At 42.6% G+C, this 230,686-nt stretch carries 204 protein-coding genes and 1 tRNA gene (1 of these 205 running past the window's edge); 76 read left to right on the top strand and 129 right to left on the bottom strand.

Annotation, left to right across the window (positions count from 1 at the left end; translation table 11 throughout):
* Positions 1-348 precede the first annotated feature (348 nt).
* A complete protein-coding gene (locus AK823_RS09775; RefSeq protein ID WP_068328668.1) occupies positions 349-2,547 on the bottom strand; it encodes a malate synthase G in 2,199 nt (732 codons plus the stop codon).
* A 690-nt stretch (positions 2,548-3,237) separates the two neighbouring features.
* On the opposite strand from AK823_RS09775, the gene AK823_RS09780 reads away from it, so the two are divergent.
* Positions 3,238-3,972: a tRNA-(ms[2]io[6]A)-hydroxylase gene (locus AK823_RS09780; protein ID WP_203226556.1), complete on the top strand. Its 735-nt coding sequence runs from the start codon at positions 3,238-3,240 to the stop codon at positions 3,970-3,972.
* A gap of 115 nt (positions 3,973-4,087) precedes the next feature.
* Here AK823_RS09780 and AK823_RS09785 read toward each other — a convergent pair whose 3' ends face one another.
* From AK823_RS09785 to AK823_RS14155, 4 genes are all read right to left on the bottom strand, one after another.
* Positions 4,088-4,324 (bottom strand): hypothetical protein, encoded by a 237-nt coding sequence (locus AK823_RS09785; protein ID WP_068328671.1) that lies wholly within the window; start codon positions 4,322-4,324, stop codon positions 4,088-4,090.
* Positions 4,325-4,428: 104 nt separating this feature from the next.
* Positions 4,429-4,827 carry a hypothetical protein gene (locus AK823_RS09790; RefSeq protein ID WP_068328675.1) on the bottom strand — a complete coding sequence of 133 codons (399 nt, stop codon included), beginning with the start codon at positions 4,825-4,827 and terminating at the stop codon, positions 4,429-4,431.
* Between the two features lie 82 nt (positions 4,828-4,909).
* Positions 4,910-5,200: a hypothetical protein gene (locus AK823_RS09795; protein WP_068036880.1), complete on the bottom strand. Its 291-nt coding sequence runs from the start codon at positions 5,198-5,200 to the stop codon at positions 4,910-4,912.
* Positions 5,201-5,240: 40 nt separating this feature from the next.
* Positions 5,241-5,411, bottom strand: coding sequence for a hypothetical protein (locus AK823_RS14155; RefSeq protein WP_203226557.1), 171 nt, complete (start codon positions 5,409-5,411; stop codon positions 5,241-5,243).
* Between the two features lie 319 nt (positions 5,412-5,730).
* Between AK823_RS14155 and AK823_RS09800 the strand changes: the two genes are divergently transcribed.
* On the top strand, positions 5,731-6,264 hold the full coding sequence (locus AK823_RS09800) for a DUF2058 domain-containing protein (protein WP_068328679.1): 534 nt from the start codon (positions 5,731-5,733) through the stop codon (positions 6,262-6,264).
* 183 nt (positions 6,265-6,447) lie between these two features.
* Here AK823_RS09800 and ppk1 read toward each other — a convergent pair whose 3' ends face one another.
* Both ppk1 and mtgA read right to left on the bottom strand, forming a co-directional pair.
* Positions 6,448-8,754, bottom strand: coding sequence for a polyphosphate kinase 1 (gene ppk1, locus AK823_RS09805; RefSeq protein WP_228138842.1), 2,307 nt, complete (start codon positions 8,752-8,754; stop codon positions 6,448-6,450).
* A gap of 210 nt (positions 8,755-8,964) precedes the next feature.
* Positions 8,965-9,651 (bottom strand): monofunctional biosynthetic peptidoglycan transglycosylase, encoded by a 687-nt coding sequence (gene mtgA / locus AK823_RS09810; RefSeq protein ID WP_068036887.1) that lies wholly within the window; start codon positions 9,649-9,651, stop codon positions 8,965-8,967.
* 199 nt (positions 9,652-9,850) lie between these two features.
* Here mtgA and AK823_RS09815 point away from each other — a divergent pair, with 199 nt between their 5' ends.
* The 7 genes from AK823_RS09815 to AK823_RS09845 all read left to right on the top strand — a co-directional run bounded on the left by AK823_RS09815 (position 9,851) and on the right by AK823_RS09845 (position 17,081).
* The gene (locus AK823_RS09815) at positions 9,851-10,159 is read left to right on the top strand and encodes a glutaredoxin family protein (protein WP_068328682.1); all 309 of its coding nucleotides are present in this window, start codon (positions 9,851-9,853) and stop codon (positions 10,157-10,159) included.
* A 245-nt stretch (positions 10,160-10,404) separates the two neighbouring features.
* Positions 10,405-12,165 carry an L-lactate permease gene (locus AK823_RS09820; protein ID WP_068328684.1) on the top strand — a complete coding sequence of 587 codons (1,761 nt, stop codon included), beginning with the start codon at positions 10,405-10,407 and terminating at the stop codon, positions 12,163-12,165.
* Between the two features lie 192 nt (positions 12,166-12,357).
* Complete coding sequence (locus AK823_RS09825) at positions 12,358-13,566, top strand: alpha-hydroxy acid oxidase (protein ID WP_068328687.1); 1,209 nt, start codon at positions 12,358-12,360, stop codon at positions 13,564-13,566.
* Between the two features lie 100 nt (positions 13,567-13,666).
* Positions 13,667-14,668 (top strand): rhomboid family intramembrane serine protease, encoded by a 1,002-nt coding sequence (locus tag AK823_RS09830; RefSeq protein WP_068328691.1) that lies wholly within the window; start codon positions 13,667-13,669, stop codon positions 14,666-14,668.
* A gap of 114 nt (positions 14,669-14,782) precedes the next feature.
* Positions 14,783-15,592 carry a MipA/OmpV family protein gene (locus AK823_RS09835; RefSeq protein ID WP_068328694.1) on the top strand — a complete coding sequence of 270 codons (810 nt, stop codon included), beginning with the start codon at positions 14,783-14,785 and terminating at the stop codon, positions 15,590-15,592.
* 130 nt (positions 15,593-15,722) lie between these two features.
* On the top strand, positions 15,723-16,580 hold the full coding sequence (locus AK823_RS09840) for a DMT family transporter (protein ID WP_203226558.1): 858 nt from the start codon (positions 15,723-15,725) through the stop codon (positions 16,578-16,580).
* Positions 16,581-16,652: 72 nt separating this feature from the next.
* Positions 16,653-17,081, top strand: a complete 429-nt coding sequence (locus AK823_RS09845; RefSeq protein WP_068036903.1) for an Hsp20/alpha crystallin family protein — start codon at positions 16,653-16,655, stop codon at positions 17,079-17,081.
* Positions 17,082-17,408: 327 nt separating this feature from the next.
* Here AK823_RS09845 and AK823_RS09850 read toward each other — a convergent pair whose 3' ends face one another.
* On the bottom strand, positions 17,409-17,846 hold the full coding sequence (locus AK823_RS09850) for a hypothetical protein (RefSeq protein ID WP_068328703.1): 438 nt from the start codon (positions 17,844-17,846) through the stop codon (positions 17,409-17,411).
* Between the two features lie 355 nt (positions 17,847-18,201).
* Positions 18,202-19,605 carry a class II fumarate hydratase gene (gene fumC / locus AK823_RS09855; RefSeq protein WP_068328706.1) on the bottom strand — a complete coding sequence of 468 codons (1,404 nt, stop codon included), beginning with the start codon at positions 19,603-19,605 and terminating at the stop codon, positions 18,202-18,204.
* Positions 19,606-19,800: 195 nt separating this feature from the next.
* Between fumC and AK823_RS09860 the strand changes: the two genes are divergently transcribed.
* Positions 19,801-20,718, top strand: a complete 918-nt coding sequence (locus AK823_RS09860; protein ID WP_228138843.1) for a 5-formyltetrahydrofolate cyclo-ligase — start codon at positions 19,801-19,803, stop codon at positions 20,716-20,718.
* Positions 20,699-21,154, top strand: coding sequence for a hypothetical protein (locus tag AK823_RS09865; protein ID WP_068328709.1), 456 nt, complete (start codon positions 20,699-20,701; stop codon positions 21,152-21,154). Before AK823_RS09860 ends, AK823_RS09865 begins: the two co-directional genes overlap by 20 nt.
* A gap of 10 nt (positions 21,155-21,164) precedes the next feature.
* Here the strand turns inward: AK823_RS09865 and AK823_RS09870 are convergent, their stop codons facing one another.
* Entirely contained in the window at positions 21,165-22,526 is a 1,362-nt protein-coding gene (locus AK823_RS09870) for a Na+/H+ antiporter family protein (RefSeq protein ID WP_068328712.1), read from the bottom strand.
* A gap of 304 nt (positions 22,527-22,830) precedes the next feature.
* On the opposite strand from AK823_RS09870, the gene lon reads away from it, so the two are divergent.
* Together lon and AK823_RS09880 are read left to right on the top strand one after the other, a co-directional pair.
* Positions 22,831-25,383: an endopeptidase La gene (gene lon, locus AK823_RS09875; protein WP_228138844.1), complete on the top strand. Its 2,553-nt coding sequence runs from the start codon at positions 22,831-22,833 to the stop codon at positions 25,381-25,383.
* A 354-nt stretch (positions 25,384-25,737) separates the two neighbouring features.
* Positions 25,738-26,295 carry a superoxide dismutase family protein gene (locus tag AK823_RS09880; RefSeq protein WP_068036923.1) on the top strand — a complete coding sequence of 186 codons (558 nt, stop codon included), beginning with the start codon at positions 25,738-25,740 and terminating at the stop codon, positions 26,293-26,295.
* A gap of 102 nt (positions 26,296-26,397) precedes the next feature.
* Here the strand turns inward: AK823_RS09880 and topA are convergent, their stop codons facing one another.
* The gene (gene topA, locus AK823_RS09885; protein ID WP_068328715.1) at positions 26,398-29,052 is read right to left on the bottom strand and encodes a type I DNA topoisomerase; all 2,655 of its coding nucleotides are present in this window, start codon (positions 29,050-29,052) and stop codon (positions 26,398-26,400) included.
* 271 nt (positions 29,053-29,323) lie between these two features.
* On the bottom strand, positions 29,324-29,926 hold the full coding sequence (locus AK823_RS09890; protein WP_068036929.1) for a hypothetical protein: 603 nt from the start codon (positions 29,924-29,926) through the stop codon (positions 29,324-29,326).
* A gap of 357 nt (positions 29,927-30,283) precedes the next feature.
* Here AK823_RS09890 and AK823_RS09895 point away from each other — a divergent pair, with 357 nt between their 5' ends.
* Positions 30,284-30,823, top strand: a complete 540-nt coding sequence (locus tag AK823_RS09895) for a DUF2799 domain-containing protein (RefSeq protein WP_068328718.1) — start codon at positions 30,284-30,286, stop codon at positions 30,821-30,823.
* Between the two features lie 354 nt (positions 30,824-31,177).
* On the opposite strand, the gene AK823_RS09900 is transcribed toward AK823_RS09895, so the two are convergent.
* From AK823_RS09900 to AK823_RS09910, 3 genes are all read right to left on the bottom strand, one after another.
* Positions 31,178-31,579, bottom strand: a complete 402-nt coding sequence (locus AK823_RS09900; RefSeq protein ID WP_068036934.1) for a biopolymer transporter ExbD — start codon at positions 31,577-31,579, stop codon at positions 31,178-31,180.
* Between the two features lie 103 nt (positions 31,580-31,682).
* Positions 31,683-32,369: a MotA/TolQ/ExbB proton channel family protein gene (locus AK823_RS09905; RefSeq protein WP_068328721.1), complete on the bottom strand. Its 687-nt coding sequence runs from the start codon at positions 32,367-32,369 to the stop codon at positions 31,683-31,685.
* 119 nt (positions 32,370-32,488) lie between these two features.
* A complete protein-coding gene (locus AK823_RS09910) occupies positions 32,489-33,436 on the bottom strand; it encodes a TonB family protein (RefSeq protein WP_228138845.1) in 948 nt (315 codons plus the stop codon).
* Positions 33,437-34,041: 605 nt separating this feature from the next.
* Here AK823_RS09910 and AK823_RS09915 point away from each other — a divergent pair.
* The 4 genes from AK823_RS09915 (at position 34,042) to AK823_RS09930 (ending at position 38,411) form a co-directional block, all read left to right on the top strand.
* Complete coding sequence (locus AK823_RS09915; RefSeq protein ID WP_068328726.1) at positions 34,042-35,097, top strand: siderophore ABC transporter substrate-binding protein; 1,056 nt, start codon at positions 34,042-34,044, stop codon at positions 35,095-35,097.
* Positions 35,098-35,155: 58 nt separating this feature from the next.
* On the top strand, positions 35,156-36,256 hold the full coding sequence (locus tag AK823_RS09920; RefSeq protein ID WP_149031858.1) for an iron chelate uptake ABC transporter family permease subunit: 1,101 nt from the start codon (positions 35,156-35,158) through the stop codon (positions 36,254-36,256).
* Between the two features lie 121 nt (positions 36,257-36,377).
* Positions 36,378-37,472 (top strand): iron chelate uptake ABC transporter family permease subunit, encoded by a 1,095-nt coding sequence (locus AK823_RS09925; RefSeq protein WP_082785696.1) that lies wholly within the window; start codon positions 36,378-36,380, stop codon positions 37,470-37,472.
* Between the two features lie 165 nt (positions 37,473-37,637).
* The gene (locus AK823_RS09930) at positions 37,638-38,411 is read left to right on the top strand and encodes an ATP-binding cassette domain-containing protein (protein ID WP_068328729.1); all 774 of its coding nucleotides are present in this window, start codon (positions 37,638-37,640) and stop codon (positions 38,409-38,411) included.
* Positions 38,412-38,538: 127 nt separating this feature from the next.
* On the opposite strand, the gene AK823_RS09935 is transcribed toward AK823_RS09930, so the two are convergent.
* The 3 genes from AK823_RS09935 to AK823_RS09945 form a co-directional block, all read right to left on the bottom strand.
* Positions 38,539-39,294, bottom strand: coding sequence for a siderophore-interacting protein (locus AK823_RS09935; protein WP_068328732.1), 756 nt, complete (start codon positions 39,292-39,294; stop codon positions 38,539-38,541).
* Positions 39,295-39,417: 123 nt separating this feature from the next.
* Complete coding sequence (locus AK823_RS09940; RefSeq protein WP_068328735.1) at positions 39,418-40,767, bottom strand: PepSY-associated TM helix domain-containing protein; 1,350 nt, start codon at positions 40,765-40,767, stop codon at positions 39,418-39,420.
* Between the two features lie 153 nt (positions 40,768-40,920).
* Positions 40,921-43,065: a TonB-dependent receptor gene (locus tag AK823_RS09945; RefSeq protein ID WP_068328738.1), complete on the bottom strand. Its 2,145-nt coding sequence runs from the start codon at positions 43,063-43,065 to the stop codon at positions 40,921-40,923.
* Between the two features lie 683 nt (positions 43,066-43,748).
* Here AK823_RS09945 and AK823_RS09950 point away from each other — a divergent pair.
* Positions 43,749-45,188, top strand: a complete 1,440-nt coding sequence (locus tag AK823_RS09950; RefSeq protein ID WP_068328742.1) for a nucleobase:cation symporter-2 family protein — start codon at positions 43,749-43,751, stop codon at positions 45,186-45,188.
* A gap of 146 nt (positions 45,189-45,334) precedes the next feature.
* Here AK823_RS09950 and AK823_RS09955 read toward each other — a convergent pair whose 3' ends face one another.
* Entirely contained in the window at positions 45,335-46,021 is a 687-nt protein-coding gene (locus AK823_RS09955) for a TetR/AcrR family transcriptional regulator (protein WP_228138846.1), read from the bottom strand.
* 338 nt (positions 46,022-46,359) lie between these two features.
* On the opposite strand from AK823_RS09955, the gene uraD reads away from it, so the two are divergent.
* The 8 genes from uraD (at position 46,360) to AK823_RS09995 (ending at position 54,237) form a co-directional block, all read left to right on the top strand.
* The gene (gene uraD / locus AK823_RS09960; RefSeq protein ID WP_068328745.1) at positions 46,360-46,881 is read left to right on the top strand and encodes a 2-oxo-4-hydroxy-4-carboxy-5-ureidoimidazoline decarboxylase; all 522 of its coding nucleotides are present in this window, start codon (positions 46,360-46,362) and stop codon (positions 46,879-46,881) included.
* 43 nt (positions 46,882-46,924) lie between these two features.
* The gene (gene uraH, locus AK823_RS09965) at positions 46,925-47,293 is read left to right on the top strand and encodes a hydroxyisourate hydrolase (RefSeq protein WP_068328748.1); all 369 of its coding nucleotides are present in this window, start codon (positions 46,925-46,927) and stop codon (positions 47,291-47,293) included.
* Positions 47,294-47,359: 66 nt separating this feature from the next.
* On the top strand, positions 47,360-48,754 hold the full coding sequence (locus tag AK823_RS09970; protein ID WP_068328751.1) for a urate hydroxylase PuuD: 1,395 nt from the start codon (positions 47,360-47,362) through the stop codon (positions 48,752-48,754).
* A gap of 146 nt (positions 48,755-48,900) precedes the next feature.
* Positions 48,901-50,406, top strand: a complete 1,506-nt coding sequence (locus AK823_RS09975; RefSeq protein ID WP_068036973.1) for an NCS1 family nucleobase:cation symporter-1 — start codon at positions 48,901-48,903, stop codon at positions 50,404-50,406.
* A gap of 48 nt (positions 50,407-50,454) precedes the next feature.
* The gene (puuE, locus tag AK823_RS09980; RefSeq protein ID WP_068328754.1) at positions 50,455-51,435 is read left to right on the top strand and encodes an allantoinase PuuE; all 981 of its coding nucleotides are present in this window, start codon (positions 50,455-50,457) and stop codon (positions 51,433-51,435) included.
* Between the two features lie 55 nt (positions 51,436-51,490).
* Entirely contained in the window at positions 51,491-52,327 is an 837-nt protein-coding gene (locus AK823_RS09985; protein WP_068328757.1) for a bifunctional allantoicase/(S)-ureidoglycine aminohydrolase, read from the top strand.
* A 170-nt stretch (positions 52,328-52,497) separates the two neighbouring features.
* A complete protein-coding gene (locus tag AK823_RS09990) occupies positions 52,498-53,076 on the top strand; it encodes an ureidoglycolate lyase (protein ID WP_082785697.1) in 579 nt (192 codons plus the stop codon).
* A gap of 213 nt (positions 53,077-53,289) precedes the next feature.
* Positions 53,290-54,237: an EamA family transporter gene (locus tag AK823_RS09995; protein ID WP_068328760.1), complete on the top strand. Its 948-nt coding sequence runs from the start codon at positions 53,290-53,292 to the stop codon at positions 54,235-54,237.
* A 351-nt stretch (positions 54,238-54,588) separates the two neighbouring features.
* On the opposite strand, the gene AK823_RS10000 is transcribed toward AK823_RS09995, so the two are convergent.
* The 4 genes from AK823_RS10000 to AK823_RS10015 all read right to left on the bottom strand — a co-directional run bounded on the left by AK823_RS10000 (position 54,589) and on the right by AK823_RS10015 (position 58,050).
* The gene (locus AK823_RS10000; protein WP_068328763.1) at positions 54,589-55,332 is read right to left on the bottom strand and encodes an amino acid ABC transporter ATP-binding protein; all 744 of its coding nucleotides are present in this window, start codon (positions 55,330-55,332) and stop codon (positions 54,589-54,591) included.
* A 54-nt stretch (positions 55,333-55,386) separates the two neighbouring features.
* The gene (locus AK823_RS10005; protein ID WP_068036991.1) at positions 55,387-56,124 is read right to left on the bottom strand and encodes an amino acid ABC transporter permease; all 738 of its coding nucleotides are present in this window, start codon (positions 56,122-56,124) and stop codon (positions 55,387-55,389) included.
* Entirely contained in the window at positions 56,124-56,960 is an 837-nt protein-coding gene (locus tag AK823_RS10010; RefSeq protein WP_068036993.1) for an amino acid ABC transporter substrate-binding protein, read from the bottom strand. The genes AK823_RS10005 and AK823_RS10010 overlap by 1 nt, the downstream gene beginning before the upstream one ends.
* A gap of 310 nt (positions 56,961-57,270) precedes the next feature.
* Positions 57,271-58,050 carry a UTRA domain-containing protein gene (locus AK823_RS10015; protein ID WP_227514056.1) on the bottom strand — a complete coding sequence of 260 codons (780 nt, stop codon included), beginning with the start codon at positions 58,048-58,050 and terminating at the stop codon, positions 57,271-57,273.
* Positions 58,051-58,338: 288 nt separating this feature from the next.
* On the opposite strand from AK823_RS10015, the gene hutU reads away from it, so the two are divergent.
* The 5 genes from hutU to hutI all read left to right on the top strand — a co-directional run bounded on the left by hutU (position 58,339) and on the right by hutI (position 66,042).
* Positions 58,339-60,054 (top strand): urocanate hydratase, encoded by a 1,716-nt coding sequence (gene hutU, locus AK823_RS10020; RefSeq protein WP_203226612.1) that lies wholly within the window; start codon positions 58,339-58,341, stop codon positions 60,052-60,054.
* 67 nt (positions 60,055-60,121) lie between these two features.
* A complete protein-coding gene (locus tag AK823_RS10025) occupies positions 60,122-61,513 on the top strand; it encodes a YjiH family protein (protein ID WP_068328768.1) in 1,392 nt (463 codons plus the stop codon).
* Positions 61,514-61,653: 140 nt separating this feature from the next.
* On the top strand, positions 61,654-63,216 hold the full coding sequence (gene hutH, locus AK823_RS10030) for a histidine ammonia-lyase (RefSeq protein WP_068328771.1): 1,563 nt from the start codon (positions 61,654-61,656) through the stop codon (positions 63,214-63,216).
* Positions 63,217-63,352: 136 nt separating this feature from the next.
* Entirely contained in the window at positions 63,353-64,435 is a 1,083-nt protein-coding gene (locus AK823_RS10035; RefSeq protein ID WP_068330285.1) for a formimidoylglutamase, read from the top strand.
* Positions 64,436-64,725: 290 nt separating this feature from the next.
* Entirely contained in the window at positions 64,726-66,042 is a 1,317-nt protein-coding gene (hutI, locus tag AK823_RS10040; RefSeq protein WP_068328774.1) for an imidazolonepropionase, read from the top strand.
* A 137-nt stretch (positions 66,043-66,179) separates the two neighbouring features.
* Here the strand turns inward: hutI and AK823_RS10045 are convergent, their stop codons facing one another.
* Complete coding sequence (locus tag AK823_RS10045; protein WP_068328777.1) at positions 66,180-66,797, bottom strand: PepSY domain-containing protein; 618 nt, start codon at positions 66,795-66,797, stop codon at positions 66,180-66,182.
* Positions 66,798-67,034: 237 nt separating this feature from the next.
* On the opposite strand from AK823_RS10045, the gene AK823_RS10050 reads away from it, so the two are divergent.
* Positions 67,035-67,883, top strand: coding sequence for a hypothetical protein (locus tag AK823_RS10050; protein ID WP_068328780.1), 849 nt, complete (start codon positions 67,035-67,037; stop codon positions 67,881-67,883).
* Between the two features lie 66 nt (positions 67,884-67,949).
* On the opposite strand, the gene AK823_RS10055 is transcribed toward AK823_RS10050, so the two are convergent.
* The 5 genes from AK823_RS10055 to gdhA all read right to left on the bottom strand — a co-directional run bounded on the left by AK823_RS10055 (position 67,950) and on the right by gdhA (position 75,704).
* Entirely contained in the window at positions 67,950-68,927 is a 978-nt protein-coding gene (locus AK823_RS10055) for a glycosyltransferase family 2 protein (protein ID WP_068328783.1), read from the bottom strand.
* A gap of 17 nt (positions 68,928-68,944) precedes the next feature.
* Positions 68,945-70,213 (bottom strand): hypothetical protein, encoded by a 1,269-nt coding sequence (locus AK823_RS10060; protein ID WP_068328785.1) that lies wholly within the window; start codon positions 70,211-70,213, stop codon positions 68,945-68,947.
* Between the two features lie 178 nt (positions 70,214-70,391).
* Positions 70,392-71,609, bottom strand: coding sequence for a glycosyltransferase (locus AK823_RS10065; protein WP_068328788.1), 1,218 nt, complete (start codon positions 71,607-71,609; stop codon positions 70,392-70,394).
* Between the two features lie 102 nt (positions 71,610-71,711).
* Positions 71,712-73,613, bottom strand: coding sequence for a glycosyltransferase family 2 protein (locus tag AK823_RS10070; RefSeq protein ID WP_068328790.1), 1,902 nt, complete (start codon positions 73,611-73,613; stop codon positions 71,712-71,714).
* Positions 73,614-74,357: 744 nt separating this feature from the next.
* Positions 74,358-75,704, bottom strand: a complete 1,347-nt coding sequence (gene gdhA, locus AK823_RS10075; RefSeq protein WP_068037026.1) for an NADP-specific glutamate dehydrogenase — start codon at positions 75,702-75,704, stop codon at positions 74,358-74,360.
* A 659-nt stretch (positions 75,705-76,363) separates the two neighbouring features.
* Here gdhA and AK823_RS10080 point away from each other — a divergent pair.
* The 7 genes from AK823_RS10080 to AK823_RS10105 all read left to right on the top strand — a co-directional run bounded on the left by AK823_RS10080 (position 76,364) and on the right by AK823_RS10105 (position 80,789).
* Positions 76,364-76,726: a roadblock/LC7 domain-containing protein gene (locus AK823_RS10080; RefSeq protein ID WP_068037029.1), complete on the top strand. Its 363-nt coding sequence runs from the start codon at positions 76,364-76,366 to the stop codon at positions 76,724-76,726.
* Between the two features lie 189 nt (positions 76,727-76,915).
* Positions 76,916-77,410 (top strand): PAS domain-containing protein, encoded by a 495-nt coding sequence (locus AK823_RS10085; RefSeq protein ID WP_068328793.1) that lies wholly within the window; start codon positions 76,916-76,918, stop codon positions 77,408-77,410.
* Between the two features lie 3 nt (positions 77,411-77,413).
* On the top strand, positions 77,414-78,169 hold the full coding sequence (locus AK823_RS10090) for a phosphate/phosphite/phosphonate ABC transporter substrate-binding protein (protein WP_228138847.1): 756 nt from the start codon (positions 77,414-77,416) through the stop codon (positions 78,167-78,169).
* An 84-nt stretch (positions 78,170-78,253) separates the two neighbouring features.
* Positions 78,254-78,958 (top strand): hypothetical protein, encoded by a 705-nt coding sequence (locus tag AK823_RS10095; RefSeq protein ID WP_068328795.1) that lies wholly within the window; start codon positions 78,254-78,256, stop codon positions 78,956-78,958.
* A 69-nt stretch (positions 78,959-79,027) separates the two neighbouring features.
* A complete protein-coding gene (locus tag AK823_RS10100) occupies positions 79,028-79,642 on the top strand; it encodes a hypothetical protein (RefSeq protein ID WP_068328798.1) in 615 nt (204 codons plus the stop codon).
* 96 nt (positions 79,643-79,738) lie between these two features.
* Positions 79,739-79,888 carry a hypothetical protein gene (locus AK823_RS14130; RefSeq protein WP_158510475.1) on the top strand — a complete coding sequence of 50 codons (150 nt, stop codon included), beginning with the start codon at positions 79,739-79,741 and terminating at the stop codon, positions 79,886-79,888.
* A gap of 235 nt (positions 79,889-80,123) precedes the next feature.
* Complete coding sequence (locus AK823_RS10105; protein WP_068328801.1) at positions 80,124-80,789, top strand: histidine kinase; 666 nt, start codon at positions 80,124-80,126, stop codon at positions 80,787-80,789.
* Between the two features lie 140 nt (positions 80,790-80,929).
* Here AK823_RS10105 and AK823_RS10110 read toward each other — a convergent pair whose 3' ends face one another.
* Positions 80,930-81,508, bottom strand: a complete 579-nt coding sequence (locus AK823_RS10110; RefSeq protein ID WP_068328804.1) for a GNAT family N-acetyltransferase — start codon at positions 81,506-81,508, stop codon at positions 80,930-80,932.
* A gap of 76 nt (positions 81,509-81,584) precedes the next feature.
* Positions 81,585-81,887, bottom strand: a complete 303-nt coding sequence (locus AK823_RS10115) for a tautomerase family protein (protein ID WP_228138848.1) — start codon at positions 81,885-81,887, stop codon at positions 81,585-81,587.
* An 849-nt stretch (positions 81,888-82,736) separates the two neighbouring features.
* Between AK823_RS10115 and AK823_RS10120 the strand changes: the two genes are divergently transcribed.
* Positions 82,737-91,295, top strand: coding sequence for a YadA-like family protein (locus AK823_RS10120; protein WP_068328807.1), 8,559 nt, complete (start codon positions 82,737-82,739; stop codon positions 91,293-91,295).
* Positions 91,296-91,397: 102 nt separating this feature from the next.
* Complete coding sequence (locus AK823_RS10125; RefSeq protein WP_068328810.1) at positions 91,398-91,853, top strand: outer membrane protein assembly factor BamE; 456 nt, start codon at positions 91,398-91,400, stop codon at positions 91,851-91,853.
* A 141-nt stretch (positions 91,854-91,994) separates the two neighbouring features.
* On the opposite strand, the gene AK823_RS10130 is transcribed toward AK823_RS10125, so the two are convergent.
* Positions 91,995-92,378, bottom strand: a complete 384-nt coding sequence (locus AK823_RS10130) for a rhodanese-like domain-containing protein (RefSeq protein ID WP_068328818.1) — start codon at positions 92,376-92,378, stop codon at positions 91,995-91,997.
* 222 nt (positions 92,379-92,600) lie between these two features.
* Positions 92,601-93,215 (bottom strand): YceI family protein, encoded by a 615-nt coding sequence (locus AK823_RS10135; protein WP_082785700.1) that lies wholly within the window; start codon positions 93,213-93,215, stop codon positions 92,601-92,603.
* A gap of 372 nt (positions 93,216-93,587) precedes the next feature.
* On the opposite strand from AK823_RS10135, the gene AK823_RS10140 reads away from it, so the two are divergent.
* Positions 93,588-93,827, top strand: a complete 240-nt coding sequence (locus tag AK823_RS10140; protein WP_068037056.1) for a hypothetical protein — start codon at positions 93,588-93,590, stop codon at positions 93,825-93,827.
* A 19-nt stretch (positions 93,828-93,846) separates the two neighbouring features.
* Here the strand turns inward: AK823_RS10140 and AK823_RS10145 are convergent, their stop codons facing one another.
* From AK823_RS10145 to AK823_RS10165, 5 genes are all read right to left on the bottom strand, one after another.
* Entirely contained in the window at positions 93,847-94,182 is a 336-nt protein-coding gene (locus AK823_RS10145; protein WP_068328832.1) for a GlpM family protein, read from the bottom strand.
* Positions 94,183-94,600: 418 nt separating this feature from the next.
* Entirely contained in the window at positions 94,601-95,257 is a 657-nt protein-coding gene (gene nfsB, locus AK823_RS10150) for an oxygen-insensitive NAD(P)H nitroreductase (RefSeq protein WP_068328834.1), read from the bottom strand.
* Positions 95,258-95,353: 96 nt separating this feature from the next.
* Positions 95,354-95,659, bottom strand: coding sequence for a putative quinol monooxygenase (locus tag AK823_RS10155; protein WP_068328838.1), 306 nt, complete (start codon positions 95,657-95,659; stop codon positions 95,354-95,356).
* A 117-nt stretch (positions 95,660-95,776) separates the two neighbouring features.
* The gene (locus AK823_RS10160) at positions 95,777-96,826 is read right to left on the bottom strand and encodes a zinc-binding alcohol dehydrogenase family protein (protein WP_068330289.1); all 1,050 of its coding nucleotides are present in this window, start codon (positions 96,824-96,826) and stop codon (positions 95,777-95,779) included.
* Positions 96,827-96,928: 102 nt separating this feature from the next.
* Positions 96,929-97,780: an SDR family NAD(P)-dependent oxidoreductase gene (locus AK823_RS10165; RefSeq protein WP_068328840.1), complete on the bottom strand. Its 852-nt coding sequence runs from the start codon at positions 97,778-97,780 to the stop codon at positions 96,929-96,931.
* A 511-nt stretch (positions 97,781-98,291) separates the two neighbouring features.
* Here AK823_RS10165 and AK823_RS10170 point away from each other — a divergent pair.
* A complete protein-coding gene (locus AK823_RS10170; protein WP_068328842.1) occupies positions 98,292-98,846 on the top strand; it encodes a carboxymuconolactone decarboxylase family protein in 555 nt (184 codons plus the stop codon).
* 240 nt (positions 98,847-99,086) lie between these two features.
* Positions 99,087-99,755 (top strand): DsbA family oxidoreductase, encoded by a 669-nt coding sequence (locus AK823_RS10175; protein ID WP_068328843.1) that lies wholly within the window; start codon positions 99,087-99,089, stop codon positions 99,753-99,755.
* A 199-nt stretch (positions 99,756-99,954) separates the two neighbouring features.
* Here AK823_RS10175 and AK823_RS10180 read toward each other — a convergent pair whose 3' ends face one another.
* Positions 99,955-100,563: a TetR/AcrR family transcriptional regulator gene (locus AK823_RS10180; protein WP_068328846.1), complete on the bottom strand. Its 609-nt coding sequence runs from the start codon at positions 100,561-100,563 to the stop codon at positions 99,955-99,957.
* 657 nt (positions 100,564-101,220) lie between these two features.
* On the opposite strand from AK823_RS10180, the gene AK823_RS10185 reads away from it, so the two are divergent.
* The 5 genes from AK823_RS10185 to AK823_RS10205 all read left to right on the top strand — a co-directional run bounded on the left by AK823_RS10185 (position 101,221) and on the right by AK823_RS10205 (position 105,659).
* Positions 101,221-102,423, top strand: a complete 1,203-nt coding sequence (locus AK823_RS10185) for a patatin-like phospholipase family protein (RefSeq protein WP_068328849.1) — start codon at positions 101,221-101,223, stop codon at positions 102,421-102,423.
* Positions 102,424-102,790: 367 nt separating this feature from the next.
* On the top strand, positions 102,791-103,486 hold the full coding sequence (locus AK823_RS10190) for a haloacid dehalogenase type II (RefSeq protein ID WP_068328852.1): 696 nt from the start codon (positions 102,791-102,793) through the stop codon (positions 103,484-103,486).
* 44 nt (positions 103,487-103,530) lie between these two features.
* Entirely contained in the window at positions 103,531-103,962 is a 432-nt protein-coding gene (locus AK823_RS10195) for a DUF6789 family protein (protein ID WP_149031859.1), read from the top strand.
* A gap of 113 nt (positions 103,963-104,075) precedes the next feature.
* Positions 104,076-104,612, top strand: coding sequence for a peroxiredoxin-like family protein (locus tag AK823_RS10200; protein WP_068328854.1), 537 nt, complete (start codon positions 104,076-104,078; stop codon positions 104,610-104,612).
* 141 nt (positions 104,613-104,753) lie between these two features.
* Positions 104,754-105,659 (top strand): haloalkane dehalogenase, encoded by a 906-nt coding sequence (locus tag AK823_RS10205; protein ID WP_068328857.1) that lies wholly within the window; start codon positions 104,754-104,756, stop codon positions 105,657-105,659.
* A 226-nt stretch (positions 105,660-105,885) separates the two neighbouring features.
* Here the strand turns inward: AK823_RS10205 and AK823_RS10210 are convergent, their stop codons facing one another.
* Complete coding sequence (locus tag AK823_RS10210) at positions 105,886-107,010, bottom strand: S-(hydroxymethyl)glutathione dehydrogenase/class III alcohol dehydrogenase (RefSeq protein WP_068328860.1); 1,125 nt, start codon at positions 107,008-107,010, stop codon at positions 105,886-105,888.
* A 195-nt stretch (positions 107,011-107,205) separates the two neighbouring features.
* Between AK823_RS10210 and AK823_RS10215 the strand changes: the two genes are divergently transcribed.
* Positions 107,206-108,117, top strand: a complete 912-nt coding sequence (locus AK823_RS10215) for a LysR family transcriptional regulator (protein ID WP_068328863.1) — start codon at positions 107,206-107,208, stop codon at positions 108,115-108,117.
* Between the two features lie 153 nt (positions 108,118-108,270).
* A complete protein-coding gene (locus tag AK823_RS10220; RefSeq protein WP_068328866.1) occupies positions 108,271-108,789 on the top strand; it encodes a DUF302 domain-containing protein in 519 nt (172 codons plus the stop codon).
* Between the two features lie 83 nt (positions 108,790-108,872).
* Here the strand turns inward: AK823_RS10220 and AK823_RS10225 are convergent, their stop codons facing one another.
* The 17 genes from AK823_RS10225 to AK823_RS10305 all read right to left on the bottom strand — a co-directional run bounded on the left by AK823_RS10225 (position 108,873) and on the right by AK823_RS10305 (position 125,442).
* On the bottom strand, positions 108,873-109,160 hold the full coding sequence (locus tag AK823_RS10225; RefSeq protein WP_068328869.1) for a DUF4031 domain-containing protein: 288 nt from the start codon (positions 109,158-109,160) through the stop codon (positions 108,873-108,875).
* 77 nt (positions 109,161-109,237) lie between these two features.
* A complete protein-coding gene (locus AK823_RS10230; protein ID WP_068328872.1) occupies positions 109,238-110,326 on the bottom strand; it encodes an NAD(P)-dependent alcohol dehydrogenase in 1,089 nt (362 codons plus the stop codon).
* A 467-nt stretch (positions 110,327-110,793) separates the two neighbouring features.
* Positions 110,794-111,657, bottom strand: a complete 864-nt coding sequence (locus AK823_RS10235) for a universal stress protein (RefSeq protein WP_068328875.1) — start codon at positions 111,655-111,657, stop codon at positions 110,794-110,796.
* A gap of 293 nt (positions 111,658-111,950) precedes the next feature.
* Positions 111,951-112,649 carry a molybdate ABC transporter permease subunit gene (gene modB / locus AK823_RS10240; protein WP_068328878.1) on the bottom strand — a complete coding sequence of 233 codons (699 nt, stop codon included), beginning with the start codon at positions 112,647-112,649 and terminating at the stop codon, positions 111,951-111,953.
* A 49-nt stretch (positions 112,650-112,698) separates the two neighbouring features.
* Positions 112,699-113,523 (bottom strand): molybdate ABC transporter substrate-binding protein, encoded by an 825-nt coding sequence (gene modA / locus AK823_RS10245; protein ID WP_068328883.1) that lies wholly within the window; start codon positions 113,521-113,523, stop codon positions 112,699-112,701.
* The gene (locus tag AK823_RS10250) at positions 113,516-114,007 is read right to left on the bottom strand and encodes a molybdenum cofactor biosynthesis protein MoaE (RefSeq protein ID WP_068328885.1); all 492 of its coding nucleotides are present in this window, start codon (positions 114,005-114,007) and stop codon (positions 113,516-113,518) included. The genes modA and AK823_RS10250 overlap by 8 nt, the downstream gene beginning before the upstream one ends.
* 35 nt (positions 114,008-114,042) lie before the next feature.
* Entirely contained in the window at positions 114,043-114,324 is a 282-nt protein-coding gene (locus AK823_RS10255; protein WP_068328887.1) for a MoaD/ThiS family protein, read from the bottom strand.
* 92 nt (positions 114,325-114,416) lie between these two features.
* On the bottom strand, positions 114,417-114,938 hold the full coding sequence (gene moaC, locus AK823_RS10260) for a cyclic pyranopterin monophosphate synthase MoaC (protein WP_068328890.1): 522 nt from the start codon (positions 114,936-114,938) through the stop codon (positions 114,417-114,419).
* Positions 114,939-114,958: 20 nt separating this feature from the next.
* The gene (locus tag AK823_RS10265; RefSeq protein ID WP_068328893.1) at positions 114,959-115,738 is read right to left on the bottom strand and encodes an NTP transferase domain-containing protein; all 780 of its coding nucleotides are present in this window, start codon (positions 115,736-115,738) and stop codon (positions 114,959-114,961) included.
* The gene (gene moaB, locus AK823_RS10270; protein WP_068328896.1) at positions 115,731-116,261 is read right to left on the bottom strand and encodes a molybdenum cofactor biosynthesis protein B; all 531 of its coding nucleotides are present in this window, start codon (positions 116,259-116,261) and stop codon (positions 115,731-115,733) included. Before moaB (AK823_RS10270) ends, AK823_RS10265 begins: the two co-directional genes overlap by 8 nt.
* Before the next feature lie 109 nt (positions 116,262-116,370).
* A complete protein-coding gene (gene moaA, locus AK823_RS10275; RefSeq protein ID WP_068328899.1) occupies positions 116,371-117,474 on the bottom strand; it encodes a GTP 3',8-cyclase MoaA in 1,104 nt (367 codons plus the stop codon).
* Positions 117,475-117,605: 131 nt separating this feature from the next.
* Complete coding sequence (glp, locus tag AK823_RS10280) at positions 117,606-118,901, bottom strand: gephyrin-like molybdotransferase Glp (protein WP_068328902.1); 1,296 nt, start codon at positions 118,899-118,901, stop codon at positions 117,606-117,608.
* Between the two features lie 244 nt (positions 118,902-119,145).
* The gene (locus AK823_RS10285; RefSeq protein ID WP_068328904.1) at positions 119,146-119,847 is read right to left on the bottom strand and encodes a nucleotidyltransferase family protein; all 702 of its coding nucleotides are present in this window, start codon (positions 119,845-119,847) and stop codon (positions 119,146-119,148) included.
* Positions 119,844-121,172, bottom strand: coding sequence for an XdhC/CoxI family protein (locus AK823_RS10290; RefSeq protein ID WP_068328907.1), 1,329 nt, complete (start codon positions 121,170-121,172; stop codon positions 119,844-119,846). The genes AK823_RS10285 and AK823_RS10290 overlap by 4 nt, the downstream gene beginning before the upstream one ends.
* A 126-nt stretch (positions 121,173-121,298) precedes the next feature.
* A complete protein-coding gene (locus AK823_RS10295) occupies positions 121,299-123,794 on the bottom strand; it encodes a xanthine dehydrogenase family protein molybdopterin-binding subunit (protein ID WP_068328911.1) in 2,496 nt (831 codons plus the stop codon).
* Positions 123,795-123,796: 2 nt separating this feature from the next.
* Entirely contained in the window at positions 123,797-124,789 is a 993-nt protein-coding gene (locus AK823_RS10300; RefSeq protein WP_068328914.1) for a xanthine dehydrogenase family protein subunit M, read from the bottom strand.
* Positions 124,786-125,442 carry a 2Fe-2S iron-sulfur cluster-binding protein gene (locus AK823_RS10305; protein ID WP_068328917.1) on the bottom strand — a complete coding sequence of 219 codons (657 nt, stop codon included), beginning with the start codon at positions 125,440-125,442 and terminating at the stop codon, positions 124,786-124,788. Before AK823_RS10305 ends, AK823_RS10300 begins: the two co-directional genes overlap by 4 nt.
* A gap of 662 nt (positions 125,443-126,104) precedes the next feature.
* Between AK823_RS10305 and pstS the strand changes: the two genes are divergently transcribed.
* The 6 genes from pstS (at position 126,105) to AK823_RS10335 (ending at position 131,894) form a co-directional block, all read left to right on the top strand.
* The gene (gene pstS, locus AK823_RS10310) at positions 126,105-127,268 is read left to right on the top strand and encodes a phosphate ABC transporter substrate-binding protein PstS (protein ID WP_068037152.1); all 1,164 of its coding nucleotides are present in this window, start codon (positions 126,105-126,107) and stop codon (positions 127,266-127,268) included.
* A 209-nt stretch (positions 127,269-127,477) separates the two neighbouring features.
* On the top strand, positions 127,478-128,431 hold the full coding sequence (gene pstC / locus AK823_RS10315) for a phosphate ABC transporter permease subunit PstC (protein ID WP_068328928.1): 954 nt from the start codon (positions 127,478-127,480) through the stop codon (positions 128,429-128,431).
* Between the two features lie 66 nt (positions 128,432-128,497).
* Complete coding sequence (gene pstA, locus AK823_RS10320; protein WP_343286412.1) at positions 128,498-129,400, top strand: phosphate ABC transporter permease PstA; 903 nt, start codon at positions 128,498-128,500, stop codon at positions 129,398-129,400.
* A gap of 251 nt (positions 129,401-129,651) precedes the next feature.
* The gene (pstB, locus tag AK823_RS10325; RefSeq protein ID WP_228138946.1) at positions 129,652-130,410 is read left to right on the top strand and encodes a phosphate ABC transporter ATP-binding protein PstB; all 759 of its coding nucleotides are present in this window, start codon (positions 129,652-129,654) and stop codon (positions 130,408-130,410) included.
* Between the two features lie 243 nt (positions 130,411-130,653).
* Positions 130,654-131,448 (top strand): phosphate signaling complex protein PhoU, encoded by a 795-nt coding sequence (gene phoU / locus AK823_RS10330; protein ID WP_068328941.1) that lies wholly within the window; start codon positions 130,654-130,656, stop codon positions 131,446-131,448.
* Between the two features lie 77 nt (positions 131,449-131,525).
* Positions 131,526-131,894, top strand: coding sequence for an MliC family protein (locus AK823_RS10335; RefSeq protein ID WP_068328944.1), 369 nt, complete (start codon positions 131,526-131,528; stop codon positions 131,892-131,894).
* Positions 131,895-132,052: 158 nt separating this feature from the next.
* Here the strand turns inward: AK823_RS10335 and AK823_RS10340 are convergent, their stop codons facing one another.
* The 16 genes from AK823_RS10340 to AK823_RS10415 form a co-directional block, all read right to left on the bottom strand.
* On the bottom strand, positions 132,053-133,342 hold the full coding sequence (locus AK823_RS10340) for a RidA family protein (protein WP_228138849.1): 1,290 nt from the start codon (positions 133,340-133,342) through the stop codon (positions 132,053-132,055).
* Positions 133,343-133,548: 206 nt separating this feature from the next.
* Positions 133,549-134,148 (bottom strand): HupE/UreJ family protein, encoded by a 600-nt coding sequence (locus AK823_RS10345; RefSeq protein ID WP_068328947.1) that lies wholly within the window; start codon positions 134,146-134,148, stop codon positions 133,549-133,551.
* A gap of 123 nt (positions 134,149-134,271) precedes the next feature.
* Positions 134,272-134,910 (bottom strand): urease accessory protein UreG, encoded by a 639-nt coding sequence (gene ureG / locus AK823_RS10350; protein WP_068328950.1) that lies wholly within the window; start codon positions 134,908-134,910, stop codon positions 134,272-134,274.
* 83 nt (positions 134,911-134,993) lie between these two features.
* The gene (locus tag AK823_RS10355) at positions 134,994-135,716 is read right to left on the bottom strand and encodes an urease accessory UreF family protein (RefSeq protein WP_228138850.1); all 723 of its coding nucleotides are present in this window, start codon (positions 135,714-135,716) and stop codon (positions 134,994-134,996) included.
* Complete coding sequence (gene ureE / locus AK823_RS10360) at positions 135,691-136,251, bottom strand: urease accessory protein UreE (protein WP_068328954.1); 561 nt, start codon at positions 136,249-136,251, stop codon at positions 135,691-135,693. Before ureE ends, AK823_RS10355 begins: the two co-directional genes overlap by 26 nt.
* A gap of 21 nt (positions 136,252-136,272) precedes the next feature.
* On the bottom strand, positions 136,273-137,976 hold the full coding sequence (gene ureC / locus AK823_RS10365) for an urease subunit alpha (RefSeq protein ID WP_068328956.1): 1,704 nt from the start codon (positions 137,974-137,976) through the stop codon (positions 136,273-136,275).
* Complete coding sequence (locus AK823_RS10370; RefSeq protein ID WP_068328958.1) at positions 137,973-138,332, bottom strand: urease subunit beta; 360 nt, start codon at positions 138,330-138,332, stop codon at positions 137,973-137,975. The genes ureC and AK823_RS10370 overlap by 4 nt, the downstream gene beginning before the upstream one ends.
* A gap of 11 nt (positions 138,333-138,343) precedes the next feature.
* Positions 138,344-138,646 carry an urease subunit gamma gene (ureA, locus tag AK823_RS10375; protein ID WP_068328960.1) on the bottom strand — a complete coding sequence of 101 codons (303 nt, stop codon included), beginning with the start codon at positions 138,644-138,646 and terminating at the stop codon, positions 138,344-138,346.
* Between the two features lie 176 nt (positions 138,647-138,822).
* Positions 138,823-139,731, bottom strand: a complete 909-nt coding sequence (locus AK823_RS10380) for an urease accessory protein UreD (protein WP_068328962.1) — start codon at positions 139,729-139,731, stop codon at positions 138,823-138,825.
* A gap of 547 nt (positions 139,732-140,278) precedes the next feature.
* A complete protein-coding gene (locus AK823_RS10385; protein WP_068328964.1) occupies positions 140,279-140,767 on the bottom strand; it encodes a M48 family metallopeptidase in 489 nt (162 codons plus the stop codon).
* Between the two features lie 345 nt (positions 140,768-141,112).
* Positions 141,113-143,158 (bottom strand): choline BCCT transporter BetT, encoded by a 2,046-nt coding sequence (betT, locus tag AK823_RS10390; RefSeq protein ID WP_068328966.1) that lies wholly within the window; start codon positions 143,156-143,158, stop codon positions 141,113-141,115.
* A 295-nt stretch (positions 143,159-143,453) separates the two neighbouring features.
* On the bottom strand, positions 143,454-145,154 hold the full coding sequence (gene betA, locus AK823_RS10395) for a choline dehydrogenase (RefSeq protein ID WP_068328968.1): 1,701 nt from the start codon (positions 145,152-145,154) through the stop codon (positions 143,454-143,456).
* Between the two features lie 116 nt (positions 145,155-145,270).
* Entirely contained in the window at positions 145,271-146,785 is a 1,515-nt protein-coding gene (gene betB / locus AK823_RS10400; RefSeq protein WP_068328970.1) for a betaine-aldehyde dehydrogenase, read from the bottom strand.
* A 106-nt stretch (positions 146,786-146,891) separates the two neighbouring features.
* Positions 146,892-147,542: an IS1595 family transposase gene (locus AK823_RS10405; protein ID WP_068325289.1), complete on the bottom strand. Its 651-nt coding sequence runs from the start codon at positions 147,540-147,542 to the stop codon at positions 146,892-146,894.
* Positions 147,543-147,642: 100 nt separating this feature from the next.
* Entirely contained in the window at positions 147,643-148,215 is a 573-nt protein-coding gene (locus AK823_RS10410; RefSeq protein WP_068328972.1) for a TetR/AcrR family transcriptional regulator, read from the bottom strand.
* A gap of 1 nt (position 148,216) precedes the next feature.
* The gene (locus tag AK823_RS10415; protein ID WP_068328974.1) at positions 148,217-148,561 is read right to left on the bottom strand and encodes a multidrug efflux SMR transporter; all 345 of its coding nucleotides are present in this window, start codon (positions 148,559-148,561) and stop codon (positions 148,217-148,219) included.
* Between the two features lie 349 nt (positions 148,562-148,910).
* On the opposite strand from AK823_RS10415, the gene AK823_RS10420 reads away from it, so the two are divergent.
* Positions 148,911-149,390 (top strand): hemerythrin domain-containing protein, encoded by a 480-nt coding sequence (locus AK823_RS10420; RefSeq protein ID WP_068328977.1) that lies wholly within the window; start codon positions 148,911-148,913, stop codon positions 149,388-149,390.
* A 56-nt stretch (positions 149,391-149,446) separates the two neighbouring features.
* Here AK823_RS10420 and modB (AK823_RS10425) read toward each other — a convergent pair whose 3' ends face one another.
* The 14 genes from modB (AK823_RS10425) to AK823_RS10490 form a co-directional block, all read right to left on the bottom strand.
* Positions 149,447-150,145 carry a molybdate ABC transporter permease subunit gene (gene modB, locus AK823_RS10425; protein WP_068328978.1) on the bottom strand — a complete coding sequence of 233 codons (699 nt, stop codon included), beginning with the start codon at positions 150,143-150,145 and terminating at the stop codon, positions 149,447-149,449.
* Between the two features lie 73 nt (positions 150,146-150,218).
* Positions 150,219-150,710, bottom strand: a complete 492-nt coding sequence (locus AK823_RS10430) for a molybdenum cofactor biosynthesis protein MoaE (RefSeq protein ID WP_068037210.1) — start codon at positions 150,708-150,710, stop codon at positions 150,219-150,221.
* 179 nt (positions 150,711-150,889) lie between these two features.
* Entirely contained in the window at positions 150,890-151,189 is a 300-nt protein-coding gene (locus AK823_RS10435; RefSeq protein ID WP_068328983.1) for a MoaD/ThiS family protein, read from the bottom strand.
* 151 nt (positions 151,190-151,340) lie between these two features.
* Positions 151,341-151,862 carry a cyclic pyranopterin monophosphate synthase MoaC gene (gene moaC, locus AK823_RS10440; RefSeq protein ID WP_068328985.1) on the bottom strand — a complete coding sequence of 174 codons (522 nt, stop codon included), beginning with the start codon at positions 151,860-151,862 and terminating at the stop codon, positions 151,341-151,343.
* Positions 151,863-152,013: 151 nt separating this feature from the next.
* The gene (gene moaB, locus AK823_RS10445; protein ID WP_068328896.1) at positions 152,014-152,544 is read right to left on the bottom strand and encodes a molybdenum cofactor biosynthesis protein B; all 531 of its coding nucleotides are present in this window, start codon (positions 152,542-152,544) and stop codon (positions 152,014-152,016) included.
* Between the two features lie 109 nt (positions 152,545-152,653).
* Positions 152,654-153,751, bottom strand: coding sequence for a GTP 3',8-cyclase MoaA (moaA, locus tag AK823_RS10450; protein ID WP_068328989.1), 1,098 nt, complete (start codon positions 153,749-153,751; stop codon positions 152,654-152,656).
* Between the two features lie 224 nt (positions 153,752-153,975).
* Positions 153,976-155,271 carry a gephyrin-like molybdotransferase Glp gene (gene glp / locus AK823_RS10455; protein WP_068328992.1) on the bottom strand — a complete coding sequence of 432 codons (1,296 nt, stop codon included), beginning with the start codon at positions 155,269-155,271 and terminating at the stop codon, positions 153,976-153,978.
* 66 nt (positions 155,272-155,337) lie between these two features.
* Positions 155,338-156,402, bottom strand: coding sequence for a peptidylprolyl isomerase (locus AK823_RS10460; RefSeq protein WP_082785702.1), 1,065 nt, complete (start codon positions 156,400-156,402; stop codon positions 155,338-155,340).
* 321 nt (positions 156,403-156,723) lie between these two features.
* Complete coding sequence (locus tag AK823_RS10465) at positions 156,724-157,923, bottom strand: globin domain-containing protein (protein WP_068328994.1); 1,200 nt, start codon at positions 157,921-157,923, stop codon at positions 156,724-156,726.
* Between the two features lie 165 nt (positions 157,924-158,088).
* The gene (narI, locus tag AK823_RS10470) at positions 158,089-158,814 is read right to left on the bottom strand and encodes a respiratory nitrate reductase subunit gamma (protein WP_068328997.1); all 726 of its coding nucleotides are present in this window, start codon (positions 158,812-158,814) and stop codon (positions 158,089-158,091) included.
* Positions 158,815-158,831: 17 nt separating this feature from the next.
* Positions 158,832-159,695, bottom strand: a complete 864-nt coding sequence (gene narJ / locus AK823_RS10475; RefSeq protein ID WP_082785703.1) for a nitrate reductase molybdenum cofactor assembly chaperone — start codon at positions 159,693-159,695, stop codon at positions 158,832-158,834.
* Position 159,696: 1 nt separating this feature from the next.
* Positions 159,697-161,235 carry a nitrate reductase subunit beta gene (narH, locus tag AK823_RS10480; protein WP_068037235.1) on the bottom strand — a complete coding sequence of 513 codons (1,539 nt, stop codon included), beginning with the start codon at positions 161,233-161,235 and terminating at the stop codon, positions 159,697-159,699.
* Between the two features lie 66 nt (positions 161,236-161,301).
* Positions 161,302-165,060, bottom strand: a complete 3,759-nt coding sequence (locus AK823_RS10485) for a nitrate reductase subunit alpha (RefSeq protein WP_068329000.1) — start codon at positions 165,058-165,060, stop codon at positions 161,302-161,304.
* Between the two features lie 549 nt (positions 165,061-165,609).
* Entirely contained in the window at positions 165,610-166,989 is a 1,380-nt protein-coding gene (locus tag AK823_RS10490) for a NarK family nitrate/nitrite MFS transporter (protein WP_068329003.1), read from the bottom strand.
* A gap of 420 nt (positions 166,990-167,409) precedes the next feature.
* Between AK823_RS10490 and AK823_RS10495 the strand changes: the two genes are divergently transcribed.
* Positions 167,410-169,332 (top strand): histidine kinase, encoded by a 1,923-nt coding sequence (locus AK823_RS10495; RefSeq protein ID WP_228138851.1) that lies wholly within the window; start codon positions 167,410-167,412, stop codon positions 169,330-169,332.
* 124 nt (positions 169,333-169,456) lie between these two features.
* Positions 169,457-170,116, top strand: coding sequence for a two-component system response regulator NarL (gene narL / locus AK823_RS10500; protein WP_068329008.1), 660 nt, complete (start codon positions 169,457-169,459; stop codon positions 170,114-170,116).
* 68 nt (positions 170,117-170,184) lie between these two features.
* On the opposite strand, the gene AK823_RS10505 is transcribed toward narL, so the two are convergent.
* Positions 170,185-171,666 carry an MFS transporter gene (locus AK823_RS10505; RefSeq protein WP_068329013.1) on the bottom strand — a complete coding sequence of 494 codons (1,482 nt, stop codon included), beginning with the start codon at positions 171,664-171,666 and terminating at the stop codon, positions 170,185-170,187.
* A gap of 439 nt (positions 171,667-172,105) precedes the next feature.
* Between AK823_RS10505 and AK823_RS10510 the strand changes: the two genes are divergently transcribed.
* Complete coding sequence (locus AK823_RS10510) at positions 172,106-172,492, top strand: DUF1971 domain-containing protein (RefSeq protein WP_068037256.1); 387 nt, start codon at positions 172,106-172,108, stop codon at positions 172,490-172,492.
* Between the two features lie 267 nt (positions 172,493-172,759).
* Here AK823_RS10510 and AK823_RS10515 read toward each other — a convergent pair whose 3' ends face one another.
* The gene (locus AK823_RS10515) at positions 172,760-173,410 is read right to left on the bottom strand and encodes an IS1595 family transposase (protein WP_068325289.1); all 651 of its coding nucleotides are present in this window, start codon (positions 173,408-173,410) and stop codon (positions 172,760-172,762) included.
* Between the two features lie 93 nt (positions 173,411-173,503).
* Between AK823_RS10515 and AK823_RS10520 the strand changes: the two genes are divergently transcribed.
* Positions 173,504-173,845, top strand: a complete 342-nt coding sequence (locus AK823_RS10520) for a DUF3817 domain-containing protein (protein ID WP_265732905.1) — start codon at positions 173,504-173,506, stop codon at positions 173,843-173,845.
* A 75-nt stretch (positions 173,846-173,920) separates the two neighbouring features.
* On the opposite strand, the gene AK823_RS10525 is transcribed toward AK823_RS10520, so the two are convergent.
* The 7 genes from AK823_RS10525 to AK823_RS10555 all read right to left on the bottom strand — a co-directional run bounded on the left by AK823_RS10525 (position 173,921) and on the right by AK823_RS10555 (position 181,520).
* The gene (locus AK823_RS10525) at positions 173,921-174,595 is read right to left on the bottom strand and encodes a glycosyltransferase (RefSeq protein WP_068329019.1); all 675 of its coding nucleotides are present in this window, start codon (positions 174,593-174,595) and stop codon (positions 173,921-173,923) included.
* 78 nt (positions 174,596-174,673) lie between these two features.
* On the bottom strand, positions 174,674-175,528 hold the full coding sequence (locus AK823_RS10530; protein ID WP_068329020.1) for a class I SAM-dependent methyltransferase: 855 nt from the start codon (positions 175,526-175,528) through the stop codon (positions 174,674-174,676).
* On the bottom strand, positions 175,512-176,348 hold the full coding sequence (locus AK823_RS10535) for a PIG-L deacetylase family protein (RefSeq protein ID WP_068329024.1): 837 nt from the start codon (positions 176,346-176,348) through the stop codon (positions 175,512-175,514). The genes AK823_RS10530 and AK823_RS10535 overlap by 17 nt, the downstream gene beginning before the upstream one ends.
* On the bottom strand, positions 176,336-177,454 hold the full coding sequence (locus tag AK823_RS10540; RefSeq protein ID WP_068329034.1) for an acyl-CoA dehydrogenase: 1,119 nt from the start codon (positions 177,452-177,454) through the stop codon (positions 176,336-176,338). Before AK823_RS10540 ends, AK823_RS10535 begins: the two co-directional genes overlap by 13 nt.
* Positions 177,455-177,467: 13 nt before the next feature.
* Positions 177,468-179,201, bottom strand: a complete 1,734-nt coding sequence (locus AK823_RS10545; protein ID WP_068329039.1) for a trehalose-6-phosphate synthase — start codon at positions 179,199-179,201, stop codon at positions 177,468-177,470.
* Positions 179,176-180,219: a trehalose-phosphatase gene (gene otsB / locus AK823_RS10550; protein WP_082785704.1), complete on the bottom strand. Its 1,044-nt coding sequence runs from the start codon at positions 180,217-180,219 to the stop codon at positions 179,176-179,178. The genes AK823_RS10545 and otsB overlap by 26 nt, the downstream gene beginning before the upstream one ends.
* A gap of 392 nt (positions 180,220-180,611) precedes the next feature.
* Positions 180,612-181,520 carry a LysR family transcriptional regulator gene (locus AK823_RS10555; RefSeq protein ID WP_068329042.1) on the bottom strand — a complete coding sequence of 303 codons (909 nt, stop codon included), beginning with the start codon at positions 181,518-181,520 and terminating at the stop codon, positions 180,612-180,614.
* 205 nt (positions 181,521-181,725) lie between these two features.
* On the opposite strand from AK823_RS10555, the gene AK823_RS10560 reads away from it, so the two are divergent.
* Both AK823_RS10560 and AK823_RS10565 read left to right on the top strand, forming a co-directional pair.
* Entirely contained in the window at positions 181,726-182,430 is a 705-nt protein-coding gene (locus AK823_RS10560) for a glutathione S-transferase family protein (RefSeq protein ID WP_068329045.1), read from the top strand.
* A gap of 113 nt (positions 182,431-182,543) precedes the next feature.
* A complete protein-coding gene (locus AK823_RS10565; RefSeq protein WP_068329048.1) occupies positions 182,544-183,671 on the top strand; it encodes a zinc-binding dehydrogenase in 1,128 nt (375 codons plus the stop codon).
* 186 nt (positions 183,672-183,857) lie between these two features.
* On the opposite strand, the gene AK823_RS10570 is transcribed toward AK823_RS10565, so the two are convergent.
* Together AK823_RS10570 and AK823_RS10575 are read right to left on the bottom strand one after the other, a co-directional pair.
* On the bottom strand, positions 183,858-184,106 hold the full coding sequence (locus tag AK823_RS10570; protein ID WP_068329051.1) for a hypothetical protein: 249 nt from the start codon (positions 184,104-184,106) through the stop codon (positions 183,858-183,860).
* 479 nt (positions 184,107-184,585) lie between these two features.
* A complete protein-coding gene (locus AK823_RS10575; protein ID WP_068037292.1) occupies positions 184,586-185,017 on the bottom strand; it encodes an Lrp/AsnC family transcriptional regulator in 432 nt (143 codons plus the stop codon).
* Positions 185,018-185,185: 168 nt separating this feature from the next.
* Here AK823_RS10575 and AK823_RS10580 point away from each other — a divergent pair, with 168 nt between their 5' ends.
* The 4 genes from AK823_RS10580 (at position 185,186) to AK823_RS10595 (ending at position 190,786) form a co-directional block, all read left to right on the top strand.
* Positions 185,186-186,268 (top strand): ornithine cyclodeaminase, encoded by a 1,083-nt coding sequence (locus AK823_RS10580; protein WP_068329054.1) that lies wholly within the window; start codon positions 185,186-185,188, stop codon positions 186,266-186,268.
* Positions 186,269-186,636: 368 nt separating this feature from the next.
* Complete coding sequence (locus tag AK823_RS10585) at positions 186,637-187,596, top strand: arginase (protein ID WP_068329057.1); 960 nt, start codon at positions 186,637-186,639, stop codon at positions 187,594-187,596.
* 100 nt (positions 187,597-187,696) lie between these two features.
* Complete coding sequence (locus AK823_RS10590) at positions 187,697-189,100, top strand: YjiH family protein (RefSeq protein WP_068329060.1); 1,404 nt, start codon at positions 187,697-187,699, stop codon at positions 189,098-189,100.
* A 564-nt stretch (positions 189,101-189,664) separates the two neighbouring features.
* Complete coding sequence (locus AK823_RS10595; RefSeq protein ID WP_068329063.1) at positions 189,665-190,786, top strand: Fic family protein; 1,122 nt, start codon at positions 189,665-189,667, stop codon at positions 190,784-190,786.
* A gap of 111 nt (positions 190,787-190,897) precedes the next feature.
* Here AK823_RS10595 and AK823_RS10600 read toward each other — a convergent pair whose 3' ends face one another.
* From AK823_RS10600 to madL, 10 genes are all read right to left on the bottom strand, one after another.
* Complete coding sequence (locus AK823_RS10600; RefSeq protein WP_068329066.1) at positions 190,898-191,701, bottom strand: sulfite exporter TauE/SafE family protein; 804 nt, start codon at positions 191,699-191,701, stop codon at positions 190,898-190,900.
* A 98-nt stretch (positions 191,702-191,799) separates the two neighbouring features.
* Positions 191,800-192,708, bottom strand: a complete 909-nt coding sequence (gene mdcH, locus AK823_RS10605; RefSeq protein ID WP_068329069.1) for a malonate decarboxylase subunit epsilon — start codon at positions 192,706-192,708, stop codon at positions 191,800-191,802.
* Positions 192,686-193,573, bottom strand: coding sequence for a triphosphoribosyl-dephospho-CoA synthase MdcB (mdcB, locus tag AK823_RS10610; RefSeq protein ID WP_068329072.1), 888 nt, complete (start codon positions 193,571-193,573; stop codon positions 192,686-192,688). The genes mdcH and mdcB overlap by 23 nt, the downstream gene beginning before the upstream one ends.
* A complete protein-coding gene (gene mdcG, locus AK823_RS10615) occupies positions 193,500-194,225 on the bottom strand; it encodes a malonate decarboxylase holo-[acyl-carrier-protein] synthase (RefSeq protein ID WP_068329075.1) in 726 nt (241 codons plus the stop codon). Before mdcG ends, mdcB begins: the two co-directional genes overlap by 74 nt.
* Before the next feature lie 31 nt (positions 194,226-194,256).
* Positions 194,257-194,973: a biotin-independent malonate decarboxylase subunit gamma gene (mdcE, locus tag AK823_RS10620; RefSeq protein ID WP_068329077.1), complete on the bottom strand. Its 717-nt coding sequence runs from the start codon at positions 194,971-194,973 to the stop codon at positions 194,257-194,259.
* Positions 194,974-194,977: 4 nt separating this feature from the next.
* Positions 194,978-195,865, bottom strand: a complete 888-nt coding sequence (locus tag AK823_RS10625) for a biotin-independent malonate decarboxylase subunit beta (RefSeq protein ID WP_068329080.1) — start codon at positions 195,863-195,865, stop codon at positions 194,978-194,980.
* Positions 195,858-196,175, bottom strand: a complete 318-nt coding sequence (gene mdcC, locus AK823_RS10630) for a malonate decarboxylase acyl carrier protein (RefSeq protein WP_068329083.1) — start codon at positions 196,173-196,175, stop codon at positions 195,858-195,860. The genes AK823_RS10625 and mdcC overlap by 8 nt, the downstream gene beginning before the upstream one ends.
* Before the next feature lie 22 nt (positions 196,176-196,197).
* Positions 196,198-197,853 carry a malonate decarboxylase subunit alpha gene (mdcA, locus tag AK823_RS10635; RefSeq protein ID WP_068329086.1) on the bottom strand — a complete coding sequence of 552 codons (1,656 nt, stop codon included), beginning with the start codon at positions 197,851-197,853 and terminating at the stop codon, positions 196,198-196,200.
* A 21-nt stretch (positions 197,854-197,874) separates the two neighbouring features.
* Positions 197,875-198,633: a malonate transporter subunit MadM gene (madM, locus tag AK823_RS10640; RefSeq protein WP_068329089.1), complete on the bottom strand. Its 759-nt coding sequence runs from the start codon at positions 198,631-198,633 to the stop codon at positions 197,875-197,877.
* 72 nt (positions 198,634-198,705) lie between these two features.
* Positions 198,706-199,110, bottom strand: coding sequence for a malonate transporter subunit MadL (gene madL, locus AK823_RS10645; protein WP_068329092.1), 405 nt, complete (start codon positions 199,108-199,110; stop codon positions 198,706-198,708).
* A gap of 324 nt (positions 199,111-199,434) precedes the next feature.
* Here madL and AK823_RS10650 point away from each other — a divergent pair, with 324 nt between their 5' ends.
* Complete coding sequence (locus AK823_RS10650; protein ID WP_068329095.1) at positions 199,435-200,112, top strand: GntR family transcriptional regulator; 678 nt, start codon at positions 199,435-199,437, stop codon at positions 200,110-200,112.
* An 801-nt stretch (positions 200,113-200,913) separates the two neighbouring features.
* Here AK823_RS10650 and AK823_RS10655 read toward each other — a convergent pair.
* Together AK823_RS10655 and AK823_RS10660 are read right to left on the bottom strand one after the other, a co-directional pair.
* Positions 200,914-202,236 carry an MFS transporter gene (locus AK823_RS10655; protein ID WP_068329098.1) on the bottom strand — a complete coding sequence of 441 codons (1,323 nt, stop codon included), beginning with the start codon at positions 202,234-202,236 and terminating at the stop codon, positions 200,914-200,916.
* 30 nt (positions 202,237-202,266) lie between these two features.
* Positions 202,267-202,545: a metal-sensing transcriptional repressor gene (locus AK823_RS10660; RefSeq protein WP_068329102.1), complete on the bottom strand. Its 279-nt coding sequence runs from the start codon at positions 202,543-202,545 to the stop codon at positions 202,267-202,269.
* 260 nt (positions 202,546-202,805) lie between these two features.
* Here AK823_RS10660 and AK823_RS10665 point away from each other — a divergent pair, with 260 nt between their 5' ends.
* Together AK823_RS10665 and AK823_RS10670 are read left to right on the top strand one after the other, a co-directional pair.
* Positions 202,806-203,543, top strand: coding sequence for a HupE/UreJ family protein (locus AK823_RS10665; RefSeq protein WP_068329105.1), 738 nt, complete (start codon positions 202,806-202,808; stop codon positions 203,541-203,543).
* A gap of 19 nt (positions 203,544-203,562) precedes the next feature.
* Positions 203,563-204,201 carry a transmembrane anchor protein gene (locus tag AK823_RS10670; RefSeq protein WP_068329108.1) on the top strand — a complete coding sequence of 213 codons (639 nt, stop codon included), beginning with the start codon at positions 203,563-203,565 and terminating at the stop codon, positions 204,199-204,201.
* A gap of 219 nt (positions 204,202-204,420) precedes the next feature.
* On the opposite strand, the gene AK823_RS10675 is transcribed toward AK823_RS10670, so the two are convergent.
* Both AK823_RS10675 and AK823_RS10680 read right to left on the bottom strand, forming a co-directional pair.
* Positions 204,421-204,810 carry a DUF6122 family protein gene (locus AK823_RS10675; protein WP_068329111.1) on the bottom strand — a complete coding sequence of 130 codons (390 nt, stop codon included), beginning with the start codon at positions 204,808-204,810 and terminating at the stop codon, positions 204,421-204,423.
* Between the two features lie 314 nt (positions 204,811-205,124).
* Positions 205,125-206,108: an ImmA/IrrE family metallo-endopeptidase gene (locus AK823_RS10680; protein WP_158510476.1), complete on the bottom strand. Its 984-nt coding sequence runs from the start codon at positions 206,106-206,108 to the stop codon at positions 205,125-205,127.
* Between the two features lie 248 nt (positions 206,109-206,356).
* Between AK823_RS10680 and AK823_RS10685 the strand changes: the two genes are divergently transcribed.
* Positions 206,357-207,076 (top strand): cysteine hydrolase, encoded by a 720-nt coding sequence (locus tag AK823_RS10685; protein ID WP_068329117.1) that lies wholly within the window; start codon positions 206,357-206,359, stop codon positions 207,074-207,076.
* Between the two features lie 303 nt (positions 207,077-207,379).
* Here the strand turns inward: AK823_RS10685 and AK823_RS10690 are convergent, their stop codons facing one another.
* Positions 207,380-208,201 (bottom strand): alpha/beta hydrolase, encoded by an 822-nt coding sequence (locus AK823_RS10690; protein WP_068329120.1) that lies wholly within the window; start codon positions 208,199-208,201, stop codon positions 207,380-207,382.
* Positions 208,202-208,862: 661 nt separating this feature from the next.
* Here AK823_RS10690 and AK823_RS14265 point away from each other — a divergent pair.
* Positions 208,863-209,060, top strand: coding sequence for a LysE family transporter (locus tag AK823_RS14265; RefSeq protein WP_265732895.1), 198 nt, complete (start codon positions 208,863-208,865; stop codon positions 209,058-209,060).
* Positions 209,061-209,673: 613 nt separating this feature from the next.
* Here AK823_RS14265 and AK823_RS10695 read toward each other — a convergent pair.
* Together AK823_RS10695 and AK823_RS10700 are read right to left on the bottom strand one after the other, a co-directional pair.
* Positions 209,674-210,423 carry an MBL fold metallo-hydrolase gene (locus AK823_RS10695; protein WP_068329123.1) on the bottom strand — a complete coding sequence of 250 codons (750 nt, stop codon included), beginning with the start codon at positions 210,421-210,423 and terminating at the stop codon, positions 209,674-209,676.
* A 184-nt stretch (positions 210,424-210,607) separates the two neighbouring features.
* Positions 210,608-210,763 carry a DUF305 domain-containing protein gene (locus AK823_RS10700; RefSeq protein WP_228138852.1) on the bottom strand — a complete coding sequence of 52 codons (156 nt, stop codon included), beginning with the start codon at positions 210,761-210,763 and terminating at the stop codon, positions 210,608-210,610.
* 195 nt (positions 210,764-210,958) lie between these two features.
* Here AK823_RS10700 and AK823_RS10705 point away from each other — a divergent pair, with 195 nt between their 5' ends.
* Positions 210,959-211,186 carry a helix-turn-helix transcriptional regulator gene (locus AK823_RS10705; protein WP_068329127.1) on the top strand — a complete coding sequence of 76 codons (228 nt, stop codon included), beginning with the start codon at positions 210,959-210,961 and terminating at the stop codon, positions 211,184-211,186.
* A 229-nt stretch (positions 211,187-211,415) separates the two neighbouring features.
* Here the strand turns inward: AK823_RS10705 and AK823_RS10710 are convergent.
* From AK823_RS10710 to epmB, 8 genes are all read right to left on the bottom strand, one after another.
* A tRNA-Val gene (locus AK823_RS10710) sits at positions 211,416-211,492 on the bottom strand.
* A gap of 166 nt (positions 211,493-211,658) precedes the next feature.
* Positions 211,659-213,911 carry a DUF3488 and transglutaminase-like domain-containing protein gene (locus tag AK823_RS10715; protein WP_068329130.1) on the bottom strand — a complete coding sequence of 751 codons (2,253 nt, stop codon included), beginning with the start codon at positions 213,909-213,911 and terminating at the stop codon, positions 211,659-211,661.
* Complete coding sequence (locus tag AK823_RS10720) at positions 213,908-214,996, bottom strand: hypothetical protein (RefSeq protein ID WP_227514061.1); 1,089 nt, start codon at positions 214,994-214,996, stop codon at positions 213,908-213,910. Before AK823_RS10720 ends, AK823_RS10715 begins: the two co-directional genes overlap by 4 nt.
* 58 nt (positions 214,997-215,054) lie before the next feature.
* Positions 215,055-216,095: an AAA family ATPase gene (locus AK823_RS10725; protein WP_082785706.1), complete on the bottom strand. Its 1,041-nt coding sequence runs from the start codon at positions 216,093-216,095 to the stop codon at positions 215,055-215,057.
* A 183-nt stretch (positions 216,096-216,278) separates the two neighbouring features.
* Positions 216,279-216,824 carry a c-type cytochrome gene (locus AK823_RS10730; RefSeq protein WP_082785707.1) on the bottom strand — a complete coding sequence of 182 codons (546 nt, stop codon included), beginning with the start codon at positions 216,822-216,824 and terminating at the stop codon, positions 216,279-216,281.
* 222 nt (positions 216,825-217,046) lie between these two features.
* Positions 217,047-219,131, bottom strand: coding sequence for an EAL domain-containing protein (locus tag AK823_RS10735; RefSeq protein ID WP_068329133.1), 2,085 nt, complete (start codon positions 219,129-219,131; stop codon positions 217,047-217,049).
* A gap of 217 nt (positions 219,132-219,348) precedes the next feature.
* Positions 219,349-221,133: a hypothetical protein gene (locus AK823_RS10740; protein WP_068329136.1), complete on the bottom strand. Its 1,785-nt coding sequence runs from the start codon at positions 221,131-221,133 to the stop codon at positions 219,349-219,351.
* A 127-nt stretch (positions 221,134-221,260) separates the two neighbouring features.
* Entirely contained in the window at positions 221,261-222,268 is a 1,008-nt protein-coding gene (gene epmB, locus AK823_RS10745) for an EF-P beta-lysylation protein EpmB (RefSeq protein WP_068329139.1), read from the bottom strand.
* Positions 222,269-222,511: 243 nt separating this feature from the next.
* Between epmB and efp the strand changes: the two genes are divergently transcribed.
* The gene (gene efp, locus AK823_RS10750; RefSeq protein ID WP_068037394.1) at positions 222,512-223,084 is read left to right on the top strand and encodes an elongation factor P; all 573 of its coding nucleotides are present in this window, start codon (positions 222,512-222,514) and stop codon (positions 223,082-223,084) included.
* Between the two features lie 89 nt (positions 223,085-223,173).
* Here efp and AK823_RS10755 read toward each other — a convergent pair whose 3' ends face one another.
* The 6 genes from AK823_RS10755 to AK823_RS10780 all read right to left on the bottom strand — a co-directional run.
* Entirely contained in the window at positions 223,174-224,943 is a 1,770-nt protein-coding gene (locus AK823_RS10755; RefSeq protein WP_228138853.1) for a GAF domain-containing hybrid sensor histidine kinase/response regulator, read from the bottom strand.
* Between the two features lie 31 nt (positions 224,944-224,974).
* The gene (locus tag AK823_RS10760; RefSeq protein WP_082785708.1) at positions 224,975-225,874 is read right to left on the bottom strand and encodes a tRNA threonylcarbamoyladenosine dehydratase; all 900 of its coding nucleotides are present in this window, start codon (positions 225,872-225,874) and stop codon (positions 224,975-224,977) included.
* Between the two features lie 82 nt (positions 225,875-225,956).
* Entirely contained in the window at positions 225,957-226,970 is a 1,014-nt protein-coding gene (locus AK823_RS10765) for a TatD family hydrolase (protein ID WP_068329145.1), read from the bottom strand.
* 193 nt (positions 226,971-227,163) lie between these two features.
* The gene (locus tag AK823_RS10770; RefSeq protein WP_068037401.1) at positions 227,164-227,358 is read right to left on the bottom strand and encodes a hypothetical protein; all 195 of its coding nucleotides are present in this window, start codon (positions 227,356-227,358) and stop codon (positions 227,164-227,166) included.
* Positions 227,359-227,448: 90 nt separating this feature from the next.
* Positions 227,449-229,719 (bottom strand): type II secretion system secretin GspD, encoded by a 2,271-nt coding sequence (gene gspD / locus AK823_RS10775; RefSeq protein WP_227514063.1) that lies wholly within the window; start codon positions 229,717-229,719, stop codon positions 227,449-227,451.
* 127 nt (positions 229,720-229,846) lie between these two features.
* Positions 229,847-230,686, bottom strand: the 3' portion of a protein-coding gene (locus AK823_RS10780; RefSeq protein WP_068329148.1) for a type II secretion system protein N. It continues 105 nt past the right edge of the window; 840 of the gene's 945 nt are visible here — the last part of the coding sequence; its start codon lies off the right edge, out of view — the gene reads right to left on this strand; the stop codon is at positions 229,847-229,849.

The following is a 230,686-nucleotide window of genomic DNA, read 5'->3' on the forward strand; positions in this document are numbered from 1 at the left end:
TGTAACATCCGTTACCAAACTCATACTTCGAGTACAAGCATAACAACTTTGACATAATTTGCAACATCTTTTTTAGCGTTTAATGACAGATTTTAAAAAAAATCAAAGTGAGATTAAATACGACAAATATTCATTAATCTAAATTTAAAAGCATAAAAAACGCCACTAGCCGTTGAAACGACTAGTGGCGCTACTTATGAAGATAATTAGTAAAACTACTTACTCAGAGCTAATTATTGAGGCTCACTAGCTAAAGAAACCTAAATAAATATTTTTAAATTAAGCGTATTTTGATAAATATTGTTTCATTATTGAAGCAATAAAGCTTCATTTCTCTATTTAGTTGAGTTATGCGCCAGCTTTTAGGTCAAGACGTGCTTGATGCAATAATGGCTCAGTATAGCCATTAGGCTGCTCACAACCTTTAAATACCAAGTCACATGCTGCCTTGAATGCGTACGAATGTTCAAAGTCAGTAGCCATCGGCTGATAATCAGCATCGCCAGCATTTTGCTCATCGACGACTTTTGCCATACGCTTCATCGCATCCATCACCTGTTGCTCACTGACTACGTTATGGTGTAACCAGTTGGCGATATGTTGACTTGAGATACGTAGAGTCGCGCGGTCTTCCATTAGGCCGACATCATTAATATCCGGTACTTTAGAGCAGCCAACACCTTGGTTTACCCAGCGTACAACGTAGCCTAAGATGCCCTGAGCGTTATTCTCAAGCTCTTGCTGCTTTTCTTCGTCTGTCCAGTTGGTGTCTTTGGCTAATGGAATGGTCAAAATATCATCTAAACTTGCACGTTTGCGTGACTTTAGACTGTCTTGTACCTCAGCGACGTTCACTTGATGATAATGCATACTGTGTAAGGTTGCGCCTGTCGGTGATGGTACCCATGCTGTATTGGCGCCCGATTGTGGATGAGCTGCCTTAGTGTCCATCATCTCTTTCATCTCATCAGGCTTTGCCCACATACCTTTACCGATTTGAGCATGACCTTGTAGACCAGTCTCTAGACCGATATCAACGTTCCATTGCTCATATGCAGGTTGCCATGCTTGTGACTTCATATCACCTTTACGCACGAATGGTCCTGCATTCATACTGGTATGCATCTCATCACCAGTACGATCTAAGAAGCCTGTATTAATAAAGATAACGCGCTCTTTAGCTTGACGAATGGCTTCTTTGAGGTTGACCGTCATACGGCGCTCCTCATCCATGATACCGATTTTGAGAGTGTTACGATCTAAGCCTAATAAGTCTTCTGAAGCATTGAATAAGTCATTAGCAAACTTCACTTCTTCAGGACCATGCATTTTTGGCTTGACGATATACATTGAGCCCTTGCGGGAGTTTGATAGCTCGTTCCTACCTTTGATGTCATTTAAGGATAGTAACGGTGTAATTAAGCCATCCATTAATCCTTCAAAAATTTCTTCTTGACCATTGCCCAAATCGACCAAGATTGCAGGATTTTGCATCAAGTGACCGACATTACGGATTAATAATAATGAGCGACCTGGCAATATAAGCTTACCGCCTTCTGGTGTGGTGTATTCACGATCTGGGTTTTGTTTCCGAGTACGGGTCTTGCCACCTTTTTCAAAAGTCTCTTGCAAGTCGCCATTCATAAGACCGAGCCAATTGCGATAGACCTCGACTTTTTCTTCTGCATCTACGGCAGCGATAGAATCTTCACAATCTTGAATAGCGGTAATCGCTGATTCAAGCAATACATCTTTGATATTGGCTGGGTCATCTTTACCAACTGGATTATTAGCATCGATTTGGATTTCAGCATGTAAATTATTATTCTTTAACAAAATACCAGTAGGACTATCTACCTCGCCAACATAACCGACAAACTTAGCTGGATCTTGCAGCTGCGTGCTGCTATCACCTTGAGCAATCTCAAGCTTACCATCCACTACTTTAAAGCCAGTAACATCATTATATGAGCCTGATGCTAGCGCAAAGCTATCATCTAGGAATTTTTTGGCATAAGCGACGACGGCAGCGCCGCGAGTAGGATTATAACCACCTGTCGCTTCTTGACCATTCTCATCGCTAATGACATCAGTACCATATAAGGCATCATACAGGCTGCCCCAGCGTGCGTTAGTAGCATTGAGCGCATAGCGAGCATTTCGTACAGGTACTACCAACTGTGGCCCTGCGATATGAGCAATCTCGTCATCAACGTTTTCTGTACTTACTTTAAAATCATCGCCTTCTGGTAATAGGTAACCAATCTCTTGTAAGAATGTCTTATAGGCAGGATAATCAATTTCGCCATCTTTGGCAGGGTTATCTAAATGCCATTGATCAATCTGACCTTGGATTTTGTCACGTTTGGCTAGCAGGGCTTTGTTACGCGGAATAAACTCCTTGACCACCTTTTCAAAACCTGACCAATAACTATCCGAATCAACGCCAACTTTAGGTAGCACTTCATTTTCAATAAAGTCATACATCTGCTGGTCAATTGCAAGAATGCCTTTTTGGATACGATTAGGGTGAGAAGTCTGGCTCATAGTAGTGTCCTTATCTGTTCATGATGGAAGTCAATAATGATTTATTATAGTAACTGGTGAAATTGAGATATGTTTAGCACTTTGCATTCAGTCTAAATGTGAATACGATGTTAAGCGAAGTTGATAAAGCCGAATACAACCCATCTTAACTAGCAATCTAGTAATTTTTTAATAGTTAAGATGAGGTTATCTATATAGTGGCTATATTATCTTTTGTTTCAAAATATCATTAATCGTTAGTATGCTGACATGCATCTGGTAGAGAGCTACACGTCTTTAGCTTATCAGTTAACAATTAATAGTAAGACAAAATAGCTTAGAAGCAAAATATCATCCTACTATCAAATAATAAAATAAACAACAAAAAGGCATTTAGTAAATAAATAACGGGGTTGTATAAAAATGATACTGTATAAGGCACAAGCCCTAAGCATCATAACTAATGTTAGTTGAAGAGATGACTTGAGGGTAAGTATAAACTGTAAGTAATCATTACAGAGTGAAGCAATGCTTAAATGTTATATATCTTGGTAGCCTTCAACTGTTTATAGTATTCTGTGATTATTCATCTCGTAACAGCCTACTGTTATACTACTCACTACTTATAACAATGAGCTAAACCGCCTACTTTTGTATTTTTTAGCCGCTTTCACTGACCACTACTTCCTTTTAATACAGATATATCAGACTATGAATAATCATAATATAAGCCATAAGCCAGCAGTAGAGAATTTAATAGACAATCTATCAAACAGCATAAAAGATAATGACTTGCAGAATGAAGACAGTACCGATATCACACAATTGCGAGCACCTATAAAGGTAGACTTATCCCCTATCTATGCGTTCTTAGGTAGTCGAACTACACAAGCTTGGGTAGATGCTGCTATTGCGAACTTGCCATTGATTATTCAAGACCATGCCAACTGCGAAAAAAAAGCAGCGGGCACTGCGATGAATCTAATATTCCGTTATGAGTTTTCTTACGACTTACAGCGTAAGTTAGCCCAACTGATACGTGAGGAAATGCTGCACTACGAGCAAGTGCTGGGTATCATGAATGATCGCGGTCAAGACTGGAAATATCTAAGTGCCGGTCGTTATGCCAAGGGCATGCTAAGACACAAACGCACCTACGAGCCAGCAGCGATGGTAGATGTCTTGATAATTGGAGCATTTATTGAAGCACGTTCATGCGAACGCTTTGCCGCACTTGCTGAGGTAATCGATGATGAACGCTTGGCAAAATACTATCGATACTTGCTCAAGTCAGAAAGCCGCCATTTTGAGGATTATTTGGCACTGGCGCAATCATTGTCTGACGATAATATTGATGAACGAGTCGCCTTCTTTAAAGAAGTGGAAGCAGAATTAATATCTAGTCCAGATACTGAGCTACGTTTTCATAGCGGTACACCTGCTTAAAAAATCCTTAGAATACTAACTGGTACAAATATGAAAAAATGTTGTAGCCGATTGGAGTATTTGGCTCAATCAGTTACAACATCTTCTTAATTGTGCCTTATATAAAGGTATTTAATTATTTATCATCTTCCATTAGTGGACTGTCATACTGCTTGCTACCTTTAGCAACATTATGCGGATCATGATCGGCACTTTTGCGCTCAGCAGCAGCAGGATTCACTTTTTGCAAAGCATCATCTGGGACGATGCCATTATTATCGTCTGCATCCTTTAACTCATACTCTTTGTCTACTTCACGTTCTTTATCCAGTTCATGTCCTTCATTAATATTGCTATCTTTTGAGATACTCATTAGCGTTCCTTATTACGATAATTACCAGACAAATCAAATAAAAACCATTTTATACAAGATGAATGAAGAGAATAGACAACTGCTATCCCCACCATCTTTAAACTTTAATCTTTTTCATCCGGATTTAAAGTACGTGTTTGTGCATTATCAATATTGGCATATCGATTCATATCAGTAATACCTTCACTTTTAGGTGCTTCACTACGCACAGTATCTTCGTTAATATTTTCGTCAAAAGCATTGCCTTCTTGGTCACGGCGGTCAGGCTGACGTGCTGGATTGTCACCGTCATTAACATGCTCAGAACCGACTATCCCTTCTTCAAAGGTATCAGTACCCTTATTAACAGTAGTATTGGTTTCGACTTCATGACGACTATCGTGAAATTCCTCTTCGCGAGTCATTGCTGTTTTTTCTGCTAACGATTTGCTATCAACATCATTATTATCTAAGCTACTATCCATAATAGGAGTCTTGGTGAGCGCGGGATCTTTAGTTTCCATTAGATTGTCCTTGTTGCCGTATATTATTTAAAGTGTCTTGTTTAGGGTGTTTTGACGTTTGTTATAGCACCAGCATCAAAAGCTATTCATTGCCTTTTTGACTAAGATCGTAGGCATTTAAATCGCCAACATTTTTACCACCTGCTGGCAAATCTTCTTCTTTACGTGGATCAGAATATATCTCATCAGTCTCTTGAGAGTCTTCTATCGGTCCGTCTATTTCTGGCTCGTGCTTACGCCCCGCATAGCTCCCTTTAGGGTTTGGTCGATGCGACACTGTCGGATCATTGACCGAGAGCTTTTTATCATGTCGTTCACGACTGATATCTTTGTCATCCATGTCTTTATTGTTAGTGTCTTTGTAGGTTGTCATAGCGTCTCCCTCGCTGGTATTGCCCAATTTAATTACTTACCTATTTATCAGTACGGACTTCTTCGTCAATAAAAGGTGTCGCCTGCTCTTTAGTCAACTCTTCTGGCATGTTGACTTGCTTAGTCTCTTTTAGATTGTTCTCAATTTGTTCAACACTGGCATTTTCTGCTGCTTGTTTAATATCTGAAGTATCATTTTTGCTAGTACTCATTAGAAAGCCTCTACTATTATTTATGTTTATAAATGAATTTTTTATCTGCTAATTTTAAATGAATCTTACTTATACCAGTATCAATTATAGGTAGATAATGAGCTTCTTCACTAGTGTACTGCAGTATCAATATGTGAATAAATGTGATGTTAAAGGACAGTTTGTAATCCACTATATTAAGCCAGCAGATTATCGAGAGCATGACATTTCTGTATTTTCTTGCATCGTTTGGCATAACTCACGACACGCTGTAGCAAAATTTGCTACCATGTATTTTTAGATTTTAAGACTTACGGTTTATTATTTAGGTAATCAGATTATGGCCAAAAATGCCCTACAAGCTCAACTCTTAAAAGCGGGATTGGTTGATAGCAAAAAAGCCAAGCAATTAAGTAAACAGTCTCAGCATGCCAAACGTACTGGCGATCCATCAACTGTTGAAGCTAAACAAGCCCTAGCAGAAGCCCAAGCCAAAAAAGTAGAAAAGGATCAAAAGCTTAATCAGGAAAAACAGCAAATCTTAGAACAGAAAATGTTAAATGCTAATATCATCCAAATGATTAAACAACATCAGATTAAAGATATACAGGGTGATGTAAGCTACCAGTTTGTTGATCAATCTAAAGTGAAAAAAATTCATATCACTCAAAAACTATATGACCAAATAGTGGCTGGTCATGTGGTTATTGCACGACTGGAAGAGGGTTATGCTCTACTTCCTCGTCCCTTAGCAGATCGTATCGATGCTAAATTAGAAGGGTTTATGGTGGTGTCTAACGATAAATCAGATGTTGAGCTAGCAGATGACGACCCTTATGCAGCCTATGTGATTCCAGACGATCTGATGTGGTAGTCATTAAACTAAAAACCCTTCATAGAATTAAGTAATCTACGAAGGGTTTTTTAGTACTGAGCTTTTACTAAATGAGCTTTTACTAAATGAGCTTTTACTAAATGAGCTTTTACTAAATATGTTGCTCTATATCCAGTTCAAAATAAAGGATATGCTAATCGATGACAGCCTCTAAGATTATTGTTAACTTTTTTCACCGACATGATTGATAGTTTTCAATAAATGCTCTTGTGCAATATGTAGTGGTTCGTCCGCTACTGGCTGAACCTGCTGCCAACGTCCATCGCCATCAAGCGTCCATGCTTGAACGTTATCTTGTAGATAGTTCTGCAAGCCGTCTTGATAAATTTGTGCAAATATCTTTTTATCTTCAATGGGAAATGCGACTTCGACCCGATGGAACAAGTTTCTATCCATCCAGTCAGCACTTCCACAATACATACGTTCGTCGCCATTGTTATAAAAATAATAGATGCGGGTGTGTTCTAAAAAGCGGCCAATGACTGAGCGCACGGTGATATTCTCAGACAATCCCTGTACTTGCGGACGCAGACAACACATCGAGCGCAGGATTAGCTCAATTTTAACGCCTGCTTGCGACGCATCATATAGCCTATCAATCAGTCGACGTTCAGTCAGAGCATTGGCTTTAATGATAATACGCGCACGTTTACCAGCTCTAGCATGTGCAATCTCAGCATCGATAAAGCTCATTAGCTTTTCATGTAAGGTAAATGGCGCATGCAGTAGCTTTTTGAGATTGGCAGGTTTGCCCATACCAGTCAGCTCTTGGAAGATTTTATGCACGTCCTCTGAGATGTCAGGGTCAGCAGTAAATAAGCCATAGTCAGTATAGACCTTGGCATTAGCTGCATGATAGTTACCCGTACCTAAGTGTACATAACGGTGAATTTTTTCATCCTCACGGCGAATAATAAGCATGAGCTTGGCATGAGTCTTATAGCCAACGATACCGTAAACCACGACCGCACCTGCTTCTTGCAGATAGTTGGCAACTGCAATATTGGATGCTTCGTCGAAGCGTGCGCGCAGCTCAATGATAGCGGTGACTTCTTTGCCATTACGAGCAGCGGCGGCCAGCGCCTGTACGATTTCTGAATTGGTGCCTGAGCGGTATAAGGTTTGTTTGATTGCTAAGACTTTTGGATCACTGGCGGCTTGCCATAATAAATTGATAACAGGTGAGAACGCATGAAAAGGATGATGTACCAACACATCCCCTTTACGCATAGCAGCAAACATGCTGGTGCTCTTGTCGAGCTTATCAGCCTCACGGCGGAACGGTTTGGGTACGATGTGGGTGAATGGTTCATAACGTAGCGCTGGAATATTAAAATCAAATAGCAACCGTGTTAAGTTTACTGGTCCATTGACACGATATAACTGATTGTCATGTAGCTCGAATTCATCGAGCAAATAGTCACTGATAGGGGTTGGGCAATCAGTCGTGACCTCTAAACGAACCTTATCACCAAAACGACGGTTTTCAAGCTCACCCTCAAGGGCTTTGGCAATATCTTCGACATCATCCGCCAAGTCCAAGTCCGCATTACGTGTCAACCTGAATTGATGACAGCCTGTTACATTCATGCCAGGGAACAGCTCGCCGATATGCTCATGAATGATAGCAGAGAGCATGACATGATGCTCTTTACCACCAGTCAGCTCATCAGGCAAACGAATAACGCGAGGTAAACTACGCGGCGCTGGCACAATGGCGAGATTAATATCGCGACCAAAGGCATCTTTGCCTTCTAACGTAGCGATAAAGTTAAGGCTTTTATTCACTAAGCGCGGAAACGGGTGCGCAGGATCAATACTAATCGGCGTCAATACTGGCGATACTTGCTCAGTAAAATAACGTTTCATCCATGCTGATTGCTCGGCATTGAGCTCATCGCGTTTTAAATAACGGATATCTTCTTTCGCGAGGGCTGGTAGGATGTCTTCGTTGAGAATACGATATTGTTCATCAATAGCATCGTGCGTTACTGTGGATATCTCGTTGAGAACTTCACTTGGGCGCATACCATGAGCACTGGTAGAGACATCACCAATATTTAGCTTTTGCATAATACCAGCAACACGAATCTCAAAGAACTCATCGATATTGGACGAAAAAATAATTAAAAAGAATAAGCGCTCGAGTAACGGATGACGCGGGCTTGCTGCTTGCGCTAATACCCGTAGATGAAACTGCAATAAAGACAAGTCGCGGTTGATATAACTGCTGGGTGAGTAGCTGCCATCTTCTGAGCGTTGCCACGCAATTTGGGTCAAGTTATCATTTACTATATAAGTTTCTGCATTTTTGAAAGCGCTATCAATTTGAGTGTTCTGATCGTGGTTGCTCTCATTACGGTTGTTAACACTGTGGTTGCTAGCATTGTCACTGCTATTATTAACATCACTGACTTTAGTTTTGTTGACTTCAGTATCACTATTTTGATTCATCTTCGCCTGTGTCATGCAACCACTCCTTATTATAATCCATCATTGTCAATCGCTATCATGCCCTGGCATCCATATTACCGCAACTGCATAAGGCTGCAACTATCTCTCACCTACTCAACCAATATTATTTTTATATACGAACGACTAAACTCTCACTGTTGATGCAATCACTTGTTTTACCTATTAATAGAGCAAATAAATAATAGGGCAAATAAAGTCAGACCATTAACTCGCTTGTGGTAATACCGCATTCTTCATACGTTTTTTGATAATCCGCTGCTTGTTACGTAAGCTTCTATCACCTTGGTTGTCTTCATAGTACTTAGGATTGGTCAGCATCCCGATTAGCAGTGCTGATTCATCACGATTAAGATTGGCAGCGGACTTATTAAAGTAATTTTGAGCAGCAGCTTCAACACCGTAAATGCCGTTGCCAAATTCTGCCACATTTAGATAAGCTGTTAAGATACGCTGCTTGTCCCATATGGTTTCAATCATGACGGTGACAATAGCTTCTTCACCTTTACGAATGTAGGAACGATGTGAGGTCAAAAATAAATTCTTTGCTAACTGCTGAGTAATCGTTGAGCCACCAGCAGACATCTTACCTGTTTCTTCGTTTTTCTTGCGTGCAGCCTCAATACCTTTAAAATCAAAGCCATTATGTTGACTAAAAGTTGAATCCTCACTGACAATCGCCGCTTGCTTAGCAGATTTAGCAATGTCGTCATATTCTACCCAAGTCTGAGTGACCGTGCCGCCTGTAAGTCGGTGAGTTAGCATAAACATACTGTTATTAATTGGCTGGGTTTTCCAAATTAATAGTAGTCCAGCTACTAATACATGGAATGCTACGACTAACAACATTAATGCCAGTAATAGTCGTTTAATAAATTTGCCAAAACTTGCCATGCGCAAAGTATCCGAATAATTAAAAATAATAAAAGTTGTCAGCTAATGATAAGCAGCAGGCTATCTTACCTAATCTCACAATCGCTGTCATTATTTACCCCATTTCTTTATCATGTGATGATCTCTAAACAGTATTCACTTTTTATCTAGGTATTTAAGGCTGGTACTTTATAATAGGTATTAAAAGAAGAGAATAAACATGCATAATGACAATAATATAACTGCCTTGCGCGCACGTATCATTGAAGCGAGCCCAAATCTTTGCAGCGATGAAAATTTTGATAACTGGTGGCTACTCGGTACCTCTGGCTGTCATCTGTGTGAAATCGCTGAGCAACTTATAATGCGCTTTCAAAGCGTACAACCTATCGAATATCAGCATGTTGATATCGCAGAATTTGATGAAGATCTGATGATGGAGTTTGCCACTACCATCCCCGTAATTCTGACGCCATCAAAACGATTAGACTATCCATTTTCAGTCATGGATTTGCAGCAGTTACTATAAATCTCTTGTTACTTTTACCTTCAAGCCTACTGTTAATAACACTCTGAAAATCAGCTACTATTTTATTTGTTTCAGCCTTGATTATTTACTAGTATAAAATTCAAACTTTTGCTATTTTGACTAAATGGTCAAGATAGTAAATTGACTAGATAAGGATTATCACCATTTGAGATTATAAACCTAGCCCTACGATCAGTCCGATATTGACTACGGATCTGAACATTTATCGATAAGGATTGTTGATAATGTATACTTTTTTGGCCCTCGCACCAATTTTAGTCGTTTTAGTTTTGCTGGTAGTGATGCGCCTACCGGCAAAAATATCTATGAGTGTTGCCTATTTAGTGACCGCTCTTTTAGCCTTGTTCGTTTGGCAAGCGAGTGGTGCCCAAGTAGCAGCAGCTACTACAAATGGCATCATCATCGCTCTCACGCTTTTATTCATTGTATTTGCCGCTATTTTATTATTGAATACGTTAAAAGAAGGCGGCGCTATTGTCGCTATTCGTAAAGGCTTTATGGATATTTCGCCCGATAGACGCATTCAAGCGATCATTGTCGCTTGGTTATTCTGCTCGATGGTAGAAGGTTCCTCAGGATTTGGTACGCCCTCTGCTATTGGTGCGCCGCTATTATTGGCTTTAGGTTTTCCGGCCATGGCCTCTGTTATGGCAGTTCTCATTATTCAATCAACACCCGTATCATTTGGTGCTGTTGGTACCCCCATATTACTCGGTGTTTGGACGGGTATCAACGATAAGCAAGATATTACACAGGCCATTGCGCCACTTTCTGCGGAGAACTATCTACTACAAATCGCTGGTAACGTTGGTCTTATCCATGCGCTAGTGGGCTTTTTAATTCCGCTAATTTTAAGTGCGTTCTTAACCCGATTCTTTGGCGAAAAACGCTCCTTCGTTGAAGGACTAAAAGTATGGCCGTTTGCAATATTTGCCGGTCTCAGCTTTACTATCCCTTACTTCTTAGTAGCCAAATATCTAGGTCCTGAATTCCCATCGCTCGTTGGTGGTTTTATCGGTCTAATGATTGTACTGCCTGCCGCGAAACGTGGCTTTTTGATGCCAAAAGATACTTTTGACTTTGCACCACGTGCCAAATGGGACAAGGACTGGCTCGGGTCACTTGATGAAGAAAAATATGATGATTCGATTGCACCAAAATTTTCTTTAATTCGTGCGTTTTCCCCTTATCTCATCGTTATCGCTCTATTAATTATAACTAGGGTCGTTGCACCGCTTAAAGCATTTTTGACTGGTGAATTGACTACGATTGAATTTAGCAATCTCTTTGGTACGACTATTTCTAGTAAAATACAGCTTGCTTACTCTCCTGGAGCGATTCTAATTATCAGCTCTTTATTGTGCATCTTATTGTTTAAAATGAACGGTCAAGCCGTTAAGCGCAGTTGGAGTAATTCGGCGAAGACCATGGTTGCCGCCGCACCAGCTTTGCTATTCTCGGTGCCTATGGTACAAGTATTCATTAATTCAGGCTCAGCCGCTGAAGTTGCTACTGCGCTACCGGCTATGCCAATATTACTGGCTGAAAGTGCGGCTGGTGCGTTTCAAAATGCATGGCCTCTAGTATCGCCGTGGATCGGAGCGATGGGCGCTTTCATTGCCGGATCAAATACGGTTAGCAATATGATGTTCTCGTATTTTCAATGGTCAACTGCTAGCCAAATCGGTCTCGATAGTAATCTTGCAGCGCAAGTTGTCGCTCTGCAAGCGGTCGGCGGTGCCGCTGGTAATATGATTGCCGTGCACAATGTGGTCGCGGCTTGTGCGGTAGTCGGTCTGATGGATAAAGAAGGTTATGTTATACGAAAGACATTGGTGGCAATGACTTATTATGTGATACAAGCTGGTTTTATCGGTATGGCTATTATCTTCGGTCAACTATGGTGGTGGGCTTTAGCTGTGATTTGGCCGATAGCATTCTTTAGTATCATGTCGCTGACAAATAGAAAACGAGTCGTTAGTTAATATTGCAAGGTTACATGAATCACTAACCAAGTTATATATATTGATTATCAACACTTAATATGACGCTATTAGATTGTTTCTGATAGCGTCATATTGGTATTATAGTTTCTATATTATGATTATGAACCACATATTATAAACGCTATTTTACCGATACTTTAGCTTAGCTATTTAGCTATACAGGAAACCTCCATGAAAGACTTGAGCAAAGTTACCGAAATTGAAGATCTGCGCCGTGTTGCCGAGCGCAAAATACCGCGTATGTTTTACGATTATGTCGATTCAGGCTCATGGACTGAAACCACTTACCGTAATAATGAGACGGACTTTGATCGTATTAAGTTACGCCAGCGGGTATTGGTAAATATGGACAATCGTAGCCTTGCGACGCAGATGATTGGCGAACAAGTCAAAATGCCAGTTGCGATTGCACCAACTGGTTTTACTGGCATGATGTGGGCGGACGGCGAGATTCATGCGGCGCGGGCAGCAGAGAAATTTGGCGTGCCTTTTTCACTATCAACCATGAGTATCTGCTCTATTGAGGATGTTGCTGAAAATACCAGTGCGCCGTTTTGGTTTCAGCTCTATGTCATGCGTGATCAGGACTTTATGGCCAATCTTATCCGCCGTGCCAAAGCGGCAAATTGTTCCGCGCTCATTTTGACAGCTGATCTGCAAGTACTTGGTCAACGTCATAAGGATATCAAAAACGGTCTATCCGCGCCGCCCAAACCAACCCTCGCCAATATCTTAAATCTAATGACCAAGCCAGAATGGTGTCTAAATATGCTTGGTACCAAACGTCGTACTTTTGGCAACATCGTCGGACATGCCAAAAACGTCGCTGATATGTCCTCACTTTCAGCATGGACAGCAGAACAGTTCGACCCGCGTTTGAGCTGGGATGATGTCGCACGTATCAAAGATGCATGGGGCGGCAAGCTAATTATAAAAGGTATTATGGAGCCTGAAGATGCTATCTTGGCTGCCCGTAGTGGTGCGGATGCATTGGTGGTCTCAAACCATGGTGGCCGTCAATTAGATGGTGCGCCCTCCTCAATCTCTGCTTTGAGCGATATCGTGCAGGCGGTTCATGCCGAAAATAGTGATATCGAGGTGTGGCTCGATAGTGGTATTCGCTCCGGTCAAGATGTCTTAAAAGCCATCTCTTTAGGTGCAAAAGGCACTATGATTGGGCGAGCTTTCTTGTACGGGCTAGGTGCTTATGGTGAAGATGGGGTGCGCCGTGCGCTTGAAATTATCCATAAAGAATGTGATATCAGTATGGCATTCTGTGGTCATACTGATATTAATCAGGTGACGGATGATATTTTAGTCAAAGGGACTTACGAGCAGCTCAAGTCGGCATTACCTTATGTCCCACCAATGCGCTGGTAGATTTTAGTTTTACACAAGTAGATTTATATTCGACAACTTTGTCTATCTAACCGTTAGCCCTTATACTCTATCTATCATCTTTCACTGATATTTAGCTTTTATGACCATTAAACAACTTCTAAAAACAGCGCCCGTCACCACTCTACTCTTAGTCAGCTTTATTGGACTATTTATCATGCAAGTGCTGACAGGCGTCGATGCCAATAATCCCTCGACTGAAGCCCTGCTCAATTGGGGCGCTAATGCCCTGCCCTTAACCATGACTGATGATCCATGGCGACTGGTCAGCAGTGCGTTTTTGCACATTGGCTTGATGCATTTATTGTTTAATGGCTTTGCCATGTACTTTTTTGGGCAAATTGCGGAGCCGATGTTTGGCTCAGCTAAATTTTTGGCATTGTTTTTATTGGCGGCAATCGGTGGTAACTTACTTAACAATCATGTGACGTGGCAAGGTATTTTAGATGGTACTGGACAACCAGGACTATCGGCTGGCGCATCTGGTGGTATCATGGGTATCGGTGGCGCACTTTTAATAGCCGCGCTGTTTAAAATATCTGTTAATGGCATGGTGCTCAATTTAAGAAGCCTGATATTTATTATGGGTATCAACCTTGTATATGGCTTTGCGGTACCGGGCATTGATAATGCAGGACATATCGGCGGCGCTATTACTGGCTTAGTAATTGCACTGGCTTTTGCTATCGCTTACCGTCAGCGTATGGCGATTGCTCTACAAAACGTACCTAACATTCCTATTTATCAGAACCGTTATCAAACTGATTACCCAAATGACTATCAGACCAGCTATATCGATCATCCAACGAGTAGCGATACTGACGTTAATAACAATGATTTTAATGTCGGTCTTAATAGCGGATTCAATAGTGATACTTATTCTGATAATGGCACTTATGCAAATTCAGACAGGAACATTAACGCCGCTCATGCCGATGTTACCGAACAAAAAACGCCTGCGAAACCTGCTTTTATTTGGCAGCTACTACCATGGATTATGATGTTGTTGATAAGCATTGGCTTCGTCTGGTGGTGGCAAGATATTCATCAACAAATCTTACAAGTATTAAAAACCATTGAGTAAACTGTCATACTTATTTATCATTGCTAAATAGCTCATGAAAACAGCATATTCGTTTATTTTTCCCTACTCACTTTTTTCTACCCAATTATTACCACTCACTTATGAGATTCAATTATGTTCAAACTTGCAGCGCTCTCTAATAACTCTAAGCGCGCCTTGCTTAGTACTTTAACGGCTACTGCACTATTTAGCGTGGCTAGCTTATCCAGTGCAGCACTTTTTAACAACCTACCTACTGACCAAGACGCTGAATTAAGCGTTGGCGTCAATGTCATGGCGGTCAACTCAGCCTATGATTTGGAAGATAACACCGAGATTCGGGTATTGCCGGGCGTGTTCTATGACAATAATAGAGTCTATGCGCGCGGTGCTCAAGCTGGTGTTTACCTTCACAATGACGGCACCAATCAGCTGTCTGCTTACGCTCAATTATCAGGTTCAGAATTTGATCCTGAAGATGCGAATGGTGCGCTTCAAGGTCTGGACGAGCGTAAAACCTCAGCCGTTGCCGGTTTAACTTATCTACGCCGCACCCCTATTGGCGGCTTCCGTGGGCAATTTGCCACTGACATTCTAGATCGTAGTGGTGGGAATACTGCTCGCTTGACGTATCTGGCAAAAGTTACTAAAGGCAAGCTAACGGTCTATCCGAGTGTTGGCTTTGAATATTATGATGCTGACTATAATGAATACTATTATGGTGTAAGTGATGAAGAGTCGGCAAAAACGGGTGTTGAAGCTTATACCTCTAATTCGAGCTTGAATCCGTACGTCAATGTTAGTGCCAACTATGACTTCAGTGAAAACTGGGCAGGATTTTTTAATCAAAGCTTAAGCTACTTGCCTAACGAGCAATACGATAGTCCAATGGTTGACTCGCGTACTGATGCAACGACAACGCTTGGTTTGCTTTATAAGTTTTAGAGTTCTTGAAAATGTGATAGAAAAAGCCGAGCATTTTGCTTGGCTTTTTTATTGTGTTAATTCGTTGATATGAGACACTAGCCTATCATATAAATTCCAGATTTGATTTTATATATAGGATTGCACCATTATGTTCCACACTACCCTTTGGATGATTGGAGCACTCACCTCATTTTGTTTAATAGCCATTGGTGCTCGTGAGCTGAATAGTCAAATTGGTGTTTTTCAGATTTTATTCTTCCGAAGTATCGTAGGCTTGCTAGTATTATTGCCAATAATATTTTTATCAAATTTTTCATCAAAAAAGAGCAACTTTTTATTCCCCAAGCGTATTAAATTACACTTAGTGAGAAACTTATTTCATTTCACGGGGCAATATGGATGGTTCTTAGGTATAGGACTACTGCCATTAGCGACCGTTTTTGCTATCGAATTCACCGTACCTTTTTGGACGATAATCATCTCGTATCTCTTCCTAAAAGAGTCTATAACTGTAAAAAAAGTTATTGCCGTATTACTAGGCATTCTTGGGGTAATAGTCATCGTTCAACCTAGCTTAGATGTCGCTCACTATGCGTCATTAATAGTTTTAGGTGCAGCCATTTGTTATGCCTTTTCCCATGTGGCTACAAAATCGTTATCTAATACTGAAAGCCCAATCACCATCATTTTTATGATGTGTTTGATACAAGCGCCTTTAGGATTGCTTTTATTTATAGAAGGATGGACAACGCCAGTAGGTATTCAGTGGCTATGGCTCGTAATCATAGGTGTAACGGCACTATCGGCACATTATTGTATGACCAAAGCCATGCAACATGCAGAGGTTACATTCGTGGTCACTATGGATATGTTTAGATTGCCGCTCATCTCACTCATTGGCGTACTCTTATATGCTGAGCACTTTAGCGTGGCTTTGATACTTGGTATGCTGCTAATAGTCGCTGGTAATTCAGTAAATATCTATGGTAAGAAAAAAAGATCTTGAAATTCTATAGACCAGCTTCATATATACAGTAGGTTAAATACACAGTGAACAATCAAATATAAGGAGACTGTTATGAGTAAACTAATCACACGCAACTCTATCTTTGACAACTTCTTTGATGATATGGCACCGAGCTTTTTGATGCGTCCATTGCATGGTGATGCACTGCCTAGCGCCAACCAAATCAAGATTGATGTCAACGAAAAAGACAATAAGTTTTACGTCAATGCTGAGATTCCTGGCGTCGCTAAAGAAGACATTGATTTATCCATTACTGGAGATATTGTCTCTATTAGCGCAGAAATCGAACAAAAAGACGAGCAAAAAGAAGGCAATAACGTACTACGCAGTGAGCGTTACTTTGGCTCGGTCTCACGTAGCTTCCGGTTGCCAGATAAGGTAAAAGTCGATGAGGCAGAAGCGTCATATGAAAATGGCGTATTGCAGTTGGTACTGCCAAAAGAGACCGGCTCAGATCGTAAAAAGCTTGAGATTAAATAAATTTTAGTCAAGCTTTAGTGAAAACTTGAGTAAGTTGTTAAAGGCGTATGAGCGATTCATACGCCTTTTTTTATTTTGCGGAACTATTATAGGCTAAAGAAGTAAATTGGATAGTTTCATTAAACCTTAGCAGAGATTAGAGACTAGACATAGCAAACCGACTTACCTCTTATCAAATTGATAGATTATACTATCGCCAATGAAATCTATCTAATATATTTCTAGAGCTTGTAGGGTGCGTTCCACGCACCGATTGTAGAGATAGCTTTTAATAATGGTGCGCGAGGTGACACCCTATATTTAGCTTATATTATAGATATTATGTTATTAACTTTTTTCAATTATACCCCGATCAATAATGTAGTTCCAAACCGTGCCTAGTAGTAATGCTAGATATGAGCAAATCCAGATTCCAGCGCCCCATAGCTTTAACTCAATATCAGAGTCATAAACTCCTTTATCACCTGTTGCCACAATTTGTGTGATAAATAAAGATGAGAACCCGAGTATAAAAGTAAAAGCTGCTAACTTAATTGGATTTTTTTGACGATTAATCATATAAATAGAAAACAAGAATGTAATGTTGCTATAAGCTTGAAATATTAAACCAAGCCAGCCAAATATAATACCTAAAACTAGAGTTTCATAGCCAAAGTATATTTCATTATCATAATGTAGAGCTGGTAAACATAAAGATATGAGCCATAAATATGGAGCTATTTTTATTAATAATTGTGGTGTTGAGTTAGCATTTTTAGAACACATTGGTTATCCTTAATATATGTTTAAAATAGCACCTACCCTATTTGCTAATTTTAAATATACCTAAAAGACCAATCATAATTTGCGAAAAAAACGTGAATTTTGTTTTTAAATAGCGAGTTATTAATCTCTTATTGTTCTTACAGCTAAAAACTTTGCAATTGTATCCACGCTACAAGTAACAGTAACTCTTAAAACCAAAAAAAGACCTTGCCACAATACATGGCAAGGTCTTTTCAAATAACTTACTTCTCAGTGGAACAAATATGACACTGCTACAAGGAAGATGAGCGCAAATTGTACCTGTCGTACATTAAGCGAGTCTGACACCCTAGCAGGTCACTATTTGGTCTATGACTTAAGAAGGATGCACCATATCAGCTGGCGTCACCCACTCATCGAACTGAGCTTCAGTTAGTAGCTCTAATTCAACCGCAACTTGCTTCAACGTTTTATTTTCTTTGTAAGCGGTCTTGGCAATCTTCGCCGCGTTCTCGTAACCGACATGACGGTTCAATGCGGTGACTAGCATTAACGAGTTGTGCAAGAAGTCATCGATTTTATCTTTGACAGGCTCAATGCCAACGGCACAATTATCGTTGAAGCTGTTGCAAGCGTCACCCAATAGTTGGATGGATTGCAATAAGTTAAAGGCAATCACTGGCTTATAAACGTTAAGCTCAAAGTTACCTGACGCGCCTGCCATACTGATAGTGACATCGTTACCCATCACTTGCGCGACAACCATGGTCATTGCTTCTGATTGGGTTGGGTTGACTTTACCTGGCATGATAGAAGAGCCTGGCTCGTTCTCTGGAATGGTCAATTCGCCTAGACCACAACGAGGCCCTGATGCCAACCAACGTACGTCGTTAGCGATTTTATTTAAGCTACCTGCCAATGTTTTTAACGCGCCTGAAGCAAAGACTTCGGCATCACGAGCCGCTAGTGCTTCAAATTTATTCGGTGAAGTCACAAACGGTAGACCAGTCAATGTTGATAATTGCTCAGCTGATTTTACTGCATAATCAGGGTGAGCGTTTAGACCTGTACCAACCGCCGTACCGCCTAGTGGCAACTCATATAAACCTTCTAATGCTTGATCAATACGCGTCAATGAATGATCAAGTTGACTGACATAGCCGCTGAACTCTTGACCTAAGGTCAAAGGCGTGGCGTCTTGTAAGTGAGTACGACCGATTTTTACGATGCTATCGAATTCTTTAGCTTTGGCATCTAGCGTATCGCGTAGTGCTTTTACCGCTGGGATAAGCAAGCTGTTGATTTGACGAGCAGCAGCCACACGAATCGCCGTTGGGAAGCTGTCATTGGTAGACTGTGCATGGTTGACATGGTCATTTGGATGAATTGGCGCGTAGCTGCCACGCTCAGAACCAGCGATTTCGTTGGCACGGTTGGCCAATACTTCGTTCATGTTCATGTTTGACTGCGTACCAGAACCAGTCTGCCATACAACCAATGGGAACTGATCCGTTAGACCGCCGTTGATGATTTCGTCAGCAGCTTGCACGATTAAGTCGCGCTTATCACCTTCGATACGCTCAAGGCTAGCATTGGTAATGGCAGCGGCTTTTTTGACTAATGCCATCGCTTCAATCATCGGACGTGGCAAAGTCTCGCCACCAATTTTAAAGTTCTCACGGCTACGCTGAGTTTGCGCACCCCAATAAGCGTCAGCTGGGACTTCCACGTTGCCCATGGTATCTTTTTCGGTACGAGTTGCCTGATTCTGTGTCGACATAACTACCCTCTTTGATGGTTTGTTGTATAGCTGCTTCGAAAAAAGTGCAACACACGCTGCACATAAAGGAAAATACGATGTAAAGTGGCGTTATGATAGCATGACTAGGCCGTGTTGAATATTCACAAATAGGTATTGATACCGCCTAAAAGCACCAGCCATCATCAACTTAATACATTATAGGATAGTATATCTATGCATCCTGAGCTAAAGAACTCCAAGCCTTATGACTCTAACTCTAATGAATCTAAAGTGAGCAATCCACCTAGACGACAATTTACCCGCCAGCGTCGCCAGTTAACAGATGGCGAGCGCAGACAATATGCGCGCATGGCAAGCTTGCATTTACGTAAGTTACAGCAGCGCTTGGCTCCGCGTGCGCGTATTGGCTTATATTATGATGGCTTTGGCGAGCTGCCCACTCAGCCACTATTGGATTGGTGTCAACGCTTAGGCTATTTACCTTATTTACCAGTGGTTGGTTCGCTCGGTCGTGATAATAAGGGAAATGTTGATAAACACCTGCGCTTTGTGCCTATCTATCAATCGAAACTGTTAAACATACCGACACGTATTCACAGCTTAGGTATGAAACAAAACCATCATCGTCGACTACTTTGGGCGCGAGAATTAGATGTAATTATCTGTCCGTTAGTAGCGGTTGATAAAAGCGGTAATCGTATGGGCATGGGTGGTGGCTTTTATGATACGACGCTTGGAAGAAGCTATCAGGCAGGGTTAAAAAAACCGTTAAAAATTGGCTGGTGCTATGATTTTCAGGTGGTAGAACATCTTGAACGTCAACCATGGGATGTGCCATTAGATGGCTTGATAACGCCAAGTGGCTTAAGGTGGTTTAAACGAAATCAGATCAAAATGTCCAACGACAAAGCATCTAGCGCTGATAGTGTTGATACGTATTTGCAAGCATTAGGGAATGATAACGCTAGGGAAATGCTGTACTACAGTCAAGAACAATCCTTTAACTCTGATGAGTTGGCAAGGGTGATTAATGAGAAACGCTTAAATGAGTTGCTGGCTGACAGTGATGCTTTTTTGGCTGGTTTAAGTGGTGAGATTGGGGATTTTGAAGATGACAATAAAGACCCATAAAAGATTTGCAAAGACAACAATGAGCTACTTTCGCTCAAAACCACTAAGGGTAGTTTTTGCTATCTTGTGGGTCCTGTTTGTCGGTATTATTATTGCTTTAGGTTTTGAACCGAACCCTTATGCACTACATGTTCTTGATGTCCCTGAGCCGTATTCTTACCCTATAGAGTTAGTCGTTATATTAGTAATGGCAATGCTGTTTCACTTAAGCTTACTGGTGACTATGGATGTATATATGGATAGGCGCTGGAAGTTGTTCGCTATGCTGATAACTAGCGTCTTGTTTTTACTTTATTTCGGTATGATGGCGATGCATGCACCGCCGTCATTAGGTGGGATGATTTTTTGGACGTTTCTGTCCTCTTTACTATTTTTATTGCTGTGTTTTTGGCAAGCATGTTTGTTTGTTTTAAGGCGATTTTTTAGTAGAGCGTGAGTTTTATAACCTACAACACCATCGCCGCAATCCAACCAAATACCAATAATGGAATATTATAATGTAAGAAGGTCGGCACCACGCTGTCCTTGATATGGTCATGTTGACCGTCGATATTTAGACCAGAGGTTGGCCCCAATGTTGAATCTGACGCAGGAGAACCTGCATCACCAAGCGCGCCAGCCGTACCAATAATAGCAACCGTTGCCAATGGCGAAAATCCTAGAGAGATACATAGCGGCACATAAATCGCGGCAATAATCGGAATAGTCGAGAATGACGAGCCGATACCCATCGTTACTACTAAACCAATTCCAAGCATGACCAAAGCAGCAATGGCTTTATTACCTGCAAACAAGTTGGTCGCGCCATCGATGAGCGGTGCAATTTCACCCGTCGCTTTCATGACTTCTGCAAAACCCTGCGCGGTAATCATAATAAAGCCAATCATCGCCATCAATTTGATACCGTCGTTAAATACGGTATCAGCTTCACGCCATTTCACTACGCCCGTTGCCATAAAGACTCCAAAGCCAAACATCGAGCCAAGCAATAACGAGTCCGTATAGAGCTGCACAACAAAAGCGGTGACAATTGCAGCTAGGGCGACAAGCGTTTTTAGCTTACTTTGAGACTGCGCACCAGCTGCGGTTTTGCTTAAAGAATCACCTTCAACAACTGCATCATGAGCTTCTTTATCTATCGCTACTTGCTTATATTGGCGCGGCTTACGATAGCTGATAAATACCGCTGTCAGTAAACCAACCAACATACCGAGTGCCGGAATCGCCATGGCCTTAACCACAGAAATATTAGCGATATCAATACCCGCTTCACCGACGTTTTTTAGCATGATTTGATTGAGATAAATATCACCAAAGCCATATGGTATAAACATGTAGGTAGTGACCAAACCAAAGGTCAAAAGACAAGCGATTAAGCGTCTATCAATCTGCATGCGGTTAAAGGCGAGCAACAATGGCGGCACAAGCAGTGGAATAAATGCGATATGAATGGGGATTAGGTTTTGACTAAAACAACTCATAGTGATTAAGCCTGCAAACAGCATATACTTAATCATGCCACCAGTACCACCCGCATCAATACGCTTGATCACCGCCCCTGCCAATGATTGCGGCAACCCTGAGTGCGCAATCGCCACCGCAAAAGCACCAAGTAGCGCGTAAGACAGGGCGATTTGGGCCCCATTGCGAATACCTTCTTGAAAGGCCTCTAAGGTATCGGTGATACCGAGACCCGCTATCAGCCCGCCCGCCAGTGCACCTATTAATAAACTGAGCACCACGTGCACTCGCGAAAGTGACAGCCCTAGCATAATAACGACTGCCAGTAGTACCGCGTTGATGGTCATGTGTTGCCCCTTTTGCTTTCGCTTAATTAAGACCCGCTAATATCTTAAAACCTATGAATACTGCCCTGATGTCTAGAATGCTTTGGTTCAAAAAGCACGGTTTCAGACGCGCGTCAGTTTACCTTATTTTTCCTATAAAGCCTACGCTCAGAATGGAGCAGATATTAGTCAGACTAAAAATAAACAAGCATTATTCTTTACCCTGTTGAGTAGTAAGGCCTTGCAATTTTTTATGGGGACACCATTTATCTAAACATGAACCACGAACTTGACTTTACAAGTCTGGTGAACGAGGAAAGATTATATGAGTAATAACGAACATAACATCGAAAAAGACGATCTTGCTCAAGACACCCTTGCACAAGATAATGTTGAACAAGACAATAACGATCTTGAAAACTCGTCTGCATCTATAGAAGATGCCAAGAAGGATGATCATTCAGACAATTATCTGCCGCTACTGGCGCTCAGAGACGTGGTGGTCTATCCGCACATGCAAATCGCCCTATTCGTCGGTCGTGCGCCATCCGTTCAAGCGGTTGAGCTTGCACAAGCCGAATATGGTAATAAAGTATTGGTCGTTGCACAAAAAGACTCGCTGACCGAGGACATCGATCATGACAACTTGTACCAATATGGTACGGTTTGCCGTATCGTCAGCACCATGCCGCATGACAGCGATGAGGATTGCATCAAAGTCCTTATCGAAGGTCAATATCGTGCGCGTGTCGATACGATTCAGGACCATGATAACGTCTTGATGGCAAGCTTTGAGCGTGCTGACCTCGACATGCAAATGGATGACAGTCAGCAGAAAAACACCATTCAAGCTTTGACCAGCTTGTTTGAAAGCTATGCTGATGCACGTCTACGTAATGCCCGTGAGCTTACTCGTGTGGCGAAACGCATTGATGACTTGCTTGAGTTGGTATATTTCATCTCAACTCGAGTCTCGATGGATCTTGATATCAAGCAATCGTTTTTAGAGAATGACGATATCAAAACCCACATCAACACCTTGACTGAATATTTGGTCAAGCAAAGTGCCGAGCAGAATATCGAACAAGATATTCAAGATGCCGTCCGTCAACAGATGGAAGATAATCAGCGCGAGTATTTCTTAAATGAAAAAATGAAAGCCATCAAAAATGAGCTGTCTGACATGAATGACGGTGCGTTTGATGGTGACGACGATGTCGCTGAGCTTGAAAAACGCTTAGAAGATGCTGATTTGCCAGATGATGTGCGCAAAAAAGCAGAGCAAGAGTTTAAAAAGCTTAAAATGATGCCACCTGCATCGAGTGAATCATCAGTCGTACGTAACTATATTGAGTGGATTTTGGATACGCCGTGGAATGCGACGACTAAAGTTTCTATCAATTTAGAGAAAGCTAAGACCACTCTCGATGAAGACCACTATGGCTTGCAAGATGTTAAAGATCGCATCTTAGAATACCTCGCAGTCCAATCGCGAGTGAAAAAACTTCGTGGTCCGATTCTTTGTCTCGTCGGTCCTCCTGGTGTTGGTAAAACCTCATTGGGTGAGTCGATTGCACGTGCAACCGGTCGTAAGTTCGTCCGTATGGCACTTGGTGGCGTCCGTGATGAAGCCGAAATCCGTGGTCATCGCCGTACTTATATCGGTGCGATGCCGGGTAAGATCGTCCAGTCTTTAGCCAAAGTAGAGGTTAAAAACCCACTATTCTTGCTAGATGAAGTCGATAAAATGGCGCAAGACTTCCGTGGCGATCCAGCATCAGCGCTATTAGAAGTATTAGATCCGTCGCAGAATGACAAGTTCAACGACCATTATTTAGATATGGACTTAGACTTATCACAAGTGATGTTCATCTGTACGGCTAACAGCATGGATATCCCGCCTGCCCTTCTTGACCGGATGGAAGTCATCCGTCTACCGGGTTATACCGAAGAAGAAAAGGTCAATATCGCGAAAAAATATCTCGTACCAAAAGCCATCAAGCAAAATGGGCTTAAAGAAGGCGAGATTGAAATCGTAGAAGCGGCATTGCACAGCATCGTACGTAGCTACACACGTGAAGCAGGTGTGCGTAACCTTGAGCGTGAAGTGAATAAAATCTGCCGTAAAGTCGTGCGCGGTTCAGTTGAAAGTCATGGCGCACGTGCTCCGAAAAAAGACGAGCGTGAGCTGGTCGTGGTCGATGACAAAAATATCGATGACTACTTAGGCGTCCATCAGTATGATTATGGTCTAGCAGAAGAAGAGCCTGAGATTGGTCGTATCACTGGCCTTGCATGGACACAAGTCGGTGGTGAGTTACTCACTATCGAAGCAGTCGCCATGAAAGGTAAAGGTGAGCTTAGCTTTACTGGCTCATTAGGTGATGTGATGAAAGAGTCTATTCGCGCAGCGATGAGCGTAGTACGTGCTCGTGGTGATAGCTTAGGTATTGACTACGAAACGGTCAAAACGACTGATATTCATGTGCATATGCCAGAGGGTGCGACACCAAAAGATGGTCCATCTGCAGGTGGTGCACTGACAACAGCCCTAGTATCTGCCTTGACTGGCATCGCTATTCGTCCAGATATTGCGATGACAGGTGAGATTACGCTGCGCGGTAAAATCTTGCGTATTGGTGGCCTCAAAGAGAAGCTACTAGCCGCGCATCGTGGTGGCATCAAGCATGTGTTGATTCCAGCAAGTAATGAGCGCGACTTGGCCGATATCCCTGATAACGTCAAAGAAGGCTTAACCATTCAGCCAGTGGCAACGATTGATGAGATATTAAAAGTTGCTTTGGTCAGTATGCCAACGCCACTTAAACCAGCTAAAGTGACGGTTGATAAAACCTCAAGCAAAGCGCTGCACAATTAATCTAAATTATTAATAGTTAATAGATGCAAAAAGACCGTAATTGATATTACGGTCTTTTTTTATGTTCAATATTTTTGAAAACCTATTCAAGTTTCCCTTTTACTCATTGTGTTTATACATTACACCAATGATTGCAACCTATAGTCTGAATTTTTACTACTTAATATATCTACTTTTCAAACCCATACGCTATTTACATTTATTAACTGATTGTTGCGCTTATGGTGAATAACTATGACGAGTGTTTGTCTATACTAACTGTGATGTCTCTAAGTAGCATAGAGAAGGTCTACATAAATTGTAGACTTAATCATAATTACAATAGTTAGATAACTAAATAAAATGGAGAAACCAATGAAAAAGACGATGCTTGCAAGTGTTCTATTATGTGGTTCAGCGTTAGCAATGACTGGTTGCCAAACGGTACAAGATCAGCTAAAAACGGGGAATCCATTTAGCCAACCTGCTCTAAAATCAACGATTAAAACGGTGGATAGTAATAACAAAGAAGTCGGTCAAGTATTCTTGCGTCCTGTTGATGGCGGCGTACAAGTTTATGGTAAGCTTATGAATATGACACCGGGCAAAACTGTGTCACTACATATTCATGAGACTGGTAGTTGTGCTGATATGGGTAAAGCAGCAGGTGGTCACTTCAACCCTGATAACTTTCCACACTCTAACCCAGATGACATGAAAGGCCATGCAGGTGATCTACCTAATCTAACCGCCAATGCTGATGGTGTTGCTACTATTAACTATGTAAATAAGCAAATTTCTGCAGCTCAAACAGGCAAATACAGCGTTAACCGTTTAGCCTTTATCGTTCATGGCGGTGTTGATGACTATACTAGCCAACCAGCAGGTAATGCTGGTGACCGTATCGCTTGCGGTATCATTGAAAAGAACTAATAACGTTTAGGTTAAATATTATTACCAGCATAAAAAAACCTCTTAGAATGCTAAGAGGTTTTTTTGTAGCTTAAAACTATTTATGACCAAGGTAAAAGAGGTTTACTCTTCTACCCACTCGCCTTTACGCCAGTACACACCCCAACGCGTGGCTTTGCCGTTTTTCTCAGAGCCGATATACTGCTCTTTTTTCTTACGTGACCAGCGTAGGATAGTTGGATTGCCATCAGGATCTTCATCTGGGCCTTCAAACAGATATTGGAACTTATCTTCCATCTTATCTTTGATTTCTCGTAGCTCAGCAAGCTTTGGCGCACGTGTCTCACGTACTTTCGGGAACTTAGACGCCGCTAAGAACATCCCAGCTGCCCCTTCACGCAGGATAAAATAATCCTCATGCTTGGTCGATTTTAGCTCAGGCAGATGAATAGGATCCATACGCGGCGGTGCTGCTTCGCCAGTTTTTAGCACTTTACGAGTGTTGTCACATTTTTGACAAGCAAAGTAAGGGCCAAAACGTCCGGTCTTTAGCTCCATTTGCCCATCACACTTATTACAGTCAATGGTTGGTGCATCTGAGCCCGGCACTTCAAACTTACCTTCTTCTAGGATATAACCATCACAATCAGGGTTGTTACCGCAGATGTGTAGTTTGAGACCACCATCGACGATATAACCGTTCATGGCTGTACCGCATTTCGGACAACGCTTCTTCTCCATCAAATCTTTGACTTCAGCAGCGTCGTCGTCACCTTCAGCGTCGTCAAGGTTGGCAAAAGCTTCGACTGGCATTAAGTTCTTCGTGCCTTTACAGCGCTCTTTAGGTGGCAAGTTATAGCCAGTACAACCTAAGAATACACCTGTTGAGCCGGTACGAAGTTGCATTGGACGATCACAAATATCACAGTGTACGTCCGGCACATCGGTCGGATCATTAGGACGCATGCCGTCTTTATCTTTAGCATGTTCAAGCTTAAGCTTAAAGTCACCGTAGAAATTATCTAGCACATCTTTCCAGTCTTGTTCACCTTCTGCAACGTGATCGAGTTTGTCTTCTAGGGCAGCGGTAAAAGTATAATCCATCAAGTCTGGGAAGCTGGCTGTCAGTCTATCAGTTACGATGTCACCCATTTTTTCGGCAAATAAACGCTTATTCTCAAGCTTTACATAACCACGATCTTGAATAGTTGAGATGATTGATGCATAAGTCGATGGACGACCGATACCTTTTTTCTCAAGCTCTTTAACTAAGCTTGCTTCAGTAAAGCGTGGAGCTGGCTTGGTAAAATGCTGACTTGGATCAAGCTTATCAAGGATAAGCTTATCGCCTTTTTTGACATCAGGTAACAAGGTATCGTCAGTCTTGGCTGGTGGCATCACTTTAGTATAGCCATCAAAAACCATGGTACGACCACGAGCTTTTAGCTCAACGTCATCTGCACCAACAAATAGATTTACAGACAGATATTTTGCTGGCAGCATCTGACAGGCGACAAACTGACGCCAAATTAGCTCGTATAGACGTATTGCATCACGCTCAACGCCTTTCAGCTGAGTGGACTTCATATTGACGTTAGAAGGACGAATGGCCTCATGCGCTTCCTGTGCGCCTTGCTTATTACCATAGAAATTTGGCTTTTCTGGCACATACTTTGCGCCATAGCTGTCTTCAATATAGCCACGCACAGCAGCGAGCGCATCACCAGATAAGAAAGTCGAGTCGGTACGCATATAAGTGATATGACCAGCTTCGTATAAGCGCTGTGCCAAAATCATAGTCTTTTTGACAGAGAACCCTAAACGTGTACTTGCCGCTTGCTGCAATGTCGAGGTGATAAACGGCGCACTTGGACGCGATTGCGTTGGCTTCTCTTCGCGCTCTTTAACGATAAAGTCGCTTGAATTAAGCACTTCTAATACTTTATCAGTCTGCTCTTTATTGACAAGCTTTAGCGTTTTGCCGCCTTGCTTGGTTGCTTCTAGGCGAATACCAATCTCTTCAGCGTCTTTTTTGCTAGTGGCAATGTGCGTATCAGCATGAATCTGCCAATATTCCTCTGGAATAAAAGCGCGAATCTCATGCTCACGTTCGACCACTAAGCGCATGGCAACCGACTGTACACGACCTGCAGACAGACCGCGAGCAACCTTTTGCCACAGTAATGGCGATACCATAAAACCAACGACCCGATCCAAAAAGCGCCGCGCCTGTTGTGCATTGACGCGATCGATATCGAGTTTTGACGGCTGCTTAAAGGCATTTTGAATGGCAGATTTGGTAATCTCGTTAAAGACCACGCGCTCATACTTGCTATCTGCACCACCGATGACTTCTTTGAGATGCCAAGCGATTGCCTCCCCTTCTCTATCCATATCCGTTGCGAGATAGATTTTGTCAGCGTCTTTCGCTAAAGCCTTTAGCTCTTTGATAACTTTGGTCTTGTTTGGCAGTACTTCGTAGACTGCAGCCCAGTCGTGCTCTGGGTCTACGCCCATACGCCGTACCAGCGCTTGCTGTGCTTTTTCTTCTTTGCTCAGAGTTTCATCTTTTTTAGTGCTTGTCGCTTTCTTAGCGCTTTTACTTGCACCTACCGGCAAATCACGGACATGACCAATACTTGAGCGTACGATAAAGTCATCGCCAAGGTATTTATTAATTGTTTTAGCCTTGGCTGGTGATTCGACAATGACTAATGACTTGCCTTTCGGTTTGTCAGAAGCAGAAGCCGGACTTTTTTTAGTTGTAGTTTTTGCCATATGTGACGACACCGTAATAAGTAGATTAAAAGTAAGGTTAGATTCAGCAGCATGGCAATTTTGTTAGCTAATCATAATAGCTCAGCGATTTGTGGTAATAAAAGCTGCCAACAAAAACGGTTATCTAACAAACAATAACGATAAAACAAAAATATAGTTATAAAGACGTTACACTGCTAGGAGTGAAACTGTCAACTGTAAATGACTGCGAGTCTGCCAAAAGTGCTTGCATATTGCCTATTAATGGTGATTAAAAAATACTTTACTAGCTCTAAAGTTTTTTCTGCATTTCAAGCGACCATTTTTCAAGATTTTCTTTAAGCGCTAGCAAGTCTGCCTCAATCAATTTTTGCTGATAAGCAGGATTGGTTGATGGACGCACATAAGCGATGTCTTCCCAATAAATAATAATGCTATTGGCCTTGGTTAATAAACCTTTCACAAACGGCTCAATACTCACGGGTAAATCCAGTGGCACTTTATCCAAGCTAAAATTGGTTTTTTTGATAGCACTGCCATTATTAGTGTTGCTGTTATTAGTACGAATGGCACTTGGAATAGTAAGCTTAGTGCTATCTGTAGTCATATCGATAAAGCTACTATCTGGTCGCCATTGCCCGTCAATCACTTGATAGCGTGCATGTGGCAGTTGCGTATCTTCTAGCACTAAACAATACTGACCCATCATCCCTCGACCATATTCATTATCTTTGCCCTTGATCCAGTCAGGACAGGTAACAAGCTTTGGGTTGAGCTGCAGACGACGCGCAGTCATACGTAGCTTGTCCAAACGCTGGTCGATACCGCTGGGTTTGAGCGCCATCATACTCCCTAATACAAATAGTACAATGACAATTCCAATCCATAACCCCATGACCATCTTGCCTTATCGTTTAATTAACAAACACCTAATAACGGTGTAAGCATTACTTGTTGATTATTTTTAACTATTGAATACGCTATCGTTATTCTGCATTAGCAATATACTAAATGGCGACCATGTTGCCTGATAACGATACGATTGCAAAATACCATGTGCAGACTAATATCGCGACCTTGTGTTCAAAATTCAAGCACCAACGCTTACTCTATATAGATAAACCCGAGACAAATACTTCCATATCAGTAACTTAGCAATTGATAATAATTAAATCTAATAACAAGATATGAAAAGTCGCTGGCAGAAAAAATGCTATGATAAACCATAATTTTAAACGCGCGCAGGTTTATTATGAATTATCTTATCAAGCCAAACTCATCGAGCGCTAATTTCACTAGCAAATTGACCAATAAACTCGTGAATAAATCGGGCATTGCTATATCGCTGATAGGCGTGACACTACTGAGCTTATCAGGTTGTGCAACGACGAAAAGTCTCACGCCGCAGCAATGTCAGAGCAGCAATTGGCAAGAAGTCGGCTATGCAGACGGTATCCGTGGGCGCTCGGGTGCTTATTTTGGTCAATATACCAATCAATGCGCAAGCGTCGGCGGTGCAATGCCCAATCGTATCCAATGGGAGCAAGGACGCCAGCAAGGCCTCAAAAACTACTGTACCGAGCTCAATGCTTATAAGCTTGGCCGTGAAGGTTATGACTGGCAACCAGTCTGTCCGCTTGAAGGCATTGAAAAGTTAGAGGAAGCCTACTCTCAAGGACGTTACTATTATATCCGCCAGCGTGATCTTGACTATCTACGTTCGCCTTACCCATTTGGCTATGGACCTGGCCGCTTTGGTTATGGCTATCGTCCATTTGGCTATGGTTGGTAAAGGCTGTGGTTGGCAACAGCTGATGTTAAGTTTTATTAAAGCTAAGAAACGATATAAAATAAATACAGTGTTACTGGGATAAATTTTGCGCAGCCTCTGTCAGCGTAGACACAGCAAGCAAGTAAAATTTATACCAGTGACACGTTATAATGTTTGTACTCTTTTCATTTAAGATTAACTATAAAATAAAGGAAACCTCGCAAGGTTGCCCAAGCGAGGCCGGAGGAAAAGTTTATTATTTTAATTGTTCTTCTTATTGTCTTGCTGATTTTTTTATTGATAAGTTTGCTGGTTTTTTTAGTCAGCTTGCTGCTATAAGACTGTTATAAAAGTTATGGCATTGAGCCAATAATATTACTCGTTAACAAAGGCTATCTTGCTGAGTCCAGCTTCACTAGCAGCAGCCAATACTTGCGCCACGGTATCATACTTGCCTTCTTTATCAGCACGCAGTTGCACAGAAGGATCTTTACCAGCTGCGCTTTGCTGTTGCAGTCGCGTTTCTAGCTCTTCCATACTGATTGGATCACTATCCCAAAATATTCCTGCGTCTTTATCAATACTGATCTGAATGGCTTCTGGCGGTGTTTCATTTAGCTCAGCACTAGTCTTTGGCAAGTCTAACGGCACCGTCGGATTTAACACCGTCGCTGTTAATAAAAATATAATCATCAATACCAGCATGATATCGATGAGTGGAATGAGGTTCATCTCACTCATACTTTGACTATCATCATCACCCAGTTGAAATGCCATAGTTCTTCTCAATATTTTTAATTATTCGCCATACATTTAAAACGTTGTCGATTATCTCTAGCTATCGTTCTTTTTTGCTTACAACGCTATCAATGAACACTCATTAAGGTTGTGATGGTGCTGAGCTACGATAAGGCTTTGCTTGCTGAGCTTCATTTGTATCTGCGTTATGACCCTGCACTAGCTGTGTTTGCGTAGTGGTAGATTTATTATCTATTGACGGCTGTTGTGTGGCTAATCTGGTAGATTGTGCCAGTAAGTCATGCGCTCTATCGTTGGCGTGATACATTACACGGCGATTGATACGCACCGCAAGGTTGTAAAACACTACCGCTGGAATAGCGACCGCAATACCAAGCCCTGTCATGATAAGCGCTTCACCAACCGGCCCTGCTACTTGTCCCAATCCCGCCTGCCCGCTCGTGCCGATGTTATGCAGCGCATGAAAAATCCCCCACACCGTCCCAAACAGTCCAATAAAGGGCGCAATCGCGGCAGTCGTGCCGAGGATTGGCAATCCGCGCTCACTGGCAAAGCGGTAGCGACCTATATGCTTAAGTAGCGTCTGCTCGATGACCAAACGATGAGTGGCTGCATCAGAATCTATCAAATCAGACTGTTTAGCAGCAATCTGCTGACTCAATTCATCAGCGACATTGGCGGCCAGTTTGCGACTTTGTAGTACACGAATAATACCCGTTACCCAAGAGATAATAGATAAAGCGAATAGCAGAAAGAACAAGGTTCTGGTCACCATATCGCTATATTGCCAGTAGGTCGTAAAGTCCATGTCAGATTCCTTAGTTTTTTATGCAATCACATAATGCTGCTACGCATATTATGCCTCGCCTTATCATGAAAATTATAAATAAATATTTTTTAAGAACAAGTAAGATTAAAATCAATTAACTAAGGTACAGCGTAACTAATAGGTAATGTCACATTTCCTACCACTGGTTCACCATTCTTAGTAAAAGGTTTGAATTTTCCAGAGCGTACTTGACGCTGCGCTTCTTTGTCTACTATTGAATTGCCCGAGGATTGAGCAACTCGCACACTATCGATACCGCCCTGTTTATTTACTCTCAATATCAATACGACATTAAAGGTATCACCAGAAAGGGCTCTACGTGAAGCACGCTCAGGAAAGCTAAAGTTCGGTGCGGATGCCCAATTTGCATTGCTAGCAGTGAAATTCACTGGTGTATTATTTGCTGCGGCTTTTGCCTTAGCGCTTACTCGTGCTGCAGCCTCAGCCGCTTCTTTCGCCGCTTTTGCTGCGGCTGCTTGTGCATCACGGGCAGCTTTAGCGTCTGCTATTCTTTTGGCTTCTGCAACCGCATTCGCATGAGCTTCTTGAGCTGCTTTTTCCGCTTGTGCTGCCACTATTTTACGCTGCTCATTAGCAGTTGATGTATCGATTATAGGCTCTGGTAACGGCTGTTGGAGTTTTTCTTTCGGAGCTTCTTTTTTAGGAGTCTCTTTTTTAATAATATCGGGATTTTTTTCTTCTACTTTTACGATAGGTGCTATATCAGGTTTTTCATCTCTCACCACTGGCTCTATTGGTTTTGATGGCGTATCTACCTTAGCTTTGGGTACTGGTTTAGCTTTGGATACTGGTTTAGCTTTGGATACTGGTTCTTGTTCAGGTTTAGTTTTTTCCGTTGGTTGAGATTGTGCTTTTGGCTGAGGTTCAGGCTCTTGTTTAGCTGCTTGCTCTTTCGCTTCTACCTCAGCAATGGCATTTTGGGCAGGTAATGATACAAACTCAATCTCGATAGGTGGTTTTTCTTTAGACAGCTCAACTTTCGGTTCAGGCGTTTTTATTGCTACCAAAGCCACTGCCGTAAGCACGTGTAGTCCCACAACTATAACAACAGCTATGATTATCGATCTAAGTGGTGGCGCGTCTAAATCCGTTGAACTCATAACAGCCTAATATTTATATTTAATCGACGTACAATCGCGTTGATAGGATTACAATGGCGTAGATAATAATGCAAACGATAACTATTATCAATAACAAATTTAGATTATTTCTCTCATTGTCAAATCCTTTACAACCACTATTGTACGGCTATTTAACTAAAGAAAAGCTTTATTCTAGTTAAATTTTCCTACCCGAAACTCTATTCATCCAACAAATTACGGCTATCGAACAATAGCACTAAAAGGCAATATTTATGAATTATCCTTGATAGTTAATAACAACCATTATCATTTATATTGATAATGAGTCTCAATTACTTTATCATAACCTCTAATTTACTATTCCATTCCGTCCTGCTAAAACTATAAACTTTAAAAACCAGTTAATAAAAAATAATAAATTGAATTAGACAAATCAGCGAGCACTGTATTAGCGTGCACAACAACGCTAAACAAGCTCTTTTTACTTTCTTATATTTGCAGTTACTTTACTAAAAGACTGCACAAACCCGTAATATACCGAGTTATTTATGCCTACTAACACCTTCTGCTCTAGCCGTTCTACTGCCTCTTCTTTTAAACGTCCACTATTGACTGTCATGATGACAGCACTAGTTGCCAGCATTGGCTTGACAGCTTGTTCGTCACCTGACTCTAGCGATTCTGAAGTAAATGATACTAAGGTGGAGAATAACACTGCTGATGCCGCCTCGAATGTCGCTAACAACGATGCTGTTTCAGTGGCTACCATTGAAGTGGGTACGGTCAAAGGCCCTGTAAGTCTAGCGATAAATCCATCACCATTGGTAGTCTATGATATGACCTTGATGCAAGATTTGGCAGCGCTGGATGTGGCGGTCGATGGCATGCCAAGTAGGCTACATTTAGACAATTTACACTCAAAAACTCAGCCTGAGCCAAAATCAGTCGGTACGGTATTTGAGCCAGACCTTGAAGCGTTAAATGCCATGCAGCCACAAGCTATTTTGGTCGGCTCACGGATGGCAGAAAAATACGATGCGCTTTCAAGCATTGCGCCAACGCTTGATATGACCATTGATACGGCAAATATTTATGAGTCGAGCAAGCAACGTCTGCATGATTTGGGTGCATTGTTTGGTAAAAGTGATCAGGCAGCAAAACTGCAAGGCAATATCGATGGGCTCATCGACGAGACCAAAGTATTAACCAAAGACAAAGGTAAAGGCTTAGTGGTGATGGTAAATGGTAACAAACTGTCCGCCTACGGTGATAAATCACGCTATGGCTTTATTCATACAGTATTAGATATCCCGATGGCCGATGACCAAATCGCCGACGCGCGTCACGGTCAACCCGTATCTTTTGAGTATCTACAAAAAACCAATCCAGACTGGTTATTCGTCGTCGATCGTAGTGCGGCAATTGGCGAAGACGGCGCTGGTGCCAAAGCGGTATTGAACAATCCACTGGTCGCGCAAACCAATGCTTGGAGTAAAAATCAAGTGGTCTACCTTAGCCCAGATTCTTACCTAGCATTCGGTGGTTACTATCAATGGATGCAAGACTTGACTACCATTAAAGATGCTTTTGCTAGCGCGAAATAGACCTGATAACGATACGAGCCATATTTCTTAATTACCCATTAATAAGCCAGTAGACGTTATGTCGTTATTTTCATCTCGCGCTCATGCCAGTGTCAAAGACAATCCTGCTTTGCCAGCTGCACCATCAAGTTGGCAAAAAAAGACCAGTAGTGGCCTGAGTCCTAAACATCAACGTGCCGCCATACCACCGTGGTTAATCAACACGGGTAGCCTCATTATCATGGGGCTTTTGGTGTTGTTAAGTTTATCGATTGGGGTGGCAGATTTTTCGTGGTCAGGTATCTTGCACAGCATTATTAATCATAGCGCCAACTCAGACAGCTCACTGCTATTGGTCAGCCGCATACCGCGTACCATTGCCATCATTTTGACTGGTATCGCCATGGCGGTTGCAGGGATGATTATTCAAGTGGTGCTAAAAAACCGCTTTGTCGAGCCATCAATGGTTGGGGCAACTCAAAGCGCGGCACTGGGTTTATTAATAGTTAGCTTACTATTTCCAGCCAGTGCGCTCATTGTAAAAATGGGCGTTGCGACCATTACTGCAATGTTTGGCATGATGCTATTTATGCTGCTCATTCACCGTATTCCGCCAACAGACTTTTTGATGATTCCGCTGATTGGCATTGTATTTGGCGGCATTATTGAAGCGGTGACAACCTTTATCGCTTATCAAACTGAATCGTTACAGATGCTTAGCGTTTGGCAGTTTGGTGACTTCTCTGCTGTATTAGCCGGTCGTTACGAGCTGTTGTGGCTGACGGGCGCACTGTGCGTGCTGGCTTATATCATCGCCGACAAGCTAACCATCGTCGGGCTGGGCGATAACATCGCGTTGAACTTAGGGATTAGTAAACGCCAAGTCACGTGGCTTGGCGTCGGTATGGTGGCAATGATGAGCGCTGTCGTTGTGGTAACGGTTGGTATGATTCCCTTTATTGGCTTGGTCGTACCCAATATCGTCAGCCGATTGATGGGTGACAAATTACGCCGTAGCTTGCCAGCTGTCGCCCTACTAGGTGCTTCAGCAGTACTGCTCTGCGATATCATCGGGCGCTCTATTCGCTACCCGTTTGAAGTGCCAGTCGCTACTGTCTTTGGTGTGGTCGGCACCGTACTATTTTTATGGCTGTTATTACGCGCGCCTGCTGAGCAATAATATATATCAATAAGACAGCTCCCTAATTGTTATTAACTCTTTTCTTAATTTATTCGTCCTGTTGTCTGCTTAGATAAGCTTGGCGTTGTTACTATTAAAGGTAGCATAGTAGGATTTATGTATGTTTTCACCGTCTAAGCATCGTCTTATAAATGACAGTTCTACAAAGTCTGGCTCGGCAGCAAAGAGTGTTCTAGAAAATGGCAGTTTTGAAAACGACAGCCATGCAAACACTTCTGCACAAAGTCATCTAACGCAACTTTGGGCATTTATCGCCAACCATCCAAAATCAATTGCCGCCATTATCTTATTGATCTCAATGACGCTGTTTTTGACGCTCAATGTCAACGGTTATTGGGATTTTGCCCTGCCGTTACGGGGCAAAAAACTACTGGCACTTATGGTGGTAGGCTATGCGATTGGCGTATCGACCTTACTGTTTCAAACCCTAACGCACAACCCTATTCTAACGCCATCACTTCTGGGTTTTGACTCGCTATATGTCTTGCTGCAGAGCTTATTGGTATTCTTTTTGGGCGCGATGAGCTTTACCAGCATCAATCCTATTGCCAAGTTTACGCTTGAAATTGTCCTGATGTTTGGCGCGTCCCTACTGTTGTTTCAAGTGCTATTCTCAAAAAGCAGTCAGGATTTGACGCGGCTGATACTGGTGGGTGTCATCTTTGGCGTGTTGTTTCGTAGCTTATCGGCACTGATTGCACGATTGATTAATCCTGATGATTTTGTCGTCGTACAATCTGCCAGTTACGCGCAATTTAATACAGTCAATCCACAGCTACTAGGTATCAGCCTCTTTATTTGTACCATTAGCGCTGTGTTTATTTGGCGCTGGCGTTATCAATGCGATGTATTGATGCTTGGCAAATCGCAAGCCATTAACCTTGGCATTAATTATCAACACTTAGCCTTTGGGCTGTTAACGGTCATCGCAGTATTGGTCGCCACGGCAACCGCATTGGTCGGTCCAGTGACTTTCTTTGGCTTACTAGTCTGTGCGTTAACCAATCGCATCGCGCGTCATATGTATCATAGCGAACGCCTGATAATGGTTAGCTTGGTGGCGATGATTTGCTTGGTACTCGGTCAGACAGTGTTTGAGCAAGTATTGGGCATGGCAGGGGTACTGTCAGTGGTGATTGAATTGGCTGGTGGCTTAGTATTTTTAATTTTGATTTTTATGACTCAGCGCCGTTAATTATGGCTCAGTAAGACTGCACGGATCAAAAAAATTTTAACGACAAGGTATATAAATGCAGATGCTACTGGAATAAATTTTTTGCAGCCTCTGTCTGCATCGGCGCAGCAAGCGAGAAAAACTTATTCCAGTAGCGTTATAGCGTTTTTAAATCGGACCAACTGTATGATTAAACTAGATAATATCTCCCACCATATTGGCAAACAACAAATCCTGCATGACATTACCTTGTCTTTACCACCCTCACAAGTGATTGCTTTAATTGGCCCCAATGGCGCAGGTAAATCGACCTTATTTTCAGTGATGGCACGCTTGCAACCACTACAGTCAGGACAGGTAAGTTTTACTGTAGATAATGAGGAACGTGATATTGTCAGCTGTCATGCGCGAACGTTGTCTAAGACAGTGGCGATGCTTGGACAAGACAATCAAGTACAAGGGCGACTGCGTGTGCATGAGCTGCTGATGTTTGGGCGCTATCCCTATCATCAAGGGCAACCAACCGCAAACGATGAGCAAAAAGTGCAGGGTATTATCGAGCGTTTTGAGCTGGAGCCATTAGCCGAGCGCTTCTTGTCAACATTGTCCGGTGGTCAACGGCAACGCGTGCTGATTGCGATGATTGTCTGCCAAGATACGCCGTATTTATTGCTTGATGAGCCCCTAAATAATCTGGATATGTACCACGCTAGTCGCTTGATGCGTGAGCTGCGCGAGTTGAGTCATAGCCAGCAAAAAACCGTGGTGATTGTGCTGCATGATATCAATCAAGCAGCGCAATTTGCCGATACGGTGGTCACCATGAAAGCAGGTAAAGTAATGGCAGTTGGCCGACCAGCTGATGTCATCACCCAAGAGACGATGAAAGATTTATATAATGTTGATGTGACGGTATTAAATCACCAAGATCGACCAGTGATTGTTGATACGTTGTTATAGTGACGCTTCGCCATAACTCCTATATAGTTGGTTCAATATATGAACGATATGCAAGACTGGAAATCTCACATAGCGTATCGGTTTCATTTGGTATTGGATATATGGTATCGCTGTTTGTGTTTGCGACTTATAGCCCTAACGCAGCATCTTCCCGCTTCACAATTTTATGCTCATCTTCACTGCTATCAAGCTTCCAATAACTTGAGATATAGAGATGGCTCTTAGTCACTTCTTTTTCTTTAAAATACCGTCGTAGCGCTCGCATACTATTAAACTCACATGCCACCCACACTGCAGGTGTCCCGTCTAACCAGTCAAGCGTTTTAATACGCTCAAGTATTGGGTAGTGGCTGTCACTTGCTATTGCATTCACAACCCATTTAATCTCGATATTTTTTGGTTTTTTTAGAGATTGGATATCGTCCTCACTCAACACTTCTATGACCGCGTAGCCGACTGCATCCTCTGGCAGTTGTGCCAAATTAACCGTGATGGCTGGCAAAGCAGTCATATCGCCTGCTAACAAAAACCAATTCGCCTCATGATTGATGTATTTCTTTGCACCCGGACCGCCAATCAAAATAGTGTCACCGACTTGAGTCGTTTTGGCCCAGTGCGATGCTGGTCCTTCAGCACCTTTATGGTTAAGACCGTGTAATACAAAATCGATATCCATCTCATCAGCACGCTGCTGGATAATAGTATAAGTGCGCATGATTGGTTTTTGCTCCTCACCCTGAGGAAATATCAATTTGATATAGGCGCTTTCTTGATCTACTGGGAAGTCTCTCATTCCTTCCCCTCCCAGCGTAATACGTCGCATATTGGGTGTGATATCAGTGATACGTTTCACTTCTAAAATTCTTGGGCTAGGTTTGGACATTTTTAGATCCTTTTATTTATAAAGTTATATTTTTCTTTTAGATAAGATCGGTTTGAAGTGCTAGCTATTTTACACTAGCATTATGTTATGCACCTTCACGTGCACATTTCAATTAGGTCATGTTTACTTCAGCTTTCGCAACGCTTTGCCTCGTTGTTGCCGACCTTTCCACCACAGATAAACGCCAGTGCCTGATAATATCGTCACGACCAAACCTATCAGCGCTAAGAATACTTGATACAGTCGATGAGTAAGTTGTTCATCTTCGCCTTGACCAATATGTCCCATGTGTAGCGTTGATAACCATTGGTCTACTTTACTGCCGAATGAGCTTTGATAACCAAAATTAACGCGCTCAACGTTACCTGTTTGGGCATCGACAGTGATAGATGAGGCGCCGCTGTGGCTGCCAACATCCTTATCGGTTTTAAAGCGCATTTGCCATTGCTTGTCCTCTTCTACCCAGCGCAATCCCAATAACTGCTGGACGCTGACCCCATTTTTTTGCGCGGCAATATTCGCCTGCTTGCTAACATACTCAATACTATTGGCTTTATTCACAATAGCAGCAACACGTGTTTCATTACTAACTGGCGCAAAACTTGGCATGTCCTGCACGCTAGATTTATCTGGTTTATTTGACTCACCTTTTTCTCTTTCTTTACCTTCTTTGCTTTCAAGTCCAACCACTGCTTGCATCACCGGTTTATAAACTTGCTGCAAGTTAAAACCCACACTCGACCAAGCAATGACAAATAACATCAGCCAAAGCCACAATCCAAACGCATGGTGCAGATCATAGTTGAGCTTAAAGATATTGGTTTTTCTGCGGATTTTCCAAGCAGGTAGCCAACGCTTAAATAATGAAGCACGTTTTTTACTGACGGTTTTTTTATTAATATCCGAGTTGGCTTTATTAGACTTTACTGCCCGTGGAAAAGTAAGATAAAAGCCAATAAAGCAATTAAGCGTCCACACCAGCGCCACTAAGCCTAACAGCAGCCTACCGATATCACACAGCAACAAATCACGGTGTAGCCAAAACACCTTCCACATGGTATTGCACCATGCCCATTCATCCTTATTACGAGTACCGATAATCTCTCTGGTAAAGGGGTTGATATAGACTTCTTGGAAAGGGGCTTTAGGCTGAGATTTCGCTTTAGGGCTTCTTACTCTATCTACCAAAAATACAGCAGATTTGTCAGGCGCTATCGAGGTTGGCATACTCGAAAATGTCTGTTTTGGATAACTTGTAATGACCTTGTCATGCAGCTCAGCGATCGATAATGGCGGCGTTCGTTGCGCTTCAATATGCACCAGCTCATGATTGAACATATCGTCCAGCTCGTCATAAAATGCTAGCAGCGCTCCAGTGAGACCAGCCATGATTAAAAAAGCGGCCATCGCAAGTCCGGTATAACGATGGATCCATAGACAGGTTTGGCGCAGATTAAATGAAAATAATGTCATTAGTCCTGATTCTTTATTAATTTATCATGTGATTGGTCATTAGAATGTAGCTGTTAATTGATAATTCTGCCAAGTTAAGAAGAAACCCGCATGAAAAAAGCCAGCTCTCATACAAAGACAGCTGACTTTTAAATATTACCAATAGCAGTTAGATTAGAACTGATACGTTAAAGAAGTTTTGATATTACGACCCATCTCAAAATCCGTGTAATTATCATCTAAAGCGTTGTTACGTGAGGCATGGCTGGCATAAGTTTCATCAAAGATATTGTAGACGCCTAATGTCGCTTTTAAGCCTTCAACCTGAGTTGGTGTATAGCTCATAAAGATATCATGCACGTCGTAGTTTGGTTTTTCGATATCATCTCCACTCGTATTAGGCGTCACTGAAGCAACATAGGTACTGCGCCAGCCAAGCTCTGTGGTGTCCGTTGGCGCGTAACCAAGGTTGACCATATATTTGTCGCCAGACTCAGAGCTACTACCGCTCACTGAAGCGATGTTATAACCGGTATTTTCGCCCTTACTGCGGGCACGCGCATAGCTAAGACCCATGTTAAAGTTATCTATTTTATAATCGGCTGCAAGCTCAACACCTTTGATTTTAAAATCTTCGTCTTTGTTAATCACACCCTGACATGTCTCAGGGGAATCAGTAGTGCCAGGCTTGCCAGTGCTACAATTTAGACCCGTTCTACTGCCACCTGCACGGACAAATTCAAGGTAGTTTTCAATATTGGTCTCAAAGTATTTGGCACTCAGTCGTAGCGCATCATCAGCGCTAGTCAGACCGCGAAGCGTCGTCGCCATACCAACTTCAGCGTTCGAGCCTTCTTCTGCTTTGAGGTCATTATTAACATAGGTATCTTCACCATCTTGATTAAAGATAGCTTGGCTTAAATCTGGACCGTTAAACAGCTGCGTATAGCTGGCGAATACTTGCGTACGCGGTGCAATCTCGTAACTGGCAGCCAGTGCGCCAACGACATTGTCGTAAGTTTTGCCAGCCGATACAAATTCAGGAGACTCATAACGGTCATAACGTATGCCCGGCGTTAGGGTTAATTTACCCATCTGCCACTGGTCTTCTAAATATACTGAGGTGTTTTTTGCTTCATCAGTGCCAGTTTTGGCAGAGTTGCGCGCCATCTCTGACTCTTTTTTATAGTGCTCAACGCCAGCAATCAGCTTATGCGTCCCTGTGATGCCCGCGATGATAGCGTCATCAATAATACTGGTGTTTTGGATTTTAGCACCAGTGGTTTTAACGCCCGCTTCCCAGTCATAACCTAGATTTTCGGTATAATCCGTATCCCTTGAGATACTCGTTTCTGTTTGATAAACATTGGTATCGACGTCTATTAAGCGATTCACTGGATTATAGCTATAATCTAGCGTATAGGTATCACGCTTTACTTTTTGCGGGAGAATCTCATTCCAACTACCCACGCCTGAGCTCGCTGGAAAATCAGGACGTAATGGGAATAAACCTTCGTTTTCGGTACGGCTAAAGCCAGCACCAACATGATGATCATCGCCAATATAGGCACCCGCTTTTAATAGGATATTTTCGCCTTCGCTATCTTGGGTTTGAATCTCACGCCCCTTGCCATCTTCACCAGCATTGGCATCACGTTTGCCATAATAAGCCAGTAAGTCAACATTCTCTGTCGGTGCGCCATAGACAGTTGCTGAAGTGAGTAGCTCGTCATTATTACTGCCATATCCTGCATGTAATTTGGCACCAATCTTTTGACCAGGTTTGAGCAAGTCTGCCGCATCGACGGTTTCAAAAGCCACACCGCCGCCAATCGCATCATTACCCAGCGTGACAGAATTATTACCCACCGATACATCTGCTTGTTTTAGTAGGTCTGGGTCAATAGTGACATCGCCCATGTGATAAAACATCGCGCCTTCTTGACGTGCACCATCAATCGTTACTTTTAGATTGGTATCATCAAGACCACGTACTCGTACACGCTGGTTCACCGATGAAGTACCACCGACTTCAACCCCTGGTACAACGTCTAAAAAGTCACTTAAATGGCTTGCTTGCGCGGCTGGCGTGTAGTCATCTATGTAGACAGAATCTTCTTGTACACTATCACGGACTGAGCTATTGGCCGTCACAGTAATCGTCTGTAATGTCGTACTTGGCATATCTTTTACAGCAGCTGTACTGGCTGCTTGTGACCCTTGCGACCACAATACCGCTGCCACACCCATAGACAATACGGTCAATCGACTAGATAGCTTTGCTGGTTTTGACGACTTTGATAACTCTACTTCACGCATAACGCACTCACTTTAATTACTATCAGAATTGGATTTTTAAAAATCACTATTAAAAGCCATTTATCAACGGTCTTTTCCCAGAACTGCTTGTTTATACTTCTTAATGCTTTAACGTCATCTAGCGGCACATGCGAATCGCATTGTAAACGTTAATGATAATGATTAGCATTTAAATTATGAGAGGCATAATAACGAAGTATTAACAATTTGGCAATAATTAATGTGAGAAATTTAGCATTAAAAATTCGCGCGCGTGTGTTTGTTACCTTAACCGCTTAATACTCATCTTTTCTAGCAACTTTCACGATGCGCTAATCAATTTAATAATTTATGCTTTACAGCTCTAATGAAGAACTTTCCTCGAATAAATAAACGCAATAATATTAAAAAAAACGTTGCAATGCGTCACCCTTTCGCTATACCCTAATATAGCTGACCAAATAGTCAGGTTTTAAGATATGACGGTTAGTGAGATTAATAAATAAATAGTTGTTATCGATAAATAATGGCTGGCTTTTTTATTTATTAGCACAAGGATCAGTGCGACTCTTTGTTAGATAGATAGGCCATACGATTCGTTAGAGAGCTTTAAATGAATAGGGAGCTCTAACCCATATGTCTCTTGTATTGCTTAATATTACCGACAGAGATTGGACTAAAAGTCACTTTAGGAGGAAGCCAAAATGAGTGAACACACTCAAGGAAACCCTGATTTGTTATACGGACTGCATGAACGTCCTGCTCCTGCAAAAGCATTTTTGGGCGCGGTACAGCACGTACTAGCCAGCTTTGTCGGTATTATTACCCCTTCATTAATTATTGGCGGCGTCTTGGGCTTGGGCGAACACATCCCCTACCTCATCAGTATGTCTTTAATGGTATCAGGGGTTGCGACTTTTATTCAGACTCGCAAGATTGGTCCTGTAGGTTCTGGCCTCATGGCATTACAAGGCACCAGTTTTGGCTTCTTAGCTGCAGTATTGGCAGCAGGTTTTGTGGTAAAAAATCGCGGTGGTAGTCCTGAGGAGATTCTCTCTGTCATCTTTGGCGTCTCGTTTCTTGGCGCCTTCGTTGAGATTTTCTTAAGTCAGTTCATTACCAAGCTTAAGTCTTTGATGAGCCCTATCGTTACTGGTTGCGTGATTGTCACTATTGGGCTGTCATTAACCAAAGTAGGTCTGACTGATTTGGCAGGCGGCGTTGGTGCTGAGGACTTTGGTAGTATGCAGAACCTACTACTAGGTGGCGGTGTACTGGTGAGTGTGGTGCTAATCAGTATTATTGATAATAAAGTTATTCGCTCTAGTGCGATCTTTATTGGGCTAATGCTAGGTTTGGTTGCAGCGATGTTCATGGGACGTATTGACTTCTCTTTAGTATCTGAAGCCCCCGTGTTTACTCTGCCTGTGCCCTTTAAATTTGGTTTTGGTTTTGACTGGCAAGCTTTTATTCCTATCGCTTTTATGTATATTATTACCAGTATTGAGACCTCAGGTGACTTAACTGCAACCTCAATGATTTCAGGCGAACCTATTAAAGGCCCACTATACGAAAAACGTATCAAAGGCGGTGTCTTGGGTGATGGGGTTAACTCATTAATTGCGGCGGTGTTCAATACCTTCCCAGTGACGACGTTTAGCCAAAACAATGGCGTGATTCAGATGACGGGCATCGCTAGCCGCTATGTTGGCTTTTATGTGGGTGCTATCTTATTCACTATGGGTATGTTTCCTATTTTGGGCGCTATCTTCACTCAATTACCGAAGCCCGTCGTGGGCGGAGTGACATTACTGATGTTTGCAACGGTAGCGACCGCAGGTATTCGTATTCTATCAACCGTAGAATTTACCCATCGTAATATCTTAATCATTGCGACCTCACTAGGTCTATCAATGGGTGTTGCTTTTGTCCCTGATGTATTTGCCCAAACCCCTCAATTTTTCCGTAATATTTTTGGCTCAGCAGTTACGATGTCAGGTATCGTTGCTATCGCTCTCGATATGATCTTGCCAAAGAACTATGGTGTTGAATTTGATGAGCCAGAGCAACATGCTGATGAAAAGTTAGAGCCCGTGCGTGAATTGTCTCAGAGCGAAATTGAGATAGAAAGTCAGGCGTTGTGATTTGCCTATAATTTAATTGAGCGCAGGAAGAGTATCAGGAAGAGAATTTTTCTGCACCTCAATCACCACTTTAGCGATATAGCGTTAACAAAGCTACTATCGTTAAAGTGGTTTTGGCTATATAAAACGAGGATCAATACCTGCTGTTAAAGACCGCAGCCACGCAAAATGAACGGTACCAAAAACTCAGCTGCACGCGCCTCATCTTGTTCATCGTAGGCACTTTTTTGCATCAAGCCGACAATTTCTGTCTCAAACTCTGCATATCTCTGGGTCGTGGCCCAAATCAAAATTAACAACTGCAATGGATCAGCAATGCCAATTTTACCTTGCTCATGCCATGTCTTCATGACCTCTATTTTATCAAGTGCCCACTCTTGCATCGTCGTTGACATAAAGTCATGTAGATGCGGTGCACCGCCGATGACCTCAAGCGCAAACAGCTTATGCCGGTTTGGGTTTACAAATGCTTGATGCAACTTAGTACGCACAAACTTTTCGATAACGGCTTTAGGGTCATTGTCTACCGTCATGGTGACCAGTCCTTCGTTCCATTCTTGAATAATAGAATGCAGCACCGCCTTGTACAGATTCTTTTTATTTTTAAAGTAATAATGAATATTGGCTTTTGGCAGGCCTGCTCGATCAGCGATACCCTGCATAGTCGCGCCGCGATAGCTTTGTAAGACGAACTCCTCTTCAGCCGCCGCTAGAATCAATGCTTGGTTTTGCGCACGAATATCTTGTTGACTACGATGGGCAGGTGCTTCAGGCACAGGTGAGGCGTTCGCTTGGTTCTGTTGTGGCATGGTTTGATCAGAAGTTTGAGCCATAAATTGAGCCATTAGATATTGTTATTGATAAACAACCATATTCCATTGAACTTATTAGGATAAAACCTAGTTTTTATGAGTTTTTATGGAACATAGCAAGATAAATGGAAATATTTTGTATAAAGTAGTTGACCAAATGGTCAGGTTTAAGCAGAATATATAATATCAGACCAATGACTACTCAAGCAATACTACTTTAGCACGGGATTCACATAGTCTTTATTTGAGGGAAAAATATTATCCTATCGTCATAGATGCTTATGAACTTTAATAGACTCTTATGAACCTTGGGCTTCTATCTTACTAGAATTTTTGTATAAAAAGAAAAGGATGTCACCGTGAGCTTAACGTTACCGCAATTTAATGAACTATCTCAAGCTGATGCGACCTCATGCCTATTGACCTGTTGCACTAGTACCAGCTGGGCACATGACTTGGCAAACGCGCGTCCTTTTGCAGATATAGACACTTTGCTTACCCGTAGCGATGAAATATGGCAACAGGCTCAAACGACTGAAGCGAATTTGCTTGAGGCGTTTGACGGTCATCCACAAATCGGCAACGTCGACTCGCTGAAAGAAAAATATCGCAACACTCAAGGTAGTGCCGCGCATGAGCAGTCAGGCGCAAATGATGCTGAAGATGATGTGATTGCAGCATTGGCGCAAGGCAATCAAGATTATCTCGATAAATTCGGCTTTATCTTTATCGTGTTTGCAACGGGCAAGAGAGCGCAGCAAATGCTGGATTTATTGTTAGCACGTTTGCCAAATGATCGCGCTACTGAGCTGGTTAATGCCGCTGCTGAGCAAAATAAAATTACACGTTTACGCTTACAGAAGCTGCTAGGCGCCGCTTAACGTAAACGCTGCCTTACTGGTTCAATATATAAAAGGAATTATCATGTCAGGTACTCTCTCATCACATATCTTAGATATCCATCTTGGCAAACCTGCCGCCGATATCGCGGTGACGCTACATCGCGTAAGCGCAAGCGGCAAGGCGTCACTATTAGCCAATGGCGTCACCAACGCTGATGGACGCGTGACACCAGATAGCTGGTCGTTTGACCCAACTATTGATATTGCTGAATATCACTTAGATGTTGGTCGTTATACCTTAACGTTTGATACCCAAGCTTATTTTGATGCACAAAATCTAACGGCTTTTTATCCTCAAGTAGTCATCGATTTTATGATAAGTGATAACGGTCACTATCATGTACCGCTACTACTTAGCGCACATGGCTACAGCACGTATCGCGGCTCGTAAAATTATTATACTTCAGTGTAAAAACACACTGGATGAAAGAATATTGGACAAAAGGACACTTGCCACATGGGCGCATATCTTCTCGATTGGTTAGCTTTATTTTTTCGCTGGTTTCACGTTATCGCTGGGATTGCATGGATTGGTGCGTCTTTCTATTTTGTTTGGTTGGATTTGAGTTTACGAAAACCGCCACAATGGAAAACTGATAAAGGTATCTCAGGCGACTTATGGGCAGTACATGGCGGCGGCTTTTATGAGATTGCGAAATACAAGCTTGAACCTGAAGAGATGCCCAAGACCCTGCACTGGTTTAAATGGGAAGCTTATACGACGTGGCTGACTGGTATGGCAATGCTTTCTATTGTCTATTATGCCAACGCAACAGCTTACCTAATTGACCCCAGCAAAGTCGCTTTTGGTAGCAGTATCGGTGCTATATCGACAAGCTTATTGTTCTTATTCGGCAGCTACTTTATTTATGAAGTTATCGTTCGCAGTCACTTAGGTAAAAACGCCTTTGTCTTTAGCTCGCTTATTTTTATATTATTGATTATCGCGACGTGGGGTTCGTATCAGCTGTTCAGCGATCGTGCCTCATTTATTCATATCGGTGCTATCTTAGGTACGGTAATGGCGGGTAACGTATTCTTTGGCATCATGCCAGCTCAGCGTGCGCTTGTAGATTGTGTGCGGCGCGGTGAAAAACCAGGTAAAGAAGTGGCCGACTTGGCGTTACAAGCAAAAAACCGCTCGCTAATGAATAACTACTTTACCCTACCGCTCATCTTTACCATGATTAGCAACCATTATCCAATGATGTATGCTCATGCACACGGTTGGTTGGTCTTGGTATTCGTAGGTATTATCACTGCCCTTGTACGCCATTACTTTAACCAAAAGCATTTAGGTAATACTCAAACAAAATTCCTCTGGATTCCTGCCTTATTAACAGTGTTATTGATTATTTGGATGCGTCCAGCGCCAATCGAGCCATTACCTGCCGCTAGCGCTCCAGTCGCTGCTGCGCCTGCAGTAACTGACAGCACGCCACCAACTGCTAATGCTAATGCTAATGCTAATGCTAATGCTAATGCTAATGCTAATGCTAACAATGAAATAACAAGTGCTGCAGCTGTTAATGCTACTGCTATTAATGAGACTGACAAGGCTGACTCTGATGAAAATGTCACCGCTGCAGCCATTCCAGTGGCGGCCTCAGCTGACGATGCCATTATGGATGTTGTGCACACGCGCTGCAGTACCTGCCATGCCGCACAGCCAACCCAGCAAGGCTTTGCTGCACCGCCAGCGGGTATTATCATCCAGACACCCGAAGACATGAAAATTCACAAAGCCAAAATCATCACTGCGGTACAAAGTGGCTATATGCCCCTAGGAAACCTCACTCAATTAACGGATGAAGAACGTCAGCAAATTGTAGCGTATGCTTCCGGGTTATAAATGAGCATTCTAAACACAGATAAGTAAACACTAATCAAACAATTACCTTGACCAATGACCTAGACATCCTTAAAGTGTTAACAATAACCGTTATTAAGTGTTAACAATCTTGGTTTCGATTGATTCCAATCTAAAGGGAGAAAAGGATGTCCACTGCGAATGAGCAAGGAAGTCAGCTCAGTAATAAGTCCAACAGCGCGCTCTATGATTGCAACACTTTCAATCCAGAACGCAAAAACTCAAGATTATATAATGAAGATCTTGCCCCGCTACAGCCTGAACAGCGTAATTGGGGCTGGTTTGCGATATTTAATGTTTGGTCCAATGATATTCAGAGCTTATTCGGTTATACCTTAGCGGCCTCTTTATTTTTGAGTTATGGACTGAATGGCTGGTGGGTCATGGCAGCGATTATCTGCTCAGGATTCATCGTCATGCTGATGGTCAACTTGACGGGTAAGCCGAGCGTCAAATATGGTATCCCTTTTCCAGTACTCATACGAGCTAGTATGGGAATCAATGGCGCTAATCTTCCGGCTATATTACGAGCCATTATTGGTATTTTTTGGTACGGCGTGCAGACCTATTTTGCATCCACTGCGGTCGCTATTTTATTAACATTAATGATGGGTAGCTCGGATGCAACCTTTTTGGGCTTAAACGGCACGGCTTGGCTCGCTTTCGTAATCGTTTGGGTGTTTCAGATTTTGCTTTTTTGGGCAGGGGTTGAACCTATCAAGCACTTTTTAAACTGGGCAGGTCCGCTAGTTTATGTAGTGATGGTTATCTTGATGGGCGTGGTCTGGTATCAGTCAGGCTCAGAGTTATTACCGGCTATTAACTCCATTTTTGCTAGTGGCAGCGATTATACGGGTAGCTCCTTTCAGGCCTTTACGGCTATCGTTGGTACTATGGTCGCTTACTTTGCCGCAGTGGTCATCAACTTCGGTGACTTTTCACGGTTTTTGCGTAGCGAGCGTGATATGAGACTGGGTAACTTACTCGGTTTGCCGATTAACATGGTGTTTTTCTCCTTCATTGCTCTAGTCATTACCGCAGGTACTCTAGTCTTATTTGGTGAGGCCTTAACGAACCCATCAGATATCGTTGATCGAGTGGACTCTTTGCCATTAACTATCGTCGCTGCCCTAACGTTCTTTGCCGCAACGGTAGGTATCAATATGGTCGCCAACTTCATACCACCGGCTTACGACTTGGCCAATCTGTTTCCTAAACATATTAACTTTCGTAAGGGCGGCTTAATCACTGCTGTTATCGCTTTTTTCGTTGGCGCATTGTGGTTATCTTTTATTAGTAAGATCGGTATTGTGGGTTTTGTAAATGCTGTCGGTGCCGTAATTGCGCCCTTCTTCGGAATCTTGGTCATCGATTATTATATAATAAAGCGCCAACAAATCGATATGGATGACTTGTTTTCGGCAAAACCCACAGGCGCTTATTACTATTATAAAGGTTGGAACGTTCGCGGTTTGATCGCCTTTGCTGTTGGCGCTTTATTCTCGCTTGCCACTGTATTGGTACCTTCGCTCACCTCACTTGAAGGTTACGGTTTCTTATTAGGAGCTGCGTTAGGTGGTATCGTTTATTGGCTACTTATGCGTCCCTACGCCGTAAAACCTAATCAAGCATAAGACTTTAGGTAATAAAAACATCTCAATTGAAATAAAGGAATATCGAACATGACTCAGAAAATCACCAGCGATTTTAATCAAGACACCTACCCACGCGACCTAAAAGGCTATGGTGGCAATCCACCACAAGCGAATTGGCCAGGTGGTGCAAAGATTGCTGTACAGTTCGTACTAAATATCGAAGAAGGGGCAGAAAACAGCGTCATGCACGGCGATGGTCAGTCTGAGCGCTTTTTGTCAGATGTTTTAGGCACGCCAGAATTTAACAATCGTCACCAGTCTATAGAGTCTGCATTTGAGTACGGTAGCCGCGTGGGTGTTTGGCGAGTATTAGATGTGTTTAAAGAATATGGCTTACCCATTACTACCTTTACTTGTGCTGCCGCTGCTGAAAAAACACCGCATATTATCGAGCGCGTCTTAGAGGACGGTCATGAAATCGCCAGTCATGGACTGCGCTGGATCACTTATCAATATATGTATCGTGAGACCGAACGTGAGCATGTGCGTGCGGCGACTAAAATCTTTGAGCGGATGCTTGGCGGGCAGCCGCTGGGCTGGTACACTGGTCGTGACAGCCCTAATACCCGCGAGCTGGTAGCCGAGCAAGGCGGTTATATCTATGACTCCGACTCTTACGCTGATGAGCTACCTTACTGGCTAAATGTGAAGGTAGCAGAAGGCAACAAGATTGAGCGCAAGCCGCACTTGGTTATCCCTTATACGCTTGAAACCAACGATATGCGCTTTGCTTCAAGTCCTGGATTTACGCACGCCGAACCCTTTTATCAATATCTAAAAGACAGCTTCGATACCTTATACGAAGAAGGCTCGCATAACCCTAAAATGCTAACGATTGGTCTACATTGTCGCATTATCGGCCGTGCTGGTCGCATCAAAGCCCTCAAACAGTTTTTGCAATACATCACCAGTAAACCCGATGTTTGGATATGCCGCCGCGACGAAATCGCTAAGCACTGGTATGAAAACCATCCCGCCACGGCTGATAACACTGCCAACTGGATGTAAACATGAGCTCAGACACAAATTTATCGCGGCACAAAACCACTAAGGAACATGAATAATGTCAACAAAAAGTACTTATTATGCACCAACTGGCGGATTGCCTCCGCAAACACAGTTACTATCTGATCGCGCTATCTTTACCGAAGCTTATGCGATTATTCCTAAACGTGTACTAACCGACATTGTTATTAGCTACCTGCCGTTTTGGGAAGGAATGCGGATGTGGGTACTTGCACGTCCTTTAAGCGGTTTTTCAGAAACCTTCTCACAATACATCGTTGAAGTAGCACCAAATGGCGGCTCAGAAAAACCTGAGCTAGATGCAAAAGCCGAAGGTGTTGTATTCATCGTTGAAGGTGAAATGGATATGACTATAGAAGGTGAATCGCATCATCTTGAAGCGGGAGGTTATGCATTTTTACCGCCGGGATGTAAATGGACGCTGAAAAACAATAGCGATAAGCACGTTAAATTTCATTGGATCCGCAAAGCTTATCAATTTGTAGAAGGTATTGATGCGCCCGAACCCTTTGTAACCAGCGATCACGATGTTGAAGCGATTGAGATGCCGGACACAGGAGGCGTATGGGCAACGACTAGGTTTACAGAGCAATCTGATATGCGTCACGATATGCATGTGAATATAGTTACTTTCCAGCCAGGTGGTGTGATTCCATTTGATGAAACTCATGTTATGGAACATGGTTTGTATGTACTAGAAGGTAAAGCCGTATATCACTTAAACGGCGAATGGGTAGAAGTTGAGGCAGGTGATTTTATGTGGCTGCGCGCATTTTGCCCACAATCTTGTTACGCTGGCGGACCTGGTCCATTTAGATACTTACTATATAAAGATGTGAATAGACATATGCCGTTTATTCGCCCAGAACGATAACCCATCCAGAACGATAAACAGTTTAGAGGCATAATCGTTAATTCGAGTATGTCATTTACTCCCAGATGACGGTTTAAGTCGCGTACGGGTTTATGGTAAAGTTGCTGATACTGCCAATTAAACGACTCTACCAATTAACAGATATTACTAACCCATAGTAAGGTGAATTCATGAGTACTACAATCATAGCCAAACCTTTGACCAAAGCTGAGTTTGCGCCATATGGTAAGGTTATTGAGCCGTACGACAAAGAGCAAGAAACGCCTGAAAATTGTTATGAGATTAATAATGGCTACGCCAAGCGCCATCATGCTATCGCTGAGTCTAAGCTTGATGGTGGCAATGTCGGCATGAGTATTTTCTGTGCTAAAAAGCGCGAATTTCCTATCGCTTTGTCAGTGATGGAATATCATCCGTTTGGTACGCAAGCTTTCTTTTCGATGCATGGTCAAGATTATATTGTCGTCGTTGCGCCTGCGGGCGAGCCACCCCAGTCTGCTGATGATTTAAAAGTATTTTATGCCAAGTCTCATCAAGGCGTGCAATATGATGCCAACGTTTGGCATCACCCACTGCTCGCACTTGGTTGTAACTCTGACTTTTTGGTCATTGATCGTATCAATGGCGAAGGCAATAACTGCCATGAGCTTGATATTAATGATTGGCAAGTTCAGATTGAAATTGATCGTGAAACTGATAGCGAATCTGACAGCGCAACTAAAAGTGAAATTAACAGTGAGCATAGTTAAGTTTATACTTCGCTGACTCGTATTAACTAAGCATTAGACAATAGCTTTAACATTAAATGAATCATGACACACAAAAGACAGCCCTCAATCGGGTTGTCTTTTCTTATTTTAGTACCGCCTTTGAGAAGTTATATTGCGTTGTTGCTCAGACAGTTTGGACAACTAAAAGCCTTGTAAAACATGGCGACAATTGGACATTAATAAGAGAACGATATGGCAAACACCAGTAGCGTAATGTCAGCGCGGCAATCATGGATAGGTACTATTCAAATTATCACAGCCGCTGTCTGCTGGGGTACTTTAGGGATATTCTCGACCTACCTCAACCAAATCGGCTTTAGTGGCTGGCAAATTACCATTTTGCGCATCGTTACCGCTGCTTTTCTTATCCTTGTCATGCTGCCAAAATTATGGCCACATCTCGTTAAGCTACGTCCAAAGCAGTGGCTTGGACTAGCGCTACAGTCTTTAATTGGCGTGCTTGGTATGTCGGTATGCTACTTCTTTGCCGTTATTTATGTCGGTGCTGGTCCCGCTGTCGCCCTCCTTTATACTGCGCCCGTTTTTAGCTTACTTTTCTCAGCGTTTTTTCTTAGTGAATCCATTACGCGGCAGTCGGCATTACTAGCACTAATGGCTGTATTCGGCGTCGGCTTAACGATGTTAGGTGAGCAAGCACAAGCCAATTGGGGTATTGTGCTCGGACTGCTATCAGGCGTGTGTTATTCCCTATACGGAGTACTCGGCAAGCGCGCGATGCATTATGCGCATCCTGCCCCTTTGGTATTTTTTACCTCTATTGTCATTAGTGCTGGTGTGCTGCTATTGCTACCTGAAACCTATAACACCTATGAGCAATTATTAACCTTGCCTTTGCTTACTTGGGGCTACGTCTTAGGACTGTCTTTGCTTGGAACAGTCGTACCTTTTGGTCTCTATATGAAAGCGTTGGAGAAGCTACCTGCTACTCGCGCTTCAGTATTTACTATCTTTGAGCCGTTGACTGCTATCGCCCTTGCGACAATGCTATTACATCAATCATTATCGTGGATTCAATACGTGGGCGTGGTATTGATTTTATTGGCGGCTTTATTTAATGCCGTATTAAACGGTACTACCACGCGTGTACCGCGTTGGCTAAGAAGACGGCAAAAAGTTTAGTTTTTATTACGCGCTACTAAAAATTAACGTTCAAAATATTTAGAATACAGCAGCAGCTATTTTTATTAGATTAAAAAAGCCCCAACCATGACATCATAGTTGGGACTTTTTTTTGCCTAAAAATTTTCTTTAGAGTGCTTAAGACTTTGCTTCAAAAAAAATTTACGCTATAGTCAATCCACTATAAAATAAATACAGCGCTACTGACATAAATTTTGCGCAGCCTCTGTCTGCGTAGGCACAGCAAGCAAGGAAAAATTATCTCAGTAGCGCGTTGTAATCTTTGTAATGCTTTTATTTAGGACTGACTATATACAGATTTAATAGATAAGTTAGATTACCCTAATCTTATTACTGCACAATACGCTGTAAAAACGCTTGCGTCCTTGGGTGCTCGGAGTCTTCAAATAACTGCTTCGCGCTGCCCTCTTCGACCACATAACCATCTTCAATCAAGACGACATGGTCAGCGACATCACGAGCAAAGTTGATTTCATGGGTTACGACAACCATCGTCCAGCCTTCAGATGCCAGTTTTTTCATCGCCTCGAGTACGTCTTGGACCAGCTCGGGATCAAGCGCGGAAGTTGGTTCATCGAACAACAGTAACGACGGCTCAATGGCCAGCGCACGAGCAATACCAACTCGCTGCTGCTGGCCACCAGATAGCTGAAACGGGTAAAGATCCGATTTGTCCGATAGACCAACCTTCTCCAATAAAACTAAAGCCTGCTCACGGGCTTGTGCTTTACTTTGCCCTTGTACCACCGTCGGCCCAAGCATTAAATTTTCAATCGCTGTCTTATGCGGAAACAAATTATAAGACTGAAACACCATGCCTGATTTACGTTGCAGTGCCAGCAAGGTTTTTTTCTTAGGCTTAGTGCCAAAGTCGACCGTCAAGCTGCCATCATCAAACGCAATGACACCTTGATCAGGAATCTCCAGCGCATTAAGACAACGTAAAAAAGTGGTTTTACCCGATCCTGACGGCCCTAATATCACGACTACTTGGCCTTTGTGAATGGTCAAATCAATGCCTTTGAGCACTTGATTGCTACCAAAGGCTTTGTGAATATTGGTGACTTGAATCATAAAGGTTCCTGTTGTGCGGATAATACTAGCAAGATTATACGGCGTATTTATAAATTATTTAGCGATATAGCGATCAAGACGAATCTCAAGCTTGCCTTGAATAAAGGTCAAGAACAGACAAATACCCCAATATATAACCGCCGCTTCAGTATAAACCAGCATAAACTCATAATTACGCGCCGTAATAATCTGAGCTTGTTTAAACAGCTCAGTGACGAGTACCAATGAGGCCAAAGACGTGTCTTTTACCAAGCTAATAAAAGTATTGGATAACGGTGGCACTGAAACCCGTAGCGCTTGTGGCAAAATCACATGGCGAAAGGTTTGTAGATACGTTAGCCCGACAGTCGATCCTGCTTCCCACTGGCCTTTTGGAATAGATAAAATAGAGGCACGCACCGTCTCAGACGCATAGGCACCGATATTCAGTGAAAAGGCAATAATCGCAGAAGGAAATGGATCAAGCTTTAATCCAACACTGGGCAAACCATAGAAGATGATAAACAGCTGCACCAGCATCGGTGTTCCGCGAATGGCAGACACGTAAATGCGAGCAAGTCTATAAATAATCTCATGGAACCAGCCAGCACGCGGCACGATACGAATTAGTGCTACCGTCAGCGCAATTGCCATACCAATTGCAAACGAGATCAATGCCAGCGGTATCGAATAATAGATACCGCCTTTCAGCATTGGCCAAAATGAATTGATAACAATTTGCGCCCGATCAGGGTCCATAAATGGCAATAATGCCAGTAGTTCAGCTAGCACTGACGTGATAGAAGCTAGCATTATTTTTGTTGACTTATATCAGCACCAAAGAACTCTTCGCTAAGTTTGGTTAGCGTCCCATCGGCTGCTAATGCTGCCATTGCTTCGTCTAATTTTGCGACGACGGCTTCATCGCCTTTAATCAAGACTAATCCTGAACCAGTTTGCTCACTGGCCGGTGCAACCAATTTAATCTCAAGCGCGCTGTCTGGGAATTTTTTTAGATAGTCTAATATTGCAAGGTTATCGTTCATTGTAAAGTCAGCACGATCTTGTTTAACCAATTGAATCGCTTGTGCCATGCCATCAACAGGAACGACTTCTGCGCCATAGCGTTCTGCTAGCTCACCATAGTTACTGCTGAGCGACTGTGCTGAACGTAGACCTTTTAACGCTTCCCACGAGCTATAGCGATTGTCATCAGTTGGCGCTAAAACCACAGCGCCTGACCAGCTGTAAGCTTGAGATTTGTCATATTTTGCTAAACGCTCAGGGGTAGTTAGACTGACTTGGTTGGCGACCATATCAAAACGTTTTGAGTCCAGACCTGCCAGCATAGCGTCCCACTGAGTTTCTTTAAATTCAACATCAACGCCTAATTTATCAGCGACTGCACGCGTTACTTCGACATCATAACCCGTCAGCTTTCCACTCTCATCATGATAAGTGAATGGTGGGTAGGTGCCTTCGGTACCGACGTTAATAGTGCCGCCATTATTGATACGTTGTAGCAAGTCAGAACCGGCAGTCTCAGCACTGTCGGTTGCATTGGTTTCAGCTTCATTAGTAGTAGACTGACCACAAGCGGCAAGCAATACAGTACTGGCGGCAAGGGCTAAAAGATTACGACGTTTCATAAGGCGTCCTTATAAGATGAATGGATAATGCAAAAATGTATAAGGCAAACAAAGTTAAATAAAACTATATAATATGAATATCACAATAAAACATGTGCACTGCAATATTTGCTTTGGTTGCCCGATTTGAGGATATTGTTTGTGTCTTTCAATACTATTTTATATTATTTTTCTTTTATGGACTTTTAACAAAAGAATTCGATGTAGTAGAATCAAAGTTAATCCATACTATTTAAACAGCGTCTAGCTCATATACTATCGCAATTTGGCAAGAATAACCGTACAAAAACAGTGAGCACGCGTAAGATTGTTAAAGTTTGCCAGAGAATTGATAGCGATCGCCTGCATGCCACATCTTGACAAAGGTCAGTACCTTCCCTGCCGAATAAGTCTGACGACGTAGAACTAACGTCGGTGACTGCGGTGCAATCTGTAGGGCATCAGCGATCTCATCAGGTGCTGCTAAGGCTCGAATGGTATAGTTACCGCGCTCAAGTGGGCTTTCAGCAATGAGATAGTCGCTGGTATTCACCACGCTAAAATCTTGCTCAATGAACTCTGGTACTTTTGTCGCATCCACCCAACGCTCTTCAAACTGTATCGGCTGACCGTCAGCGAAATGAATGATTTTTACTTCATATAAAACAGCTGGCTCAGTGCTATTAGTATTGCTATCAGTGTCCTTTGAATCATCACCCTTAGAATTAGAAGATACAACTGCTTCATCAATACCAAATTTACGGCGCATCTCATCATCTAACATGCTCGCGGTAATAGCGCGTTTGCTCACCACTTGTGCCTGATAATCGCGATTGGCTGATTTTAAATCTTGAGCGATATTGCGCACTTCTACAAAGGTATGATTGAACTGCTGCTGTGCGACAAATGTCCCCGACCCTTGCCGACGCTCTAATACCCGCTCTTCGCTTAATTCTTTTAAGGCGCGGTTTACTGTCATTCGCGATACGCCAAACTCTTCCGCCAACGCCATTTCGGTAGAGATAGCTTCGCCCGCCTGCCATTTTCCAGAATGGATATTATCCAATATTGCGTTTTTAATCCGCTGATATGCTGGAACTGTTTTTGTCATGTCACTCTTCACCTTTGTCATGCTCATCTTTAACCGTCGACTTCAACTATACAGGTATGCAGCTATAAAAGTGCTGACATAATATCATGACAGTTATCATAATCACCATGAGAACAGCCTATCAAACAAAGCAACTTCATAAATAATTTAACTATTTATAAAAAAATGCTTGCATGAAAAAATAATCTTTGATAATTTGTATATACAACTTATTAACAATACCAAATAATGTTAATAGTAAATCGTATAAATAATCACAAGGACATGATCATGACTACCGATAATGGAATGAGCAACAACGGAACCAGCAACAATAATGAATTTACGCGTCGTGATGAGAGTCGTAATATTGCTGCGCCGACTGGCAGTACGCTCAATTGCAAAAGCTGGCTGACCGAAGCGCCTTATCGCATGCTGCAAAACAACCTACACCCTGATGTGGCCGAAAACCCAAAAAGCTTGGTTGTGTATGGCGGTATCGGACGTGCAGCCCGTAACTGGGAAAGCTATGATCAAATACTCGCGTCACTCAAAGAATTAGAAGACGATGAGACCTTATTAGTGCAATCAGGCAAACCAGTTGGCGTCTTTCAAACTCATGAAAATGCGCCACGTGTGTTGATTGCCAACTCCAACCTTGTCCCGCGCTGGGCAACGTGGGAGCATTTCAATGAGCTTGATCGCAAAGACCTATTTATGTACGGCCAAATGACTGCCGGTAGCTGGATTTATATCGGCACTCAAGGCATCGTCCAAGGCACTTATGAAACTTTTGTTGAAGCCGGTCGCCAGCATTATGATGGCAGCTGGGCAGGACGTTGGATTTTGACCGCTGGTCTTGGTGGTATGGGCGGCGCGCAACCACTAGCTGCGACCTTTGCTGGTGCGACTTCTCTAAATATCGAATGCCAGCAGTCTAGTATTGATTTCCGTTTGCGTACTGGTTACGTCGATAAGCAAGCAGACGATCTTGACCATGCTTATGAGCTGATTAAACAACATACGGACGCGGGTGAAGCCGTCTCAATCGCGCTACTTGGTAATGCGGCGGATATCTTGCCTGAGATGGTTAAGCGTGCCAATGCAGGCGAGATAAAACCTGATTTGGTCACTGACCAAACCTCCGCTCATGACTTAATCAATGGCTACTTGCCAAGTGGCTGGACAGTTGAAGAATGGAAAGCGGCACAAGAAAATCCGGACCAACATGCCGCATTAACCAAAGATGCCGCCGCGTCTTGTGCCGTACACGTGCAGGCCATGCTAGATCTACAAGAAATGGGTATCCCAACGACTGATTATGGTAATAACATTCGTCAAGTTGCCTTTGATGAAGGGGTGAAAAATGCCTTTAATTTCCCGGGTTTTGTCCCTGCTTATATTCGCCCGCTGTTTTGCCAAGGCAAAGGCCCATTCCGCTGGGTAGCATTATCAGGTGATCCAGAAGATATCTACAAAACCGATCAAAAAATTAAAGAGCTGTTCCCTGAAAATCAGCATATTCATCGCTGGCTAGACATGGCAAAAGAACGCATTCAGTTTCAAGGCTTGCCAGCGCGTATCTGCTGGTTAGGTCTTGGTGAACGTGATAAAGCAGGCTTAGCCTTTAACGAAATGGTCAAAAGCGGTGAATTAAAAGGTCCTATCGTTATCGGTCGTGACCATTTGGATACTGGCTCTGTTGCCAGCCCCAACCGCGAAACAGAAAGTATGAAAGATGGCTCAGATGCGGTATCTGACTGGGCGTTATTAAACGGCATGCTCAATGTCGCAGGCGGCGCCACTTGGGTGTCATTACATCATGGCGGCGGTGTTGGCATGGGTTACTCGCAGCACTCTGGCATGGTCATCGTCGCTGACGGCACAGATGCGGCTGCCAAGCGCTTAGCAAGAGTACTGGTCAATGATTGCGGCTCAGGTGTGATGCGTCATGCAGATGCAGGCTATGAGCTGGCTATCAAAACAGCGAAAGACTATGGCTTAAATCTACCGATGATTAAATAGCTTGCCCTTGTCCTTATATGCCCAAATGATATAAGGACATCATCAACACTTTATCAAGGACGATAATATGTCTGAACGTGATATTTTGCCCCCAGGCAGCTCCGTGCCTAGAACGCCTCTAGACAGTCCAGCACCTGCTAGCCCGCCGCCTGAAAAGCTGCTGTCCAAACCTGTAGCGCTAATACAGCTAATCGTATTTAGTGCTATTGGTCTGGTGATGTTCTTTGTGCCCTTCACTATTGGTGAAAAGAGCACTATTTTATTTGATCACGGGGCAACTTATCTAGTCACTCAGCAGCACACCCTTGCGGTATTTTTACTGTTTTTACTGATGATTTATGGTGTTGGCAAACCCATTTACGATGGTTCATGGCGTAAAAATATCACCAATATGATATTAACCGCCTTTAAGATTATCGGGCTGGTACTCGCCATCATGTATATCACTGATATGGCGCCTGCTATCATCATGGAAAAGGACATGTTGCCGTTTTTGTTTGAAAAACTGGCATTACCAGTCGGCATGATTGTCCCTATTGGCGCATTAATCCTCGCTTTTTTGCTCGGTTTTGGCTTGCTGGAGATGTTTGGAGTACTCATGCAGCCTATTATGAAGCCAATTTGGAAAACACCCGGCTCATCAGCGATTGATGCGGTCGCCTCTTTTGTTGGCAGTTACTCTATTGGGCTGCTCATTACCAATCGGGTCTTTCTGCAAAATCAATATTCGGTTCGTGAAGCCATCATTATTGCTACTGGTTTTTCTACGGTGTCGGCAGCGTTTATGGTCATCGTTGCTAAGACCCTTGGTCTAATGGAATTTTGGAATCTGTTTTTTTGGTCGACACTGATTATTACCTTTATCGTCACCGCCATTAGTGCACGTATTCCACCTATTCGAGGTTTTGATGATAGCGCCAGCCGTCCAGACTTAGAAAACCAACAAGGCAATCGTTTAGCAGCAGCTTATCATTTAGGACTGGCTACTTCGCGCCGTGCGACTGACCTCAAACAAATTATGTGGTCGAACTTTCGCGATGGGGTGACGATGGCGGCAGCGATTGTACCCTCGATTATTGCGGTAGGGTTAACGGGTTTATTACTAGCCAAATATACGCCTGTCTTTGATGCCTTGGGCTTGCTCTTGTATCCATTCACTTGGGTAACCGGTATGCCTGAGCCACTAGTTGCTGCCAAAGGCATGTCAGCGGGACTGGCTGAAATGTTTTTGCCTGCCCTCTTGCTAACGGAAGCTGAGGTCTTGACCCGCTATGTAGCAGGAGTTGTTTCGATTAGTAGCGTGCTGTTCTTTTCAGCGATGATTCCTTGTGTATTGGCAACTGAAATTCCGCTGTCAGTACCTAAGATGGTCATTATTTGGTTTGAGCGAGTGGTACTTAGCATTCTAATCGCTGCGCCTTTTGGACATTTAGCGATATATTTGGGCTGGATCAGTTAGACCGACTGAAACGAGCAGGATTGGTTAAGAAAATTTAAACAGCATAGCTTTTAACGGTTTATAAACAACAAAGCATAAACTAAAATGTATAGACAACAAAAAATATAATTAATATAGCTCATAAAATTAGGATGAATCGCATGACTGATATCAAAAAACTAACACTACACCCACGCCAATTAAGCTTCGAGATGTTGCGCGATATTTATGAGCAACCTGTCATATTGACGCTACCCGACAGTGCTTATGAGGCGATAGATGCCTCGCATGAAGATGTACGTACCATCATTGCGCGTGATAAGAGCGCTTATGGCATCAATACCGGTTTTGGCCTATTAGCAAAAACCCGCATCAGTGATGATCAGCTTGAGCTACTGCAGCGTAACCTTATCGTTTCTCACTCGGTGGGTACTGGTGAGGCGCTACCGGACAACGTGGTCAGGCTAATTATGGTGATGAAAGTTGCCAGTTTAGCGCAAGGCGTCTCTGGTGTACGTCGCGCTGTGGTCGATAGCTTACTTGGCTTAATCAACAATCAAATTACCCCAAACATTCCTGCCAAAGGCTCCGTTGGGGCATCTGGTGACTTAGCACCTTTATCGCATATGACGCTGGCGATGATGGGCGAAGGCGATGTCTATGTTGACGGCAAAAAAATACCCGCTGCTGATGCATTAGCGCAACATGGTCTTGAGCCCATTACCCTAGCAGCCAAAGAAGGGCTCGCTCTTATTAATGGTACTCAGGTCTCAACCGCATTGGCATTGCGTGGTTATTTCTTAGCACGGGACTTACTTGAGACAGCAACCATCGTCGGCTCCATGTCTATCGATGCCGCCAAAGGCTCAGATGCTCCATTTGATGCGCGTATTCATGAAGTGCGTGGTCATCATGGGCAAATTGAAATTGCTAAAGCGCATCGCCAGCTGATTAAAGGCAGTGCTATCCGCGCCTCGCATGATGGCGAACAGGACGATAGAGTACAAGACCCTTATTGCTTACGCTGTCAGCCACAAGTCATGGGTGCTTGCCTTGATATCATCAACCAAGCAGGAAAAACCTTATTAATTGAATCTAATGCGGTGACCGATAACCCACTTATCTTCACTAACGATGATGGCCCAGTTGCTATCTCAGGTGGTAACTTCCATGCCGAGCCAGTTGCCTTTGCCGCAGACATTTTAGCCTTGGCAATTGCTGAGATTGGTTCTATGTCTGAGCGCCGTGTGGCTTTATTGATTGATGCAACCTTGTCAGGCGGCTTACCACCATTCTTGGTGGATAATGCGGGAGTGAACTCAGGCTTTATGATTGCCCATGTCACCGCAGCGGCACTCGCCTCAGAGAACAAATCTATCGCCCATCCTGGCAGTGTCGATAGCATTCCAACTTCTGCCAACCAAGAAGACCACGTATCGATGGCAACCTATTGTGCGCGCCGCCTATACGAGATGGCGCAAAATACCGCCACCATTATCGGTATTGAGTTATTGGCTGCTGGTCAAGGTATCGACTTCCATCGTGGACTAGATACCTCGGAAGCGTTGAAAACAGCACATCAAAAACTACGCGATCAAGTGACTTTTTACGACAAAGATCGCTACCTAGCGCCTGATATTGAAGCAGCAAAACAACTAGTATTAGATGGCACGCTCACCGAATATTGGCAGTCACTGCGCAGCGATTGGTATGAGTCTAAATAGGAAAGTTTTATATATATAAAACCCACTCTCAACCATCTAGCTTTATTGGCGTAGGCAATACTAAATTGAGAGTCAGGTTTTATATTATGAAAGGAGGTCAAAAGTGACAATAGCCGTTAGCCACACTGCAGCTGATATGAGTCGGTGGACAGGACGTGCAGAGCCGTTTGAGTCTGCGCGCGCCCGCTACTGGTATCAAATAGCTCAGCCTTATGCCTTTGATAGCACCAGTCAGCAAAATGGTCAGCGCATTGGACTGGTCGGTTTTGCTTGTGATCAAGGCGTCAGACGTAATCAAGGACGCGTGGGTGCACGAGCTGCGCCGCCCTTGATTCGTCAGGCATTTGCGGCGCTGCCGGTCATCGCTGAGTTACAACAACGCTTTGATGGTCAATTGCCGACTCTACTAGGTGATGCTGGTGATATCGATTGTCATGATAATGATGATTTTGCCGAGCGTACCCTTGAGCAAGCCCAAGTAACCTATGCAGATAAAGTAAGTCACATTATCCAGGAAGGCGGTCTACCTATCGGGCTTGGTGGTGGTCATGCCATTGCTTATGGCAGCTTTTTAGGATTATGGCAGGCGCTGTCATCAAAAGCCGATCAGCCTACTAATGACGTTAGCAATGTCAAAAACTATTTTGAAAATGATGTCGAAAGCAATGTTGAAAATAAGGTAAGCACAATGCCTAGCATCGGGGTGATTAACTTTGACGCTCATCTAGATATTCGCCAATCTGATGTCGCCACGTCTGGTACGCCATTTCGTCAAATTGCCGAGCACCTTGACGCACAAGGTCAACCATTTCACTATTGCTGTATCGGCGTCAGTCGGTTTTCCAACACTGCCGCGCTCTTCGACCGTGCTGAGCAGTTGGGCGTACACATTATCAGTGACGAAGATTGCACCAATAAGAAATGGAAAAAAATTGCTGCTCAAATAGAAAATTTTATCAATGAAGTTGATGTGGTCTACTTAACCATTGATATGGATTGCTTGCCATCGAGCATCGTACCTGGTGTCAGTGCGCCAGCCGCCTATGGTATTAACTTGGCATTCGTTGAGCGCGCGGTCAAACTTATCATGGCGTCAAACAAAGTAAGAATGGCTGATATTGCCGAGATTAACCCGATCTTTGATGTTGATGGACGCAGCTGCAAAGTTGCCGCTCGCCTATTAGCGACTATTATCGAGCAGCATTTACTTTTAGTATAAATAAATCGATACAGAATAAAAGTGTTATGAATATTTATACAAGTGACTGGGATGAATTTTGCGAAGCCTTTGTCTCGCTTGCGCACAACAAGCGAGTAAAATTTGTACCAGTCACGCTATAACATTTTTAAAATAAACCAACCATACAAGGCTACTGAAGTAAATTTTGCACATCCTCTGTCAGCAGCCCCACAGCAAGAAGAGTTTTTACCAACGACACAATGTCTATTTTAAAGTGAACGGACTATGGATGGCTGCACTAAATCTATACTAATAAGTAGGAGCACATCATGACTAATACAACAAACGGTACAGACCAAATGCCTATAAACAACTCCACTTTGACATCATTTGACAACATTATTATCAATGCCAATCTCGCCACCTTTTCAGAGCAATACGGGTTTGATATTTATAATGACAACCAAGAAAAAAACACTCCTTACGGTCAGTTAGAAAACACTGCTATCGGTATCAAAGACGGCAAAATTGCATGGGTTGGTACGCATGAGCAAATAAAGCCGCATCTTACTCATTATAAAAGCGATCAAATCAAAGACGTTGAGGGTAACTGGGTCACGCCTGGACTCATCGATTGTCATACCCATATCGTTTATGGCGGTAACCGCAGCAACGAGTTCGAAGCGCGATTGCAAGGTGCCAGTTATCAAGATATCGCGGCACAAGGTGGCGGCATTGTCTCAACAGTTAGCTCTACCCGCGCGGCTAATGAGGAAGAATTGTTTGCGCAAAGTGAAAAACGCCTGCTCGCGCTCATCAAAGAAGGCGTGACCAGTATTGAAATCAAATCTGGCTATGGGCTGGACTTAGACACTGAGCGCAAAATGCTAAAAGTCGCTCGCGCGCTCGGCGACAAACACAACATTCATGTCAGCACCACTTATCTGGCTGCCCATGCGCTACCTCCGGAGTATAAAGACTGTGCGGATGAGTATATTGAGCAAGTTTGTCAGTGGTTGCCAATCTTGCATAGCGAGGGTTTGGTCGATGCGGTCGATGGCTTCTGCGAAAACATCGCCTTTACTGCTGAGCAAATTAAGCGCGTCTTTGAAGTTGCTCGTTCGTTAGGCTTGCCAGTTAAGTTGCATTCTGAGCAGCTCTCAAACATAGGCGCTAGTGCTTTGGTAGCAGAATACCAAGGACTATCAAGCGACCATCTTGAGCACTTAGTAGAAGACGATATTAAAAAAATGGCCGCAAGCAACACGGTAGCGGTGCTACTGCCGGGTGCTTTTTATACGCTACGTGATACCAAACTGCCACCGATTGAAGAATTGCGTAAACACCAAGTTCCGATTGCCGTTTCAACAGATTGTAACCCCGGTACTTCGCCACTCACCTCGCTGTTATTAGCGATGAATATGGGCTGTACATTATTTTATCTCACTACTGAAGAAGTATTGGCAGGAGCGACCGTTCATGCGGCACAAGCGTTAGGTCTAGCCAACAAAGGCAAAATAGAAGTGGGTTACGATGCAGATTTGGCATTATGGGATATCGCTCGCCCTGCTGACCTTGCTTATCAAATGGGGCTAAATCCTATCGCAGGTGTTATGGTTCAAGGTAAATGGCGCGAGACGGTATAGCGAATTACCATAAACATTTATCATTAAAAAAGCCCCAATGATTGATTGGGGCTTTTGATGGGAGCTGCTAAATTGCTATCACATATCAGTCTATTCGTTATTGACTAAAAATGAATAACTAAATTTTATTGTCGAAATTATAACTCTACTGCGGTCATATCTGGCACAGCGTCTATATCTTCGATTGAATTTTCAAATACAGTACCTGTTTCGGCATCGATATTTAGTTCAACAATTTGATCAGCCTTTAGTACTTTAACTTCGTAGTAGGTCTGATGATCAGCATAATCATTATCATTTTCGAATTCAATTTCTAAGACACGACCACTGGTTTGTTTTTCCGCAGTATTGATAGCATCCATAATCTTGATTTTTGCTTGCTGCTGAACTTCATAACTATCGACATCATCTTTATCTAAATTTTCGGTTTCAGACTTTACGACTTTGCCAGTTATAGCATCAACTTTGATTTCATAACCAGTGGTATTAGTACTGAATTCCAGCTCATAGACACCGCCATCACCCTCAGCATCGCTGTCATTTTCATCAAACTCTGCGCTGATTAAAGTACCGGAAGCTTCTTTGCTCGCCGTAGTAATCGCCTGCTTTAGGCTAATTTTCGCTGTTTGAGCAGCACTCACTTCGTCAGTATGATTAGCAGCACTAACAGCTGTACTCACTACACCTGCGCTCAATGCTAAAGTTAGACAAGCGCCCAATGTAGTCAGTTGCAATTTTTTAATAATATTACTCATATCTCTTTATCCTTATAGCCATTATGGAATTGCTTTTATGATACGGATATATAAGGATAAACATGAGACAAAAAGGTAGCGTAATGTAGCACTAATGTACTGTAAAACATTGTCTAATAATTACCTTTTTTCTATGACTATCATATACTTAGGTAATGCTATTGCAGTAGAAATAAGGTATAATGTTATTCCGTTTTTTATAATGTTACTTCACCTTTTTAGGTCATTTAAGCCTCTATGCTAAATACGTCCCACCTAACAGACTTACTATACGATAATACTTATCACTCTTTAACGGGCGTTGATTTTGACATTATTGCTGATTTTGATACTTCTGGTTTTGATACTGAGTCGGCCTTGGCTTTTGCAAGCTTACCGCTTATCATTCAAGAGCAAATGTTGCAGAGTAAACGGATTGTATTGATAGCAAATAACCCTTCAATAGATACAGCGAGCTTAGAGGCGCTGTTGCAGCTGACAGATATGCTAGTTTTGTTCAATGACTTTATTCATGCTGATTTTTTTGCTCATCACCCTAGCGCTAAAGATCTACCAAAACTGTTATTTTTTAGAAAAATCGGCGACAGTTTATTGCATTTTGGCATGCCGCCGCGTAGTAACAACTTAACTGCAATGCTAGATATGGCAAAGCATGCACCACTTGGCATCTTGTTTGGGAATGCTGACTACCAGTTTCCATTACCAGCTGACGACCCTAGCCCTAATGATGATCCGATAACAGCCAGCCGAGTATTAAAGATTCCAGAACTGCTAAATCATTTATTGCATAGCGATGAGCATTGTCGCGTGCTATCAGATCAGCATAGCGTGGTGGCAGATTATCCTATTTTTGCTGATATCCATTCATCAGCGCCGACCTCAGGGTTTCTGTTATATCGGCTATTATTAGCGGCGCGCTTACATGTGCAGCAGCGACAAAACGCTGCGACTCCGCTATCGATAGTCATGTTGGGCTTTAATAATGATGATAAAACAGCGCACTTTTGGGATGGGCATAATTGGGCGTTTGAAAGACAAGAGCTTGCGACGCCGCCTAATAGCGTCGAGATTATCCGTCAGTATTAATACATCAGCACTAACGAATCAGTGTTAATAAAACAGAGCCTCTACATCATTTAGATATACAGCATACTAAACATAAGGCGCATCCGGATAATGAGCCGCTCTAATCTCGACTTCACTTGGCTGTCGATTGATAGCAATCGGTACTGTCTGCGTATCTTGCCAGTTAATCAATTGCAACTGCGCAAACTCTGCTAACCATACTGACATCGGCCAATGTTGCCATTTTTCATAAAAGCGATTGGCATTGATAACGATACTATCTAAATGATTAAGCGGCGGTCTATAGACACTATGCTGTTGATGGTAAATCACATCATCAGTTAAGTAAAAATCGATATTCAACGCACGCGCCATAAAAGCAAAATCCGTATCTTCAGCGCCGTAGCCGACATAATCCGTATCAAAGCCACCAATTTTCTCAAATTGACGGCGCATGATCGCAAAGCAAAGACTCCAAAATGCACCATAATCTTGCGTCTGTTTAATAGACTTATCTTGATGCTGCAAATCAAAGTTATCCCGATAAGGGTTAAATACGGACAGCTTGTCTAGATAATCGGCTGCTAATTTACCTTGTTGTAGCTGACTACCCTCATCATCGGTTAAAGGACGCATCAGATAACGCGGTTGACCCATCAGTAAGGCTTTGGAATGTGCTTGGAGTTTATAATGTAGCTGCTCAATAAAGGTTGGGGCGACGATACAATCTACATCCAAGAAAACCATGGCGTCATACGTGGCGCGCGCGGCTCCAAGGTTACGGTTACGACCAATATCAAATGATGCGCTACTTGCTAATCCATCCTCAGTCGCTGTAGTCGTTGCTATCTTAATAATATTTAAATCGTACTCTGCTAGACGTTCATGCTCAGCATCGTCATTAACGATAATAATTTCTGCTGGTTTGACACTACCCTGCGACAAACTACTGAGTAGATTGTAGAGGTGTCGATTGCGTCCATAGCAGGTAGTAATGACGCTTAAAGGCACGCTAACGGGAGTAGTGGCATGAATGGCGTCTTGCGCTTTGGTTATCGTTGTCATAGAAATATTTGCTCTTATTATCTTTCAGGTTTTATACCTAGCTGCGGCAATAACCATTCCTCAAACCAAGCTTTAACGGAAGTATAGTCAGCGAAACTATCCATAAATTCTTGCGCTAGCATATTAGCTTGGTTACCCGTCAAAGCAGTCTTATCAGTGTTGATTGATTCATTGATAACTGATTCGTTGTTAATTGACTTATTGTTAACTGATAAAAAAGACGGTATATCCTGACTACCCAAACTTGAAATTTGAGCGATAAACTGCGGCCAACTTAAAGCACGGCCTTGCTCAATCAGTGCCTCTGCCATGACTTCCTGCTCACGATGCGGACGCTCATCTGGTAATACCACAAGCGGCGTCGCATAGTCATAGGCTTGCGCAATACCGTTCAAACCACAAGCCATCAAAAGCAGGTCACTATAGGCAATAAATGACGTTACATCATCTACGTGCGCAGCAATATCGACATAATCACGTGCCTCGTCGTTAATAGGTCCAAGCGATATAATCAATGCATTGGGTAATGCACGGCGCAGCTGTAGCAGCTTGGCATCAATAGCATCGTGACCACCATAGCCCTTAATGACGGTAACAATACTACCTTCGTTGGCATTATCTTCAGCTGATTTATTGACAGCGTCTAAACGCGAGTAAAGTCGCTCATGAATAGTATTATCAGTAGTGAGCGTCATGAGCTTATTTATAAAGGCGGTAAACGTTAACAGCTCATCCGTCTTATTGGGCATGAAATCAAGATATAGCGTTTTTTGGCGTACCCAGTCCGGCGTTGCTGGCGCTTCAAGCGCCTTTGGATAAGGAGCTAATAATCCCAGCGCGCCAGCAAAGGCATTCAAATGTGGCATATCATCGCGCTCGCCTGCCAGCTTTACATATAAGTAAGGCACACTAGCAGCGCGGCATAGCATGGCAACTTCGGCGCTCACATCGATAATCATTAGGTCAATCTGACGCTGACGGATCTCATCGAGTAGCTGCCAGCTACGCGTCTGCACATGACGATTACCTACTGGCGAGTAATGCAAACTACTTGGCTGCCAATATTTTCCAGCTCGTCCTGGCAGTACATCTTCTGGCAGCTGATCCTCAGCGCTTAAACGTACGATTTGCTCATCAGTTATCGTACTAAAGCGATAACCATCAATAGGTAAACTGGTAAACACCGTCATCTGATCGCGTAACTCGAGCGGCAATAATGCAGCCAATTTATCTGCTTGGCGGCAGTGACCTGAACCATGATGATGGGCATAATAGCCAATACGCATAAAAGATGTCCTAGAACTTACTTATTGAGAAATGACAATTAAATAGCTGGTCAAGTCAGTCTGTTTTTTTGGAAAATTTTCAGTAGGCTGAGTTTTAATTAAGCCTTGAAGCTTTGCAAAAGCAAAATGCTGGGTTGAAAACCCAGCCTACATCTAGAATTTGAATCATAAGTATCCCCTAGAAAGACAAGGCCTGAATCTGAGCGCTAACATTAGCACTATCACTACTTTCTAATGCCTGCTCATATAGCCGCAGATAACCATCAACCATCGTAGCGACGGAACAAAATTGCTCAGCACGAAGGCGACATGCCACGCGAGAAATACTTTTAATATCATCAAAAGCTTGAATAAAAGCATCTTTATCCATTTTAGGTACGATAATGCCAGTATCCGGCGTAACAATCTCAGCGCTCGCACCAACATTAAAACCTATGACTGGCGTACCGCAAGCCAAGCTCTCAGCCAATGTTAAGCCATAAGGCTCGTCCCATGTACTGGTAAAGAGCATAGCCGTCACTTGGCTTAAGCGTTCATTGATTTGATCTTTACTCAGATGACCGACGTAATTGAATAAAGACCCATCGTTTTTATCTTCTTCTAGTAGCGGTGCAACGTACTCATCAAAATATTCCTCATTACTCTTAGGCCCTGCAATAATGAGGCGCTTGCCTGCCGCTTTGCAATACTCCATCGCTAGATGTGTACCTTTCTCCACACAAATGCGCCCATACCAAAAGTAAACCTCGTCTTCAATTGGGTTTGTATTGGCATCAAATGACTGCACATCAATACCGTTATAGACCACATGAGAAGGCACGAACTCATCAAATAGCTGCTGCTGATGACCACTAATCGCGGTGAACTGAGTTTGCGTTCCTTGACGTAGTGTCAATAATGCCAAACGCAACTGCGGAAAAATCGGCGTATGAAAGGTGGTAAAGAAGCGTGCGCCAAACGCCTGACCCATCATCATCGGTATATGATGCAAGCTATGATTGTGCACCACATCGATCATGCCCTGCTCATCACGGCTGATGATATCACGCATGGCTTGCTGATAGACCAAATACTGATACAGCTCCTCACGGCTCATACCTACCGAATCATGCTCATTGTCATAGACCAACGCATCAAACTGCGTACGCGTCATAAAGGGCACGAGTGTCGCATTAGTTTGACTATCAGCGTGCGCGAAGAGCAACACTTCATGCCCTTGAGCGACCATTTCATCACAGATAAGCTCGGTAATCATCTCAAGACCGCCGGCGTATGGCTGCGCGATTGGATATAAAGAATGCGCAATAATGGCAATGCGCAACACTGGAGTATCCATTACTCTAGCACTACGGTAAGTAGTAACACTTGGTATATCGACAGTAGGGCTAGATAACATAACGAGTCCAATATGAATTAAGTAAATATGAGCCAATTAACAGTCATTAAATACAGATAAAAACTGTAGAGATTAAAACTAATGTTCTTAAAATTAATGTTCTTAGAAATTAACAGCATTGTCGTCTTTGAATGAAGACACCAAAGGTCTGTCTTCTGATTTAGCAATACTAATCGTATGCGGATGAGACGAGTTTTTAGTAACGAAGCTTTTAGCGCTTAGGTTTCTAGCACCGAGACTTCTACCATCAAGATTTTTAGTACTTAGACTCCTAGTAATGAAACTCTCAGCAGCTACCCTTTCATTCGCAACCTTATATTCTTCATAGCTATAATTAGCTAGCATCACTTTGGCAGCCCATACTTTTAGGAGACAAACCATCACAGCGCAGCCAAACAGTAGCGGTGAATATAACAGTGAAAATGGCGATACGATTATAGCTGTGGTTATATTTAACATTAGCAGTACTTTAGGCATCGCCATTAAATTGGCAGCATAAACTGATTTCCGTGTACTTATCAACTCTTGTTTCGGTGTACAGATAAATGGCTTTTTTTGTCCCCACAATACTGGCCACCATGATAAGGCGCCCAGCTCCCAAAAATTCAAATGCACAGCCCAAGCCCGCAAACGATTACTTAAACTTGGCGCAGCTCCATGGTTAGTTTGCTGATTGAGCGGTGCACTATCATGCATATATGCCCATAATTGCCTCCCCAAAAATATGGCGTAGCTTGCATACACGATATATAAAGGAGCAAGCAAAGCATGAATATTCAAACTGGTGCTGAATAGTAGCGCGCCCGTAATGATAAGCAGCGTCAATAGCTGCAATACGATAAAGATACCAGTAAAATTGACCCAAGCACTAAGCTGAGATAAGTGCGCACCCATGTACGCTAGGCGCTCACTAAGTTTCTTTTTTGTGGCGGATGAGTGTGTGACGAGTGAACTTGTGGAAGGCAAGTTTGATGACGCTGAGAAGTAAGTATTAAGCACTTGCATATTGCCGTAGATCCAACGTCGCCGCTGACTCATTAGGTCGTGTAAGGTAGTCGGCAGCAGTCCTGTCGCGATAACTTCAGGAACGAACTGACTACGCAAGCCGCGACCATGCATCAGCACACCCATCTGCGCATCTTCGGTAATTGATGCGCCTGACCAACCGCCCAAATCTAGTAGCGCGCGACGGCGAATAACTGCATAAGTCCCTGTCGATAGCGCGCGTTTACGGTTAAACGGACGGTATAAATGATGATTGAAATAATGATTTAACTCGCTATGAATATCGACTCGACCTGCGTCCCGATAAAACTGTGGAAATTGCAATAGCGCATGAGACGGATAGCGTTCGATGGCGTTTGCAATTGATACTCGTGCCTGCGGTAACGCCTGATAGTCACTGTCGACTACCACTATATGGCTGCAATTAGGATCCATGAGTCCTAACGCTAAATTAAGCGCGCCTGCTTTAAAACCTGCTACTGAATCGATATGATAAAAATGTACATTATGACGCGCATCAAGACTGGCACAGAACTGTGCTAGTGGCTCGTATAAGGTCATTTGAGTATTATTATTATCAACGATTAAAATCTCATCGTCGTCTGCTTTGATAGCCAATAATGATTTAATTGTCTCAATGACTAGCGCTGCTGGCTCAGCACGAGTCATTAGCTGAAAACTTAAACGTATAGGCGTTTCTTTACTAACATAGGCATTCTTTGATACAGCTTTGTACGTCTGGCTGTCTGCTCTATTTAGAATGTTTTTATTGAGAAGAGTTTTGTTCAGGATATTTCTATTGAGATTTTTTTCTTCGAAGTTATTGCTACGATCGCTTCTGCCGTGACTCTCAGTTTGAGCTTTAGAATTCTTTAGATGATAAGCAGGTGAACTATGAATCTTTAATGTATTATTCTTGGTTAAACTCAAGCTATTTATGTTTTTTGTTTTATTATCTGTGACAACGTATTGGTTTGCATTTACGTCAGCTTCTTTCATACCATCTCTCCTTATGGCACCTTTTGCTATAGCACTCCTTTCTATAGCATTCTGTCTTATGGTTTCCTCACTTATAAATAATGACGTTTTTGTAGAATAATTTACTTTATTGATACTCATGTCTTGTCCCTGTGTTTACCCGTTAACTAAGAAGGAAATTAAAACGAAAAATAGAAACTTGTCGGTTTCTATCATTGTCGTAACTTGTCTATCAGCGAGAGGGTCAACCCATGTACTTATAGCTGCTTAATTGACACTCAGTTTGTATTAGTCTTAAATTTTATCTGAGTAATATTATTCAAAGTCTTATCGTTATTTGCCTGTATAAAAATCTATGATAGTTGAAAGAAATAATAGTCTTTACCTGTGAAATGTACATAATCACCCCGTAGTGTAACGCCACGTAATTATTGTAAAAACGCTGCTATATTAGTCGCTTAGCGTCCATATAACTCTATCTATCGTCTTTGATACATTAATCATATTGTTTGATAGCTAACGATAAATACTCGAGGATACACGTCATGTTAATAGCTATTTCTTTAATGCTATAAAGGTTGGTTAAGGTGATGCTTGTCTTATGTATAGATTGATTTCTATGGCTTTATTTTGCACAAAAAAATGCCGCACCTATAAGATATAGATGCGGCATTTAAGAATGCTTCCAAACTGCTTTCAGAGAGCTAAGAACAAGCTATCCTATAGTATTATTAGTGTATGTCACAAGCTAGTTTACATCACAAGTTAGTTTAAAATACCATAAGCACATAACGCATCAGCCACTCGTTTGAAACCGACAATGTTGGCACCTGCTACATAGTCAATATAACCATTGTCAGTCTGATTGTACTTCTCTGACGCTTCAGCCGCGCAATCATGGATATTCTTCATTATAAGTTTTAGACGCTCATCAATTTGATCAAAACTTTTATATTGACGTACTGAATTTTGTGACATCTCAAGCGCAGATACTGCGACCCCTCCAGCATTTGCTGCCTTACCTGGCGCATAATGCACACGATGCAGACAGATATAATCAACTGCTTTGGCAGTCAGAGGCATATTAGCGCCTTCAACTACGTATTTTATGCCGTTTTCAACCATCAGTTTGGCATCATCTTCATCAACTTCGTTTTGAGTGGCTGAAGGGATAGCGATATCGCCCTTAAACTGCCATGGCTTTTGATCGGCAAACCACTCGCCACCATAGACATCGACATAGTCAGCTAACGGCTTACTTTGTTCTTTTTGCTTTTTAAGCCAGTCGATTTTTTCTTGATCGAGACCTGCTTCATCATATAAAGTACCTTTTGAATCAGACACCGTAATTGGAATACCACCGAGCATAAAGACCTTTTCAGCAGCATGTAGTGAGACGTTACCCGCCCCTGATATCAACACCCTCTTACCTTTGATATCTTCGTTCTGCGCGGCCAGCATATTCTCTAGGAAGTAAACTGCGCCATACCCTGTGGCCTCCGTACGCACCAAGCTACCACCAAAACCTACGCCTTTACCGGTTAATACACCGCCGTGCTCGTGAGTCAAGTTCTTGTACATGGCAAACATATAACTGACTTCACGGCTGCCAACACCGATATCGCCTGCTGGTACGTCAACGTCTTTACCAACATAGTGATGTAATTCGCGCATAAAAGCATAGCAAAAACGACGAATATCATTATCAGTTTTGCCCTTAGGGTCAAAATCAGAACCACCTTTACCGCCGCCCATAGGTAGACCAGTCAATGCATTTTTGAAGATTTGCTCAAAGCCTAAAAACTTCAAAATAGATTGATTCACCGATGGATGAAAACGTACGCCACCTTTATAAGGTCCCAAAGCGTTGCTGAACTGAACACGCCAGCCGCGATTGACTTGAACTTCGCCTTTATCGTTTTCCCAGTTAATACGAAAAGCGATAATACGATCAGGCTCTACTAGACGCTCGAATATTTTGAATTTTTGGTATTCAGGATGAGCATCATATAAAGGGGCAATGGTAAGCGCAACTTCTTTGACTGCTTGAACAAACTCAGGTTGATGGGCATAGCGCGCTTCAACTTTTTCGATGGCCTGACTGATACTCATAGATCTTCCTTAACTATAGAACGTGTGATGGTACTCGATTACATCTCTACAATACCGTACTCAGTAGACTACGGCATTGCAAGTACTGATGCAGGATTGATTTTTTGCGTTCGGTACACAAAAGGCTAGCGGGATTAAAAGCCGATAAGTTAAGCAACCGACAGGCGTCATGACGTTTATATGTCTATTGCATATCACTTTGAGACTACTGAGTATGTACAGATGGGATCGGTATGACAAAGACAGTAATTGTGGCGCGCAGCTTATATGGTCAAAACGGTTGGTTACTTGACATCTCCTATTTAATTTACCCTGCTACTGAAAAAAGTCAATCCCGTATTGCAATATAAATGCTACTAATTATGAACGGCTATGGTTATAGACGAATACATTCTAAGGCATCTTATTGATTCTTATCATATATTGGCCTAGACAAGCGTATGAGCGGTATAAAAAGTAAAGCAAATGGCAAAAAACTTAACTTAAATTCGATAATTTCATATCATTATTAATAGTAAGGCATTATAATAATCCACATTGCTAGTAAGGTATTATAATCGTTTACCTGAATACATCCTTTGTTTAAATACAAAGTTATTTTTGAATATTATCAATGAATGGTTTGTGTCCATTTAACAATGAGAGATTGTGAGATATCTATGCGTACAGATTCGTTCCAACAAATACTAGAAGACCTTAATAGCTCATCAGCAGACGTCGAAGCCTCTGCTCTAATCTCAAACGATGGCTTAATGATAGCTTCAGCTTTGCCGACAGGCGTGGATGAAGACCGCGTTGGTGCTATGTCAGCAGCGTTATTATCGTTGGGTGACCGCGCAGGTCGTGAGTTGGCTCGTGGCAGTATTGACCGTATTATGATTCAAGGTGAAAAAGGCTATGTGATTATGACTTCATCGGGCGATGAAGCAGTCCTTACGATTATGGCCAAAACCAATGCCAAACTTGGGTTGATATTTTTGGACATTAAACGCGCCTCAGAAGCACTTGCCAAGCTGATCTAAGTAATAGATCTAGGTAATAAAAATCATTCTTGTCGTCTAGCATAGTCGATCCACAATAATATCGACGCCAAAAAACCAAAGCAAACCAAGAGCAAGCTATAGATTAATATGGCGAGCGAAGTTGAGACCGTAGCGGTTTTATGACTATAGACGACTGAAAATTTATAATGATAAATATAGGAGGTTATTATGGGCTTTCCCCTTCTCGATGCCGCGAAGCCTGATATGCCAGCTGAGAAAGTTGCACTGACTTATCATGACGGTACTTCACGCAGCGTTTATGATTCTGCGATTGAACGTCCCTATCCTGATGGCAAGCTAATCGTCTCGCGTACGGATTTAGACGGTATCATCACCCATGTGAATGATGCGTTCGTCGAAATCAGTGGCTATACGACAGACGAGCTAATCGGTCAGCAGCACTATATATTGCGTCACCCTGATATGCCCAATGCCGCTTATCAAGATTTATGGCAAACGGTGAAAGCAGGACAAAAATGGCATGGCTATGTCAAAAATTTATGCAAAGATGGCAGCCATTATTGGGTATATGCGACTGTCGTGCCTAATGTACGCCGTGGACAAACCGTCGGCTATACGTCCGTGCGCCGTAAGCCCTCGCGTAGCAAGATTGAAGCGGCGACTATGCAATATGCCGAAATGAAACAGAATGAGGAAGGTTAAATCATGAACGAGAAGATGTATAACCTATTAATCGCCCCTGATTTTTCGCCTGATCATTTTGCAGGTTGGCATATGTTTAACACCTTAATCCAAAAGCGTGCGGACATTCACTTGCATCTCAATACACCGACCTCTCATGCTGAACAAGAAGAGATGGTCGATGCCGGTGACATACATATTATCTATGCCAATCCTTTTGATGCTGCCGCTTTGATTCGTGAAAAAGGCTATCGCGCCATCGCACGCCCAATCGGTAAATCTGATGAAATGGTCATTGCATCGGCCGCCAATAGTGACATTAATCACTTAGAAGATTTGACCAAAGGCGCAACCATCGCTATGGCAGACAACCGCGATGTGAAGCTTATCGGTCTGCGCTTACTAGAAGCGGTAGACTTAGAAGAAGCAGATCTAAACTGGGAAGTGACCGAAACCTATCAAGCAGCGGCAAGGCAAGTTATCAAAGGTAACGCACAAGCTGCGTTCTTCTTAGCAGAAATCTTTCATAGCTTCTCACGTTTGACCAAAGCACAACTGTCAGTACTGATCGAAAGTGATTTGGCAGATATTAGTCATGTGCTACTGATTAAAGATGATTTCACTGAGGCGGACGCATTGAGTCAGGCGATACTCACCTTTCATCAAGATGATAGCGGTAAAGAGGCGCTTACCGAGCTTGGTATGCCGCAAGGCTTTGAGGCGATGAGCGAAGAAGATGGCGAGTTTATGTTGGATTTGATGGAAACCTTACTTGATTAAGTTTTAAAAGGTCGTTCCTTTATAAAATCATGTATCGTCTGTCGCGCTAAAACCTATAATATCCCTTATATTAAGGATACCGTCATGGCTGATTTATTTCCAACTGACGAGTTACTTTTACATAAAAGCGGCGAGATGACTGCACGTCGCACGTTTCGTTATTACTCTCGGAAGATTTTCGCCGCGCCCAATAACCGCTACTATCACGAACAACGTATCAATGCCGCTTTGATGCTTAATGAAAAAGAACCGCTACAAGGCGCGGTCGCTGACTTTTTCTTTGGCTGTTGGTATGACATTCCTTACGATGTCAAAGATATCTTTGCTCGTATTCAAGGTCGCCTGCATCCGCAGATAGAGCACGCCTTTCATAACTGTATCAACAAGCTTGATTATATAAGGCACAGCAGTGAGTTTGCGACGCGCTGGAGCGTACTGGTAACGCCATCGTTGAACGTGCAAACCCATCGCCTACGTATCAGCAGTGATGATGCCAAAGAGATCGCTCGGAACATTACCAATGAGCTAATGAGCGCACGTGATGCGGCGGACTGGAATACGATTGAGCAAATTGAGCGTGAATTTTTTGCTCATTGCTTGGCTTGTAATGATCGCTTAGCCTTCTCTATCGTTTGGTTTCGCTTAGGTAAAAGCGACTGGCAATTTGATGAACACTGGAGTGATTGCCAACAGCAATTAGAACAAACGGGTTCAACTTCTACAAAAGAAATCTTAGGCTCTAAGCCAGTAAAAAACACGCTAAGCTTAGACAACAAGGCAAGCGCGTAGCTATTGCTGGTTTAACATTGCAACTGATTAACCCCTATTTTATTCCATCCTGTCGATAAGGTAACTTTTATGTCCACTTTTGATGATGCTGACAAAACCTATATTACCTTAACCCCTGCTGGCGTGTTTGAAGCATTTTCCCAAAGTAAACCAACCGCACAGCAGTTGGCATTACAGGCACTGTTGTCACATCGCGAGACGATGCTGGTCGCAGCATGGCTGGAGGAGTATTCAGAACGATGGTTAAATAACTTCGTTGAACAAGGTTTCATTGAAAAGCTATCTACCTTTTTGCCCGCTCCCCACTTACCACTTGATCAGTTTTTGCCGTATGTGGTGGCAAGCTTATCCGGCAAGCGCCGCGCTGCCATCGCTTCAGACGAAGGGTTTTGTTTGGCGCGCATTGGCTACAGCCAAGAAGAAGCCGACATGCTTAGCGTAGCGGCAGCGGACTTCTCTGGATTTATGTTACGTCAAAGACAGCGCGGCTGGGCAGTTGAAAGCCAAGCGATATCTTTCTTCCAACAAGTTGATTTATTGATTCCTGAGACCAGCTTTGTATTTTTGTGGATCGATGGTGGCGGCTATGCACTTATTATCGACGGTGAACCCTTGACCAATAATCGCGCCTTTGTTGAGCTAATCTGGGGCATCAAAACCTCTGGGCTACGATTTGATAACTAAAGCTCCATTATAAAAAAACGTCAATGCAAAATATAACTTCGTCAAGGCATGACTTCGTACTGAAACTCTCCGATATCAAGCAATCGTGCATCTAATATGTCCAAACTAAGTGCACGCTTACAACCCATTCACTTTAAAAGTCAGCCAGTGCTGCTGGAATTAATTTTTGCAGCCTCTGTCACGCTGGCGAACAGCACACAAGAAAAGCTTATGCTAGTAGCACGTCTTATAGAAGACTCCTTTTAATAGCAGACTTCAAAAAGCTAGCAACATCAGTAATGCTAGTAATATTAGTACCTTGCGAAATAACAATAACTCACCGAGCTATCAGGCATAATATTATCCAGTTAATCTTAAATTAATTACACCCACCTCTTTATATAGGCTGTTACTCAGTCTTTCCCACCTTTTTATTATCCAACTCCTGATAGTGGCAACCTCTGCCAATCCTTGCACTCTTGCTCATTTTTTAGGACAGTTTATGACTTCGCTTACTACTGTGCGCGTGCGTTATCAAACGATTGAAATTGGCAATACCGATATTCACATTTGCACCTTACGCGACAACCAACAATTCAGTGACCCTGACGATGAGGCACTCAATTTAGGTATTTGCTCGGCATCTTGGCCACTGTTTGGGGTGATATGGCCGTCAAGCTTGGTACTGGCTAACCATATGCTCGATTATAATATCGCGGGTAAGCGTATATTGGAGGTCGGCTGCGGGATGGCACTATCCAGCCTACTACTTAATCATCGGCATGCGGACATCACGGCGACGGACTATCATCCGACGGTCGAGTACTTCCTTGATCGCAATACCACGTTAAATAATAATAAAGAAATTAACTTTGAGCGCTTAGACTGGGCCGAAGACAACAGTCAACTTGGACGCTTTGATATGATCATCGGTAGCGACCTACTCTACGAAGATCAGCATATCGATATATTGGCCGCATTCATTGATCGCCATGCCAGCTCCAACTGTGAAGTCATCATCGTTGACCCCGGTCGCGGACGCAAAAACAAGCTGACGACAAAAATGATTGAATCAGGCTTTAGTAGTCAACACATAAAACCTGAAGATACTACTTATTTGGATCTACCGTTTAAGGGGCATATCTTGACGTTTTCTCGAAATAGTTAAGATTTTTGAGAGATTTTAAAAAATCTGACTTAAAACTATAATGGCAATTTATTAAATTTCTAACAAAAATATTTCTGATTTGTAAGAAAAAATCCTACTAACCACTATGGTTTGTATTTTTTGCCTTTAGAGTTTATTAATTAACTATTAACAATAGATTCCTGCCACTGCTGTTGAGTAACCTTATACAAGACGTGCTCAGCAAGTGGATGGCTGGGATTAAGCATTGGATGATAAAAGTTTTCTTGTGTATCAGTCATACCAATACGCTGCATAATCAATTGCGAGTGCTTGTTAATAACGGCAGTAAAGGCGACGACTTCATCAAGCTCTAATGTTTTAAATGCGAACCTTAACGAGGCTCTTGCTGCCTCAGTTGCATAACCTTGTCCCCAATAGTCTTTGTGTAGTCGCCAACCAATTTCCACATTGGGCGCAAAAGGCATATCAGCATGTGCTTCATTCAAGCCAACCATACCGATAAAGGTATCCTTCTTTTCTAAACTGCCTTTTAGACTCACCGCCCAAAACCCCCAACCTTTATCTTCAATAAGCTGCTGGCACTTATTGGCTATCACATCGCTCAATGCTGGCGATAATAGCTTGGGAAAGTATTTCATTACCTCGGGATCAGCATTCATTTCTGCAAACACCGCAAAGTCGCTTGGCTGCCATTGCCTGAGGTAGAGCCGTTCTGTTGTTAGCACTTTTTGCGTCATGATATTTTGCCTGCTTCGTCCAATGCCTAATTCTACTGACATCTAGTACATTCTGCACTATTAGTACGTTCTGCCGCTACACATTCACTTTATACTTCAAATCACGCGCCTCATCACCCGTCATCCCACGAAACCCCCAACAATGCGCTGGTTGCTCTTTTATCGTAATTTCGATATCTATCGGTGCGATTCCTACCTCCGACTCGATGCGTTGGAACAATGATTTGATCAGCACCTTTTGGGTAGCGATAGTACGTCCTTCCATCATATTGATCTCAATCACAGTATAAGCTGCAGACCTATCAGCAGGATAGTAAAAATCCTCAGAGTCTAGCGGTATGAAGCGCTGTGCCCTTTTATCCTCTGGTAGTCCAAGCACCGACTGCTTGCAGTTATGAATGACAGTAGACAGCGCTGCTTAAATAGGATTGAGATTCTCTTTAACACCATAGATAACGATCATAAGTAAGCCTATATACTTTAGAGAAAATAATTTTATTTAATTTAATTAAAAACTCATTTAATCACAAACCCTATTTCTTAGGAATAATAAAAAAAATATTTTATTATGATTAAATTTATATAACTTAAAATATAATCCTTAACTTATTATTTATTTACATATTTAGAACTATTATTATATTTTGATTAAATTTATACATATATGAAAAAATTTTTACTTAAAATTTTACATCTTAATCTTTTAACCTTAAAAGACTAATAAATAAAATTTAATATATTTTATTATTTATTAAACCATATTTATCTTTCGTCTTATCGAGAATCCATATCTTAGTAATGCTCATATAGTCTAATCGATACTTCGTACACTATACCTTACAAGGCATTGATAACACCTGCTTAATAATCTTAAAACAATCTCAAAACAATCTCAAAACAATGACTTTTAAAGCTATTTTTTTAGTTATATAAAACTTATAACTCATCTATGAAAAATAAAAACCTCTTATTTATATTCGTTTAAATGAATATTAAAATATCTATATACAATCTTTAAAACGAATATTAATTATCAGTTAAAATAAAAATATAATTATGGTTTATAAAAGTTAATTAACTTCACTTTGTATTACTTTTGTATTACCATTAATTATAAATTATTCGTTAATTAAAAGTATTAGTTATTTCTTCTCTACTAATGTCAATTTATTATCAGCAGATCTTACTGTTATCAGGCAGGGTTTTGACCACTACAGGATGTTACCTTATGAATCGCAATTATAAAGTTATTTGGAATCAGTCATTAAACTGTTTTATGGCAGTAGCAGAATATGCGAAAAGTCGCGGCAAATCATCAAGTGCCGTCGTAAGCTCTAACGCTGCAAGTGCTTCCAATGACACGCTAACGGGAGGCGCGCAACTCTTGCGCCTTAGTGCATTGTGCGTGGGGCTAGCTAGTGCTGGATTTAGTATGCAAGCAGTAGCTGTTGTAGGAGCTAGTTCAATAGATACTAACGAGTGTCTTATTTCTGCTCTTGGCACAGATACCATGGCAGATAAGTCTACTGGTGATATCGCTATAGGCTGTGAGAGCGATGCTAGTGGTAGAAACAATATTGCAATAGGTGGTAGAGCAACGACTAAGGTAGATGCAGGAGACATACAAGGCGCTCAAAGTATAGCCATAGGCTATGATACTCAAGTAAAAGGTGATCAATCTATAGGATTTGGTGCCAATGTACGCTCCAATAGTAGCTCATCTATTGCAATCGGTGGTGATGATTTAGATTCAGCATCTAAGAGCAATATAGACGGTTCAACGAACAGTAATTTAAACAGTGGCGATGTCAACGAAGCTTTTAAAAAGTTCGCAGGTCGTGATTTAGTCTATACAGCTGCAGAAGGTGCAAGTAATCCAAATATTCCAGATGCAAATAGAAGACAATATATCGGCACAGAAACTGCTGGAGCTGCTTCAGTAGCTATTGGCGTACAAGCACAGTCAATCGGTGCGTTATCCACTGCATTTGGTACACAGGCTACCTCTATTGGTGTAGGTTCTACAGCTCTTGGTGTATCAGCCACTGCCACCAAGTCAGGTTCAGTCGCTCTTGGTGCTGGCGCAGAGACAGATAGCGATGCTACTTCCGAAAAGACAATTGTAATAGGTGGCAACACCTATAACTTCGCTGGTAGTGTGTTAGATGATGTAGGTGCGGTCAAGTTAGGTGCGCAAGTCTCCGTCGGTGCAGCAGGGCTTGAACGACAAATAAAGAACGTCGCTGGTGGTAAAATTAGCACAGACAGTACTGATGCTATTAATGGTAGTCAATTAGCGGCTACCAACTCAGCACTTGAAGCTACTAATAACAATATTGTAGGCTTAACCAATGGCTCCGTAGGCCTTGTTCGTCAAGACAACGGAACAAACCCTATAACAGTTGGTAATGCTACTGGCGGCACAAGCGTTAACTTTGCTGGTACTAATGGCGTGCGTACGCTAAGCGGCCTTGCTAATGGTAATGTTACTACCGGATCAACCGAAGCTGTCACAGGTGATCAGTTAAATACTACCAATACTCATGTCACCGACAACAGCAATCGCTCTACTGGCAACTTAGCTGCATTGGGCGGCAATGCTGCTTATGATGCGGCAAACAATACTTATACCGCTCCAACTTATACTTTAGATGACGGTACCAATACGACTACGAATACCACGGTTAACAATGTCGGTGATGCGCTAGGCAACCTTGATACTCGTACTACTACTAATACCACTGATATTGCGAAAGGCATCAACGTTGGCGATGGCACGACAGACAACAACTTTGCGCTAGGTAATACTATTAATGTCACTGGTGACAGCAACCTAACCAGCAGCACCACCGCCGATGGCGTACAAGTTAGTTTAAATGAGAGCGTTGATCTTGGTGCAAATGGTAGCGTTAGAACAGGTAATACTACCGTCAATAGATCTGGTATTACTTTAACCGGTGGTACAAACCAAACAGTGACTCTAAGCAATGAAGGTCTTAATAACGGTGGCAATCGTATTACTAAAGTTGCCGACGGTATCGTAGCTGATGACGCGGTGAATTTCGGTCAATTAGATGCAGCAGCAGGGGCTGCTGATACCAAGACTGATGCGCTAGGCAACAGCACAGCAAGCAACTTAGGCGGCGGTGCAAGCTATAACGCTGCAACAGGTGTAGTTGAAGCACCCATCTATACCTTAAATAACGGCGATAACGATGGTAACACCACAGGCTATAACGATGTCGGTAGCGCACTAGGCAACTTAGATGGTCGCACCACGGCAAACACTTCTGGTCTTGCAGATCTGGCCTCAGGTAGAACTGGTCTGGTTCGTCAAGACACAGGTACAAGCGCTATCACCGTTGGCGCTCAAACGGGTGGTACCAGCGTTGACTTTAGTAATTCAACAAATGAGAACCGTAAACTGACAGGCGTTGCTGCCGGAACAGCCGACAATGATGCGGTGAACGTGAGTCAATTAAATACTACCAATAGCAATGTTGCCACTAATGCTAGCAACATCACTGATAACGATAACCGCTCAGCAGGCAACCTAGCTGCTCTAGGTGGCGGCGCTGCTTATGATGCAGCAACTGATACCTATACTGCCCCAACCTATACCTTGGATGACGGGACTAATACTGGCTCCAATACCACGGTCAACAACGTTGGTGGCGCTCTTAGTAATTTAGATACTCGTACCACTACTAATACCGCTGATATTGCAAAGGGCTTTAACATTAGCGCAGCTGGTGGTACTAATGATAACGTTCAACTTGGTGAAAGCGTCAACTTCACAAATACCGACGGCAACCTAGTTGTGACCAATACTGTCGATAATGGCATTAACTACGACTTAGCAGAGAACATCAGTGTCACCCAAGCGACTATTGGTGATGCCACTAATAATACGGTATTGACCAGCACAGCTAATGGTTTAGATGTAGGCGGTGATAAAATCACTAACCTATCCAACGGCACTATTGCTGCTGGATCAAGTGATGCAGTGACAGGTGATCAATTAAATACTACCAATCAAAACGTTGCAGCCAACAGAACAGATATTGATACCAACACCAGCGATATCGACGACATCAACGCTGGTCGTACCGGTATCGTCCGTCAAGATGCTGGCACAGGCGCGATCACTGTTGGTGCTGCTACTGGTGGTACCAGCGTTAACTTTACTGGTACTGATGGCGTGCGTACCTTAAGTGGCCTTGCTAATGGTAACGTTGCTGCTGGATCAAATGACGCAGTGACTGGTGATCAGTTAAATACTACTAATACTAACGTTACTGCTAATAGAACAGACATCGATATCAACGCAGGCAACATTACCGACAACAGTAATCGCTCTACTGGCAACCTAGCTGCATTAGGCGGCGGCGCTGCTTATGATGCAGCAACCGATACCTATACTGCCCCAACCTATACCTTGGATGACGGGACTAATACTGGCTCCAATATCACGGTCAACAACGTTGGTGGCGCGCTAGGTAACCTAGATATACGCACCACCACCAATACAACTGACATCAATAAAGGTATTAGCTTTGGGAATGGCACGACAGATAATAACTTTGCGCTAGGCGATACTATTAATGTCACTGGTGACAGTAATATCACTTCTACTACTACTGCTAATGGCGTACAAGTTAGTTTAAATGAGAGCGTTGATCTTGGTGCAAATGGTAGCTTCACCGCCGGTAACAGTGTCTTAAACAACACCGGTCTGACCATTACGGGTGGACCGAGTATCACCAGTGCTGGTATCAATGCCGCCGGTAATAAAATCACCAACGTCGATGACGGTACGGACGCAGGCGACGCAGTGAATTTCGGTCAGCTAGAAGCATCAAGCAATGCTGCTGATACTAAGACCGATGTCTTGGGCAACAGTACAGCGAGTAACCTAGGTGGCGGCGCGAACTATAACGCAGCCACTGGCGCAGTCAGTGCTCCAAGCTATACTTTAGATGATGGGACTAATGCTAGTGTCAACACTACGGTCAATAACGTGGGCGCTGCCCTCACCAACCTTGATGGTCGTACCACTACTAACACTAGCGATATCGACGATATCAACGCTGGTCGCACCGGTATCGTCCGTCAAGACGCCGGTACAGGCGCGATTACCGTTGGTGCTCAGACTGGCGGTACAAGCGTTAACTTTACTGGCACTGATGGCGTGCGTACCTTGAGTGGCCTTGCAAATGGTAACGTTGCCACAGGTTCAACCGAAGCGGTGACGGGTGATCAATTAAACACTACTAATACCAACATCACCGACAACAGCAATCGCTCTACTGGCAACTTAGCGGCATTGGGCGGCAATGCTGCTTATGATGCAGCAAACAATACTTATACCGCTCCAACTTATACTTTAGATGACGGTACCAATACGACTACCAATACCACGGTTAACAACGTTGGTGACGCGCTAGGTAACCTAGATATACGCACCACCACCAATACAACTGACATCAATAAAGGTATTAGCGTTGGGAATGGTACGACAGACAATAACTTTGCGCTAGGCGATACTATTAATTTCACTGGTGATAGTAATATCACTTCTACTACCACCGTCGATGGCGTACAAGTTACTCTGAACGATAATATTGATGTTAATAGAATCACTGCTGGTAACAGTACATTAAATAATGCTGGTGTTACCATTGTTGATGGTCCTAACAATACTGTTACCCTTAGCGGATCTGGACTCAATAACGGTAATAATAGAATTACCAACCTAGCTGATGGCATTGCACCAAATGACGCAGCAACTTTCGGTCAATTAACAGACACCAATAATATTGCAACAGGGAACTTGTCTGCCCTTGGCGGCGGTGCAACTTATAATGCTGTAACTGATACCTATACCGCGCCGACTTATACACTAAATAATGGTAGCAATACCGGTACCACCAGCGACTTTGATAACGTCGGTAGTGCACTAGGCAACCTAGATGGTCGTACCACTGCGAACACTTCTGGTCTCGCAGATCTGGCCTCAGGTAGAACTGGTCTGGTTCGTCAAGACACAGGTACAAGCGCTATCACCGTTGGCGCTCAGACTGGCGGTACAAGCGTTAACTTTACCAATGTAGGTGGCGATGCTCGTCAACTAACAGGCGTGGCAAGTGCAGGTGATATAAGTTTACCTGCCAATGCAAATACTGCGGTGAATGCTGGTGACATGAATGCAGCGGTTACAGGCTTGACTAATGCTGGTCTAAACTTCCAAGGCGACGACGGTACATTGATCGATCGCAACCTTGGCGACACACTCAGGGTTACAGGTAGCGCAACTGGTAACTTAACCACTGGCAATATCGGTGTGGTAGCAGACGGTACAGATGGTCTGAGCGTCCAGTTGGCTGAGAACATTAACCTTGGTACTGATGGTAGTGTGATGACTGGCAACACAGTAACGGATAACACAGGCGTTACCATCACGGATGGTACTGTTGGTGGTAACTCAACCACCATCACAGCAGCAGGCACTAACGTAACTGATGGCATCAACACCAGCAACTACGGTGCAAACGGCTTCACAGCGACTGATGGGATCAACAGCACTACTGTTGGTACAGGTCGTATTAGTGTGAGCGGTGTTGACAACACCGACCCATCAAACCCTGTCTCCAACACCTTGGTATTAGATGGCAACACAGGACAAATTAGCGGTGTTGCCGATGCAACTGCTGCTGACCAAGCCATCAATAAAGGCCAACTAGACGCGATAGCAAATGCCGGTAACACTAAGGCAGATGCTTTGGGCAATAGTACAGCGAGTAACCTAGGTGGCGGCGCGAACTATAACGCAGCCACTGGCGCAGTCAGTGCTCCAAGTTATACCTTAGATGATGGGACTAATGCTAGTGTCAACACTACGGTCAATAACGTGGGCGCTGCCCTCACCAACCTTGATGGTCGTACCACTACTAACACTAGCGATATCGACGATATCAACGCTGGTCGCACCGGTATCGTCCGTCAAGACGCCGGTACAGGCGCGATTACGGTTGGCGCTCAGACTAATGGCAATAGTGTTGACTTTACTGGTACTGATGGCGTACGTACGCTAAGTGGTCTTACTAATGGCAACGTTGTCGCAGGTTCAACTGAAGCGGTGACTGGTGATCAGTTAAACAGCAGCGCAGCTTCTCTTGCAACCGTCATTGGTGGCAATGCAACGAACGCTAGCGGTATTGTCACCGCAACCAACATTGGCGGCACTGGCGTTAACACGATTGACGGTGCCATCTCATCGGTTAAAGATGCAGCTACCAAAGCGAAAAGCACCGTCACTGAAGGTAAAAACATCACCGTTTCCGAAACGGTCAACACTGATGGTTCTACTGATTATGAAGTCAAAACCAAAGAAGACTTAGCACTTACTAGCGTGACGACCGGCAATACCGTAACCAACACTGCTGGTGTAAGCATTGATGATGGTGCAGACAACATCACGACCATGACTAGTGCAGGCACCAACGTCACTGACGGTACTAATACCAGCAACTATGGCGCAGAAGGCTTTAGTGCCACAGACAATGCTGGTAACAATGGCATCACTGTCAACCAAGGCGGCATAAGCTTCATTAATGGCACAGGCGACACAACAGGGCCAATCATCACGGCACAAGGCATTGATGCAAACGCTACTAAAATCACTAACCTTGCCAATGGTTCAGTAGCTAGCGATGCAGCAACCTTTGGTCAATTAAGCGCTATTGCTGGCAACATAACTGCAGGTGGCGTTCAATATGATCGTAATGATGACGATACAGTAAACTACGATAGAGTTATCTTTAACGGTACACAGGCTGTTATTGGTAAAGACGATAACGATAATAATATCGTAGTAAGCGGTGGCACCACTCTTACTAACATTGCCAATGGTATCAATGCTGCTGATGCAGTTAATAAAGGTCAGCTTGATAGAGCTACCAAAGTCAAAATCTTCGATAAAAATGGTGATGAAGTTACCATTAATATCGCTGAGCAAGTCGCTAACACCTCTGTAGATAACAGTAATTTGGATTCGTTGTTCTTAACCTACGATGTCGAAGGTCAAGAAGTTACCGATCGTTTAAGTATCGGTCAAACCGTGCAAAAAATGAATACCGAAGGGGTAAAATTTGCTCATACCAATGCCGTTAGTGCTGACGGTGATTTGGGTATTACCAACGACTCAAGCGCTGGTGGTGCTAACTCAACAGCCATTGGTGTCAATGCTATTGTAGAGTCTGGTGCAGATAGTACGATTGCCTTAGGATTTGATACCAAAGCGACGACAGAAGCTACAAACTCTGTAGTCATAGGTAAGGGCTCTCAAGTCAATGGTGCCTCTTCTGTTGCCATCGGTGATGGTGCTCAAGCCAACGGCACTCAGTCTATTAGTGTAGGTACAGGCAACATCGTCAACGGTAATAACTCAGGGGCCTTTGGTGACCCAAGTATTATTGATGGCAATAACAGTTACTCAGTAGGTAATAATAATACTATTGATAGTGATGACACCTTTGTATTCGGCAACAATGTCACTCAAACTGTCGAGGGTTCAGTAGTATTAGGCACTGGCTCTGCAGCGATGACAGGTGCTGGAATTATTGGTTTTGGCGCAGTCGGTAATGCGGCGATTATGGCTACTACAAGCACTACAGGCGCAGTTGCTGTAGGCGATGCGGCTAATGGCACATATCGCCAAATCACAGGTGTCGCTGCTGGTACAGCCGACTCTGACGCCGTCAACGTCTCACAGTTAAAAGCAGTCAGTGACGCACTTGGTGATAGCAATGCATCCCTCAATAATGCAGCAGTCCAATACGACGAAAACCCAGATGATAATACTGTCAATAAAGGCAGTATCACATTAGGTGGCGGTGCTGGAGGTACCACTATTACTAACGTGGCTAATGGGGTTGGAGCAACAGACGCAGTTAATAAAGGTCAGCTAGATAACCTTGGTAGCGGTGTCGCTGGTATTATTGGTGGAGATGCACAATACGACGCTGCTGGAAATCTCACTGTCAGTAACATTGGTGGCACTGGCAAAGGTAACATCAGTGATGCTATTGCTGCTGTCAATCAAGGCAATGCGCAGTCTAATCAAGACATCCAAGCCAATAACGAGAAGATCACAGACAATACTGGTCGTCTTGACGCAGGTATTAGCTTTGGCGCGGATAATGGCGATAACATCAGTCAGAGCGTCGGCGGTAATAATGGCAGCATTCAGTTTGAAGGCGGTAATAACATTACGACCAGCACTGCTAATGGCGGTATTCAAATTGGCCTAGATGGCAACATCGAAGTCGATAGTGTCACCACAGGCAATACGGTGGTTGATAACACAGGCGTCACCATCAAAGATGGTCCTAGCATGACCGCTGAAGGCTTTAATGCAGCCAACACTGTCATTACTGGAGTTGAAGCTGGTACCAATGAAAAAGATGCGGTCAACTTCGGTCAACTCACTGCTCTTGATAAAAAACTGGGTGATAGCGTCAACGCGCTAGGCTACAGAGTTGGTGAAGTCGAAGACAATGCAAACGCTGGTATCTCAGCAGCGATGGCAATGTCTTCATTACCGCAAGCTTATATTCCAGGTAAGTCAATGGTCGGCGGCGGTATCGCGTCATACAATGGCGAAAGTGCAGTGGCTGTTGGTGTATCTAAAGTATCTGATAACGGTCGTTGGGTAATTAAAGTGAATGGTACGGCAGATACGCAAGGGAATGCTGGCGGTGCAATTGGTGCAGGCTTCCATTTCTAGTATAACAACGTTACTTCACGACAGCGTTTGTCTGCCAGTAGGTTTGGTTATAAATAGATAGGCGCTGTCAAATTACTCATAAAATATATTAAGGAATGGATAATGAAAAAATCTGCATATCATTACGGCTTGCTGGCAACGACTGCTTTACTATTCACAGTGACTGGCTGTACCCAAAAAAATATAACGCCGACTTGGCATTTGTCTCCTGGTGCCCAGCATGGATCTGTTGATGCCAATGACTTGGTATTCCCTGATCCAAACAAAGCGTGGCAAAAAGGAGGTAGTATTGTCAATCATGAAGGTGTTGCTAATATTCAAGTAGGTACTACCAAAGATCAAATCTACCAGTTGATTGGCACACCTCACTTTAGTGAAGGTTTTAATGCTCGCGAATGGGATTATATTCTCAAATTCTACGATGCTGATAACAGAGTCGAGACATGCCAATACAAAATAATCTTTGATGATAGCTATGAAGGCAGAATACGTAACGACGAATTCTTTGCCACTGAGTTTTATTGGCAACCAGCATCCTGTGCTAAGTATGCGCGCTAATCTATTTAACTCATAAGCCATATAATTAAACTGAAAAGCCATACAATTGAACTAAGAAGCAAAACATTGAAAGCAAGGCATCTAATGCCTTGCTTTTAATGCCGAAAATGCCTTACTCAAAATAAATGACTGCCTAATATACTAGCCAAAATCAATTTCATCATTCGGTTTTACTATTGGCATGTCAGCTTCAGTCCATGCCTCAAAACCACCTGCAATAGATACTACTTGCTTATAGCCAAGCGCTTCTAACGACTGCACTGCCAACGCTGCACGTCCACCGGTTTTACAATAAAGCACAATGTTGGTATCAGCACCAGTAGTGGCTGTTAGATCGTCAATTTTAAACTCTAATAACCCGCGAGGTATCAGTACTGCCTTTTCAATATGACCAGTAGCGTATTCCTCAGGTTCTCTTACATCGATAACGATATCGGCTTTATCACAAGCAGCAGCTGCTTGCGCCAGTGCAACTTCAGTGATTTGTGCTTTAGCAGCGCTTACTAAATCCTGTGGGGTTTTCATAGTTATACCTCAAAATATGGTAGACAAATCAGAACAGCTTGATAGGTATTGTTATGATAAAAACACCTAAGACAGCCAACTTAGACATCAAAAAGTATAGGGCATGTTGAACATTTAAAATTACTATCAAAGACCATTCACTATTAAAAATAGTATATTATTTTGTATATTATATCTACAGATTTCAACTTATTTCAATATATTCATTTATATAATAATACATTACTTTGTCGCTGCTTCCACTCTGATATCTAACGTCAGATTTCTCGTCATTCCCAGTAAGGCGTATTTATTAATCTTCCATTTAGTGCGATCAATCGTAGTGGTAAAACCTCCCCCACAAACTGAATTTTTACGTGAGGGGCTAACATAGCAATCGAAATTGGTAGCCGTTAGCGTGACCGGATGAGTCTCCCCATGTAGCGTTAGTTTGCCATCGACTCGGATAACCTCTGAGTGTGTTTTATCAGTCATAAAATACCACTTAGTAGACTCAAAGTAAGCCAAGGGAAATTGTGCCACATCAAAGAAATCACGACTCGTCAGCTTTTGATTGAATGATCGACTACCTGTACTTAAGGATTTTATTGGAATGATAAGCGAGATGTTGCCCGTGTGTGCATTTGGATCATATTGTAGCTGCCCCGTCACATTGTAAAAGCCACCCGTATGGGTGGAGTTTTTATTAAAATAGTCGATGGCGAAACGTACATTGGTGCGGGCTGGGTCAATATTATAGGTCGCAGCATGACTACTGACACAAGACATTATTAACAACAACGCCATTAGTGGCTTGCGATAGTGGGATAGCTTTCGATCGGGTAAAAGACAACTCATAGTGGCATTCCTTTGCGAAGTTGTTTCAACGATACAATTTCAAAGATAAAATAGTCATTAAACCATTCCTTATAACTGTAAACCTAAGCTAAAAATTTAGACGATAAAGAAGCTGCCATTACTTAGATTCACTTACTTAACACTTATTATTAAACTTTGGCATAGCAAAATCGTGCCTGTTTTTCAGTTAATCAGTACCTTGATAATACTCCAATTATTCATGTTTAAATTTGCAAATACATGAGACACCCGATAAAAAATTACGTTACAAAACGTATTGATTGCATTCCGCATTGTAGTATTTCACGCTATATTCGGCTAGAATAATATATTACCTTTTCCGAATATACTAAAATATACAAGTAGAATGTTATGATAAATACTGGTGATAAACTACTGTGTACGGCTGGCAATACTTTTTATGCAGCAGGAAATACCTACGTTGTAGGTGACTTTGTGAATGAAAAATACTTTCAAGTGCTCACAGGCTATAACGATGAGCATTGGTATGCGACATTGAATAATGAAAAAATATACGTGCACTTTGATTCTGCTGCTACCGTATATGACGATGCATGGTTCGATTGTATGAACAACAAAAGAAGCGCCTAATAAGCTCGTACACCCTTTATTATATTTGTAGATGTTGCCACGCAAATATCAAAACAGCAGCAGCGATCAACCAGCCTGCCACACCTAGTAATAATGCTTTGTACAAGCCAATATGGCTAAAGCTAAAAAATACAATCAGCGTATAAATGAGATGCGGTATCACACCTAGCATACTAAATATCAATGCAATTTTAAAATCTGCAGCACTACGCTGAGTGCCAACTAAAAAATGGCTAATCAAAGTAAAGGTCGGAAAAAGTGGCGCAAGTGCTGCCAAATAAAAGAACCTGCTTTGAGCGAATAGTTGAATCAACAATACCACCAACGCGCCAACAAGCATTTTTAGCCAAATCATGATGAGGTTATCTCCTGTTGGATACTGGTTGACTGTACATTGATTGGCTTACTATATAGCAGTTAAGAGTCTTAATGCTAAATCCAGTATTATTTATCATAGAAAAACCTCATAAACATATCTCATTTATGAGGTTTTTCTTATTAATGACTGATAATTTTTCATGCTGAAGTCTATTTGCAACCAACTATATTTTAGTGGCTTTTATAATCTAAAATTATAGTTTAATTATTATATAGTCCATACTAAATAAAGTAGATACGTTGTATTCTTACGCAGAACTGGTACGAATTTTTCTTGCTTGCTGTGCCTACGCAGACAGAGGCGACAGAGGCTGCAAAAAATTCATTCCAGTTCCACCGTATTCTTTTTATATTGAACTAACTATAGCTTAGTAAAACTTATATTTTGGTAAAACTTATAGCTTGCTAAAAACAGCCTCTTCACTCAAGCGCGATTTCGGTAATTCTACATTGTAACCATCACCACTACGATAGCCAAGACAGACCACTCCTACAGCGGTTAAGCCTTTACTATTCAAATCAAGCTCGTCATCGAGCACCTCAAAATCGACACCTTCCATCGGTGTCGCGTCAATCCCAAGCGTTGCTGCGCCAAGTAATAAAGCACCCATCGTAATATAAACCTGCTTAGCCAACCAAAACGGCTCATCTTTTTCTGTAAAACGGTGCTTATTAACTGATTTCTTACGTTTTTCATCCATTTGTGTTTTGCGTTTCGGTTCAGTAAAACGACCATCAGCGTCTTCTTTTTCGAGTAATTCACTCAAATACTCATTATCTGCATAAGCACGACTACAAAAAACGATAACGTGTGAGGCATTCTTTATTTTTGATGAATTAGCCTCGTGATGCCCATCAGTCCCTTTAGCAACTCTAGCTCTACCAGCATCATCATCGGCAATCACATAGTGCCAAGGTTGAATATTGGTCGCTGAAGGACTCAAGCGCAACACATCTTTTAGACTCTGAAAGTCATCAGCTGACAGCTTTTTGGTAGGGTCATAGTCTTTAACGCTATAGCGCCAATTCATCGCATCAGTGATATCTTTCATACATTATTCCTGTTCGTACATTTTCAAATGTTTTAAGTTTAAAGTGGAATCGTTATCTATCTTATTATTAATGATAGATAAATGCACAGGTGAAATTTACGAAATAGCGGTCATTTCAGTTATGACAAATTCATCGACCATGCCATCTGTTACCTTTACATAGTTCTGAAAATGCTGGCTTTGTACATGCTGCTGCAAAAGCTCATTGTTTTCCCAAATCTCATAAACGATAAATCCATTAAGATTTGCATTGTCTTGATGTAAGTCATATTGGATACAACCTTGATCAGCTTGTGATGCTGCTGTTAGTTTAAGTAGTTCAGATTTGACTCGCTCAACGTGCTCAGGTTTGGCTTTGATAGTAGCAACGATGGTGAGTGGCTTGTTTGCTTGCGTGTTCATAAATGCTTCCTATGTTTTAATATTATAATTATTTCAAATAAATTCATTTAAGCAGGTTCAATATATTTGCTCAAAGCGTTAAATTAGACTTGTAAAGCTAAACGATAATTTAACGCTTTATACAGGCCAGCCTTCTAATACGATTTTGCCATGTGCTTGACGATTCTCTAACATCTGGTGCGCACTGCGTAAATGCTCGGCTGTGATAGTGCCAAGATTGTGAGCAACCGTGGTTTTAATCTCGCCAGCATCAATTAATGTTGCCACTGCATTTAATAAATGGTGCTGTTCAATCATGTCTGGCGTATTAAACATTGAGCGCGCAAACATAAACTCCCAATGCAGGCTTAAGCTTTTGGTCTTAAGCGGTAGGACGTCTAATGTTGCTGGGTCATCAATCAGTCCAAGTTTACCTTGGGGCTTTAAGCATTTAATAATTTCTTCATAATGCTCTTCGGTGTTATTGAGACTCACGACATAGTCTACTTCAGCAATGCCTGTTTTTTGAAGCTCATCAGACAATGCATTACGGTGATTGATAACATAGTCAGCGCCCAAATCTTTGAGCCACTGTATACTCTCATCCCTTGAAGCGGTACCAATAATGGTGGCTGTTGTTTGAGATTTTAATAGTTGGGTTAATATTGATCCTACCCCGCCCGCTGCGCCAATCACTAATACTGAAATGTCATTAGTATCCTCATCATTACCGTTTTCATCCGTCGAACTATCAGAAACAGGTACTTGCAAACGGTCAAATAACATCTCCCATGCCGTAATTGTAGTGAGCGGAAGCGCCGCAGCCTCAGCGAAAGATAAGGATGTCGGCATGTGGCCAACGATACGCTCATCGACCAGCTGATACTCAGCATTGCTGCCTGAACGGGTCAAATCTCCAGCGTAATAAACGTTATCTCCTACTGAGAACAGACTGACTTCTTCACCGATAGCCGTTACGATACCAGCAGCATCCCAACCAATAACAGCATACTCACCCTCTGGTGCAGGACGCGATGCACGGATTTTATAATCTACCGGATTGACGGATATGGATTTAACTTCTACCAAAATATCATGGCCTGAAGCAGTCGGTTTATCAAGGATAATATCTTGTAGCGCTTGTTCATCATGGATAGGTAGGTTATTTTGATAACCAATGGCTTTGATAGTCTGCATAAGGGTATGTCCCAGTTTTTGATGATAAGTTTAATGAGATACTTTGTAATGGTTTAATTTCTAACCATTAATTGATGCGGCTAGATATAAATATCATGCAGAAAGCGACTGCAATACTTTCTGAGTTTGGCGTTCAAGCTCTGCAATGGCTTCTTTATTTAGAGCGTCTGCATGCGGTTGTCCGAACTCTCCTCTTGCGTCACCATGTACGCCATCTTTAATATCATTATCAAAATATTTACCGCTATCGTCAGCGAACTCATCCGAGATGGCAAGTTCAGTTAGGATATTTGCCCCTTTATCTGCTGATGACCAATGTTGACCATAAGCTTCATCGACCATTTTTGTATTCAATAGCGAGCCTGGATTCACAGCGATTAAATTGATGTCATCTGCTGCGACTGTGTCAGCTAAATCCATAGTCCACATCGTTAGTGCCAGCTTACTTTGAGCATAGGCATCTTTATCAGCGAGACGGTCCTGTCCTGCAAATGCCTTATAGGATATCGGAGCTTGAGCCGCTGAGCTTAGATTTACGATACGAGCTTTACTAGACCTTTTGAGTAGTGGTAATAAGGCGTTGGTTAACTCGTAAGGCGCTAAGTAATTGACCACGAAGCGTATGTCCAACTCATCTTTAGTCGTTGCCGATGCGGTTGTATAAATCCCTGCATTGTTTATGAGTACATCAAGCTTTGGCAGCTTTTCGCTCACTTCTGCTGCCATCTTGAGTACAGCGGTTAAATCTGAAAAATCAGCCACAAACCCGTCAATATTATCTACTGCTGCGCCTGTCGCTACCGCTTTGACCTCTGCAATGACACTGGCAAGTTTGTCGGCATCGCGGCCATGCAAGTACACTTGATGCCCAGCTTCTGCCAGTTTTAAAGCTGCCAATTTGCCAATGCCATCAGTACTGCCAGTGATTAAAATAGTCTTAGTCATGAGCCGTCCTTATTGTTTGAGTTGTTATTTAAGCTATTATTTAAATTTTGGATGTGTGTTCCATTTTATCCATCGTAATAGCACCCATTGTAATGAAAGTGTTGTGCTTCAAAAAGTAGCTATAGCCGGAAACACTTTCAATATCTTTCTAAAATGAGCTAACTTGCTAAGTGTAAAACCACCTTTTTAAGCTACTTCATTAAATTATTTTGTCAAATTAGCGTTGCTATCAATGAGATAACAATTAAGTAGCTATGTTTGTAAGCTAATTGATTCGTCACTTAATTGATTTGTAACTTGATTGATTTGTAACTTGATTGAGCAATCACTCAATCAAGGTTGAACGTTCGCTCAAAATCATTTATAGTGGCTTTAGTTGATTTACTTAGGCAAGCATCACCTATCAATTTGAGCAATCACTCAAATATAATATTACGTCTATTGTTGATTGAGCTACCGTACTTTAATAATCATTAAATAATTAATTAACAATCACAATAAGGGTTTTTACATGACTGAATTTACTTTACACGACAAACAGAGTGCACCAGTAGATAGCAAAGAGCTACTCGACATTTCTATCAATGCTTTTGGCATGGTTCCAAATTTACATGCGGTAATGGCCGAAGCGCCAGGACTACTCGAAGGTTATCAACGTCTACATCAATTGTTTTTAGACAGTAGCTTTGATGATGAAGAAGTTACCGTAGTATGGCAAACCATCAACGTTGAGCACGCTTGTCATTACTGCGTTCCTGCGCATACTGGCATTGCCAAAAGTATGAAAGTAGATGACGCGATTACCGAAGCATTACGTAATGAAACCCCACTACCGACTGATAAGTTAGAAGCACTACGTAACTTTACGCTTTCTGTCGTCCGTGATCGTGGTAATGTGAATGATGATGCCGTACAAGCATTTTTGGATGCAGGCTTCACCAAGCGCCAGATTTTAGAAGTCGTCCTTGCTGCCGCGCAAAAAGTGATGAGCAACTACACTAACCATCTAGCCAACACGCCAATCGATAAGCCTTTTCAAAAGTTTGAATGGCACAAAGCTGACTAATCACGTTGCCTAATAAAGCAGACTAACCATTACGTTAACGATGCAACCAATTTAGGGTTGTAATAACCCTTTTGGTGTTTCTATACTGTTGTTTAAAAGTCTGCTGTTTGCGAGAGTATTGTTTAAGAAGCTGTTGTTCGGAAAATGTTCGAGCAGCAGTTTTCTCAGTTAACGTCATACGTATCAGTTAGAATTACAGATATCAGTTAGAATCATAAATAGTAGCTAACGAGAGGTCATATGGAAAATTCAAAGCAGTTATCATCAGAGCAACCACTGCGCATAGATATTGTATCGGACGTGGTCTGCCCTTGGTGTGTCATCGGCTACCGCCAGCTGGCAGAAGCGCTTGAGCAAACCAATACCGAGCATGAAATTCACTGGCATCCGTTTGAGTTAAATCCTGATATGCCAAGCGAAGGTCAGAACTTGCGCGAGCATATCACTGAGAAGTACGGCTCAAGCAGAGAAGAATCTGATGCTAGCCGAGTTAGAATGACTGAGGCTGGTAGCGAGGTTGGCTTTGAGTTTAATTTCACTGAGGAGACTCGCACCTATAATACCTTTGATTTGCATCAGCTGCTGCACTGGGCAGATCAGCAAGGCCGTATGCACGACCTAAAGCAAGCCTTGTTCGCCGCTCACTTTACTAATGGTCGTAATATCTCTGATAAAGAAGTGCTGGCAGATATTGCAGCAGAGATTGGGCTAGATCGTAGCGAAGCGGTAGCAGTATTAAAGGATCAGCGCTTTGCAGAAGAAGTACGTCAAGCTCAACAACAGTGGCGTCAGCAAGGTATTCAAAGCGTACCCTCTGTTATCTTTAATCAAAAACACTTGGTTAGCGGTGCACAAGGGGTTGAGAACTTCAAAAGTATCTTACAGCAATTGGCAGACTTGCCAGAATAAACGACACTTTTGGCGAATATCAAAAATTGGCCATTAAAATTTAGATATAAAAAAGGCTACTTGAAACTTCAGGTAGTCTTTTTTATGGTTTCATCAATTTATAAGGGTGATTTACACTGTTAATTAGTTCTCAGTTTGACCTCTGATTAACTTAGCAAGCACACTTAACTAGACCTATTATTCAGAGCCAGTTAGCGAACTAGCCAGCAAACGTGTTATTACGCAATGCTTCTAACGATTGCGCCATATCTTCGGCAAGCTCATGTACGGCAGCACTATCTACATCACGCTGTGCAAAAGCGCGCAGCCCCATTATTTCAGCTTGTAAACGCCGAGCCAGCCTAACAGGGTCAAGCTCACTATCAAGCTCCCCTATGCGCTGAGCTTCCGTAAAGCAGTCAATAAATCGCGCTTCCATACCAGCCAGCATGGCCTCAACCTTTTGTAAGGCTGATTGCTCACGCGCGCCAAGCTCCAACAAGCTTTTTACCAGCATACAAGCGCGACTTGGCAGCCCCTTATCGAGAATTCCGCCAAGCTGTCGCAAGTAGGCAGCTAGCCCCATCAATGGCGAACTATGGGTCTTCAAAGTATATTCTAGCTCGGTCAGTGTCAGACGAGCATAGTACTCTAGTACTTCTTGGAACAGTCCATCCTTGCTACCAAAAGCTGCATAAATACTCCCCGGTCGCATATCGAGTGCTTTTTCTAAATCTTTTAAAGATGTCGCATGAAAACCCTTTTGCCAGAACAGCTGTAAAGCTCGTTCTAAAGATTCTTGTCGGCTATAAAGTGCGGTGCGTGACATAATATATTCCGTTTTCTCACAGCCTTAGCGTCATATAATGAAATGAGCATGACTGTACAACTTGAGTGACTGCTCAATTTTATCTTGACTAGCTATTACAGTCCAGTTAAAGTTTATTAACAGGGCTCAGACTATTGATTGTCAAGAATCACTAGCCACAATAATACTGAATGAATAAGCAAAAGAGAAAGAAGGATTGCCATTGCCATTACCGTATCAGCACATCATCAGCACTTTCGATTTACATCTTGTGTGATTCAATTTTGACCGACTAGGTTGTCCACATAAGCTGTACGTATAATAGAGGTATTAACTGCTTTTAAAATCCGAGTTAAAAGTGTCTTAAATAGCCTTCCTGCATAGCTATGATGCAGTAGGTAAAGGACGTAGGCTTCACAGTAGTCCAAACACTTTGGGGTAGCTTGAATGCGTATAAATATATCTACTTTCTGTGACAATCAGCTTCAGAGATTTCCAAATAAGGAAATTTCGTCTCGATTATGCTCCGCATTCTTCCTATTAGCCATTACTCTTATATCCAGCTTGTTGACGGGTTGTACGAAACGAATCTGGAACAAGCCAATAACGGATAAGACCACCACAAGTCGCTACGATTTTCGCAATAACTTACCTAAAAACTCAGATGACGTCTTTGTTGTGCTCGCATTTTCTGGTGGCGGTACACGAGCGGCGGCGCTTAGCTACGGCGTGCTAGAAAAGCTACGCGATACACCGGTAACTATAGACGGCGTGGAGCGTCGACTGTTAGATGAGGTGGATGTTATCTCTTCGGTATCAGGCGGTAGCTACACAGCAGCCTACTACGGCTTGTTTGGCGATGATATATTTAAGCAGTTTGCGCCAGATTTTCTGTATGAGGACTGGCAGTCTCGATTGATAAAGCTCGCGATACGTCCGCAAAGCCTTATAGCGATGAGCAGCTCTGAATACAATCGTGGCGATCTGGTAGCGAATAACTTAAATCATAGTCTGTTTCAGCAAAAAACTTTTGCCGATATGGGGCGTGGAAAGTTACCTTACGTTATCCTGAATGCCAGTGACTTAAATAATTCAACGACATTTTCCTTTACCCAGCAGCATTTTGATTTTTTGTGTTCAGATTTGTCGAGTTATCCGGTGGCAAATGCTGTGATGGCATCTTCCTCAGTACCTGGCATCTTTGCACCTATAGCGCTGCGCAATTTTTCCGACTGCCCTCAGCGTTACCAGTCGTGGGTCGAGGATGCCTTAAATCAAGACAGTCATCTGCCGCGCAATTATGCGGTAGCCCGGGCGTTAAAGCGTTATTCTTATCCAGAGCGTATGCCCGTCCTACGCTTAGTAGATGGCGGGGTAACCGATAACTTGGGTGTGCGTGGATCTATGATGAGTCCAGTGACTCAGTATGGTGATGTGCCCAATATGGCTGGTGCGTTTAGCCCTGAAAAATTCCGCCAAGTTAAACAAGTGCTGGTCGTAGTCGCCAATGCTCAAACCTACTCTGAGCATAAATGGTCATTGGAAGGTAAAGACCCAGGGTTCTTCGAGACAGTTTCAGCTTCTAGCGAAGTGGCATTAGGTATTTTAAATAACGAGACCGTCTCATTAGCTAAAAAAGAATTTTTGCAATGGGGTGAGCACGTGAATGCACAGCGCAGCTCTGACTCGCCTCAAGTTGAGGTGCATTTTTCCATATTAACTTTCGATCAAGTTGAGAATAAGAAAGAACGCGCAAAGTTCGATGCCATGCCAACCACTTTTCATCTACAGCCTAAACAAGTTGATGAGTTGCGGGAGTTAGGCAGCAGCTTACTTGATCAATCTGAGGAATTCCAAAATTTTCGTAAAGCGCTACAGTGACGAATAGCAAAGTTGTGGTCTGGACTAAGCAAGCTATTTGAAGCCAAACAAGACACTCAATTACATCCTAACTCTAATGTATTGACACTCCAGTGCCGACCCTCTAAAGATTTCGATTCAGTAAACTCTAACAAGGATGAAGCGTTATCTACCCTGTAAACAATCCAATTTCTCTGTTTTTTGAAATCATATCATTTACATATGATAACAAAGCATAACAATATAATTTGAGTGATTACTCAAATTCATCTTGAATGACTGCTCAAGCTAGTTTAAAGTGAAATTAATCAGTTTTATAATTATAACTGTAGTTATCAGCCTACTTCCCTCACAGACGCAATTTACCATTATTAAAAAAGGATCTTTTATGTCCTCTAACCAATCACCCTCGATTATCGTATTTGATGTCAATGAGACTCTACTAGATATCGATACCCTTACGCCTTTATTCGTTCGCCTGTTCGGTAACAAGTACATGTTAAGGGAGTGGTTTGCCCAATTGGTACTTTATTCGCAAACCATGACTTTATCAGGCCTTTATACGCCTTTTGGGGAGCTTGGCGTTGGTGCGTTACAGATGACAGCTGATATCCATGAAATCACGCTGACAGATGACGATATTAATGAGTTAAAAGAGCTTATGGGCAAAATGCCTGCTTATCCTGATGCAATACCAGCCTTGACCAAACTACGTGACGCAGGGTTTCGACTGGTGACATTGACCAATTCAGCACCCAGCGCCGCCCCTACGCCACTTGAAAAAGCAGGATTGAGTGAGTTCTTTGAGCAGTCTTTTAGCGTTGAGAAGGTTAGCAAGTTTAAGCCTGCGCCTGAGACTTATCAAATGGTCGCTAAAGAGCTGGCTGTTGAAATGTCAGATTTATGCCTAGTGGCTTGTCATCTTTGGGATACGATTGGCGCTCAAGCGGCTGGCTGCCAAGGGGCGTTTCTCAAACGTCCTTATAACGCCATGTTGCCTGCCTCCAATGTGCCAACACCGAACTTTATGGCCTCAGATCTTGTCACGCTTGCTGAACAGATTGTTAATGGACAACATGAGTAACCTTAAAACCTGAACAAGTAAAACCTGAACAAGGAATGTTTACCATGAATAAATATATGTCAGGAATTATTGCAGGCTTCATTGCCACCGTCGTTATGACTATTTTACTAATGCTAAAAAGCATGATGGGTCTGATGCCTGATTTAGACATCATAGCTATGCTCGCATCAATGATGGGTGACAGTCTAGTATTGGCATGGCTCGCTCACTTTATGATTGGTTCTATCGGCTATGGTCTAGCAATGGCAGTAGTGGCTGGTGCGGATAGGAGTAAGAATTTTACGCTGATTGGTGCGGTTATAGGTGCTGCTGGTTGGCTTATGATGATGATTGCTCTTATGCCGATGATGGGTAATCGCCTATTTGGTCTAGCTATGCCAAGCGGTATCATGATTCCTATCGCAACCTTAGTGCTCCATTTAATCTTTGGTGTGGTATTAGGTAAGGCTTATGCCAAGCTCGTTTTTAAACATTGAAGCTTATTAAAAATAGCCAACTTATTGTAGAAGGTTTAATTTACCTACCAAGCCTTCTATGTCTCAACACGAATTACTCACATTCATGCAAACCATTAAATAAAGGATAAATCATGCAATCAAATTACGCACAAAAACTTCAAGCTGGTGTCAAATTCCCCAATATAGATGTACAAATGCTAAATGGTGATATGAAGTCGCTTGGCAAGCCTGAAAACGGTTACGATTGGAAATTAGTCGTTGTTTACCGAGGTCAACATTGTCCAATTTGTACGAAATACCTTAACCAGTTAGAAACCGTAAAAGCATCATTTGCTGAGGCAGGTGTCGATATCATTGCGATATCAGGTGACAGTAAAGAGCAATTAGAGAGTCATTTAGAAAAATTAGATATCAACTTTCCTATTGCTTATGGTTTAACTATTGAGCAAATGGATACGCTAGGGCTCTACATTTCTGACCCACGCTCAGAGAAAGAGACTGATCATCCCTTTGCAGAGCCTGGTTTGTTTGTCATTAATGCTGATGGAGAGATTCAAATCGTCGATATCTCCAACGCGCCTTTTGCTAGACCTGAACTTGAAGCCCTTGCGAATGGTTTATCCTTTGTTCGAAAAAACGATTACCCTATTCGTGGTACGCATCGTTAGATATAATTTTATCTAATCTAAAACTCTTATCGATAGAAGTAGTTAGATTCACCCATTTATTCATAATATTATTATGAATAAATGGGATTTCCAGCAGCTGTGTGAGAATGCGCGCTCAATTACCTAACTCAAGGACGACACATGAAAACGCTCAGAACCCTTGATTCGTGTTTTGCGAATCTGCCCGATTATGATTTTGCCCCGCACTACTTAATGGTTGACGATGGCGAAGGGGGTGAGTTGCGCGTGCATTACCTCGACGAGGGCCCAAGGGACGCCTATCCGGTGTTACTGCTCCATGGGGAACCTTCATGGTGTTATCTGTATCGTAAAATCATCCCAATACTGACTGCAGCAGGACACCGCGTGATTGCACCAGACCTCCCCGGTTTTGGACGCTCAGACAAACCCGCATCCCGTACTGACTACACCTACCAGCGTCATGTCGACTGGCTACAATCAGCACTCGACCAGTTAGATCTAAAGGACATCACCTTGTTTTGTCAGGACTGGGGCGGCCTGATCGGTCTGCGCTTGGTTGCGGCACATCCAGATCGGTTTGCTCGGGTAGCGGCTGGTAATACCATGCTCCCCACTGGCGACCACGATCCAGGTGAAGGTTTTCGAAAATGGCAGAAATTCTCACAGGAAACACCAGAATTTAATGTGGGAGGCGCTATAAAGAGTGGTACTGTTACATCGCTATCACAGGCGGTAATCGACGCTTACAATGCACCTTTTCCTGATGAGTCTTATAAGGAAGGAGCCAGACAGTTCCCACTACTCGTCCCCACGACACCGAATGACCCTGCTTCGGATAAAAACCGTGCCGCTTGGATTGAGCTGAGCAAATGGACGAAGCCCTTTCTTACTCTATTTAGCGATTCTGATCCGATTACTGCTGGCGGTGATCGAGTAATGCAAAAACTTATTCCCGGAACCAAAGGTCAAGATCATACGACTATTGCCAACGCTGGACATTTTCTCCAAGAAGATCAAGGCGAGAAAGTGGCCGAGCTTTTGGTCAAGTTCATTAATGACAACTAAGCCGTAGTGAAACCATAAGTTATAAATAAAGTTCCATATTGTCGCGATAATGAAGCCAGCCACAGTGATGAATCCGATTAGCTGGAAATCAAAATCGAATACCTTAAAACCAATGTCTCAACATGCAAAATGCTGCCCCTATATAGGAGCAGCATTTTTATAATTTTATTTTATAGCGCTGATGTTATCATTGCTATCGTTAACCATTACTTTTAGAAAGCATCTGTTAAAAGTGAATAACCGTACGAATACTCTCACCTTTATGCATCAAGTCAAAGGCTTCGTTAATGTCTTCTAATGGCATAGTGTGGGTGATAAAGTCATTTAATGGGATGTCACCTTGCATATAACGATCGACGTAGCCTGGCAATTCGCTGCGTCCTTTGACCCCGCCAAATGCTGAACCCTTCCAGACGCGACCAGTCACTAGCTGGAATGGACGGGTTGAGATTTCTTTGCCTGCACCAGCGACACCGATGATGACCGACTCGCCCCAGCCTTTGTGGCAACACTCAAGCGCTGAACGCATGACATCGACATTACCAATACACTCAAACGAATAGTCTACGCCGCCATCAGTCATCTCGACGATGACCTCTTGGATAGGCTTGTCATAGTCTTTAGAATTGATGCAATCAGTCGCGCCAAGCTTCTTAGCCAACTCAAATTTATCTTCGTTGATATCAATGCCGATAATACAACTGGCTTTTGCCATTTTTGCACCAATGATAGCGGCGAGGCCAATACCACCAAGACCGAAAACAGCAACGGTAGCCCCTTCTTCAACCTTAGCGGTATTCATAACCGCGCCCATGCCGGTGGTCACGCCACAACCTAGCAAACAAACTTTTTCTAATGGTGCGTCTTTATCCACTTTGGCCAATGAAATCTCTGGTAGGACAGTATATTCAGAAAAGGTTGAGCAACCCATATAATGATAAATTGGCTGACCGTCTTTATAAAAACGGGTGGTGCCGTCTGGCATTAAGCCTTTACCTTGAGTCTCACGTACGGCAGAGCAAAGGTTTGTTTTGCCTGATAAGCAGAATTTACAGACGCCACACTCTGCGGTGTATAAAGGAATAACGTGATCGCCGACTTGGACGCTGGTCACGCCTTCGCCGATCTGTTCAACGATACCGCCACCTTCATGACCTAAGATAGCTGGGAATACGCCTTCTGGATCTTCACCAGATAAGGTAAACGCATCGGTGTGGCAGACGCCACTGGCGATGATTTTTACCAATACTTCGCCTTTGCGCGGTAGCATGACATCCACTTCTTCAATAGATAGTGGCTGGTTCGGGCCCCAAGCGATAGCGGCTTTAGATTTAATAAATTTATCTGACATAATATTCTCTCTTCTAATTAATTTTATTGTTGATTAAACGCAGACCAATTTAGCTTATAGCGCTTAGTGTATAGAGGCAAGCCACAGTTGTCACAGTCTGTAAAAGGTTTGATTTTATACTTACCATTATAGTCGTTTCTGAAATGATAACAATGTGTTATATTTGAAAATATCTTTTACACAGTGGTAATAATCATGCGCTGGGACGGTATTAGCGAGTTCGTCTATGTGGCGGAGTACGAGAGCTTCACACGCGCTGCAAAAGAGTTGGGCGTCTCAACCGCGCAAGTCAGTCGACAGATAAGCGCTTTAGAAAAACGACTGAATATTAAATTGCTGTATCGCACGACGCGCAAGGTATCACTGACTGAAGAAGGCCGCGTGTTTTATCAGCACTGCCGCGGTGTGCTCGATGGATTGGATGCTGCTGAGCAAGCAGTAAGCAACTTACAGTCAAAGCCCCAAGGCAGAATTAAACTGACCGCCCCTGTCACTTATGGCGAGCAGCAGTTATTACCACTGGTCAATGATTTCATGGTGCAATATAGTGATATCGAAGTGACGGCTTTTTTGAGTAATCAAAAAATCGACTTGGTTGATGGCAGCTATGATTTAGCGATTCGTATTGGTAAATTAAGCGATTCGACGATGATGGCAAAAAAACTTAGCCGTCGTACCAACTTCGTTTGTGCTGCGCCCGCTTATCTCGAAAAATACGGCACGCCTCATGTTCTGTCCGAGCTAAGCCAACATAACTGCTTACTTGGCACTCGTGATTATTGGCACTTTATAGATTTTAAAGAAACAGGTTCTAGAAAAACAGATTCTGGCAAAGATGCTAATAAAGAAAAAAACCTGCGCGTGTCTGGCACGGTGCAATATAACAGTGGTCATAGCCTAGTTGATGCTGCGTTAAAAGGTCTGGGTATTGTGCAGCTACCTGATTATTATGTGCAAAAGTACTTAGCATCAGGCGCGCTGGTCAGCTTACTAGATAACTATAGAGAGCCCGAGGAAAGTATCTGGGCCGTCTATCCGCACAACCGTCATTTATCACCAAAGATTAGGTTGCTCGTAGATTATCTAGCAGAGCGTTTGGCTGTGTAATTAGTTTTGGCTTAGTCATTCTTTAAGAGGTGTTGTAATGCGACCCTTTACTATACGCAGTTTATTACGCACAATGTTATAGTTCACAATGAATATTCAATATTACCAGCCATCACTCACTTAATAAACAAACACAATAAAAAAGGACTTTTTATGATTAAAATTATCTCTATTACTGCTCTAGCTTTGGCCGTTTCCTCTTGCGCCAGTGTTGAAAGCATTTTAAACGCGCCGGATAAGGTGCAGTCAACGCCAGAAACAATGACTGCTATCAATGCTGAAAAGGGTCTGGTTACGATGCAAAGTAATCACTCTGTTCAAGATACTGCTGATAAGCTGGCGGCGATTATTAAAAGCAAAGGCATGAAAGTATTTGCGCGCGTCGATCATCAAAAAAATGCGCAAGGTGTCGATTTAACATTAAGACCGACGCAAGTGATTATGTTTGGTAATCCGAAAGCGGGTACGCCATTGATGAATTGCGAGCAAAGCGTCGCTATTGATTTGCCGCAAAAAATCCTAATCAGTGAAGATGCTGATAAAAAAGTTTGGTTGTCGTACAACAATCCTGAATATCTCAAAGACCGTCATAATATAAAAGGTTGTGATGCCCAGTTAGCGAATATCGCAAAAGCCCTTGATGGTGTCAGTAAAGCAGCTATTGCAAAGTAAAATATAAATGAAAATCTGAACAAACGAAAAGGTGGGATGCAAAAGTACTCCCACCTTTTTTATGTTTTTAGAAAATTAACTTATTAGGAGTTCTCAGATTGTGCTATTTGCTCATGTAACTCTACTTTCAACTTCTTTGCACATTCGATAATCTTTTTTCGACCAGCAGGAATAGCGCCATATTCAATCGCTGTCTCTCGCATTTGTACCGTGACATCATAGTGCGGATAACTGGCATTACGGTGGAATAAACGCTTATCCACTTCAATCATTGCGGCAAAATCATGCAACTCTTGCAGGGTATCTGCCAGCATGTGGCACCATTTATAGCCTTTAAATTCTATCTGCATAAAATCTACGTATATCGCCATAGAGCTGTACCTTTGAGATTTTTAAATAATTTGGTTTTATTTTAATACAAAACTAATTTAACCTAACGTTTTGATTATTAACCTACTTTCAGAATCGGCTTAATGGTAATGCCACTTGCCGAATCTTCAAACGCTTGGTTAATGTCCTCAAAATCGTAAAACTCAACCAATTTATCAAATGGGAATTGACCAGCTTTAAAGTAAGCAATCAACTGTGGAATAAATACTCGAGGAATAGAGTCGCCTTCGATGACGCCAATCATGCTCTTACCTTCGGCCATCAAGTCATTATGGACATCAATATTCATCTCTGGTGTAATACCGACAATTGCGACTGTACCCAAAGATCGCAAGGCATTCAATGATTGCTTAACAACCGTAGGCACGCCTGTGGTTTCAACGGCATAGTGGCTGCCACCGTCAGTTATTTTTTTGACTTCTATTACGACATCGACATTTTTACCGTTGAGAGTATGGGTCGCGCCAAGCTCTTTTGCCAGCTCAAGACGACTATCATGTACATCAACGGCAATGATATGCTGACAGCCAACAATCTTGGCTGCCATCACTGCACTGAGGCCAACTGCACCAGCACCATAAATCACGATACTAGAACCAAACTCTGGCTTTAGACGATTTAACACCGTTCCAGCGCCAGTCTGAATACCACATCCTAACGGTCCAAGTAGCGCTAAATCGACATCCGGATCGACTTTCACGGCATTTCTAGACTTAGCAATCGCATAAGTGGCAAATGAGGACTGTCCAAAAAAAGTCGCCAGCGTCTCACCATCTTGCGCAAGTCTACGGGTGCCATCGTCCATCGCACCACCGAAGTTCAGCTCATTAAAAGTGTCGCAAACGGTTGGATGACCCGTCAGGCAATGCCCACAATTACCGCAGTGCGCAAATGATAACACTACATGATCACCGACTTGCAAATCAGTTACCCCTGCGCCGACAGCATCCACTATCCCAGACCCTTCATGACCCAGTACGATAGGAAATGGCGCGATGCCCATATCACGCGCGACCACATCGGTATGACAGACACCAGCTGCAACGATTTTAACCCGTATCTCGTCAATCTCAGGCGTTGCAAGCTGTACAGGCTCTAATTCGAACGCCGCGCCTTGGTTATGAGTTACTGCTGCTTTAATATCCATTAGTATTACCTCTTCAATTAGTTACTTCAGCCAGTTTCTCTCAGGAGCCATATGCTTATAATTTAGCTACGCCTCAACAATGACAATCTGATTTCAATATAGATTACTACTCAGTATATTACTGCTCAGTCGTTTAAGCTCAAAAAGAGACACAAAAGCTAGTCTGCCTCTACATCTCTCTTGAGATATCAATTCTCTTTAAAGTTGTTCTTTAAGCTTATTCTCAAAATGATTTCTATCTACCAAGAATCCAGCCACCATCCATAAATACGTTAGAACCATGCATGTAGTTAGAGTCGTCAGAGGCTAGGAATACAGCAAAGGCAGCAATCTCCTCTAACTTTTCCGCGCGCTATGTCAGGCATTGATTCGGCAGGCAGTTACAGTAGTCATTGTAGATCTAACTACCATATTAACCCTTCAACCTCGCCTAGCTAACTTCCAATAATTTTAACGTCTGACATGTCTTAGCGCACCAAAATCACCGGTGTCAGTGTGCTGGCGATGATTTCTGTAGTAGTGCTGCCAAGAAACAAGCGCTGCAATTTAGAGTGGCCATAAGCACCAACCACAATAATATCGACATCATTATCTATCTGAAACGACAACAGTCCATCAACAGCATCAAGCTCAGGCAAATGATGAGCCTCTACCTTAAAACCCGCTGACGTTATATGTTCAACGGCATCAGCAAGACTTTTTTTGGCGGCGTCTTTGTCATTACCTACCATCACGATATAACCTTGCAACCCTTTTAATAGCTCACTTCTTGCCACCATCTGTGTAGCTTTGATAGCGGTTTTACTAGCATCAAATGCGACCATGTATGACTTGGGCTCTTCAAATTTCTCTGAGCAAATCAAGACAGGTATGCTTGATGCTCGTGCGACAGTTTCGATTTGGCTGCCGATATTGATGCGGCTATTTTTATGATCTTCGCCGCGACGCCCCATAATGATGGCACGATTTTCTTCTTTAAAATGTTCAATGGCAGGTAACAATTTACCGCGGCGTTGATAGATATTGACTTTTATACCATCGAAGCTATTTTGCAGATAGCTTTTTGCATCTTGTACCAAGGCATTACTATAACTGTTCACAACCTTTGCTCTTTTTTCATCCAGTTCCGTTAATTCTTCTAATAAATATTCACGACTATTGAATCCTATTGCTCCCGATAAGTCACGTCTAGTCGACGCCGGAACATCGCTAACATGCAATAACGCAACCGGTAGACCTAACCTGCTGGCATACCATGCCGCATAATCACAAACCGATTCAGTAACCGCTGAGCCGTCAATACAGGCTAAAACGTGCTGTTCTGTTTTCATGATTCATCCTTAAATTTTTAATTATTGAATGGATAGAGTTATCAATGCGTGTCAATAACGCTATTGCGCCTGTCGCTACAGAAATCATTACTAGCTAACTACTAAGCAAGCCAATCACTGCTTTAGTCACTGCTGCAATGACAGACGTACAATTCGACTTATAGATTCACACCTATCATCATTAAAATACAATAACTTAGGAATTAAAGACTTAGGCGATGACCATACTATTCAGCATATCATCTCTATCATTTGATAACCATTTCAAGATGTACCTTTACCATCTGCTCAAATCAACGCTGATTCAACCTATTCACACTGGCAATCAACGCCACCATAATCATGCCTATAATGATAAGAATACCTGACATCAGGTGTGCCGCTTCGTAATTGAGCGCTTCGACTTGCTCATAGATTGCGATGGACACCACTTTGGTCTCGCCGGAGATACTGCCGCCTATCATCAGCACCACCCCAAATTCCCCAATAGTATGGGCAAAGCTGATGAGGCTGCCGAGGATAATACCCACCTTTGCTTGTGGGAGCGCGACTCTGATAAAGCGTCTTAGACGACTGGGCTCTAATAAGTGCGCCATCTCTATCACGCTTTTCGGTATGCGTAAAAATTGGGCATAGACAGGTTGGATATAGAAAGGTAAAGAATAAATAATAGATCCGATGACCAGACCCTCAAAGGTAAAAATCAAGGGGCTGATGTGGTGTTCGCTCAGCCATTTACCAATACCCATGCTAGGGCTTAGCAGGAGTAATAAGTAAAAACCAATGACGGTAGGAGGCAGTACGAGTGGCATGGCGATAATGCCCATAAGTATAACTTTAAGACGTGCAATGACTTGCCCACGACTCGGCTTAGCGAGCCAATAAGCCACAGGTGTGGCAAAGAGTAATAGACATAAGGTGGTGACAGTAGCAAGTTTGATGCTGACTAAGAATGGACTGAGCATGTCTGACATTAGGGATGGAGATATCATGATGTCATTGCTCGTTGCCGTTAGTTGGTTGGTTCTATTTAATGAATCACTATTGAACCGCTAGATAGCCCGCTTGTGAGAAGTGTTGTTGTCCTGCTTTGGAGGTTAAATAATCGCTGAAGTCTGTTGCCGTAGAGGTGTCACTGATTATAATACCGTCTTGCAGGATAGCCGGATAAGAATCGGGCGCTAGGGTAACGAACTGCTCAGGCTTGGCTTTAATGGCTATGATTTGTGATTGCGCGACAAAGCCATAATCGACACTGCCAGTATGCGCATATTGAAAGGCTTGACCAATATTCTCTGCTTGTATTAACCGTTTTTGCTTGTCTAAAGCTTCATATATATTTTGCGACTGCAGATAAGATTTTGCCGATGCACCATAAGGCGCAAGCTCAGGACTGGCAATAGCAATCTTGCTATTCGTATCGCTCATGAGCAAATCAGTCAGCGCTGCTGGATTGAACTCACCCAAAGGTTTAGTGACACTATATAGCGCCAGTTGACCTTGCGCATAAGTAAAAGGTTGATGAAGATTTTCACCTTGGGGGCTTTCATTAGCTAGTTTGGCAGGGAATTCTTGATTGGCGGATAAAAATATATCGTAAGGTGCACCCGCTTTAATCTGCGCGTATAACTTACCAGAAGACGCGTAAGTAACATCTATATCTTGGTTAGGTAAGCCTTTATCTGTTTTATAGCTTTCTACAATGGCAGGCAGTACGTCAGATAAATTGGCAGCAGCAGCGATACGTAGTGTTTGTGTTTGCTTAGTAGTGTCAGCAGCAGAAGCTATATTTGTAGTGTTCTCCTGTGTACAAGCACTTAATATCAAAAATGAGCTTGCAATTACAATCGTTATTAACCTACCCATTATTACTCAGCCATTTAGAAGAGTCATCTTCATAATATTCCTGCTTCCACACTGGGATGTCCGCTTTGATGGTGTCGAGTATCCAGCGGCAAGCATCAAAGGCTGGATAACGATGAGCAGAGACGACCCCAACCCATACTGCCACATCGCCAATCTCTAATGCGCCAATACGGTGAATAGCAAGAGCATGGGTAATCTCAAAACGCTGTTTAGCTTCCTCAATAATGGTACGGCCTTGATTCAATGCTAAGTCTTCGTAACCGTAGTAAGTCAAGCAATCAACGCTAGTGGCATTATTGTGATTGCGCACGCGACCTTCAAAGCAGACGAATGCGCCGCAGCTATCGTTATCAAGGGTGTTTTTAAGTCTGTCTTCATCTATAGCAATATCTAATAAAGCAAAGCCATCACGCTCTGCGATTGCATATACCTCATCAACGCTACGTTTGATGGTCATCGAATGACTATGTACATTATCCGTCATGTGTTATCTCTATTTATTGTTTTTAAAACCCTGACTTAACCACCAGCGACTGGAGTGATAAACACCACACTGTCGCCATCGTTGATCTGGTCTGTCCAGTTAGCAAAATAATCATTCACCGCCACGCGCAGCTCTGACTGCGGACGACTAAAACGATGCTTTTGCGTCAATTGCTCGTATAGCTGGCTCAATGAGGTCGACTGCTGCACGCTAACGGTTTCTTGTTGGCAGTTGGCCTCATCCGCTAGGCTGGCGAAGTATAGGACGTTGATATTCATGGTGGCTGCGGTGTTGGTTGCTACCTCTAAAGTACTCATAATATTCTCCATTCTTGTCAAACTATCCAGCTTCAGCTCTATTGCATAACTTCTTGCATAATATCGCTGGTTCTCAAAACGTATTTACTCTTTTAAGCATGACTATAATCTGATTTACCGCCCGTTTTTGTTATCAAACGAACATTATCAATAACGATATCATGCGATAGGGCTTTAGTCATGTCATAGATGGTCAGGCAAGCAATGCTCACAGCAGTTAAGGCTTCCATCTCGACCCCAGTTTTGTGGGTGACTTTGATAGTGCCGCTGACGATAATACTATTCAGTGCATCATCATATTTAAAGGTTAAACCAATCTTATCTAATGGTAGTGGATGGCACAGTGGAATAAGATCGTGGGTGCGCTTGGCGGCCATGATGCCAGCGATATGAGCGGTCTGAGTGATACTACCCTTTTTGGTCATGCCATCGGTAGCTTTGATTTGTTGATAAACCGCGCTTGGGAAACGCACTTGTCCAACCGCGTTAGCTTCTCGTGTTGTGGCGGTCTTGCCACTGACATCGACCATGGTGATATCACCGTCACTATCTAAATGCGATAAGGTAGGTTGAGTTACAGCAGCTTGGTTATTTTTCTGACTCTTGCTATTCATTTATAGTTTCTCTTACATTTTTATAAGTCGCTTAACGATGCACAGGCCCGCTTAAACTCTTCAGGCGTATTAAAATTGGTCAAATGCTGCCAGTTTTTTTCAAAGGGCACGGCTTGTACAATAGGTTTGATGAATTGCATTACTCGGCGCCCGCCACTATCAATATAAGCTTTTAAGTCAGCCTCAACGCTTAATTGATAAAGTCCTAACAATGGATATAAATGGCTATCATCGATCAAGCAAATCACTTTTTTATCGGCTGTTTGGCTTTCTATTGTTTGGTTTTCGGTTGCTTGGCTATCATTTGCTTGAATTAGTGAACACTGTAGTTTTTGCCATAGATCTGTGACTGGTATTAGGCTATCACAGCTAATAACCAGTAACCACGATGACTGCTTATGTCTCAATGTGACTGATTCATTTACTTCTTGCAAAGCTGACTCAATAGCGACTAATGCGCCGCCCGTCTTAATGTTAGCATTGCTGGTTTGACTTTGAGTATCAACGCTATCGTAATCGGTAATATGAATAATGGGTGTTTGCGGATTGCCGTTATCCAAGGCTAAATCAACGTCAAAACCACGCCCATTATCCGCAATCATAATAGGAGCATTGTTGTTAATCATACTCAAAGCGAGCGCATGTCTAACATGATAGTCTAGCAAGCGCTCACCTGTCGGTAGAGTCAGCGTGGCTTTAGGCGTGCCCATACGACTAGAGGCACCGCCCGCCAAGATTACGATCCCTGCCAAGCTATCTAAACCAGTTGAGCTATTTAAACGGTTTACAGCATCAATCATGACTAGGATTAGTACGCATAAAGTGCGGCACAAAATTGCAAGGACGCGTACGGCTATCAAACTGCTCTTTTAAGATATTCTCCCAACCGGTGCGACATGCGCCTGATGAGCCCGGTAAGCAGAAAACCCCCGTACCATTCGCCATACCTGCTACGGCTCTCGACTGTACTGTTGACATGCCAATCTCATCTTTTGAGATCAGACGGAACATCTCACCAAAGCCATCAATCGATTTATCAAACAACACACTCACCGCCTCTGGCATGCTGTCTCTGATATAAAAACCGGTACCGCCTGTGGTAATCACGGCATGGACTTTTGGTTCGGCTATCCAATTACTAATAACGGCTCGAATCTGATAGATGTCATCGGTAATGAGCTTGCGATCAGCTAAGGTATGACCTGCTTCGGTCAAGCTATCTGCTAGATACTGCCCTGAGGTATCTTCTGCCAGCGTACGACTGTCAGAGACGGTTAGAATAGCAATGTTAAGGGGGATAAACTCGGCAGCGGGCTTGCTCATAAAGGTTTCCTTAATAGATGTAAAACTAAGTCGTTAAAAGAATAATGATTAACTTCTTATTATTAGAGATAAAAAAATATAAATCAGACTAACCTATAAATCCGACAACCTAACCACCGATAATCGATAGATTATGCATGATGCCGCTATTGGATTCATGCAAATGATGATGTTCAGGTTTGATTGGCATAAAGCGATGTAAGGTATCAACTAAACCTTGCACATCATTCTGTTGTAGATGATCTCTGATATCGTAGTTGCCTTGGTCAAATAAACACAGATGTACACGGCCTTGACTACTGACTCGCAGACGATTACAGGTATCACAGAAATGTTCAGCGTAAGGGGCTATCATGCCAATACGTCCTAAATAGTCTGGATGACTGTACTCTACTGCTGGGCCATCGCTACTACCACGCTCATGCGGTTGCCAACCATGTTCTATGAGATAGTCGATGATGGTATCGGAATGGGCATGCTGGGCAAAAAACAAGTCACTGTTATCACTGGTCTGCATAAACTCAATAAAGCGATAAGTGACGGGTCTGTCTTTGACATAGTCGATGGCGGTGACTAGATTCTCAAAAGCGGTCTCTGCCATGAGTACACTGTTTATCTTTAATTTGATATCCGTGGTTTGGAGCAGTGTATCCATATCGACGAGCAGTTGCGGTAAGGTATTAAAGCCTGTCATTTTATGAAAGGTAGCGGCATCAAAGCTATCCATACTAATATTGAGCTGATTCAATCCAGCGGCTTGCCAACTGGCTAGGTGTTTACCAAGCTTATAACCGTTACTGGTCATGGCAACGGTTTCTATGCCTTCGGTTTGTTTAATGGTTTGAATAATCTCAACGACATCGCGGCGAATGGAGGGTTCACCGCCTGTGATTCTGACCTTTTTAGTCCCTACTTGGGCAAAGCCGCGAATAAGCGTGGCAATCTCAGGGATGCTGAGCTCGTTATCAGGACGTTTGCCTTGGTAGCCATTGGGTAGACAGTATTCACAGCGAAAGTTGCAGAAATCGGTGATAGACAGACGCAAGTAGGTCAGACGACGAGAGAAGCCGTCGGTTAGGGGCTTATCGTTTTTAATAACATCGTAAACAGCAGGCGCAGCAACAGACGACGGCCTATAGCTATCGAATATAGAGGGCTCTGAGTTAGGCGAATATATTTGAGCACTGCCTATTTTAACGTTGTCATTATTCATATGTTACTGCCATCAGTATTGCTAATCATAAGCGCTGCTTTACTACCTGTGCTTATCGTCTATCACTCTATTGTAGCGTTTATTTTCAACTTTTCTTGTAGTCATCTTATGGTGAATTGGCAAACGATGAATTAAGTATGCAGCCAAGGGAAAGGTTGCACCGTCACAGTATTACCCGCTGCTACATTACCACTGTCTTTATCTAATACGATAAAGCAATTGGCACGGCTAAGCTGCTTGATTCTATGCGACTGCTGACTTGAGAAACACTCAACTTGATAACTGCCTGCTTCACCTTGCGTTAATACCCCGCGTTGGAAGTCTTTGCGACCGACTGATTTTCTAATGTCGTTGGTGAGGGTGGCCTTGACGTTCAGTTGCATAGGTTGCTCTGACAAACTAGCACCTGACATCTGCCATAATGCTGGAATCACAAACTGTAGCGTACCAACGACCGTGGATAACGGATTACCGGGTAAGCCAAAGTACAATACTGGCTTATCAACGTTTTTTGTTAGTTCGCCAAACACGAAAGGTTTGCCGGGCTTCATCGCTACTTTATAATGGTTAATCTGCCCAAGCTGCTCAATCACTGTGGTCAAAAAATCATAATCACCCACCGATACGCCAGCAGTAGAAATCAGTACGTCACAGTCTTGCATGGCTTGATTGACAGCAGAAGTCGTCTTGTCCAAATCATCAGGAATGATGCCGTAATCACGAATGGTAATCGGCAAGTCTGTCAGCAAGGTTTTAAGGGTTGGGGTATTGGAATTATATATTTGCGCCAAGCTTGTGAGCTCATCGCCAATAGCGACGAGCTCATCACCGGTCGCGAGCACCCCTACAATAAGTGGTTCAAACACCTTCATTTGGCTAATGCCTAAATTGGCAAGTAAGCTAATGTCAGCAGGATTAATACGTTTGCCTACTTTTAAGACCGCTTCTCCCGATTCTATCTCTTCGCCTTGTCGACGAATATTGCTATCGATTCGAGCGGTTTGTGTGAGCGTTATAGCATAAGGTTGAGATTTATCCAGCGTGTCTTTTATTTCCGCAAAGTTCGTATTCTCTTGCATGATGACGGTATCACAGCTATCTGGCACGACCGCGCCTGTGAAAATTCGTACGCCTTGTCCTGCTGCTAATTCGCCAGTGTAAGCACTGCCCGCTTGTGACTCACCAATGATTTCAATAGTGCTGTCTGTCAATATCGCGCTGCCTTGCGCTATGGCATAGCCATCCATCGCAGAGAGATTTTGTCTTGGCACATCAAAAAGTGATTTGATATCTTGCGCCAGTATTTGATTGCGGCTGTCCAGTAGCTTGCAAGTATCGACTGCTCTTTGTTTTAGGGAAAAGTCGTTATTGTTATATTTTTCTACGCGCAGCTTTATCGCTGACTGCAACTCTTCCATGGTAATCATAAGGATTTACTCTTTTTATTTATAGTAGTGGGACAATAGGTTAAAAACTAGAAGGCAAAAAGATTTCAACGATGCAAGCATGCTCTTGGTCTGTTTTTCTTATCATTGCTAGATCAACTATAATTAGTTCAAGATACGGAAATTACACTTACTATAACGTGCTACGGATATAAGTTTTTCTAGCTTGCTGTGCCTACGCAGACAGAGACTGCGAAAAACTTATATCCGTAGCACTATATTACTTTTAAATTAAATCGACTCTATCCAGCCATCTCTGTGCTCTAGCATGAGCGAGTTGCTCAGGCGTGTCAATATCATAGCTGAGCTGATGGTTATCAACGCTACTGATTTGGATAACGGGCAGCCCCCTTATCAAGTGACGTAACCCTTTATCCCCTGTTAACGATACTTGCCATCGTTTTAGCAACTCGTAATCAATCGATAAAGGCAGTCCAACGACATCTTTTTTAAAGGTTTCAGTAGCGGTTGTTTCATCTAAATCTTGCCCATTGCTCCAATTTCCCAAACTACTATAGCTACTGGCAACCACTATCTGCGCGCCTGCCAGCAAGGTTAGCAAATGCTCTTCATCTAGCAGTACTTGATCAATCCCCATTATCAAAACACGATTAATAAGACTGTCGTCAAGATTAACTAATGCCTCAATACCTAAATATAAACTATGCGCCATCCCTGTTTCGGGTGTTGGGTTCGTAACCGTGTGGATAATGGAATGCTGAGTAGCTAACTCGGTAATCGCACTGGCTATTAATGGATTATCTTCAGGAATAACAATGATAATGGCTTGCGGCTGAGTCACTAAGGCAATCTTGGTCATATAGCAGATTAATGGCTCACCATCCTTGCTGAGGAGTTGCTTCGCTTGACCCAAACGCTGGCTTAATCCACTTGCCAAAATAATAGTGGCATGGTTTTGAGTCATCATGCGTGGCTCATCATAGCTACATCGCTATTTGCTAAATCTACACATTTAGCTGGCGATGCTTGATTATGCATGACCGCATTTATTTGCGCCATGATACCCAGAGCTAAAGCTTCGGGGCCATCGCCACCTAACTTATAGCCGATAGGATAATGTAATTTGTTTATACCAACAGATAAACTCGCAGGATTGACGTTAGTAGCACTAATTTCTTCAATTAAACGTTCGGTACGATAGCGCGGGCCTAATTGTCCAAGGTATTTATAATGATTGGCATGCGCTAGTAATACAGCAAGGCGAGCGCGATCTTGACTAAGGCTATGCGACATCAAAGCGACGGCAGCATTATCGCTAAGTTTGAGTAGAGTATCGGTATCTTCTAACCCTAGCGTCATCACTTCATCTGCTTGCGGAAAACGCATACGCGTAGCATATTGCGCGCGACTGTCCACGACGGTGACATGCCAATCTTGCAATTTTGCCATCGTGACTAGCGGCATAACATCATTGCCTGCCCCGCAAATCAACAACCGGATTTGTGGCTCTAGTCGTTGTATCAACCACTCTGTCGCTAAATTAACGTTGTCATCATGGTCATCATTCTTCACAACGACGTATTCGGCATTTTTATCACCAAGCTCATACTGTGCTAAATATTCAACCGTATTGATAAATGTATTTGAAACATCAGACCCGGCTTGATTTAAGCTGTTATTAGTGCCAATGCCATTAGCGCCTATAGTCATAATTTGTCCTGACTCGGTATAATCATCTAAATTAACGCGCATACCGATTTGCAGTTCAGGATTTGAATTTTGGCGATTAGTAGAACGAATTAATGTTGCTATTGTAAATGGCTGCTGAGTGTGTCGAACTTGACTAATGGTATCTAACAACGGCGTCGCAGTCGTTAAGCGCTCAAACAAAACATGTACCCGTCCATTACATCCTAAGCCAAAATTCAACTCGTCTAAATCAAGATCTGGCTCATCATGGAAATCAACATTTAAAAAATCGTCTCTGGACGTCTCTTCTTTAGCAGCTTCCTTTGCTTCGCCATTTTCAGTGTATTCAATATCATCGCCCGTTTGATAAACTTGCACGTTAGCGCCATTACGAGTAAGCCAAAAGGCACGTTTGATAATATGCGGCTCAAGGCAGCCACCACTAATCATCCCGACCGAGTGTCCATCTGCGCATATAAGCATCATCGCGCCAGCACGGCGATATGCTGAACCTTCAGTACGAACCACCGTTGCCAGTACAGCATCAACGTTTTGTTGCTGAGCCTCGCGTGCCAGCTTAAGAATGTCAGCGATTTGATTCATAACGCCTCTTGTTTTGCTTATGTTATAACTTGCTTATGTTATAAACAGTTAGGTTGTAAAAACCCGCTAACTAAGCGGGTTTCTTTAATGCAAAAACTTCTATTAAAACGACACTCGTATTTAAAATTACTCTGGCATCTCAGCGAGCAGTTTATCAAGCGTAATCGGAAAGTCATAAACTCTGACGCCAACTGCATTATAAACAGCATTCGCAATGGCAGCAGCCGCACCGGAAATTGCTGTTTCGCCGATACCTTTAATGTGCATTGGATTGGTATAGGGATCGTCTTCTTCTACCAAAATAACATCGAGCTGCGGTACATCTGCATTGACAGGGACATGGTATTCAGCAAGGTCATGGTTGCATAGGCGACCGTCACGCTTGTCATGGATTACCTCCTCCATCAAAGCAGAACCAATACCAAATATCATACCGCCATAGCACTGCGAGGTAGCCGTTTTATGGTTTAAGATACGCCCTGCTGCGAATGCACCAGTCATACGTTTGACGCGAATCTCACCAGTGACTCTATGTACAGCAACTTCAGCGAAGTTGGCACCATACGAGGATTGGCGGTATTTCTTACCATTTTTACCGGGTTTGATTTGACCTTTGGCACTGACTTTTTGATCTTCGTATTTAGCGATGATATCTGCCAAGGCATAAGATTGAGAATTGTTAAAATCATATTCTTCCGTCTTAGCTTTTGAAATTGGTAAGCCAGTTTTTTCAGCCACTTTATCTGCTAAGTCCGTTGCCTTTTCTGTTAGTCCAGAAAGCTTATCCGTCAAGCCCGGTACTTTTTTAACCAAACCTGCAGCTTTTCCCTTACCCAGTTCGAGCGCAGCTTCGAGAGCAATTTCTGTCACGCTAGGATCATGCTCACCTGTTTGCTTGATTTGGCCGTTATCTAACTGGATGGTATCAGGATAAAGACCTACCTTATCTGCAATCATCTCACGCAACTGCTCACAGGCTAGATAAACGCTACTACCTGAACTAGCAGCACCCCAACTACCACCCGAACCTGATGCAGCTGGTAAATCACTATCGCCTAACTTCATCTCAATATGGTCAATAGGCAGCCCTAACAGATCCGCAGCGACTTGGGAGAATACCGTATAAGAGCCGGTACCAATGTCGGTCATATCAGTCTCGATAATGGCTTTTACGCCAAGCGCTTTTGAGCTATCTATCTGCAAGGTTGCACGTGCTTCAGAAGGCTGTAATTGGTTACCACGAGCAGAAGCTGCCATGCCTGTGCCTATCCACCAATCTCCCTCTAACTGACTGGCAGGTTTGGCATTACGTTGATCCCAGCCGAACTGCTCAGCGCCTTGTTCCATACAAGCAAGGAGCTTACGCGATGAGAACGGAATGTCCTGACTGGGGTCTTTTTCAGGTTCGTTACGGCGGCGCAGCTCAATAGGATCAATATCCAACTGCGAGGCCAGCTCATCCATCGCACATTCGACTGCAATCATACCAACAGCCTCGCCCGGCGCACGCATCGAGCCTGATAATACTTGGTTCATATCTACTTGTTGGTAGTTTACTCGGCGGTTCTCACCACGATATAAATACTGGGTAGACAATGCCGTCGGCTCAAAAAACCCTTCTTCAGGTAAATTGCTAGTCACCGTATCGTGAATCATGGTATTGATAAGACCGTTTTCATCGCAGCCAATAGCGATACGCTGACGGGTGTTTGAACGCCTTACCGTCGCTTCCATCACTTGTGGGCGAGTCATAGTAATCAGCACTGGACGACCAAGCTCTTTTGCTGCAATCGCTGCTGCAATTGACTCTGGAGCGATGCCCAGTTTGCTGCCAAAACCACCACCGACATAATAAGCAATCAGTTGCACTTGATCTTTCTTTAAGTCTAAAGCGTCCATTACTTGCTGTTTGCAAGACGCCAACATCTGGTTAGAGGTGTACATAATGAGCTTATCATCTTCCCAATGTGCCAATGTCGCATGCGGTTCCATAGCTGAGCTGTTTTGGCTTGGGGTATGATAGAGGCGATCAACGGTCACCGCAGCATCAGCCAGTCCTTGCTCCGGATCACCCTGTTCAGAATTTTTATCTGAGCCTTCTTGTTCATTAACATCATGAGCATTGGGCAGCTCTTTGGTAAAGTCGACAGCGGCTTTGTCAGTTTCGTCTTTATAGGTCACTTTGATAGCATTTGCGCCTTCTGTTGCCGCCTCAAAAGTTTCTGCAATCACGACAGCTATGGGTTGACCATGATAAAACACTTCACTCACACCTTGAGTAGGTGCTTTTGTTGCCCCGCCTTGCTGAGCATTACGTAAAAAATGCTTAGGATCGGTCACCACTTTGATGATACCGGGAATATCCTCTACAGAGCTACTGTCAATATTCTCCACTTCACCCTTAGCAATGGTTGCCCCAACCAAGACGCCATACACTTGGTTTTCTAGATGAATCTCTGCTGAATAAGGCGCTTGACCACTGACCTTTAATGAGCCATCAACGCGATTAATGGGTTTACCAACCAGTTTGCTTGCCGTTTTGTCAAATAAGGTTTCGACAGGCTTATCCATGGTCATTTTTTTGGTCGATTCTGCTGGAAGTACTGAGTCCAATAATGACATGATTATGCTCCCTTGCCCGCTAATGCGCGCTGAATAACTTGTTTTAATAAGCGACGTGTCAGTGGTATTTTGAAATCGTTTTGACCACTACCCTTGGCATCTTTTAATAATAAATCCGCCGCCTGCGTAATAACATCATCATTGCCATCGGTGTCAGTCAATAATGCTTCGACTGCCTCATTGCGCCATGGCTGAGTACCGATACCGCCAAATGCTAAGCGAACCGTGTCCAAATTACCGCTATCATCAACGTCTATTACCGCTGCACAAGAGACTAAAGCAAACGCGTAAGAGGCACGGTCACGCACTTTGTCATAAGTGTGCATACCTTTGATAGGCGCTGGCAAAATGACATGAGTAATAAGCTCGCCTGACTCTAAAACGTTTTCGATATGCGGCGTATCTTTTGGCAAACAATAAAAATCTTTGACCTCAATCTTGCGAGTTGAACCGTCCGCTTTAACCGTTTCAATGGTGGCATCGAGCAAACGCATCGCTACTGCCATATCGGATGGATGCTGAGCGATACAAGCGTCGCTCGTACCTAAAATCGCCAAAGTGCGATTCTCACCACCGATAGCGGGGCAACCTGAACCCGGATTACGCTTGTTACAGGCGCTGTCCGTCTGATAGAAGTAGTAGCAACGCGTACGCTGTAAGAAATTACCACCAGTCGAGGCTTTGTTACGTAGCTGTCCAGTCGCCCCTGCCAATATGGCACGAGACAATACCGGATAATTTGCAATGACATCAGGATGGGCAGCCAAATCACTATTGCTGACCAGCGTACCGATACGCAGTCCGCCGTCATTAGTCGTTTCTATCTGCTGTAATTCTAAGCGCGTCACATCAACCAGTTTAGTTGGCGTTTCAATCTCTAGCTTCATTAAATCTAAGAGGTTGGTACCGCCTGCGATAAATGAGGCTTCTTTAGGAGTAGCAAACATAACCGCTTGCTGCGGTTCAAGGGCACGAATATATTCAAAGCGTTTCATGAGCGGCCTCCTGATGTGCTATTGGCAGTCTTATTATTCGACGACTTGTTACCTAGCTGCGCCTCACTTGGCGGCGGCGACCAAATACCAGTTACTTCTGAGCCTTGTACTGAATTACTTACAGACGTTGTAGATTTGTCGGCTATTTGGCGCTCTAATACTTGAGAGATGGCTTTAATAATATTGGGATAAGCGGAACAGCGACAAATGTTGCCACTCATACGCTCAGCGATTTCTTGTACTAACAGCCCATCAGGATTTTGCAGGTCAATAGTAACGTGGCTTGGCCAGTTTTGTTTGACCTCTTCTATCAGTGCCGTCGCTGAACAAATCTGCCCAGGGGTACAGTAACCACACTGAAACGCATCATGATCTTTAAAGGCTTGCTGCAACTCAGATAACGACTCAGGCAATCCAATCCCCTCAATCGTCGTAATCTCATCGCCATCGTGCATGACCGCTAGCGTCAGACATGAATTCACGCGCTCGCCATTAATGAGGATGGTACAGGCACCACATTGACCGTGGTCACAGCCTTTTTTGGGTCCAGTGATTTGTAAATGTTGGCGGCAGACATCGAGCAATGTCGTGCGCGAATCGAGATTATCAAGCTGATAATCCTGCTTATTAATCGTTAACGTCAAAGTAGACATGCTGGCTTCTCGCTGGCGGATGATGATAGTTTCCAGATGAGATATTGCTATTCATCCATCTATTCAATATTAATTAACGTTCTGTTAACTATTAAAATATTAAAAAGTATTGAGGTTATTTTTCCTTAGTTGTTCTTAGCTTATAAATCTTTAGTAACTTTTTATTGGCAGCTTCCTATTCCTTTACAGTCTCTTATCAACGGAGACAAATCAGCCTATCAATACGATGAAAATCGACTCAAATAATCCGTTATTTGGTCAACTGTCAAGCTACTGTCAGGTATTAAATACAGCCTAACATCATAATTAACATAGAAAAATAAGCTCAAAACAAGCTATACATTAATATGCTTGGCACAGCTTAGGATATTGTTTTTTTGTAGTAGATAGGAAAAAAATGTTAACGCTCAAGAAAATCTGCCTCTTTCTCATTTGCGCTTACTGAACTAAAATTCCAACTGGCTTAATTTCACTTTTCATCTTAATTCAACCTTTTATATAGTCATTTTATATAGTCATTAACTTATAACGACCAATCTAAAATTTCACTGTTAATAAGATAAATTTCCTATTGTCATCAAACTGTCATCAAAGCTTGGCAAACTACGACACATCTCAAAGGAAGTACATTTTGCACTGTTGTCAAACTTTAGGAGTCTTACATGCGTTATTCGTTATTAGCAGTCGCCGTTAGTTGCACTTTAGTACTTACAGCTTGTAATAAATCAACCGACACCGCAGAGTCAGCTGCTGATAGTAGTAGCGCCGTAACCAGCACAGAAACAACTAACAAAACAACCTCCTCGTCAGCAACCGATTTTAAATCTGCTGAAAACATCGCTATGAATATCACCGGTGCAGGCGCTTCGTTCCCGCAACCTATCTATGCCAAATGGTCTTATGACTACAATGCCGCGACTGGTGGTCAAGTGAATTACCAATCAATCGGCTCCTCAGGCGGCATCAAACAAATTCAATCAAAAACGGTAGACTTTGGCGCTTCTGATGCACCGATGACACCTGAAGAGTTGGATGCAGCAGGACTTATTCAGTTTCCGACCGTTATCGGTGGCGTAGTACCGATTGTAAACATCGATGGCATAGAGCCAGGCCAGTTAAAATTGGACGGCACAACGTTAGCAGATATCTATCTGGGTAAGATTAGCAACTGGAATGACCCAGCAATTAAAGCTATGAATCCGGACTTAACGCTTCCTGACGCTGCTATTACTACCGTGTTCCGCTCGGACGGTTCAGGCACGACTTTTAACTTTACCGATTATCTGGCCAAGGTTTCAACTGACTGGAAAGACAGCGTTGGTGTTGATAAAACAGTCAAGTGGCCAACCTCTAGCACTGGTGCTGGCGGTAAAGGTAACGAGGGCGTATCAAGTTACGTCAATCGTATGAAAAACTCTATCGGCTACGTTGAGTACGCTTACGCTAAGCAAAACAATATGTCACATGCTGCATTGAAAAATGCGGCTGGCAACTTCGTGCAGCCATCTGCTGAGACCTTTGCAGCGGCAGGTGATATTGACTGGTCACAGCAAGCAGGCTTTTATAAAGTCATCACCAACTCTGAGACTGAACAGGCATGGCCAATCGCAGCAGCGACCTTTATCTTAGTGCATAAGCAGCCAGAGAACCCGCAGCAAGTGGCTGGCGTGTTGAACTTCTTCGATTGGGCTTACACTCAAGGCGATGATAGTGCCATGGCGCTTGATTATGTTCCTTTCTCTGATACCGCCGTTGCGCTCTTTAAAGCGCAGTGGAATGAAGTCAAAGGCAGCGATGGTCAACCCGTCTACAAACCAGCTCAATAGTTTTTGAAAAACCAGTAATGATTCTCGAATTACCCTCTTAAACAATTATTCTCCGGTAGTTGTTTAAGAGGTTTTATCACAGTAAATTTATAAGTAGAGCCGATAATGCATATCGATAGCGCTACTTAATAAGATTTAGTTTGCTGTGATAAGACCTGATTAATCTTTTTGAATCTTTTGATTTAACCCTATTTAATGCTGAGACACTTATGAATGACCTAAGGTCCCAACTGGCTAAACAAAAACGTTACGACGCGCTATTCGTCAATGCAACCAAGGCTTTTGCCATCCTCGTTCTCTTATCATTGGGCGGCATTTTAGTCTCTCTAATCATTGGGGCTTGGCCGAGCATTCAAACATTTGGTCTCGGCTTTTATACCAGTAATAACTGGGATACGGTCGCCAATGAGTACGGTGCGTTAGCGCCTATATATGGCACGCTGGTCACTTCGTTTATCGCTATTTTAATCGCTGTGCCAGTCAGCTTTGGTATCGCGATATTTTTGACTGAGATGTGCCCAAACTTCTTAAAAAAGCCCCTCGGTATCGCTATTGAGCTGCTGGCAGGTATCCCCTCTATCATTTACGGTATGTGGGGTTTGTTTGTATTTGCGCCCTTTTTTGGCGATCACATTCAGCCGTGGTTTATTGAACACGTCGGTCCACTGCCTATCATCGGTAAGCTGTTTACGGGTGCGCCAATGGGACTGGGCATGTTTACCGCTTCACTGGTGCTTGCCATTATGATTATTCCTTTTATCGCGGCCACCATGCGTGATGTCTTTTCCGTCGTGCCAGACCTACTTAAAGAATCGGCTTACGGCATGGGTGCGACGACTTGGGAAGTCATGTTTAAGATTATCTTGCCCTATACCAAAGCTGGCGTCGTTGGTGGCGTCATCTTAGGACTGGGTCGTGCCCTTGGCGAGACCATGGCAGTGACCTTCCTTATCGGCAATGCCTTTAATATCAGTCCAAGTTTATTTACTTCTGGGGTTACCATTACCTCAGCCCTTGCCAATGAATTTGCAGAAGCCTCTAGTGAGCTACATCTGGCGTCGTTGTTACATTTAGGCTTAATCCTATTTGTCATCACTTTCATTGTGCTGTCACTGGCTAAGCTCATGCTGATGCGCATGGATCATAAAGCAGGCAATCGATAGTAGCTCGATTACTTCGGTAAATTTTGATGGTTATTGGTATTGATAAGAATATGGGAAATGAGTGTTATGCCTACTGATGCTATGAATTCAGCGTTACCTGCTAAGAGCAACTTTGAAGGTCGTTATAACAAGCGCCTTTATAACAAACGGCGCTGGGCCAATAAGCTTGGTTTAGGCTTCGCGATGTCAGCGATGTTTTTTGGCTTATTTTGGTTGTTTTGGATTTTATTTACGCTCTTCGTTGAAGGTTTCCAAGGTATAGTGCAAATGCCTATTTTTACCGCCGACACCCCACCTCCTATGAGTGCAGGCGGTTTACGCAACGCCATTGTCGGTTCAGTCATGTTGGCGTTTTCAGGATTGTTTATCGGCGCGCCTATTGGCCTGATGACAGGGATTTATTTATCTGAGTTCTCTCAGGGCAGCATGCTTGGCAAAGTGACGCGCTTCTTAAACGATATTTTGCTCTCTGCACCATCGATTGTCATTGGTCTCTTTATTTATGCATTGATGGTAAAAGGCCAAAGCTTTTCTGGTTGGGCAGGCGCACTGGCATTGGCACTAATTGTCATTCCTGTAGTCGTGCGTACGACTGAAAACATGCTTAATTTAGTGCCAAATAACATTCGTGAAGCTGCTTATGCACTGGGTACACCGAAGTGGAAGATGGTAACGCAAGTCACTATTAAAGCGGCTCGAGCGGGTCTGACGACTGGTGTATTACTGGCCTTTGCCAGAATCACCGGTGAGACGGCGCCGTTACTATTTACGGCATTGAATAACCAATACTTTAGTACCGATATGAGCCAGCCAATTGCTAACTTGCCTAACACTATTTATCAGTTTGCAATGAGCCCTTATGACAATTGGCATGCACTCGCATGGGCGGCGGCATTGCTTATTACTGCTTCGGTATTGGTATTAAATGTCTTGGCAAGATTCATTGGCAGTCGAGGTCAAACCAAATAGCAGTCAGAGTAAATAAAGCCTGCCGCCAAATCACTTTACATATAGCATTTACTTAAATTTATATTCATTAAGCTAGGTTGGATAACATTATGAATAACGTCATAAGCAAAATCCGTACAACAACTAATACTAGTAACTTTAATACGCCAAAAGGTAATCTATTAAATAGACCGATGTCGACAGCAGCGCAAATGCAGCAGCCAGATGCGTCAAACTTAAACAAGCAAACACTGCATGATATTCCTAAAAATATGCCTGCAGCCAAAATGCAGATTCGTGATTTAAGCTTTTATTATGGTGATTTTCAGGCACTAAAAAACATCAATATCGATATTCCTGATAAAAAAGTCACCGCCTTTATCGGTCCGTCAGGTTGCGGAAAATCGACCCTGCTACGTACTTTTAATCGTATGTATGATTTATATCCAGGTATGCGTGCAGAAGGCAATATCAACCTTGATGGCAAAAACATCTTAGGCAAAGACGTCGATGTAAACCTGCTACGCGCGCAAGTCGGTATGGTCTTTCAGAAGCCAACTCCGTTCCCAATGTCCATCTATGACAATGTCGCCTTTGGTGTGCGCCTCTATGAAAAGTTAAGCAAAGCTGAGCTGGATAATCGCGTGGAATGGGCGCTAAAAAAATCGGCATTGTGGCCAGAAGTGAAAGACAAGCTAAAAGCGTCAGGCTTGTCTTTATCAGGTGGACAACAGCAACGACTGTGTATCGCCCGTAGTGTCGCTACCAAACCTGAAGTACTGTTGCTCGATGAGCCAACCTCCGCATTGGATCCACTCTCAACTGGTGCGATTGAAGATCTGATTGAAGACTTAAAAAACGACTACACCATCGCCATCGTCACGCATAACATGCAACAGGCGGCGCGAGTGTCAGACTATACGGTCTATATGTATTTAGGCGATATGATTGAGATGGGCGAGACGGATCAAGTATTTACAACGCCTGTGCAAAAAGCGACGGAAGACTACATTACGGGTCGTTATGGCTAACGTTGAGCCTTGCATTAAAGTTCAGCAAATTAAAAATACTTACTAAAGTTAAAAATCTCTCTCTTTATAGTCGATTCATTTTAAAAAGATATATGTACTGCTGAGATAAAGTTTTCGAAGCCTCTGGAGTGCAAAGCGCACAGCAAGCGAGGAAAATTCATACCAGCAGCACACCATTACCAGTGCCCTTCTTTTGTGTTGAACTGACTAAACTAAAATATGAATATTCAGGGAATACCTCTCATGCAAAGCGACAAGCATATCTCTAAAAGTTTTGACCAAGATCTTGATGAAGCTATTCGCCTATTTTTATACATGGGAGATAGCGCAGCCAACCAAGTCGCTAAGGCTATCCATGCGCTTATCGATAAAGATGAGACGCTAGCGCAAGAAGTCATCGATATGGATTTTGATATCAATCGGATGGAAGTTGAGCTCGATGAGCATATCCTATTATTGGTCGCCAAACGCCAGCCAGCTGCCAGTGATTTACGCTTGGTCATGTCCATTAGTAAAGGTGTGGTTGATTTAGAGCGCATCGGCGATGAAGCGGTCAAAATTGCCCAAATGGCAAACAAGATTGCAGCACAAGGCAAGTCATCATATGGTTACGCTGAGGTCCAACATTTAAGCAATCAGGTTCGTCTCATGCTACATAATGCGCTAGAAGCTTTTAGCCAGTCCAATGCGGAGCAAGCGTTTGAAGTCATGCGTAATGATGGTTTGGTCAATGATGAATACCAATCGGCGATTCGCGCTTTGATGACTTATATCATGGAGGACTCGCGGCACGTCTCAAAGGTCATTAATATCATGTGGGTATTGCGTGCGCTTGAGCGTATTGGTGATCATGCACAGAACGTCGCTGAGCTAGTGATTAACTATATTAGTGGGCAAGATGTACGCCATTCGGACTATGCGCTGGTCGAAAAAGCCGTGCAAGAAGCCAATGATAGAATAGCGGCACGTCAAGTCAGTACAACATCAGCCACCATGTCGATAACTGACTTTGAATCGTCAAATAATGGCGAAGGCTGACAAAATAGACACAGCTTGTTGTAAGATATGCCTCGCATTGTTACCCTGATGAATTATTAGTACCGTTGAGGAATATTATGAAAAAACTACTGGCTGTAACTCCTATTATTTTGTTATTAGCAGCATGCGCAACTAACGCACCAATGAATAATGGTAATAACACTCAAGCACAAAAAGTACAAACTTTTACCTGTAATGATAACGCTAAAGTGGCTGCCGCTTATTCAGCGAACGGTAAAGTTGCCAACTTAAGCTTGACCCTGCCTAAGCTTGGCTTACGCAATAAAAGAGTTAATCTTAAACAAGCGGTATCAGGTTCTGGTGCTCGTTATATTAAGGAATCAAGCTCTAAAGCTAGCTACGAGTGGCAGACTAAAGCCAATGTTGGCGTCCTGAGTATCAGCTCAGTAAACGATCGCAAATACAGTGTTACTTGCCGACTATAAAATCAGCAGTAATATGTTTTCCTAAGCAATTTTTTTTAAGTAAACCCTCTTTCTATCATTAGGAAGACCTAAAAAAGTGCCAGTCGTTGAAATGACTGGCACTTTTTTATTAAGAAAGTTCAACGTCTACTAAATAATAATGGTACTACTCGCTACCATTATGATGCTAGTGGCGTACCTTCGGCGTTGGATACGACAGTATCAATCTGTATCAAAGCATCCATAGGAATAGCGGCGACGCCAATCACTGTTCTAGCTGGCAAGTCGCTATTGAAGAAGGTCTTATAAATATCATTTACCACATCGATATCCGTGATATCTGTAAGTTGGATAGTCATTTTCACCACATCATCCATAACATGGTCGATACTTTCTACAATAGCTTTGATATTTTCTAAGCACTGTTTGGTCTGCGCTTTTATATCACCATCGATGAGTTTATCCGTTTCAGGATTGATAGGTAATTGACCTGAGAGGTGATTGTAATGAGAGAACGCCACCGTTTGTGTTGATAGCGGGTTCTTCGGTGCTTTATCCGTATTGTTAGCCTTAATAGTGATGCCATGTTTATCTTCGGTGGCTTGTGGCGGCGTGCCATTTCCATGAGACACGATAGCATCTATCTGTACCAAAGCATCCAACTGTAAATCTGAGGCTATAACCATCGTCAGGGCCGGTAAATAGGCCGCGCTTCCATCACTGGTTGACTCTGGAAAGAATTCTTTATAAACATCATTTACCGTGTCCACATCGGCAAGATTTTTTAAAAAGATATTTACTTTGACAATTTCATGGAGAGGAACGTCGATACTTTCTAAAATCGCTTCGATGTTTTGTAAACATTGCTGCGTTTGCTCTTTGACACCACCAGCGACCAGCTCACCAGTTTCAATATCTACAGGCAGTTGCGCTGAAATGTTATTGTAATGAGAAAAAGCGATCGTATGCGGCGATACTGAATCCTTTGGTACTTGTTCGTTGTTTTTTGGCACTTTTACCAGCTCAACGGGTGCTTGCGGATAAGTGCCTTCACCGTTTGAGATTACAGCGTCCATTTGTACTAGAGCATTTTCCATGGGTAGTGCTGCTACTGCTATGACCGTCCGTGTCGGCAGATAGCCTTGAAAAAATGCGGGATAAATTGTATCTATTTCTTTAATATCAGCGATATCTTTTAAAAATATATTAATTTTGATTACATCATTCATGTCATGATCGATGCTTTCTACAATAGTTTTGATATTTTTTAGGCACTGTGCTGCCTGCACTTTTATATCATTCGCGACTAATTCACCGGTGGTAATATTGACAGGTAATTGCGCTGAAATATAGTTGTAATGCGAAAAAGCAACGGTTTGCGTAGATAGTAAGTTTTGTGGGGCAATGTCCGTGTTTCTTGATACTTTTATGATAGTGTCATTAATAGCGTGATTAATAGTGTCGTTCATATCGGTATTCCCTATTTGATATGTGTTTTTATATAAGTCTCAGTTTGATACAGTTTTATCGTGTTCTATAAAAAGCTGGTTGTGGAACAAGACGATAAAATTAAACTCAAAAAGCCGCAAGAAATCTGTGCGGCTTTTTAGATTTATCATGATAACTGGGTTGCAGCACTAGTAGAGACTAGCTAGTGAAGATCAGCTAGTAGCGATTAGCCAGCAGCCAATACCCCACCAATGATAGCAACCACGCCGCCTAATGCACGAGTAATACGGTTATCGGCTTTGAGCATCGCTGTGCCTAGACCGCGACCAACAAAGGTAATGGCTAAGGTTGCAACAACGAAGCCGGCCATATAAAGCAGTAAGCTTGAACCTTGGGTCATCTCAGTTCCGTGAGCATAACCGTGGGCGACCATAAACAGCGCAACCAAAGTGCCGCCAACAGCAGTCGGCAGTTTTGCAAGCGTCGCGATTAACACACCGACTAGCAATACTGACATGGCGATGCCTGTCTCTATCCCAGCCAAACTGACACCTGCCCAAGCAAGGCCTGCGCCCGTTATCATGCCACCGACGACAAATAAAGGCGTGCCACGTTTCATCGTGGTGTTTTGGCGGATACTCCAAAAACCAATCGCACCCATGGCTAATAAGTGGTCAAGACCCATCATCGGATGCAGTAAACCGCTAAGAAAACCATTGCTAACGTGCTCGCCATGGCCAGGGTGGGCAATGGCTAAAGTGGCCGTCAGCATCAGCCCGATAGTCATTAATAGCTTCGCCACTGGCAACTTAGTCATTTTATTCATGGTGTTCTCCCTCTGTTCTTTTTGTTTATTGTTAACTGGTATATAACTACTTTTTATATCTTGCTTGTACTATAAAGGCGTATCAGCACTGGCAGTTAAGCATTAATAGTTAAGCACTTATTCTTAAGCATCAGCGCTTATCTTTCCAGGACGACGCTCAGGTAACATGCCCTGCTTTAAGATAAAGCTAATGATTTCTTCTACGCCCACACCGTCATACAAGTTGGTGAATATAAACGGACGCTCACCGCGCATTTTTTTGGAGTCACGTTCCATCACATCTAGGGAGGCGTGTACATATTCAGCGATGTCAATTTTATTGATAATTAGCAAGTCTGATTTGGTAATACCCGGGCCGCCTTTACGAGGGATTTTGTCACCAGCAGCGACGTCGATGACGTACAGGGTTAAATCAGAAAGCTCTGGGCTAAAAGTAGCCGCTAAATTATCGCCACCAGATTCTACTAACACCAGCTCTAAGTTAGGATGACGCGTTTGCAAGTCATCGATTGCGGCTAGATTCATAGAAGCATCTTCGCGGATAGCCGTATGCGGACAGCCGCCCGTTTCCACACCAAGAATACGGTCAGCAGGCAAGGCGTCGTGCTTAAGTAAAAAATCAGCATCTTCACGGGTGTAGATGTCGTTGGTGACCACGGCAATGTCATAGTGGTCTTTTAGGGCGCTACATAACTGACGCAATAAGGCCGTTTTGCCAGAACCAACTGGCCCACCGACACCTATTCTTAAACAATGTTTCATGGCTATCTTTCCTTATATATTAGTCAAAGCGGTTATAAAATCGAAGCTGTTATAGCATTAAAGCGCTCGTAAAATAAAAACGATCAGCTTCTAAATAATCTTGAATATTGGGTTTCATGTTGAGCACTACCGAGTGCTAACCCCGGTAAAATCGGACCTAACTGCTCATCAGTTAATGCCAGCGCAGTATCAATGGCAGCGACCAGTTGCGGGCGCAATTGCTCGTTCAAACGTTGCGCAGCGGTATGACCTAATGGCATTGCTTTACAGGCCACCGCCAGTTGGTTTTCCAGCCAGCCCCAAGCAAAGCCTAGTAAGCTCTGGCGTACAGGCACTTGTCGTTGATGGGCAGTCCAAGCAAAAACGGTCACATAACCTGGCTCTTCTGGTAGCTTGGCATGACCTAAGGCTGTCTGCGGTTGCAACTCTAAACTATTGAGCAAACGCATCAATGCTTGACCCAATCGTGTGTCTTCATCGCTGAGCTCAGCGGTCTCACGATTGGCGTGTATCCAGTCGTTCCAAAAGGCAAGACCTTCACTGTCACCATTCTCCCAGCAGGTTTGCAAGCGTGCTAATACTGGTAATTCGCAGCGGGACATACCATCGTCAAGTACGCCCTCTAACCACTCGCCAAGCTGTGCCTCATTACATACCCAGCCAAGCTCAAATGCACTCTCTAGGCCTTGCGACCAAGCGAATGCACCGATTGGCAATGCAGGGCTAATCAGTTGCATCAGTCCCAGCAGCGCCAAATCGCTGGTTGCGTTTGGCTGTACGTCAGTGTGCATGGTTATGGTTGTCATTATGGGAATGTCCATGGGCATGATTGTGTTCGTGAGAGTGATCATTTGCATGTTCGCGTGCGTGCTCATGGGCATGAGAGTGTTCACGGCCAGCTTGCGCATAAGCACCAGATTCAGGGTCGAATGGCGCCTGGTGATGACTCAAGGTTGCCCCCAGCAGCACTGCCAATTCTTCTAACACATGATCTGGCGGGAACCGTACCCAATGACGCCCATCTGCATCACTACCAAGGGCGAGCGATACATGACGATTACCTAAGTGATAGCCGAGTCGTCCCAATGCCAAACCGCCCTCAACATAAGCGGTAGTGACTGGCTCATCAGCGGCGCATACTTGGATGATCTCGCCACTACTCGCTTGTAGTAAATCACCATGACGCAGTACCGGACCACGATCAAGGAACAAGCCGACATCAAGGCCGCTATCAGTCACCGCTTTTAAGCGGCCACGTATGCGCAGCTCATAAGGTAAAGTCAGGGTGTCGTGTACATCGGCCTGAGTGCTGCCGTCGATTCTCTTTATTAATTCAAGCATATTAATATCCTTACAAGCGCTTTAAAACAAATGGTAACGTTGGGCTAATGGTAATTCTGACAGTGGCTCACAAGTTAATAACACGCCATCTGCGCGAACTTCATAAGTTTGTGGATCTACTGTCAGCTCTGGGCAGGCGTCATTGAGCTTCATATCACTCTTACGCATTTGACGGACGTTTTTACATGCCACCAGCCTGCTCTTTAGACCAAGTCTTTCTTCTAATCCGGTATTCATAGCTGCTTGACTAACAAAAGTGATTCGAGTTGCGGCAGCGGCACGACCAAGCGCACCAAACATACGGCGATAATGCACAGGTTGCGGCGTAGAAATAGCCGCATTGGGATCACCCATAGCAGCGCCAGCTATCATGCCACCTTTGAGAATAATTGATGGCTTAACGCCAAAGAAGCCCGGCTTCCACAATACGAGATCTGCCAATTTATCCACTTCAACAGAACCGACTTCATGGCCAACGCCATGAGTGATGGCTGGATTAATAGTGTATTTGGCAATGTAGCGCTTCACGCGGAAGTTATCCGTACCGCGTTCTTCATCTTCTGGTAACAGACCACGTTGTAGACGCATTTTGTGCGCAGTTTGCCAAGTACGGCACACTACTTCGCCAATACGACCCATCGCTTGCGAATCAGACGAAATCATCGAAATCACACCCATATCATGCAGGATGTCTTCAGCAGCAATAGTCTCACGGCGGATACGCGAATCGGCAAAGGCAACATCTTCTGGAATACTGGGATCTAGATTATGGCATTCCATCAACATATCGAGATGCTCATCAACGGTATTAATCGTATAAGGGCGTGTCGGATTGGTAGATGATGGCAAGACATTAGGCAAGCTACAAGCGACGATGATATCAGGCGCATGACCACCGCCCGCACCTTCTGTGTGGTAGGTATGGATACAGCGGTCTTTGAACGCGGCTACCGTGTCTTCTACAAAGCCAGACTCATTTAAGCTATCGGCATGAATGGCAATCTGTATATCATAGCGATCGGCCACATCCAAAGCGTTGCTGATAGAGGCTGGTGTCGCGCCCCAATCTTCATGGATTTTTAGACTCATCGCCCCCGCTTCTACTTGTTGTATCAGCGCTTCAGGAGTACTGGCACTACCTTTACCAAGAAAACCAATATTAATGGGCAAGTCATCCACGGCTTGCATCATTTTGCCTAGATGCCAAGGGCCGGGCGTATGAGTTGTCGCAATTGAGCCAGTCGCTGGTCCCGTACCGCCGCCAATCATCGTCGTCAAGCCACTCATTAATGCTTCGTCAACCTGCTGCGGACAAATATAATGCACATGAGTGTCCACACCGCCCGCCGTCAAAATTTGACCTTCGCCCGCTATAATTTCGGTACCAGGGCCAATGACAATATCGACATCAGGTTGGGTATCAGGGTTACCAGCTTTTCCGATAGCAGCGATGCGGCCATTTTTTAGACCAACATCGGCTTTCACGATGCCCCACCAGTCGATAATGACAGCATTGGTAATGACGGTATCCATCACGGTGTCGTCGCAGCGCTGACTTTGACCCATACCATCACGAATCACCTTGCCACCACCGAACATGACCTCTTCACCATAATGCGTGTAGTCTTTTTCTATCTCGATCCACAGCTCAGTATCGCCTAAACGAATTCTATCGCCGGTCGTTGGACCATACATATCTGCATAAGCTTGGCGAGTAATTTTCATAAGGTTACTCCTGAGTCTGAGCTTTGGTTCTGACCCTGATCCTGACCTTGATCTAAGGGACCCATTACCTCACCACGGAAACCATAAATATGGCGTAAGCCTGAAAAAGGAATCAAGGGGACATCACGGTGTTGACCCGGCTCAAAACGTATCGCCATACCTGCCGCAATCGCTAAGCGGTGCCCATAAGCTTTTTTACGGTCAAAGTCTAAGGCCGCGTTGGTCTCGGCAAAGTGATAGTGAGAGCCAACTTGGATAGGACGGTCACCCGTGTTTGCGACGTTGATAGTGATAGGTTCACGATCGACACATAACTCAATGTCATCGCTCTTTAGCTGATATTCACCAGGAATCATAGCAAGTCTCCTCAGACAATAGGGTTATGAACGGTCACAAGCTTCGTGCCGTCGGGAAAGGTTGCCTCAACTTGTAGGCTTTCAATCATCTCAGCGATGCCATCCATTACGTCATCTCGGGTAAGGATTTCGCGTCCCGCACTCATCATCTCTGCCACAGTACGGCCTTCACGCGCGCCTTCCATAATGGCGCAACTGATCAGCGCTATTGATTCAGGATAATTCAGTTTGAGGCCTTTAGCCTTACGGCGCTCAGCAAGTAGCCCTGCCGTAAATAACATCAACTTATCTTTATCTCTTGGCGTTAATTCCATCGCTGACTCCTTCTTATATTATGGTTATCGTTATCGTTATCGTTTTATTGGAAGCCTATGCCATTAGCAGGCTTATGTTATTAATTATTAGTTACTAGTTATTAGTTGCTAGTTATCAATAAATAGACAGATAAAAGCGTTTGTCAGCACTTAAGCAAAAGCTCAGTCACCAATCGTTAAGTCAACCAAATTCGTGGTGTGATGGCTTTGTGTCCGGTCAATCGCGGACGCAGCACTTCTCGTGCTTGCTGAAATATATCCCAAGCTTCGTTACGCTCAACGCCTAAATAGCGTAGCAACAATACGCCGCGACGATAGGTAACTGCCCAATGATTGGCAGCGGGTATATGCTCACGTAGTGCAGTGATGGTCTCTAGCGGATCGTCCAATCCAACCGCCCATAACGTCGCATGGACGGTGGCACCGCCCTGCCCCCACATGCCAGCAAATCTTGGATGATCTGGGTCTATGCATTGGCGCTCTATCCATAATGGGCGACCATTACGAGTGAGATGAAAGCGCTGTTCGAGACGGCCACTGACGAAAGGGAGCTTGCTGGCAGGACGGCCAAGACCGAGAATCTCCCACCCCAAGCATTTAGCGTTATCTTCTAAATCAATGATGATGGTCTGCTCGCCGCGAGAGCCGTCAAAAGCGAGCGTTTCTTGCGGTAGCCATTCTAAAGTAGCGTCATTAGCGATTTTTAGATGGGTGTGCTGGTTCCAAGCAACGCCATTACTATCGGCTTTGTAAAGCTTATTGGCAGCAGGCGTCGTTAATAAAGTATGGGCGTTTGTCGCCACGGTGACATCTATATTGAGCGCATCGCCACTAGCAATACCACCAGGCGGATGCAGCAGATAAACGTGACAGCAACCATCGCGTCCTTCAGGATAGAACGGTCTTTGGACACGCAAGGGACCATAATGGCGGGCTATATTCATGCGGGTAATGCTAGTCTCAGCTTCAGCGTGAGCACCAAATCCCAACGTTAAAAATGCCGCCCAATGACGGTTGGCATCAAATTGGTGTCCTGATTCTGTAGCAGTCTGTTGTACTGTAGATTTATGAGATAAAGTCGTCATTCCGTCAAACACCTTTTTATAGGCCCAGCGCGACACACATCGCTGAATCGTTAGTCAATCCTCCTGTTAGACAGGCAATCAACTTAAAATAGCAAAATGAGCAAAATATTCACGTGCGCGGGTGAGGTCAGGTTGACAATACTGGCTTATAGTTGATTCAATTTAAAAGAGAGTCAAGGCAACCGAGTGCAGATGGTTATGTGATACTTCAAGCGAGGTTAACGCTGTTACTCTTTTATAGGGGATTGAATACATTAGCCGTCAATGAATGTCAATATATGGGCATTAATTGCCTAGAAATTGTAAAACTAATTAGTACAGGTAGATTCGATTAAATGTCAGGGTAGTAGATTATATCCCTTGATATGAATATTGGTTTTGGTCACTCAGGACTTGAAAAGAACACTTATGAGAAAACACCTATACTCTATAACTCTTATAGGTTATTAACCAAGGCTTGTCAAGATAATAATCGGAATTTAGCGAAGGACAAACTATGGTTGAATCTAAGTATTATCAGACTTCTAGCTTAATATCATTAGCCAAATCACAGCTCTCGCCAATGTAACCACAAGCGTGTGTCCAACTCAAACTGATGATAATCTGGCTCCATGTGACAGCACAATTGATAAAAAGCCTTATTATGCTCATGCTCTTTAAAATGTGCCAATTCATGCACGACAATCATGCGTAAAAACTCAGGTGGTGCTTCCTGAAACAAGCTCGCTACCGTAATACTGTTATGCGATTTTAGCTTACTGCCTTGTACACGAGACTGGGTAGTATGAATGCCCAGCGCATGCTTGAGGACTTTTAACTTGCTACTGTAACTGACGTTCGATAACTGACCAATCTTGCGCATAGATTGGTTTTTTATGTCATTTATGTATTGATAAAGTGCTTTATCGCTTTGTACTTGGTGCTGATTAGGGTACTTGTTTTCTAGGTACTCTCCTAGCCTACCATCACTAATGAGCAGTGCCGCTTGGGTTTGAATTTGCTCAGAGTAATGAGCGATGTACTTGAGTGTGGTCACAAATTTATCCTTTGCTTATATAGGGTATGTCCTAGTCAAAACACCTTAAAAATATTACGGTACTGCTGGTATAAGTTTTTTGCAGCCTCTGTCTGCGTAGGCACAGCAAGCAAAAAAAATTATACCAGCAGTATGTGATGTATCGATATTAATTTTCACTGACTAGACTTTAGAACTTGTCTGTATAGATTTTACTCTATCCCTGTTTATTTTTTTCAATAAAAAACCCCATAAGCTGCATTTAACTTATGGGGTCACCTCTTACGATATTTTTATTTGAACATTTAAAACCTATTACTTAATATCATTGTCACGCAATACTACAATAGATTGCCAATGAATCAGTTAACGCTCTAAATGTAGATACTGCAAATGGCGCTCGTACTGATTTAAGATATCGACCAATACTTGCTCTTTAGAGTAGCCAACCAAGTCATACTCTTGCGAGCCATCACTTAAGAATACCTCAGCACGATAATAGTACTCTGCGTGCTTGGTTGAGGTATTGAGCGTGAAATTAGGACGCTCAGCTTTAATCAAATTAACTTCATAAATAAAGTCATCTTCATCACCATGTCCAACTCGTAATTTTAGACCATCTATTTGACCGCTACTCTCATCCATGCCTTCATCTATATCTTGCCCGATATGTGCAGGGTTACGGATATCCAAAGACGTTTTTAGACCGCCAGCTTTAAGTTCATTTTCAACTTCAGTCATTGCAGGTCTGACCACATTTTGCAAAAACCGTTCAACTTGCGCATGTCCAGGGAAGCTAACAATACGTTGTAAACGCGCTTTCCAGCTCTTACCGCTATCAAGCACGTTTGCGGTGCCAACCGTACTGGCTTTGCGTTTATTGCCCTCTTCTTTTAATGACTTCCACATAGCCATCATATAGAGCACAAGGATAAGTGAGAAAGGCAAGCCGGCTATCACAGATACTGACTGTAATGACGCAAAGCCACCAGCGAACAGTAGACCCAAAGTAATCAAACCCGTTGCCGCTGCCCAAAACAGACGCAACCAAACTGGTGCGTCGGTATCATTGGTCATGCCTCTTGAGCTTAGATTCGCCAATACTAAAGCGCCTGAGTCAGCTGAAGTCACAAAGAATACTAGCCCGATAACCACGCCAGCGAACGACAAAACATCACTGTAAGGAAAATACTCAAACAAGGCAAACATGCCCATCGCTGCATCATTAACAGCAATTTCACCAAGCTCGGTTGCCCCATTGGCGACCAAGTCTATCGCTGAATTGCCAAAGATAGAGAACCATGCAAAAATGAAACCAAGTGGGATAAACATCACGCCGAACACAAACTCACGCAGGGTACGACCACGGCTAATACGCGCGATAAACAAGCCTACAAAAGGTGCCCAAGCGACCCACCATGCCCAGAAAAATATCGTCCAGCCTGATTTCCAATCGGCACCAGCAGTACCGTCATAGGCATACACATCAAAGGTTTTATAAATAATGGTTTGGAAATATTGACCAATACTTTGGGTAAAGGTATTCAATAGATAAACCGTATTACCCATCACTAATATCGCGATTAATAGCAATATCGAAGATAGCATGTTGAATTCGGATAAACGGCGTACGCCTTTTTCAACACCGGTCATCGCAGAGATAGCTGCGGCAGCAACCACGCCCACAATGATGAAAGTCTGTACCATTTTACTGGATTCAATACCAAAGACATGGGTCAATCCAGCATTGGCCTGTAATACCCCAATGCCTAAGCTGGTCGCAATACCCATCAGCGTACAGACGACGCCAAAGGTATCAATGCCATCACCCAGCCAGCCTTTAATTAAGCGCTCACCAAAGATAGGCGTCAGTGGTGAACGTAAGGCTAACGGCATGTTTTTACGATAAGCAAAGTACGCCAATGCCATCCCGATTAGCGCATAAATGCCCCAGCCATGTAGACCCCAATGTAAAAAAGTCTGCGCAAGTGCTTCACGCATGGCCGCCTCACTGGCAGGCTCGAGCCCCGTATGCGGCGTTAGATAATGCATCAACGGCTCAGACGCACCAAAGAACAATAAATCAATGCCGATACCAGCAGAGAACAGCATCGCGGCCCACGCTAAAAAGGGAAACTGAGCTTTTTCATGATCTTGACCAAGCTTGATATCACCATACTTGGAGAAGCCAACAAATAATGCAAATATACTATAAGCGGCAACTACCAACATGTAATACCAGCCAAAACTCTCTGATACCCATGCCATACTTGAGCTTAATAATGCCTCACTATAATCTGGAAACGCAATCGTCCAGATGATTAATAAAATAGAAATAATAGCTGAACCTAAAAAAACCGTCTTATTTAGAGTCAGGGGTTTCGTCGCATCTTTTGATGGCGAGCTGTACATAAAAGACCTCAATAGGTAAATTAAACAGGGTCTGATATTGCTTTGTCCGTCATAACCTTATGACTGATAACCGCATGAAATATAAATAACCGCATGACGCACAAAGCAGTACCAATGAATAAAATTTGCTACCTTTAAACTGTTAGAAAAATAGCAAAGCAAACGATAAACAGAGGCAGCTATAAAGGCTTCATCTGCTTAACATGAGCGCTGATAAAAAAGACCTTTACTGTGAAAGGCCTTCTTACTTGAAATCGTCTTATATTATTTATTATCCAATAGCTTATACAGTCGTTTATCCAACAGAGCTGTAATCGCGCATCGGCTCCGCTCTTAGCGGTGCGCCATTGGCGACATAATAATCTACCGTTGAGCGTGGCAGCTGCACACCGCGCATTTTATCAACGATTTTTTCGGCGAGCATAATCGTGGTCGCGTTAAGATTACCACTAATTATATTTGGCATGATAGACGCATCAACGACTCGCAAGCCACTAATACCGTGCACTAGCCCTTCTCCATTGACCACCGAATCATTACCTTCGCCCATTGGACAAGTACAAGAAGGATGATAAGCCGTCTCACTGTGGTTACGTACATATTCATCCAACTGAGCATCGGTCACCAAATCATCGGTCGGCGCAATAGCACGTCCACGATAAGGATCAAGCGCTGGCTGATGCATAATCTCACGAGTGATACGCATCGCAGCGCGGAACTCTTGCCAGTCCTGATCATGAGACATATAGTTAAATAAGATACTTGGATGCGCGCTTGGATCTTTCGAGGTCAGCTTGACGCGGCCACGACTTGGAGAGCGCAATGAACCTACGTGTGCTTGGAAACTATGAGAGTTCACTGCACTGCGGCCATCGTAACGCACCGCTAACGGTAAGAAATGATACTGAATATTAGGATGCGTAAATTTCTCATCGGTACGGATAAAGCCGCCGCCTTCGAATTGATTAGACGCGCCAAGACCAGTACCCATAAACAACCATTCAGCACCAATCGCGGGCTTATTCCACCATTTATTGGCAGGCGCAATTGAGACTGGTAGCTTACATTCGTACTGCATATACAGCTCTAAATGGTCTTGTAGATTATTACCGACACCCGGCAAATCTAAAACCTCAGTCACGCCTACATCTTTAAGCCATTGGCCAGGTCCAATGCCAGAGCGCTGCAATAGTTGCGGTGTGGCAATCGCGCCCGATGAAACAATCACTTCACGAGATGCGTAAAAATTTTTAGTTTGACCTTGATGTTCTACTTTAACGCCTACGGCACGTTTGCCATCAAAGAGAATCACATCAGTCAATGCGCCAGTCAAAATGGTGATATTGCTACGCGGTTTGGCACGGTCAAGATAACCACGCGCCGTTGATGCGCGGCGACCATTAGGTGTCACAAAGCGATCCATTGGCCCAAATCCTTCTTGCTGATAGCCATTTAGGTCATCTGTGCTTGGATAGCCAGCTTGCACGCCCGCTTCAATCATCGCTTCAAACAGCGGATTGACTCCAGGCTTTGAAGTGGTCATCTCAACCGGACCACCCACGCCATGATAATCGTTTTCGCCAGCGTCGCAGTTTTCTAGCTTTTTAAAGTAAGGCAGACAGTCTGAATAAGTCCAATCTTCTAAGCCTTTGATTTTCGCCCAATCGTCAAAATCGAGCGCATTGCCACGGATATAGCACATACCGTTAATCAACGATGAGCCACCAAGCCCTTTACCGCGACCGCAGTCCATCACGCGATTATTCATATTCGGCTCGGGATCGGTTTTGTATCCCCAGTTATAAGTCGTCCCTTGCAACGGCATGGCGAGCGCCGCTGGCATCTGGGTGCGAAAGTCTAAGCGATGGTCTGGACGACCAGCTTCTAACAGCAACACCTTAATGTTGGCATCTTCCGTCAAACGCGTAGCCAGCACATTTCCTGCTGAGCCTGCGCCAACAATGATGTAGTCATACTCAGGTGTGGTTGTTGTCATAAAATGCTCCATAATATTGAAAATAAATCATTTAATATCAGTAAGATTGAATCAAAAGGACAAATTAGCCCAAATGAATCAATCTTACTGATTAAGAATCTTCTCAATACAAATTATTAAAATACAGACTCAAACGCGCCCAACTCTACTTGAATAGATTTGGTCTGTGTATAGTGCTCAAGAGCTTCAATGCCATTCTCACGGCCAATACCCGAATGCTTATAACCACCAACTGGCATTTGCGCAGGTGATTCACCCCAAGTATTTAGCCAGCAAATACCGGCTTCAATCTGACCGATCACTCGATGTGCGCGAGTCAAATCAGCGGTTACCACCCCTGCTGCCAAGCCGTACTCGGTATCATTGGCACGGCGAATGACTTCTTCTTCGGTCTCATAAGTCAATATCGACATCACTGGGCCAAAGATTTCCTCACGTACGATAGTCATATCATCGCTGCAATCCGTAAACACAGTCGGTGCGACAAACGCGCCATTGGCAAGTTCGCCTGACGTGATACGTTCGCCGCCAGTCAATAGACGCGCGCCACCCTTTTTACCTTGCTCGATATAGCCAAGCACTCTTTCCATATGCGTAAAGCTGACCATTGGACCCATATTGATATTCTCATCCATTGGATCGCCAAGCTTAATACGCTCAACACGCGTTAAAATAGCCTCTTCAAATTTGGTTTGTAACGCTTTAGGAATAAACACGCGCGTGCCATTGGTACAGACCTGACCACTGCTATAGAAGTTCGCCATCATCGCGATGTCAGCAGCGGTATCGATATCGGCATCATCAAATATGATTAATGGCGACTTACCACCAAGCTCTAAGGTCACATCTTTAAGAGACGATGATGCCGCGCTCGACATGACTTTTTTACCAGTCGGCACACCGCCAGTAAACGATACTTTGGCAATATCAGGATGCTGGGTTAATGCTTCGCCAACTTCGTAATTACCTTGCACGACGTTAAAGACGCCATCTGGTAAGCCCGCTTCGGTAAATATTTCCGCCAGTTTTAGGGCGGTTAATGGTGTAACTTCTGATGGTTTAAAAATCATCGCATTACCAGCGGCTAATGCTGGTGCAGCCTTCCACATCGCGATTTGAATCGGATAATTCCACGCGCCAATTCCGGCGACCACGCCAAGTGGCTCCTGACGGGTATAGACAAAGCTGGTATCACGCAGCGGAATCTGACGACCTTCAATCATCGGTGCAAGACCTGCATAATACTCAATGACATCGGCACCAGTGACGATATCGACATATTTGGTCTCAGAGTAAGCTTTACCTGTGTCTTTGGTCTCAAGTAACGCCAGCACATCATTGCGTTCGCGCAGTATGGCTACTGCGTTTAATAGAATACGACTACGTTCAACTGGCGTCATCGCTGCCCAAACTTTTTGACCTTTTTGCGCCGCAATAACGGCTTCATTAATCTGCTCAGCAGTCGTTTGCTGAATGGTTGCCAGCACTTTACCCGTCGCTGGATTAATATCTTCAAAAGTAGTTAACGAGTCATCGACAGCCAGATAACGACCATTAATATAGGCGGTTTGTACTTGTTCTAAATCGATAATGTCTGTTAAGTTATTTAGGTTTGTCTTTGAATCTGTCATGAGTTCTCCTGTCGACGATTGGCAAAAGCTTTGTAAAAAAGTTAATACCGAATAATTTCGTCATTGTTTAAGTTTTAAAAAATAAAATTGGGGCTGTCCTAGATAACTAGTTCAGTTCCTTTTTAACCCATTGTTTTAGCTGACGTAATTGACGTTTCGGATCACTGTAGTTAAAACGCCACTCACATTCCTTTAAAAACAGATGGAAATGCTCTTTTGGGATGCCATTATATTTACGCATATGACGCTTTGCTTGACTCCAAAAGTTCTCTATTCCGTTAATATGATTACTGTCTTGTACAAACTCTTTTGAATGGTTAATGCGGTAATGGGTAAACTCACTGACATCAAGTGCGTTGTAACTTCTAAAGGAGTCTGTGTAAACGATACTATCAGGCTTTACTTTCTCTCTTATAATAGGGATTAAGGTATCAGCTCTGGCATTAGGGATGATACAAGCATAGACGCTACCATTGCGCTTAAGCAGTCCAAAAACAGGAACTTTGTTACCAGCACCGCGACCACGTTTGCCTTTGCGTCTGCCGCCAAAGTAGCTCTCATCAACTTCTATTTCGCCTTCTAGAAGGCCAGGTTCCTGACTATTTTCATAAATCAGTAGTCTTAGCCTGTGAAAGTAATAGCTGGCTGTTGTTTTATTAACACCCACTAAGCTTGCTGCTGTTCTTGCGGTAGAACCGGCAACAAATAGTTCGATAAGCTTAGTTTGTTTGTACCAACTTAATCTACTCTTTCTCATATGACTATCCTAGATTATTTTACTTATCTAGGACAGCCCCATAAAATTTTATATGGTTCTTTCTTAAGGTTTCTTTCTTGAGTTATTTGAGAGCGGCGTTTTAATCATTCTCAGGTTGCGTCATTTTTATCAAACGCGCGCGTAATGATTTTTTGTCCGATATATTAATTCCTGAAAAATCAGAGAGCCAAATCCCATCAGCGACCAAACGCACCATGCATAGCGTTTCGGTATTATCGGTTGCTTTATGCTTTTCCAATTGCTCATTCGACCACGCAGCCCACAACTCACGCAGCTCGCTATCACCTAGCATCAACACATATAAAGTGGCTTGATTATCAAACTCTTCCTGCCCTTTTTCGCCTAAGCTAATCGTGGCATCGATATAAGCGCGGGTAAAAGAGCCATAACGCACAGGGTCTCTCGCCATAGCTTGATTCACTTCTGCCTCAAACTTGGCCATGGCGTCATGAAAAACTTCAAGGATGAGCGCATTCTTAGTGGTAAAGTGATGCATCACGCCACCTTTGGTCACCCCGACCGCATCAGCAACGGCTTGAAAGGTCACTTTAGATAGCCCTTGCTCTAATGTGATTCGTGCTGCCTGATCTAGCAGCGCACGACGGACTACTTCTGGCTGTTTTTTACGTTTATAAGCGTTTTCTGTTTCCATATCAGTGCACCACAGAATTAGACAGTAAGTTCATTACAATGACACCGCCAACAATCATAGCAATGCCCACCACCGCTGCTGTATCAAGGCTTTGCTTAAATAACACGATGCCAACGAGCGAGGTCAAAACGATGCCCAGTCCACCCCACAATGCATAAGCAATACCAAGCGGTATGGTCTTGATGGTTTGGGTCAACAAATAAAATGAGATGGCATAAAGCACGCCCATAATCAGGGTCGGCACCAAACGCGTAAACTGCTCTGACTTTACTAAAAAGGTCGTGCCAATCACTTCACAAATGATGGCAATGGCTAGGTAACCGTAGGCAATAGCGATAGGACTCATATTTAGGATACCTGTTCAAATCAAGCATATCTTCTTGATTAAGCATGAGTTAGTAAGAATAAACTGATGAACTACACAGTAAAGAAACCATACGGTCGGTATTGTATAGAAATATTCTAGCAATGTGAAGGGCTGGTTTGTATCCTTACCATTTATAGATAGTCAAATGCATCAACTTAACATCTCGTCTCTAATAAGAGCCAGATTAGTATATAGTTGGATATAGGATTGAATATATAATTAAATATAAAGTACGTTGCGCAAAAATGATGAATGAGAATCTTTCGATTTGTTTAGGATTAATGATTAATAACTAATGATCAACAACCAATGATTAAGGTATCTAACTATGAAACGTACCAATCAACTACAGCCCCTATCACGTCAACATCACCTCGGTCTACATATAGGACGCCACGCCAAAGAATGCGCTGATAATCCTGAGCAGATCGCTGAACATTGGCAAGCGCTGTCCTCTTATATGAGCGATATGCGTCATCATTTCCAAATTGAAGATAATCTAATCGTTGCAGCTTTACTACCTCATCAATCTACTCAGCCTAAGGTCGCATCCGTACTCGATACATTGACTACGCAGCATAAACTGTTGCATGAACTAACAGCAGACATAGAAGCATCTGAAGAAAATAAAAGTGATACCGTCACTGTGCAGCAAGTTAGACAACTTGCTAACCTGCTATATGACCATGTGCGTTTTGAAGAACGTGAGCTCTTCCCTGTCGTTGAAAAATATCTAACAGAGGATGAGTTGGATGTGATTTATGAGGCGAGTCCAGACAGTATTAAGCGCTCAAATGAAAGTCGCTAAATCGAATAGTGATTAGGTTGTAAAAGCAATTCATCAACGCTGATTCAAACTTGTGATCAACGCTGATTCAACCTATTCACACTGGCAATCAGCGCCACCATAATCATGCCTACAACGATAAGAATACCTGACATCAGGTGCGCCGCTTCGTAATTGAGCGCTTCGACTTGCTCGTAGATTGCGATGGATACCACTTTGGTCTCGCCGGAGATACCGCCGCCTATCATGAGCACTACCCCAAATTCGCCAATAGTATGAGCAAAGCTAATGAGGCTGCCAAGAATAATACCCACCTTTGCTTGTGGTAGGGCGACTCTAACAAAACGTCTTAGACGGCTGGGCTCTAATAAGTGCGCCATCTCCATCACGCTTTGCGGTATGCGTAAAAATTGGGCATAGACAGGTTGGATATAGAAGGGTAAGGAATAAATAATGGAGCCGATGACTAGACCTTCAAAGGTAAATATTAAGGGGCTGATGTGGTGTTCGCTCAGCCATTTACCAATACCCATGCTAGGGCTTAGCAGGAGTAATAAGTAAAAACCAATGACGGTAGGGGGTAATACGAGTGGCATGGCGATAATGCCCATAAGTATAACTTTAAGACGTGCAATCATTTGCCCACGACTCGGCTTAGCGAGCCAATAAGCCACAGGTGTGGCAAAGAGTAATAGACATAAGGTGGTGACAGCAGCAAGTTTGATGCTGACTAAGAACGGACTGAGCATGTCTGACATTAGGGATGGGGCTATCATGATGTCATTGCTCGTTGCCGTTGGTTAGTTAGAATTAGATTATGTTCACCAGTTTATCATTGATCAATTTTGCCTACCCATTATTACTCAGCCACTTAGAAGAGTCATCCTCATAATATTCCTGCTTCCACACTGGGATGTCCGCTTTGATGGTGTCGAGTATCCATCGGCAAGCGTCAAAAGCTGGATAACGATGCGCAGAAACAACCCCCACCCATACCGCCACATCGCCTATCTCTAATGCGCCAATACGATGAATAGCAATAGCATGGGTAATCTCAAAACGCTGTTTGGCCTCTTCGATAATAGCTCGGCCTTGATTGAGCGCTAAGTCTTCATAACCATAATAAGTTAAGCGCTCAACACTGGTGGCATTATTATGATTGCGGACGCGACCTTCAAAGCATACAAAAGCACCGCAACTATCATTATCAAGGGTATTTTTAAGTCTGTCTTCATCGATAGCAATATCTAATAAAGCAAAGCCATCACGTTCAGCTAATTGGTATACTTCATCGACGCTACGCTTAATGGTCATTGAGTGGCTATGGACGTTGTCTGTCATGTGGTATCTCTATAAGTTATAGTCAGCTGAAAATAAAACTGTTATTTAAATTCAAAAGCGCTACTGGAATGGATTTTGCGCCGCCTCTGTCGGCGTAGGCACAGCACGCAAGTAAAATTTATACCAGTAGCGCTACATTTCTTTGAAAGTGTATCAGCTATATTCTATAAAGTTCTTACTCAACCACCAGCGACTGGGGTGATAAACACCACACTGTCACTATCATTGATCTGATCTGTCCATTTAGCAAAGTAATCATTCACCGCCACACGCAGCTCTGACTGCGGACGGCTAAAACGATGCTTTTGGCTAAGCTGCTGATACAACTCAGTCAATGAAGTCGAATGCTGAACGCTGACGGTTTCTTGTTGGCAGTTGGCCTCATCCGCTAGACTAGCAAAGTATAGGACGTTGATATTCATGGTGGCATCAAAGTTAGTCTCTACTTCGGCTTTGGTTTCTAACTCAATAGTACTCATAATATTCTCCATTCTTGTCAAACTATTCTGTCGTAGGGTGCTTTCTAAACACCAGAAAGCTAGGAAAGTCCTTCAAACATCTCACTTTCGACTATTTCAATATGGTAGCGTAGACTGTGACTTTAGCCCAGCATTTTGCTCTTGTAAAACTCTAAGCATGACTATAATCTGATTTGCCGCCCGTTTTTTTCACTAAACGCACGTTATCAATCACGATATCATGCGATATGGCTTTAGTCATGTCATAGATGGTCAGGCAAGCAATGCTCACAGCCGTTAGCGCTTCCATCTCAACCCCTGTCTTATGGGTGACTTTTACAGTGCCGCTGACGATAATACTATTCAGCGCATCATCATATTCAAAGGTTAAACCAATTTTATCTAATGGTAGTGGATGACATAGCGGGATCAAATCGTGGGTGCGCTTGGCGGCCATGATGCCTGCGATATGAGCCGTCTGAGTAATGCTACCCTTTTTGGTCATGCCATCAGCAGCTTTAATTTGTTGATAAATCTCGCTGGGAAAACGCACTTGTCCAACCGCGTTGGCTTCTCGTGTTGTGGCGGTCTTGCCACTGACATCCACCATGGTAATGTCGCCGTCACGGTCTAAATGCGATAAGGCAGATTGGCTCACAGCAGCTTGGTTAGCTTTTTGGGCAGTAGCACGCATTACATACTCTCTTTATCAAACGATCTCTTTGTTTTATTAGTTAACTATTAGACCGTCTTAGATGTTTAAATTATCGCTTTGGCGGCAATCAATTATTAACCAAAATCTGTTTTATAATTTAGTCATAACCTAATCATAATTTGGTCATAACTCAATCATGACTAGGATTAGTACGCATAAAGTGCGGCACAAAATTGCAAGGACGCGTACGGCTATCAAACTGCTCTTTTAAGATATTCTCCCAACCGGTGCGACATGCGCCTGATGAGCCCGGTAAGCAGAAAACCCCCGTACCATTCGCCATACCTGCTACGGCTCTCGACTGTACTGTTGACATGCCAATCTCATCTTTTGAGATCAGACGGAACATCTCACCAAAGCCATCAATCGATTTATCAAACAACACACTCACCGCCTCTGGCATGCTGTCTCTGATATAAAAACCGGTACCGCCTGTGGTAATCACGGCATGGACTTTTGGTTCGGCTATCCAATTACTAATAACGGCTCGAATCTGATAGATGTCATCGGTAATGAGCTTGCGATCAGCTAAGGTATGACCTGCTTCGGTCAAGCTATCTGCTAGATACTGCCCTGAGGTATCTTCTGCCAGCGTACGACTGTCAGAGACGGTTAGAATAGCAATGTTAAGGGGGATAAACTCGGCAGCGGGCTTGCTCATAAAGGTTTCCTTAATAGATGTAAAACTAAGTCGTTAAAAGAATAATGATTAACTTCTTATTATTAGAGATAAAAAAATATAAATCAGACTAACCTATAAATCCGACAACCTAACCACCGATAATCGATAGATTATGCATGATGCCGCTATTGGATTCATGCAAATGATGATGTTCAGGTTTGATTGGCATAAAGCGATGTAAGGTATCAACTAAACCTTGCACATCATTCTGTTGTAGATGATCTCTGATATCGTAGTTGCCTTGGTCAAATAAACACAGATGTACACGGCCTTGACTACTGACTCGCAGACGATTACAGGTATCACAGAAATGTTCAGCGTAAGGGGCTATCATGCCAATACGTCCTAAATAGTCTGGATGACTATACTCTACTGCTGGACCATCGCTACTACCACGCTCGTGAGGTTGCCAGCCATGCTCTATAAGATAGTCGATGATGGTGTCAGAATGGGCATGCTGGGCAAAGAACAAATCGCTGTTATCACTGGTTTGCATAAATTCAATAAAGCGGTAAGTGACAGGTCTGTCTTTGACATAGTCGATGGCGGTGACTAGATTCTCAAAAGCGGTCTCTGCCATAAGCACACTGTTTATCTTAAGTTTGATATCCGTGGTTTGGAGCAGTGTATCCATATCGACGAGCAGTTGCGGTAAGGTATTAAAGCCTGTCATTTTATGAAAGGTAGCGGCATCAAAGCTATCCATACTAATATTGAGCTGATTCAATCCAGCAGCTTGCCAACTGGCTAGGTGTTTACCAAGCTTATAACCGTTACTGGTCATGGCAACGGTTTCTATGCCTTCGGTTTGTTTAATGGTTTGAATAATCTCAACGACGTCGCGGCGAATGGAGGGTTCACCGCCTGTGATTCTGACCTTTTTAGTACCAACTTGGGCAAAACCGCGAATAAGCGTGGCAATTTCAGGGATGCTGAGCTCGTCATCAGGGCGCTTGCCTTGGTAGCCATTGGGTAGACAGTATTCACAGCGAAAGTTGCAGAAGTCGGTGATGGACAGACGCAAGTAAGTCAGACGACGAGAGAAGCCATCGGTTAGAGGCTGCGTAACTATATCAGGATTTGCAAAAGAGGTTGATGGAACAGCAGGCGAAATAGGTGCGTACCCATCAGGAGCATGGGGCGTATAAAGAGATACACTCTCTATAGTTGGGGCGAGATAGTTCATAGGTAATTACCGTAATATTGAATATGTTGTGTGCTCTAAGCGTTGCCTCAGGTTGTGAATAGGAAAAGTTCTGTTTAAAGCTTATTATGACAAATAAAGCGCAAATACAAAATAACCCTAAGTAACCTGAAGTCTACCACTAAAGTAGTAGACGCTAAGTTGCTTAAGGTTGTTTAATGATAAGTTTTTTAATAACAGGGTTTTTAATAACGGATTTCTAACTTCTAGCTATGCAACCAAGGAAAAGATTGCACCGTCACAGTATTACCCGCTGCTACATTGCCGCTGTCTTTTTCTAACACGATAAAGCAGTTAGCACGGCTAAGCTGTTTGATTCTATGCGACTGCTGATTTGAGAAACATTCAACTTGGTAATTACCCGCCTCACCTTGCGTTAGTACCCCGCGCTGAAAGTCAACACGTCCGACTGATTTTGTAATGTCATTCATTAGTGTGGCTTTAACGTTCAGTTGCATGGGTTGCTCTGACAAGCTAGCGCCTGACATTTGCCACAATGCTGGAATCACAAATTGCAACGCTCCTACTACCGTGGATAACGGATTACCGGGTAGGCCAAAGTATAAAACAGGTTTATCAACGTTTTTTGTTAGTTCGCCAAACACGAAAGGTTTGCCGGGCTTCATCGCTACTTTATAATGGTTAATTTGCCCAAGCTGCTCAATCACTGTGGTCAAAAAATCATAATCACCCACCGATACGCCAGCAGTAGAAATTAACACATCACACTTTTTCATGGCTTTATGAATGACTTTAGTAGTCTGAGCCATATCATCAGGGACAATGCCATAGTCGTTAATAACGATAGGTAAAGAGTCTAATAGACTTTTCAGGGTCGGCGTATTGGAGTTGTATATTTGCGCTAAATTTTTTAGCTTATCACCAAGTGCGACAAGCTCGTCACCAGTCGCCAGCAGTCCGACAGTGAGTGGTTTAAACACTTTTACTGTGCTAATGCCTAAATTGGCAAGTAAGCTGATATCGGCAGGATTAATGCGTTTGCACTGTTGTAAGACCAGCTCATTCTGCTGTATCTCCTCCCCTTGCTTGCGGATATTGGCATCTACGTCTGCCGCTTTTGATAAAATAATATCGTAAGGCTGGGTTTTATCAATGTTATCTTTGATATAAGCAAAATTGGTGTTTTCTTGCATGATGACGGTATCGCAACTATCCGGTACGACTGCGCCGGTAAAGATACGAACGCCTTGGCCCTTTTTGAGCTTACCTGTGTAAGGAGCGCCTGCTTGCGACTCGCCAATGATCTCAATGATCATGCCTTTTGGAAGATCACTATTATGGGCAATAGCGTAGCCATCCATCGCCGATAGATTCTGTCTCGGCACAGCAAATGATGAAATAATATATTCAGCCAATATCTGATTACGGCTGTCTAACAGAGCGCAGCTACTCACTGACCTTTTAGATAGCGGCCAGTCGTTTTGATTGTAGTTATTGACTCGCTGCTTTATCGCTGACTGCAACTCTTCGATAGTAATCATAAGCGTACACTCTTTTTATTAACCGTAAGCATTCGCATCTCAAAAGAGACACTTAAAAGTAGTTAATTAGCCTCGAAAGACGTTTTCTTGCTCAAGCGTCATCTCAATCCCTTCTATGTCTGCTTCATCTGCTAAGGTAAACAGATAGTCGCACAGTGACTGATGAAAGGCTCGCTGGCTCAACTTATTGTGTATAGCAGGGCTTACTTGCTCATAAGTCATTTGTATGCCTGGTTGCTTATCCATTACGTCGACGATATGAAAACCATATCTGCTTTCGATAGGACTAGGTGCCAGTCCTGCATCTAATTTGAATAACGTGCTTTCAAATTCTGGTACAGTTTGGCCTTTACTGATGATACCTAACTCACCGTCCTGCTCTTTTGAAGGGCAAGCAGAATATTGCCGAGCTAATTGAATAAACTCAGCATTAGGATTTGAGTTATTTTTAATTTGTTCAATAAATTCGTAAGCGCTCTTTTTGAGCTTTAGTCTCTCATCACCATCTTCTGGCAAACACGCCAATAAGATATGACGAACGGACATAATCGGGTCGGTCATAAAATCTTGCATATTTTGCTGATAGTAACGCTCGCAGGTCTCCATATCAGGTATCGTCGCTTGGACGTTTTTATCTATCAACTCAGAGATTGCTTGTTCTTCATCTTTTGTCCATGCCGGCTCACCTAGGCTAGGTTCATTCAACACGGCAAGCTTTAATAATTCACGCACTACCAAAGCTTGGGTCGCTAAGAATACAGCGTCTTCTTTGTCTTCTGCTGGATGATACTGTAGCTCTTGCGCGATAGCGGTTCTATCAATCATCACACCGTTGACCAGCACCGACGGTAGCTCGTCGCGGCTAGAGGCAATCAGATTTTTGTGGTTGCTACGCTCTTCTGACATAGCTCTTTCAATGAACTCTTGATCAGAATGGGGCTTTTGAAGATCAGTCAAGGTTGGCATCATACGAACGATATCATCGCCATTACTCATAGGAATATTATTAGCGACATTTGAAGTATTAGCAGCATGATTGTCACTGTTAACTTTACTATTAACGTTGCTGTTAGCATCACTATTAACATTATTATTAACATAGTCGGCTGGGTTATAGGTACTGACATTCATGGCTGGTACTCCACTAATAATTCATATAATAGAAAATAATATAAAAAACAACATAGGCAATTTAAAAATATTATTCAGACTTTGATTTAAAATAAATATATCCCACTCTGAACTCAGTATGGACTATCGTAGGCTGTGGCTTTAGCCCAGCATTTTACTTTTGCAAAACTCTAATCTGGGCTAAAGCCACAGCCTACGCCAACATAGTTAAATAGTTGAGAGTGGGATAAAAATGTATAAAATAAAGCAGCACTTAAAATCTTAATTATCACGCAACCTAGCTTTTTAATAAGCCCTCTAAGTGCCGCTCTATTTTTATGATTAAGACAGCTCTAAGCTCATTTTAGGACCGAACGGCTCGTAATGAACATTATCTACCCCATGATCGAGCTTCATCAGCCCATCAATCATACTTTCCATAAATGGCATTGAACCGCACACATAAATATCTGCTGGCTCTGGCAACGTAGCAAGCCACGCTTCATCAAGTATTTGTCCAGAGTCAAAATAGAAAATATGTTTTTCAACGTTTGCCGCTGATTCTAAAAGTTTATTGACCTCAGTATCAAAGGCGTGGTGCTCTTGGTTCTGGCAAGCATATACCCAAATGATAGGTCTCTCTGGGTTCGCCGTCACTTGCGCCTCTAACATCGATAAGATAGGTGTAACTCCGACACCAGCACTCATCAGTACTAATGGAATATCGTTTTGCTGCACTAGATCTTGGTTGAGCTCAAAGTCGCCAGCAGGTGCAGATAATAAAATAGTATCGCCAACCTCTACTTCATCATGTAAATGGTTAGAAACCAAACCATAATGGCCGTCACGATTGTCCCGTCTGACGGCAAAATGAATACCTTTATCGGTATTAGTTGAATATAAAGAATAATGACGCAGGGCTACATGATCACTATCTTCAGGATCGGTTTTTACCGTAATATATTGACCGGCAGTTAGGTTAAGCTTACTCAGGTCAATATCTTGGCTGTTTTCTGAATTGTCATTAACTGGAACGACAGTAAAGGCTGAGATATCGATGGCTGCGGCTACCTTTTCAACAACTTTAAAAGAAGCAAAACCTTCCCACATCTCTTGTTCATACATGTTTTTTTCTAGCTGAATAAAGACGCCAGCAATCTCATCATAAGCTTCAGTCCAAGCGTCGATGATGTCATCATTAGCCGCCTCTCCTAGCACTTCTTTTATCGCCCCAAGTAGATGCTTACCCACGATAGGATAATGCTCTGGCAGGATTTGTAAGGCGCGATGCTTATGACTGATTTGTGTCACTTGCGGTAGCAAGATTGCTAAGTTTTCAAGATGTTTGGCAGCGGCTAAAACCGTGGTCGCCAGTGCAGTCTGTTGCCGACCCAGCTTTTGATTGGTCTCGTTAAAAATGTCTAACAGTTCAGGATGCTCTTTGAACATGTTCTGATAGAACAGGGTGGTAATCGCGGTGCCATGCTCTTCGAGTACAGGTACGGTTGCTTTTACGATTTCTAATGTCTTTGGTGAAGCCATTATATTTTCCTTAGTGAGTATTGGTTGAGTGTTATTTGGTATACATTATAAGATTCATTTAAAATGAATCTTATAATAACTTATCATAACATCAATGCTGTATCACTGTTGTGACTTTTTCTCTTACGACTGTTTCTGCTATCACTGCGACTCTTACCACTATTACTATTGTGAGTTTTTCTGCCTAACGATTTGATAGCGGCGACCGAAATACCAGACTGGTGCGCTAATAATATGGATCAATCGAGTGAACGGGAAAATCATAATCAGGGTAATACCTAGCGCCATGTGCAGCTGGTAAATCAGATCGGCTTGCTCAATACGTGCGGCGGCTTGGATAGGTCTTAAGACGGTAATGTCTTGTGCCCAACCAGCAAAGTTCATCATCGTATAACCATCTAAGTGTTGCACAGAAGTAAAGATGGTTATCAAGCCTAAATTAAGCTGAACGAATAAGAGTACGAGTACCAGCTTGTCTGAGAATGATGAAGTGTTGGAAATACGATCATCAGTGAAGCGTCGCCACATGAGCATCGCCAGACCAATCCAGCAAAATACACCGGCAATACCGCCCACTACCACGGCTGCAATCTGTTTATTACCGGCACTGATAAAGGTCTCATAAATAAAATGCGGGGTTAGCAATCCAAATAGATGACCAAGTAGCACGACAATGATACCGACATGGAAAAAGTTGCTTGCTAAGCGCATGTTTTTGGTTCTGAGCATCTGAGTAGAGCCAGTCTTCCATGAATACTGCGATAAATCAAAACGCACCCAAGTACCAACGATAGCGACGGCCAAAGCAATATAAGGATAAACACCAAAAAGGAATATCTGTAGCCAATTTAGGCCGGCTAGAGCCTCTAAATTAGGACCTGCAATATCCATGTCTTATCTCCTTACGATTAATTGACCGATGATTTTTGGTTCTGGCTTTGTTGGAAGTCCACCCAGTGCACAGGAGCATCAACCACTTTGGCGGCCGCAGATTTTCTAACCCCTGCTTTTGCAGCAAGGCTCTGGGTACTTGTCTGCGAGGGACAGCGCTCTTCTTGCTGTGCATCCAAAAAGGTGACAACTTCTTCTTCCCATTCTTTATCTAGCGCTTCAAAACTGTCGTCGCGCTGCTCTTTACTGATTTTTTCTTGATACTCATCAACCATATCGAGCGGCTTGCCAGCAATCTGTAATAGCGCATTGAAGCAGCCTTTATATAAGCTTCCACGGTCTTCGAGTCTGGCAGCAAGCAAAGCAATAATGTGACTGACATCAGCGATATCCATACGAATCTGAATATCATCTTCAATAACCGCTGCTTGGTAAGCCAAGAATTCCAAATATAAAGGCAAGAAATCTGGCAATTCCTTGACGCTAATCTCAAAGCCCGCTTCTTGGTATTGATTCATCAAATCGACCATCGCTTGCCCGCGATCACGAGACTCCCCATGCACATGCTCAAACAGCCAAAGCGATAAGGAACGACCACGCTCAAAGAGTCCGTCATAACGCGCTTGCGCCTCAAGAGATCCCGTCTCAATTAAGTCTTCAATCAAATTAATAATCTGGATACGCACATCCGGACTAATGAGTGTGGATTTCGCCACTATCTCTGCACAATCTGCGAGCGTATCGCCTAAGAACAGCTCATTACTGGGATAATCTATAAGTAGGCTCAATACTTTTAATAGCTTGAGATCTGAATTGCCAATACTAGGCGGCACAATTGGCTCATTCACTGAATTGGCATTATAAACTTGAGAAGTTTGCATCTTACGACTCCCACTTTTGTACAGTGTCGATGAAATCACGGCGATTGGCTTTACGTTGACCAAACATACTGTTGTCAGAATGTCCTGAGCAGCCTTCACCGAAGGTGAAACCGCAGCCATTACGCTCAGCAAAAGCATCACTTAATGCTTCTTCACGATGGGCAGTTGGAATGACAAAACGATCTTCATAGTTAGCAATAGCAAGATAGCGGTACATCTCTTCAACTTGCAGTTTAGTAAGACCCACGTCATCCAAGATACTTTGTACTTCTTGCTTTTCAACCAGCTGCATACGCTTGTAGCTACGCATGGCCAGCAGACGTTTTAACGCTAAACGTACTGGCTCTTCATCGCCTGCTGTCAGCAGGTTAGCAAGATAACGTAGCGGAATACGCAAACTATCGACATCTGGAATAAGACCATCCATACCGACTTTGCCAGCTTCGGCAGCATTCTGAATCGGTGATAATGGCGGCACATACCACACCATCGGTAAGGTACGATATTCAGGATGTAGCGGTAAGGCGAGTTTCCAATCTACCGCCAGCTTATACACAGGTGAGCGCTGCGCAGAATCAATCACCGACTGCGGCACGCCATCTTTTAATGCCTGAGCAATCACCACAGGATCATTAGGGTCTAAAAATAAATCCAGCTGAGCTTGATAGATATCCTGCTCATTTGGTGTGCTAGCTGCTTCAGCAATTTTGTCAGCATCATATAAAAGCACGCCTAGATAGCGGATGCGACCGACACAAGTCTCTGAGCATACGGTCGGCATACCGGCTTCGATACGCGGATAACAAAAGATGCATTTTTCAGATTTGCCGGACTTCCAGTTGTAGTAAATCTTTTTATAAGGACAGCCTGAGATACACATCCGCCAGCCGCGACATTTTTCTTGGTCAATCAGCACGATGCCGTCTTCTTCACGCTTATAAATCGCGCCACTAGGACAGGCAGCCACACAAGTCGGATTCAGGCAATGCTCACAAAGACGCGGTAGATACATCATGAAAGTATTTTCATATTCGCCATAAATATCCGCTTGGATATTATCGAAGTTCTTATCCTTACGACGTTTTTCAAACTCCGTACCTAGGATTTCTTCCCAGTTGGGACCCCATTCTATCTTTTGCATGCGCTTGCCTGTGATGGCTGAACGCGGGCGGGCGATAGGCTGGTGGTTACTGATAGGTGCGGTATGCAGATGCTGATAATCAAAATCGAATGGCTCGTAATAATCATCAATCTCTGGCAAGTCAGGGTTAGCAAATATATTGGCGAGTACTCTGAATTTACCGCCGATGCGTGGGTTTATGCTGCCGTTGGCATTACGTATCCAACCGCCTTTCCATTTGGTTTGATTCTCCCACTCTTTGGGGTAACCGATGCCGGGCTTAGTTTCAACGTTATTGAACCACGCATATTCCATCCCTTCACGGCTGGTCCAGACGTTTTTGCAGGTGACTGAGCAAGTGTGACAACCGATACATTTATCAAGGTTAAGCACCATGCCTACTTGTGAACGAATTTTCATGGGGTGTGCTCCAATCATTTATATAAGAAGTATTTATATAATAAGTATTAGTAGAAAAAAGTGCCTTTACCCATCAATGCTGGTTGGCAGTGGACGAGGTAATGCGTTATCTGGCTTGTCTTCTAACCAGTCGATTTTTGACATCTTGCGGATAACGACAAACTCATCACGATTACAACCCACAGTGCCATAGTAGTTAAAGCCATAAGATTGCTGAGCATAGCTACCAATCATATGAGTCGGCTTTAAGATAGTACGAGTCACCGAGTTATGAATACCGCCGCGTGTGCCCGTTTGCTCAGAGCCTGGAATGTTGACCAGTTTTTCTTGTGCGTGGTACATCATGGTCATGCCTTCTTTGACCCGTTGGCTGACGATGGCACGAGCGGTGATTGCACCGTTGGCATTAAACAGCTCAATCCAGTCGTTATCGACGATATCGGCTTTTTGTGCATCAACTTCTGACATCCAGACACAAGGCCCACCACGGCTTAGTGTCAGCATGAGCAAGTTTTCAGAATAAGTGCTATGGATGCCCCACTTTTGATGCGGCGTTAAGAAATTCAGCACAATCTCTTTATTACCATTCGGCTTAGCGTCTTTGAGCATCTCAGTGGTCTTGGTATCGATAGGTGGACGATACTGCTGCATTTGCTCACCAAATGCCTGCATCCAAGGATGATCTTGATAAAACTGCTGACGCCCAGTGATCGTACGCCAAGGGATAAGCTCATGAACGTTGGTATAGCCCGCGTTATAGCTCACCTCATCAGACTCAATACCGGACCATGTTGGGCTGGAGATGATTTTGCGCGGTTGTGCGACGATATCTTTAAAGCGAATTTTTACATGCTCACTCGATTTGGCCAGATGGGTATGTTCGCGACCAGTGAACTCAGATAATGCTGCCCAGCCTTTGACTGCCACATGACCATTGGTCTCGGGAGCTAACATCAAGATAGTTTCAGAGGCATGAATAGCAGTGCTAATATTAGGACGACCTTCAGAGATGCCGGGTTCAGTGACTCGGTAATTAAGATCACCCAATTGCTTGACCTCAGTTTTCATATCCCAATTCAGTCCTTTTGAGCCGTTGCCTAGTTTTTCTAAGGCAGGGCCAAGCGAGGTGAATTTTGCGTAAGTACTAGGATAGTCACGTTCAATGACTTTAATCATTGGGCAGTTTTTACCGGGTACTGGCTTTTCACCTGCGGTTTTCCAGTCCGTACCACCAAATGGCTGCGCTAATTCGCCAGGGGTATCATGTTGCATCGGCAAAGTCACCACATCAGTCTCAACCCCTAAGTGACCTTTTGAGACTTCAGAGAAGCTCTTAGCAATCCCTTTGTAGATTTCCCAATCCGTTTTAGATTCCCAAGCAGGGTCTGTCGCTGCCGTTAATGGATGAATAAAGGGATGCATATCGGAGGTATTCATATCGTCTTTTTCGTACCATGTTGCCGTTGGTAGTACGATGTCGGAATATAAACAGGTTGAGGACATGCGGAAGTCTAGGGTGACAACCAAATCTAATTTACCAGTCGGGCCTTTTTCTACCCAATCCACTTCTTTTGGTTGTAAATGCCCGGCAGGATTCTCTTCATTGAGCAGACCGTTTTTGGTGCCCAAGAAATAATGGAGCATATACTCATGCCCTTTACCTGATGAGCCCAATAGGTTTGAGCGCCAGATAAACATATTCCGTGGAAAGTTAGCGGGATTATCAGGAGATTCACAAGCAAAGCGTAAGCTGCCATCTTCTAGAGAATCGACCACATATTCTTCAACCTCTTTGCCACTTTCTTTGGCTTTGGCAGCGATGGTTAGCGGATTACGATTCAGCTGCGGTGCTGACGGCAGCCAACCTGCCCGTTCTGCTTGAATGTTGTAGTCAAGCATATGCTCAGGGAAGAACTTCTTATCGACGAGTGGCGAGAGTATTTCATGGGCAGAGATGGTCTCATGACGCCACTGTGAGCTGTGGTTATAGAAGAAACTTGTACCATTCATATGACGCGGCGGACGATGCCAATCAAGGGCAAACGCCAGCGGTAACCAGCCGGTTTGAGGACGTAACTTTTCTTGACCAACGTAATGCGCCCAGCCGCCACCTGATTTACCAATACAGCCACAAAGCATGAGCATATTGATGACACCGCGATAGTTCATATCTAGGTGATACCAGTGGTTCATGCCAGCACCAATGATAATCATTGATTTACCATGAGTCTTATGCGCATTTTCAGCGAACTCACGCGCGACTTGGATAACGCGCTCACGGCTAAGACCAGTAATTACCTCTTGCCAAGCAGGCGTGCCCGGTACGGTGGCATCATCATAATCATCAGTGACATGCTCGCCGCCAACGCCATTATCGACACCAAGGTTGGCAACCGTTAAGTCAAATACGGTCGCGACGACAGCGGTCGTGCCGTCAGCCAGTTGTATAGTCTTACATGGGACGGTTTTTTGTTGGATGGGCTCGCCCGGTACTGAGGTGAAGTGCGGATGATCTACATGACCAAAGTAATCAAAGCCAACGACGCAGGTCTCAGCGCTATCTTTTAGCGTAAGCGTCAGGTCAATCTCTGCGCCTGTCGTACCGTTTTTACTTTCAAGATTCCATTTGCCCTTCTCGCCCCAGCGATAACCGATAGAACCAAGCGGAGACACCAATTCACCATCATGATTGAGTCCGATGGTTTTCCACTCGGGGTTGTTTTCTTGACCTAAGTTATCAACCAAATCAGAAGCTCGTAGATAACGACCAGCACGGCGCGCGCCCTCTTCACCCTCTAGCATCACAAGGACTGGCAAATCCGTATAGCGCTTGGCGTAATCCAAGAAATAATCACTAGGCTGCTTGAGGTAAAATTCTTTGATAATCACATGGCAAAAGGCTTGCGCGACTGCGGCATCAGTACCTTGCTTAGGGTTCAGCCATAAGTCCGTTAACTTAGAAACTTCCGCATAATCAGGCGTAATAGAAACCGTCTTGGTGCCTTTATAACGAACTTCCGTAAAGAAATGCGCATCCGGTGTCCGAGTTTGCGGAACGTTAGAACCCCAAGCGATGATGTAGTCAGAGTTGTACCAATCGGCTGATTCTGGCACGTCTGTTTGCTCGCCCCAAGTCATCGGAGACGCTGGTGGCAAGTCACAATACCAGTCATAAAATGACAAGCAAACACCACCAATAAGCGATAGGTAACGACTACCAGCCGCATAACTGACCATCGACATCGCAGGAATCGGTGAAAAGCCAACAATCCGATCAGGACCATAAACTTTGGCAGTATAGACGTTGCTGGCAGCAATGATTTCGTTAACTTCGCTCCACGTTGAGCGTATAAAGCCGCCAAGCCCGCGCTTGGATTTATACTGTTCTGCTTTGATAGGATCTTCTACGATACTGCCCCATGCATCGACTGGATCTGGATACTGCCCTTTGGCTTCGCGCCATAATTTTAATAGAGGCTTACGCACTTTTGGGTATTTAACCCGATTAGCAGAGTACATATACCAACTATAACTTGCCCCACGAGGACAGCCACGCGGTTCATGATTTGGTAGATCTGGGCGGGTTTCTGGATAGTCAGTTTGCTGAGTTTCCCACGTGACTAGACCGTTTTTGACATAGATTTTCCATGAACAAGAGCCAGTACAGTTGACGCCATGAGTCGAGCGGACGATTTTGTCATACTGCCAGCGGCTGCGATAAACGTTTTCCCAATCACGAGCCTCATCACGTGTCTCGCCATGTCCACCGGCGAATTCTCCCTGTTTGCGTTTAAAAAAGCGGAATTGGTCGAGTAAATGACTCATTTTGCTATCCTCTATTTTGTAGCTTATGTTTATGGTCTACGATTAGTTTGACTAATGTTCTTAGCATTGGCTGCATAGCTGAGTACGAATTGGTCTCTCTATATATGAAATCTTGATATAAAAGCTATAAATACTTTTCGATATCATCATTTTAGGGAAGCGCTAGAGGTCTTACTATTATCTAAGATAGGCAGATCACTACTCCCTTAGTGGTAGCCACTTTAAAAATACTATTGCCAAATCACCCATTCAATAAGACTAAGGGCGCTTAGCCAATACATAAATAAATAATGGGAAAATAGCCAAAGAAAACATCGAAAAATGGCCAAAAAAAATGCTACTTACAGAAGCAAGTAGCATGATGAAAAATTTTAACACTATGGCGGCTGTCTAAAACAAGTACAAAAACTATAACACGCTACTGGGGTAAATTTTCCTTGCTTGCTTGCTTGCTGTCGCTAGCAGATAGAGGCTGCGCAAAATTTACCCCTGTAGCACTGTATTTATTTTACAGTGGAACGACTATATGTTCTTATTAGAAACCTATTGCTAGCTTGGGAATTCAGCGTTTTTACGACTGTAATACCACCACGTTAAGACAATACAAACGAGGTAATAGATTATTAAAGCGATAAAAGTACCAAATACGCCCAAACCTGAACCAAACATTTTTGGCACAAAGAACGCTCCATAAGCGGCAACAGCTGAGGTAAAGCCTACGACTGCAGCTGACTCTTTGCGTATCTCTACGAAAAGCGCTTCTGTCCCAATTTTCTCTGGTTTAAGGCGCTCATGCAACGTTCTAAAAATGATAGGAATCATCGTAAAGGTAGAGCCGTTACCAATGCCAGTTGTGATAAACAACACCATAAATGAGATAAAATAGCCAACAAAGCTGCCTTCTCTACTTTCACTAGGCAAAAAGTACATCACTGCCAGTACCGCTAACACCATGACAATGTAATTCCAAAAAGTCACTTTAGCGCCACTGGTCTTATCGGATAACCAACCCCCAAATGGACGAAACAGTGCCCCTACCAATGGACCCAAAAAGGCGAATTTCAAGGCATCTATCGCGGGAAACGAGTGCTTGATAAGCATAGGAAATGCCGCTGAAAAGCCAATAAACGAGCCAAAAGTAGCCATATATAGGATGCACATGATCCAGTTATTTTTACGCTTAAAGATAATAGACTGGTCTTTAAAGGAGGCTTTAGCAGTGGCGATGTCATTCATCCCAAACCAAGCCAATACCGAAAATAACAAGATAAATGGCACCCAAATAAAACCAGCATTTTGTAGATAGAACAAGGTGCCTGTCTCAGATACCTGAGGATTCCCTCCTAGCGACCCAAATGCTGCAAACAGTATCACTAGCGGTACTGTGAACTGCATGACTGACACGCCTAAATTACCAAGGCCTGCATTGAGACCAAGCGCAGTGCCCTGTTCCGCTTTTGGATAAAAGAACGAGATATTGGACATAGATGAGGCAAAGTTACCTCCACCGAAGCCGCATAATAGTGCGATGATGGCAAATATCATAAAGGGTGTATCGGGATTTTGTACCGCAAACCCCATCCATAATGACGGAATTAATAAAGAAGCCGTCGATATAGCCGTCCAACGTCTACCGCCAAAGATCGGTACCATAAAGGAATAAAATATTCGCAGCGTCGCCCCTGACAATCCCGGCAGTGCCGCCAACCAAAACAGTTGCTCTTTATCAAAAGCAAAGCCAATCTCAGGGAGGCGAACGATAACCGCACTCCATACCATCCACACTGCAAACGCCAGCAGTAGCGACGGTATCGATATCCATAAATTACGCTTGGCGACTTTTTTGCCACCTCCTTCCCAAAACTCTTCTATTTCAGGACGCCAATCAGTAATGAGCTTACCACCTTTGAAGTTGTAATCATTGCTCATGTTATTCCTCACTTAGTATCGGCTATGCCTAGTTATAATCACTAACACTCACTTGATGCACTAACAAAAAGTGATAACTTACGGTACTGTGTTATCACGCCTATTAGTATTAGTACGTAGTGGTAGACCGATACTTGGAAGAGGTAGTATTTAGCACGCTAAATGAACTACTGCTTTAGAGGTATATTAAAGATTGACCCATTAATGATAGATTTATACTGGGGCTTGTACTCTTGAATGTTTTGCAAATATTTAAAAGTCGAAACGCTTATAAACCTATACTCCCTGAGAGGTAAAACCTTATTAATTATGAATAGTCGTCTGTTACGTCATTCTCTACCCCTACATGTTTGGGCTGCTATATTTACAATCTCTATCCTATGCTTTATATCCGCAATAGGTAGCGGCATGCTTGCGTGGATGTCTGAATCAGATGCGCAAGCCATTAATACCGCAGGCTCGATACGTATGGCAACTTATCGTATTAACTTTCAGTTAGCGACTGACTTTGCCGAAGATTATCCTTCTAATTTGAATATCGGTCTTGAGCAAAATGACGCAGCAATTAATGGCCTAGCAGCTGATCAAACAGCAAATAGGGCTCAAGAACAAAATGAGTTAAGTTATCTCGATAAAGGGAAGTCTGAAAAAGTACAGGTACTCATTGAAGACATGGAAGATAGGCTGACGACATTGCGCGAATATCAATCAACCAATGCCAATGAACATAAAGTGATAAACAATGAACTTAGAATAATTGAATCACAGTGGCTTCGCGATTTGAAACCTGCGTTGTTATTGCAAGATAAGCAGAGATTTTATGCTGTGTCATCTCAGTATATTAAGGACGTGGATAGCTTCGTCAGTGAGCTACAGTATAGAAATGAGCAACGTCAGACTTGGCAGCAGTCTCTACAAGTTGTGTCATTAGTGCTGACTATCATTATTATGTTAGTGGGTATGCAAAAGCTGCGTCAAAACGTGCTGCTACCTGTCAAACGCCTCATCCAAGCTAACAGTCAGTTTAAACAAGGCAAGCGCGATACTAGAGTCTCGATATCGGGCTATGAAGAGTTTAATAAACTTGGCAACTCTTTTAATGATATGGCGAGCACCATTGAGACTCACCAACGTTTACTTGAAAATGAAGTACAGATAAAAACCCAGCACTTAGTTAAGGCCAACCAAGTGTTATCGCTGTTTTATGATTTTTCTAAACACCTAACCACCAGTCAAGTGAGCTTACATCGGCTCGATAATTTAATCACAGACTTTGGCGACCTGTTTCCTCATTTAGACTTCACTTTATGTATTCAAAATAATGCTCTACATGATAAAGACTCTATAGCCTTACATGATGACAAAATGAAAGAGCTATGTACCAAGCTCAACTGTGACAACTGCCTGATTAAAGAAGATGCCCATACCAAGACCTACCCTATTGCTCATCAAAAAGTTGAATTTGGTGAGCTTAAAGTTCGACCTAAATCAACATTGCTGATGAATAGTGAATTGGCGCTAGACGATAAAGAACCAAGCAACCAATCCTCACAGCGTATCAAAACGATAGAGATAGACAGTACCTATCTAAATTCTGAAAATAGTGAACTGATTGTCGCGCTCACTAACCTTATTAGCACCGCTTTATCTTTACGTAAACAGCGTCAGCAAGAGCATCAGCTTATACTGTTTGAAGAGAGAACCACTATCGCAAGGGAGTTACATGATTCTTTAGCTCAGTCGCTATCATATCTAAAAATCCAAGTCAGCGTCTTAGAGAAGCGCTTAGACAATGCATCCGGCGAACCCAATGCAGCCAATATTTTGCAGAGTATTAATCAGATCAAAGCAGGCCTCAATTCAGCCTATCAATCACTGCGCGACTTATTGGTTACCTTTCGTCTCACTATAGACAGTGATAACTTTGACGATGCTTTGCATGAGACCGCCAACGAGTTTTCTTTAAAAGGTGACTTCCATGTCGTGGTAAATAATAGAGTGATGACGCTAAATTTAAATGCTAATGAACAGGTAAATTTGATTCAAATTACCAGAGAGGCATTATCAAATATCAGCAGGCATGCGCAAGCAGCCAAAGTAGAAGTTGACTTAAGTTACGATGAAGATAGATATATTGTCATGACCATTGTAGATGATGGAGTCGGAATATCAGGCACTGTAGACCAGTCTCAGCATCACGGCTTAATGATTATGAAAGAGCGTGCGCATAACTTGGGCGGCGAATTAGTGGTATCTAATAAAGAACCCCATGGAACGATCGTCACGACTAAATTTATTCCCCACTTCTTTGAAGAGTATGCAACCGAAGAGGCTCATTTATAAGCTCCTAAAAGCAGTACGTATCAAGATTATTATGAATTGATGATAGCTTATTATTTTTGAAGACTTATAATTTTTGAAAACTTAAACCCCTTATTTTGTAGAATTTTTAATTTGCGAGTGTGTTATGAGTATCAATGTTTATACCCCTACATCTCCAGCTAAGCTTTTATTAGTCGACGATCATCCTATGTTGCGCCGAGGCATTGCAGAATTATTGAGCCTTGAGAACGATGTAAAAGTAGTTGGTGAGGCCAGTAATGGACAAGAGGCACTAGCATTTTTAGAAAATAATGAAGTAGACTTGGTTATCTTAGATCATAAAATGCCTATCCTGACTGGCCTTGAAACTTTAAGAGAAATTAGGGCTAGAGATATTGAGGTAAAAACCTTGTTGTTCACTGTCTCCGATAGTGGCGAAGACGTGCAGGAAGCTTTGAAATTGGGAGTAGATGGTTACTTACTAAAAGATATGGAACCTGAATTGATCATCGTTGATATCCGAAAAGTATTGCGAGGAGAGCTGGTCATCAGTCCAAATCTGGCATCGATACTGGCACAAACATTGCGCAAACCTAGCATCGACGATATCGCAGGCAATCTAACTACTAGAGAATTACAAGTCATTCAAATGATTGCGCAAGGGCTCAGTAATAAAATGATTGCCAATAAACTGGATATCGCAGAATCAACGGTAAAAGTTCATGTTAAACATATTCTGAATAAGACTGGCCTACGGACGCGCGTAGAAGCTGCTGTTTGGACAGTAAATCATTTATCCAAATAAGCTTATAGTTTAAAAAAAGCCACCTAACGATACGCTAGGTGGCTTTTTCATAGACAGAAAAAACACTATCAACCGTTGTATTCTTTGGCAATTTTCAGATCTACCGATGACATCTTATAGTCTTCACCAAAGGCATCTTCAGGCTCTTTTAACCAGAAGAAACAAACCATCCAAGCAATAAACGCACCTGCAGCGATGATTAAAAAGAACTGGCTTGGCTCTACAAAGGTATAAATGAACAAATAGAATACTGCGCCCACATTACCATACGCGCCTGCCATACCAGATATCTGGCCCGTTAAACGACGTTTGATTGATGGAATAATACCAAAGGTCGCCCCTTCCGCTCCTTGCACAAACACTGAGCAGAGAATGGTAAAAACGACGGCGATAAATAATGGCCACTCTGCATTTAGCAGTCCCATTAGCCCAAACCCGATACCGATGCCAAACATATATATCAGCATAACTAGGCGTCGATTACCGACACGATCAGAGATATAACCTCCTAGCGGACGCGCCCATAAATTAACGAAAGCGAAAGTTGAAGCCACAAGACCTGCTACCGTAGGATCAAGCTTCCAAGTCGCGGCAAAAAACATCGGGAGCATAGAGACCACCGCAAGCTCAGCGCCAAAGTTTGCAAAATAGCTTACGTTGAGGGCAGCAACGGATTTAAACGGATACTTGTCATCTTCAGGAATACCTGCTTTTAGCATGGGTGCATTGACGCTAATCGCCTTATAAATCTGATAAATAACGACAGCGGCGATAAGGAGATAGAAAGCCCAAGCACCGGTCTCGCTTAAAAAACCCATGTTTTTAGTACGATAAACCAATACTCCTAAGATGCCATACAAAGGAATAGTAAATAGGCAGTATAGCCAAAGATCTCGCCAGCTTGAGACCTCTAATGCGCCCGACTTACGTGATTTTTTGTGGGTATCTTCTGTAGGCCCATCTGTTATCAAAAACCAGTACGCAACACCGTATATAGCCATCAGCAAGCCTGATAAGGCAATCGCCCAGCGCCACCCATCATCACCACCGAAGAACTGCAGTGCTACCGTTGGAATAGTAATCGCCGCTGCTGCTGAACCAAAATTCCCCCAACCAGCATAGAACCCCTCCGCAAAGCCAATGTCTTTAGGCTTGAACCATAGCGCCGTCATATGAATACCGACGACGAAGCCTGCACCCACGATAGACATAAATAAACGCGCGACAAATAGCTGCATGGCTGAGGTACCAAAAGCGAAAAACCATGTAGGTATCGCCATCACTACCATCAGTATAGAGAATACCCTTCTAGGCCCAAAACGATCTAAGGCCATGCCCACAACCACTCGGCCAGGAATGGTCAAAGCGACGTTTGCAATCAAGAAGAGCTTGATATGATCTGAGGTTAAATAGCTTTCTGTCTGTAACATAGACGTCGCGAGTGGCGCCATATTGAACCAAACATAAAAGGTAAGAAAAAAAGCAATCCACGTATAGTGAAGCGCTCTTATCTCACGGCGCTCCATTTCCAGCAGCTCTTTTGCATGCATGATAAATACTCTCCACCATAAAACTTGTCAGTTATGAATAGTTCTGATGGAAACAAGATAGCAATAAGTAGTAGCCTTAACTATTGAGCAAAAGCAGTATAAAACCTAGTTTTAATACTACTTAATGAGGATTAAAAGCTATCACTCATTTCTTTTATACTTTTTAATACTTAAAGTCGCATGACGATATAGTAGATCCACTATAAAATAAATACAGCACTACTGGAATAAATTTTGCGCAGCCTCTGTCTGCGTAGGCACAGCAAGCAAGGAAAATTTATTCCAGTAGTGGATTATAATTTATGTACTTCTTTTATTTAGGACTGACCATAGTAAAACAGTCTATAAGTTGTTATATTGTGAGAATGATTATCATTAATATTTAAGAACAAGCTTAAAATAAACTGAAAACAAAAGACTTATTAACCAAGGAGCTATCATGACTCGTGCAATCATCCCAAGTCACTGGAAAATAAAACGCTCTACGCACTTTTTTACCAAAGATAAAGTTCCCAAAGCCTTATTAACTCATCACAATACTGCAGAGGGCGTATTTGGCCAAATTTGTGTCATGCAAGGTGTTGTCACCTTTTACGGATTTGCCAACGAAGCCGCTACCGAACCGGAGCAGACCATAGTCATTAAAGCAGGAGAATTTGCCGTTAGTCCACCGCAATACTGGCATCGCGTAGAGTTGAGTGACGACGCACAATTCAATATCAACTTTTGGACCGAAGGTGATACTGCTAACAAGTCACTGTTCAACAGCTCTACCATTCATAGCAAACCTATTAAGAAGTTATTTGATAAGCCTGATGAGCAATGATGACCCTATATATACTGTAAGTGTTGGTTCTAAAAACTCAGCTAAAAAAACCCCCAGTCATTAAACTGGGGATTTTTGGATTTTGCACTACCACATAAGCAACAATCATCGAACGCATGTCAATTGAAGGCTCAACAAGTACGGCGATCTAGGCGCAAAGTACTAAATAGCTGCTGACACAAACTAACACTTCAAAGCCCTAAGAGAAGCCAGTATCATAGCAACATTGAATTAACCCTAAATTATTTATGGGGCTGTCCTAGATAACTAGTTCAGTTCCTTTTTAACCCATTGTTTTAGCTGACGTAATTGACGTTTCGGATCACTGTAGTTAAAACGCCACTCACATTCCTTTAAAAACAGATGGAAATGCTCTTTTGGGATGCCATTATATTTACGCATATGACGCTTTGCTTGACTCCAAAAGTTCTCTATTCCGTTAATATGATTACTGTCTTGTACAAACTCTTTTGAATGGTTAATGCGGTAATGGGTAAACTCACTGACATCAAGTGCGTTGTAACTTCTAAAGGAGTCTGTGTAAACGATACTATCAGGCTTTACTTTCTCTCTTATAATAGGGATTAAGGTATCAGCTCTGGCATTAGGGATGATACAAGCATAGACGCTACCATTGCGCTTAAGCAGTCCAAAAACAGGAACTTTGTTACCAGCACCGCGACCACGTTTGCCTTTGCGTCTGCCGCCAAAGTAGCTCTCATCAACTTCTATTTCGCCTTCTAGAAGGCCAGGTTCCTGACTATTTTCATAAATCAGTAGTCTTAGCCTGTGAAAGTAATAGCTGGCTGTTGTTTTATTAACACCCACTAAGCTTGCTGCTGTTCTTGCGGTAGAACCGGCAACAAATAGTTCGATAAGCTTAGTTTGTTTGTACCAACTTAATCTACTCTTTCTCATATGACTATCCTAGATTATTTTACTTATCTAGGACAGCCCCTTATTTATTAATAATAACCAAAGGAAAATACAGTGTCGCAGGCTCAGCCAACTATCGAACAAACACCTCACCTCACAAAAAAGCAAAACAGCGCATTAAAAAACCTTACCATCATGGGCTATCTAGAAGGTACTTCCTTCTTGTTGTTGCTCGGCATCGCCATGCCACTAAAATATATGATGGGCATTCCAGAAGCTGTGAAATATGTCGGTATGGCACACGGCGTGTTATTTATCGCCTACATCGTAATACTCATGGGCTCAACCATCAAAATTAAAATGCCGCTTTGGGCTATGCCCGCAGGTGTGCTCGGCTCGTTTTTACCGTTTGGCCCATTTATATTCGACCACTTTTTGAAAAAAAGCTTAAGTAAAAACGAGAAGATAGCAGCCTAAGATAAGTTCTGCTGGGGATTAAGTTGTTTTAAATAGCTGCTTTAAATAATTGCTTAAAGTAGCTGTTCTAAACAGCTACTGCAAATTGCCTTTTTCTAAATTTGCTAAAAATGCGGCAAATCCTTCTGTCGCCCGAGCATCTAAACGGCTGCTAGTAATCACACGGACGCGATTGCTCCAAGTAATAGCATAGCCTTTGGACTCAAATTTTTTAACCAAATCCACATCTTCATGGCACCTTAATGGGGCAAAGCCGCCAACGGTGAGATAGGCCTCACTGCTAAAACTTAAGTTTGCCCCATGAATATGGCGATGTCCCATCATATCTTGATAATGAGCCATATAATCTGCGCGCGTTTGCGGGGTTAAATTCACCCAGCTATCAACGCTCACCACGCCGCAAATCATATCGGTGGGCTGGTCAGTAATATGGGTAATTTGCTGCACCAGCCAATCTTTAGTCACTACTGAATCGGCATCTGTACAGGCAATCCAAGTTGCGCCATGTGTAATCGCATGGCGAATACCCAAATCTCGCACCCGTCCCACACAGCGATAATCATAGCTTATATAATCAACGCCTGTACCTTTGACTATCGTAAGCGTCTCATCAGTGCAGCTATCAAGCACCACCAGCGGATACGCCGCAATAGTTGAGGGTAATTGCGCAATAGCGGTCTGAACCGATGCCAAGCAATTGGCAATAGTCATCGCCTCATTATGAGCGGGAATCACGATAGCGATTTTCATGTCGACGCTGTGCCTCCCCTTATACCGCCCAACATGCCACCCACTATTTTGCAGACTGTCATACGCGGTTATACCCCATCATATTAAGTTTTCTTGCATAGCAACGGACTTTGGAGAGTGTTGCCAAACATCTAATAAAAAATCACTATCTACAATCTGGCTTTGATGAGTAAAAGCAGGGTGAATAAAAGCGGGATGAGTAAAAATTGGATGAGTAACAGTTGAACGATCCACTTCATTATTTGTCACATTAAACGCTCGGTGTAAACGTTGGTGCACCGTCTCCCCCGTCATCGCAAAGCCATCAATGGCATAGCGCCAATGACAGCACAACAATGTACCGCCTACAGCTAGGTTTTGTTTAATCCAAGTGATAACCGTATCAATATCAATGGGCGATAAATAATATAAAATCTCACTAATAACGATTAGATCAAAGGGTGGTTTATTAGCAGATGCGCCATCCGATAAAGGATACGCTTGTAGAAGCGCATCGTCTAAACTCAGTAATACGTGAGGAATAACTCCTTGTATCACCTTAGAATGCGATGACTTTCCCAAGCGTTGTTTGGCAAGTTGTACCGCCTGAGTGTTACCATCTATACTGAGCAAAGCCTGACAACGACGGGCCAGTAATTTACTAAATACACCATTGCCACAGCCCAATTCAATGCCATTGTCATACTCTGCTTGTGGCAAAACTGCGAGAGACATTTCACGTTTTCGTTTTTCATACCAGCGGGTCTGATACTGCCATGGGTCGCTATTATCACTATATAACGCATCAAAATACGTCTCTGAATAGGTATCAGATTGGGATTGGGATTGGGATTGGGATTGAGAGTCAGATTGAGTACAGTCTATTGAAGTAGCGCTAGCAACGTTTAAACTGTCAAGATTCATTGACGGCGTAGATTTAGGATTGTGGCTCATACAAATAAACCTCCCAAGGTTGGCTAATTCTGGCGATGGTTTGAGCCGATAAAATAGGCGGGTTACCCGTACTCTCATCAACGGTAATTTGGCTAGTAAAGCAAGCAATAGCTTGAGATTTACGTTGTACTTGCTCATCGGTTAAATCAACTCTGACAGCACAGTGCCAAGGAATACGACTATCGGCAGGCTGTGCCCAATGCCACGCCCAAATCAATACTTGATAACAGGCTAGATGATGCTGCTTAGCAAATCCGGCGACCACTTGCCCTGTTGCCTCGTGGTCAGGATGTCCGTCATGAATAAAGGGCGTCACTAAAATATCGTCAGGCTGGATAATGGCTGCTAACTTTTCGTTAAACTGTGCCTGCTCAGCGAATACATCGCCATCAGTCAATTCTAGGGCAATAGTCGTCACTTGATGAGCTATGCCCAATACAGCTAATGCTTTAATACTTTCTTGCGGACGGATAATATCAAGCTGCTCTGGCGGATAAATCCTTGAGTCTGGATGGCTTTGTGTGCCGTTAGTCACGTGAATAAGAAAGATTGGATTGCCATTAATAGCCAGTTGTTGCAGCAGACCACCACAGCCTAATACTTCATCATCAGGATGTGGCGCAAAGATACACACCCGCTGGTGCGCTGGAAAGTGTTTCGCCATATTTAATCGAGGCAGATTGTGCAGCCCTTGCCAATTTTGCCACGCGTCTTGACTGGTACCATCGCCTTTAATAACGCGGTCGCCAACAATCGGATGGTTGCTTTTTATAATATTATCTTTTATAGAGTCAGCCTTACTAGGCATTATAGTTGCCATATGTTCTCCCGCCTATCAGTTAAGTCGCTGGTCAAGCTGCTAGCTGATTCGCCAGCTAAAACACTAGATAACTCGCCAATCTTTTGCAGATCAAACGCGCCATGACTTTGACGAATAAATACTGGCAAATCTGCTGCTAATCTTGCAAAATGAGCATTATTACAAAACGGTGCTGCGCCTAATGCCTGTCCGACGCCCTCCAGTACTTGGCGCGCCACCTGCTCAACGTTTGCTCTTAATTGACGAATAGCAAGCTCATGGCTGTGCTGCGGCTGGGTATCTATTAAGTGAGCAACATGATAAAAATACTGCCGAGTGACTGCCAATGCTGTCCCAATTTGCCCCAAATACATGGCTTTATAATCGTTCGGTTTTTGTTGATACGCGGTGATTAAATAGCCTGCGAGACAGGTCGCTGCGCCATACCAGCAAGCGGCAACCCCTGCTGCCCCATGCCAAAATCCCACCCGTTCTAAATACACATTTGCTGCCCCAACCTTACTGGCCGCCACCCCATTAAACTGTAGGGTGGCGGTATCAGTGGCTTGCATGCCGACTGCTTGCCAAGCCCTGTTGTCAATCTCAATGCCAGCTTGCTGCATATCTACTATAAGTAGCTGCGAATGACCTTGCTCATCTCGATAAGTGATTAGCCCATGATCAACAATATTTGCCCCCGAACACCATGCTTTGATGCCTGTAACTTTACCCTCTTGATAGCTCAGAGGATGTCCCTCTGCCGCCCAAACCGCCCATAGTCCTTGTGCCGGTTTGTCATAACCCACTTCATGCAAAATACTGAGCGCATCCAAATGTGATTCAAACCATTTGGCAATCGTCAAATCAATACCTGCCACATAAGCCAAAACTTGCCAGCGGATGAATGTATTTGAGTTAGTTTCACATTTGTTTTCTTTAACATCAGCGGCAGCACTAGCAGGATGAGGAATTCTATCGCTATAAGTGACTAAAGTATTTAATATCTCATGGCGCAATTTATCAGTTATACAAAGCGTGCTGAGCGCTTGATTATTAGCGGCTAGAATCTCTTCTACAACAGCTTGAATGTTTTCTAACAAAGAACTTTCTGCATTTAACCGTAACATAGGGGTTTCCTAATTATTCTTGTAAGTCAAACGTATGGATATTGGCTGAATGCGAGTTATTTGTCTGAGGTCTGTTGCCACCGTATAGGTCATCTAAGAAATTTTGCTGCCAAGCGTGTAAATCATCTTGCTGCAGTCCTTGCAATAACGTCTGATAGCGAGACTTTCGCTGCGCTAATGGCATCGTCAAGGCAGTTTTTAAACCCTGTATTATGCTTTTTGGCTGATGCGGATCGACAATCACCGCTGCTTGCATTTGCTCAGCCGCCCCTGCATAGCCTGACAACAATAACACCCCAGGATTCTCAGGATTTTGGGCAGCAATATATTCTTTGGCGACTAAATTCATACCATCTTTGAGTGAATTTACCCAACCAATATCACTGTGCCAAAATGCTCTCATCAATGTCTCGTGGTTCAACACTTTTTCGCTATACGTAATCGCCTGCCAATTATTTGTTAAGTCGTCTGTCAAATCGTCTATCAAAGCATCAGCATCCAAAAAACCAATTTCAAAGGCATCCGCTTGATATTCATTAGGTAAGAATTGCTGATTGATATCATTGACTGCTTGTTTGACACTTTTATAAAGCCGTTGATAAACCGGTAAATCTAAACGGCTAGGACAAGCAATTTGCAATAGTTTTAACTGATTTTGATAGGCTGGGTTTTGCTGTAGAAAAGAACCATACGCTGAAAAACGCTCTAATAAACCTTTAGAATAATCAATTCTATCTACCGCTATTATTTGCTGGGCGGCAGGCTTTGTAGCGCTATCTTTATACGTATGTTTTGCAAACTGGGATGAGAAATGTGAGGATAAATGGCTAACTTGCTGCTGGATTTTGTCTACATTAACGCCGATTGGATAAGCATTGATTGTTAGACGATGCGGAATACTCAAGTCTATATTGAGCATCAGCTGTACACCAGCGGAGTTTGTAGTTTTGGAAAAACTTTGCTCGGCATGTAAAGTGCTTGGTAGAGAAGATTTTGAAAAAATTTCCTGCAAATACCTATCTTTTAAATAACTGTCTCGTGAATAGCTATCTTTTACATACCTGCTTTTCAAAAGACTTTTTTCTAAAAATTCATCCTTTAAATAATGTTGGAATACGTCAATGCAGTTGGTTTTATCTTGCTCAGTTTGGGTGCCGAGCACATCATAATGAGCAAGATACCTAATCAGTTCAGAGCTTTTTTCAAGCTGTTGCCAAAATGCTAACGGGGCAAACGGAATGTGCAAAAAGAAGCCGATACGATTTGTCATACCCATTTGCTTGCAATAATACGCCACGCTTAAAAAGTGATAATCATGTACCCAAATCACATCATCGGTTTGAATAATCTTTTTTAACTGCCTGGCAAAGAGGCTATTTACCTCTTGATAACCTGCATAGTCCTCTGCTGTTTGACTCATTAAATCAGGTTGCTCATGCAGTAGCAGCCACAGCACATTATTGGCAAAACCGCAGTAAAAGTGCTGATATTGTTTGCTCGTTAGGGCCGTAGTCATATAAGTGACTTCTGCATTGGTCTCATGCATATATGCTGAAGTAGCTTGTTTATTGATGCTGAATTCATTGTTATCACAGTTGTCATCAGCCTCAACAACCTCACCATTCCAACCCATCCAGATGACTGAATTTCCTACTAATACGTCGTGCAAGGCTACTGCAAGCCCGCCTGCCATTGGATTGCCATCGGGCATTTTTACCCGATTAGATAAGACGATTAATCGGCTCATATGATTTATCTCGTTGTTCTTTCAGCAATGGAAGATTAGCGTCTGCTAAATCAGACGATAAAGTGGCGTTTCTTTGATAAAAGACAAATTGGCAAAAGCTTAAAAAGTTATCAAGTAGAACTGTTACCTCGTGAATATTATTTACGTAGTAATGAGCACATGTTGGCCCACTACCTACTTTAATACCCATACCTTTTACTGAACTATTCACTGAGCTATTCGTTGAACTACAGAATTTTTGTATTGCTCTTTTTTCACTTACCTTGTTTTTGGATACTTCGTTTTCAAATACTGTGTTTTCATTTTGTACAGCAATAAAACCTGCCTCATCGGTAATGTCATCACCAATAAAAATGGCACATAGCTCCTTGTCAGTTTGCATTTTTTCTAACAAGGTTAAGATCGCTGTACCTTTATCCGCTCCTTTTGGCACAATCTCCCAGACGTATTTACCCTGCTTCAACGTCCAGTTAGCATAATTACTTAAGGTTTTTAGCATAATGGTATGAGCCACATTGGCTAACGTAGGATTTTTACGAAAGTGCAAAGCAACGGAATAAGGCTTATTTTCTATGGTTAAGTCACTATATGACGCACTATATTGGCTAGTAATCTGCCTTATAGCAGTAAGTTCGGCATTATCAACATGCGCGGTGCTTGTAACGTTATTGTCGTTTTTTTTGCCTATAGCACTATTAAAGCTACCATTAAGTGCTATTTCTAATCCGTGCGTTGCTGCAATTGGCAATTGTAAAGGTGAGAGCATTTGCCTTGCTTCAGCAAGACTACGCCCTGTCACGATGGCGACTTGTACCCCATAGTTTTGTATTCGTTGTAAAAGCAATAATGTTGCATTTGGGATGATGCTATCTTTTGGATCAAGGGTAAAATCTGCAAGCGTACCGTCTATATCCAAAAACAAACAATAATCTCGCTGATGAGATAAATAATCAGCAAAATTATTTGGTTGGATGTATATAGCTGGCGTATTTAAGCTATGATTTCTTCCTGAAGTCACGCTCGTTCCTTTTTCTTTTTAATAGGACGTTGTGTCTAGCCTAATTTAATTCATATTCAAAATAAATTATGTATTAAAAGCTAACATGTTCGTAAGTATTTGTTTGTAAACAATAATAACCTACTAACAAGTTTGCCATAAAGCCAGCTACCCTGTGATGGCAAAAGTATTCAATTTGGTATAAATTTCTTTAGTGTAAGTCTTTTAGTTCATAATTTATTAATACTTGATGTAGTCGCTCCAGCATAAAAGGAATACCGTGTTACTGGGATGAATTTTTCGCAGCCTCTGTTATAGCAGCACGCAAGGAAAATTTATACCAGTAGCACGTTCTAAGAAGTGTATTTAAGATTAACTATAGTCGGTAATATCAATTTGATTGATGATTATTTTCATGACGCTTCCACTTTTATTCTTGCAACCAAAAAATCTACGGCTGCTTTTACTTTTGGCACTAGATAGCGCTGCTTTTGATATAACAAATACACGGCCATATCAGCATGTTGCGTGATTGCCAATTCATGCTCAAACTTGAGCTCTTGCAACTGCCCTGATTCAAGATATGACGCTAATGCCCAGCGAGTTGACATCAGAATACCTTCGCCCTCACAAGCCTTTCTCGCCAGCCACGGCCCATTATTTGAAATCGTGATCGCTGGCCCTGAGACATCATGCCATTGACCATCCACATGACATAACCAAGGCGTTGGCCCTGTTGGCGCTTTAAAATACAGACCATTATGTTGCTTTAACTCCATCACATTTTTAGGCATACCGTATCTTTCTAAATAGCTTGGTGAAGCGACAGGGATAAACCCATTATCCATGAGCCTTATCGCTAATACACGCTCATTGGGTGCGTAACCACCACGAATAGCGATATCAACATCGTCACGTCCCAGCGTTGATAATTCATCACTTAAGCTAACATCTAGGACAATCTCAGGGTATAACGCGCTAAATTCATCCAACAATGGCAATAGGATTTTTTCACCAAAGCCCACCATTGAGCTGATGCGCAAACGTCCCATTGGCGTGGTTTGGTAACTGCGAACCGTTTCATGGCTTTGTTTTAACTGACTTAATATTTGCTGTACATCGTTATAGTAAATCTGCCCCACTTCTGTCAGTTTGACGATGCGGGTCGAACGCTTTAATAACGTCGCACCCAAACTCTTTTCTAAATCAGCGACTCGCCTTGAGAGCGATGAGGGCGGCACATCAAACACCTTCGCCGCTTTGGTAAAGCTGCCTGTTTCGGCGACTTTACTGAAATAGCGTATTGCCCGTAATTGATCCAACTCACTTCTCCCTTTAAGAAACACCTACTCATTTTCGCTCTATTATTGTCTTAAAAGCAATAGTGATTCACATTTATCCTTATATACAAGCCAATTAAAACCAGTAATAATAGATTCAACTTAGACATTGCAGCTTTAGTTTCGTTTCTCCGGCAATGCTTCGGCAATAAAAATAACAATCACCTTAATAATGGATAACTGACTGATGATTACTTTGCACGGCTTTGCTGCTAGCAACTATTACAACCTAGTAAAACATGTCCTTTTATATAAACAACTGCCATTTCAAGAAAATCTGGTTTACGGTGGTAGTGACGAATTGCTGGCAGTCAGTCCAGTTGGCAAAGTACCTGCTATCACAACGCCTGAGGGCCTTAATCTTTCAGAATCGAGTGTCATTTGTGACTTTATCGAAGAGCGTTATCCTGACACTCCTCTATACCCTACAGATGCTGGCGAACGTGCGGTCGTGCATCAAATTATGAAAATAGCAGAGCTTTATTTAGAGCTGCCAAGCAGACGCCTGATTCCTTTTGCCTTTTCAGGTACGGCTATTCCTAAGCCTGTTGTAGCGGAAGTACGCCAAGTATTAGAGCGTGGCATTGTTGCTTTAAATCGCCTAAGTCAGTTTTCACCTTGGATTGCTGGCGAGCAATTTACCATGGCTGATATCTACGTTTATTACGTTAGCACCATTGTTAGCAATTTTGCCTCAAAGCAACTTGACTGGGATGTATTGGCAGAGATACCAGGTATGAAAGAGTGGAACGAAGCGATGAGTCAATCTGCCATTGCTCAAACAATAGAAGCAGATCGCTTGGCAAACATGCCTGAGTTTATGCAGAGGGTAAAAGAGCAAATTCAAGCAGTCAACGCAGTCAACGCAGTCAATGCAGCCAATGCCGATTAGTTTTAGCAAAAAAAACGAGCCCTAAGCTTTATTTAAATTCAATAACACATACTTTGACCAATATAAAAAGTGATTGGTTTAACACCATTAATTATTTGCAGGAGCAAAACACGATGACCGATACAAACACCCAACTAGTCTCAACCATCAGCGCAGACAACAAACTAACGCTATCTTTACAAGACATCGACATGCCACAACCGAGTGCTGACGAAGTCGTTGTACGCATTGAAGCGGCGCCATTAAACCCGTCTGACCAAGCAGTGTTGTTTAGCGCCGCTGATATGTCCACAGCGACTCAGTCAGGTACAGAAGATCGTCCCGTTATCACGGCGGACGTTGCCGCGCAGTTCATGCCAGCGCTGAAAACGCGTGCTGGCAAAGACACACCTGTAGGCAATGAAGGCGCAGGAACCGTGGTTGCAGCAGGGTCATCACCTGCAGCACAAGCATTGATGGGTAAAACAGTAGCGGTGATTGGCGGCGGTACTTATCGTCAATATTTATCTGCCAACATACAAAGCTGCTTAGTATTAAAAGACGGCACAACCGCTAAAGAAGGCGCTTCCTCTTTTGTGAATCCGCTGACTGCACTGGCAATGGTTGAAACCATGCGTGCCGAAGGTCACAAAGCCATCATTCATGCGGCAGCTGCCTCTAGCTTGGGTCAAATGCTCAACCGTATTTGTATGGCTGATGGCATTGATTTAATCAACATCGTACGCAAAGAAGAACAAGAAACCTTGCTACGTGATATGGGCGCAAAATATGTGGTTAACTCAAGCAAAGATTCTTTCCTTGCTGACTTGACGGCAGCAATTACTGAAACGGTTGCTACGATTGCATTTGATCCTATCGGTGGCGGTCAATTAGCCAGCGATATCCTGAACTGCATGGAAGCGGCAATCACTCGCGATGTCGAAGAATACAATGTGTATGGCTCTAATACATTCAAACAAGTTTATGTTTATGGCGGATTAAACCGTGGCCCTATTACGCTAAATCGTAACTTCGGTTTTGCTTGGGGTGTTAACGGCTTCTTGTTATTCAATGCACTAGGCAAACTAGGCACTGAAACGGTCATGTCGATGCGTAAACGTGTGGCAGAAGAAATCACCACCACCTTTGCTAGTCGCTACACCCATGAAGTGTCATTGGCAGAGGCGCTACAATTGGATTCGATAGCGGCTTACTCTAAACAAGCGACAGGTGAGAAATACTTAATTACCCCGCAAAGCTAGTGGTTGCTGAAATAATAGATTTTTAAATTAAAAAAAAGCAGATACTATTTATAGTATCTGCTTTCGTATATCTTTAACGGTTATCTAACGCAAATAGAAAAAAGTTTCTACTTCAACAAAACCTCTTGCAAGCTGCCTTAAATTAGCTGATCTTTACTTATCGTTTATAACTATTAGTCTTTGACCTTAAGCCTGCTTACTTGCTATACATTTCTTCATCGCTTCTTTTTCAGTAACGCTTAGGCGAACTTGTGACCTATCCATATCCAAATTAGCTCGACACTCCAGTCTCATTTTTTTTAATTCAGTAGATGTAGCTGGTTTTTGAATATCATTCATCTCATCTGCAAAGGCGATACTCGGCACCATAGCATTGGCAGAATAACTTGTTGCACTGAGTAATGTGGCTAACAATATAAACAAGGTCTGTTTCATTAGAGGTCTCTATCAATTTTTAAAGTGCGTTTTTAATTAGTGTCAAGATCGACTAACGAATAATTTAAAGCACTGTTTGTGACTCTAAGCTCGCTCAGGCTATTATGCCGACTGATTGCTATCATAGCTGGTATATACGTTACGTAGTTTGATGAAAGTTAAAGAAAGGTAACAGTTTTTGCGCTCAATAAGGATTTATAGAAATATTGGCTTGCGATGATGAGATGCGACCAAAACATCCTAACAATCGCACTCAAATGATTTGGTAAAAAAAGGTATGTTAGAAAAGTCTGCTGCTTCAGGACGTAGTACGAATTAGATTTATAGCAAAAACTATGAACTTTGAAGGGGTTTTATACTGAGTGCAAGTCTATTACATTAAAACAAGATATATGAATAAACTCCTGTTAATACGTTCAGTTTATCAAGTTTGGTTCTACGGTTTCTTCAGCATACCTCTATTTTTAAATATGGTCACATTACAAACTCGAAAGCAGAACACTTGTTTCGCTATTCAAAATGCCATCAATCTCTCTTACTTGACGCAGCACTTCATCAAATTCTCTCAAGCTTGTAGTGTGTATCTCTGCTACCAAGTCCCACGCACCATTTGTCGTATGTAGCTTAATGAGTTGCGGGATGCCTCGTAACTTCCTAATCACTTGTGACGTAGACTTTCCTGTTACTTCAATCATCATCATAGCTTTGACGGTTTCTTTGTCTAGTGCCTCATGCACTCGAATCGTAAATCCTAAAATAGCACCGTTATGAATCAATCTATCCAATCTGTTTTGGATAGTGGCACGAGAGACTTTGAGTTTTTTAGCAAGGTTTGAGATGGTTGCTCGACCATCTTGTCGAAGTTCAGATATCAGTTCGCTATCTAAAGAGTCATAAGTGTAATACGCCATAAAAATGCTTCCTTCATTGAGTTTTGACATTATGCTAAATAGCACCTAACAATATGCCAAAAAAATGTCCATATTTAATAACTTATTGACATTTTAACTGACAATTATAGTTGGTAGGATATTAATTGTCGGTTCAATAAACAATATTCATGAAAAGGAACAGAATTAATGTCTAAATTTATCGTACCACCCAAGGAAGGCGTTCCATTCGTTAGTGTACAAGCGATGGCTAAAATGATTCATGATTATGGCGTTGAGCAATGTATCACAGATCTAGTGGATGCTTTAGAGCAAGATTTCCTTCGTTGGGATCAATTCGAGAAATCTTCTCGCTTTGCTTCGCATTCAAAAGACGGCGTCATAGAGCTCATGCCTGTAAGCGATGGAGAGATGTTTGCTTGTAAATATGTCAATGGTCATCCAATTAATACCAAACGAAATTTACAGACCGTAGCGGCTATGGGTATCTTGTCTGATGTTGAAAACGGGTACCCTATTTTGCTGACAGAAATGTGTATCCTTACGGCATTACGTACGGCTGCCACATCAGCTATGTTGGCCAAACATTGTGCACCAAAAGGCGCTACAAAACTGGCGTTAATAGGAAACGGTGCTCAGTCTGAATTTCAAGCGTTGGGTATGAAAGCCATAATGGGTATCTCAGAAGTTCGTTTGTATGATATTGACCCAGCGGCATCACAGAAAACGGCTGATAACCTTTCAGACTCAGGTTTGAAAGTGATTGTTTGTCGCACGTTAGAAGAAGCTGTTTTAGGTGCAGAGATCATTACTACCTGTACGGCTGATAAAACAAATGCCACTATTTTACGAGACGATATAATTATAAAAGGTGTTTATATCAATGCGATAGGCGGTGATTGTCCTGGTAAGACAGAGCTGGATAGCAATATATTAATGCGAGCAGATCGTGTGATTGTAGAGTTTGAGCCTCAGACACGCATTGAGGGAGAGATCCAAAATCTATCAAGCGACTTCCCTGTTATTGAATTTCATCGAATCCTCAAAGGTGAAGTGCAAGCTCGAACGTCAGCTGATGATCTCATAGTGTTTGATGGCGTTGGTTTTGCCTCAGAAGACTTTACGGCTTTGGTATTTTTACGCGACTTGATCAGAGAGCAAGGAGGATATGAGATTTTAGATCTGATACCTCAGCAAGCTGACCCTAAAAATCTATACTCGGTAGTGAAAGACCATAGCATAGTGACCAATGAAGCTATGGCTGTGTCATAAGTAATTAATATAGTCAGTCCAATATGAAAAAGATACGGCGGGACTGGGAAGAATTTTTTACAGCCTCTGTCGGTGTAGGCACAGCAAGCCAGAAAAATTTATACCAGTTTCGCGTTATTAAATAATGTATCCGTTTTATTTAGTATCGACTATACAAAAAAATAAGCCCTTCTCATTTTGTGTAACGTTTAAAACCAACATCATTTTTTAAATTTTATCTATGTTTAGCAAGGCTCTTGGACAGTTATGGATATGTTTATTATTTTAAATCTATCTGCTATTTTTCAAGAGCTTTAATATAGAAAAATCAATTTAACCCCAAATTTAAATGATATAAAAAATTTATTTTTTTTAATAGAGACAAAATCATGACTGATATGATGAAAAATATAAGAATAGTAGAAGTTTATTCAGATATTGCAGGATATAAAAAAGGCGCTTCTCTAGGAATTGATGCATTAAAATCGTCATCAAAAGAACTCAATGCAGATTATTTTGAAAAATTGCAATTCGACAGTATTGAGGATGATAGTAATAGTGAAGGGGAATCACAATTTGCGCATGCAAAATATGCTGATGTGATTGAACCGATTATCTCTAAGTTAGCACATAAAATAAAAGATATAAGAAATGAGAATAAATTCCCAATTGTTTTAGCTGGAGATCATTCTAGTTGTGCAGGAACGATGCATGGCCTTAAGATGGCGCATCCCAATTCTGAAATTGGTGTGGTCTATATAGACGCACATGCTGACTTTCATTCACCATATACCAGTGGCTCAGGAAATATGCATGGAATGCCTTTGGCTATGGCTTGTGCAATTGACAATCTGGAATGTCAGCGAAATGAGCTTTCTGAAAAAGAAAAGGAGTATTGGGAGAGATTAAAATTTATGGCTTCTGATGAGCCATCAATCAAGCCTGAAAATGTGGTTTTTTGTGCCGTTAGAGATTATCAAGAAGAAGAGATGGATTTAATTAAAAGACATAAAATCCCTTTATATACCGTTGCTGAGATAACTCAAAAAGGAATCAGTTCCACAGTAGAGGAAATCTTCAAAAAATTGGAATATTGCGATCACATTTATGTCTCATTTGATGTTGATAGTGTGGATCCTTTATATGTTCCAGGAACAGGTACGCCTGCAATGAATGGCCTGTCATATGAACAAGCAATGCAACTCAACATAGAATTAATCAAGAATAAGAAAGTATGCTGTTGGGAAATGGCAGAAATCAATCCTTTGTATAACAATTCAAAAGATGACTCAACCAGAATATTTAAAATTTTAGAAAAAGTGACACAGTCTCTTTTAAATAATTACTAGTGTGAAGTTATTTAAAATGAGTTAAAGCATCTAACCTAAGTATATTTATTGCAAATATTTCTTTAGGTTAGTTAAAAAATGGACTGCGAGTAACAATAATATGGACATTATTAAAGCCAGTGCTTCGAGTCAAGGTGTTAGCAGTATCAATATCAGACAGTTTTTAAAATTCTTTATACCATCTATAATAGGTTTGATGCTTTTCGTATTTCCAATTCCATATGTAGATGGTAGATTTGTATCATATGCAGAAGGATTTACCATTCCTATCTCTGTGTTAAAGGACTATATACAAGGTTACATGGGTGACCTTTTGCCACTGTTCGTCGTAATCTCAATTATGATTACATTGTGTTGTACGCTCTATACTAAAATCATGAAACCTTCATTGATTTTAAATAATGCATTTTTAAATAACTTACTGAACGTCACAACACCTTGGCTTATTATTAGAATGCTTGGTGCATTTTTTGTTGTCGTTACCTATTTCAAATATGGTTATGAATTCATATATTCAGATAGTATCGGGGGCTTAATATTATATGAATTAATGCCAATACTTTTTATCGTATTTTTCTTAGCTGGATTATTGCTACCATTACTACTTGATTTTGGCTTATTAGAGTTTTTTGGTGTTTTATTAAGTAAAGTGATGAGACCTCTATTTGGTTTGCCCGGTAGGTCCTCTGTAGATTGTTTAACATCATGGTTGGGTGATGGAACCATTGGCGTATTATTAACTGATAAACAATTGGAAGGTGGGTTTTATACTAAAAAAGAAGCGGCAGTTATTGCTACCAGTTTTTCAGCAGTCTCGATTACATTCTGTTTGGTTGTCATCTCTCAAGTTAAGCTAGAAAGCTACTTTCTCAATATGATTGGGGTGGTTGCTTTATGCGGGATCGTTTGTGCTTTGATAGTACCAAGGTTATTGCCTTTATCTAAAATTGACAATACGTATGTAGTCGAGAATAGTGATAGAGATCATGAAACTATTCCTGAAGGAAAAACGTTATTTACGCACAGTTTGCATAAAGCCGTTCACAAAGCAGAAAAGAGTCCAAGTTTTTCTACCTTCTTAAAGGATGGGTTAAAAAATATTTTGGATATGTGGATCGGAATATTACCCGTCGTTATGGCAATCGGGACGATGGGCTTAATCGTTGCCGAAGAAACACCTGTATTTGATTATTTAGGTATGCCGTTTATCCCATTCTTAGAGTTATTGAATATACCTTTTGCAGCAGAAATGTCGAAAACGATCATGGTAGGTTTTGCCGATATGTTTTTGCCTGCGATTATCGGCTCTTCAATAGAATCAGAATTAACTCGATTTGTCATCGCTTGCTTGTCAGTATCTCAGTTGATCTATATGTCGGAAGTAGGTGGATTGATCTTGGGAACCAAAATTCCAGTGAGCTTTTTTCAGTTATTAATAATTTTTCTATTAAGAACCATTATTTCATTACCGATTATTGCAATATGTGCTCATATGATTTTTTAAGTATAAGGCTATTTATAGATTAATCTAGTTTTATTCATCGTTGCTTTTTCAGGTAATTTATAGCTAATTAAACAACCTTGATTATAGAGTGCCGCAAGCAAAGATTTTCCACTATAGCCCATATATTACAGGCATAAAAAAAGTCCCAATCATAAGATTGGGACTTTCGAATTTGGTAGGCATAAGCAGATTCGAACTGCTGACCTCTACCATGTCAAGGTAGGTCAAGCAACTATTCTTAAAAGGCATAATCTTACATGCACTGTCTCTAAAGGCTTATAGCTTTATACTCGCAATAAAAATCAGTACAAAATTAACATGCATTAATATTTAACTCGTAATTGGTCACTGCCATTTTACAGTTCTTTGACCCCTACTCTTTCCTGAATTATGTTAGAACTAACCTAGATTTTCGTCCATTAGAGCTAATTTATTCACTCTATTCTTTCATTTGATACCTTTTAGAGCGCTTATTCATAGTTGAAATACATTGAACAAACCTTTTATTCTCTGCATAATATGCAGAGAATAAACTTCTAATTACCGTATAACTTAGGGGAAATCATGAAGCATGTGACCTACATCCATGAAAGATCAGACTGGACACAATGGCAATGGTCGGATAAAAAACTATTGCCACTAGTTAGTCGTTTGCGGATGCTACAGGGACACCTGCTTGGCAAACTATTAACGTTAGGGTTTGATTTGAACGTTGAAGCACAGTTAGATGCTGTCACTCTTGAAGTCGTTAAAACGTCTGAGATTGAAGGTGAGACGTTAAATGATGAGCAAGTACGTTCTTCTGTTGCGCGTCACTTAGGCTTAGATACTAGTGGCATGCCCGCTGCTACGCGCGAGATTGATGCAGTTGTTGAGATGATGCTTGCAGCCACTTGTGATTATCAAACGCCGCTGACATTGAATGATTTACTGAGATGGCATAGCGCTTTGTTCCCGACAGGATATAGTGGACTGTATAGTATTAAAGCAGGAGAAATCCGTGATGATAGTAAAGGACCTATGCAAGTGGTATCTGGTGGCTACGGGCGTGAACAGGTTCATTTTGTGGCGCCAAGTGCAGATAGATTATCTATAGAACTAGAGCGCTTCCTATTATGGTTCAATACGCCAGCTGATGAGCAAGATAATTTAGACCTTGTCATTAAAGCGGGTGTCGCTCATCTATGGTTTGTCACATTGCATCCTTTTGATGATGGCAATGGCCGCTTGACTCGTGCAATAACTGAACGGGTGCTAGCGCAAAGTGATGATAGTATGCAACGTTTTTACAGTATGTCAGCTCAAATACTTAAACAGCGTAATGAATACTACAAAATACTAGAACGTACTCAAAAAGGGGATTCAGATATTACTGAATGGTTGGTTTGGTTTTTACAAGCACTAGAGCAAGCATTGCTATCAGCACAAACAACAACGAATAAAATTATCAGCAAAGCAAGCTTTTGGCAGACCTATCGTCAGCAACCATTGAACCCAAGGCAAGTAAAGATGCTCAATATATTACTGACTGACTTTTATGGCAAACTCACGACCAAAAAATGGGCGACGATGACGAAGTGTTCAACAGATACCGCCTTAAGAGATATTAATGATTTGGTAGAAAAAGGTATGTTAGAAAAGTCTGCCGCTTCAGGACGTAGTACGAGTTATGAGGTGGTCTTATAAGTTTGTGGACTTCAAATACTATTGGTCAAAACTCTATGTCCATCACTGTAAGTACTGACATTAACCTAGGTATAAAAAATGTCTAACAAATAGCTTTTTAAGCTAAGACACTTACAATACCCCAATACCACTCAACAATAACTGCCCGCCAGCGAACAATAATAATACTCCAAATGCACGTTTAAGCATCAAGGCTGGCAATACATGCGCAAGCTTGGCACCGACTTTTGCCATAGCGAAGCTGGCAACTGAGACATATAAAAACCCACTAACATGTACAAAGCCTATCGTACCTTCAGGAAGGTTAACCACGTCTTGACCAAACCATGCAAAACCTACTGCTCCAGCCAAAGCAATTGGCAAACCACAAGCGGCTGAGGTTCCAACTGACTGCTTCATTGGCAGTCCTGCCCAATTTAAAAATGGAACAGTCAAACTACCACCACCGATACCGAAAATAGACGATGCCATACCAATCCCCGTACCAGCACCAAACTGTACACCAGCGTGCGGTAATGGCTTGTCCACTTGCTCTTTGCTAGATAAGAACAACATCTTTAAAGCCATTAATAATGCACCAATACCAATAATAATTTGCAATACCTTGCCATCAATCATATCGGCAATACCTGCTCCAACTAAACCACCAAGGACTAGACCTAATGCCATACTACGCCAAACTTCCCAGCGTACACCGTCACGCTTATGATGTGCCGTCAGGGAACTGATAGATGTCACAACAATAGTCGCAAGAGAAGTACCAATCGCTAAATGGGTAATCACTTCAGGAGGGAAATGATACGCAGTAAAAATCCACACTAGTACTGGCACAATAATCATGCCGCCGCCCACACCGAACAAGCCAGCACTGACGCCCGCGAACGCACCTGCAATGACAAACCACACATATAACATCATATAGCCTACTTTTTATTATAATTATTCGTATACGATAGACTTATTAAACAAATCAGGTATCAGGCTTTAAATGATACAAGCCATCAACTAGAATCTTAGCTATTTCTTTCTATCCACTCTTTCAACCCATCTAAATTACGAAAGTCATCCCAACTTCTGCAAGGCACATGGGGGAGCAAGTTATTTACCATTCTAGACAAAGCATTGCCTGGACCTATTTCTATCACCATGCTTGGCTGATACTCTTCAATATTTTCCATACAACAGTACCAATCTAATGCGTGATCGATTTGACGTGACAAGATATCTAAACCTTGATTTGTCTCGCTGTACCTTACGCCTTCAGTCGCACTAACAATCGGTATTGTCATAGCGGATAAAGCTAATGAGTCTGTATATTTACGGAACTCTGCTGACGCACCCTGCATCATTACCGTATGTGATGGTACTGACACATTTAACAGCTGCACACTTTGCGCACCTAGTGTTTGAGAAATTCTTGCTGCCTGTTCAAGATTTTTCTTATGACCACCTATAATAAATTGGTCTCTATTAATCTTGATAGATAGATAGGTTTTGCTCTCTTCAAGCAGTTGATCCAATTTACTATCAGGCACACCTTTGATTGCTAATAGCCCACTAGACTCTGTTACTTCTTGCTGCATAAGGTTGGCTCTTTTACTAACTAAATCTAGCCCTTCCTCAAATGTGAGCTGGCTACTACAACAAAAGGCACTTACCTCTCCTAAAGAATACCCAGCAAAAGCCATTGGTGCTGCAATCAATTGACGTAGCTGATGCCATCGATAGTATTGCAAAGTATAAATAAACGGTTGCGCAACTTTGTTATCAAACAACTTATCACTATCAGAATTTTCACCGAATAGCTCTGGTACCATAGCGCTTAGAATCGATTGGTCGTGCTCCGAAGTATAGGTCAGTACTTCATCCACGTGCTTTTGGCTTTGTAGGCCTTGCCCACTAAATAGGATAATTAAATTCATTTTCCACCTTATAAAAGAATATCGTGACGGCCAATAGATCAGCACTACCACCTGGGCTGAGGTTATGATGAATAAAATACTGATTGATATTACTTACTTTTTGGCGCCAATCTGATTGATGAACACCCCCTTGCTGCAAAAACTGTTTCGCCAACGCTTGAGCATTTTCTAAGTCTTTTATCCCGCCCCGCCACACAATATTAGTATCTGATAATACAGATATCAGTGTCATTAATGCTTGTATACTGGCTTTTTCAAAATCTCGCGTGCTATAAATAGTGTCATAGAAGCATGGTAAAACGTCAGTTAAAATAACCTCAAAGCCATTAGAAACCATTTCGATAGCACCAGTTATACCGTACTTCTTGAACATTTTTTGACCGTGACTATCTGGCTCACGCTTCAAACGAGTCGTTAAATCAAACTGCCACCTGTCAACCAATTGCTCACAAATATTGATAGCTGTTAACGGTATTTCTGCTTGTATGCACCTACCAATCGCCGCACATACAAAACCCAGATTAAATATTGCACCTTTATGAGTGTTAATATTGTTGGTAGCCTCCCTCATTTTTTCTTCTTGGTAAATTCCCATATTTTTTAAGTCATCGAATGGCCTATCGTCATAGCCAAACTGACTTAAAGTGGAAAAATATCCTTTCAAAGAGGTGATGCTATTTATAAAGGTATGGTGGTTCATATCTGTGTGACTACCATTGCTTGAAGGACAGACAAGACCCGGTTTATTTTCAAGACTTAATTCATCATATAAAGCTTCAAGTGCTAAATTATCAATCTGCTGCCAGACTGCCTGTGTGGGCAATAAAGGTTTGTTTGTTTGATCTAATAAAGTCTTCAAATTCATCAGTATTCCATCCTAGTAATACGTCTATTTTTTGAAGCTTGATATCACAAAGGGTTTTCACTAAAACGGTTGGAATATCAAACATAATGGCGTAGATTAGTTCATTAAAAGATATGTCGTTACATCCATGTAATCTTATCTCCCCATCAATTTTTAAACCCACGGCAGATTTAGCAAGTAGGTTAAAGGCTTCCATTTCTAATAATATTTGTGAGATATTATTGCTGTGTGCAACGATTAAAACATCCAAATCTGATGTTGGTTTCACAAAAGGCAAACCAGTAAAATATTGATTGGCAAAGGAGCCATAGACACGCACATCACAACCTAAATGAGAGCAGCGTTCGATAAATTTTTGAGTATGTTTTTGAATCGCTTGCGGTAATTGAGATATCAAAGCCTCAAGTGCTAAAGGTGAAGTGATGACTTCAGGCGTTTTAGATAGCTTTAGTGCTAAACGATATTTACGACCGTCTTCTATATAACTAGTAGCAACTTTGATTACACTATTAATATCTTGTCTACAAGCAGTTAATGGCTGTTGAGATTCAATCATCTTACCAACAGCTGTCGTCACAGATGAAGGTAGAGATGCATTCATAAAATCGTATGATTCATGTGGTTGTAAGTAAACTAAATCATGACGTTGCATACATCTCACCTCTATAAAAATCTGTTTAGCATTAAGCCGTTAAAACCGACTGAACAATCTCATTGCATAATAAACGCCCTTTTCTTTCTTCTGCTACTTGTCGGCGATCATCTGTAAGAAAATCATCAATATGTATCAGTTGGGATTCAAGAGCATTTTCTACAAGATGTCCATCAAGCTCTTTCCAGATATCATCAACTGCTCCCATTGCATAATAATTCTCTACACCTGGAGCAAAAATGGCTGATGTCTGTGACAAGGATTTCAGTTTATCTAACGGTATTTTGGTTACCCTGGACATCGCATTTAAGTCCATTACTTTAACTTGGCTTGATTGCATAGCAAATACTTGATTTGCCATAAGACCATAAGATAAAAACCCGCCACTAACCGCCTCACCCAAGACAATGGCTATATTTGGATGAGCGCTACGTCTGAGCAAGTCTACACAAGATGCTAGATGAGCAAATGTTCTATTTAAACATAACAGCTCGTCAGCTCTCGATGAGTCTTGCCCCATCGTGTCTACAATAAATACGATAGGTGTTTTTTGACCTTTTGCTATGACATCTAATATCTCATTTGCAAGGGTCATTGCAATCAGCTGGTTCATAGCTGCAGAATCGACTGTACCAATAATTTCAACTTTCCCAAGTTTAGTATCTGCACTACCTCGTATCATTGAATTATCAATGTGATACTCAAGCTCGTTAGGAAAAAGCGCTTCTAAAATTGTTTTCATTTGCATGACATTATCCTTTTTTAATAGCTCTAATCTGTTGAGCGCTAAGCATGGAGATAGATTCAGGGTTGTCTATGTTCATCGATTGCCAAATTGGTATGCTATCTTTCTCTCCAAACCACTGATCATACTGACTTTGCAATGCGGCTTGCTGTTGCTGTAAATAATCTAAATCTAAATCCACAGCAGGTTGCTGAAGAGCTTCAACAATCCCTTGTTTAATATCTTCAATATCATCCTCAACCAAAAAGTCGACATGATCGAGCAGATAACGTGTTTTGCCGCCCGTCACTCGCCAGACTAAAGCTCTGTCTTTAGAGTCAAACTCTTCTACACCCTTAATAGTTTCAATGACTTCAGGACCTGAAAGGGCTAAACGTCCCTCTTCTGTCATGATAACGTGCGTACTTAGGCACGCACATATACCCATGCCACCAAAGGCACCATTCGTACCACCAATGACGGTAATAATAGGAATGCCCGCATTGCGAACCTTTAACATCGCACGCATAATCTCAGAAATAGTGATCAAACCAGCGTTTGCCTCGTGAAGGCGAACACCACCTGAGTCAACCAAAAATATGATGGCTTTAGGCTTTTCCTCAATAGCTTTGAGTAACATGCCGACAATTTTTGCCCCATGTATTTCACCTACAGCACCCCCCATGAATTTGCCTTCTTGAGCGATCATGTATACTGGCTCATTTTGAATTTTTGCCTGCCCAATAATGACACCATCATCGAAACTGCCTACAATATCTAAAGACGCAAGATTTGGGCTCACAGGTATGCTACCTGGCTTAAGGACTTCCTGAAAACTGTTCTTATCAACAATACTGGCTATCCGATTACGTGCCGTCTTTTCATAAAAGCTTTGCTGAATATGTGAATTATCCATGTGATTCGTCCTCTAAGATGTTAATCGCTTGGCTTAATCGTAAACTCACTACCGCAGGAGTCGCACCCATATCGTTAACTTTAAACTCCAATCCACCTACTGCATAACGACTAGAGAAGTCCTGTAACACAGCCTCCCAAATGTGATCAAAGCCTGTGACTGAAGTATCAATAATAAACTTGCTATTTTCACTATTAGCTAAGGGTGTTACTAATACCTCTAAATTACCTGAGCCAACCACACCGCAAATAACTTCTTTCCTGATGTTTTCGATTGGCTGTGAAATAAAGTCGAAATTAAGTACATTCATAGTTATATCCTTAGTATTATTTTTACCAGTTTCTAAAACGACTTGGTGGAGAGTAAGTTCCATTGGACCACTTCACTAGATCTTTAACAGATTTTGCTGCCAATAGATCTCTAGTAGCTTTTGAAGCATCTACGCCAATATCCTCTGGTCTTTGGATAATCCCACGCTGTCTTAATTCTTTAACTTTTTCATGATCTCGTTGCATGCCGATAGGTGTGTAGCCCGCTACACCGCGAATAGCTTGCTCTCTTTCCTCTGGTGTGCGACACAATAATAAGTTTGCAATCCCTTCTTCGGTCACAATATGCGTGACATCATCGCCATAGATCATGATGGGTGGAAAATCACTTCCCATTTTTTCTTGTAATTGCCATGCATCAAGCTCTTCGACAAATACAGAATCCATATGCTCACGGTAAGTTTCTACCATTTGCACTACGAGCTTACGACCTTTTACAACGCGTCCGTCTGTGGCTTCTTTACCTGCTTTAAGATATGCATAGCTAGAGTGTCTACGTCCATGTGGATCTGATCCCATATTGGGAGCCCCACCAAAACCTGCAATACGGTCTACCGTCGCGGTCGAGCTGTTACCTTGTAGGTCAATCTGTAAGGTTGCGCCTATAAATAAATCACAAGCATACAAACCTGCTGTTTGACTAAAAGCACGGTTGGATCTCATACTTCCATCTTTGCCTGTAAAAAACACATCAGGACGACTTTGAATGTATTCATTCATCCCTACCTCTGAGCCAAAGCTATGAATGCTATCTACAAACCCACTTTCTATCGCTGGAATCATAGTCGGATGAGGATTAAGCGCCCAGTTAGTACAAATCTTGCCTTTAAGGTTTAATTCTGCTCCGTAAGTAGGTAAAAGCAATTCAATGGCGGCTGTATTAAATCCGATACCATGGTTTAGGCGTTTAATTTGATATGGCGCATAGATACCTTTTATCACCATCATTGCCATCAATATCTGTACTTCAGTAATCTGGGCAGGATCACGTGTAAACAAAGGCTCTATATAGTTAGGCTTAGGTGCCACAATGAAAAAATCTACCCAGTCCGCAGGAATATCAACGCGGGGCACGCTATCTACTAGCTCATTCACCTGTGCAATGACAATACCGCTTTTGAATGCTGTGGCTTCTACAATTGCGGGTGTATCTTCGGTATTTGGGCCGGTATACAGGTTACCTTCTGCATCGGCAGCATGTGCTGTGATCAAGCACACGTTTGGTATTAAGTCGATAAAATATCTACCATATAACTCTAGATAGGTATGAATCGAGCCAATTTGGATTTTTTGTTGCTGAACCAGCTTTGCTAATCTTAATGCTTGTGGACCAGAAAAAGAAAAATCTACTTTACTGGCAATACCTTTTTCAAATATATCGATATGGCTGGGTAGTGCTAAAACCGACTGTAATATATGCAAGTCGTTTAGCACCTCATTGTTACATTGAGACAAACATTCAGATAAAAAGTCAGCTTGCTTTTGATTATTACCTTCAATACAAACTTTATCTTCAGGTGCAAGTACCGTTTCCAGTAGTTCAATTGTTCTATCACTCGGGACTAGTTTTTCTAATCCTTTGTCTTTTGCAGCATTTAGTTTGGTAAGCCGTCTAGTTTTTTGTGTATCCCATACTTTTTTGTCAATATTCGCTTTCATAAGACTTCCTTTATCTACTTATTAAAATATTGCGTTTAATGTTAAGAAAAATATAGACGGGCCTAATAGAGCACCTAGCCCCGTATAGAAAGTGGCTACTAATGCTCCATATGGAACCAGTCTTACATCAGTACCTGCCAAGCCAGCTGCTACTCCACTAGTAGTACCTACCAAGCCTCCAAAAATCATGGCTGAACGTGGGCTTTTAAGATACATAAATCTGGCAAGCAAAGGAGTTGCGATCATAAAGAAGACTGCTTTAATCAAACCAATTGCAATAGATAAAGCAATCACATCGGAGGTTGCTCCAATTGCTGTACCTGTAATAGGACCCACAATGTAAGTCATTGCACCTGCACCAATGGTAGTCATAGAGACAGCATCTCTATAGCCTAATGTCCATGCAACACCGGCCCCTACCACAAACGGTATAACGCAACCTAATATCAAGGCAATAATACCGATTTTCCCAGCACGTTTTATTTCTTTAACGTCCACTTCAAAAGCAGTAGATGCAATGGCAAGATCTCGCAGCATCGCGCCACCTAGAAGAGCAAATCCAGAGAAAATTTCTATATCGGAAATACCCTTGCTACCATTCGTATATAGACCTGCAAAATAAGCAGCAACCAAACCAAGGGTGATAGCAATTGCAGATGACTGTAGTTTATTGTTGGTTAGGTACTTGGATAGTATTTGAGAGAAGAGCATCACCAGGCCTGTTACTGCTAGAGCAGTTACAAAGGCATTTTTAGTGAGGGTTTCTATAATTAAGTCCATTTAATTACTCCATTGGGCGATTGAATTGGTAGTTTCAGTTTTCTTATAGTGTTAATAGTAGTGATGAAACACTCACAATTGGTCGCGATACTCTTCAGTATCATCCCAAGTAAATGTATCGTAATCATTACCAATATTATTAAGTAAGCGTACGACAAAGACAGTTGCAGTAAGCGCAATAACAGAAACAACAGCTGCTACCATTCCGCCAGATAGTGCAGCGACTACGTTCTGTCCTGCAGCCATCGCAACAACGATAGGGATGTACATACCTGCCCAATATAGAACACCAAACTGCGTCGACTTAGGTAGATAACCTTTTTTAGCAAGCATTTCTTTGCCGACAATTAGTAGAATCATTGCGATAGCTACACCACCAATATTAGCGTCAACCCCTAATATTTGTCCTAGCAATCCACCAAGAAAAACTCCTAGCAAATAACTAACTGCCAATAAAGCAGTACCATATATGATCATAAAAACCTTCCTTGGATATCATGACAGCCTTCTCGGTAATATCTAACTTGATATACGGGCTGTATAAAATAAGAATCTAAACTAGTGACAACTAGATTTAGGCACAAGCGCAAATAATTGTAGTTTGATAGTGTCTTTTAGGGTTCTTCGAATTTCCTTATCTATCCCTACCTTATAAAGAATATAAGCCTTAATAGAGCTCAAAACCTTTAGAAGGATCTATCACCTACTACCCACTTGTTTGATATAATCTAATACAGTTGGTTTGAAAGCGCAACCATATTGTATTTATTAAATTGTTTATTGTATACAAATGGAGGATTTATGAGTTTAATTGATGATTTACCTTTATCATTACAGGTCAGTAAAAAAATAGAAGATGAAATTATTTATGGTCGTCTTCCACCTGGCACTAAACTTGACGAAGCAAAACTTTGTGAAAAATATGGGGTCTCAAGAACACCTATCCGTGAAGCATTGAAGCTTCTAGCATCTGAAGGATTAGTAGAAATCCGACCTCGTAGAGGAGCAATAATACCTACTTTGGACATCGTCACGTTGTGTGAGATGTTTGAGGTGATGGCAGAGCTTGAAGGAATGTGTGGCAGATTGGCGGCTAGAAGGATAAATGAAGAGGAAAAAGTTGAGCTTTTGTCTCTTCATGACCAATGCAAAGAATATGTCTTAGAAGGAAACACAGAAAGTTATTACGAAGCCAATAGGAAGTTTCATTTTTTTCTTTATCAGCTTAGTCATAATAATTTTTTAATAGAGCAAACGAGCAACTTGCATAATCGATTACACCCCTATAGACGGCTGCAACTGCGAGTAAATAATCGGATGCAGAATTCTTTTGAAGAACATCAAAGCATTGTAGATGCCATTATCAATACTGATGAGGATTTAGCCGAAACCTTACTAAAAGGACATGTTTCAGTCCAAGGTGAAAAATTTACAGATTTGATCGCAACTATGAATTCTAATGATAGTATCCAGAATTAGTATGATGGGTCGCTTTAGGATAATGGTTATATAATAAGTTTGGAAAAATCGACTCCAAATCCATAGGAATAACCTAAGAATGGTTCGATTTATGTCAGATAAAGTTTAGATTTAAACTTGGTAAATAAAGCGACCTGATAGTAAAACCTGCTTATTATGTGCATTACTTTATTCAAAAGTCTAAACAAAGAGGCAGATAGGATAGAGGAGCTTAACGCTTTCAACTTAAACGTTGAGACTGCTGAGCAAGATCTACCAAAAGCATCATAAACGCTGATTTATTCCATTAAAATAGAAATCCTTGTAGATTTCTATTTTTTTGACTATCTGTTTTGATAATTAGCATTAATGCTTAAAAAATATCTTTACGATATTCCTTATTTATTAGGTAATAATTACTTTGTTTTTATAGGCATTATTATATTGATAATGTGTGGCTCACTGAAGCAATTAAGATATTAAGAAACCCTTCATGCTATTATTTGTATAGCATGAAGGGTTTCTTATGCTTCTTTTTTTACTTAGGTGATGTGCTTAATACTAAGGTTTGAGTACGAAAGAATATAAAAAATTATTATCAGAACCCCTACCTCAACTGTCTCACGTGTCTGTTGAAGTTAATAAAATCTGAATGGGGTGATTTGAATCTAGGAGCGTGCTTTGATAAATCAGTAGCATAGTAAGCTTCATAATATCAGCGCCGTATATTCATTGGTTTTTGGAAAGAAAGTCCTTAGTAGCGTCCTTTTCAAACACCAATGCTTCTGCAATGGCAACCCCTTCTTATGTACAAAGTCGACATCAATCACCAGAACTTGGCCAACGAGGGTGATAGTCATCGACTACGAAAAGATGGGTATGGCGTATCCCGTTGGATGTAGGAGATCCAGTGGCATGAGCATGACCTTCTGGTAGGTTAGAATGTTCGTGTTCAATCTCTGTTAAATCAATAGATGGCCATACTCTTAAAGCCGCCCAGACGGCTAGCGCCGCCGCACAGCCTAGTACTGCAAAAGCTACGGTCATACTATAGCGAACACCTAACCAACCAGCTAACGGATAAAATACTAACCAACTGACATGGGACAAGGCAAACTGAGCGGCAAACAATGCAGGACGATCTTCCTGATGTGAGGATCGCCATAACAAGCGCCCAGAAGGTGTCTGAGCAGCAGAATAACCCAAACCTAGCACAAACCATAAGGCCATGAGCGAGTTTTGTCCTATCATCAATGTACCAGCGAACATACCAACAACCAACAATCCCACGCCGCTCAACATGACCCTACGGTCTGTCAGCTTACTTAGTAAGCTTGGCAAAGCCAATGCAGCAATCATAGAACCTGCACCAAAGCTCGCCAATGCTAATGCGACTGCACTCTGAGTTAGTCCCATGCCACCCTGAATGATCACCACTGTATTCACAAAAACCATAGACGCTGCGGCAGAAACGGCAACATTGACAGCGAGTAATCCGCGCAGTCGAGGTGTGGCTAAATAGATTCGAATACCGCGCGTGGTTCTATCGTAAATGCTACGACGCTCTGGCACAGCATGCGCTGGTAGCACCACCGACACTACCAATATGGCAGAGGCTAAAAAACCCAGCACCGTACCCGTAAACAAATTGTGAAAGCTCATTACTGTCAGTAGTGCCGCCGCTAACATGGGACTGACCAGACTTTCCATATCGTACGCAAGGCGTGAGAGTGATAAAGCTTTTGTATAGTCCGCTTCATCAGGTAGAACATCAGGAATGGTGGCTTGAAAAGTAGGCGTGAAAGCCGCTGAGGCGGCTTGCAACACGAAGATTAGTACGTAAACTTCCCAGATTTGAGAAACAAACGGCAAAAGCAGGGCTACACCTGCTCTTATCACATCCAGCGTTACCAACATCGTGCGTTTGGGCAACCGTTCGGCAAAGGCTGCTGCAATGGGTGCGACACCAACATAGGCAATCATCTTGATGGCCAATGCGGTTCCCATAACGACCCCAGCATTATTCCCAGCCAAATCAAATGCTAGCAATCCTAACGCCACGGTAGCTAGACCAGTACCAATCAGAGCAATCACTTGCGCGGCAAACAAGTGGCGATAGGTTCGATTCACAAAGATACTAAGCATCCGATGCCTCTTTATTTCAGCCGGTTGACCTTATAGATAACGGGTTATTTCCTTAAACTCATCTATAGAGTCCTGCTGGTTTTTATCAACAGACCCTAATAAGTCTTCAAGGCAATGATCCAAGTGGTCTTGAATTAAAACTTTTTTAGCTTGATGAATCGCATTTTCTACAGCCTGCAACTGCTGCGCTACATCAAGACAGGTTCGACCCTCTACCAACATTTCTATCGTACTACTCAGATGACCATTCGCTTTTTTAAGGCGTGTGATAACGGCTGGATGAGAAGCGTGTATGTGCGGTTTTTTCATAATGATAGTGTCCTTCCTCTAGGGAATATGATTATTCCCGATAAAAACCTAAGTTTTTTTATTGACAGTATCCCCCCCTAGGGGATAATATTTTACTCCTTAATTACTCCATTTGCATTCAAAAATTTCATGATTTACGTGTCAATCTGTAAGAAAGTACTTAGTGATGCAAGTCATGATTACTTTATCGATTGAGGTCAAAATTTTTTATTGTATTACATCATGCCGTGTATCCATTATTTCACACCATAGGATTCTTAATGCACAGCTATGTTCATAATAGGCCAACAAGCTCGCCATGGGCGACTTGGCAAACCCGTCTGCTATTACTCTCGGTACTGCTTTTCTATGTCCTTATTGGCAGCAATGAAGCTTTGGCTCACGCTGTAACAGCGGGCGATAAAGGATATATTCAGGAGATTTCAGGGGTCAATATTTTACCCTTTATGTACTTGGGCGCTAAGCACATGATAACGGGGTATGACCACATCCTGTTTCTCTTCGGGGTCATCTTCTTTCTTTACCGCATGAAGCACATTGGCATCTATGTGAGCTTATTTGCATTAGGTCATTCCACCACGATGATCTTAGGCGTGTATTTCAACATCGGTATGAACAGTTATCTGATTGATGCAATTATTGGTCTCTCTGTTGTTTACAAAGCCTTAGACAACATTGGTGCTTTTCAGCGATGGTTCGGGTATCAACCAAATACCAAAATAGCAGTGCTTATATTTGGTCTTTTCCACGGCTTTGGGTTATCAACTAAACTTCTTGAATACGATATGTCACCTAACGGTTTACTGCCTAACCTACTCGCATTTAACGTGGGTGTGGAAATTGGGCAACTACTGGCTCTAGCAATCATATTAATCGGCATGAGCTATTGGCGCCGTACGCTAAGTTTCATACGTAACGCCTATACCGCCAACGTTGCCATGATGAGCGCAGGATTTATTTTAGTGGGCATGCAACTCACTGGCTATTTAACGTCTTAATAACCCAAGGATTTCCAATATGTATAACAGTGATACTCCTTTACAGGCTGAACTTCCCTCTTCAAAGCAGCTTATGAAATCTACTATTCTGGCTGCAATTGCAGCCATAGTTCTTTTATTTACAGTGGTTCTCCCAGCTGAATATGGCATCGACCCAATTGGGGTTGGCAACCTACTTCGTTTGACAGAAATGGGGCAAGTTAAGCAGCAATTAGCAGAAGAAGCGGCCGCCGATGCTGCTGGTTTACTAGCAACTGATACACTGACGTCCGAAACAGTAGATATTGATAATGTGACTGAGCAAGCGATGAGTGCCACACTTGCTGACACTGCTGTCGCTAGTGGGCAATGGCGTGATGAAATTCCCTTCACCTTGACTTCAGGTGAAGGATTAGAAATTAAGATGAAAATGGATTCAGGCGATAAGACTGAATACTCTTGGGTCGTGACTGGCGGTAAGGTTAACTTTGATACTCATGGTGATGCATCAGGCAAAGCCATCATTTATGAAAAAGGTCGCGGGGTTGCCGCTGATGAAGGCGTTCTAGAAGCTGCGTTTACAGGTAATCATGGCTGGTTTTGGCGCAATCGCGGCGAATCGGATGTTCAAGTTGTTTTGCGTACCCGTGGTGATTACAGCACTATTAAAACGATGTAAAAGAAGTAGCGGTTAGTTCTTGCCGCTACTACCTGATTAGAAACAGAGCTATCTCACTAATCTTAGAGTAACAAGCTAAACAAACCCAATCCTCGCATTAGAACACAAGCGGTCTAATACGAAAACTCATTTAGGATTGGATAGCGATGTATATACTTCTAGAAGTTATTGAAGATGTGATCTATGAGAGAAGCACAAAAGGATGTAGTCACAGCCGTATCAAAACCTAGTAGCTTTTACAAGCCATTCCACCAACTCAAGGGCAGGAGCCTCACTCAAACATTGCGGACAATTAAGATAGATCATTACGCAGTCATTCAGATCGGTTAGCATATGTAGTAACAACCCCAAACCAATTATTTTATAAGGCTTTGGTAAAAATAGCATAGCCGCATATACTGCCATTGCATAGTAAGTGTGCAGCGGATGAAAGTTAATACTACAACGATTGGGTGAAAAAATAGGAGTGGCCAGCAAATGATCTAAATCTACTAGCATAGTGGCCAATAAGATTAAATATACCCGTTTATAGTCGTCACGAAAAAACATATAGGCGATGAACAATGGCATACCAAAGTGTAGAAAATAATGGATAGCGGTTTGAATCATTGTTTTTCCAATTCGAGATAGTTTGTAGTGGCACAACAATGCTTGATAAAGCCTAAGATATTTTTGTCTTTCGAATGCATATGAGGTATATGCATCATACACTTACTTTCCTATTGTTGAATTTTTCCAAAAAATCACTGGTTGATATTAAGGTATAGCCGTAAATAGGTGGGTTCTTATAATTGATAATGAGGAGATTGGTACGCATGGTCATTCATTTTTTAATTTAATGATCTCCCATGTGCATGCATGAGTAGTTGAATTAAGAGTGACCAAAGTGAAAGCAGCTATCAATTTTGACTGACGATCTCACTTCATTTTAAAACTTGGAACAAATGAAAAGGCTTTGTGCTATCAGCAAGTTGAAACAGTAATGGAGTTATATCAGCTTTTCTAAGATTAATTTTTTTAGCAATATCATCTAGACTTATTCCTTCTGAATTTAGTTCATTGGTTATCGTGTTGAGTACTTGAGAGGTCTCTCTATTCATAGGATGAGGCTCTGACTTGCGATAGTTATACTTTGCAATTGCTGGACAAAGCACTCTTGTATAAATCCATTCGCTTATGAACCCTAGTTTATGCATTCTATATGCCAGTGCTACTAAAGATACACCAAACACTTTTTTCAGCTCAATAAGATTGTTTAAAGTAGGGTTTACATGTTTATATTCCATTAATGCAACTTCGGGCATTAAAAACGCAGACGCAAACTCATCTGCACCTCTTTCAACTGCTTTAGAATCTAAATCTTGATCAAGCGATTTGCCGAAACTTTCAGACATTTTCATGCTGTAGATATCTCTAACCAAATGACCTAACTCGTGACATGCATCAAACCTGCTTCTCTCCATAGTTTTTTGGTTGTTCAGAAAGATAAAAGGCTGGTCATCATACCAAACGCTAAAAGCATCAATATATTCCGATTTTACAAAAATCGAAAAAATACGTATACCTTTCGACTCTAACAGAGCAATTAAGCTTCCAATAGGTTTATCGCCTAAACCCCAGTCATAACGAAGCGTATTAGCCGCTTCTTCAAACCAATCATTAAGCATAAAACCGGTTATGCCATAAGTTAGGGCTTCGGCTTTGACTTTCTTGGTCATTCTAGAACGAGATCTAAAACTAACGCTATGTTCATCAATGATTGGTAAATCACTGCCTTTAAAAAAATCGATAGGCAAGCTTAGTACCCTTGAAAGATCAACTAAATTAGGCTCAGTATTTCCATTTAGATAATTTGTTAATGTTCTAGGAGTAATACTTAGCTTTTCCGCCAGTTCGGCTTTGCTCACAGCCCGCCTATCGATTGCAAACTGTAATCGATTTGGATTAAACATATATTAGCTTATAGGAGCAATCGGCTATTTTGGAGGTCTAATTACCACTAGTGAAAATTATATTTTATAACCTGATTCGTAAGAAAAACTGGTTTTCTTACGAATCAGGTGCTAGATTGAGATAGGACATTATTGTACTTAAAAGCTTATCAGCTCCAATGTTCTGGATTCTCAAAAGTTTCATATTAGACAAGGATAAAATTATGAAAAGTACAGAATGGCAAGTAATTAGTGCTGCAAAGGAAGCTGGGATTCCGGATCCCGGATTTGAAATTGATAAGAATACTGCCATAGTAATAACCGATCCGCAGAATGATTTTTTGCGAGAAGATGGGGTGGCTTGGCCTATTGTAAAAGAAAGTGTTAAAGAGAATAATACAATAGAGAACATGTCTACCGTCTTTAGGCTAGCCAGAGAAAAAGGAATGAAGGTATTCATATCACCCCATTATTTTTTTCCGACAGATAAGGAATGGAAGTTTGGTGGTGCTCTTGAGGAGTTTATGCATTCCAAAGAGATGTATAAACGCAAAGGGCGGTTGGATATGGAAGGCTTTGAAGACTCTGGGGCCGATTTTCTCGAGGAATTTAAGCAATACCTTGAAGGAGAAAATATTATTCTTTGTAACCCTCATAAATTGTATAGCCCAAAGAATACAGACCTTAGCCTGCAACTTAGAAAGTATAAGATAGAAAAAGTACTAATGGCCGGAATGTCTACAAATTTATGTGTAGAATCCCATACTCGGAATCTTCTTGAAGAAGGATTTGAAGTAGGAGTGATTGCAGATGCCAGTGGGAGTGCTAAGTTACCGGGACTAGATACTTTTCAAGGAGCTTTAATGAATTTGAGAATGATTACCAGCCATGTATTTACCACAGAAGAATTTGAGGAAGCTTTAAAAGCTGCAAGGCTTTCCTGATTAACCAAAATGGTAATCATCCCAACCATAAGACACTTATGAAATAGAACTAGGCTGCGTGGTTTAGTGTCTGCAGAAATGTTGAGAATTAACTTCGTATTGCTCTAATCTACTTTCCTCTTGAGCAACTTGCTAATGAAGATGGCAGTAATATCTGTAAAATTAGCCCTGATATGTCTCCGGTTAATTTTCTGTAATGGCGAGCGGTACAACGAAAACGCTGCACTGGACAGCAATGTAGAGTAGTATCATTGCCATTCGGTGCAGTGCTGCCGTGTTAGATATCTCCGTACTACTCGTGCTTTAACTAAGAAATTGATTGATGTGTTCACCAATTTCATCAGGCTTCTCGTCAATTAACCAATGAGCAACATCTTTGATCCAGACAAGATTGGCATTTGGAATCGCTTCCACCAGTTTTGGCGCGTATTCCGGTTTCTGAAAGGGGTCTTTATCACCCCATATAATGAGTGTCTCATGTGGAAGGTTGCTAAGTTCGTCAGCAATGGCTTGAGTATATTCTTTATTCAACCGTCTAAGGTTGCGAAAAAAAGCCCGCTTACCCTCTTCAGTCGACCAAGGTTCAAGATAGAGCTCAATAAGCTCATCAGTCATGACGCTCTTATCGTATACACCTTTTGGCATAAAGCCTCGCATCATACTCAAAAAGTCCTCAAGACTCATCTCCGACTCAGCGCCAGGTTCCTGTAATGGCTCAAACTCTGGGATAGGCCACGAATCGAAACAGATACTATCTATCAAAACGAGCTTTCTAACTTTCTCTGGATAATTGACTGCTATCAACTGAGCAATACCCCCACCAATATCATGTCCAATAATATCTGCTTGCCGCGCACCTAGAACGTCCATGAGCTTTACAATCATGTTGCTCTGAGCATTAATGGACACATCCGCGCTTTTCGGTTTCGCAGATCGACCATAATTGAGAAGGTCGGGGGCGATGACGCGATGTGTTTTTGCAAGTTGTGGAATAATATCTCGCCACATGAGGCTATTGGTTGGAATACCGTGCAGCAAAATTAATGGACTACCTGAGCCCTGTTCCAAAAATGCAATCTTATGCCCATCAATGTACGTATGGTTTTCTGTTATTTGAGTATTCATATCATTTTCCTAAAAATGAAAATCGATGATCATGAGACCATTCTATGAAAAAGAGAAACAGATTTATTTTTCAGCTAAGATGAGCTAGAAAGGCAATAACTGACCGCAACGTTACAATAGTGATTATTTCATGAAGTGATTCTTCAGGAAGTTTGCGGTCTCAGTGGTCAATGACAACATAGCTATCAAAAATAGCACCAACTGTGTACGGTCTTACATTCATAAGAAGCTTAGTCTCGCCTCACTAATGTCCTTCGCATTCAGACAACAGCCTAATACAGTGGCTTTATTGGAATAACGTGACTTTATCAAATAATGTCATATTGAAGTTAGGCAAACAAATCTGACGAAATTGATTTAATAATACATCAATAACAAAAGTATTATGGCCTCAGCCGTTATTGGTTTGTATCTCTATCGTTATTGGTTTGTTGAAAGATCCAAGTAATCTATAATATTCTGGGTGTCTAACGCCATCGAAAGAAAGTGTTACCTATGTTTGGTATTGAGAACTATGTAGGACTTATCGTGGCTGCCATTTTGTTAACCTAATTCTAGACACAGATAGTATGTATCTCATCACACGTAGTATTTCACAAGGCAGGAAAGCTGGATTTTATTCTTTTTTGGGCATTAATCAGGCATTTTAGTACATACTTTATTGGCTTCGCTAGGTTTACCAGTATTACTAGCCAAATCCCCAACGGCATTTATGCTAGTGAAATATATCTGCGCAAGTCACTTATGTTATCTAAGCTTTAAGATGATAACGAGCAAAAAGGAGTCTTTAATAGCAAACAGCTTGCAGGAAGATAGAAATTGCGCAAACCTCAGTTTCAAGTCTTTAAAGGCTTGTTAAATATACAAGCAAGGTGTATTAACCAATGTTTTCATTCCAAAAGCTTAAGAAAAAATCTATTATTTAAAACTGTTTTAAGTAAAATAAGTGGGATTGTATTCCTTGCGTTAGGCATTAAATTAATGGCTAAAAGGGCTTAAAAAAATATGCTTAAGTCGTAAAACCCTAGGTATTAACAATATTTCCTGTCATATTTTGTGTTCTTCTAATGAAATTTTATTTTTGAGAGTGTACCCCAAAGGAATCAGTCTGCTGCATCTGTAAATACATTTATAGACTACTCAGAATAGACCGTTATCATGGAATCACTTGTATTAGACTGTTGAGCTAATGATGTGTATTAGAGCTTATTTGAGCAAGTCTACTAAAGATTAATCAATGGACTCTGCCGTTAGGTTGCCTGATTAAAAAATCCTAAGTTAATATCTACGAATTTGATAGCAAGGGTCAATAATTATAGGTTTCTATTTTTTTAACTATTGATTTTGATAATTAATATGTATGCTTAAAAAATATCTTGACTATATTCCTCTCCCATTTCAATCTAAACTATCAAAAGTACGTGTAGCATAGGTTGAGAGTGAAAACATCGAATCCCTTGAAATCAGGAATATTATCCTTGAACGCTCTGCATCATCTGGCGACAGTAAGTGGCTAAATTTTCTGGTAAATCCTCTGGGCAGACACCGCACTGCTGGTTGCCAGGGACAGCATAGTCAATGAATTTTGGATACGATAGATTTAGGTTGCTCATGATGACCTTGAATTCTTCGAGTGTTATGTCCCCGCCAAGCCGTGGATTGCGCTTTTTTTCCTGAGCGATTGAAGATACAAAGCGCTCCTTATAGTCGTGCGCAGGATAGACCAGCGTGTCGTCTGGCAAAGAAAAAAGTTTCTGCCGCACAGATTTATACAGTGCATCGGCATCGCCGTTCTGGAAGTCGGTCCGACCACATCCATCGATAAGTAAAGCATCACCAGTGAACACCCGCTCATTATAGAGATACGCAAAATGCCCATCAGTGTGTCCCGGCGTATGCAATGGATGCAAGGTAATACCAGCAACCTGTAAAGGTTTTCCTTCTTCCAGCCCGACATCTACACACGGTAGACGGTCAAAGGCAGGTGCTGCAATCTTGCTACCGACAGCACGCTTCATTTCTAATGCTGCAGTAATATGGTCTGCATGAATATGCGTGTCAACTGTGTAAACCAAATCCAGCCCCAATCTATGGATTTCAGCCAAGTCACGATCCATGGTCGCTATGACCGGATCAATCAGGATAGCCTGACCTGTATCCTCGTCCCCTAGCAGATAGGTATAAGTGCTAGAAAGGGGTTCGTACAATTGACGAAATATCATGATTATTCCTTATCTGATGTGGTGGATGATGCCCAACATACTGCTGATTGTACCCATGTTTTATATATTATGTTCTAACATAGTATATATAAAGCGTCATTCTGTATGAGTTTTAGATAAAACTACCAAACTAAATTAGTTGATTGACACTTTATAACTTTATATTATCTACAAACATCATTGTTTATTCTAGCTCTTCGATAAGAGCTTGCATCTTAGCGATTTCACGTTTTTGCGCTTTAATAATATCGTCAGCGAGCTGTTGTACTCGTGGGTCTTCGATATCTGCTCTTGAGCTGGTCAAAATGGCAATCGAGTGATGCTGTATCATCGCTTCCATCCAATCGACTTGATCAACAGTTGCTTGAGTGAGCTATACAGGCATCGAACTGCAAGTGTTAGATATGAATTTAATGACTAGGAAATCGACAGCATGGGTCATCACCATCGAGCTGTCTGATTAAAATCGCCCATGTTAGTTTCTACAATTTATTCATCATAGCTCACTTTTTATAACTTTAATTGGAGTTTTAGAATGCTAGTTAATCATCTTCCAACATTATTAGCTGAAAGAAGACCAAAAGTAGCGGATGCAGTTAGAGCGACAGGTATAAGTAAAACCACTTTGCACAAAATTTATAACGATCAATCTACAAGAATTGATTTCGATACTATAGATAAGCTATGCAAATATTTAGAAGTAGAAGTTGGAGATATTTTTGAATATGTAGAAGAAAGTGAATCAGAAAATATTGAGAAATAGACTTGAAGTTGAAAATTGAGGTAGAGGTCAAAAAGAAGGTTTATGTTTTAGTAATTTTTGAGGGCTGGTCACGTTTTGGTCACCGTTTGGTCACCGTCGCTTTTCTGGCTAATTTATAGCTAATTAAACAACCTTGATTATAGAGTGCCGCAAGCAAAGATTTTCCACTACAGCCCATATATTACAGGCATAAAAAAAGTCCCAATCATAAGATTGGGACTTTCGAATTTGGTAGGCATAAGCAGATTCGAACTGCTGACCTCTACCATGTCAAGGTAGCGCTCTAACCAACTGAGCTATACGCCTATTTAGGTTGAGCATTTTAGCAAGTTTTCGAGACTTTGCAAGTGTTTTCTATCTAAACTAGAAGTTATTATTCAAATAGACGTGATTTAACAGCTTGAACAACCTGATTATATAGTGAAAACCGTAATAAGCAATTATGATGGACAACCTTAACCAAGCTAAATACTTACAACAACCTACATACGTTTTCCTTAAGTTGTTTGAGTGCGCGCTGATATTTAGCATTACTCGCATCGAGCGTACTCAGTCGCCCATAGCGTAGTTGTCGGTAGTCTTGTTTAATGTTATCGATATGCTGTCGAGTGAATGTTAGGTTGTCTGCCATTAATATGTTATCAGGCGCTGCTAGACTATCCGCTAGCCGATCAAGCCACGCTAATTGTCCTTCACTCTCATCACGAGCGAGTAACTTATCGTTTTTACTAATTCGTTTAGACAATTTAGCCAACGGTAAATCTGCCGGATGCCAACGCTTACGTCGACGTTGCCATATTATCAGCACCAACACTGATATGACCACGATGGCACTGGCCGTTAACCAAACGATTTGTTGCATAAACGAGCTGATATTGAACCACTTTAGTAGCGAGCCTGCTTGCTTATCTTGATCGTAGCCAACAACATCTTTTTGCCAATAATAGCTGGCTTGGTCAGACAAACGTCTGAGTGTTTGCAGCATCTGATACTGCTGGTAGCTAATCTGCGCGCCAGCACCATCGCCAAACAATGCCGCTCCTTGCGTTTGAGTTAATACGTCCATCCCTTGTTCAACACGCTCTGGCGCGACGAATGCAGTCGGGTCAACGCGTACCCACCCCTGACCGTCAAGCCATACTTCAGTCCATGCGTGAGCATCCATCTGCCGTACTTCCCACACGTTGCCACCGCGACTCAGCTCACCGCCTTGATAGCCAGCCACGACTCGCGCTGGAACGCCAGCCGCACGCATCATAAAAGTAAAACTTGAAGAATAATGCTCACAGAACCCTGCTTTGGTATCAAATAAAAACTCATCGATACGGTTATCATTTAGCCGTGGCGGCGATAACGTATAACGAAATTCCGTTTGATTAATCCAGCGCTCAAGCGCTTGCATATAGCGCACAGGATCAGAGCCTGATTGCGCAAACAGCTGCTGAGCAAGTGCACGCGCTTGCGGATTGCCATCGTTAGGTAGAGCCAAGTTAATACGACGAGAGGACTTATCAAGCACAGGGTCAATACGCATGGGCGCAAAACGTAGGACGTTATAACGTAGCTGCTGGGTAACAGGTAAGTCTTTTGATAAGGTAAATTCCGAGGTAACACTGACGTCTGTACGCTGGGTAAATGGATAATCGAGTCCAAATAGCCAGTTTTGTTGAGTTGGCTCCAAGATAACTTCATAGTTATTGGGTGCAAGCTGTACTTCATCAGGAACGGTGGCAAGTGCTTGTTCAATCCATACAGGAATTTGCTTTGTAGGCTGCCACTGCTGCTGCGTGCTAAGATTAGGTCGCCATGTCACACCATCAAAGTCACTAAATACCAAACCACGCCAGTACAGCTCATGTTGTGGTGGAGTTTCATCCGCAAACTCAACTCTAAAAGCAAGCGCGGTTGATTGACTTAGATTAGCGAAGTCACCAGGTGACATACTATCAGAGACGCCAGTTGTCGCCTGCTGCCCTGATAGTTGCACTGACCATAATGGCGGTAGCCGTGGAAAGAATAAAAACAGCACCACTAATAACGGTAGTGCCCCTACTCCTAATATGCCAAGTGTACGCAGGCGTCCATCACCGCGTATATTGCCATCATCATTAAGCGCAATAAATGCTAGCAAGATGACAATCGTACCTATGATGACCTCTAAAGTAGTGACTAATCCTTGATTCATCAAAAATAGCGCAGCAAGCACAAACAGTGATAAATTTAACACTACATAAGCATCACGGCGCTTATACAACTCCCAAAGCTTACTAATCAAGCACAGTACTAAAAATGCCACACCCATATCCAGACCAAAGCTTGTGTTATAAGTCAGCCACAAGCCTACCAGTCCTAATAAAAACCCAAGCATTTGCATGCTTTGATACATGCGCTTGAGATGGCGCAGTTGCTTAAACCTCTGTTTAAACTTAGCTTTGATATAAGGCAGTTGGGCAATGATAGTGATTAAAGCAAAGACCATTAACCATAGTGGCAGATGAGCAGCATGGGGAAGGATTACGATAACCTGAGTCAGCAATACCCAATAATAAGCCGGTAGCGCTAGCAATTTGCTATACCATTTTCTGTTTGGGTTATAGCTGTTATTAGCAGTATTTCCCAATGCTAGATTTTCAAAACTTGCAGGCGAGGTTACCGCTGCAAAAGCAGATGAGTTCGGCAAAGATATGTTAGAAGAAGGGTTGCGTGTGCGCTTAGAATCAATCATGACGACTGTGCCAACCGAAGCAAACACACTTGCGCAAATGCCTCGCCATGTCCAATCGCTGACTCTGTATGGCTCTCGTTAGGCAATTGCATGGTAAAGGGCACTCCAAGGCTGCCAAGCGTAATTGCGCCATGAGCCAGTTGCGCAAGCTTTTGTTCATGATGGGCAGCTGGCATATCGGCATAATCTAAAACCTGCTCTACTCCGACTGGATCAGCGAAATGCTTAGTAAGCATCCCCTGACCACGTGCCACATGCGCCCACGAGACTCTTGCTAGTGATTCGCCTTCGATGTAACTATCAAGACGCTCAAAATCATCTTGGCCTTGGATATGTTGACTATACTGTCCACCCGTCGGCAAGTCATCTAAGCTTGCAGTCACATACTGCGTCTGCCAGTCAAAAGCCGATGGCTTTGGATAGACCCAAGCAGTGCGCGCAAAATAAACGTATGACCATGCGCGCATAATACCAAGCGGATAAACCGTACTGACTGTTAATCTAGGAAGCTCAAGCTGACCGCGTTTATAGGTAATAATAGGCAGACGAATAATTTGCTCACCTTGTACGCGCGGTAGCAGTACCTGCAGCTTGGGATCGTTATTAAGTAATTTACGGCTACGCTTGCTGTTGCGCTTATGGTCATGTTCGTTATTTTCTTGCTTATCCAACTGATGTTGCTCAAACCTAAACATCAATTGTCGTCTTGGTTGGCGACTCTCACTACGCACTTGCAGGGTCACCCAAACTGGCGCCCCTACTTCTGCCATAGTTACTTCCAGCAATTGAACTTGCAGGCCAGATATGTGCAAAAAGGTCATATGAAAGCTAATCAGCCATATACTAATAAGGTAAAAACAAAGCCCCAAAACCAAGTTATTGCCATAGTTGATACCAGCAATAAAGGTAATCATCAATAGTACAGCGAAAAGTAGCCCTTCACGTCGGAAGAAAATATAGACATTACGCAAGTTGAGAGTAGCACTATCACTCTTGGGAGCACGCTTAGCAAACCAGCGTGCCATTGCTCGTTTGATTGGCTGGGTCAGGGTACGTGGTGATAAGGTGCGCGGTAATACAGTCATAGCTGCCTTGTCATTATGGTTAGCACTTAAATAACTTTGCTTTCGTCCAAATTATTATTTAAACAATTACCGTTACTTCATTGATAATCCGCTGAGCAATGGTCTGTGGTGCTTGCCCACCAACGACATGCGATGGCACAAAGCGCTGACCTAACCTGTGGTCTGTAACAGCAGTAAATACTGCTTGAATATCCTCTGGTGATACCTCTTGATGACCTGACACATACGCATGAGCTTGTGCTGCGCGCTGCAGTGACAATACACCTCGCGGTGATAGCCCATGATACTCTTGGCTAATTCGGGTCTTTGCGACCAGACGCTGTAGATAATCCAGTACCACATCCGCGACATATACTTGTTGAACGCCTTGGCGTGCAAGCAGCACAGCATCCGTAGCAAGCATCGCATCTAAACTTGCGAGTAGCTCTCGACGATCTTGACCTCGGAGCAATGCGCGCTCTGCTGTTGGCGAAGGATAACCAAGCGACAAGCACATCAAGAATCGATCCAATTGTGACTCAGGCAGCGGATACGCACCCGCTTGCTGCATTGGGTTTTGGGTAGCAATGACGAAGAATGGCTGGGGTAAGCGATAGGTCTGGCCATCTTGGGTTACTTGGTGCTCTTCCATTGCTTCAAGTAAGGCACTTTGAGTTTTTGGGCTGGAGCGGTTAATTTCATCGGCAAGTAGTAGCTGAGTAAAGATAGGCCCTTTACGGAACTCAAAACTCTGCGTAGTTTGGTTATAGATACTCATACCCAAGATATCTGCTGGCAGCATATCGTTGGTAAATTGCACACGATTAAATGATAGGCCAAGTAGCTGCGCTAAACCTTGTGCTAACGTCGTCTTGCCCATTCCCGGTAAATCTTGTAGCAGCAAATGCCCACCTGCCAGCACACAGCTAAGTGCAAGCTTAACCACTTGCGTCTTATCGAGCACCACTTGATTGAGCTGTACAAGCAATTGCGCCACTTGGCGTTGATTGGCTAAATAATCGGCAGTAGTATTGTTTGAATGCTCTAAACCAGAGTCTGACTCTAACTGAGATACCGTATTTTTATGAGATGATAAATCGTAAGCATGGCTTTGGTGCATAATAAACTACCAACTTGATTAGAGCATGCTTGAATATTTACAGATAGACTCTGTCAGAGTTATGGTCAATATCAAATACACCCTATTATAATAAGGTTAAAAAGAGCAATCAAAAAGCGCTCTAATGGAAATACGTAATATTAATTATAATAAAGATTAGGTAGAGTTATTAAAGGTTTGATATCAGAAGCTTGCGGCTGGCTTGTTGTCCTCACCTGCTGGTATCTCGACGGCCTCATTGTTCATCTGCGTATGCTTAGCCTTTACCACTTGATTCCCATCGCTATCGACAGTAGGAGCGGCCATGCGTAAAGTAGACAGATAAGCGATAACATCGGCACGCTCATCGGCATCTGGCATCGGGTCTGACAACATCTTTGAATCTGGCATTGCTTTTTGAGCATCTGCAATATAAGGATCTAATGTTTCGGCATCCCATAGCCAGCCTGAGCTTGTTAGTGCTGCACCATAGTCATAGTCTTCTAAGTTGGCAGCAGGCGCACCGTATATATTCATCAGTTGCGGGCCTTTTTTATTACTTCCCGGGTTTAACTGATGGCACTGGCCGCAAGCCTCTTCATAGATGATAGCGCCATTATCAGCATCCCCTTCGCTATACACTGGTAAGGTTACAGGATCTCGATAATCAGGTGGCGTACGCTCACAAGCAGCGAGCGAAAACGTTGCAATTAATATACCACCGAGTGCAATATTGACGTTAATAGGCATATTTATATATTCTTTAGATTTATTGATTGAGGGGGCTTTATAAGCGTGTGAGGATGATAGCAGACGTGTAGCGATAATGCAGAAATGTTGGTACGCTCTGAGATGCTGAGCGTACGCTGTTAAATTACATCGAAACTTAATAGCTAATTTTTATGATCTAGAGGGTTTCTGCTCTTTAGACAGTTTCTCTTTAAATACCATTTTTCTTAAACAACGATCTTCTTAAACAACGTTCATCGTTTTATTTGGCATCTCTAAATAATAGCCTTGCAAGTAACGCGCACCGACACTCCATGACACTGACATCGTAGCGGCCTCTTCAATATAAGGCATCAACACATCAATATTAAGCTCATTAGTGCGAACAATCAGAGATTTAATGGCATCCAAATTATCAGGTTTACTGATCTCATTGACATATTCACGAGCCAAGCGTGTCATATCAGGCTGCACGAATTCAGCAATTTCAATTGATTTTGCCGAGGTGCCAAAGTTATGAATACCTACTTGACAACTAATATCGCTCAGAGCTGCAAACTGAGATTTGGCAATCGTAAGGTGATTGGCCACATCTTGCTCATTAAACTGCAGTGTTAAGGCTCCTGATACGCCGCCCACTGCTTTAATTAGCTGACTGGCCACACTAGGCAGTTTTTTATCTATCAATGAGGCACTGGTCAACTGGACTAAGATGCGCGCTTCGGGGTGAGTCTTGCGCACCTCATTTAACTGTTTACAAGCATTGATCAATATCCAGCGGTCTATTTTTTCGCGCAAATGGTGTGTTTTTGCAACTGTCATAAATTTGTCAGGTGTCAACACAGTATTATCAGCGTCGGCTAATGGCAGGCGCAGATAAACTTCAAAAAAGTCACTGCGATCTTGATTGATATCATAAATTGGCTGGAAGAAAAGCTCAAAGCGGTTGTGAGTGATGGCGCTTACTAAGTACTCGGCTAAAGCACTATCATCACTGTTCGCATGCTCACTTGGATCATACAGATGATAAGCATTACCGTGGTTTGCAGTCTCAATTCTAATATGATTAATCGCATCAATAGCACGCTCGAGCAATATTTGCGGCTCGGCAGCGTTAGTGTCCATTTTGACAATACCAATACTGACTGTTGTATTAGTCGTGCGTTCATCAACTTCAATGAGCATATCACTGATATGCTGACGAACACTCTCAGCGAGCTCGATAAGTGCCTGAGACGATAAACCTTCAACTAGAACGGTAAATGCCGTATCACTAAAGCGGCTAATATGACCATCTGCTACTGTCTGCTCCAGCATACGAGCCACTTGCTGAACGGTGGCATCTACTCCTTGCAAACCTAAGCTACTACTGATTTTACCAATATTATCTAGCTGTATATATAATAAGCCTGCACTCACCTTACCTTCTAGCACTGATTGGTGTAAAGCCTCAAAACGTTCTTCAAAGCCGCGACGGTTATTAAGTCCTGTTAGGCTATCTTGGCGTTCAGCTACTGCTAAACGTTTAGCAATCTCAGCACTGTTATTATTATTTTGCTGAATGATAATTTGGGTAACTGGCTCACCATCCAAGGTAGCTGCTGCTAACTGTAGCTTGGCCTCAAAAGTGCTACCGTCCATACGCTTACTTTCAAAATTGAATTCAACTTGCTCTCGATTACCTTTATCGAACTGACGTAAAAACTCTTTAAAGCCTTTAACGTTGTCTTTTCCTGCGATAAAATCAATGACTGGCAAACCGATAATATCATCCATCGATTCAAAATTGAATAATTGTAGATAAGGGTCATTGGCAAAGATATGGATCCCTTGATCAATGTAGGCAACGGCACTTTTAGAGTTCTTAATCAAAATATTGGCACGCTGCTCTGCTTCAGAGAGTACATAGCGCAAGGTATTCAGCTGTCGCAGACTACGTAAGTTAGCATGTTGCAGGCAGATGGCCATTACCACTTGCACTTCTTTTTCTGCTAACAGTGCCTTTACCATCACCCCATCAATGACTGCTGGCAAACCATCATCGTTGCGGCCAGTGCCTGCCATCTCATCACTCATAAGCCCAATTATAGGCAAATCAAGGTTTTGTTCCTGCACAATACCGACCACATCAGTGAAGCTCAAATCATAGGCACGCCCAAACACTAAAACATCCCACTGGTGGCGCAGTGACTTTAGCAGCTCTTCTTTATCGTCTAGGAATCCTAAATTAACCTCATCATAATAAGCAGATAATAAACTGACTAAACGCTCAGCATATAGCTGATCTTCGTCTATAACCAACAGATTTAAGATAGATTTGGTTCGCATAATAGGCCTTTTTATTCTTATAATCGTGATTATAGTATACTATATTACAATAACACTTAAGCAATACTTAACTAACGAATAGTGCCAGCTAGTTAACTACTATTAACCACAATTTATAAATTATGATTTAAAATAACCGACTCTCCAGTTACTTACAATCAAAAATTACTCGCAATCAAATTTGCGTAAAAATGTGGATTGTATCAGCCTTACTCAATTAAATCTGTATCACTTTATACTGACTAAACTCATCACTATTGATTAAACATTGCTGCAAACAAAGCGTCTTTTGTTTGTCATCAATGCGCAGCATGACTTTATCATTAGATTGAAAGTGATAAGGAGGGACTATGATAGTAAATTCTGTTTGCAATTCTTTATCACCAGCGATCATAAAAGCTGGTACAAAGCATTGGCTACGGTGGTCTCTAATATCTAATCGCAGGGCACAAGCTGTCAATGCATGCCCAAATACCTGCCACTCTACTTCAATGTACCTATTTTCAAAATTGAGCCAGCGTACCATACCCATTGACCACTTCAATTTGCTACTATTATTTGGATGGTGTAACAATAACAAACTCATTAGGCCTAGTGGTGGCGGAGCCGTATTAAGCTTATCAGTAGTATGAATATTGACATCTGTTACGATAGTTTTATTTAAATGAGAAGACGGTTTTTCTACCCTTTCATCTATTGCTGTTTGAAGTTGTGTTAGGTCTTCTGTAGGCAATAAATGCAATGTTCTAAATTGCGATATGGTATCCGCATGATCAAAAGTCTCAACGTTAAGTATGACGTTTACAATGTCTTTTTTGGGCTGCGTATCATAGCGTGGCAATTGCTCAGTTGGTAACTCTGGGGCAGCAATCATATTCATCAAGCTATGCGCACCTGCTACCTCATAATGAATATTGTTAAAACTCCTAATGATAGTAGCGCGCTGCTTTGAATGATATTTGGTCGGCATTACCATTTGTCGCTCGACATAACGATGATTAATCGCCATCAACATTTTATTGACTAACTGATATTCAATCGCTGCATTATTACTATCAAGTAAGGCCTGCTTGCGCTGATGTAGATATGCTGTCAATGGCTCAAGGTCGATAAACAAGCAACGATGATGCTCTTCGTAAGGGTTGATAGCTGAGTTGGCAGTAAGGTATTCAGGTGGGTTGTCACTTTGCAGATCCACAAAAATACGTGTCTCAGTCTGCGGCTCAATAGTAGCATGGACATGAGTTGACCATAAGGGTAGTAAACGTTGAGTTAACAACATATTGGGACGACGCATGGCACGGACATTCAATAAACTATGCAAGCAAATCTGTACATATAAGTCGTGAATGCTAAGCGCATGATTTGTAACTACCTGCGTGCTTAGATTAGTGTGAGCTACATTTACCTCACAAGCTAAGTGATACAACTCATTGAATGCTGCCCATAGATATGGCCGTGGCTGTTGGTAGGATATATTTTGCTCATACAATAACTTTTGATAGGTTATTAGCGATTGATAAATAGTGGCCGCTAAAATGAGCGGTGAGGTTTTTGCTAAAGTTAGAAAACGTCTCCAACCATGTCCTGACGTTGTGCTTTGCTGGTCATTCAACGCTAAGCTCTTACGTTGTATAACATTGTCATAAGCCAAGATAGTCAAATAATATAACGATTCAACTTGAGCAATATATGCCAGCTGCTCGTTGTTGAATGCACCCAACTCATAGTTATAGTGTTTATGCAGTGAGGTAATTAAGCGATCCGAGGCACAGGAGACAATACTCAAAAGCTTAAGTCGCAGTTTATCATCTAAGTCTGCAACAGCCAGCTCAGTCAATATCTGCTCAAGCTGCATTGCCTGCTGAGCCTCAGTCTGTGTTGGTAAGCTCGCTGCCCACTTAAGCAGTTGCTGCTCTTGTCCATTAACATAGTTATGCGAAGGCTGTTTTAGTGGTGCTTTATGTGATAAATAATTCTGAAAGTCTGACAGCGTTATCATAAGCCCTCTTTAGCAAAACATTTAAGTTCAGGTTAGCAGTTGACACATCCATTGTTTTCTTAGCACACCACAGAGCATTACTAATGTTTAGCAAAATATACTAACACAACTTACTATGTTGAATACCTTAACTGCCTTTGTAAATATCAATCGGTACTTTAAATGGTCTATTCGGCAATTCTTGTACCAGTTTGGGTACCAGATACCCAGGAAGTGCCGCTAATAATAACCAATATAAGCTAATAGCCCACCGCTCATCGTTATCAAAATGCGCAGCTCCCGCCACTTTATCTAACACATGCAAATAATAAGGCAAAACGCCCGCGTCGAATAAACGCTGACTGAGCGCTGTTTGAGTCATTACGCTATCATTAATACCCTTTAGTAAGACTGCTTGATTTATTAGCACGACTCCAGCAACCCGCGCTCGCTGCAAATACTCAGCGGTATTGGTATCAATCTCATTAGCATGGTTGCAGTGAATGACCATGACAATGTTGCAACGACTTTGGCTAAGACGATCTAACAACGCATTGTCCAAGCGCTCAGGAATCACCAATGGTAAGCGCGTATGCAAACGAATAGTCGTCAGTTGCGGTATCGCCTCTAAAGTATCAAGCCATGCAAACAGCCGCCGATTAGAGACACTGAGTGGATCGCCGCCACTCAAGATTACCTCATTCACTTCGGGATGCTCGGTAATATATGATGTGATGGCCAAATGTTCAGCCGAGGTTGGCATATTAGCGTTATAATCGAAATGCTGACGAAAGCAATAACGACAATGAATTGCGCAAGCGCCTGTGACTGTTAATAGCACCCTTGACTGGTACTTATGCAGCAACCCTTTGATTGGGTTTTGATCGTTTTCAGCCAACGGATCAGCGACGTAACCCGTCACCGTAATTTGTTCTTGCTTATCTGGCAAGACCTGTTTTAATAACGGATCATTGGCATCGCCAGCAGTCATCTTAGCAACAAAGGCACGCGGGACACGCAGATGAAAGTGCGCTGGTATATAAATCTGGGCTTTTAGCGTCTCAAGATTGAGTACGGTAAGCAACTCATCCACTGAAGTAATCGCTTCGGATAATTGTGTTTGCCAGTTTTTTTGTGTGATTAAATGGTTTATCATGACAACCTAATGCGTGTGCCTAAAAACCGACATTATACGCTGTAAGTCAGCGCGCTATCAAAGCATGCCTATCAAACATAATGGTTTATGCCTATCTACCTTTGCCTTTAACAGACTTCGGCCAGTTATGATAGGTATTTAAGCACAGATATCATCATGTCAGGTTTGGTGGCGCACCGATAATTAATCATTAACTTAGTAGCAATCTATCAATATAATTACCGCAACCTTTAGGAGTCTCTTGTGGCAAGTTTTTCTACCAACGAATTTAAAGCCGGTTTAAAAGTCATGCTTGATGGCAATCCTTATGCCATTGTCGAAAATGAGTTTGTTAAGCCAGGTAAAGGTCAAGCCTTCAACCGTGTCAAAATGCGTAATCTGCGCAGTGGCAGAATGCTTGAGCAAACCTTTAAATCAGGTGACAGCTTAGAAGCTGCTGACGTGATAGATACTGAAATGAACTATCTGTATAACGACGGTGAATTTTGGCACTTTATGCATCCTGAAAGCTTTGAGCAGTTACAAGCGGACAAAACAGCGATAGGTAATGCAGCACAATGGTTAAAAGAAAATAGTAACGCACTATGTGTGATTACTTTATTCAATGGCGTGCCATTAACTATTACTCCGCCAAATTTCGTCGAATTACAGATTACTGAAACAGATCCTGGAGTACGCGGTGACACATCTGGTGGTGGTGGTAAGCCTGCCACTCTAGAAACTGGCGCAGTTGTGCGTGTACCACTATTTGTACAACAAGGCGAAATAGTCCGTGTCGATACGCGCACGAGCGACTATCAGACTCGTGTTGGTTAACAAAGTTAGACCCATAAAAAAGCTCAACTATCGTAACGATGGTTGAGCTTTTTTTGGTCTTTGTAATAACTATTTGTAATAACTGAAGGTCAAGATAATGCTTTAAGCCTACCGTCATTGGCTTGTTTTTTTGTGGCTTGTTGATGCATGAGCCAGTATTGTACCAGCGCATTAAGTTGCTCTTTTTTGAAAGGTTTGGTGCAGTAGTCTTGCATACCAACTTTCAGATACTTTTCGCGTTCACCATCCATTGCGTTTGCAGTCAGTGCAATAATAGGTGGTAACGACTTTGGATCATAAATCTCGTGCAGCTTAATCGTTGCTTGCATCCCATCCATAATCGGCATGTGATGATCCATTAGTATCACGTCAAAACGCTGCGGATGTGCTGAGAACTTATCGATAGCTTTTTGACCATCAGTGACATGCGTTACCTTGTGTCCGCTATCACATAGGGCTTTTTTAGCAATCATTGCATTAACGTTATCATCTTCAACTAGTAATATATGTCCCGAATACTGTGAGTCAGGCTCAACATCTATAGTATCCGAGAGCTGCCAATCATCATATTCTGTTTGATCTATAGTTGCTAGTGGCAACAATACTTTAAATGTAGTGCCTTCTCCCACTACACTGTTTGCCCAAATATGACCCCCCATCAAATTAACTAAAGATTTGCATACAGACAAGCCAAGACCCGTACCACCATATAAGCGATGGGTAGACTTGTCTGCTTGGTTATAAGCATCAAATATGGCATCCAATGATTCGGGCTTGATACCGACACCTGTATCTGTAACATCAATACAGACAGTCATGTCATGGCAGATTATCTTATCAGTTTTTAAACCTAGACTGCTGCATCCACCCTCACTACAATGCGGCGCATGGGTGACATTAATACTGACACGCCCACCTTCACGAGTGAACTTAATCGCATTATTAACAAGGTTTGCCAAAATCTGTTTAAGGCGTACCGGATCGCCCTGTATGTAAGGCGATAACTCCTCATTATAATTATAATCAAGTGTTAATCCGCGCTGACGAGCTCTAACTGCAAACAAACTCATAATCTCATCACATAGTACCGATAAATCCATGGGTACAGCATCAATAGTCATCTTACCCGACTCAACTTTCGATAAGTCTAAAATTCCATTGATAATCGCAAGTAAATGCTCAGTTGATACCTTTATATTATCTACATAATCTTTTTGCTCGGCATCTAGGTCAGTATCATCGAGCATCTCGACCATACCAATAATACCATTCATAGGTGTCCGTATCTCATGGCTCATATTGGCCAAAAATTCAGACTTCATTTTATTGGCATGTTTGGCACGATGTTGGTTTTTTTGTAGTTGTAACGCGTCTGCTGCCATATCAGCGAACTGCATTAGCAGTCTCGCCTTGTCGTCATTAAACTCATGATTGGGTTTGATATCGAATAAACAAAGTGAGCCCAAATGATAAGTCTTATTATCTTCTTTTAGAATGATCGGTGCACCCGCGTAAAAACGTAGCTTAGGATCTTCTGTCACTAATGGATTACCAGCGAAACGCTTATCAAGCAACAAATCTGGCACGATAAAAACATTATCAGATAACACGGTATAATTACAGATTGACACTCCACGCTTAGTTGTGCGCAAGCTACCAAATCCATGTGGGGATTTTAGATACTGTACATGCTCGTCCATAAAAGTGATGGCAACCATAGGCACATCAAAAAATAGTTTCACAAGCTCAGTTAAGCGCGAAAATGCGGGCTCATTACAAGTATTAAGCACGTCGTATTCATGCAGCTTAGCAACACGTAAATGCTCATCTAATGCTAGCGGATAGGTATGAATCGACAAAGCTGTCTCCAAATTAGTAGGAAGTAATGGGTTAAGCGTTAACTTGCTTGGTCAACATCTGTAACGCTTCACTGACCATAATCATTGCCACCACAGACGTTACAGCGACTGCAGAGCCATAGCCTCCGCATTGTAATCCGCCTGCCTGACAGCTTTTGTCTACACGCGGCGGTTCAGTTGAGTACACACATCTGATACCGAATTTATCTTTTAAGGCACTATTAATACCTTTCTCATGACGCAGTTTGTTACGTAGACGTGCTAACAATGGATCTTGATAACTGTCTTTTAAGTCACTGACTGTAATTTGAGATGGGTCTATCTTACCCCCTGCTCCACCTGCACAAACGAGTTTTAGTTTGTTAAAACGGCAGTGTAGTGCAATAGCGAGCTTGGCACTCATATCATCGACACAGTCTAAAATGACAATAGGTCTATGCTCGGCAGCGGCAGTTTTTGCTTCATGGCGACTGGGTAATAATTCGACGACATTATCAACAGTTAAAAAATCATCTACCAAATGCAAAGTGAGTTTTGGGTTAATTTCATGCAACCGCGCACCCATCGCTGCTATTTTACTTTGACCAAAAGTACTATCGAGCGCAGGCAGCTGCCGATTGACATTGGAGGCTACCAATACATCTAAGTCGATTAAAGTAATGTTGCCTACTGCGGTACGCGCTAACGCTTCAGCAGCCCAAGAGCCAACGCCACCAACGCCAATAATGTAAACATGTGCAGCAGCAAAGATATCGAATGCAGCTGTACCATATAATGTCTGCGTCCCTTGAAAGCGCCGCTCGTATTGCTGGTCTACAGATGCTACGTTACTTACTGTATTAGTTGCTGCATTTAATGTGCCATGTTCTGAAGCCCCATCAGTAGTGTCCAGTTGTACATCGGTTTGCTTGGGTTGCGGTGGTTGATTCATAACGAATTAGAAGCTCTTGTGATTGGTGACATCATAGTTAATAGTGTTTTATGCTTAATTTTGACTTATGCTTAATTGCATACTATGTGGGATAAGACCAAGAAGTTTGCAAGGCATCGCAACTATTTTGCCACAATTGATGGGCAAGCTCTGCTGGCTCTACGTTGAGCAATTCACTAAGACTCGTCAGCACCCATGGTAAATTGGCAGGTATATTGCGGTTGTGTCCGTCAGCGCCTTGCCATTCATTATCTGGACTTTGTCCCGATGCTAAGCGACTGTCTGATTGGCTAGTTAGTTGATCGTCATCTGATGTCTGACACATGATCGGCGTCATATCAGGACAGTCGGTTTCAATGACCAAACATTCTAATCCGTAGCTATCAACGGCAGCTTTGATGGCGCGGCGCAGCTTTTTGGCGTTTTGGTTGGTAATTTGTCCAGTAACACCAAGCTTAAAGCCCAACTTAACAAACGCTTTCGCCTCTTGCTCACCGCCGCTAAAGCTGTGAGCAATACCGCCTAGCTTATGCGCATTGTAATCATGTGCTTTGATGATGGCCAACGCTTCGGCATGCGCTTTACGGATATGCAGCATCACAGGTAGCTTGTGCGTTACCGCTATATCTAGCTGCGCCTCAAAGAAGCGTTTCTGCTTGGCAAAAGCTTCAGGCTGTTTCATCGCATCGGTGTAGGTATCCAATCCTATTTCACCAATTGCCAGCGGGCGCTGTTCTTGGATCATCTGCGCCATACTAGTGAGATGCGCATCAGTATGCTGTTCGATATAAAAAGGATGTAGACCAAGCGCAATATGCGCTTTAGGGTATAAGTTTGCACAATTAGCTTTGTCCATGCTCTCAAACAAAGGCATTTGTTCGATTGCCTGCTGAGTCTCATACAGTCGAGGAAAATGTTGATGTAGATAACCGACCAACATTAAATGACGAACACCGTGCACATAAGCTTGCTGCGTCTGTGGTTGTCTATCGCTATCAAAGACTGGCGCATCAAAATGAGTATGGGTATCGATAAGAGGATAGACAGCAGGTAATGGGAAGTGGTTTGAAATTGAAGTTGGGTCTGTACGAGTCATAATCCGCCTTGATAATAAGTTCTTTATAGTCGGTTAATGAATGATTTATGAATGAGTAGTTAGTTGATTATGATGATAGAAAATTTTCGGTTTTTAAGTGATTAATAGCTTTGTATCAACACATTAATGCATTGATATAAAGCTATTAGGGCGTGTCCTCATTTTGATAACATAAAAGCGGTTTCTTAACGGTTTACTTTTTCTTACCGAATTCGTTATCTTGAGAGTCTTTAGCTTTAGAACCTTTAGATTGGTGCTTTTTAGTTTTTGAGTCGTCTGCTCTAGATTCCTCATTAGCATTGAGAGTTGCTTGCCAGCTGCTACGTCTTGGTAGCAATAGTAAGGCCGTTCCGACAATACCCAATGTCAGCCACTTTTTTTTATTCATCCACTTAACTCCCAATTACTGTCGCTGTTTTTACTATTGTCTCGCGTACGTTAAAAGCAAAGTTTAATGACAAATTCGGAAGTCTACCACTTAGCGCTTTAGCGGATAAGTAGTAATTCCTGTACTTGGACTATCGACCTTTGTAAACCCTTGCGTTGCAGGTTTTGGCTTTTGATCTCGCTTAGGTACAAGCGGGTTCAGTGGCATCAACTCATAGTCGGCATCAACCTTACCATCCCATCCTTCAGTGCCACTCAATGGCAGCTGCTTAATCGTACCGTTCTTATCTATAACCAATTGCAATACACGCATCTGATTAAATTTACGCTCCGTGACACTAGCGACTGCGCCACCATCGCGTAGGATAGTTGGTTGTAAGAATATAATTAAGTTACTCTTTTGGGTATTGTCACTATCAGATCGGAACAGTCGACCAATAATAGGTATGTTACCTAGACCAGGGACTCTTTGTTGACTGGTCGTCGTGTTATCACGCATCAAACCGCCAAGCGCAATAGTCTGTTGGTCGTCTGCTAAAATAGTAGTATTAATAAGGCTTTTATTAGTAGTTAACCCGCTGGCATTGCCGACGCTACTTGGTACCACTGAAGACACCTCTTGCGAAACTTCTAAACGTACCGTGCCGTTATCACCAATGTGGGGAATGACATTAAGATTAATACCGATATCTTGGCGCTCAATAGTCTGAAATGGGTTGTCAGAAGAGCTACCACTAGTGGTATAAGAGCCAGTCACAAAAGGTACGTTTTGACCGACTAAAATGCTGGCTTTTTCGTTGTCTAACGTCAAAATTGATGGCATGGATAATAAGTTAGCACTAGTAGAAGAGTCGAGTGCTTGCAAAATAGCCCCATAAAATTGCGTATTTCCATTGCGGTCTGTACTACTATCACCAATGCCAAGTAACGCCCCAGCGATAGAGCCAGCTGCAGAGCTGATACCTGATGCGCCGCCGGACAGCACTGCACCGGCAAGTGATGCTGCACTGACTCCAGCATTATTGAAGTTAACTACCCCATAGCCGCTGTTGGCATTGCCCAGTGCCCACTGCACCCCAAGCTGGGTCGCATCATCGCCTGAGACTTCAACGATAGCAGCTTGAATGAGGACTTGTGCACGGCGGTTATCCAGCTGATTGACAGCAGCTTCAATCTCAAACATCAGCTCTGGTGCAGCATTAACGATAATTGAGTTTTGAGTCTCATCAGCGATAATGCTGAACGGGCGGCCGCCAGTGCTTGTACCTGATCCACCTGAGCTAGTCGCAGATGCTGCCGATGAGTTATTACCACCCGTTAAACTGTTACCATTTGACGTATCACCAGTATTACTATTTAACGCACCACTCGTGCCTGTGCTACTAGCATCGTTGAGTGAGGCTGATTCCAAAGTTGAAGTTGCACCAGCACTATTAATAGACTGATTGGCAAGTAAGCCGCGTAGCATCTCTGCGATATGTCCGGCGCTCGCATACTTTAAGCGAAAGACTCGTAAACCGCTTAGCCGACGCGAGGGCGTAGTATCAAGCTGATTGACCATTTCTTGCACTTTAGCAATCATCTCAGGACTACCTTTAACCAGTAGCCTATCACTGGAAGTATCAGCAATAACTTTAAGCTGATTACCTCCTTGCGCCTGCCCTGCACCTGTACTTAAAACCAGCGCGCTAATGAGGTCCATCATACGCTCGGCATCTACATGACGCAGCGGTATGACCTGTAAACTATCATTAACATTATTATCTAAATCACGAATAAGCGTGGTTAATTGGTTCAAACTATCAGCACGATCAGACAGTACCAGTGCGTTTACTCCAGGCACAGCAGCAGCATGTGCAGATTGTGGCATTAGTGGACGAATAACGCCCAATACCTCCGCTGCTTGCGTATTGGTCAAATAAATAACGCGAGTTGCTAGCGCTTCACCGACACTATCACCGCGCAAATCGACGGCAACACCGGACTGCTTAGCGACATTGTCAGGGACTAGTTTAATCGTCGTTCCTGAATCAATCGCTGCAATACCATTGACCTGCATCACACTCAAAAACAGCTGATAAATCTCATCACGAGATAAAGCTTTGTTGGAGATAACGGTCACATTGCCATTAATACGTGGATCAAGGACAAAGTTTTGGTCGGTAATCGTTGCCACTTCATTGATGAAAGCCTTGATATCCGCGTCTTGCAGATTCACCTTCCAGCTTTCGGCACTGGCAAACCCAAACGTTGCTGCCCATAGCGGCAGTGCTAAACACAATGGCCGACATATATACAGCAAACGCTGCAATGAATGGCGTAAAGGTGTTACTGAAAATTTATGAAAACTTATCATGGTCATAATTACCCATTGTGATATCACTCAGTCTAAACTGAAACGTTGCTAAGATAGCGCTAACAATATTGTCATTTGGTTGAAATAGTGGTGACTTGTTCAAACAGCTTTCATTTAAACACAATAATAGAGTCTAAAACTGCTGACGAATCGTAATCACTTGGTCCCCGCGTTTTACTTCAATCTGAGCTTCACCTGACTGCTGAACTTGTTTTAATAAGCCAGCATCTTGCGTAGGATCACTGCCGATACTTTGACCATTCACCTTAAGCACTCGATCACCCGGCTCTAGTCCCAACCGATTACGTACGCCGGCTGGCATCGCAGCGGTGACTTGATAACCTTCTCCTGCAGCCATTACCCCCATACGACTCAAATAGCTGGCTGGACTGTCTTGTAATGCTGTAACGGCTTCATCAATAGCAGAGTTTGAGTTACCTGTATCATTGCTATCGGCAGCAGATCCATTAACAGAATCAGCAACGTCATCACTAGGTGTAGAGTTAGGTATCGGCATCGGTTGCGTTGATGGTAACGTGTTATTAGTTGAGCTATTATTATCTGGCAAGCGCTGATTACTCACGTTCCCAGCAGCCATATCACTCTGATCAAGTGGCATTGAGTCCGCCATGCTAATGACAATTTGCTTGCTAGCAGCGTCAGTAATAATGACAGCATTCCAATCGACTGCAATAAGGGTATAGCCACTATCTTGTAAGCTTTCACCAATACGGTAATTTTTTACTTCACCATTTACATCTAATAATGCCGAAGATAAACTCTCTGGTATCGCTAACAGCACCCCTTTTAGAGCCACATTAGGCGGTGGCTGTACGGCAGCTGCAACGGGTTCAGGATCAGCGAAAATAGCAAACAAACTGCTATTATCAGCATTGGATGCTGCATTATTCTGCAATGACTGTATCTGCAAGGCAGGTGCAGTAGGCGGCGCTAATATCAGCCATAGTAGACG

Source organism: Psychrobacter sp. P2G3, assembly GCF_001593285.1.
GTDB lineage: Bacteria > Pseudomonadota > Gammaproteobacteria > Pseudomonadales > Moraxellaceae > Psychrobacter.

Excerpts from the sequence above, each read along its gene's own strand:
- AK823_RS09895 (WP_068328718.1), top strand. The coding sequence starts at position 30,284 with ATGAATTATCTTATCAAGCCAAACTCATCGAGCGCTAATTTCACTAGC.
- AK823_RS09955 (WP_228138846.1), bottom strand. The coding sequence starts at position 46,021 with ATGGCTCAAACTTCTGATCAAACCATGCCACAACAGAACCAAGCGAAC.
- AK823_RS09925 (WP_082785696.1), top strand. The coding sequence starts at position 36,378 with ATGTTTTCACCGTCTAAGCATCGTCTTATAAATGACAGTTCTACAAAG.
- lon (WP_228138844.1), top strand. The coding sequence starts at position 22,831 with ATGAGTAATAACGAACATAACATCGAAAAAGACGATCTTGCTCAAGAC.
- AK823_RS09930 (WP_068328729.1), top strand. The coding sequence starts at position 37,638 with ATGATTAAACTAGATAATATCTCCCACCATATTGGCAAACAACAAATC.
- betT (WP_068328966.1), bottom strand. The coding sequence starts at position 143,158 with ATGTACAGCTCGCCATCAAAAGATGCGACGAAACCCCTGACTCTAAAT.
- AK823_RS10495 (WP_228138851.1), top strand. The coding sequence starts at position 167,410 with ATGTCTGAATCAGATGCGCAAGCCATTAATACCGCAGGCTCGATACGT.
- mdcE (WP_068329077.1), bottom strand. The coding sequence starts at position 194,973 with ATGCAAATGAAAACAATTTTAGAAGCGCTTTTTCCTAACGAGCTTGAG.
- AK823_RS09880 (WP_068036923.1), top strand. The coding sequence starts at position 25,738 with ATGAAAAAGACGATGCTTGCAAGTGTTCTATTATGTGGTTCAGCGTTA.
- AK823_RS09815 (WP_068328682.1), top strand. The coding sequence starts at position 9,851 with ATGCATAATGACAATAATATAACTGCCTTGCGCGCACGTATCATTGAA.
- AK823_RS10000 (WP_068328763.1), bottom strand. The coding sequence starts at position 55,332 with ATGATTCAAGTCACCAATATTCACAAAGCCTTTGGTAGCAATCAAGTG.
- AK823_RS09995 (WP_068328760.1), top strand. The coding sequence starts at position 53,290 with ATGGCAAACACCAGTAGCGTAATGTCAGCGCGGCAATCATGGATAGGT.
- AK823_RS10100 (WP_068328798.1), top strand. The coding sequence starts at position 79,028 with ATGTCCACTTTTGATGATGCTGACAAAACCTATATTACCTTAACCCCT.
- AK823_RS09795 (WP_068036880.1), bottom strand. The coding sequence starts at position 5,200 with ATGACAACCTACAAAGACACTAACAATAAAGACATGGATGACAAAGAT.
- hutU (WP_203226612.1), top strand. The coding sequence starts at position 58,339 with ATGAGCAACAACGGAACCAGCAACAATAATGAATTTACGCGTCGTGAT.
- AK823_RS10190 (WP_068328852.1), top strand. The coding sequence starts at position 102,791 with ATGTCCTCTAACCAATCACCCTCGATTATCGTATTTGATGTCAATGAG.
- AK823_RS10025 (WP_068328768.1), top strand. The coding sequence starts at position 60,122 with ATGTCTGAACGTGATATTTTGCCCCCAGGCAGCTCCGTGCCTAGAACG.
- AK823_RS10305 (WP_068328917.1), bottom strand. The coding sequence starts at position 125,442 with ATGTCTACTTTGACGTTAACGATTAATAAGCAGGATTATCAGCTTGAT.
- madL (WP_068329092.1), bottom strand. The coding sequence starts at position 199,110 with ATGATCATATATGGTACTGCTTTATTGGCAGTTAGTTATTTGCTAGGA.
- AK823_RS09935 (WP_068328732.1), bottom strand. The coding sequence starts at position 39,294 with ATGTCCAAACCTAGCCCAAGAATTTTAGAAGTGAAACGTATCACTGAT.
- AK823_RS10675 (WP_068329111.1), bottom strand. The coding sequence starts at position 204,810 with ATGATTCAAACCGCTATCCATTATTTTCTACACTTTGGTATGCCATTG.
- AK823_RS10155 (WP_068328838.1), bottom strand. The coding sequence starts at position 95,659 with ATGAACACGCAAGCAAACAAGCCACTCACCATCGTTGCTACTATCAAA.
- AK823_RS10505 (WP_068329013.1), bottom strand. The coding sequence starts at position 171,666 with ATGCATGCAAAAGAGCTGCTGGAAATGGAGCGCCGTGAGATAAGAGCG.
- AK823_RS10035 (WP_068330285.1), top strand. The coding sequence starts at position 63,353 with ATGAGTCGGTGGACAGGACGTGCAGAGCCGTTTGAGTCTGCGCGCGCC.
- mdcH (WP_068329069.1), bottom strand. The coding sequence starts at position 192,708 with ATGAATTTAATTATCCTATTTAGTGGGCAAGGCCTACAAAGCCAAAAG.
- AK823_RS10530 (WP_068329020.1), bottom strand. The coding sequence starts at position 175,528 with ATGAGCCACAATCCTAAATCTACGCCGTCAATGAATCTTGACAGTTTA.
- modB (WP_068328878.1), bottom strand. The coding sequence starts at position 112,649 with ATGATATCTCCATCCCTAATGTCAGACATGCTCAGTCCATTCTTAGTC.
- AK823_RS10690 (WP_068329120.1), bottom strand. The coding sequence starts at position 208,201 with ATGAATACTCAAATAACAGAAAACCATACGTACATTGATGGGCATAAG.
- moaB (WP_068328896.1), bottom strand. The coding sequence starts at position 152,544 with ATGAGCAAGCCCGCTGCCGAGTTTATCCCCCTTAACATTGCTATTCTA.
- AK823_RS09865 (WP_068328709.1), top strand. The coding sequence starts at position 20,699 with ATGACAATAAAGACCCATAAAAGATTTGCAAAGACAACAATGAGCTAC.
- AK823_RS10575 (WP_068037292.1), bottom strand. The coding sequence starts at position 185,017 with ATGGCGTATTACACTTATGACTCTTTAGATAGCGAACTGATATCTGAA.
- puuE (WP_068328754.1), top strand. The coding sequence starts at position 50,455 with ATGACTCAGAAAATCACCAGCGATTTTAATCAAGACACCTACCCACGC.
- AK823_RS10715 (WP_068329130.1), bottom strand. The coding sequence starts at position 213,911 with ATGATTGATTCTAAGCGCACACGCAACCCTTCTTCTAACATATCTTTG.
- modA (WP_068328883.1), bottom strand. The coding sequence starts at position 113,523 with ATGGGTAGGTTAATAACGATTGTAATTGCAAGCTCATTTTTGATATTA.
- AK823_RS10665 (WP_068329105.1), top strand. The coding sequence starts at position 202,806 with ATGCACAGCTATGTTCATAATAGGCCAACAAGCTCGCCATGGGCGACT.
- AK823_RS10670 (WP_068329108.1), top strand. The coding sequence starts at position 203,563 with ATGTATAACAGTGATACTCCTTTACAGGCTGAACTTCCCTCTTCAAAG.
- AK823_RS10720 (WP_227514061.1), bottom strand. The coding sequence starts at position 214,996 with ATGACTGTATTACCGCGCACCTTATCACCACGTACCCTGACCCAGCCA.
- glp (WP_068328992.1), bottom strand. The coding sequence starts at position 155,271 with ATGATTACTATCGAAGAGTTGCAGTCAGCGATAAAGCAGCGAGTCAAT.
- ureC (WP_068328956.1), bottom strand. The coding sequence starts at position 137,976 with ATGAAAATTACTCGCCAAGCTTATGCAGATATGTATGGTCCAACGACC.
- AK823_RS10130 (WP_068328818.1), bottom strand. The coding sequence starts at position 92,378 with ATGAAAACCCCACAGGATTTAGTAAGCGCTGCTAAAGCACAAATCACT.
- narI (WP_068328997.1), bottom strand. The coding sequence starts at position 158,814 with ATGGATATTGCAGGTCCTAATTTAGAGGCTCTAGCCGGCCTAAATTGG.
- moaB (WP_068328896.1), bottom strand. The coding sequence starts at position 116,261 with ATGAGCAAGCCCGCTGCCGAGTTTATCCCCCTTAACATTGCTATTCTA.
- mdcC (WP_068329083.1), bottom strand. The coding sequence starts at position 196,175 with ATGAATGTACTTAATTTCGACTTTATTTCACAGCCAATCGAAAACATC.
- uraH (WP_068328748.1), top strand. The coding sequence starts at position 46,925 with ATGTCAGGTACTCTCTCATCACATATCTTAGATATCCATCTTGGCAAA.
- narL (WP_068329008.1), top strand. The coding sequence starts at position 169,457 with ATGAGTATCAATGTTTATACCCCTACATCTCCAGCTAAGCTTTTATTA.
- modB (WP_068328978.1), bottom strand. The coding sequence starts at position 150,145 with ATGATAGCCCCATCCCTAATGTCAGACATGCTCAGTCCGTTCTTAGTC.
- ppk1 (WP_228138842.1), bottom strand. The coding sequence starts at position 8,754 with ATGACACAGGCGAAGATGAATCAAAATAGTGATACTGAAGTCAACAAA.
- AK823_RS10220 (WP_068328866.1), top strand. The coding sequence starts at position 108,271 with ATGATTAAAATTATCTCTATTACTGCTCTAGCTTTGGCCGTTTCCTCT.
- AK823_RS09850 (WP_068328703.1), bottom strand. The coding sequence starts at position 17,846 with ATGTGTTCTAAAAATGCTAACTCAACACCACAATTATTAATAAAAATA.
- AK823_RS10105 (WP_068328801.1), top strand. The coding sequence starts at position 80,124 with ATGACTTCGCTTACTACTGTGCGCGTGCGTTATCAAACGATTGAAATT.
- AK823_RS10070 (WP_068328790.1), bottom strand. The coding sequence starts at position 73,613 with ATGAAAGAAGCTGACGTAAATGCAAACCAATACGTTGTCACAGATAAT.
- AK823_RS10770 (WP_068037401.1), bottom strand. The coding sequence starts at position 227,358 with ATGAATAAAAAAAAGTGGCTGACATTGGGTATTGTCGGAACGGCCTTA.
- AK823_RS10650 (WP_068329095.1), top strand. The coding sequence starts at position 199,435 with ATGAGTTTAATTGATGATTTACCTTTATCATTACAGGTCAGTAAAAAA.
- betA (WP_068328968.1), bottom strand. The coding sequence starts at position 145,154 with ATGACAACAACCACACCTGAGTATGACTACATCATTGTTGGCGCAGGC.
- AK823_RS14130 (WP_158510475.1), top strand. The coding sequence starts at position 79,739 with ATGTCCAAACTAAGTGCACGCTTACAACCCATTCACTTTAAAAGTCAG.
- pstB (WP_228138946.1), top strand. The coding sequence starts at position 129,652 with ATGCCTGCAGCCAAAATGCAGATTCGTGATTTAAGCTTTTATTATGGT.
- AK823_RS10580 (WP_068329054.1), top strand. The coding sequence starts at position 185,186 with ATGTCTAAATTTATCGTACCACCCAAGGAAGGCGTTCCATTCGTTAGT.
- AK823_RS09840 (WP_203226558.1), top strand. The coding sequence starts at position 15,723 with ATGTTCCACACTACCCTTTGGATGATTGGAGCACTCACCTCATTTTGT.
- AK823_RS09985 (WP_068328757.1), top strand. The coding sequence starts at position 51,491 with ATGTCAACAAAAAGTACTTATTATGCACCAACTGGCGGATTGCCTCCG.
- AK823_RS10205 (WP_068328857.1), top strand. The coding sequence starts at position 104,754 with ATGAAAACGCTCAGAACCCTTGATTCGTGTTTTGCGAATCTGCCCGAT.
- AK823_RS10655 (WP_068329098.1), bottom strand. The coding sequence starts at position 202,236 with ATGCTTAGTATCTTTGTGAATCGAACCTATCGCCACTTGTTTGCCGCG.
- AK823_RS10370 (WP_068328958.1), bottom strand. The coding sequence starts at position 138,332 with ATGATTCCTGGTGAATATCAGCTAAAGAGCGATGACATTGAGTTATGT.
- AK823_RS10345 (WP_068328947.1), bottom strand. The coding sequence starts at position 134,148 with ATGAATAAAATGACTAAGTTGCCAGTGGCGAAGCTATTAATGACTATC.
- AK823_RS10080 (WP_068037029.1), top strand. The coding sequence starts at position 76,364 with ATGCGTACAGATTCGTTCCAACAAATACTAGAAGACCTTAATAGCTCA.
- moaA (WP_068328899.1), bottom strand. The coding sequence starts at position 117,474 with ATGAATAATGACAACGTTAAAATAGGCAGTGCTCAAATATATTCGCCT.
- AK823_RS10660 (WP_068329102.1), bottom strand. The coding sequence starts at position 202,545 with ATGAAAAAACCGCACATACACGCTTCTCATCCAGCCGTTATCACACGC.
- AK823_RS10685 (WP_068329117.1), top strand. The coding sequence starts at position 206,357 with ATGAAAAGTACAGAATGGCAAGTAATTAGTGCTGCAAAGGAAGCTGGG.
- AK823_RS10335 (WP_068328944.1), top strand. The coding sequence starts at position 131,526 with ATGAAAAAACTACTGGCTGTAACTCCTATTATTTTGTTATTAGCAGCA.
- AK823_RS10010 (WP_068036993.1), bottom strand. The coding sequence starts at position 56,960 with ATGAAACGTCGTAATCTTTTAGCCCTTGCCGCCAGTACTGTATTGCTT.
- AK823_RS09940 (WP_068328735.1), bottom strand. The coding sequence starts at position 40,767 with ATGACATTATTTTCATTTAATCTGCGCCAAACCTGTCTATGGATCCAT.
- AK823_RS10085 (WP_068328793.1), top strand. The coding sequence starts at position 76,916 with ATGGGCTTTCCCCTTCTCGATGCCGCGAAGCCTGATATGCCAGCTGAG.
- AK823_RS10045 (WP_068328777.1), bottom strand. The coding sequence starts at position 66,797 with ATGAGTAATATTATTAAAAAATTGCAACTGACTACATTGGGCGCTTGT.
- pstA (WP_343286412.1), top strand. The coding sequence starts at position 128,498 with ATGCCTACTGATGCTATGAATTCAGCGTTACCTGCTAAGAGCAACTTT.
- AK823_RS09990 (WP_082785697.1), top strand. The coding sequence starts at position 52,498 with ATGAGTACTACAATCATAGCCAAACCTTTGACCAAAGCTGAGTTTGCG.
- AK823_RS10705 (WP_068329127.1), top strand. The coding sequence starts at position 210,959 with ATGCTAGTTAATCATCTTCCAACATTATTAGCTGAAAGAAGACCAAAA.
- AK823_RS10725 (WP_082785706.1), bottom strand. The coding sequence starts at position 216,095 with ATGCACCAAAGCCATGCTTACGATTTATCATCTCATAAAAATACGGTA.
- phoU (WP_068328941.1), top strand. The coding sequence starts at position 130,654 with ATGCAAAGCGACAAGCATATCTCTAAAAGTTTTGACCAAGATCTTGAT.
- AK823_RS10195 (WP_149031859.1), top strand. The coding sequence starts at position 103,531 with ATGAATAAATATATGTCAGGAATTATTGCAGGCTTCATTGCCACCGTC.
- AK823_RS09945 (WP_068328738.1), bottom strand. The coding sequence starts at position 43,065 with ATGCGTGAAGTAGAGTTATCAAAGTCGTCAAAACCAGCAAAGCTATCT.
- AK823_RS10225 (WP_068328869.1), bottom strand. The coding sequence starts at position 109,160 with ATGGCGATATACGTAGATTTTATGCAGATAGAATTTAAAGGCTATAAA.
- AK823_RS10700 (WP_228138852.1), bottom strand. The coding sequence starts at position 210,763 with ATGGAAGCGATGATACAGCATCACTCGATTGCCATTTTGACCAGCTCA.
- AK823_RS10595 (WP_068329063.1), top strand. The coding sequence starts at position 189,665 with ATGAAGCATGTGACCTACATCCATGAAAGATCAGACTGGACACAATGG.
- AK823_RS10535 (WP_068329024.1), bottom strand. The coding sequence starts at position 176,348 with ATGGCAACTATAATGCCTAGTAAGGCTGACTCTATAAAAGATAATATT.
- AK823_RS10730 (WP_082785707.1), bottom strand. The coding sequence starts at position 216,824 with ATGCCTATTAACGTCAATATTGCACTCGGTGGTATATTAATTGCAACG.
- AK823_RS10055 (WP_068328783.1), bottom strand. The coding sequence starts at position 68,927 with ATGACAACGATAACCAAAGCGCAAGACGCCATTCATGCCACTACTCCC.
- ureA (WP_068328960.1), bottom strand. The coding sequence starts at position 138,646 with ATGGAATTAACGCCAAGAGATAAAGATAAGTTGATGTTATTTACGGCA.
- AK823_RS10290 (WP_068328907.1), bottom strand. The coding sequence starts at position 121,172 with ATGAATCAAATCGCTGACATTCTTAAGCTGGCACGCGAGGCTCAGCAA.
- AK823_RS09870 (WP_068328712.1), bottom strand. The coding sequence starts at position 22,526 with ATGACCATCAACGCGGTACTACTGGCAGTCGTTATTATGCTAGGGCTG.
- AK823_RS09900 (WP_068036934.1), bottom strand. The coding sequence starts at position 31,579 with ATGGCATTTCAACTGGGTGATGATGATAGTCAAAGTATGAGTGAGATG.
- madM (WP_068329089.1), bottom strand. The coding sequence starts at position 198,633 with ATGGACTTAATTATAGAAACCCTCACTAAAAATGCCTTTGTAACTGCT.
- AK823_RS10460 (WP_082785702.1), bottom strand. The coding sequence starts at position 156,402 with ATGAATGTCAGTACCTATAACCCAGCCGACTATGTTAATAATAATGTT.
- AK823_RS10145 (WP_068328832.1), bottom strand. The coding sequence starts at position 94,182 with ATGATTTGGCTAAAAATGCTTGTTGGCGCGTTGGTGGTATTGTTGATT.
- AK823_RS10110 (WP_068328804.1), bottom strand. The coding sequence starts at position 81,508 with ATGACGCAAAAAGTGCTAACAACAGAACGGCTCTACCTCAGGCAATGG.
- AK823_RS10420 (WP_068328977.1), top strand. The coding sequence starts at position 148,911 with ATGAAACGTACCAATCAACTACAGCCCCTATCACGTCAACATCACCTC.
- ureG (WP_068328950.1), bottom strand. The coding sequence starts at position 134,910 with ATGAAACATTGTTTAAGAATAGGTGTCGGTGGGCCAGTTGGTTCTGGC.
- AK823_RS10525 (WP_068329019.1), bottom strand. The coding sequence starts at position 174,595 with ATGAAAATCGCTATCGTGATTCCCGCTCATAATGAGGCGATGACTATT.
- AK823_RS10090 (WP_228138847.1), top strand. The coding sequence starts at position 77,414 with ATGAACGAGAAGATGTATAACCTATTAATCGCCCCTGATTTTTCGCCT.
- moaC (WP_068328890.1), bottom strand. The coding sequence starts at position 114,938 with ATGAATAGCAAGAGTCAGAAAAATAACCAAGCTGCTGTAACTCAACCT.
- mdcB (WP_068329072.1), bottom strand. The coding sequence starts at position 193,573 with ATGAATTTGAAGACTTTATTAGATCAAACAAACAAACCTTTATTGCCC.
- betB (WP_068328970.1), bottom strand. The coding sequence starts at position 146,785 with ATGACAGATTCAAAGACAAACCTAAATAACTTAACAGACATTATCGAT.
- AK823_RS10095 (WP_068328795.1), top strand. The coding sequence starts at position 78,254 with ATGGCTGATTTATTTCCAACTGACGAGTTACTTTTACATAAAAGCGGC.
- glp (WP_068328902.1), bottom strand. The coding sequence starts at position 118,901 with ATGATTACCATGGAAGAGTTGCAGTCAGCGATAAAGCTGCGCGTAGAA.
- AK823_RS10415 (WP_068328974.1), bottom strand. The coding sequence starts at position 148,561 with ATGAGTCCTATCGCTATTGCCTACGGTTACCTAGCCATTGCCATCATT.
- AK823_RS10165 (WP_068328840.1), bottom strand. The coding sequence starts at position 97,780 with ATGACTAAGACTATTTTAATCACTGGCAGTACTGATGGCATTGGCAAA.
- moaC (WP_068328985.1), bottom strand. The coding sequence starts at position 151,862 with ATGCGTGCTACTGCCCAAAAAGCTAACCAAGCTGCTGTGAGCCAATCT.
- AK823_RS09825 (WP_068328687.1), top strand. The coding sequence starts at position 12,358 with ATGAAAGACTTGAGCAAAGTTACCGAAATTGAAGATCTGCGCCGTGTT.
- AK823_RS10250 (WP_068328885.1), bottom strand. The coding sequence starts at position 114,007 with ATGACGGATAATGTACATAGTCATTCGATGACCATCAAACGTAGCGTT.
- AK823_RS09775 (WP_068328668.1), bottom strand. The coding sequence starts at position 2,547 with ATGAGCCAGACTTCTCACCCTAATCGTATCCAAAAAGGCATTCTTGCA.
- AK823_RS10540 (WP_068329034.1), bottom strand. The coding sequence starts at position 177,454 with ATGTTACGGTTAAATGCAGAAAGTTCTTTGTTAGAAAACATTCAAGCT.
- ureE (WP_068328954.1), bottom strand. The coding sequence starts at position 136,251 with ATGCTTGAATTAATAAAGAGAATCGACGGCAGCACTCAGGCCGATGTA.
- gdhA (WP_068037026.1), bottom strand. The coding sequence starts at position 75,704 with ATGAGTATCAGTCAGGCCATCGAAAAAGTTGAAGCGCGCTATGCCCAT.
- fumC (WP_068328706.1), bottom strand. The coding sequence starts at position 19,605 with ATGTCGACACAGAATCAGGCAACTCGTACCGAAAAAGATACCATGGGC.
- AK823_RS10600 (WP_068329066.1), bottom strand. The coding sequence starts at position 191,701 with ATGTTATATGTGTGGTTTGTCATTGCAGGTGCGTTCGCGGGCGTCAGT.
- AK823_RS10740 (WP_068329136.1), bottom strand. The coding sequence starts at position 221,133 with ATGATAACGCTGTCAGACTTTCAGAATTATTTATCACATAAAGCACCA.
- AK823_RS09920 (WP_149031858.1), top strand. The coding sequence starts at position 35,156 with ATGTCGTTATTTTCATCTCGCGCTCATGCCAGTGTCAAAGACAATCCT.
- mdcA (WP_068329086.1), bottom strand. The coding sequence starts at position 197,853 with ATGAAAGCGAATATTGACAAAAAAGTATGGGATACACAAAAAACTAGA.
- AK823_RS10230 (WP_068328872.1), bottom strand. The coding sequence starts at position 110,326 with ATGGATATTAAAGCAGCAGTAACTCATAACCAAGGCGCGGCGTTCGAA.
- AK823_RS10170 (WP_068328842.1), top strand. The coding sequence starts at position 98,292 with ATGACTGAATTTACTTTACACGACAAACAGAGTGCACCAGTAGATAGC.
- AK823_RS10570 (WP_068329051.1), bottom strand. The coding sequence starts at position 184,106 with ATGAAACAGACCTTGTTTATATTGTTAGCCACATTACTCAGTGCAACA.
- mtgA (WP_068036887.1), bottom strand. The coding sequence starts at position 9,651 with ATGGCAAGTTTTGGCAAATTTATTAAACGACTATTACTGGCATTAATG.
- AK823_RS10005 (WP_068036991.1), bottom strand. The coding sequence starts at position 56,124 with ATGCTAGCTTCTATCACGTCAGTGCTAGCTGAACTACTGGCATTATTG.
- AK823_RS10050 (WP_068328780.1), top strand. The coding sequence starts at position 67,035 with ATGCTAAATACGTCCCACCTAACAGACTTACTATACGATAATACTTAT.
- AK823_RS10765 (WP_068329145.1), bottom strand. The coding sequence starts at position 226,970 with ATGACTCGTACAGACCCAACTTCAATTTCAAACCACTTCCCATTACCT.
- AK823_RS10065 (WP_068328788.1), bottom strand. The coding sequence starts at position 71,609 with ATGTTATCTAGCCCTACTGTCGATATACCAAGTGTTACTACTTACCGT.
- AK823_RS10300 (WP_068328914.1), bottom strand. The coding sequence starts at position 124,789 with ATGAAACGCTTTGAATATATTCGTGCCCTTGAACCGCAGCAAGCGGTT.
- AK823_RS10405 (WP_068325289.1), bottom strand. The coding sequence starts at position 147,542 with ATGAGAAAGAGTAGATTAAGTTGGTACAAACAAACTAAGCTTATCGAA.
- AK823_RS10295 (WP_068328911.1), bottom strand. The coding sequence starts at position 123,794 with ATGTCATTATTGGACTCAGTACTTCCAGCAGAATCGACCAAAAAAATG.
- AK823_RS10340 (WP_228138849.1), bottom strand. The coding sequence starts at position 133,342 with ATGAACGACACTATTAATCACGCTATTAATGACACTATCATAAAAGTA.
- AK823_RS10735 (WP_068329133.1), bottom strand. The coding sequence starts at position 219,131 with ATGCGAACCAAATCTATCTTAAATCTGTTGGTTATAGACGAAGATCAG.
- AK823_RS10430 (WP_068037210.1), bottom strand. The coding sequence starts at position 150,710 with ATGACAGACAACGTCCATAGCCACTCAATGACCATTAAGCGTAGCGTC.
- AK823_RS10585 (WP_068329057.1), top strand. The coding sequence starts at position 186,637 with ATGACTGATATGATGAAAAATATAAGAATAGTAGAAGTTTATTCAGAT.
- AK823_RS10510 (WP_068037256.1), top strand. The coding sequence starts at position 172,106 with ATGACTCGTGCAATCATCCCAAGTCACTGGAAAATAAAACGCTCTACG.
- AK823_RS14155 (WP_203226557.1), bottom strand. The coding sequence starts at position 5,411 with ATGAGTACTAGCAAAAATGATACTTCAGATATTAAACAAGCAGCAGAA.
- AK823_RS09890 (WP_068036929.1), bottom strand. The coding sequence starts at position 29,926 with ATGGGGTTATGGATTGGAATTGTCATTGTACTATTTGTATTAGGGAGT.
- AK823_RS10590 (WP_068329060.1), top strand. The coding sequence starts at position 187,697 with ATGGACATTATTAAAGCCAGTGCTTCGAGTCAAGGTGTTAGCAGTATC.
- AK823_RS10210 (WP_068328860.1), bottom strand. The coding sequence starts at position 107,010 with ATGTCAGATAAATTTATTAAATCTAAAGCCGCTATCGCTTGGGGCCCG.
- pstC (WP_068328928.1), top strand. The coding sequence starts at position 127,478 with ATGAATGACCTAAGGTCCCAACTGGCTAAACAAAAACGTTACGACGCG.
- narH (WP_068037235.1), bottom strand. The coding sequence starts at position 161,235 with ATGAAAATTCGTTCACAAGTAGGCATGGTGCTTAACCTTGATAAATGT.
- AK823_RS10060 (WP_068328785.1), bottom strand. The coding sequence starts at position 70,213 with ATGCGTATTGGCTATTATGCCCATCATCATGGTTCAGGTCACTGCCGC.
- AK823_RS10235 (WP_068328875.1), bottom strand. The coding sequence starts at position 111,657 with ATGAAAACAGAACAGCACGTTTTAGCCTGTATTGACGGCTCAGCGGTT.
- AK823_RS09800 (WP_068328679.1), top strand. The coding sequence starts at position 5,731 with ATGGCCAAAAATGCCCTACAAGCTCAACTCTTAAAAGCGGGATTGGTT.
- AK823_RS10485 (WP_068329000.1), bottom strand. The coding sequence starts at position 165,060 with ATGAGTCATTTACTCGACCAATTCCGCTTTTTTAAACGCAAACAGGGA.
- AK823_RS09950 (WP_068328742.1), top strand. The coding sequence starts at position 43,749 with ATGAGTGAACACACTCAAGGAAACCCTGATTTGTTATACGGACTGCAT.
- AK823_RS10200 (WP_068328854.1), top strand. The coding sequence starts at position 104,076 with ATGCAATCAAATTACGCACAAAAACTTCAAGCTGGTGTCAAATTCCCC.
- AK823_RS10285 (WP_068328904.1), bottom strand. The coding sequence starts at position 119,847 with ATGATGACTCAAAACCATGCCACTATTATTTTGGCAAGTGGATTAAGC.
- AK823_RS10565 (WP_068329048.1), top strand. The coding sequence starts at position 182,544 with ATGACCGATACAAACACCCAACTAGTCTCAACCATCAGCGCAGACAAC.
- AK823_RS10380 (WP_068328962.1), bottom strand. The coding sequence starts at position 139,731 with ATGACGACTTTATCTCATAAATCTACAGTACAACAGACTGCTACAGAA.
- AK823_RS09915 (WP_068328726.1), top strand. The coding sequence starts at position 34,042 with ATGCCTACTAACACCTTCTGCTCTAGCCGTTCTACTGCCTCTTCTTTT.
- AK823_RS09860 (WP_228138843.1), top strand. The coding sequence starts at position 19,801 with ATGCATCCTGAGCTAAAGAACTCCAAGCCTTATGACTCTAACTCTAAT.
- AK823_RS10515 (WP_068325289.1), bottom strand. The coding sequence starts at position 173,410 with ATGAGAAAGAGTAGATTAAGTTGGTACAAACAAACTAAGCTTATCGAA.
- AK823_RS10175 (WP_068328843.1), top strand. The coding sequence starts at position 99,087 with ATGGAAAATTCAAAGCAGTTATCATCAGAGCAACCACTGCGCATAGAT.
- AK823_RS10560 (WP_068329045.1), top strand. The coding sequence starts at position 181,726 with ATGATTACTTTGCACGGCTTTGCTGCTAGCAACTATTACAACCTAGTA.
- AK823_RS10135 (WP_082785700.1), bottom strand. The coding sequence starts at position 93,215 with ATGAGTTGTCTTTTACCCGATCGAAAGCTATCCCACTATCGCAAGCCA.
- hutI (WP_068328774.1), top strand. The coding sequence starts at position 64,726 with ATGACTAATACAACAAACGGTACAGACCAAATGCCTATAAACAACTCC.
- AK823_RS10140 (WP_068037056.1), top strand. The coding sequence starts at position 93,588 with ATGATAAATACTGGTGATAAACTACTGTGTACGGCTGGCAATACTTTT.
- AK823_RS09820 (WP_068328684.1), top strand. The coding sequence starts at position 10,405 with ATGTATACTTTTTTGGCCCTCGCACCAATTTTAGTCGTTTTAGTTTTG.
- AK823_RS09905 (WP_068328721.1), bottom strand. The coding sequence starts at position 32,369 with ATGGACTTTACGACCTACTGGCAATATAGCGATATGGTGACCAGAACC.
- AK823_RS09785 (WP_068328671.1), bottom strand. The coding sequence starts at position 4,324 with ATGAGTATCTCAAAAGATAGCAATATTAATGAAGGACATGAACTGGAT.
- AK823_RS10265 (WP_068328893.1), bottom strand. The coding sequence starts at position 115,738 with ATGATTGATGCTGTAAACCGTTTAAATAGCTCAACTGGTTTAGATAGC.
- AK823_RS09845 (WP_068036903.1), top strand. The coding sequence starts at position 16,653 with ATGAGTAAACTAATCACACGCAACTCTATCTTTGACAACTTCTTTGAT.
- narJ (WP_082785703.1), bottom strand. The coding sequence starts at position 159,695 with ATGCAAACTTCTCAAGTTTATAATGCCAATTCAGTGAATGAGCCAATT.
- pstS (WP_068037152.1), top strand. The coding sequence starts at position 126,105 with ATGCGTTATTCGTTATTAGCAGTCGCCGTTAGTTGCACTTTAGTACTT.
- mdcG (WP_068329075.1), bottom strand. The coding sequence starts at position 194,225 with ATGCAACGTCATGATTTAGTTTACTTACAACCACATGAATCATACGAT.
- AK823_RS09830 (WP_068328691.1), top strand. The coding sequence starts at position 13,667 with ATGACCATTAAACAACTTCTAAAAACAGCGCCCGTCACCACTCTACTC.
- moaA (WP_068328989.1), bottom strand. The coding sequence starts at position 153,751 with ATGAACTATCTCGCCCCAACTATAGAGAGTGTATCTCTTTATACGCCC.
- AK823_RS09835 (WP_068328694.1), top strand. The coding sequence starts at position 14,783 with ATGTTCAAACTTGCAGCGCTCTCTAATAACTCTAAGCGCGCCTTGCTT.
- nfsB (WP_068328834.1), bottom strand. The coding sequence starts at position 95,257 with ATGAAAGATATCACTGATGCGATGAATTGGCGCTATAGCGTTAAAGAC.
- AK823_RS10625 (WP_068329080.1), bottom strand. The coding sequence starts at position 195,865 with ATGGATAATTCACATATTCAGCAAAGCTTTTATGAAAAGACGGCACGT.
- AK823_RS10435 (WP_068328983.1), bottom strand. The coding sequence starts at position 151,189 with ATGAGTACTATTGAGTTAGAAACCAAAGCCGAAGTAGAGACTAACTTT.
- AK823_RS09970 (WP_068328751.1), top strand. The coding sequence starts at position 47,360 with ATGGGCGCATATCTTCTCGATTGGTTAGCTTTATTTTTTCGCTGGTTT.
- AK823_RS10255 (WP_068328887.1), bottom strand. The coding sequence starts at position 114,324 with ATGAGTACTTTAGAGGTAGCAACCAACACCGCAGCCACCATGAATATC.
- AK823_RS10180 (WP_068328846.1), bottom strand. The coding sequence starts at position 100,563 with ATGTCACGCACCGCACTTTATAGCCGACAAGAATCTTTAGAACGAGCT.
- AK823_RS10545 (WP_068329039.1), bottom strand. The coding sequence starts at position 179,201 with ATGAGCCGATTAATCGTCTTATCTAATCGGGTAAAAATGCCCGATGGC.
- AK823_RS09790 (WP_068328675.1), bottom strand. The coding sequence starts at position 4,827 with ATGGAAACTAAAGATCCCGCGCTCACCAAGACTCCTATTATGGATAGT.
- epmB (WP_068329139.1), bottom strand. The coding sequence starts at position 222,268 with ATGATAAACCATTTAATCACACAAAAAAACTGGCAAACACAATTATCC.
- AK823_RS10760 (WP_082785708.1), bottom strand. The coding sequence starts at position 225,874 with ATGAATCAACCACCGCAACCCAAGCAAACCGATGTACAACTGGACACT.
- AK823_RS10120 (WP_068328807.1), top strand. The coding sequence starts at position 82,737 with ATGAATCGCAATTATAAAGTTATTTGGAATCAGTCATTAAACTGTTTT.
- hutH (WP_068328771.1), top strand. The coding sequence starts at position 61,654 with ATGACTGATATCAAAAAACTAACACTACACCCACGCCAATTAAGCTTC.
- AK823_RS10015 (WP_227514056.1), bottom strand. The coding sequence starts at position 58,050 with ATGACAAAAACAGTTCCAGCATATCAGCGGATTAAAAACGCAATATTG.
- AK823_RS10125 (WP_068328810.1), top strand. The coding sequence starts at position 91,398 with ATGAAAAAATCTGCATATCATTACGGCTTGCTGGCAACGACTGCTTTA.
- AK823_RS10410 (WP_068328972.1), bottom strand. The coding sequence starts at position 148,215 with ATGGAAACAGAAAACGCTTATAAACGTAAAAAACAGCCAGAAGTAGTC.
- topA (WP_068328715.1), bottom strand. The coding sequence starts at position 29,052 with ATGGCAAAAACTACAACTAAAAAAAGTCCGGCTTCTGCTTCTGACAAA.
- AK823_RS10215 (WP_068328863.1), top strand. The coding sequence starts at position 107,206 with ATGCGCTGGGACGGTATTAGCGAGTTCGTCTATGTGGCGGAGTACGAG.
- AK823_RS10490 (WP_068329003.1), bottom strand. The coding sequence starts at position 166,989 with ATGAGCAATGATTACAACTTCAAAGGTGGTAAGCTCATTACTGATTGG.
- gspD (WP_227514063.1), bottom strand. The coding sequence starts at position 229,719 with ATGACCATGATAAGTTTTCATAAATTTTCAGTAACACCTTTACGCCAT.
- AK823_RS10355 (WP_228138850.1), bottom strand. The coding sequence starts at position 135,716 with ATGACAACCATAACCATGCACACTGACGTACAGCCAAACGCAACCAGC.
- AK823_RS10695 (WP_068329123.1), bottom strand. The coding sequence starts at position 210,423 with ATGATATTTCGTCAATTGTACGAACCCCTTTCTAGCACTTATACCTAT.
- AK823_RS09975 (WP_068036973.1), top strand. The coding sequence starts at position 48,901 with ATGTCCACTGCGAATGAGCAAGGAAGTCAGCTCAGTAATAAGTCCAAC.
- AK823_RS10465 (WP_068328994.1), bottom strand. The coding sequence starts at position 157,923 with ATGGCTTCACCAAAGACATTAGAAATCGTAAAAGCAACCGTACCTGTA.
- AK823_RS09780 (WP_203226556.1), top strand. The coding sequence starts at position 3,238 with ATGAATAATCATAATATAAGCCATAAGCCAGCAGTAGAGAATTTAATA.